This is a genomic window from Streptomyces sp. NBC_00385 (genome assembly GCF_035917155.1).
GTDB classification, from domain to species: domain Bacteria; phylum Actinomycetota; class Actinomycetes; order Streptomycetales; family Streptomycetaceae; genus Streptomyces; species Streptomyces poriferorum.
This window is the reverse complement of the sequence record NZ_CP107951.1, coordinates 972,166-1,202,851: the sequence shown is the minus strand read 5'-3', so window position 1 is coordinate 1,202,851 and position 230,686 is coordinate 972,166. Positions and strand designations below refer to the sequence as shown.

Annotated in this window: 193 protein-coding genes and 5 pseudogenes (1 of these 198 cut by a window edge); 123 read left to right on the top strand and 75 right to left on the bottom strand. The window is 70.1% G+C overall.

From position 1 onward, the window contains the following. Together OG959_RS05265 and OG959_RS05260 are read left to right on the top strand one after the other, a co-directional pair. On the top strand, positions 1-934 hold the end of the coding sequence (locus OG959_RS05265; protein WP_326656911.1) for an ABC transporter ATP-binding protein. The gene continues 2,894 nt to the left of window position 1, outside the view; only the last 934 of its 3,828 coding nucleotides appear in the window; its start codon lies off the left edge, out of view; the stop codon is at positions 932-934. Further along, a complete protein-coding gene (locus tag OG959_RS05260) occupies positions 931-1,974 on the top strand; it encodes an aldo/keto reductase (RefSeq protein ID WP_326656910.1) in 1,044 nt (347 codons plus the stop codon). Before OG959_RS05265 ends, OG959_RS05260 begins: the two co-directional genes overlap by 4 nt. A 131-nt stretch (positions 1,975-2,105) precedes the next feature. On the opposite strand, the gene OG959_RS05255 is transcribed toward OG959_RS05260, so the two are convergent. Together OG959_RS05255 and OG959_RS05250 are read right to left on the bottom strand one after the other, a co-directional pair. Continuing rightward, on the bottom strand, positions 2,106-2,474 hold the full coding sequence (locus tag OG959_RS05255; RefSeq protein ID WP_326656909.1) for a nuclear transport factor 2 family protein: 369 nt from the start codon (positions 2,472-2,474) through the stop codon (positions 2,106-2,108). Between the two features lie 131 nt (positions 2,475-2,605). Beyond that, positions 2,606-3,058 carry a DUF5709 domain-containing protein gene (locus OG959_RS05250; protein ID WP_326656908.1) on the bottom strand — a complete coding sequence of 151 codons (453 nt, stop codon included), beginning with the start codon at positions 3,056-3,058 and terminating at the stop codon, positions 2,606-2,608. Positions 3,059-3,333: 275 nt separating this feature from the next. Between OG959_RS05250 and OG959_RS05245 the strand changes: the two genes are divergently transcribed. The 3 genes from OG959_RS05245 (at position 3,334) to OG959_RS05235 (ending at position 5,570) form a co-directional block, all read left to right on the top strand. Then, a complete protein-coding gene (locus OG959_RS05245) occupies positions 3,334-3,564 on the top strand; it encodes a DUF6296 family protein (RefSeq protein ID WP_326656906.1) in 231 nt (76 codons plus the stop codon). Positions 3,565-3,618: 54 nt separating this feature from the next. Next, complete coding sequence (locus tag OG959_RS05240) at positions 3,619-4,884, top strand: CaiB/BaiF CoA transferase family protein (protein WP_326656905.1); 1,266 nt, start codon at positions 3,619-3,621, stop codon at positions 4,882-4,884. A 101-nt stretch (positions 4,885-4,985) separates the two neighbouring features. Beyond that, positions 4,986-5,570 carry a TerD family protein gene (locus tag OG959_RS05235; protein WP_326656904.1) on the top strand — a complete coding sequence of 195 codons (585 nt, stop codon included), beginning with the start codon at positions 4,986-4,988 and terminating at the stop codon, positions 5,568-5,570. A 60-nt stretch (positions 5,571-5,630) separates the two neighbouring features. On the opposite strand, the gene OG959_RS05230 is transcribed toward OG959_RS05235, so the two are convergent. Continuing rightward, on the bottom strand, positions 5,631-6,509 hold the full coding sequence (locus OG959_RS05230) for a DMT family transporter (RefSeq protein ID WP_326656903.1): 879 nt from the start codon (positions 6,507-6,509) through the stop codon (positions 5,631-5,633). A 160-nt stretch (positions 6,510-6,669) separates the two neighbouring features. Here OG959_RS05230 and OG959_RS05225 point away from each other — a divergent pair, with 160 nt between their 5' ends. Then, positions 6,670-7,827: a winged helix DNA-binding domain-containing protein gene (locus OG959_RS05225; RefSeq protein ID WP_326656902.1), complete on the top strand. Its 1,158-nt coding sequence runs from the start codon at positions 6,670-6,672 to the stop codon at positions 7,825-7,827. Positions 7,828-7,829: 2 nt separating this feature from the next. Here OG959_RS05225 and OG959_RS05220 read toward each other — a convergent pair whose 3' ends face one another. After that, entirely contained in the window at positions 7,830-8,672 is an 843-nt protein-coding gene (locus OG959_RS05220; protein WP_326656901.1) for a response regulator transcription factor, read from the bottom strand. 146 nt (positions 8,673-8,818) lie between these two features. On the opposite strand from OG959_RS05220, the gene OG959_RS05215 reads away from it, so the two are divergent. After that, a complete protein-coding gene (locus OG959_RS05215; protein WP_326656900.1) occupies positions 8,819-10,495 on the top strand; it encodes an AMP-binding protein in 1,677 nt (558 codons plus the stop codon). Beyond that, positions 10,492-12,099, top strand: a complete 1,608-nt coding sequence (locus OG959_RS05210; protein ID WP_326656898.1) for an AMP-binding protein — start codon at positions 10,492-10,494, stop codon at positions 12,097-12,099. Before OG959_RS05215 ends, OG959_RS05210 begins: the two co-directional genes overlap by 4 nt. 21 nt (positions 12,100-12,120) lie before the next feature. On the opposite strand, the gene OG959_RS05205 is transcribed toward OG959_RS05210, so the two are convergent. The 3 genes from OG959_RS05205 to OG959_RS05195 all read right to left on the bottom strand — a co-directional run bounded on the left by OG959_RS05205 (position 12,121) and on the right by OG959_RS05195 (position 13,798). Continuing rightward, the gene (locus OG959_RS05205) at positions 12,121-12,303 is read right to left on the bottom strand and encodes a hypothetical protein (protein WP_326666217.1); all 183 of its coding nucleotides are present in this window, start codon (positions 12,301-12,303) and stop codon (positions 12,121-12,123) included. Between the two features lie 187 nt (positions 12,304-12,490). Then, complete coding sequence (locus OG959_RS05200; protein ID WP_326656896.1) at positions 12,491-13,027, bottom strand: GNAT family N-acetyltransferase; 537 nt, start codon at positions 13,025-13,027, stop codon at positions 12,491-12,493. A 48-nt stretch (positions 13,028-13,075) separates the two neighbouring features. After that, positions 13,076-13,798, bottom strand: a complete 723-nt coding sequence (locus OG959_RS05195) for a hypothetical protein (RefSeq protein ID WP_326656895.1) — start codon at positions 13,796-13,798, stop codon at positions 13,076-13,078. A gap of 297 nt (positions 13,799-14,095) precedes the next feature. On the opposite strand from OG959_RS05195, the gene gcl reads away from it, so the two are divergent. After that, positions 14,096-15,871 (top strand): glyoxylate carboligase, encoded by a 1,776-nt coding sequence (gene gcl / locus OG959_RS05190; RefSeq protein WP_326656893.1) that lies wholly within the window; start codon positions 14,096-14,098, stop codon positions 15,869-15,871. 94 nt (positions 15,872-15,965) lie between these two features. Here gcl and OG959_RS05185 read toward each other — a convergent pair whose 3' ends face one another. The 8 genes from OG959_RS05185 to OG959_RS05150 form a co-directional block, all read right to left on the bottom strand. Next, entirely contained in the window at positions 15,966-16,706 is a 741-nt protein-coding gene (locus OG959_RS05185; RefSeq protein ID WP_326656891.1) for a class I SAM-dependent methyltransferase, read from the bottom strand. Next, entirely contained in the window at positions 16,703-17,944 is a 1,242-nt protein-coding gene (locus OG959_RS05180; protein ID WP_326656890.1) for a hypothetical protein, read from the bottom strand. The genes OG959_RS05185 and OG959_RS05180 overlap by 4 nt, the downstream gene beginning before the upstream one ends. Beyond that, positions 17,941-18,192: an acyl carrier protein gene (locus tag OG959_RS05175; protein ID WP_326656888.1), complete on the bottom strand. Its 252-nt coding sequence runs from the start codon at positions 18,190-18,192 to the stop codon at positions 17,941-17,943. The genes OG959_RS05180 and OG959_RS05175 overlap by 4 nt, the downstream gene beginning before the upstream one ends. Further along, complete coding sequence (locus OG959_RS05170) at positions 18,189-18,686, bottom strand: holo-ACP synthase (protein ID WP_326656886.1); 498 nt, start codon at positions 18,684-18,686, stop codon at positions 18,189-18,191. The genes OG959_RS05175 and OG959_RS05170 overlap by 4 nt, the downstream gene beginning before the upstream one ends. Continuing rightward, entirely contained in the window at positions 18,683-19,717 is a 1,035-nt protein-coding gene (locus tag OG959_RS05165; protein ID WP_326656885.1) for an NAD(P)H-dependent flavin oxidoreductase, read from the bottom strand. The genes OG959_RS05170 and OG959_RS05165 overlap by 4 nt, the downstream gene beginning before the upstream one ends. Beyond that, entirely contained in the window at positions 19,704-20,564 is an 861-nt protein-coding gene (locus OG959_RS05160) for a hypothetical protein (protein ID WP_326656884.1), read from the bottom strand. The genes OG959_RS05165 and OG959_RS05160 overlap by 14 nt, the downstream gene beginning before the upstream one ends. Before the next feature lie 91 nt (positions 20,565-20,655). Next, a complete protein-coding gene (locus OG959_RS05155; protein ID WP_326656883.1) occupies positions 20,656-21,531 on the bottom strand; it encodes a diiron oxygenase in 876 nt (291 codons plus the stop codon). Positions 21,532-21,581: 50 nt separating this feature from the next. Continuing rightward, positions 21,582-22,940, bottom strand: coding sequence for a condensation domain-containing protein (locus tag OG959_RS05150; RefSeq protein ID WP_326656882.1), 1,359 nt, complete (start codon positions 22,938-22,940; stop codon positions 21,582-21,584). Between the two features lie 618 nt (positions 22,941-23,558). Here OG959_RS05150 and OG959_RS05145 point away from each other — a divergent pair. Both OG959_RS05145 and OG959_RS05140 read left to right on the top strand, forming a co-directional pair. Then, complete coding sequence (locus tag OG959_RS05145) at positions 23,559-25,502, top strand: ABC transporter ATP-binding protein (protein WP_326656881.1); 1,944 nt, start codon at positions 23,559-23,561, stop codon at positions 25,500-25,502. Next, positions 25,499-27,277 carry an ABC transporter ATP-binding protein gene (locus tag OG959_RS05140; protein ID WP_326656880.1) on the top strand — a complete coding sequence of 593 codons (1,779 nt, stop codon included), beginning with the start codon at positions 25,499-25,501 and terminating at the stop codon, positions 27,275-27,277. The genes OG959_RS05145 and OG959_RS05140 overlap by 4 nt, the downstream gene beginning before the upstream one ends. A gap of 435 nt (positions 27,278-27,712) precedes the next feature. Here the strand turns inward: OG959_RS05140 and OG959_RS05135 are convergent, their stop codons facing one another. From OG959_RS05135 to OG959_RS05100, 8 genes are all read right to left on the bottom strand, one after another. After that, entirely contained in the window at positions 27,713-29,170 is a 1,458-nt protein-coding gene (locus OG959_RS05135) for a catalase (protein ID WP_326656878.1), read from the bottom strand. Positions 29,171-29,436: 266 nt separating this feature from the next. Next, a complete protein-coding gene (locus OG959_RS05130) occupies positions 29,437-30,336 on the bottom strand; it encodes a 2-hydroxy-3-oxopropionate reductase (RefSeq protein WP_326656877.1) in 900 nt (299 codons plus the stop codon). Positions 30,337-30,384: 48 nt separating this feature from the next. Beyond that, a complete protein-coding gene (locus OG959_RS05125; RefSeq protein WP_326656875.1) occupies positions 30,385-31,224 on the bottom strand; it encodes a TIM barrel protein in 840 nt (279 codons plus the stop codon). Between the two features lie 173 nt (positions 31,225-31,397). After that, entirely contained in the window at positions 31,398-32,831 is a 1,434-nt protein-coding gene (locus OG959_RS05120) for a cellulose binding domain-containing protein (protein ID WP_326656874.1), read from the bottom strand. 40 nt (positions 32,832-32,871) lie between these two features. Next, entirely contained in the window at positions 32,872-34,464 is a 1,593-nt protein-coding gene (locus OG959_RS05115) for a beta-N-acetylhexosaminidase (protein ID WP_326656873.1), read from the bottom strand. 29 nt (positions 34,465-34,493) lie between these two features. Continuing rightward, positions 34,494-35,333: a carbohydrate ABC transporter permease gene (locus OG959_RS05110; RefSeq protein ID WP_326656872.1), complete on the bottom strand. Its 840-nt coding sequence runs from the start codon at positions 35,331-35,333 to the stop codon at positions 34,494-34,496. Beyond that, positions 35,330-36,313, bottom strand: coding sequence for a carbohydrate ABC transporter permease (locus tag OG959_RS05105; RefSeq protein WP_326656871.1), 984 nt, complete (start codon positions 36,311-36,313; stop codon positions 35,330-35,332). The genes OG959_RS05110 and OG959_RS05105 overlap by 4 nt, the downstream gene beginning before the upstream one ends. A gap of 59 nt (positions 36,314-36,372) precedes the next feature. Continuing rightward, complete coding sequence (locus OG959_RS05100) at positions 36,373-37,641, bottom strand: extracellular solute-binding protein (RefSeq protein WP_326656869.1); 1,269 nt, start codon at positions 37,639-37,641, stop codon at positions 36,373-36,375. A gap of 259 nt (positions 37,642-37,900) precedes the next feature. Here OG959_RS05100 and OG959_RS05095 point away from each other — a divergent pair, with 259 nt between their 5' ends. From OG959_RS05095 to OG959_RS05050, 10 genes are all read left to right on the top strand, one after another. Further along, positions 37,901-38,740: a GntR family transcriptional regulator gene (locus tag OG959_RS05095; protein WP_326656868.1), complete on the top strand. Its 840-nt coding sequence runs from the start codon at positions 37,901-37,903 to the stop codon at positions 38,738-38,740. 126 nt (positions 38,741-38,866) lie between these two features. Further along, positions 38,867-40,039, top strand: a complete 1,173-nt coding sequence (locus OG959_RS05090; RefSeq protein ID WP_326656867.1) for a lactonase family protein — start codon at positions 38,867-38,869, stop codon at positions 40,037-40,039. A gap of 73 nt (positions 40,040-40,112) precedes the next feature. Further along, positions 40,113-40,364 carry a hypothetical protein gene (locus tag OG959_RS05085; RefSeq protein ID WP_261991771.1) on the top strand — a complete coding sequence of 84 codons (252 nt, stop codon included), beginning with the start codon at positions 40,113-40,115 and terminating at the stop codon, positions 40,362-40,364. Further along, positions 40,361-40,738: a helix-turn-helix domain-containing protein gene (locus OG959_RS05080; protein ID WP_326656865.1), complete on the top strand. Its 378-nt coding sequence runs from the start codon at positions 40,361-40,363 to the stop codon at positions 40,736-40,738. Before OG959_RS05085 ends, OG959_RS05080 begins: the two co-directional genes overlap by 4 nt. Before the next feature lie 176 nt (positions 40,739-40,914). Next, on the top strand, positions 40,915-41,424 hold the full coding sequence (gene uraD, locus OG959_RS05075) for a 2-oxo-4-hydroxy-4-carboxy-5-ureidoimidazoline decarboxylase (protein ID WP_326656864.1): 510 nt from the start codon (positions 40,915-40,917) through the stop codon (positions 41,422-41,424). Between the two features lie 29 nt (positions 41,425-41,453). After that, on the top strand, positions 41,454-41,846 hold the full coding sequence (gene uraH, locus OG959_RS05070) for a hydroxyisourate hydrolase (RefSeq protein ID WP_326656863.1): 393 nt from the start codon (positions 41,454-41,456) through the stop codon (positions 41,844-41,846). Positions 41,847-41,853: 7 nt separating this feature from the next. Further along, positions 41,854-42,777 carry a factor-independent urate hydroxylase gene (gene pucL, locus OG959_RS05065; protein ID WP_219574276.1) on the top strand — a complete coding sequence of 308 codons (924 nt, stop codon included), beginning with the start codon at positions 41,854-41,856 and terminating at the stop codon, positions 42,775-42,777. Between the two features lie 67 nt (positions 42,778-42,844). Then, positions 42,845-44,242, top strand: a complete 1,398-nt coding sequence (locus tag OG959_RS05060) for a nucleobase:cation symporter-2 family protein (protein WP_326656862.1) — start codon at positions 42,845-42,847, stop codon at positions 44,240-44,242. Positions 44,243-44,284: 42 nt separating this feature from the next. Continuing rightward, positions 44,285-45,679: an 8-oxoguanine deaminase gene (locus OG959_RS05055; RefSeq protein WP_326656860.1), complete on the top strand. Its 1,395-nt coding sequence runs from the start codon at positions 44,285-44,287 to the stop codon at positions 45,677-45,679. A 277-nt stretch (positions 45,680-45,956) separates the two neighbouring features. Then, on the top strand, positions 45,957-47,393 hold the full coding sequence (locus OG959_RS05050; RefSeq protein WP_326656859.1) for a nucleobase:cation symporter-2 family protein: 1,437 nt from the start codon (positions 45,957-45,959) through the stop codon (positions 47,391-47,393). Between the two features lie 81 nt (positions 47,394-47,474). On the opposite strand, the gene OG959_RS05045 is transcribed toward OG959_RS05050, so the two are convergent. The 3 genes from OG959_RS05045 to OG959_RS05035 all read right to left on the bottom strand — a co-directional run bounded on the left by OG959_RS05045 (position 47,475) and on the right by OG959_RS05035 (position 49,856). Continuing rightward, positions 47,475-48,338: a chitosanase gene (locus tag OG959_RS05045; protein ID WP_326656857.1), complete on the bottom strand. Its 864-nt coding sequence runs from the start codon at positions 48,336-48,338 to the stop codon at positions 47,475-47,477. 169 nt (positions 48,339-48,507) lie between these two features. Beyond that, on the bottom strand, positions 48,508-48,819 hold the full coding sequence (locus tag OG959_RS05040) for an SH3 domain-containing protein (RefSeq protein ID WP_326656856.1): 312 nt from the start codon (positions 48,817-48,819) through the stop codon (positions 48,508-48,510). A gap of 188 nt (positions 48,820-49,007) precedes the next feature. Further along, positions 49,008-49,856, bottom strand: a complete 849-nt coding sequence (locus OG959_RS05035; protein ID WP_326656855.1) for a chitosanase — start codon at positions 49,854-49,856, stop codon at positions 49,008-49,010. 60 nt (positions 49,857-49,916) lie between these two features. On the opposite strand from OG959_RS05035, the gene OG959_RS05030 reads away from it, so the two are divergent. After that, positions 49,917-50,600, top strand: coding sequence for an alpha/beta fold hydrolase (locus OG959_RS05030; protein ID WP_326656854.1), 684 nt, complete (start codon positions 49,917-49,919; stop codon positions 50,598-50,600). Between the two features lie 11 nt (positions 50,601-50,611). Here the strand turns inward: OG959_RS05030 and OG959_RS05025 are convergent, their stop codons facing one another. Continuing rightward, complete coding sequence (locus tag OG959_RS05025; protein WP_326656853.1) at positions 50,612-51,217, bottom strand: TIGR03086 family metal-binding protein; 606 nt, start codon at positions 51,215-51,217, stop codon at positions 50,612-50,614. A 167-nt stretch (positions 51,218-51,384) separates the two neighbouring features. Here OG959_RS05025 and OG959_RS05020 point away from each other — a divergent pair, with 167 nt between their 5' ends. Both OG959_RS05020 and OG959_RS05015 read left to right on the top strand, forming a co-directional pair. Then, positions 51,385-52,377: a fibronectin type III domain-containing protein gene (locus tag OG959_RS05020; protein WP_326656852.1), complete on the top strand. Its 993-nt coding sequence runs from the start codon at positions 51,385-51,387 to the stop codon at positions 52,375-52,377. Positions 52,378-52,538: 161 nt separating this feature from the next. After that, entirely contained in the window at positions 52,539-54,827 is a 2,289-nt protein-coding gene (locus OG959_RS05015; RefSeq protein ID WP_326656851.1) for a glycosyl hydrolase family 18 protein, read from the top strand. Positions 54,828-54,914: 87 nt separating this feature from the next. On the opposite strand, the gene OG959_RS05010 is transcribed toward OG959_RS05015, so the two are convergent. From OG959_RS05010 to OG959_RS05000, 3 genes are all read right to left on the bottom strand, one after another. Then, positions 54,915-55,562 (bottom strand): hypothetical protein, encoded by a 648-nt coding sequence (locus OG959_RS05010; RefSeq protein WP_326656850.1) that lies wholly within the window; start codon positions 55,560-55,562, stop codon positions 54,915-54,917. Positions 55,563-56,421: 859 nt separating this feature from the next. Then, a complete protein-coding gene (aceB, locus tag OG959_RS05005) occupies positions 56,422-58,041 on the bottom strand; it encodes a malate synthase A (protein WP_326656848.1) in 1,620 nt (539 codons plus the stop codon). 234 nt (positions 58,042-58,275) lie between these two features. Then, positions 58,276-58,908: a nucleotidyltransferase family protein gene (locus tag OG959_RS05000; protein ID WP_326656846.1), complete on the bottom strand. Its 633-nt coding sequence runs from the start codon at positions 58,906-58,908 to the stop codon at positions 58,276-58,278. Between the two features lie 218 nt (positions 58,909-59,126). Here OG959_RS05000 and OG959_RS04995 point away from each other — a divergent pair, with 218 nt between their 5' ends. Beyond that, entirely contained in the window at positions 59,127-59,429 is a 303-nt protein-coding gene (locus OG959_RS04995; protein WP_326666215.1) for a DUF5955 family protein, read from the top strand. Positions 59,430-59,448: 19 nt separating this feature from the next. Here the strand turns inward: OG959_RS04995 and OG959_RS04990 are convergent, their stop codons facing one another. Both OG959_RS04990 and OG959_RS04985 read right to left on the bottom strand, forming a co-directional pair. After that, complete coding sequence (locus OG959_RS04990) at positions 59,449-60,087, bottom strand: response regulator transcription factor (RefSeq protein WP_326656844.1); 639 nt, start codon at positions 60,085-60,087, stop codon at positions 59,449-59,451. Continuing rightward, positions 60,084-61,292 (bottom strand): sensor histidine kinase, encoded by a 1,209-nt coding sequence (locus OG959_RS04985; protein WP_326656843.1) that lies wholly within the window; start codon positions 61,290-61,292, stop codon positions 60,084-60,086. The genes OG959_RS04990 and OG959_RS04985 overlap by 4 nt, the downstream gene beginning before the upstream one ends. Before the next feature lie 110 nt (positions 61,293-61,402). Here OG959_RS04985 and OG959_RS04980 point away from each other — a divergent pair, with 110 nt between their 5' ends. Further along, complete coding sequence (locus OG959_RS04980; protein WP_326656841.1) at positions 61,403-62,494, top strand: ABC transporter permease; 1,092 nt, start codon at positions 61,403-61,405, stop codon at positions 62,492-62,494. Then, a complete protein-coding gene (locus OG959_RS04975; RefSeq protein ID WP_326656840.1) occupies positions 62,491-63,171 on the top strand; it encodes an ABC transporter ATP-binding protein in 681 nt (226 codons plus the stop codon). The genes OG959_RS04980 and OG959_RS04975 overlap by 4 nt, the downstream gene beginning before the upstream one ends. Positions 63,172-63,318: 147 nt before the next feature. Here OG959_RS04975 and OG959_RS04970 read toward each other — a convergent pair whose 3' ends face one another. After that, the gene (locus OG959_RS04970) at positions 63,319-64,119 is read right to left on the bottom strand and encodes an IclR family transcriptional regulator (RefSeq protein WP_219567889.1); all 801 of its coding nucleotides are present in this window, start codon (positions 64,117-64,119) and stop codon (positions 63,319-63,321) included. Positions 64,120-64,445: 326 nt separating this feature from the next. On the opposite strand from OG959_RS04970, the gene allB reads away from it, so the two are divergent. The 3 genes from allB (at position 64,446) to OG959_RS04955 (ending at position 67,325) form a co-directional block, all read left to right on the top strand. Continuing rightward, on the top strand, positions 64,446-65,789 hold the full coding sequence (gene allB / locus OG959_RS04965) for an allantoinase AllB (RefSeq protein WP_326666213.1): 1,344 nt from the start codon (positions 64,446-64,448) through the stop codon (positions 65,787-65,789). 2 nt (positions 65,790-65,791) lie between these two features. Further along, the gene (alc, locus tag OG959_RS04960; RefSeq protein ID WP_326656839.1) at positions 65,792-66,907 is read left to right on the top strand and encodes an allantoicase; all 1,116 of its coding nucleotides are present in this window, start codon (positions 65,792-65,794) and stop codon (positions 66,905-66,907) included. A 91-nt stretch (positions 66,908-66,998) separates the two neighbouring features. Further along, positions 66,999-67,325: a putative quinol monooxygenase gene (locus OG959_RS04955; RefSeq protein ID WP_326656838.1), complete on the top strand. Its 327-nt coding sequence runs from the start codon at positions 66,999-67,001 to the stop codon at positions 67,323-67,325. Positions 67,326-67,353: 28 nt separating this feature from the next. Here the strand turns inward: OG959_RS04955 and OG959_RS04950 are convergent, their stop codons facing one another. From OG959_RS04950 to OG959_RS04940, 3 genes are read right to left on the bottom strand one after another with little or no spacing between them, the layout of a single operon-like run. Further along, a complete protein-coding gene (locus OG959_RS04950) occupies positions 67,354-68,184 on the bottom strand; it encodes an aldo/keto reductase (protein WP_326656837.1) in 831 nt (276 codons plus the stop codon). 43 nt (positions 68,185-68,227) lie between these two features. Beyond that, positions 68,228-68,464: a hypothetical protein gene (locus OG959_RS04945; protein WP_326656836.1), complete on the bottom strand. Its 237-nt coding sequence runs from the start codon at positions 68,462-68,464 to the stop codon at positions 68,228-68,230. Positions 68,465-68,509: 45 nt separating this feature from the next. Then, positions 68,510-69,256, bottom strand: a complete 747-nt coding sequence (locus tag OG959_RS04940) for an SDR family NAD(P)-dependent oxidoreductase (protein ID WP_326656834.1) — start codon at positions 69,254-69,256, stop codon at positions 68,510-68,512. 185 nt (positions 69,257-69,441) lie between these two features. Between OG959_RS04940 and OG959_RS04935 the strand changes: the two genes are divergently transcribed. Both OG959_RS04935 and OG959_RS04930 read left to right on the top strand, forming a co-directional pair. Beyond that, positions 69,442-70,065 carry a dihydrofolate reductase family protein gene (locus OG959_RS04935; RefSeq protein ID WP_326656832.1) on the top strand — a complete coding sequence of 208 codons (624 nt, stop codon included), beginning with the start codon at positions 69,442-69,444 and terminating at the stop codon, positions 70,063-70,065. A 116-nt stretch (positions 70,066-70,181) separates the two neighbouring features. After that, positions 70,182-71,105 carry a DMT family transporter gene (locus OG959_RS04930; protein ID WP_326666211.1) on the top strand — a complete coding sequence of 308 codons (924 nt, stop codon included), beginning with the start codon at positions 70,182-70,184 and terminating at the stop codon, positions 71,103-71,105. An 11-nt stretch (positions 71,106-71,116) separates the two neighbouring features. Here the strand turns inward: OG959_RS04930 and OG959_RS04925 are convergent, their stop codons facing one another. Then, positions 71,117-71,320: a hypothetical protein gene (locus tag OG959_RS04925; RefSeq protein ID WP_326656831.1), complete on the bottom strand. Its 204-nt coding sequence runs from the start codon at positions 71,318-71,320 to the stop codon at positions 71,117-71,119. 146 nt (positions 71,321-71,466) lie between these two features. Here OG959_RS04925 and OG959_RS04920 point away from each other — a divergent pair, with 146 nt between their 5' ends. From OG959_RS04920 to OG959_RS04905, 4 genes are read left to right on the top strand one after another with little or no spacing between them, the layout of a single operon-like run. Beyond that, a complete protein-coding gene (locus tag OG959_RS04920) occupies positions 71,467-72,684 on the top strand; it encodes a sensor histidine kinase (protein WP_326656829.1) in 1,218 nt (405 codons plus the stop codon). After that, positions 72,681-73,400, top strand: a complete 720-nt coding sequence (locus tag OG959_RS04915) for a response regulator transcription factor (protein ID WP_326656827.1) — start codon at positions 72,681-72,683, stop codon at positions 73,398-73,400. The genes OG959_RS04920 and OG959_RS04915 overlap by 4 nt, the downstream gene beginning before the upstream one ends. Positions 73,401-73,456: 56 nt before the next feature. Next, entirely contained in the window at positions 73,457-73,876 is a 420-nt protein-coding gene (locus OG959_RS04910; protein ID WP_326656826.1) for a PaaI family thioesterase, read from the top strand. A gap of 11 nt (positions 73,877-73,887) precedes the next feature. Beyond that, positions 73,888-75,084 (top strand): cytochrome P450 family protein, encoded by a 1,197-nt coding sequence (locus OG959_RS04905; RefSeq protein WP_326656825.1) that lies wholly within the window; start codon positions 73,888-73,890, stop codon positions 75,082-75,084. 21 nt (positions 75,085-75,105) lie between these two features. Here OG959_RS04905 and OG959_RS04900 read toward each other — a convergent pair whose 3' ends face one another. Continuing rightward, positions 75,106-76,110: a Gfo/Idh/MocA family protein gene (locus OG959_RS04900; RefSeq protein WP_326656824.1), complete on the bottom strand. Its 1,005-nt coding sequence runs from the start codon at positions 76,108-76,110 to the stop codon at positions 75,106-75,108. A gap of 173 nt (positions 76,111-76,283) precedes the next feature. Here OG959_RS04900 and OG959_RS04895 point away from each other — a divergent pair, with 173 nt between their 5' ends. From OG959_RS04895 to OG959_RS04870, 6 genes are all read left to right on the top strand, one after another. After that, on the top strand, positions 76,284-77,042 hold the full coding sequence (locus OG959_RS04895) for a GntR family transcriptional regulator (protein ID WP_326656823.1): 759 nt from the start codon (positions 76,284-76,286) through the stop codon (positions 77,040-77,042). A gap of 230 nt (positions 77,043-77,272) precedes the next feature. Continuing rightward, positions 77,273-78,286, top strand: a complete 1,014-nt coding sequence (locus tag OG959_RS04890) for a substrate-binding domain-containing protein (RefSeq protein ID WP_442805538.1) — start codon at positions 77,273-77,275, stop codon at positions 78,284-78,286. Beyond that, a complete protein-coding gene (locus tag OG959_RS04885; protein ID WP_326656820.1) occupies positions 78,283-79,332 on the top strand; it encodes an ABC transporter permease in 1,050 nt (349 codons plus the stop codon). Before OG959_RS04890 ends, OG959_RS04885 begins: the two co-directional genes overlap by 4 nt. Continuing rightward, positions 79,329-80,189: an ATP-binding cassette domain-containing protein gene (locus OG959_RS04880; protein ID WP_326656819.1), complete on the top strand. Its 861-nt coding sequence runs from the start codon at positions 79,329-79,331 to the stop codon at positions 80,187-80,189. The genes OG959_RS04885 and OG959_RS04880 overlap by 4 nt, the downstream gene beginning before the upstream one ends. A 175-nt stretch (positions 80,190-80,364) precedes the next feature. Beyond that, entirely contained in the window at positions 80,365-81,528 is a 1,164-nt protein-coding gene (locus tag OG959_RS04875) for an ROK family glucokinase (RefSeq protein ID WP_326656818.1), read from the top strand. A gap of 14 nt (positions 81,529-81,542) precedes the next feature. Further along, complete coding sequence (locus OG959_RS04870; protein WP_326656817.1) at positions 81,543-82,133, top strand: hypothetical protein; 591 nt, start codon at positions 81,543-81,545, stop codon at positions 82,131-82,133. A gap of 38 nt (positions 82,134-82,171) precedes the next feature. On the opposite strand, the gene OG959_RS04865 is transcribed toward OG959_RS04870, so the two are convergent. From OG959_RS04865 to OG959_RS04850, 4 genes are all read right to left on the bottom strand, one after another. Continuing rightward, complete coding sequence (locus OG959_RS04865) at positions 82,172-83,431, bottom strand: arginine deiminase (protein ID WP_326656815.1); 1,260 nt, start codon at positions 83,429-83,431, stop codon at positions 82,172-82,174. Positions 83,432-83,475: 44 nt separating this feature from the next. After that, positions 83,476-84,936: a basic amino acid/polyamine antiporter gene (locus OG959_RS04860; RefSeq protein ID WP_326656813.1), complete on the bottom strand. Its 1,461-nt coding sequence runs from the start codon at positions 84,934-84,936 to the stop codon at positions 83,476-83,478. Between the two features lie 187 nt (positions 84,937-85,123). Further along, on the bottom strand, positions 85,124-85,681 hold the full coding sequence (locus OG959_RS04855) for an NIPSNAP family protein (protein ID WP_326656812.1): 558 nt from the start codon (positions 85,679-85,681) through the stop codon (positions 85,124-85,126). Beyond that, on the bottom strand, positions 85,678-86,145 hold the full coding sequence (locus OG959_RS04850; RefSeq protein WP_326656810.1) for a hypothetical protein: 468 nt from the start codon (positions 86,143-86,145) through the stop codon (positions 85,678-85,680). Before OG959_RS04850 ends, OG959_RS04855 begins: the two co-directional genes overlap by 4 nt. Before the next feature lie 56 nt (positions 86,146-86,201). On the opposite strand from OG959_RS04850, the gene OG959_RS04845 reads away from it, so the two are divergent. Together OG959_RS04845 and OG959_RS04840 are read left to right on the top strand one after the other, a co-directional pair. Continuing rightward, positions 86,202-87,137 carry a helix-turn-helix transcriptional regulator gene (locus tag OG959_RS04845; protein ID WP_326656809.1) on the top strand — a complete coding sequence of 312 codons (936 nt, stop codon included), beginning with the start codon at positions 86,202-86,204 and terminating at the stop codon, positions 87,135-87,137. 225 nt (positions 87,138-87,362) lie between these two features. Beyond that, positions 87,363-88,196, top strand: coding sequence for a PIG-L family deacetylase (locus OG959_RS04840; protein ID WP_326656807.1), 834 nt, complete (start codon positions 87,363-87,365; stop codon positions 88,194-88,196). Positions 88,197-88,298: 102 nt separating this feature from the next. On the opposite strand, the gene OG959_RS04835 is transcribed toward OG959_RS04840, so the two are convergent. From OG959_RS04835 to OG959_RS04820, 4 genes are all read right to left on the bottom strand, one after another. Then, complete coding sequence (locus tag OG959_RS04835; RefSeq protein ID WP_326656806.1) at positions 88,299-88,928, bottom strand: flavodoxin; 630 nt, start codon at positions 88,926-88,928, stop codon at positions 88,299-88,301. A 207-nt stretch (positions 88,929-89,135) separates the two neighbouring features. Next, positions 89,136-89,987: an aldo/keto reductase gene (locus OG959_RS04830; RefSeq protein WP_326656804.1), complete on the bottom strand. Its 852-nt coding sequence runs from the start codon at positions 89,985-89,987 to the stop codon at positions 89,136-89,138. Positions 89,988-90,030: 43 nt separating this feature from the next. Continuing rightward, on the bottom strand, positions 90,031-91,065 hold the full coding sequence (locus tag OG959_RS04825) for a zinc-binding dehydrogenase (protein WP_326656803.1): 1,035 nt from the start codon (positions 91,063-91,065) through the stop codon (positions 90,031-90,033). A gap of 78 nt (positions 91,066-91,143) precedes the next feature. Then, positions 91,144-92,121 carry an aldo/keto reductase gene (locus OG959_RS04820; protein WP_326656802.1) on the bottom strand — a complete coding sequence of 326 codons (978 nt, stop codon included), beginning with the start codon at positions 92,119-92,121 and terminating at the stop codon, positions 91,144-91,146. 242 nt (positions 92,122-92,363) lie between these two features. On the opposite strand from OG959_RS04820, the gene OG959_RS04815 reads away from it, so the two are divergent. Both OG959_RS04815 and OG959_RS04810 read left to right on the top strand, forming a co-directional pair. Next, positions 92,364-93,269 carry a helix-turn-helix transcriptional regulator gene (locus OG959_RS04815; protein ID WP_326656801.1) on the top strand — a complete coding sequence of 302 codons (906 nt, stop codon included), beginning with the start codon at positions 92,364-92,366 and terminating at the stop codon, positions 93,267-93,269. Positions 93,270-93,454: 185 nt separating this feature from the next. After that, positions 93,455-94,183, top strand: coding sequence for an SDR family oxidoreductase (locus OG959_RS04810; protein ID WP_326656799.1), 729 nt, complete (start codon positions 93,455-93,457; stop codon positions 94,181-94,183). 59 nt (positions 94,184-94,242) lie between these two features. Here the strand turns inward: OG959_RS04810 and OG959_RS04805 are convergent, their stop codons facing one another. Next, entirely contained in the window at positions 94,243-95,469 is a 1,227-nt protein-coding gene (locus OG959_RS04805; protein WP_326656798.1) for a metallophosphoesterase, read from the bottom strand. Between the two features lie 246 nt (positions 95,470-95,715). Between OG959_RS04805 and OG959_RS04800 the strand changes: the two genes are divergently transcribed. From OG959_RS04800 to OG959_RS04775, 6 genes are all read left to right on the top strand, one after another. Then, the gene (locus OG959_RS04800; protein ID WP_326656797.1) at positions 95,716-96,480 is read left to right on the top strand and encodes a class I SAM-dependent methyltransferase; all 765 of its coding nucleotides are present in this window, start codon (positions 95,716-95,718) and stop codon (positions 96,478-96,480) included. 266 nt (positions 96,481-96,746) lie between these two features. Then, on the top strand, positions 96,747-97,607 hold the full coding sequence (locus tag OG959_RS04795) for a DUF4132 domain-containing protein (RefSeq protein ID WP_326656795.1): 861 nt from the start codon (positions 96,747-96,749) through the stop codon (positions 97,605-97,607). Next, positions 97,604-102,772 carry a hypothetical protein gene (locus tag OG959_RS04790; RefSeq protein WP_326656794.1) on the top strand — a complete coding sequence of 1,723 codons (5,169 nt, stop codon included), beginning with the start codon at positions 97,604-97,606 and terminating at the stop codon, positions 102,770-102,772. Before OG959_RS04795 ends, OG959_RS04790 begins: the two co-directional genes overlap by 4 nt. Then, on the top strand, positions 102,769-103,992 hold the full coding sequence (locus OG959_RS04785; RefSeq protein WP_326656793.1) for an ATP-binding protein: 1,224 nt from the start codon (positions 102,769-102,771) through the stop codon (positions 103,990-103,992). Before OG959_RS04790 ends, OG959_RS04785 begins: the two co-directional genes overlap by 4 nt. Before the next feature lie 3 nt (positions 103,993-103,995). Further along, positions 103,996-107,970, top strand: coding sequence for a vWA domain-containing protein (locus OG959_RS04780; RefSeq protein WP_442805537.1), 3,975 nt, complete (start codon positions 103,996-103,998; stop codon positions 107,968-107,970). Beyond that, complete coding sequence (locus OG959_RS04775; protein ID WP_326656792.1) at positions 107,967-109,799, top strand: hypothetical protein; 1,833 nt, start codon at positions 107,967-107,969, stop codon at positions 109,797-109,799. Before OG959_RS04780 ends, OG959_RS04775 begins: the two co-directional genes overlap by 4 nt. A 192-nt stretch (positions 109,800-109,991) precedes the next feature. Here OG959_RS04775 and OG959_RS04770 read toward each other — a convergent pair whose 3' ends face one another. Continuing rightward, the gene (locus tag OG959_RS04770) at positions 109,992-110,918 is read right to left on the bottom strand and encodes a quinone oxidoreductase family protein (protein ID WP_326656791.1); all 927 of its coding nucleotides are present in this window, start codon (positions 110,916-110,918) and stop codon (positions 109,992-109,994) included. A gap of 84 nt (positions 110,919-111,002) precedes the next feature. On the opposite strand from OG959_RS04770, the gene OG959_RS04765 reads away from it, so the two are divergent. Continuing rightward, positions 111,003-111,473, top strand: a complete 471-nt coding sequence (locus tag OG959_RS04765) for a MarR family winged helix-turn-helix transcriptional regulator (protein ID WP_326656790.1) — start codon at positions 111,003-111,005, stop codon at positions 111,471-111,473. Positions 111,474-111,613: 140 nt separating this feature from the next. Here OG959_RS04765 and OG959_RS04760 read toward each other — a convergent pair whose 3' ends face one another. Continuing rightward, the gene (locus OG959_RS04760; RefSeq protein WP_326656789.1) at positions 111,614-113,140 is read right to left on the bottom strand and encodes an FAD-dependent oxidoreductase; all 1,527 of its coding nucleotides are present in this window, start codon (positions 113,138-113,140) and stop codon (positions 111,614-111,616) included. Between the two features lie 58 nt (positions 113,141-113,198). Continuing rightward, complete coding sequence (locus OG959_RS04755) at positions 113,199-113,891, bottom strand: TetR/AcrR family transcriptional regulator (RefSeq protein ID WP_326656787.1); 693 nt, start codon at positions 113,889-113,891, stop codon at positions 113,199-113,201. 243 nt (positions 113,892-114,134) lie between these two features. On the opposite strand from OG959_RS04755, the gene OG959_RS04750 reads away from it, so the two are divergent. After that, on the top strand, positions 114,135-118,199 hold the full coding sequence (locus tag OG959_RS04750; RefSeq protein ID WP_326666207.1) for a bifunctional nitrate reductase/sulfite reductase flavoprotein subunit alpha: 4,065 nt from the start codon (positions 114,135-114,137) through the stop codon (positions 118,197-118,199). On the opposite strand, the gene OG959_RS04745 is transcribed toward OG959_RS04750, so the two are convergent. Beyond that, entirely contained in the window at positions 118,193-118,861 is a 669-nt protein-coding gene (locus OG959_RS04745) for a TetR/AcrR family transcriptional regulator (protein ID WP_326656786.1), read from the bottom strand. The genes OG959_RS04750 and OG959_RS04745 overlap by 7 nt on opposite strands. A 98-nt stretch (positions 118,862-118,959) precedes the next feature. Here OG959_RS04745 and OG959_RS04740 point away from each other — a divergent pair, with 98 nt between their 5' ends. The 9 genes from OG959_RS04740 to OG959_RS04700 all read left to right on the top strand — a co-directional run bounded on the left by OG959_RS04740 (position 118,960) and on the right by OG959_RS04700 (position 129,380). Further along, positions 118,960-119,883 (top strand): SDR family NAD(P)-dependent oxidoreductase, encoded by a 924-nt coding sequence (locus tag OG959_RS04740; RefSeq protein ID WP_326656785.1) that lies wholly within the window; start codon positions 118,960-118,962, stop codon positions 119,881-119,883. Positions 119,884-120,122: 239 nt separating this feature from the next. Then, positions 120,123-120,965 (top strand): heparin lyase I family protein, encoded by an 843-nt coding sequence (locus OG959_RS04735; protein ID WP_326656784.1) that lies wholly within the window; start codon positions 120,123-120,125, stop codon positions 120,963-120,965. Between the two features lie 115 nt (positions 120,966-121,080). Then, complete coding sequence (locus OG959_RS04730) at positions 121,081-122,175, top strand: substrate-binding domain-containing protein (RefSeq protein ID WP_326656783.1); 1,095 nt, start codon at positions 121,081-121,083, stop codon at positions 122,173-122,175. 114 nt (positions 122,176-122,289) lie between these two features. Beyond that, on the top strand, positions 122,290-123,594 hold the full coding sequence (locus OG959_RS04725; protein ID WP_326656782.1) for an ABC transporter substrate-binding protein: 1,305 nt from the start codon (positions 122,290-122,292) through the stop codon (positions 123,592-123,594). A gap of 96 nt (positions 123,595-123,690) precedes the next feature. Further along, on the top strand, positions 123,691-124,587 hold the full coding sequence (locus OG959_RS04720; protein WP_326656781.1) for a carbohydrate ABC transporter permease: 897 nt from the start codon (positions 123,691-123,693) through the stop codon (positions 124,585-124,587). Between the two features lie 8 nt (positions 124,588-124,595). Beyond that, a complete protein-coding gene (locus OG959_RS04715; protein ID WP_442805726.1) occupies positions 124,596-125,528 on the top strand; it encodes a carbohydrate ABC transporter permease in 933 nt (310 codons plus the stop codon). Positions 125,529-125,588: 60 nt separating this feature from the next. After that, positions 125,589-126,560 (top strand): hydroxyacid dehydrogenase, encoded by a 972-nt coding sequence (locus OG959_RS04710; RefSeq protein ID WP_442805725.1) that lies wholly within the window; start codon positions 125,589-125,591, stop codon positions 126,558-126,560. A gap of 88 nt (positions 126,561-126,648) precedes the next feature. Next, positions 126,649-127,320: a ThuA domain-containing protein gene (locus OG959_RS04705; RefSeq protein WP_326656777.1), complete on the top strand. Its 672-nt coding sequence runs from the start codon at positions 126,649-126,651 to the stop codon at positions 127,318-127,320. A 71-nt stretch (positions 127,321-127,391) separates the two neighbouring features. Beyond that, positions 127,392-129,380: a hypothetical protein gene (locus tag OG959_RS04700; protein ID WP_326656776.1), complete on the top strand. Its 1,989-nt coding sequence runs from the start codon at positions 127,392-127,394 to the stop codon at positions 129,378-129,380. Positions 129,381-129,437: 57 nt separating this feature from the next. On the opposite strand, the gene OG959_RS04695 is transcribed toward OG959_RS04700, so the two are convergent. Next, on the bottom strand, positions 129,438-130,601 hold the full coding sequence (locus tag OG959_RS04695) for an ROK family transcriptional regulator (RefSeq protein ID WP_326656774.1): 1,164 nt from the start codon (positions 130,599-130,601) through the stop codon (positions 129,438-129,440). A gap of 110 nt (positions 130,602-130,711) precedes the next feature. On the opposite strand from OG959_RS04695, the gene OG959_RS04690 reads away from it, so the two are divergent. The 8 genes from OG959_RS04690 to OG959_RS04655 all read left to right on the top strand — a co-directional run bounded on the left by OG959_RS04690 (position 130,712) and on the right by OG959_RS04655 (position 140,744). Next, entirely contained in the window at positions 130,712-131,764 is a 1,053-nt protein-coding gene (locus OG959_RS04690) for a hydroxyacid dehydrogenase (protein ID WP_326656773.1), read from the top strand. Next, a complete protein-coding gene (locus tag OG959_RS04685; protein ID WP_326656772.1) occupies positions 131,761-133,197 on the top strand; it encodes a sulfatase family protein in 1,437 nt (478 codons plus the stop codon). The genes OG959_RS04690 and OG959_RS04685 overlap by 4 nt, the downstream gene beginning before the upstream one ends. Next, the gene (locus OG959_RS04680) at positions 133,194-134,450 is read left to right on the top strand and encodes an extracellular solute-binding protein (RefSeq protein WP_326656771.1); all 1,257 of its coding nucleotides are present in this window, start codon (positions 133,194-133,196) and stop codon (positions 134,448-134,450) included. Before OG959_RS04685 ends, OG959_RS04680 begins: the two co-directional genes overlap by 4 nt. A gap of 156 nt (positions 134,451-134,606) precedes the next feature. Further along, positions 134,607-135,572, top strand: a complete 966-nt coding sequence (locus OG959_RS04675) for a carbohydrate ABC transporter permease (protein WP_326656770.1) — start codon at positions 134,607-134,609, stop codon at positions 135,570-135,572. After that, positions 135,569-136,423: a carbohydrate ABC transporter permease gene (locus OG959_RS04670; RefSeq protein WP_326656769.1), complete on the top strand. Its 855-nt coding sequence runs from the start codon at positions 135,569-135,571 to the stop codon at positions 136,421-136,423. Before OG959_RS04675 ends, OG959_RS04670 begins: the two co-directional genes overlap by 4 nt. After that, positions 136,420-137,322: a hypothetical protein gene (locus OG959_RS04665; RefSeq protein WP_326656768.1), complete on the top strand. Its 903-nt coding sequence runs from the start codon at positions 136,420-136,422 to the stop codon at positions 137,320-137,322. The genes OG959_RS04670 and OG959_RS04665 overlap by 4 nt, the downstream gene beginning before the upstream one ends. Before the next feature lie 67 nt (positions 137,323-137,389). Next, complete coding sequence (locus OG959_RS04660) at positions 137,390-138,379, top strand: formylglycine-generating enzyme family protein (RefSeq protein ID WP_326656766.1); 990 nt, start codon at positions 137,390-137,392, stop codon at positions 138,377-138,379. Positions 138,380-138,623: 244 nt separating this feature from the next. Beyond that, positions 138,624-140,744 (top strand): phosphocholine-specific phospholipase C, encoded by a 2,121-nt coding sequence (locus OG959_RS04655; RefSeq protein WP_326656764.1) that lies wholly within the window; start codon positions 138,624-138,626, stop codon positions 140,742-140,744. Positions 140,745-140,925: 181 nt separating this feature from the next. On the opposite strand, the gene OG959_RS04650 is transcribed toward OG959_RS04655, so the two are convergent. Beyond that, complete coding sequence (locus OG959_RS04650; protein ID WP_326656762.1) at positions 140,926-141,282, bottom strand: MerR family transcriptional regulator; 357 nt, start codon at positions 141,280-141,282, stop codon at positions 140,926-140,928. A gap of 339 nt (positions 141,283-141,621) precedes the next feature. Here OG959_RS04650 and OG959_RS04645 point away from each other — a divergent pair, with 339 nt between their 5' ends. From OG959_RS04645 to OG959_RS04630, 4 genes are all read left to right on the top strand, one after another. Beyond that, on the top strand, positions 141,622-142,527 hold the full coding sequence (locus OG959_RS04645; RefSeq protein WP_326666205.1) for an NADP-dependent oxidoreductase: 906 nt from the start codon (positions 141,622-141,624) through the stop codon (positions 142,525-142,527). Between the two features lie 209 nt (positions 142,528-142,736). Then, positions 142,737-143,663 (top strand): hypothetical protein, encoded by a 927-nt coding sequence (locus tag OG959_RS04640; protein ID WP_326656761.1) that lies wholly within the window; start codon positions 142,737-142,739, stop codon positions 143,661-143,663. Between the two features lie 108 nt (positions 143,664-143,771). Continuing rightward, positions 143,772-144,140: a VOC family protein gene (locus tag OG959_RS04635; RefSeq protein ID WP_326656760.1), complete on the top strand. Its 369-nt coding sequence runs from the start codon at positions 143,772-143,774 to the stop codon at positions 144,138-144,140. Between the two features lie 575 nt (positions 144,141-144,715). Next, entirely contained in the window at positions 144,716-145,957 is a 1,242-nt protein-coding gene (locus tag OG959_RS04630; RefSeq protein WP_326656758.1) for a serine hydrolase domain-containing protein, read from the top strand. Between the two features lie 316 nt (positions 145,958-146,273). Here the strand turns inward: OG959_RS04630 and OG959_RS04625 are convergent, their stop codons facing one another. Further along, positions 146,274-147,575, bottom strand: coding sequence for an alpha/beta fold hydrolase (locus OG959_RS04625; RefSeq protein WP_326656757.1), 1,302 nt, complete (start codon positions 147,573-147,575; stop codon positions 146,274-146,276). Positions 147,576-147,676: 101 nt separating this feature from the next. Here OG959_RS04625 and OG959_RS04620 point away from each other — a divergent pair, with 101 nt between their 5' ends. Beyond that, the gene (locus tag OG959_RS04620; protein ID WP_326656756.1) at positions 147,677-148,294 is read left to right on the top strand and encodes a TetR/AcrR family transcriptional regulator; all 618 of its coding nucleotides are present in this window, start codon (positions 147,677-147,679) and stop codon (positions 148,292-148,294) included. 138 nt (positions 148,295-148,432) lie between these two features. Here OG959_RS04620 and OG959_RS04615 read toward each other — a convergent pair whose 3' ends face one another. Continuing rightward, positions 148,433-149,989: an MFS transporter gene (locus OG959_RS04615; RefSeq protein ID WP_326656755.1), complete on the bottom strand. Its 1,557-nt coding sequence runs from the start codon at positions 149,987-149,989 to the stop codon at positions 148,433-148,435. A 144-nt stretch (positions 149,990-150,133) separates the two neighbouring features. Here OG959_RS04615 and OG959_RS04610 point away from each other — a divergent pair, with 144 nt between their 5' ends. From OG959_RS04610 to OG959_RS04600, 3 genes are read left to right on the top strand one after another with little or no spacing between them, the layout of a single operon-like run. Further along, positions 150,134-150,700 carry a TetR/AcrR family transcriptional regulator gene (locus OG959_RS04610; protein WP_326656754.1) on the top strand — a complete coding sequence of 189 codons (567 nt, stop codon included), beginning with the start codon at positions 150,134-150,136 and terminating at the stop codon, positions 150,698-150,700. 42 nt (positions 150,701-150,742) lie between these two features. After that, the gene (locus OG959_RS04605) at positions 150,743-151,081 is read left to right on the top strand and encodes a transposase (RefSeq protein WP_326656753.1); all 339 of its coding nucleotides are present in this window, start codon (positions 150,743-150,745) and stop codon (positions 151,079-151,081) included. A 42-nt stretch (positions 151,082-151,123) separates the two neighbouring features. Then, the gene (locus tag OG959_RS04600) at positions 151,124-151,909 is read left to right on the top strand and encodes a GNAT family N-acetyltransferase (RefSeq protein WP_326656752.1); all 786 of its coding nucleotides are present in this window, start codon (positions 151,124-151,126) and stop codon (positions 151,907-151,909) included. An 8-nt stretch (positions 151,910-151,917) separates the two neighbouring features. On the opposite strand, the pseudogene OG959_RS38625 reads toward OG959_RS04600, so the two are convergent. Together OG959_RS38625 and OG959_RS04595 are read right to left on the bottom strand one after the other, a co-directional pair. Further along, positions 151,918-152,021: pseudogene (locus tag OG959_RS38625) on the bottom strand (IS21-like element helper ATPase IstB); the annotation flags it as partial. 85 nt (positions 152,022-152,106) lie between these two features. Next, the gene (locus tag OG959_RS04595; RefSeq protein ID WP_326656751.1) at positions 152,107-153,138 is read right to left on the bottom strand and encodes a glycosyltransferase 87 family protein; all 1,032 of its coding nucleotides are present in this window, start codon (positions 153,136-153,138) and stop codon (positions 152,107-152,109) included. Between the two features lie 571 nt (positions 153,139-153,709). On the opposite strand from OG959_RS04595, the gene OG959_RS04590 reads away from it, so the two are divergent. After that, entirely contained in the window at positions 153,710-156,043 is a 2,334-nt protein-coding gene (locus OG959_RS04590) for a helix-turn-helix domain-containing protein (protein ID WP_326656750.1), read from the top strand. Positions 156,044-156,498: 455 nt separating this feature from the next. Here the strand turns inward: OG959_RS04590 and OG959_RS04585 are convergent, their stop codons facing one another. The 5 genes and pseudogenes from OG959_RS04585 to OG959_RS04565 all read right to left on the bottom strand — a co-directional run bounded on the left by OG959_RS04585 (position 156,499) and on the right by OG959_RS04565 (position 162,775). Next, positions 156,499-157,416: a formylglycine-generating enzyme family protein gene (locus OG959_RS04585; RefSeq protein WP_326656748.1), complete on the bottom strand. Its 918-nt coding sequence runs from the start codon at positions 157,414-157,416 to the stop codon at positions 156,499-156,501. A 22-nt stretch (positions 157,417-157,438) separates the two neighbouring features. After that, positions 157,439-159,781: an arylsulfatase gene (locus OG959_RS04580; RefSeq protein WP_326656747.1), complete on the bottom strand. Its 2,343-nt coding sequence runs from the start codon at positions 159,779-159,781 to the stop codon at positions 157,439-157,441. A 223-nt stretch (positions 159,782-160,004) separates the two neighbouring features. Then, positions 160,005-160,286, bottom strand: a pseudogene (locus OG959_RS04575) (SAM-dependent methyltransferase); the annotation flags it as partial. A 141-nt stretch (positions 160,287-160,427) separates the two neighbouring features. Beyond that, positions 160,428-161,651: an amidase family protein gene (locus OG959_RS04570; RefSeq protein ID WP_326656746.1), complete on the bottom strand. Its 1,224-nt coding sequence runs from the start codon at positions 161,649-161,651 to the stop codon at positions 160,428-160,430. Then, complete coding sequence (locus OG959_RS04565) at positions 161,648-162,775, bottom strand: acetamidase/formamidase family protein (RefSeq protein ID WP_326656745.1); 1,128 nt, start codon at positions 162,773-162,775, stop codon at positions 161,648-161,650. The genes OG959_RS04570 and OG959_RS04565 overlap by 4 nt, the downstream gene beginning before the upstream one ends. Before the next feature lie 74 nt (positions 162,776-162,849). Between OG959_RS04565 and OG959_RS04560 the strand changes: the two genes are divergently transcribed. The 15 genes and pseudogenes from OG959_RS04560 to OG959_RS04490 all read left to right on the top strand — a co-directional run. Then, positions 162,850-163,503 carry a GntR family transcriptional regulator gene (locus OG959_RS04560; RefSeq protein ID WP_326656744.1) on the top strand — a complete coding sequence of 218 codons (654 nt, stop codon included), beginning with the start codon at positions 162,850-162,852 and terminating at the stop codon, positions 163,501-163,503. Positions 163,504-163,724: 221 nt separating this feature from the next. After that, positions 163,725-165,008 carry an amidohydrolase family protein gene (locus OG959_RS04555; RefSeq protein WP_326656743.1) on the top strand — a complete coding sequence of 428 codons (1,284 nt, stop codon included), beginning with the start codon at positions 163,725-163,727 and terminating at the stop codon, positions 165,006-165,008. A 134-nt stretch (positions 165,009-165,142) separates the two neighbouring features. Next, positions 165,143-165,688 (top strand): DUF1097 domain-containing protein, encoded by a 546-nt coding sequence (locus OG959_RS04550; RefSeq protein ID WP_306081108.1) that lies wholly within the window; start codon positions 165,143-165,145, stop codon positions 165,686-165,688. 2 nt (positions 165,689-165,690) lie between these two features. Beyond that, positions 165,691-166,107: an oxalurate catabolism protein HpxZ gene (gene hpxZ, locus OG959_RS04545; protein ID WP_326656740.1), complete on the top strand. Its 417-nt coding sequence runs from the start codon at positions 165,691-165,693 to the stop codon at positions 166,105-166,107. Positions 166,108-166,163: 56 nt separating this feature from the next. Continuing rightward, entirely contained in the window at positions 166,164-167,600 is a 1,437-nt protein-coding gene (locus OG959_RS04540) for a purine-cytosine permease family protein (protein WP_326656739.1), read from the top strand. A 78-nt stretch (positions 167,601-167,678) separates the two neighbouring features. Continuing rightward, the gene (locus OG959_RS04535) at positions 167,679-169,178 is read left to right on the top strand and encodes an amidase (protein WP_326656738.1); all 1,500 of its coding nucleotides are present in this window, start codon (positions 167,679-167,681) and stop codon (positions 169,176-169,178) included. A 780-nt stretch (positions 169,179-169,958) separates the two neighbouring features. Beyond that, entirely contained in the window at positions 169,959-171,158 is a 1,200-nt protein-coding gene (locus tag OG959_RS04530; protein WP_326656737.1) for an ATP-binding protein, read from the top strand. After that, positions 171,155-171,553: a roadblock/LC7 domain-containing protein gene (locus tag OG959_RS04525; protein ID WP_219567465.1), complete on the top strand. Its 399-nt coding sequence runs from the start codon at positions 171,155-171,157 to the stop codon at positions 171,551-171,553. The genes OG959_RS04530 and OG959_RS04525 overlap by 4 nt, the downstream gene beginning before the upstream one ends. Then, positions 171,550-171,945: a DUF742 domain-containing protein gene (locus OG959_RS04520; RefSeq protein WP_326656735.1), complete on the top strand. Its 396-nt coding sequence runs from the start codon at positions 171,550-171,552 to the stop codon at positions 171,943-171,945. Before OG959_RS04525 ends, OG959_RS04520 begins: the two co-directional genes overlap by 4 nt. Then, positions 171,920-172,525, top strand: a complete 606-nt coding sequence (locus OG959_RS04515; RefSeq protein WP_326656734.1) for a GTP-binding protein — start codon at positions 171,920-171,922, stop codon at positions 172,523-172,525. Before OG959_RS04520 ends, OG959_RS04515 begins: the two co-directional genes overlap by 26 nt. Next, entirely contained in the window at positions 172,522-173,868 is a 1,347-nt protein-coding gene (locus OG959_RS04510; protein WP_326656732.1) for a cytochrome P450, read from the top strand. The genes OG959_RS04515 and OG959_RS04510 overlap by 4 nt, the downstream gene beginning before the upstream one ends. A 352-nt stretch (positions 173,869-174,220) precedes the next feature. Further along, positions 174,221-175,477: a tryptophan dimethylallyltransferase family protein gene (locus tag OG959_RS04505; RefSeq protein ID WP_326656730.1), complete on the top strand. Its 1,257-nt coding sequence runs from the start codon at positions 174,221-174,223 to the stop codon at positions 175,475-175,477. After that, positions 175,450-176,823, top strand: a complete 1,374-nt coding sequence (locus OG959_RS04500) for a tryptophanase (protein ID WP_326656728.1) — start codon at positions 175,450-175,452, stop codon at positions 176,821-176,823. The genes OG959_RS04505 and OG959_RS04500 overlap by 28 nt, the downstream gene beginning before the upstream one ends. A 643-nt stretch (positions 176,824-177,466) precedes the next feature. Then, entirely contained in the window at positions 177,467-178,027 is a 561-nt protein-coding gene (locus OG959_RS04495) for a site-specific integrase (RefSeq protein ID WP_326656726.1), read from the top strand. A gap of 36 nt (positions 178,028-178,063) precedes the next feature. Then, positions 178,064-178,486: pseudogene (locus OG959_RS04490) on the top strand (tyrosine-type recombinase/integrase); the annotation flags it as partial. Between the two features lie 791 nt (positions 178,487-179,277). On the opposite strand, the gene OG959_RS04485 reads toward OG959_RS04490, so the two are convergent. Together OG959_RS04485 and OG959_RS04480 are read right to left on the bottom strand one after the other, a co-directional pair. Further along, entirely contained in the window at positions 179,278-179,883 is a 606-nt protein-coding gene (locus tag OG959_RS04485; RefSeq protein WP_326656725.1) for an SMI1/KNR4 family protein, read from the bottom strand. A gap of 5 nt (positions 179,884-179,888) precedes the next feature. Next, positions 179,889-190,157: a LamG-like jellyroll fold domain-containing protein gene (locus OG959_RS04480; RefSeq protein ID WP_326656724.1), complete on the bottom strand. Its 10,269-nt coding sequence runs from the start codon at positions 190,155-190,157 to the stop codon at positions 179,889-179,891. 557 nt (positions 190,158-190,714) lie between these two features. Between OG959_RS04480 and OG959_RS04475 the strand changes: the two are divergent. Together OG959_RS04475 and OG959_RS04470 are read left to right on the top strand one after the other, a co-directional pair. Then, positions 190,715-190,972, top strand: a pseudogene (locus tag OG959_RS04475) (transposase); the annotation flags it as partial. A gap of 1,474 nt (positions 190,973-192,446) precedes the next feature. Continuing rightward, complete coding sequence (locus OG959_RS04470; protein ID WP_326656722.1) at positions 192,447-193,064, top strand: hypothetical protein; 618 nt, start codon at positions 192,447-192,449, stop codon at positions 193,062-193,064. 19 nt (positions 193,065-193,083) lie between these two features. Here the strand turns inward: OG959_RS04470 and OG959_RS04465 are convergent, their stop codons facing one another. Continuing rightward, a complete protein-coding gene (locus OG959_RS04465) occupies positions 193,084-194,247 on the bottom strand; it encodes a hypothetical protein (protein WP_326656721.1) in 1,164 nt (387 codons plus the stop codon). Positions 194,248-194,250: 3 nt separating this feature from the next. Continuing rightward, entirely contained in the window at positions 194,251-195,324 is a 1,074-nt protein-coding gene (locus OG959_RS04460) for an ImmA/IrrE family metallo-endopeptidase (protein WP_326656720.1), read from the bottom strand. A gap of 1,148 nt (positions 195,325-196,472) precedes the next feature. On the opposite strand from OG959_RS04460, the gene OG959_RS04450 reads away from it, so the two are divergent. From OG959_RS04450 to OG959_RS04440, 3 genes are all read left to right on the top strand, one after another. Further along, positions 196,473-197,588, top strand: a complete 1,116-nt coding sequence (locus OG959_RS04450) for an IS110 family transposase (RefSeq protein WP_326656718.1) — start codon at positions 196,473-196,475, stop codon at positions 197,586-197,588. Positions 197,589-198,075: 487 nt separating this feature from the next. Next, the gene (locus OG959_RS04445; RefSeq protein ID WP_326656717.1) at positions 198,076-198,936 is read left to right on the top strand and encodes an abortive infection family protein; all 861 of its coding nucleotides are present in this window, start codon (positions 198,076-198,078) and stop codon (positions 198,934-198,936) included. Positions 198,937-199,102: 166 nt separating this feature from the next. Then, the gene (locus tag OG959_RS04440; protein ID WP_326656716.1) at positions 199,103-199,474 is read left to right on the top strand and encodes an ArsR/SmtB family transcription factor; all 372 of its coding nucleotides are present in this window, start codon (positions 199,103-199,105) and stop codon (positions 199,472-199,474) included. A gap of 3 nt (positions 199,475-199,477) precedes the next feature. On the opposite strand, the gene OG959_RS04435 is transcribed toward OG959_RS04440, so the two are convergent. Then, entirely contained in the window at positions 199,478-199,885 is a 408-nt protein-coding gene (locus tag OG959_RS04435; protein WP_326656715.1) for an arsenate reductase ArsC, read from the bottom strand. Positions 199,886-199,961: 76 nt separating this feature from the next. Here OG959_RS04435 and OG959_RS04430 point away from each other — a divergent pair, with 76 nt between their 5' ends. The 12 genes from OG959_RS04430 to OG959_RS04375 all read left to right on the top strand — a co-directional run bounded on the left by OG959_RS04430 (position 199,962) and on the right by OG959_RS04375 (position 211,978). Then, positions 199,962-200,270 (top strand): ArsR/SmtB family transcription factor, encoded by a 309-nt coding sequence (locus OG959_RS04430; protein WP_326656714.1) that lies wholly within the window; start codon positions 199,962-199,964, stop codon positions 200,268-200,270. Between the two features lie 514 nt (positions 200,271-200,784). After that, positions 200,785-202,035 carry an arsinothricin biosynthesis radical SAM protein ArsL gene (gene arsL, locus OG959_RS04425; RefSeq protein ID WP_285570385.1) on the top strand — a complete coding sequence of 417 codons (1,251 nt, stop codon included), beginning with the start codon at positions 200,785-200,787 and terminating at the stop codon, positions 202,033-202,035. 30 nt (positions 202,036-202,065) lie between these two features. Then, positions 202,066-203,334 (top strand): GNAT family N-acetyltransferase, encoded by a 1,269-nt coding sequence (locus OG959_RS04420; protein ID WP_326656712.1) that lies wholly within the window; start codon positions 202,066-202,068, stop codon positions 203,332-203,334. Between the two features lie 39 nt (positions 203,335-203,373). Continuing rightward, a complete protein-coding gene (locus OG959_RS04415; protein WP_326656710.1) occupies positions 203,374-204,486 on the top strand; it encodes a GTP-binding protein in 1,113 nt (370 codons plus the stop codon). 25 nt (positions 204,487-204,511) lie between these two features. After that, a complete protein-coding gene (locus OG959_RS04410; protein ID WP_326656709.1) occupies positions 204,512-205,309 on the top strand; it encodes a methyltransferase domain-containing protein in 798 nt (265 codons plus the stop codon). A 70-nt stretch (positions 205,310-205,379) separates the two neighbouring features. Beyond that, positions 205,380-206,459, top strand: a complete 1,080-nt coding sequence (locus OG959_RS04405; RefSeq protein WP_326656708.1) for an inorganic phosphate transporter — start codon at positions 205,380-205,382, stop codon at positions 206,457-206,459. A gap of 8 nt (positions 206,460-206,467) precedes the next feature. After that, entirely contained in the window at positions 206,468-208,099 is a 1,632-nt protein-coding gene (locus tag OG959_RS04400) for a metalloregulator ArsR/SmtB family transcription factor (RefSeq protein WP_326656706.1), read from the top strand. A gap of 38 nt (positions 208,100-208,137) precedes the next feature. Beyond that, positions 208,138-209,160, top strand: a complete 1,023-nt coding sequence (gene mtnA, locus OG959_RS04395) for an S-methyl-5-thioribose-1-phosphate isomerase (protein WP_326656705.1) — start codon at positions 208,138-208,140, stop codon at positions 209,158-209,160. Beyond that, positions 209,157-209,849, top strand: coding sequence for a methylthioribulose 1-phosphate dehydratase (gene mtnB / locus OG959_RS04390; protein ID WP_326656704.1), 693 nt, complete (start codon positions 209,157-209,159; stop codon positions 209,847-209,849). Before mtnA ends, mtnB begins: the two co-directional genes overlap by 4 nt. Beyond that, positions 209,846-210,421 carry a 1,2-dihydroxy-3-keto-5-methylthiopentene dioxygenase gene (locus OG959_RS04385; RefSeq protein ID WP_326656703.1) on the top strand — a complete coding sequence of 192 codons (576 nt, stop codon included), beginning with the start codon at positions 209,846-209,848 and terminating at the stop codon, positions 210,419-210,421. The genes mtnB and OG959_RS04385 overlap by 4 nt, the downstream gene beginning before the upstream one ends. A 1-nt stretch (position 210,422) precedes the next feature. Next, the gene (gene mtnC, locus OG959_RS04380; protein ID WP_326656702.1) at positions 210,423-211,163 is read left to right on the top strand and encodes an acireductone synthase; all 741 of its coding nucleotides are present in this window, start codon (positions 210,423-210,425) and stop codon (positions 211,161-211,163) included. Next, positions 211,160-211,978, top strand: coding sequence for an S-methyl-5'-thioadenosine phosphorylase (locus tag OG959_RS04375; RefSeq protein WP_326656701.1), 819 nt, complete (start codon positions 211,160-211,162; stop codon positions 211,976-211,978). Before mtnC ends, OG959_RS04375 begins: the two co-directional genes overlap by 4 nt. 104 nt (positions 211,979-212,082) lie before the next feature. Here OG959_RS04375 and OG959_RS04370 read toward each other — a convergent pair whose 3' ends face one another. Then, positions 212,083-213,174 (bottom strand): permease, encoded by a 1,092-nt coding sequence (locus OG959_RS04370; protein ID WP_326656700.1) that lies wholly within the window; start codon positions 213,172-213,174, stop codon positions 212,083-212,085. Between the two features lie 345 nt (positions 213,175-213,519). Here OG959_RS04370 and OG959_RS04365 point away from each other — a divergent pair, with 345 nt between their 5' ends. Next, positions 213,520-213,849: an ArsR/SmtB family transcription factor gene (locus tag OG959_RS04365; protein ID WP_326656698.1), complete on the top strand. Its 330-nt coding sequence runs from the start codon at positions 213,520-213,522 to the stop codon at positions 213,847-213,849. Positions 213,850-213,860: 11 nt separating this feature from the next. After that, positions 213,861-214,250 (top strand): ArsR/SmtB family transcription factor, encoded by a 390-nt coding sequence (locus OG959_RS04360; protein WP_326656696.1) that lies wholly within the window; start codon positions 213,861-213,863, stop codon positions 214,248-214,250. A gap of 113 nt (positions 214,251-214,363) precedes the next feature. Here OG959_RS04360 and OG959_RS04355 read toward each other — a convergent pair whose 3' ends face one another. The 3 genes from OG959_RS04355 to OG959_RS04345 all read right to left on the bottom strand — a co-directional run bounded on the left by OG959_RS04355 (position 214,364) and on the right by OG959_RS04345 (position 216,537). Beyond that, positions 214,364-214,837 carry a GNAT family N-acetyltransferase gene (locus OG959_RS04355; protein ID WP_285570466.1) on the bottom strand — a complete coding sequence of 158 codons (474 nt, stop codon included), beginning with the start codon at positions 214,835-214,837 and terminating at the stop codon, positions 214,364-214,366. A 282-nt stretch (positions 214,838-215,119) separates the two neighbouring features. Beyond that, entirely contained in the window at positions 215,120-216,127 is a 1,008-nt protein-coding gene (trxB, locus tag OG959_RS04350) for a thioredoxin-disulfide reductase (RefSeq protein ID WP_326656694.1), read from the bottom strand. Beyond that, on the bottom strand, positions 216,124-216,537 hold the full coding sequence (locus tag OG959_RS04345) for an arsenate reductase ArsC (RefSeq protein WP_326656693.1): 414 nt from the start codon (positions 216,535-216,537) through the stop codon (positions 216,124-216,126). The genes trxB and OG959_RS04345 overlap by 4 nt, the downstream gene beginning before the upstream one ends. Positions 216,538-216,628: 91 nt before the next feature. Between OG959_RS04345 and OG959_RS04340 the strand changes: the two genes are divergently transcribed. Genes OG959_RS04340 through OG959_RS04330 form a run of 3 tightly spaced genes read left to right on the top strand, consistent with a single transcriptional unit; the run spans position 216,629 to position 219,130 of the window. Beyond that, entirely contained in the window at positions 216,629-216,937 is a 309-nt protein-coding gene (locus OG959_RS04340; protein WP_326656692.1) for an ArsR/SmtB family transcription factor, read from the top strand. After that, complete coding sequence (gene arsB / locus OG959_RS04335) at positions 216,934-218,046, top strand: ACR3 family arsenite efflux transporter (RefSeq protein ID WP_442805536.1); 1,113 nt, start codon at positions 216,934-216,936, stop codon at positions 218,044-218,046. Before OG959_RS04340 ends, arsB begins: the two co-directional genes overlap by 4 nt. Positions 218,047-218,050: 4 nt before the next feature. Continuing rightward, positions 218,051-219,130, top strand: coding sequence for an ArsO family NAD(P)H-dependent flavin-containing monooxygenase (locus OG959_RS04330; RefSeq protein ID WP_326656690.1), 1,080 nt, complete (start codon positions 218,051-218,053; stop codon positions 219,128-219,130). A 278-nt stretch (positions 219,131-219,408) separates the two neighbouring features. On the opposite strand, the gene OG959_RS04325 is transcribed toward OG959_RS04330, so the two are convergent. After that, on the bottom strand, positions 219,409-220,452 hold the full coding sequence (locus OG959_RS04325) for a flavin-containing monooxygenase (RefSeq protein WP_326656689.1): 1,044 nt from the start codon (positions 220,450-220,452) through the stop codon (positions 219,409-219,411). Between the two features lie 63 nt (positions 220,453-220,515). On the opposite strand from OG959_RS04325, the gene OG959_RS04320 reads away from it, so the two are divergent. Continuing rightward, positions 220,516-220,842: an ArsR/SmtB family transcription factor gene (locus OG959_RS04320; protein WP_326656688.1), complete on the top strand. Its 327-nt coding sequence runs from the start codon at positions 220,516-220,518 to the stop codon at positions 220,840-220,842. Positions 220,843-220,863: 21 nt separating this feature from the next. Here the strand turns inward: OG959_RS04320 and OG959_RS04315 are convergent, their stop codons facing one another. Then, the gene (locus OG959_RS04315) at positions 220,864-221,229 is read right to left on the bottom strand and encodes an ArsR/SmtB family transcription factor (RefSeq protein WP_326656687.1); all 366 of its coding nucleotides are present in this window, start codon (positions 221,227-221,229) and stop codon (positions 220,864-220,866) included. A 104-nt stretch (positions 221,230-221,333) separates the two neighbouring features. On the opposite strand from OG959_RS04315, the gene OG959_RS04310 reads away from it, so the two are divergent. From OG959_RS04310 to OG959_RS04295, 4 genes and pseudogenes are all read left to right on the top strand, one after another. Next, positions 221,334-222,731 (top strand): FAD-dependent oxidoreductase, encoded by a 1,398-nt coding sequence (locus OG959_RS04310; protein WP_326656686.1) that lies wholly within the window; start codon positions 221,334-221,336, stop codon positions 222,729-222,731. Between the two features lie 60 nt (positions 222,732-222,791). Next, the gene (locus tag OG959_RS04305) at positions 222,792-223,256 is read left to right on the top strand and encodes an ArsI/CadI family heavy metal resistance metalloenzyme (RefSeq protein ID WP_326656685.1); all 465 of its coding nucleotides are present in this window, start codon (positions 222,792-222,794) and stop codon (positions 223,254-223,256) included. After that, positions 223,253-224,467, top strand: a complete 1,215-nt coding sequence (locus OG959_RS04300) for an MFS transporter (RefSeq protein WP_326656684.1) — start codon at positions 223,253-223,255, stop codon at positions 224,465-224,467. The genes OG959_RS04305 and OG959_RS04300 overlap by 4 nt, the downstream gene beginning before the upstream one ends. Positions 224,468-224,547: 80 nt before the next feature. Then, positions 224,548-224,761: pseudogene (locus tag OG959_RS04295) on the top strand (transposase); the annotation flags it as partial. A 1,028-nt stretch (positions 224,762-225,789) separates the two neighbouring features. Here OG959_RS04295 and OG959_RS04290 read toward each other — a convergent pair. Next, positions 225,790-226,872, bottom strand: coding sequence for a hypothetical protein (locus tag OG959_RS04290; protein WP_326656682.1), 1,083 nt, complete (start codon positions 226,870-226,872; stop codon positions 225,790-225,792). A gap of 799 nt (positions 226,873-227,671) precedes the next feature. Between OG959_RS04290 and OG959_RS04285 the strand changes: the two genes are divergently transcribed. Next, positions 227,672-228,304, top strand: a complete 633-nt coding sequence (locus OG959_RS04285; RefSeq protein ID WP_326656681.1) for a uracil-DNA glycosylase — start codon at positions 227,672-227,674, stop codon at positions 228,302-228,304. Between the two features lie 370 nt (positions 228,305-228,674). On the opposite strand, the gene OG959_RS04280 is transcribed toward OG959_RS04285, so the two are convergent. After that, a complete protein-coding gene (locus tag OG959_RS04280) occupies positions 228,675-230,375 on the bottom strand; it encodes an FG-GAP repeat domain-containing protein (protein ID WP_326656680.1) in 1,701 nt (566 codons plus the stop codon). Between the last annotated feature and the right edge of the window lie 311 nt (positions 230,376-230,686).

Sequence of the window (230,686 nt, the reverse complement as noted above, 5' to 3'; positions counted from 1 at the left end):
CTTCTCACCGATCCAGCAGCTCTCCCAGGTCTTCGACGGCTATCAGCAGGCCGTCGTCGGCCTCGGCCGGCTCCGCGGCCTGATGCGCACTCCCACGGGCACCCCGCCCGCGACGAACGCCCGGCCGGTACCGGCCCTGCGCGGAGAGGTCGAGTTCGACTCGGTCTCCTTCGGATACGCGGGCGGCGGCGGCCAGGAGGTCCTGCACGGAGTCTCCCTGCGCATCGCGCCGGGCGAGACCGTCGCGCTGGTCGGGGCGACCGGGGCGGGGAAGTCCACCGTCGTGAAGCTCCTCGCCCGCTTCTACGACCCCTCCGCCGGGGCGGTCCGGGTGGACGGGCACGATCTGCGCGAGCTCGACCTGCCCGCCTTCCGCCGCCGGCTGGGCGTCGTCCCGCAGGAGGCCCATCTGTTCAGCGGCACGGTCCGCGACGCCATCGCCTACGGTCGTCCCGAAGCCACGGACACCGAGGTGGAGCTGGCGGCCCGCGCGGTCGGGGCGCACGAGATGGTCGCCGGGCTGCGGCTCGGCTACCTCCAGCCGGTGGGGGAGCGGGGCCGCAACCTCTCCGCCGGACAGCGCCAGTTGCTCGCCCTGGCCCGGGCCGAACTCGTCGACCCGGACGTCCTGCTGCTCGACGAGGCCACCGCGTCCCTGGACCTCGCCACGGAACGCCGCGTGGCCGCGGCGACCGAGGTGCTCGCCCGGCGCCGTACCACCGTCGTCGTCGCCCACCGGCTCACCACGGCGGTCCGTGCCGACCGGGTGGTGGTGCTCGACGCGGGAACCGTCGTCGAGACCGGCACCCACACCGAACTGCTCGCGGCCGACGGTCCCTACCGGCGGCTGTGGGACGCCTTCCGGGAGACCGGCCACGCAGCGCCGGCCGTCCACCGACACGCACATGAACTCGTCAAGGAGAACGCAGGATGACGGAGCACCGCGATTTCGGCCGCACGGGCGTCAAGGTCAGCCCGCTGTGTCTGGGCACCATGATGTTCGGAGCCCGGGGCAACCCGGACCACGACGACAGCATCCGGATCATCCACCACGCCCTGGACTCCGGCATCAACTTCGTCGACACCGCCGACGTCTACTCCGCCGGTGAGTCGGAGACCATCGTCGGCAAGGCCCTGGCCGGTGGCCGCCGCGACAATGTCGTGCTCGCCACCAAGTTCCACGGCAGTCTCGGAGCCGACCCCAACCAGCAGGGAAACTCCCGCCGTTGGATCATCCGGGAGGTGGAGAACAGCCTGCGCCGGCTCGGCACCGACTGGATCGACCTCTACCAGGTGCACCGCCCGGAGCCCGGCACCGACTTCGACGAGACCCTCGGCGCCCTCTCCGACCTCGTCCATCAGGGGAAGATCCGCTACATCGGTACGTCGACCTTCGAACCGTCCGCCATCGTCGAGGGCCAGTGGATCGCGGAACGCCGCGGCCGCGAACGCGTCGTCGCCGAGCAGCCCCCGTACTCGATCCTCGCCCGAGGCATCGAGCGCGAGGTACTGCCCACGGCCCGGCGCCACGGACTCGCGGTCCTCTCCTGGAGCCCGCTGGCCGGCGGCTGGCTCTCCGGCCGCTACCGCAAGGGCGCCGACCAGCCCGCGTCCAGCCGGGCCGAGCGGCAGGCCGAGCGGTTCGACATCGCGTCGTCCGAGAACACCGCCAAGCTCGACGCGGCCGAAGCGCTCGCCCAACTGGCCGAGGAGGCCGGGCTGACCCTCGTCCAACTCGCCCTGGCCTTCGTGCTGGAGCACCCGGCGATCACCTCCGCGATCATCGGCCCGCGGACCCTGGAACAGCTGACGAGCCAGCTCGGCGCGGACCGGGTGCGGCTGAGCCAGGATGTGCTCGACCGGATCGACAAGATCGTCCCGCCGGGCACCAACCTCTCGTCCCGTGACGCCGGCTACCACCCGGCGGAGCTCACCGACCCGGCGCTGCGCCGCCGTTCGCGCCCGGTCGGCTAAGGGCTGTCCCGCAATTCCTGGCGGGCGCACGACGACAGCTACGGCAGGAATTGCGGGACAGCCCTTAGGCCTGTCGTTTGGATCATGCCGGGCTCGCGGGGTCCGGCCTGATCCAAATGACAGACCCTGGCTCAGGACACCGGCACGCGGTCCAGGAAGCCGCTGACCGAGCTGATCCGCCCGTCGCCGGCCAGAGTGATCACGTCCGAACCGGCGACGGGCGCCGAGCCGTCGGCCGCGGCGACCAGTTCCCAGCTGAAGCGGGCCAGGGCGTGGTGCCCGTCCACCGCCCCGGCCGGCCGGAAGGAGAACCCGGGGAACTGCTGCTGGGCGCCGCTGATGGCGGCGGCCAGGGCCTCGTGTCCCCGTACGTCGGCCAGCGGGTCCGTGTACGTGGCGTCCTCGGTGAACGCCGCCGCGACGGCCTTCTCCAGCTCCTCGGCGGTGGCGGCGTTCCAGGCGGCGAAGTAGCGCTGGACGGCCTCGTCGTATGCGGTCATCGTGCGGTCCTCTCCCTCGGCTCCGGCCGCTGGGCCGGGAGCGCTGTGCTGGTGAGGAACACGATGTCGGACGGGGCGGAAAGCGTCGATTACCTCCGGGGTAAGGGCGGCGGGAGCGGTCCCGGCAGGCCCTACGGCCGCGCGTCCGGAATGACGTGCATGGCGGCCTCCTCGGCGGACGCCGCCGCCCCGTCGATCCCGACGTCCTCGCCGGCCATGCTGTCCGGCTCGTTCAGGTCCAGCTCGCGGGTGAGCCGTCCGGCGCGCAGGTCCCCGACCTCCGCGTCCCGGGGCTCGCCGTCCCCGTCGGACAGGTCGCCGTCGTCGTCGCCGGGCGGATCGGCGGCCTCGGGCAGCTCCCGGGCCAGCCGGCCCTCCAGCGTCTCCCCGCTGAGCTGCTCGGACCCGGTGGTACCCCGGTCCTCCACGACCCATGGCCGCTCGGGAGGCGAGTACCCCTCGTCCAGGACGTCGGCGAGCTGCCGGTCGTCGAGGGTGTCCGCCGCGTCCAGCTGCTCGACGGGGTCGGAGGCCTCCGGCTGCTGGGGCTGGTACACATCGTCGCCCCGGTCGGCACCTTCCATGACGTTTCCCTTCCCGGTGTCGGGGATCCCGGGCCATGCCTGCCGTACGACGCGGGAGCAAAGGGCTTGTCCGCCCGATTGCCTTGGACTTCCCATACCCCTTCAGGATAGGCAGCCGGGGCCGGGGCTCGCACCGTGCGGCCGTGCGCGGGCGGGGACGGCCGGTGTGCGAGACCATGGAAGGTGCAGGCCGGACGGGCGGGCGCCGCGCGAGGCGAAGCCCGTTCGCAGCCCGGTCCGCACAGCCCGCCGAAGGCCGTCGTGGAGAGGCCGTCATGGATTACCCGGAAACGTATCAACTGGTGTTCCAGTCGTCCGCCGTGGAGGACGACACGGTGGTCGTCCGGCGCACCGCCCGGTCCGGAGCCGGCGGATACCCGGTCTACGAGGACGAGACCGGAATCGTCCGCGCGGAGATCAGCGAGCGCGGAGAGGTGCGCATGCTCGCCAGCGGCGGGCACCAGCTCCTCGGGACACCACTGGTCGCGCCGGGGCCGACCGCCTGAGACGGCCGGGCCGCCCCACCCCCGCGGCGACCACCGCCCCGGGATCATGTGCGCATGACCGAACCGCATCCGCTTCCGCTCGCGGGCATCACCGTCGTCAGCCTGGAACAGGCCGTCGCGGCGCCCTTCGCCACCCGTCAGCTGGCCGACCTCGGCGCGCGCGTCATCAAGGTCGAGCGCCCCGGCGGCGGTGACTTCGCCCGCCGCTACGACACCACCGTGCACGGTCAGGCCAGCTACTTCGTCTGGCTCAACCGCTCCAAGGAGTCCCTGACCCTCGACCTCAAGGAGCCCGAGGGGCGCGGGATCCTCGATGAACTCATCGCCACAGCGGATGTGTTCGTCCAGAACCTCGCCCCCGGCGCGGCGGACCGGATGGGCCTCGGCGCCGCTGCCCTCCAGGCCCGGCACCCCTCCCTCATCACCTGCACGGTCAGCGGCTACGGCACGAGCGGATCGTGGTCCGGACGCAAGGCGTACGACCTCCTGGTGCAGTGCCAGACCGGACTGCTGTCCATCACCGGCTCGCCCGACGAACCCGCGCGCTCGGGCATCTCCGTGGCGGACATCGCCGGCGGCATGTACGCCTACAGCGGCATCCTGTCCGCCCTCTTCACCCGGGCCACCACCGGCCGGGCCCCGGCCGTCGAGGTCTCCCTCTTCGACGCGCTCGCCGAGTGGATGAGCCAGCCCGCGTACTACACCCGCTACGGCGGCACCCAGCCGCCGCGCATCGGCGCGCAGCACGCCACGATCGCGCCGTACGGACCGTTCACCGCCGCCGACGGCAAGGACGTGATGCTCTCCATCCAGAACGAGCGCGAGTGGGACGCCCTGTGCGTCACCGTCCTCGGTCTGCCCGGGCTCGTCGACGACCCCCGGTTCCGCACCGGCCCGGACCGGGTCGCCCACCGCGAGGAGCTCAACGCGATCGTCGCCGCACGGTTCGCGGACCTCGGCAGCGAGGAGGCGGGAGAGCTGCTGGACCGTGCGGCGATCGCCAACGCCGGCGTGAACTCCGTCGCGGAGTTCCTCGACCACCCCGCGCTCGTCGAACGCGACCGCTGGCGTGATGTCTCCGTGCCCGGCGCCCCCGGCCCCGTACACGCGCTCCTGCCGCCGGTGGACCTGGGCGGGGTCGTCCCGAGGATGGATCCGGTGCCGGAGGCGGGCCGGCACACCGAGCGGATCCTTGCCGGTCTGGGCCGTAGCGCCGCCGACATCGACCGGCTGCGCGCCCGCGGCGTCGTGGAGACCGATCGTCCTTATCACGGCACCGCACCCGACGACATCATGCCGACGCAGGACAATTCGTCCTGAGCCGTCCAACACTTGGTCGAAATTTTGCCCCTGATGGGATGCATCCGGAGGACACCAGGCACACTCGACCTGTAGGAATCTCGCCACGAAGAGGATCACGCATGATCACGTTGAAGAAGGAAGACGGCCCGGCGGATCTGGACGGGGTGACCCATCTGTCCATCGGGGTGTCCTGGGACCCCACGGTCGGTGCCAGTGGCGGACTGATGGGGAAGCTGCGTCAGAAGAAGGGCACCGACCTCGACCTGATCGCCATCGCGATGCAGGGTGCGGAGCCCGTGCGGCTGGCGGGCCTGGATTCCCTCGACCCGCTGGCCAACGGCGCGCTCGTGCACAGCGGCGACAACCAGACCGGGCACGGTGACGGCGACGACGAGACCGTGACCGTCGACTTCGCCCGGGTGCCGCCCAACATCACGGCCATCGTCTTCATCGCTGCCGCGTACAAGAAGCACAGCTCCTTCCAGAGCGCGCGCAACATCAGCTTCAAGGTGTACGACGCGACGGGCGGCACCACCCAGCAGGTCGCCGACATCTGGCCGAGCCTGCTCAGCAACGACAACGGCTGCGCCGTGGCGAAGGCCATGCGGGTCGGCGGCAGCTGGAAGCTTGAGGTGATCAACGAGACGGGGAAGATCAAGCAGGGCGACGAGCAGGCCCTGATGCGCTTCGCGGTCAGCAAGTAGCCACCGGCTACCGGCAGGCGCCCGGCGTGAGCGCCCCGGCCCCGGCCCGTGCGCGGCGTCTCAGTCGACGCGCCGCGCACAGGCCGGGGCCGTCGCGTTCCCGGAGGCCAGCGGTGAGCGTGCCAGTGCCACGCAGCCCACGGCGATCAGGCCGAGCGCCAGCAGCTCCGGCAGGACCCACCAGCCGGTGCGCAGGTGCTCGCCGAACAGGGTCACCCCGTACAGGATGCTGATCAGGGCGTCGCCCAGCGTCAGACACGGCTGGACCGCGACCAGCGTGCCGGCCTGCAGCGCGTTCTGCAGCAGGAACAACGCGCCGACGCCCGCCACCGCGGTGCCGTACAGCTGCCAGGACGTGAACAGCGCCGCCGCCCCGCCCTCGTCGAGCCGGGCCATGGCGTCCTTCATCAGGGCCGCGGTCAGCGCGTACGCACAGGCGGCGGCCAGGCCCAGCAGCGCCGCCCGGGGGTTGCCGCGCGTGGCCAGGGCGCCCGCGATCAGGGCCGCCTCGAACAGACCCGTCAGGATCAGCGCAGGCACCCACGCGGCCCCGTGCACCGTGGCGCTGCCTCCGCCCGGAGCGGCCGACGCCATGCCGAGGGCCAGGCCGAACGTCACGGCGGCCACACCGGACCACACCGGCCGGGGCAGCCGCACCCGCATCACGAAGCCGGCCATCAGGAGCGTCGCCGGCAGTTCGATCACGAAGATCGGCTGCACCACGGCGATCGGGCCCGTGGCCAGCGCCACGGCCTGGCAGACGGCGGCGACGATCACCAGGCCGATGCCGGCCAGCCACACCTTCTGGCGCAGCAGATGGCCGATCAGTGACAGCCGCATCGCCTCGCTGTCGGGGGCGGTGCTCGCGGCGCGACGCTGGAGGACGGAGGCCGCGCCGTTGCTGAGCGCGGTCAGGACGGCGAACAGGACGCTGATCACCGGACCATGATGCGGGTGCCCGGCGCGAATGGCCGGAACCCGCCGGCAGCGGCATGGCGCAGAACGTACCGGTACGGGAAACCGCCACCGGGGCCGGACCTGACGCGGGAAGCCACCATCAGGACGGGACCCGACCGCATGGCCGCGTAGCGTGCCGTCCATGGCCGTGAAGAAGAAGACCTCCGCCGCCGCCCCGGCCGCCGTGCTCACGCCGCGGGCACTGGGTCGCGCGACCCTGGAGCGCCAACTCCTGCTCAGGCGTGCGGCGATGAGCGCCGAGGACGCCGTCCGGCATCTCGTCGGACTCCAGGCGCAGAACACCAAGCCGCCGTACTTCCAGCTCCTCGCCCGGCTGGAGGGCTTCGAACCGGACCGGCTCGCCGCGCTGATGGAGTCGCGCCGGGTCGTCCGCATCGTCACCCTGCGCTCCACCATCCACACCCACACCGCCGACGACGCCCTGACCCTGCGCCCCCTCGTACAGGAGGCCCGCGACCGGGAGCTGAGGATCTTCCGGAAGGGACTCGTGGGCGTGGACCTGGACCGGCTGAGAGACCTCAGCAGGGCGTACGTCGAAGAGGCGCCCCGCACCCCGAAGGAGATCCGCGAACGGCTGCTCACGGAGTGGCCCGACGCGGACCCCCAGGCGCTGAGCACGGCCGCACGCTGTCTGCTGCCCCTCGTCCAGGTCACCCCGCGCGGGGTGTGGGGCAAGAGCGGCCAGGTCGCGCTGACCACCGCGGAGCACTGGCTCGCCAGGCCCTCCGCACCGGTCCCCGCGCCCGACGGCACCGTCCTGCGCTACCTCGCCGCCTTCGGACCCGCTTCGGTCAAGGACATGCAGTCCTGGGCCGGGCTGACCCGGCTGCGCGAAGTCTTCGAACGGCTCCGCCCGCAGCTGGTCACCTTCCGGGACGAGAACGGCGTCGAGCTCTTCGACCTGCCCGACGCCCCGCGTCCCGACGAGGACACCCCCGCCCCGCCCCGCTTCCTGCCCGAGTTCGACAACGTCCTGCTCGGCCACGCGGACCGGACCCGCGTCATTCCGCCGCCGCTCAAGGGGCGCAACGGGGTGGGGAACCAGGCGTACGGCAGTGTGCTGGTCGACGGATTCCTCGCGGCGATCTGGCGGCTGGAGGCCGGCGGGGCCGGTACGCCTGCGACGGTCACCGTGCAGGAGCTGCGCCCGTTCACCGCAGCCGAGCGGGACGAGGTCACGGACGAGGCCGTGGCCCTGCTCTCCGTGATGACGAAGGCGACCCCCGGCGGCAACGGCGGTGACGTCCGCTTCGCCTCGTTCGTCGACTTCGGCGACTGAACCTACGGCAGCAGGCCCGCCCGCCGGGCCGCGACGACCGCCTCCAGCCGGGTGTGCGCGCCCAGCTTCCGCATCGCCGCGCGCAGGTACCCCTTCACCGTCTCCGGCCGCAGCCCCAGCCGGTCCGCCGCCACCGCGTTCGTGGCGCCCGCGGCGACACAGGCGAGGACGTCCACCTCGCGCGGTGCCAGCTGGACGTCGCGAGCCCTGGGAGGCCGGGCACCCGCCGCGGTGGCGAGCCGGCCGCACACCGCGAGCAACTCCTCCCGCAGCGCCGGGTCGACGACCTTCGGCGCGAGGGCGCGCAGCTCACGGTGCGCCTCCCGGACGTCCTCCCACGCCCCGGGCACGGCCCGCGGGTCGGTGACCTCCTCCCGGGTCACGGCGAGCAACTGCTGCACCTCGTCCCGCACGACCAGCGCCTGCTCCACGTCACGGGCCGCCGCGACGGCGGCGTCGAACGTACGGTCCCCCAGCCCGAGGGGCTCGCGCAGCGCCCCGTACAGCACCCCCCGCACCTTGCGGCGCACGACGACGGGCACGGCGACCACCGAACGCAGGCCCTCGGCGGCCACGGCCAGGTCGTACTCGTGGCTGATGTGGCGCGAGGAGTGGTAGTCGGTCACCGCGCAGGGCCGCGACAGGGCGATCGACTTGCCGCCGAGGCCGCTGCCGGCCGAGATCACCAGCCCCCGAAGGGCCGTGGTCTGCGCCCCGTTCAGCTCCGCGATCCTGGCGTGGCGGGTGTCGGAGAGCAGCCCGCCGAAGGCCACGGGCAGCCCGCTCGTCCGGCGCAGCCGCAGCAGCGCCGCTTGCATCTCGACCGCATCGACCGATTCCGGCACGCTGACGCCTCTCCACCCGGCTCCGGGAACACCGCATTCCCCGCGGCACCCCCGTTCGGGGGTGGTGAGAGCTGGGTCACTGTTTACATGATGTTAAGCGACCGGCCCGAGACCGTGACCGGTCCGGTCCGCAACGAGGAGGGCACATGTCGGCATCCAGCTCGACGGAGACGTTCCGGGCCGCCCGGGACTTCCTGCTTCGGCACCGCGAGGACTACACCGCGGCCTACGAGGGCTTCCGCTGGCCCCGCAGCGACCACTTCAACTGGGCGCTCGACTGGTTCGACGTCATCGCCGAGGGCAACGACCGCACGGCCCTGCACATCGTGGAGGAGGACGGCGGCCGCACCGAGGTGTCCTTCGCCCGGATGTCCGCCCGCTCCAACCAGGCCGCGAACTGGCTGCGCGCCCAGGGGGTGCGCGAGGGCGACCGCATCCTCGTCATGCTCGGCAACCAGACCGAACTCTGGGAGACCGCGCTCGCCGCGATGAAGCTGCGCGCCGTCGTCATCCCCGCGACGCCGCTGCTGGGCCCCGTCGACCTGCGCGACCGGGTCGAGCGCGGCCGGGTCCGGCACGTCCTGGTCCGGGACGCCGACACCGCCAAGTTCGACGAGGTGCCCGGCGAGTACACCCGGATCTCCGTGGGCGCCGACACCGAGGGCTGGATCTCCTACACCGGGGCCGACGAGCAGCCGGAGACCTTCACGGCGGACCGCGAGACCGACGCCGACGAACCGCTGATGCTCTACTTCACCTCGGGCACCACCGCCAGCCCCAAGCTCGTCGAGCACACCCATGTCTCCTACCCCGTGGGTCACTTGTCGACGATGTACTGGATCGGGCTCAAGCCCGGCGACGTCCACCTCAACATCTCCTCGCCCGGCTGGGCCAAGCACGCCTGGTCCAACCTCTTCGCCCCGTGGAGCGCCGAGGCCACCGTCTTCATCTTCAACTACACCCGGTTCGACGCCGGCAGGCTGATGGCCGAGATGGACCGCTCGGGCGTCACCAGCTTCTGCGCCCCGCCCACCGTCTGGCGCATGCTCATCCAGGCCGACCTCTCCCAGCTGACGACCCCGCCGCGCGAGGTCGTCGCGGCGGGCGAACCGCTGAACCCCGAGGTCATCGAGACGGTCCGGCGCGCCTGGGGCGTCACCATCCGCGACGGCTTCGGCCAGACGGAGACCGCCGTCCAGGTCGCGAACACCCCCGGTCAGGTGCTGAAGGCCGGGTCGATGGGACGCCCCAGCCCGGGCTTCGATGTCGTCCTCCTCGACCCGGTCAGCGGTGAGCCCGGTGCCGTCGAGGGCGAGATCTCGCTCGACCTGTCGGGCCACCCGGTCGGCCTGATGACCGGCTACCACGGCGACCCGGACCGTACCGCCGAGGCCATGGCGGGCGGCTACTACCGCACCGGCGACATCGGCTCCCGCGACACCGACGGCTACATCACCTACGTCGGCCGCGCCGACGACGTCTTCAAGGCCTCCGACTACAAGATCTCCCCGTTCGAGCTGGAGAGCGCACTCCTGGAGCACGAGGCGGTCGCCGAGGCCGCCGTCGTTCCGGCCCCCGACCCGGTGCGCCTCTCCGTCCCGAAGGCGTACATCGTGCTCGCCGAGGGCTGGGAGCCCGGGCCGGACACCGCCAAGGTGCTCTTCGCCCACTCCCGGGCCGTGCTCGCCCCGTACAAGCGGGTCCGACGGCTGGAGTTTGCCGAGCTGCCCAAGACCGTCTCGGGGAAGATCCGCCGCATCGAACTGCGCGAGCGCACCGCCCAGGGCGGCGGCACCGAGTACAGCGAGGGGGACCTGACATGACCGAGCCGTCCTACGCCCACGGCACCGGCACCACCGCCCTGCTCGGCGACACCATCGGGCGCGACCTCGACCGGGCGGTCCAGGCGTACCCGGACCGGGAGGCGCTCGTCGACGTACCGTCCGGGCGGCGCTGGACCTACGCCGAGTTCGGCGCGGCCGTCGACGAACTGGCCCGCGCGCTCATGGCCTCGGGCGTGGACCGGGGCGACCGGGTCGGTATCTGGGCGGTCAACTGCCCGGAGTGGGTGCTCGTCCAGTACGCGACCGCGCGCATCGGCGCCGTCATGGTCAACATCAACCCCGCCTACCGGGCACACGAGCTGGAGTATGTGCTGAAGCAGGCCGGCATCTCCCTGCTGGCCGCCTCGCTCGCCCACCGCACCAGCGACTACCGGGCCCTGGTCGACCAGGTCCGCGGGAACTGCCCCGCCCTGCGCGCCGTGCACTACATCGGCGACCGTTCCTGGGACGAGCTCCTCGCCGTCTCCGGATCGGTGACCGCGGAGCAACTCGCCGTCCGGGAGGCCGGGCTGTCCTGCGACGACCCGATCAACATCCAGTACACCTCCGGCACGACAGGCTTCCCCAAGGGCGCCACGCTCTCCCACCACAACATCCTCAACAACGGCTACTTCGTCGGGGAGCTGGTCGCCTACACCGAACAGGACCGGGTCTGTCTGCCGGTGCCGTTCTACCACTGCTTCGGCATGGTCATGGGCAACCTCGGTGCCACCTCGCACGGCGCCTGCATCGTGATTCCCGCCCCCGTCTTCGAGGCGGCCGCCGTGCTCGCCGCCGTCGAACAGGAGCGCTGCACCTCGCTGTACGGCGTGCCGACCATGTTCATCGCGGAGCTGAACCTCCCCACCTTCTCCTCGTACGACCTCTCCTCGCTGCGCACCGGCATCATGGCCGGATCACCCTGCCCGGTCGAGGTGATGAAGCGGGTCGTCGCGGAGATGCACATGGACGAGGTGTCCATCTGCTACGGCATGACGGAGACCTCGCCGGTCTCCACCCAGACCCGCCGCGACGACGACCTGGAGCGCCGTACCGGCACCGTCGGCCGCGTGATGCCGCACATCGAGGTCAAGGTCGTCGATCCGGCGACCGGGGCGACGCTGGAGCGCGGTGTGTCGGGCGAACTGTGCGTCCGCGGCTACAGCGTGATGCTCGGCTACTGGGAGCAGCCCGAGCGGACCGCGGAGGTGATCGACGCGGGGCGCTGGATGCACACCGGGGACCTCGCGGTGATGCGCGAGGACGGCTATGTGCAGATCGTCGGCCGGATCAAGGACGTGATCATCCGGGGCGGTGAGAACGTCTACCCCCGGGAGGTCGAGGAGTTCCTCCACCAGCACCCGAAGATCGCCGACGTGCAGGTGGTGGGTGTCGCGGACGAGCGGTACGGCGAGGAGATCCTGGCCTGCGTCATTCCCTCGGACCCGGCCGATCCGCCGAGCCTGGAGGAGATCAAGGCCTTCTGCGCCGAGCAACTGGCGTACTACAAGGTGCCGCGCCTGCTCCGGATCCTGGAGACCTTCCCGATGACGGTCAGCGGGAAGGTCCGGAAGATCGAACTGAGGGAGAACTACGGCCGGTAGACACCCGGCGGACGGGTGCCGTCAGGCGGCTTCGATGATGTCGCCGGCGGTGCCCTGGGTCGCGGCCGCCCATTCGATCAGCAGTACCTCGTAGGCCGCGGACTCCACGGGGGACCAGTCCTGGCCGGCCTGCGCGTCCACGAGCGCGCGGATCGCCTCGTTCGCCTCGACGGCGGCGGGGTGGGCCGGCTGTGCGGGAAGGATGCTGTGCGACGCGGTCGCGGGGGAGACGGGTGCCGCGGGTGTGACAGGTGTGACAGGTATGGCGGGTTTCGCCGGTGTCGCGGGTGGAGAAAGCCGTGGAGTTAAGACCATGCGCCCCACTCTAGGGCCCTCCGCTGACAACAGACCGAACATCTGTGGCCCCTGGCTCGAACGTGACCGATAGCACTCACTGTGGCCGGACGGTTTCTGTGAGGTGCGGCACGTCGCGCCGCATGCAGACCCGCGGCCACCGGTCGAGGCCGTGTTCCGCCTCCTCGGCGCGAATCTTGCGCAGGCCGTCCGTGAGGCCGGATTCCGTCAGGACGCGGAAGCCGAGCCGGGCGTAGTACGGCGCGTTCCACGGGACGTGGGTGAACGTCGTCAGCGTCAGCGCGGTCAGCCCTTCGTGCGCGGCCCAGGCCCCGGCGCGGTCGATGAGGGCGCTGCCCAGGCCGCGCCGGGCGGCCGACGGATGGACGGAGACCTGCTCGATGTGGGCGGCGCCGTCCACCGGGTCGGCGATCAGGTAGCCGAGGGGCAGGTCGTCGGGGCCCGTGGTCACCCAGGCGCGGCCGGCCGTGCGGTAGCCGTCCAGCAGCTCCAGGGGCGGGGGGTCGTCGTCGGCCACGAAGGACATGCCGAGCGTGCGGAAGGGTTCGCCTGCTGCGCGCTCGATGTCCTGGAGGAGCGGGAGATCCGAGCGGCGGGCGGGACGGATGCGCATGCTTCAGTATGGCGCGCGTGCGGCCTGTCCGGCGGTGGTGTGCCGGTCTCAGGCGCCGGTGCTGAGCAGTTCGTCCGCCGGGCTGTTCACCGGTCGCGGAGTCCCGGTGAGGTCCATGACGAACAGCGGGATGCGGAGCCCGTCCGCCCGCTCCCGGGCGTCCGGCGCGTACCCCGCGAGCGAGAAGAAGACGCTCGACACCGAGGCGCTGAGGGCGTTGAGCCACAGGCATTCGACGTCGCGCAGCGCGGTCGGCCGGGTGGCGGAGTCGACCTGAGCGATCAGTCCGGCCGCCCGCAGGTCGATCCGGGAGGCGGGACGCTCGGCGGGCTGCACGACATCGCGGTAGCCCAGCCACTTCAGGTACAGCGCGGCGGCGCCGACCGCGTCGCGCGCGGTACGGATCGTCAGCGGCCGGAAGGCGGGCCGCGGTGCCGGGGCCGTACGGGGCAGCGGTATGTGCGACGGCCGTACGGGCCGGGAGGACGAGCGGCCTCCGCGGCCGGGCGCCGCCACCGGGCGGACAGGGATCCGCAGGACGGCCCCGCACGGACAGCACAGCTCGGGCTGCGGCCACTGGTCGTGCCGCCCGCAGCCGCGGCAGCGCACCGTCACCCAGTCGTCGTTCCAGGTGCGGTGGGTGATCGGCGTGACGGGGGCGCCGCGCATCAGGGGCGGGGCGGTCGGTGCGCCGCAGGGGCAGGGATAGACGGGCGTCATGTACGCGTGGTCGCGGCGGCAGGCCGGGCACCGTACCGGCACTGATTCCACCCTCGGACTCCCTACGGCCGACGACCATGCGGCCGGCGCCCGGAATCCGGGCCGGCTCCGCTCCGTGCCCCCATGCTCCACCAAGAGCGAGGCCCCCGGGAGGGACTTGGGGTACTTCGCCGCTTCGGTCCGCGGACGTGGCCTCCCCGGCCGCCTCTCTTGACGGCTGTCCGGGTGCGCTTTAGATTTGCTTCCGTATAGCAGAATCAATTTTCCATAATGCGGAATTGGCGCTCTCAGGTGGCGCGACAGAGCCCGACTCCACCCAGGTCCGAGCAGGAGCACTCAATGCCTCGAATGACCGCTGCCCGAGCGGCAGTTGAGATCCTCAAGCGCGAAGGCGTCAGCAACGCGTTCGGTGTGCCGGGCGCGGCGATCAACCCCTTCTACGCGGCCCTCAAGGCCTCCGGCGGGGTTCATCACACGCTCGCCCGCCACGTCGAGGGCGCCTCCCACATGGCGGAGGGCTATACCCGGGCCCGTCCGGGGAACATCGGTGTCTGCATCGGTACGTCGGGTCCGGCCGGCACCGACATGATCACCGGCCTCTACTCCGCCATCGCGGACTCCATCCCGATCCTGTGCATCACCGGCCAGGCCCCCACGGCGGTGCTCCACAAGGAGGACTTCCAGGCCGTCGACATCGCGTCGATCGCCAAGCCGGTCACCAAGGCGGCCACCACCGTCCTGGAGGCCGCGCAGGTCCCCGGCGTCTTCCAGCAGGCCTTCCACCTCATGCGCACCGGTCGTCCCGGTCCGGTCCTCATCGACCTGCCGATCGACGTGCAGCTCACCGAGATCGAGTTCGACCCCGATCTGTACGAGCCGCTGCCGGTGCACAAGCCCGCCGCGACCCGCAAGCAGATCGAGCGCGCCCTGGAGATGCTGAACGCCTCCGAGCGCCCGCTGCTCGTCGCGGGCGGCGGGATCATCAACGCCGACGCGCCCGAACTCCTGGTGGAGTTCGCCGAGCTGACCGGCATCCCCGTCGTTCCCACCCTGATGGGCTGGGGCATCATCGCCGACGACCACGAGCTCAACGCCGGCATGGTCGGTCTCCAGACCTCGCACCGCTACGGCAACGCGACCTTCCTGGAGTCCGACTTCGTCCTCGGCATCGGCAACCGCTGGGCCAACCGCCACACCGGCAAGCTGGACGTCTACACGAAGGGCCGTACGTTCGTTCACGTCGACATCGAGCCCACCCAGCTGGGCAAGATCTTCGCCCCCGACCTCGGCATCGCCTCCGACGCCAAGGCCGCGCTGGAGCTGTTCATCGAGGTGGCGCGCGAGCTGAAGGCGGACGGCAAGCTGAAGGACCGCTCGCAGTGGGCGGCCTCCGCGCAGGAGCGCAAGGCGACCCTGCAGCGGCGCACGCACTTCGACAACGTGCCGCTGAAGCCGCAGCGCGTGTACGAGGAGATGAACCGGGCGTTCGGCCCCGAGACCCGGTACGTCACCACGATCGGCCTCTCCCAGATCGCCGGCGCGCAGATGCTGCACGTCTACCGGCCGCGCCACTGGATCAACTGCGGCCAGGCGGGCCCGCTCGGCTGGACCATCCCGGCGGCCCTGGGCGTCGCGACGGCCGACCCCGAAGGTTCTGTCGTCGCCCTGTCCGGCGACTACGACTTCCAGTTCATGCTGGAGGAGCTCGCGGTCGGCGCGCAGCACCGCATCCCGTACGTGCACGTCCTGGTGAACAACTCCTACCTGGGGCTGATCCGCCAGGCGCAGCGCAACTTCGACATCGACTTCCAGGTCAACCTGGAGTTCGAGAACCTCAACTCCCCGGAGCTGGGCGTCTATGGCGTGGACCACGTCAAGGTCGTCGAGGGACTGGGCTGCAAGGCGATCCGGGTCACCGAGCCGGACCAGCTGCTGCCGGCGTTCGAGGAGGCCAAGAAGCTGGCGGCGGAGTTCCGGGTGCCGGTGGTCGTCGAGGCGATCCTGGAGCGGGTCACGAACATCGCGATGAGCGGTACGGACATCGCGTCGGTGAACGAGTTCGAGGACGTCGCCTCGGACCCGTCCCACGCCCCGACGGCGATTCGTCCGTTCGTGCAGGCCTGATCCGTCGGGCCTGCGGCCCCTGCTTCCCGTTCGCCGGGGGAGCAGGGGCCGCCTTGCCGTTGCCCGCGATCCAATGCCGGGGCGTGGCGGCGGGTCAGGACAGGACCAGCAGGTCCATCCAGCTGGTCGCCGGCTCCGCGGGGCCGGCCTCGGCCGCCGCGCGCAGGTCCGCCATCCCGGCGGCGAACTCCTCGTCGGTGATGCCCCGCAGTTTGGAGTCGGCGTCGCGGCGGATGCTGTCCGCGAACGCCGCCAGCGTGGGCGCGCTCTCCTGCGGTACGGAGTGCAGGGCGACCCGGGAGAAGCCCGCGGCGGCGAAGGCCTCGCAGACCTGTTCGACACTCGGGTAGGTGCTGATGGCGCGCTCGGTGGCGGGGAAGTACCGCACCCGCAGGTCGCGGGCGGCCCGTCCGGGGAACACGTTGCGGATGAGGACCGGGGCCCCGGGCTTCAGGGTCCGGCGCAGTTCGCGCGCCGCCGCCCGCGGGTCGGACAGGTGATGGACGACCGAGCCCAGCCAGGCCGCGTCGGCGCACCCGTCGGGTACGGGCAGGCTCTCGGCCCGCCCGTCGTGCACGTCGATGTCCTCGGCAGAGGGAATGAGGGCGCGCATCGCCTCGGCCGGTTCGACGGCCAGGACGCGTACGCCGAACCACTCGTGGAACGCGGAGGCGAAGGCGCCCGTCCCCGCGCCGACGTCGAGCACGGTCATGCCGGGGGCGAGACGTGCCTCCTTGCTGATGATCTCGCGCCAGGCCGCGAGCCCTGCGCGGGGAACCTCGCGCGCGGCCCGGTAGTCCTCGGCAGTGCGCCGGTCGTACGGAATCGCTGTCATGTGCCCTCCAGGTGGTGCGCCGCTGTGCCGACTCGGCCGGTCCGCGGTGCGAGTCCGTTCAGTACGGGGGTCAGGTCCGGTTCCGTGCCGTCTTCCCGGTCACCGCAGATCCCGTAGAAGAGCCAGCCTCTCGGGGGTGCGAGGGTGGATGCCGCGAGGGGGAGGATCCCCGGCCCGCCGTCGCCGGCGAGCAGCCCGGCATCGGACAGGGCGTGGACGAGCCGCTCGAAGTAGTCGTCGTCCGCGACCGGCACGAAGGCCATGCGGAGCCTGACACCGAGCCGGGCGGCGATCAGCGCGGGTGAGAAGCGGGCGTTCACCTCGAGTACGGGGACGAGCTCACCCGACGTGGTCGTCATCGAGTCGACGGCCAGCGGCCCGTGGTAGCCCTCGGCTGCCACCGCGGCCGCCACCGCCTCCACGGTCTCGCGGTACCCGGCGCGGTCGAGCTGTTCCAGCAGCGCGGTGCCCGCCGGGCCGGAGCCCCGGAAGGAGTGCCCCTCGTTGACCAGTTCGCGGGTCCCGTGCCAGGTCACCTGCCCCGCCGGACCGATGTCCAGGTGCGTGACGAAATCGGCCGCCCGCTCGTACAGCGGCTGGACGACGAATTCGATCCGGTCCTCCCGCCGGGCCAGGGCGCGCAGGAGCCCGTCCAGCCTGGCGGCCGTCTCGACCACGAAGTTGCCCTGGCCCGAGACGCCGTAGGGATCCTTGACCACGCACGGCGCCCCGGCGGCCGCCGCGCGCAGTTCGTCCGCCGAGGTGACGACCACGCCCGAGCCGGGGAAGCCGAGCCGGGTCGAGAAGGTCTTGGAGTTGACCCGGCGGACCGTTCCGGAGTCGGGCTGCCGTCCCTCGAGCCCCAGGCGGGTGAGCGCCGCCCGGGTGCCCGGCAGTACCGCGTACGGGGCGCAGGCCAGTCCCGCGAGACCGGCCGTGTCCATGCCGTGCGCTGCGAGCCGCTCCTCCACCGGCTCCCCGGCAGGACCGGGCACCGGCAGGTGCCGTGCGCCGAAACCGGCCGCGTGCATCATCTCGGTGAAGGCCGCCGGGGGCCGGTGATGGGTGAGGAGCACGTCGGCGGGGCGGCAGAGCGCCGCGAGCAGCTCGTCCATGCCGCTCAGCAGACGCTCCGCGTGCGGGTCCCGCAGAGCGGGCAGCTGGGCGAGTCCCCGGGGCCGCCACTGCCGCTCGGCGTCGCAGCTGCCGAACCGGACGGTGCCCCCCGCGGCGGTCATCCGGAGACGTCCTGAAGGGCGGGCCCGGCGGAAAGGAAGCGCTCCTCGATGCGCGCCAGGGTCCGGAAGTCGTCGACGCTGACGGTTCCCAGGTCGATCGGGCGGCCGGAGACCTCTTCCAGGAGGTAGATGAACTCCAGGAAGTCCAGGGAGTCGACGAGCCGCCCTTCGATGAGGTCGAGTTCGGTGCCGATCTCTCCGGTCAGCCCGGGGTTCTTGCTGTAGAGCCAGTCGACTACCTGCTTCATGAGCGCTTCTCCTGTGTGTGGTGGGTGTGGACGGGGCCCGGCGCCGGCAGGGCCGGGGTGCCGACCGCGATGGCGGCGGCCCAGTCGCCCTGGTGGGTGATGCTCACCGACCAGGAGGTGAGTGCCCTGCGTCCGGCCGCGGCGAGGGCGCTGCGGTGCGCGTGGACCAGAGGCGCCCCGCCGGACGCACGCAGGATCTCGATGTCGCGGTGCAGGACGAAGTCGTCCTGAGGGGTGAGCAGTTTGATGAACGCCTCCTTGGCAGCCAGACGGCCGGCCAGGGTCGCGTGGCTGCCGTTGCGCACACCGTCCAGCTCGCGCAGCTCCCGCTCGGTGAACTGGTCGCCGAGCCAGCGGGGCCCGAGCCGGGCCAGCCGCTCGCCCACCGACGGGATGTGCGTCAGGTCGATGCCGACCGCCACCGGCGCACCGGCCGCCAGCTCATCGAGGAGGGTGGTGAGGCGGGACCTCTCGGTGGTCGTGGCCGCGCTCACCGGGTGCCGCCGACGGCTTCGGCGTCCGTCCGGATCGCCCCGCGCAGCTCGTCGCGCAGCCGGGCGACCACGGTGGCGGCGGGCAGTACCGCGTTCACATGGCCGACACCGGACCCGGCGTACCGGGCCATCTCGTCCACCCGCCCCTCGGCCTCCACGGTGGGAGCCGCCGCCGAACCACGGGGGACGGGCCGGCGGGCACCCATGACCGTGGTCCAGGCGATCAGGTGGGCCGGCAGCGGTTCGGCCGCCTCGGTGACCGGGCTGCGCAGGACACGGTGGACCCGGCCGGGCCAGCCGATCGAGAACCGGTCCGTCATCACTGTGTCGCCCGGCCCGGCCACGGTGAGCGCCTGCCGGTACGCGGGGTGCGCGCCGGACTCCTCGGTGGCGACGAAAGCCGTCCCGCACAGGGCGCCCGACGCCCCCAGGGCGGCGAGTCCGAGCAGATCCCCGCCCCGGTGCACGCCCCCGGCGGCGAACAGCGGCACTCCGAGTCGCCGCCCGGCGGTCCGCGCCAGGAGCTGCCGCACCGGGAGGGCCCCGAGGTGGTGGCCGCCCGCGTCGGTTCCCTGGAGCACCACGGCGCGGGCGCCCATCGCGACGGCAGCGTCCGCGTCCTCGGCGGTTCCGACCTGGACCATCAGGCGGTGACCGGCCTTGCGTACCTGCCGCGCGAACGGAACGGGCGGCAGGCCGTAGCTGTTCACGACGAGTTCGCGGTCCGCCGCTTCCAGGACGGCCCCGAGCTGATCGGCCAGCAGCGCCCCCGCGACCTCGGGAATCACGTTGACACCGAAGACGGCGGGCGTGGCCCGCGCCGTGGCCGCGACCAGGCCGAGGGCCAGGGCCCGGTCGCTCCTGTAGAGGGCGACGGTGCCCAGCGCCCCGGCGCCGCTGACGGCGGCGGCGAGCGCGGGGGTCGCCACCCCTCCCATCCCGGCCTGGATCACCGGCAGTTCGGTCCCCAGGGCGGCCGCCCCCGCGGCCAGCGGCGGGGGCAGCCGGAGAGCGGGGTCAGCCCCGGACATCGCGGAGCCTCGCCAGGGCCGACTCGGCGCTGCCGTGCGTCAGTTCCATCGCGTGGACCCAGCGCTCCACACCGAAGGCGGTGCAGCTGCTGTGCGCGGTGGCGCCTTCGGTGGTGATGCCGAGGCGTTCGCCGAAGAAGTTGCGGTGCCGGTTGACGGAGGCGATGGCCGTGCCGTCCTGGGCGAGGAACTCGTACTTGACGGGGTCCAGCGCCATCAGCTTCGCGCGGGAGCCGGTCTTGTCGTAGAAGGGGTCGTTGGCGGGCTCGTAGCTCAGCTCCACGCCCAGATCGGCGGCGAGGGCGGTGATGAACTCCTTCGACGCGGCCAGGTGTTCCGCCGCGCCCTGCGAGGTGCCCAGGTAGATGACCTCGCGCATGTGGAAGCCCCACAGGCGGCGCAGCCCGTCGTAGTGCGTCTCGTTGCGGAAGCAGCGTCCGACCGAGGTGAGGCGCTGCCCGGCACCGACCTCCTGGCCCTCCAGGGAGAGCAGCAGCCCGTAGCAGGTCGCGGAGGGGAGCATGTAGCCGGTGGCGGCCAGGGACACGTCCGCGGGCGCGGATCCGGCCGCCAGACCGTCGATGCCCTCCTCGGTGAAGCGCCCCGCGGACACGCCCAGGTGCGGGAAGTTGCGGAAGTAGTCCAGCCGCGCCAGCCCCTCGGCGGGCAGCAGCGGGGGGCCGACGACGGCGGGGGCCTCCACCTGGGCCGCCAGCTGGGTGAACAGGTCGTCGAGGGCGTGGAACAGCGCGGTGCGGGCGGGGCCCAGCGGCACGAGACCGGGTCCCGGCTGCCGGAGCGCGGCCGTGTCCGACGGCGGGGCGGAAGAGGTGGCGTGGGTGGTCATGGGGCGGCTTTTCTCCTTGAGTCCGGTGCGGTTCCCGCTCGGCGCGGCCGGTGTGCGGACGCCGTCGGGTGGTGGTGCGGTCGGACGGCCCTCAGCCGAGCAGGCCGATCCGCTGGTAGAAGGCCGTGGTGCGGGAGGTGATCGAGGCGTGCGCCGCCTGCCGGGCCGGGTCGGCCAGCAACCGGGTGCGGAAGGCGAAGGCGTCGGGGATCCCGGCGTCGCGGTAGACCTCGACGCTGTACAGCTGCTGGATGGACGTCTCGATGTAGCGCTCCACGTAGGTGCGGGCCATGGCCTGCTCCTCGGCGTTGCCGGCCTCGCACAGCCGCTCGTACAGGGCGCGCACCAACTGGCAGCCGAACGCGATGTGCCGGGACTCGTCCTGGTGGTGGACCCGGTTGATGGCGCGGATCGTCTCGGGCAGCGCCTCGTCGGCGGCCATCCTGCTGTTGAAGTGGTCGACGATCTGCTCGAAGATCAGGATCCGGCTGAAGACGATGAAGTTGTCGAGCAGCGCGGAGTGGCTCTTGGCGGGGAAGGCCATGGACCGGTCGGCGTAGAGCTTCTTGCCGTACCGCAGGCAGAACTCCGCGAAGAACCACATGTGTTCGTTCTCCTCACCCAGGAAGTGGTGGAAGAACGGGGTAGGGATCTCGTATCCGGGGGCGTGGATACGGGCCACGACCTCCTGGAGCAGCTCCCGGATGCCGTGCACGTTCAGGCTGTAGAAGTTGACGCTCTCCCATTTGGCCAGCGCCAGGTACTGGTCGCGGGTGAGCTCGGCGGCGGCGTCGGTGCCGTGCACCGACATGAGGTCCTCGCTCATCCACAGCGCGCCCTCGGGAATGCTGTCGGGCCAGTCGAACGTCTGGTACGGGTTGTAGTAGTCGTTCTCGGCGGCGGTGGTCAGCCGCTTCACAGCGGCGCTGAACTCGTCGTCCCAGACGGATACCGTGGCAGTGCTCATCGTGACTTCCTTGGGGGAGGGGTGCGGAGGGGAAAGCAGGTCACCGGTGATCAGCGGAGCGTCTCCAGCGCGACGGTCCCCGCCACGCTCTCGACCAGGAGCGTCTCGAAGGACCGCAGGAGCCGTTCGATCTCCGGCCTGGGGATCAGACGGGTGTCGGCCATGAGGTGGAGCAGGCAGGTGTCCGGCTCGTAGGCGGTGTGCACGAAGAAGGTGGCGTCCTGGCGCTCCCAGACGCCGACGCAGGACACCTCGGTCTTCCCGGTGAGCGCCCTCAGCTGTTCGGCCGATCCGTCGGTGGTGGGCAGACCGGGCCAACGGTCGTGCATCCGCTTGTCGTTGAAGAAACAGGAGAGGTCCAGCTCGCCGCCGCTCGCCAGCCGCGCCTCCTCCAGCACCTCGTCCATGGCCAGCGGGTCGTACTGCGCGTGTCGGTAGGCGTTCATGCCCACGAGGAAGGTGCGCCGGACGAGTTCCTCGAACGAGCCCGTGCCGCTGTCGACGGCGAACAGGGCGTTCTCGGCCATCGCCGCGATCAGCCGCCGGCTGCGCTCGTCGTGGCGGTTGACGGCGATGAGCTGGAGGACCGCCGTGTCGTGTCCGCTGTACGAGCCGAGTACGGCGGCGGTCGCGGCGAGCAGGACCGTCTGGGTGCTCACCCGGCAGCGGTCGGCCAGTGCGGTGGCGGCCACGGCGACGGCGGGCGAGTCCATGCGCAGGCGTACGAACCGCTCCGGCGCGGGGTCGTCGGCGGGCCGGGTGAACATGGCGGGGGGCACCCGGCCCAGAGTGGTGCGCCAGTAGGCCAGGGAGGCGGCGCCGCGGGCGGCGCCCGGGCCCTCGGTCTCGAACGCGGCCTGGTCGAGGGGCTGCCAGTCGGAGGAGGGCTCCGTCCGGTCGGCGAGCAACGCGGCCAGGTCGGCGAGGAGTTCGCGTACGGCCCAGAAGTCGACGCCGAGGTGGGAGAAGGCGAGGGCCAGCTGACCGGGGACCCCCGCCTCCAGCACCAGGGCGCAGCGAAGGGGGAGTTCGCTGTCGTGGTCGAACGCGGTGTCCGCGAGTTCCTGGGCCAGGCGGCCGGCCGTCTCGGCGCCCGTTCCCGGTGCGGTGTCGTACACGGTGTACGCGAACGCCCCCTCGTCCGTGACCTCCTGCTCGGGGCCGGTGGCGGCCTGCCGGAAGTGGGTGCGCAGAGCCTCGTGCCGGCTCAGCAGTTGCCCGAGGGCGGCAGCGACCTGGGCCTCGGTGCGTCCGGGCGGTACGGGCAGGGTCCGGCGGATGTTGAAGTAGTGGGATCCCTCGCCCAGCCATCGGATGGACTTCCAGATCGCCTGCTGGCCCCAGGTCATCGGGGCGCGGGCGGCCCGGCGTCCGTGGAAGCGCGACGAGCCGGCTCGGCTGTCGTCCATGGTTGGTTCCTTTCGTCGCCGCGCAGGGGCGTGCCGCGGGCGTGAGGCATGAGGTGTGGGGCGCGAACCGGACAGGCGGACGCAACCCGTGCGCGGGCAGCGGGCATCGTCCGCCCGGGCCGGTCCGTTGAGGGCGGCCGGCGCGGGGCGGCAAGGGGCTCGGGGCCGGCGCTCAACGGATGTCCGCAGCCCGATTAGGGCGCGAGGTCACACGAGAGTTCGCTCGGGAAGGCGGCTGCGGCCGTCGGCCAAGATGTGGGCACGGGGCCGCCGCACGCCACCCCCGCAGGCGTCAGCTGGAAGACGAGCGGGGGCCGGGCGTCACTGCACGGCCCTGCTCGGAGTCGGGACGTTAGCAACCTGTTTCGCGAAACGTCTAGACCAAACAGGGGAGTTGAACAATTGATGACCATCGGGTGAACATCCGCTCTCCCAAGTGCCTGGAATTCCTTGACGCCTTGAAAGGTCTAGTCCAAACTGCGGGTGGCGCTGATCGGAGCGAGGCGAAGCGCGTGGCCGGCGGACAACCCGCACCGGGCCCCCATGCCGCCGCTCGCACGCCTCCCACGGCCCGCAATGGTGCGGGACCTCCATCGCACTACCCGAAGAGGTTTTCGAGTGCGACCCGCACACCACGTCACGGAGCCCGGATGGTTCGTGCGCCGCGCCAACCGCTGGCGCTCCGTCGGCAGGCTCCTGCGCCACACGCACCCCGCACTGCGGACGGCGACCATCGCCCTGCACATCACCGTCGGACTGCTGCCGGTCGTCTTCATCGCCTGGACGAGCCGGCTCATCTCCCGTGTCCCCGACGCCCTTTCGCCATCCGGCGGTTCGGGATGGGCGGTACTGGGCCTGGCGCCCCTGCTCGCGGTCTGCGCGTTCGTGGTCCAGCAGCTGCTGGCCCCCTTCCAGTCGGCGCTGGGCGAACTGGTCACCCGGCAGGTGGACGGCGCGTGCATCGCCCGCCTCATGCGGTGCGCGCTGATCGGCCTGCCGGTCGCCGAACTGGAGCGCCAGGACGTCCTCGACATCCTGTCCGACGCCCGCGGCGGGTTCGAGCGGGTGTCCCCCACACCGGGCGACGCCGCTGCCGGGGCTCTGGCGCTGATCGCCCGCTACGCCCAGCTGGCCGGTGCGTCGGTGATGGTCGCCCTGGTACTCGGTCCGGGGCCGGGAATCCTGGTCGCCGTCACGGCCCTGGTGATCAGGTTCGGCCAGCGCGGCTCACTGGACCGCTTCGGCGCCCTGCGGATCGGGCTCGCGGGGGAGCGGAGGAAGCTCACCTACCTGCGCCGCACCGCCGGCGGGCCGGCACTGGCGAAGGAGGCCCGGATGCTCGGGCTGCTTCCCTGGCTGCGCGAGCGCCACACCGCTCAGGCCAGGGGCTATCTGGACCCCCTGTGGGAAGGACGGCGACGGCTTCTCTTCTGGCCCTTCGTGGGACTCGCGGCCGTGGGCCTGGTGGGCGGCGGCGGCTCGCTGTACGTCCTGGCGCGGGAGGGCGCGAACGGCTCCCTGTCCCTGCTCCAGCTCTCCGTGGCCCTCCAGGCCGTACTGATCCCCATGCGGTTCGGCGTGTACTTCCCGGAGAGCGACGTGCAGACCCGGGACGGACTTGCCGCGTACCACGCGCTGACCCGGCTGGAGTCGATGGCGGCGGGCGGACCCGCCGGCCCCGAGCGGCAGGACGGCGCCCCCGCCGCCGTCCCCGAGGGGGCGATCCGCTTCGAGAACGTCACCTTCCGCTACCAGGACGACGGGCCGGACGTGCTGAGCGGCCTGGATCTGGTGCTGGAGCGCGGCAGGTCCACCGCCGTCGTCGGGCTGAACGGAGCGGGCAAGACCACCCTGGTCAAGCTCCTCGCCAGGCTCCACGAGCCGTCCATGGGCCGTATCACCGCCGACGGCACCCCCTTGTCCGGGTTCCCGGCGGCAGACTGGCACCGGCGCATCGCGGTGATCTTCCAGGACTTCACCCGCTACCAGCTCACCGCCGCCGAGAACATCGGACTGGGCCGGCCGGACCGGATGGACGACCGGGAGGCCCTCCTCGCGGCAGCCGGCCGGGCAGGTGCCCGCGAGGTGATCGAGCGGCTGCCGAACGGCCTGGACACCGTGCTCTGCGGCCAGTACGAGAACGGAAGCGATCTGTCCGGAGGCCAGTGGCAGCGCGTCGCGTTGTCCCGTGCGCTGCTGGCCGTGGACGCCGGTGCCTCGCTGCTGATCCTCGACGAGCCGACCGCGCAGCTCGACGTCCGCGCGGAGGCTGCCTTCTTCGACCGCTTCCTGGAGATGACCGAGGGGATCACGAGCGTGATCGTCGCGCACCGCTTCTCCAGCGTGCGCCGCGCCGACCGGATCGTGGTGCTCGCCGACGGGGCGGTGGCCGAGTCCGGGACCCATGAGGAGCTGATGGCCCTCGACGGACGCTACGCGGAGCTGTTCCGGATCCAGGCGGAGCGCTTCGCCGAGGAACAGGCCGAGGACGCCGAGGTCCGCGCCACGGCCGGAACACCGCGTGCCGCCCAGCCCGTTTCGACCCCGGAAGGTGCCAGGTGAAGACCCTTCTTCTCGCGGTCCACCAGTTGCTGCGGATCGCCGTACGGTGCGACGCCCGGCGCCTGACCCGGGCCGTCGCCCTGATGGTCGTGGGCTTCCTGTCCACACCTCTGATCGCGCTGTGCCTGAAGTCGCTGACCACGGCCGCGGTGGCGCACGACGCGTCCGTGGCCACCTGGCTGGCCCTGTGCACCGCGCTGCTGCTGGTTCTCGAGCTGATGATGAACCACTTCGCGCATCTCTCGTACTTCGAGCTGGGAGAGCTGGAGGAACTGAGCCTGCAGAACGAGGTGATCGCGCTCGCCCACGGCAGCAGCGGCCTGGAACACTTCGACAGTCCCGGGTACGCGGACACACTCGCCCTGATCAGGGAGGAGCTGCCCCGCACCAGGGCCAGCCTGGAGGCGGTGCTCCAACTCGGCGGTCTCGTGCTCCAGATGGCCCTGACGTCGGTGCTGCTCGGCCTGCTCGACCCGTGGCTGCTGCTCCTGCCGCTGGCCGGGGCGGTCCCCGTCGTCGCGGGCAACCGGGCCCAGCTCCTGATCGACCGCGCGAAGGAGCTCACCGCACCGGAGAACCGGCTGGGCCGCCACCTGCTGGAGGTGGCCACCACTCAGTCGTCGGTCAAGGAGATCCGGCTCGCCGCAGCCGAGGACGTCCTCCTGCGCCGCCACCGCGCCGACTGGAGCCGGGCGAGCCGGGCGATCGGCGGTGCGCAGCTGACCGCGGCCGTGCTGCGCGCCGCGGGCCAGCTCGTTTTCGCCGCCGGTTACGGGGGAGCGATCTACCTGGTCGTCGGCCGGGCCGTGTCCGGCGGGGCGGGCCTCGGCGACGTCATCCTCGTCATCACCCTCGCCTCGCAGATCAGCCTTCAGGTCTCGACGGCTCTCGGGCTCCTGACCGCGCTCCAGGGCGCCGGGCGCACCATGGAGCGGCTGGCCGAACTGCGCGGCCCCGCCGCGCACGGCGACGACGCGCTCACCGACGTGCCCGCCGTGCTCACCCGGGGCATCAGACTGGAGAACGTCAGCTTCAGCTATCCCGGGAGCGACCGGAAGGTCCTCGACGAGGTGACCCTGGACATCCCGGCGGGCACCGCGCTGGCGGTCGTCGGCGAGAACGGAGCCGGCAAGAGCACCCTGGTGAAACTCCTGTGCGGCCTCTACCGCCCCACCTCCGGCCGCATCCTGGTGGACGGGGCCGACCTAGCCGGATGCGACGCCCGCCAGTGGCAGTCCCGGACCGGAACGCTCTTCCAGGACTTCGCCCGGCTCGAACTGCGGCTCCGCGACAACGTCGGCATCGGAGATCTCGGCCGTCTCGACGACGATCCGGCGCTGCACACCGCCCTGCGCGCCGCCGAGGCGGAACAGGTGGGGGAGCGGGTTCCCGGCGGCCTCGACGGGCTGCTCGGCCGGGGTTACGGCGACGGCGCCGAACTCTCCGGCGGCCAGTGGCAGAAGCTCGGCCTGGCCCGCGCCCTGATGCGTCGCCGTCCCCTGATGGTGGCGCTCGACGAGCCCGCCTCGGCCCTCGATGCCACGGCCGAGCACGCGCTGTTCGAACGGTTCGCGGACCTGTGCGCGGGGGCGAGCGCCGAGACCGGGGCGATCACGCTGCTCATCTCCCACCGCTTCTCGACCGTCCGGATGGCGGACCTGATCGTGGTGCTGGAGAAGGGCCGCGTCTCCGAGCTGGGCACTCATGCGGAACTGGCCACGGGCGGCGGCCTCTACGCGGAGCTGTACGACCTCCAGGTCCGGGTCTACAGCTGAGGAGTACGGGCCCGGCCGTGGGCGCGCACGCGAAAGGGCGTGGAGTACGGGACCGTAATCCGTACTCCACGCCCGGTTCGGGAAAGGGGGGAACTGGGGCCGCGGCGAGGTGCGAAGGGGGCGGCAGGGACTGGTTCGTTCAGGTCAGGAACCGGCACCGCCACCCGCACCACCGCACTGGCATCACACCGCCGCCGCGGCCTCGTCCTGCCCGCACCGTGCGCAACCCCTCATCCGGGTGGGCGCGACGGCGCGGGCAGGGTCTGGGGGAAGGCCTGGGGTCTCGTTTGGATCAGGCCGGGCTCGCGGGGTCCGGCACGCACATCGGCGGCGTTGTCGTCGGTCGCCCATGCTCCGCAGTGACTCCCTTCACCGCCTTGCAGCCGCACGCACCGGACCCCGCTCCCTGATCCGGCCTGATCCAAACGAAAGGCCCTAGTCCTCGCGCAGGGCGCGGACGGCCTCCTCCACGCGCTTGCCGTACTCGGCGTCCGCGGCGTGGAAGTGGGCGAGGTTCTTCTCGATCACGTCATCGCGCGTGACCTGGGACAGGCCCCCCGCGATGTTGGCGATCAGCCGGCCCTTCTCGTCGTCCGACATCAGCCGGTACAGCTCACCCGCCTGGAAGAAGTCGTCGTCCTTGGTGTGGGCGGGCGCCTCGTGCGTGCCGGTCCAGCCCTGGACGGCGATCGGGGCGGAGAACGCCGCGTCCGTCTGGGCCGGGCCCGCGTACGAGTTGGGCTCGTAGTTCTTGTCGTGCCGGGCCCCGTTGCGCGTGGCGTGCAGCCCGTCGCGGCCGTAGTTGTCGACGGCGGCCGTGCGCGGCGCGTTCACCGGCAGGTGGGTGTGGTTGACGCCCAGCCGGTAGCGGTGCGCGTCCGCGTAGGCGAACAGCCGGCCCTGGAGCATCTTGTCCGGGGACGGGCCGATGCCGGGCACGAAGTTGTTCGGGGAGAACGCGGCCTGCTCCACCTCGGCGAAGACGTTGTCCGGGTTCCGGTCCAGGACCAGCCGGCCCACCCGCTGGAGCGGGTAGTCGCTGTGCGGCCACACCTTGGTGAGGTCGAACGGGTTGAAGCGGTAGTCCGCGGCCTCGGCGGCCGGCATGACCTGCACGTACAGCGTCCAGGACGGGTTCACCCCGCGCTCGATGGCCTGGAGCAGGTCCGTCTGGTGGGAGCTCGCGTCCTTGCCGGCCAGCTCCGCGGCCTGGTCGGCGGAGAGCGAGCGCACGCCCTGGTTGGTCTTGAAGTGGTACTTGACGAAGAAGGCCTCACCCGCGGCGTTCGTCCACTGGTAGGTGTGCGAGCCGTAGCCGTTCATGTGGCGGTACGAGGCGGGGATGCCGCGGTCGCCCATGAGCCAGGTGACCTGGTGCGTCGCCTCGGGGGCGTGCGCCCAGAAGTCCCAGACGTTGTCCGGCTCCTGACGGCCCGTGAACGGGTCGCGCTTCTGCGAGTGGATGAAGTCGGGGAACTTGATCGGGTCCTTGATGAAGAACACCGGGGTGTTGTTGCCGACGAGGTCGTAATTGCCCTCGTCCGTGTAGAACTTGAGCGCGAAGCCGCGCGGGTCACGTACCGCGTCCGCGCCGCCGAGCGAATCGGCCACCGTCGAGAACCGGATGAACGTCTCGGTGCGGCGGCCCACTTCGGATAGGAAGTCCGCGCGGGTGAAGCCGGTGACGTCGTCGGTCACCTCGAAGTATCCGTACGCGCCGGAGCCCCGGGCGTGCACCACGCGCTCCGGGATGCGCTCCCGGTTGAAACGGGCGAGCTTCTCCAGGAGGTGACCGTCCTGAAGGAGGATCGGGCCGCCGGCGCCGGCGGTGGCGGAGTTCTGGTTGTCGGCGACCGGGGCGCCGGACTCGGTCGTAAGCACGCGCTGCGTCATGGTGTCGGGGCGACCTTCCGTACGGGAGCTGCTGAACTGCGACGTCCTGGGGGCTCCAGGAGCGTAAGTACGCCCCGAACCCGACGTCAACAGTTTGTTGAAATTCTTGATGGAGAGGTGGGGCGAGAGGTGTTCCGGACGGCGCCGGCGCCTGGGCGCGACAGGACAGGTGTCAGCGCCGACGCCGCCCGGAAGTCTGTGGGCCGGGGGATACGCACCCGGCGGGGTGGTGCCGGCCGGGCCCTCGCGGGGCCCGGCCGCGTCGGTCAGCCCTGGACGGGCTGACCGGACAGACGCTCGACCGAGCGCAGCAGCGCCGAGTGGTCCAGCCCGCCGTCGCCCTGCGCGCGCAGCGAGGCGACGAGCTGGGCGACCACGCCGCCGACCGGCAGTGCGGCACCGACGTTGCGGGCGGCGTCCGTGACGATGCCCATGTCCTTGTGGTGCAGGTCGATCCGGAAGCCCGGAGCGAAGTTCCGGTTCAGGAAGTTGTCCTTCTTGCGGGTCAGCACGGTCGAGCCGGCCAGTCCGCCGCCCAGGACGTCCAGTGCGGCGGCGAGGTCGACGCCCGACTTCTCCAGGAAGACGACGGCTTCGGCGCAGGCCTGGATGTTGACCGCGACGATCAGCTGGTTGGCCGCCTTCACCGTCTGGCCCGAGCCGTGCGGACCGCAGAGCACGATGGTCTTGCCCAGCGCGTCGAGCACCGGCTTGGCGGCGTCGAAGTCGGCCTGCTCGCCGCCGACCATGATGGACAGCACGGCCTCGATGGCACCGGCCTCGCCGCCCGACACGGGGGCGTCCAGGACCCGGATGCCCTTCTCGGCGGCGTTCTTCGCCAGGTCCACCGAGGTCTGCGGGGTGATCGAGGACATGTCGACCAGCAGCGCGCCGCGCTTCGCGTTCTCCAGGATGCCCTCGGGGCCGTACGCGATCGCCTCGACCTGCGGGGAGGCGGGCACCATCGTGATGACCACGTCCGCGTCCTTGACCGCCTCGGCGATCGATGAGGCGCCGGTCCCGCCGGCCGCGGCCAGCCGGTCGACCTTGTCCTGCTCCAGGGTGTAACCGGTGACGTCGTAACCGGCCTTGATCAGGTTCTCGGACATGGGCGAGCCCATGATGCCGAGCCCGATCCACGCAACCTTGGGGAGGTTGTTGCTCATGAGGGTGCCTTCCGATTCAGCGTGTGTACGAGGAGGAGTCCGCTGCCCTCAGCGGGCGGCCCGCGCGGTGGGCGGGAGCCACGCGAAGGACTCGGCGCTCGGCCGGTCGCCCGGCTTGTACTCCAGGCCGACCCAGCCGTCGTAACCGGCCTTCGTCAGCTCGTCGAGCAGCTGCTCCAGCGGGAGCGAGCCGGTGCCGGGCGCGCCGCGTCCCGGGTTGTCCGCGATCTGGACGTGACCGGTCCTGTCGGCGTAGGCGGAGATGACCTGGCTGAGGTCCTCGCCGTTCATCGACAGGTGGTACAGGTCCAGCAGGAACTTCGCGTTGCCGAGGCCCGTCGCCGCGTTGACGCGGTCCACGACCTCGATCCCGGCCGGTGCGCTCACCAGCGGGTAGCGCGGCGACTCCGGCTTGTTCAGGGTCTCGATCAGCAGGACCGCCCCGATCCGGTCGGCCGCGCGGGCGGCGGTGACCAGGTTCTCCAGGGCGAGTTCGTCCTGCGCGGCCGGGTCGACACCGTCGACCCGGTTGCCGTAGAGCGCGTTGAGCGCCTTGCAGCCGACCGAGGCGGCGAAGTCTGCCGCCACCTCGATGTTGGACCGGAAGCGGTCCGACTCCGTGCCGGGCACGGAGAGCGCGCCGCGGTCGGGGCCGGGCAGCTGTCCGGCGTAGAAGTTCAGCCCCACCAACTGGGTGCCCGCCTCGTCGAGCGCCTTCTTCAGCGCGTCGAGCTCGGCCTGCGGAGGGGTGGGGGTCTCGATCCATGGCCACCACAGCTCGACCGCCGTGAAGCCCGCCGCGGCGGCTGCCGCGGGTCGCTCCAGGAGCGGGAGTTCCGTGAAGAGGATCGAAAGGTTCACATCGAAGCGCTGGTCCGGGTAGCCCATGAGGGTTTCGGCGCTCCTTCCGTATTGCGGAAGTTAGTTTCTGCTTAACGGAAGATTGCCCGGAGGGTGGGGGCGATGTCAAGGGGGTGTCCGGAAATCGGGCCCCGGACAGACCGAAGGCGGGGCGGAGGCCTTCCCGGCCCTCCGCCCCGCCCTCCGTTTCCGCTACCGGATCACCCGGCCGGCACCGTGTCCTGGAACGTCGTCCCCGCCGTGCGGAACGCGCTCACCTTGGCGCTGACCTGCGCAGGGGTGAGGACCTGGTCCTTCACGTGCAGGACGTAGTCCACCTGCTGGTCGTACGAGCGCGGCGTCGTGCTCGTCTGTCCGGCCAGGTCGATCAGCCACTGGTTGAAGTTGATCGACATGCCCCGCTCCGGCAGATACGCCGCCCCGTGGGTGCCGAACAGCTGGCCGTCGACGTAGTACGTGATCGCGCTGTCGTCGATGGTCACGACCAGGTCGTGCCAGCCCGCGAAGCTCTGCCGGGCCTCGCTGTGCGCGTTGACCGCCTCCCACGGGTCCGGGCGGTAGGTCTCCCACGAGGTCGTGTAGAGGATGTTGCCGCTCTCGCCCCAGCCGCCGTTCGGCAGGTACTCGAAGTCGTACTCCGCGTAGTCGTCGGCCATCGGCGCCTTGAGGTCGTTGATGGTGAAGAACGTCTGGACGAGGTGGTCGCCGTCGGGCCCGGAGACCGGCGCGTCGTTGAACTTCACCCGGGCCGCGTACGTGCCGTTGCGGAACTTCATCGACTGGGTCAGGATCTCGGTCTGCTTCGTCGACTCACCGCTGCCCGCGGTCGACGTCTCCAGGTTCATCACCGAGTTCCCGCTCTGGGCGGCGAACGTGATGTTCTCCGGCGCCCAGGTGGCGCCGGGCACACCCGGTCCACCGGAGTTGGACCGGACGCTCCAGCCGTGCGCGGCGATCTGCGGATCGGTGTGCCCGCTGTAGTTGAAGTCGTCGAACAGCGTCGGCGCGCCCTCCGGCGGATCGGTCGGGTCGGTCGGGTCGGTCGGATCCGTCGGGCCGTTGCCCTCCGGGGCCTGGCCCCACACTGTGGCGCCGGCCAGTTGCGCGGTCACCTTGGACCAGTCTCCGTACGCCGTCCGGCCCGCGTCGAAGGAGTAGTCGTCGCTCTGCACCAGGGTCTGCCAGCTCGACCGGTAGAAGCGCAGCTGCATGTCACCGGTGTCGGCGCCCGGGGCGAGCGATCCGGCACCCGAGGTGAAACCGATCTCCAGGTAGCGGTCGGCGGTCGCGGTCGGGGAGGCGAGCGTGCCGAACGTGCCGGTGATGTTCGCGCAGCCCTTCACCGCCCAGGAACAGGCGAACCGGTAGGCGTCGCCCGCCGCCTCGCCCTTGAAGTAGTAGCGGACCTTGACGGCGCTGAGCTGTACGGCCGCGCTGCCGGTGTTGCGCACCTTCAGCCAGGGTTCGCTCTGGTCGGCGGTGGCTCCCGACGCACTGGTGCGGTACTGCACACTGAGCGATCCGCCGGCGGCGCTCGCCGACGACGGGACGACGGCCAGGGCCGTACAGCCCAGGGCCACGGTGGCGGCGGCTGCCGCCGCCGCGCGGATCCGGCTCTTCGCGAGTGACTTCATGAACCTGTTCCTCTCCGGAACGGTCGTGGGGGAGTGGTTCCTACCGGGGTGGCGCTGCTCCTGGGGAAGTGGTCTGGAGCGACCGGGGGTTCAGGGGGCGGTAGCCGACGCCGAGGGCGTCGAGCCGTGCCGTGTGCCGGCCGAGGCGGGACACGAAGCCGGGCCAGTCGCTGCGGCCGCCCGACCAGGCCCGGTCCGCGAGGGCGCACAGCCGCGGGTAGGTCAGGTACTCGATCTGCTCCGGCGTGCCGGCGTACTCGGTCCACAACTGGGCCTGGGTGCCCAGCACGCGGGCCGCGTCCGCCGCGTCCCAGCCGTCCGGCACCGGCCGGTTGCCGTGGACGGCCCGCAGACCGACGGGCGGGCCCGGCTGGGCGGGCGGTTCGCCGGGGTCGGCGGACTGGGCGTAGTCGAGGTAGGTGGCCCGGTAGTGCGCGGCGACGACCTGATGGCCGCGGCGGGCGGCCGCCAGCGCGTGGGCCGGGTCGCGCCACGTCATCACCGTGAATTCGAGGGGAAGTTCGGTACCCGTCTCGGCCCAGCCGACCGGGCGCCTGCCGTGCTCGGTCAGGAAGGACCCGATCCGGCCCATGAACCAGCCGTGCAGCGCCCGTGCGTCGGTCAGCCCCTCGGCGGCGGCCCGCGCCCGCGCGGCCGGGCTCGACTCCCACTCGGTGGTCGGGCACTCCTCGCCGCCGATGTGGATGTACGGGGACGGGAAGACGTCCATGACCTCCTCCAGCACCGTCCGGCAGAAGTCGAAGACCTCCTCGTGGACGCCGAACACCGTGTCGCAGACGCCCCAGCGGGTCCACACGTCAAGCCGCCGCCCGGGGTTGTTGCCCAGCTCCGGATGGGCGGCCAGCGCCGCGCGCACATGGCCCGGCATCTCGATCTCCGGCACCACCCGCACCCCGCGCGCCGCGGCGTAGCGGACCAGGTCCCGCAGTTCCTGCCGGGTGTACGCCCCCGAGTGCGGAATCCCGTCGAAGGACTCGTCGCCGCGCCCCGGCGGCCCGGACATCGACTGCCTGCGGTGACCGCCGATCCCGGTCAGCCGGGGGTAGGCGGGGACGGGCATCCGCCAGCCCTGGTCGTCGGTGAGGTGGAGATGGAGTGTGTTGAGCTTGTGCAGCGCCATCAGGTCCACGTACCGGCGCAGATAGGACACCGGCTGGAAGTGCCGGGCCACGTCGAGCATCGACCCCCGCCACGGGTGTGCGGGCACGTCGCTGATCTCGACACAGGGCAGCATCCACGGCGCGTCCCGCTGCGCCGTGCCCGACAGGGCCTCGGCGGGCAGCAGCTGACGGATCGTCTGGACTCCGCAGAGCAGGCCCGGGAGTCGCGCGGCGCGCAGCAGCAGGGAGTCGGGGCCGATGGTGAGCCCGTAACCCTCCTCGCCGAGGCCGCCCAGCTGGGGGTCGAGTGCCAGCACGATGCGGCCGGCGGCGGAGGGCGGCAGGGGCAGCCCGGTGGCCGGGGCGAGCAGGGTGCGCAGCAGGTCGGCGGCGCCCTCCGCGCCGGGGTAGGCCCGCACCGAGGTGTCCTGGTCGAGGGTGAACCGGCCGGGGCGGGCCGAGACCTTGCGGGGGCGGGGTACGAGGGACTGTTCCGGGCGTGATGCGGGCACGGGAGGCCTCCGGGTTCGGTTCTCGGGCTTCAGCCCTTGACGGCGCCGGCCGCGAAGCCGGAGGTGACATGGCGCTGGAGCAGCAGGAAGACGACCAGCGCGGGCAGGGCGAAGAGGGTCGAGGCGGCCATGGTGGCGCCCCAGTCGGTGCCGAAGGTGTTCTGGAACGACGACAGCCAGACCGGCAGGGTGCGGCTGTCCTGGTGCTTGATGATCAGGAAGTTGGCGTACGCGAACTCGTTCCACGCGGTGATGAAGCCGAACAGCGAGGTCGCCATCAGCCCAGGTGCGAGCAGGGGCAGCGCCACCCGGCGGAACGCGCCGGTCCGGGTGCAGCCGTCGACCTGGGCGGCCTCCTCCAGCTCCGGCGGAATGGTGGCGATGAAGCCGCGCAGCACCACGATCGAGAACGGCAGCGTGACCATGAAGTAGACGAGCGTGAGGGTCGGCAGCCGGTCGAGCATGTCCGTGTCGCGGGAGATGATGTAGATCGGGATGATCAGCGACTCCCAGGGCGCCATCTGGGCGATGAAGACCATGAGCATGAACTGCCGGCGCCCCTTCCAGCGCATCCGGGCCACGGCGTACGCCGAGCCGATGGCGACCAGCAGGGCCAGCAGGATCGAGCTGAGCGTCACCAGGATGCTGTTGCGCCAGAACAGCTCGAACCCGTCGGCCTGCACGGCCGTGCGGAAGTGGTCGAGCGTCCAGGTGTGCGGGAAGAGCTTCGGATCGGCGGACTGGATGTCCCGCGACGGCTTGAAAGCGGTCGAGATCATCCAGTAGACGGGGAACAGACAGACCAGGACGGTCAGTACGGCGGCGGCGTTGAGCGGGAGCCGCCGGACTCTCGGGCGCAGCAGGGTCATCGGTACTCGTCCTCCTGGCGGAACATCTGGCGGAAGTAGAGGACGAGCACCCCGGACATCAGGACCACGGTGATCATCGAGGCGGCCGAGCCCAGGTCGTAGCGCTGCCCCGCGAGCGCCTTCTGCACCGCGTACACGGGCAGGATCGTGGTGGCGTCGCCCGGACCCCCGCGGGTCATCACCCAGATCTGGACGAACGCCTTGAACGTCCAGATCACTTCGAGCGAGAGGACCAGCAGGAAGATGGGCCGGAGGATCGGGAAGGTGACCGAGCGGAAGATCCGTGAACCGGACGCCCCGTCCAGCCGCGCCGACTCGTACAGCTCCGCCGGGACCGTGGTGAGCGCCGAGTAGACGGTGATCGCCGCGAACGGCACCGACTGCCAGACGATCAGCAGGACCAGGATCGAGAAGGCGGCGGTGCCGTGCGCGAACCACGGATAGCGGTCGAAGGAGGAGAACCCGGCCTCGGTCAGCAGCCGGTTGACGATGCCGAACTCGGAGTGGAACAGCCACTGGAAGACCGTGGTGGCCGCGACCACCGGCATCGCCCACGCCAGCACCAGCGAACTGAGCACCACCGTGCGGCCGAACCGGCCGAGCCGCTCGGTCATCAGTGCGACCAGGGTCGCGATCACCATGATCAGGACGACGTTGACCGCCATGAACAGGAAGGTGCGCCGCACCACCTCCCAGAACCGGGGGTCGGACAGCAGCGTCCGGTAGTTCCGCAGTCCGACGAACTCCGCGTCACCCATGATCAGTTGGCGCAGCCGGAAGTCCTGCAGCGAGATCAGCACGGCCCGCAGCAGCGGGTAGAGCAGCAGATAGAGCATGCCGCCGACGGCGGGTGCGATCAGGACGTACGGCCAGAAGCCGCGCGGCTCCCCGGACCGCCGCCGGCGCGGCGGTCCTGACGTGCCGGTCGCCGGGCGGCGCAGGCGGCTGGGGGGTGCGGTCCGTTCCCGGATGACCGACACGGCACGCCTCCTCTCGGTGGTCGGGCGGATGGACGAAGGGCGATGTTCCGGCGCAGGGATCAGGAAGCGGTGTTCATGGCCCGGGTGATGTCCTGCGAGGCCTTGGCGGCCTCCTTCGCCGGGTCGCCGCCGGTCAGGACGGCCGCCATGTAGTCCTTGATCGGGTTCTCCGCCTCGACGGCGGCCCAGCCGGGCGTGTTGGGCGTCGCGTGCCCGTTCGCCGCACCGGCCGCCATGGCCGCGGCGCCCGGATCGTCCGCCACCGCCGAGGCGAGGGTCGTGCGGTTCGGTACGTAGCTCATGGCCACGGCCAGCTTCTTCTGCCAGGCGTCACCGGTGAGCTCCTTGACGAAGGCCAGCGCGGCCTCCTGCTTGCCGGACGCCGTGGGAATCACCAGGTCGGAGCCGCCGGTGAAGACGGCACCCGGGGTGTCCGCGCTCTTGCCCGGGATCGGGAAGAAGGCGAGCCTGCCCTTCAGCTCCGGGTTCTTCTCCATGACGACGTTGGCACCGCCCGGGGTGGAGATCACCTGGGCGACCTTCCCCTGGGCCATCACGTCGGCCTGCGGCGGGGAGTCCTCGTCCGAGTCCTTCGGCCCCTTGCCGAGTGCCTGGAGCTGTTCGTAGAACTCCATCCCGCGCAGTGCCTCGGGAGTGTCCAGCGCGCCCTTCCACTGTCCGCCGGACTCGGTGGCGAGGTCGCCCCCCTCGTCCCAGACGAAGCCCGCCAGCGCGTACCACATCTGCCCGGGCAGATAGATGCCCTGCGTGCCCCCCTTGTTGAGCTTGCCGGTGGCCTCGATCCACTGCTCGCGCGTCTTGATCGCGGACGCGTCGACCCCGGCCTTCTCGAACAGGTCGGTGCGGTAGATGACGACACGGTTGGCCGCGTAGTAGGGGATGCCGTACTGCTTGCCCTCGTACGCCCCCGGCTCGGCGAGGCCCTTGAGCCAGTCCTTGCCGTTCAGCTCGTCGACCTTGTCGCTCAGGTCGAGCAGGCCGCCGCTCTGGGCGAACTGGGCGACCTGGGTGTTGCCGCTCTCGATCACGTCGGGAGCGTCGTTGCTGGCCAGCGCGGCGGTGATCTTCTCACCGATGCCGTCCCACTCCTGGATCTGCACCCGGACCTTGATCGTGGGGTGTGCGGCCTCGAATCCCTTGACGAACTCCTTCTGGAACGCGGCGGAGACGCTGTCGCGCATCAGCCACACATCGATGTCCGTCAGTCCGTCACCGGACGCGCCGGCCGAGTCGGACGACGAGCTGCAGGCACTGAGAACGGCGGCCATCACGAGCGCGGACCCACCGGCAAGCAAGCGGTACTTCACGGTTCACCTCTGGGAGACAAGGACCTGACCACCTGACCAGTGAAGCCCACTGGACAGCTCACCTCTTGATGGTGGATGAAGGTGGCATAGACCAATGGGGCCGTCAACCCCCTTGGTGGCTATGGGTTTTAGTGATCTCCCGGAAATCCGGGCCGGGATGATTGGCTGGAGACCGGTTACACTTCCCTTGACCAGTAGGGGAGTTCACCTCACTGGTTGCTCAACTGGTAAGTGAGAGAAAGGTCAGGAGGGGCAGCGCATGGACGCCGACGCATCGGGAACGGTGCTCAAACGGGAACGGGCCCGCGACGCCGTACTGGAGTTGATCGAGTCGCGCCGCCCGGGGGATGCCATCCCTTCGGAGCGCGCGCTGTGCGCCACGCTCGGCGTCTCCCGGCCCACCCTGCGCGCCGCGATCGACGAGCTGGTGGCCGTCGGGCTGCTGGTGCGCGAGCACGGCCGCGGCATGTTCGTCGCACCCGCGAAGATCACCCAGGAGCTCGTCTCGGCCGATCTGGCCCTGACGGTCCCGCAGGCGGCGGGGGCCTGGTCGAGCCGGCTGCTGGAGTTCACGACCCTCCAGGCCGGCGCCCGGGTCGGCCGCAAGCTGCGTATGTCGCCCGCGGCGGAGATCGTGTACGTCGCCCGGCTGCGGCTCGTCGACGGCGCCCCGATGGCCATCGAGCACCTGCACATCAGGGCCGAGCTGGTTCCGGGCCTGTCCGCCCAGGAGCTGGAGCACGGCGACCTGTACGAGCATCTGCGCGAACGCCACGACGTGCACGTCCACGAAGCGGTCCAGGCCATCGAGCCCACCGTGGTGACCCGGGCCGAGGCCCGGCTCCTCGACGTGCCGGAACTCTCCCCGGCCCTCCTCTTCGAGCGGCTGACCTCGGACACCACCGGCTGCCCCGTGGAGTACGTGCACTCGCTCTACCGCGGCGACCGCTACCGGATCGTCTCCCGTCTGGCCCTCGGCCCGGCGGCCGCCGTGGAGCCCGTGGAGGGCGGACACCACCCGGGGATCCCGCCGGGGGACTTCGCCCAGCGGGACCCGATCACGTCGTCCACCCGGGGCGACATCCAGTCCGGTGACTGACCCGGAGGCCGCCCCGTACCCGCCGCGCGCACCGCGCCATGGCCGGTGCGTCTCTTGTGCGGGCCGACGGCGGGAGTCCACTGTGGCTGACACATCCGACGCCACCGACCCCACGAGGTGCCTCGCATGACATCGTCCACCAGCCGCCGCACCGTCCTCGGCGCACTCCTGACGGGCGGCGCCCTCGCCGCAGCCCCCACCCTTCCCCGCATCGAGCGCCGCCCCGGCACGCCGCCGCACCCCGCGAAACCCGGGGCACGCCGGACCGGGACGCTCTTCCTGGGCACGTACACCTCGACCACCCCGGGCGGCACCGGCATCGGCGTCGCCTCGTACGAACCGGCGACGGGCGGCATCAGCTCCCGCACCGTCGTCACCGGCGTCGAGAACCCCTCGTACCTCGCGCCGCACCCCACCGGCCGCACGCTCTACGCCGTCGACGAGCAGCAGAACGGCGGCGTCACGGCCGTCGCCCTCGCCGACGACGGCTCCTTCCAGGTGCTGGGGACGCAGCCCACCGGCGGGGCCGGCCCCTGCCACCTCTCGGTCCACCCGGGCGGGCGGTGGCTGCTCAGCGCCAACTACACCTCCGGCAGCGTCGCCGTGCACCCCCTCGCCGCCGACGGATCGGTGGGGGAGCGCACGAACCTGGTCGCCCACACCGCGCCCCCGCCCGGACCCGGCCAGGACGGCCCCCACGCCCACCAGATCGTCACCACCCCCGACGGCGGCCACGTCCTCGCCGTCGACCTGGGCAACGACACGGTGTACACCTACCGGCTCGACGAGGAGCGCGGCACCCTGGAGCAGCTCTCGTACGCCGCACTGCGCCCGGGCGCCGGACCGCGCCACCTCACCTTCCACCCGGACGGCCGCCACGCCTACCTCGCCTGCGAGCTCGACAACACGGTCGTCGTCTGCGGCTACGACCCCGCCACCGGCACCCTGACCCCGGGCGCCCCGCAGTCCACCGGTACCGGCGAGGGCACCAGCTACCCCGCCCAGCTCCTGGTCACCGGCGACGGACGTTTCGCCTACCTCGCCAACCGGGGACACAACAGCCTCACCCGGTACGCCGTCGAGGACGGCGGGGCCGCGCTCCGCCTGCTGGACACCGTGCCGGTGGGCGGCGACTTCCCCCGGCACACCGCCTTCTCCCCGGACGGGACCCTCCTCTTCGCCGCCAACCAGCGGTCCGGCACGGTCACCGCCTTCCGGGTCGACGCGGACAGCGGCGCCCTGAGCCCTGTCGGGAGCCCGTTCCCCGCCCCGGCGGCGGTCTGTGTGCTGCCGGTGTAGCGCGTGCGCGGGTTAGGGTCGTGCCCGAGCCGCGGGTCGCCCCGGACGCGGCGCGACGCATGAGGGAGACACAGTGCGCTTGAGAGTGGAGTTCACCACCGAGCCGTTCGATCTCGACGAGGCACCGGCCCACGCGGTCGTGGCCCGCGAGGTCATCCAGTCGGCCGAACTGGACGCGGTGGACGTCGGCCCCTTCGGCAACACGGCGGAGGGCGGCGCCGACGAGGTGCTCACCGCGGTGGACTCCCTGCTGCGCCAGGCGCTGGCATCCGGTGCCACTCGGGTGTCGCTCCAGGTCAACGTCATCGGGGAGGACCCGAAGTGACCGAGGCCGGGGACCACCCTCTCGTCGCCGCCGTCAAGCCGCTCGTCGACGCCATGGGCGCCGAGTTGCTCGGACCCGAGCAGGCGCAGGCCGATGACGTCGTCCTGGCCTGGGAGGGCGAGGACGTCATAGCCGTCCGGCTGCCCCAGCTCTCCGACTCGCTGGACCACATCCTGGCCGCGATGGAGCGCCGGCACGGCAGGCCGCTCGCCGAGCTGGACCGCAGGACCAAGCAGGAGGTCGTCCGCACCCTGGAGGCACGCGGTGCCTTCTCGGTGCGGCACGGCGTCGAGACCGTGGCAGGGGCTCTGGGGGTCTCCCGCTTCACCGTCTACAACTACCTGAACAGGGAAAACGGCTCCAAGGCCGAGTAGTTGGGCGCTCGGGTAGATGTAAACGGCACATGAACGTGGAAGCCGTCGTCCGGATCACCGGGCGACGGCTTTTTACATGAACGGAATTTCAACAAAGTGTTGACGTGGTGTTGTGGAGGGCGTTAGCTATCCGCAGCCCGACCAACGCACAGCGAAAAACAGCCACGGAGGCTCCCGTGACTTCGAGCTCCACACCGGGCCTCGCCCGGTTCAACACCCTGGCGGACGACGAGGCGGCAACCGCGCTGCACGAGATCTGTGCCAGTGCGGCCTGGGGAAGAGCGATCCTCTCCCGCCGTCCGTACGCCACCGCCGAAGCCCTGTTCTCCGCGAGCGACACCGCCACGGCGGCACTCGACGCGCAGGACCTGGCCGAGGCCATGGCCGGTCACCCGCCGATCGGCCGCCCGAAGCCCGGGGACCCGACCTCCTCCCGCGAACAGCGGGGGATGGCCGGCGCCACCGAGGAGCTCAAGGCCGAGATGCTCGAACTCAACCTGGCCTACCAGGAGCGGTTCGGACATGTCTTCCTGATCTGCGCCACCGGCGCCACCGGTGAGCAGATGCGCGACGCGGTGAAGTCCCGGACCGGGAACACGCCCGAGCAGGAGCGCGCCATCGTGCGCACCGAACTGGGCAAGATCAACCGCATCCGCCTCACCCGTCTCGTCACGGAAGGCTCGTAAGAGCTCGTACCAGAAGGAGAGTGAAGGTCTTGAGCACCTTCGCCACCGCATCGGTGTCCACCCACATCCTGGACACCAGCATCGGCCGCCCCGCCGCGTCCGTCACCATCAGGCTCGCCGCCCGCTCGGGCAGCGACGCGCAGTGGGTGGCGCTCGGCGGATCCGCGACCGATGCGGACGGGCGCTGCAAGGACCTGCCGGCCCTGCCGGAAGGCACCACCCACGTACGGCTCGACTTCGAGACCGAGTCGTACTTCACCGCCAAGAAGCAAGCCGAGGCGCAGCAGGACGCCCCCCGCGTAAGGGACAGCGGCGCGTTCTTCCCGGAGGTGGCGATCACGTTCGCCGTCACCCCGGGCGAGCACTATCACGTACCGCTGCTGCTCAACCCGTTCGGCTACTCCGTATACCGAGGGAGCTAGCAGACACATGCCCACGATTCTCGGCCAGAACCAGTACGGCAAAGCAGAGAACCGCGTCGTCAGGATCACGCGGGACGGCGACACCCACCACATCAAGGACCTGAACGTCTCGGTCGCCCTCTCCGGCGACATGGACGACGTCCACTACTCCGGCTCCAACGCGAACGTCCTGCCCACCGACACCACCAAGAACACGGTGTTCGCGTTCGCCAAGGAGCACGGGATCGAGTCCGCCGAGCAGTTCGGCATCCACCTCGCCCGCCACTTCGTGACATCGCAGGAGCCGATCAAGGTCGCCCGCATCCGCATCCAGGAGTACTCCTGGGAGCGCATCGCGACCTCGGACAACAGCTCCAGGTTCATCGGATCGGACGAGGTCAACCACTCCTTCGCCCGCAAGGGCCAGGAACTGCGCACCACGCAGATCACCTACGACGGCGAGAAGTGGGAGATCATCTCCGGCCTCAAGGACCTCACGGTCATGAACTCCACCAACTCGGAGTTCTGGGGCTACGTCAAGGACAGGTACACGACGCTCAAGGAGGCGTACGACCGCATCCTGTGCACCGACGTCGCCGCCGCCTGGCGCTACAACTGGACCAGCGACGACGACCGGATGCCCAACTGGGAGAAGTCGTACGAGCAGGCCAAGAAGCACATCCTGCAGGCCTTCGCGGAGACGTACTCGCTGTCGCTCCAGCAGACCCTGTACCAGATGGGTTCGCGGGTCATCAACAGCCGGAGCGAGATCGACGAGATCCGCTTCTCGCTGCCGAACAACCACCACTTCCTGGTGGACCTCGAGCCGTTCGGGCTCAAGAACGACAACGAGGTCTACTTCGCGGCCGACCGTCCGTACGGGCTCATCGAGGCCACCGTGCTGCGGGACGGAGTCGAGCCGCAGATCCCGGTCGACATGACCAACCTCTGACGCGGTGCCGCGCCGGTTCCCGTCCGTCCACAGCGGACGGGGGCCGGGCGGTCCGGAGGGAATCCCCATGGCACAGCCTGCACTTGGGCCCGCAGAAGCAGAAGGCCCGTGTTCCACCCCGCTGGAGAGCCCGGTCCACCCCGTGGACGAGAAGCCTGCCCCGTCGCGGCTCGTCCCCGCCGCGCTCCAGCACATCGCCGCCATGTACGCGGGCGTCGTCACCCCACCGCTCATCATCGGACAGGCGGTCGGCCTCGACCAGGCCGGCATGACCCGGCTGATCGCGGCGAGCCTCCTGATCGCCGGCTGCGCCACCCTCCTCCAGACGCTCGGCATCGGCGGCTTCGCCGGCAACCGGCTGCCGTTCGTCAACGCCGCCTCCTCGGCGGGCATCGCGCCGATGCTCGCCATCGCGGAGACCAGCGCCCCCGGGCACCAACTGCCCGCGATCTACGGAGCGGTGCTCGTGGCCGGGGTGTTCTGCCTGGCCGTCGGCCCGTTCTTCGGCAGACTGCTGCGCTTCTTCCCGCCGCTCGTCACCGGCGTCGTCATCACCCTCATCGGGGTCACGCTGATGCCGGTCCCGGTCTCCTGGGCCCAGGGCGGTGACAAGGAAGCGGCCGACTTCGGTGCCATGAAGTACCTCGCCCTGGCCGCCTTCACCCTCACCGTCATCCTGATCGTCCAGCGTTTCGGGCGCGGGTTCCTCAAGCAAGTGGCCCTGCTCATCGGCCTGGTGGCCGGCACACTGGCCGCCGTCCCGTTCGGGCTCGCGGACTTCTCCGCGATCGGGTCCGCGCCCGTCGCGGCCCTCCCCACCCCCTTCGCCTTCGGCGCCCCCGAGTTCCAGCCCGCCGCGATCCTCTCCCTCTGCATCGTGATGCTCGTCCTGATGACCGAGTCCTGTGCCGGCATGCTCGCGCTCGGCGAGATCTGCGACCGGCGCACCGACGGCAGGACCATCACCCGCGGACTGCGCACCGACGGCATCGCCACCCTCGTCGGACCGGTCTTCGGCGGATTCCCGACCAGCGCCTTCGCGCAGAACGTCGGCGTGGTGTCGCTGACGAAGGTGCGCAGCCGGTACGTGGTCGCCGCCGCCGGCGGCGCCCTGCTGGTCCTCGGCGTCTTCCCGGCCCTCGGCGCGGTCGTCTCGCTCGTCCCGATGCCCGTGCTCGGCGGCGCCGGCATCGTCCTGTTCGGCTCGATCGCCGTCAGCGGCATCCGTACGCTCTCCGAGGCCGGACTCGACGACAGCTCCAACATCGTCCTGGTCGCCGTGGCGCTCGGCGCGGGCATCATCCCGCTCGCCGCGCCCGGCTTCTACGCGGGATTCCCGTCCTGGGCGCAGACCGTCCTGGGTTCCGGCATCAGTGCCGGAGCGCTGGTCGCGGTCCTGCTCAACCTGTTCTTCCACCATCTCGGCACCCACGGCCGCACGGCTGTGGCACTCAAATCCTCCTAGGGTCCTGCCGTGCCCACATCGCTGATGAGAGAAGGAAGCACCATGGCAGCACCGGGAGCCGACCGAGTGGAACGCATCGTCATCGAGAACTGTTCGATCGCGACCGTCGACGCCGACGACACCGAGTACGCCTCGGGCCATGTCGTCGTCGCGGGCAACCGCATCGAGTCCGTCGGCGCCGGCCGGGCACCGGAGGGCCTGGGACACGTCGTTCGCCGGATCGACGGCACCGGGCACCTCGTCACGCCCGGGCTGGTCAACACGCACCACCACTTCTACCAGTGGATCACCCGCGGCCTGGCGACCGACCACAACCTCTTCGAGTGGCTGGTCGCGCTGTACCCGACGTGGGCGCGCATCGACGAGCCGATGGCCCGCACCGCCGCGCAGGGCTCGCTCGCCATGATGGCCCGCGGCGGTGTCACCACCGCCATGGACCACCACTACGTGTACCCGAAGGGCTCCGGCGACCTGTCCGGCGCGATCATCGGCGCCGCCCGTGACATGGGCGTACGGTTCACCCTCGCCCGCGGGTCCATGGACCGCAGCGAGAAGGACGGCGGGCTGCCGCCGGACTTCGCCGTGGAGACCCTCGAAGGCGCGCTGGCCGCCACCGAGGCGACCATCGACGCGCACCACGACACCTCCTTCGACGCGATGACCCAGATCGCCGTCGCACCCTGTTCCCCGTTCTCCGTGTCCACCGAACTGATGCGTGAGGGCGCCGAGTTGGCGCGCCGGCGTGGGGTCAGGCTGCACACGCACGGCTCGGAGACCGTGGAGGAGGAGAAGTTCTGCCACGAGCTGTTCGGCATGGGGCCGACCGACTACTTCGAGTCGACCGGCTGGCTCGGCGCCGACGTGTGGATGGCGCACTGCGTCCACATGAACGACTCCGACATCGCCGCCTTCGCCCGCACCGGCACCGGTGTCGCCCACTGCCCGTCCTCCAACGCCCGCCTCGCCGCGGGCATCGCCCGGGTCCCGGACATGCTCGCCGCGGGCGTCCCGGTCGGCCTCGGCGTCGACGGAACCGCCTCCAACGAGTCCGGTGAACTCCACACCGAGCTGCGCAACGCCCTCCTCATCAACCGCCTCGGTCCGCACCGCGAACGCGCCCTGAACGCCCGTCAGGCCCTGCGCCTGGGTACGTACGGCGGCGCCCAGGTCCTCGGCCGCGCGGACCAGATCGGCTCCCTGGAGCCCGGCAAGCTCGCCGACCTCGTGCTCTGGAAGCTGGACACCCTCGCCCACGCCTCCATTGCGGACCCGGTGACCGCCCTGGTCTTCGGCGCCGCCGCCCCGGTCACGCTGTCGCTCGTCAACGGCAGGCCGGTCGTCGAGTCCAACCGCCTGACCACCGTGGACGAGGACGCCATCGCCCGCGCCACCCGCGACGAGGCCCGCCGCCTCGCGCAGATCGCCGCCGGAGCCTGACGGCTTCCCGACGGTCCCCGATACCGGCCGGCCGAGGGGGACGGCCCTCGGCCGGCCGCCGTGGACCCGAGCGGGGTCCACGGCAACCGGTAGGGGAGGCGCGTACCTCAGACGTACGCGCCTCCCGTACCGGTGATCCAAGCTGCCCGCACCAGCTGCACGACCTGCCCCACCTGCATCAACGCACCACACGGGGCCCGGTCCGGTGGACCGGTCCCGGCACCACCTCCCTGACACCCACGTCGCCGCAGATGTGTACCCGACCGGAGGAACCGCCGTGGCAGCTACGCCCAGGTTTCGCAACGACGCAAGTGCAGCACCCGACCCGGAATCGTCCCCGGCCGACCGGAAGCATCCGGTCGACGAGACGCTCCCCCCACTGAAGATGTTCACCAGCGGTCTCCAGCACGTGGCCGCGATGTACGCGGGCGTGGTGGCCCCGCCCATGATCGTGGGGCCCGCCGTGGGCCTCACCGCCAAGGAGACCGCCTTCCTCATGGGGGCGAGCCTGTTCACCGCGGGCATAGCCACCCTGCTCCAGACGCTCGGCTTCTGGCGGATAGGCGCCCGGCTGCCGTTCGTCAACGGCGTCTCGTTCGCCGGAGTGACACCGATGGTGGCCATCGGCAAGGACCGCGGACACGACGGCATCGCCGTGATCTTCGGCGCGATCATCGTCGCCAGCCTCCTCGGCTTCGTCCTCGCCCCCTACTTCTGCAAACTGGTCCGCTTCTTCCCACCCGTCGTCACCGGCACGGTCATCACCCTGATCGGCGTCTCCCTGCTTCCGGTCGCCTTCAACTGGTCCCAGGGCGGCAACGCCACCGCCGACGACTACGGCTCCACCACCAACATCACGATGGCGGCCGTCACCCTGGTGATCGTCCTCGCCCTGCGGAAACTGCTGCGCGGCTTCCTCCAGCAGATCGCGATCCTGCTCGGACTCGTCATCGGCACACTGATCGCGATCCCGGTCGGCATCACCGACTTCGGCGCCATCAAGGACGCCGACGTCATCGGCTTCCCCACCCCGTTCCACTTCGGGGCGCCGCAGTTCGAGATCGCCGCGATCGTCTCGATGTGCATCGTGATGCTGGTCTGCATGACGGAGTCGACCGCGGACATGCTGGCCCTCGGCAAGATCGTCGACCGGCCCGCGGACGAGCGCACCATCGAGGGCGGTCTGCGTGCCGACACCCTGGGCAGCGCCATCAGCCCGCTGTTCAACGGCTTCATGTGCAGCGCCTTCGCCCAGAACATCGGGCTGGTCGCGATGACGAAGGTCCGCAGCCGGTTCGTCGTCGCAGCCGGCGGCGGCATCCTCGTCCTGCTCGGCCTGTGCCCGGTGGCGGCCTCCGTCATCGCGCTGGTGCCGCTGCCGGTGCTGGGCGGCGCGGGCATCGTGCTGTTCGGCTCCGTCGCGGCGAGCGGCATCCAGACGCTGGCCACCGCCGCGCTGGAGAAGGGCGAGAACGCCCTGATCGTGGCCGCCGCCGTGGGCGTCGGGCTGATACCGATCGCCGCGCCGGAGTTCTACCACGCGTTCCCGAAGGACCTGCTCGTGGTCCTCGACTCGGGCATCTCGACCGGGTGCGTCGTGGCGATCGTCCTCAACCTGGCCTTCAACCACCTGGGCCGGAAACCGGACGCGGAACCCGGTGCGGAGCCGGGGGACCAGGAGAAGGCCGGCCCCGCTCCCGTGGCCGTTCACTGACGCTGTGTCATAACACTGTGGCGCGTACGGTTCCGCCGTGAGGGCGGCCGTACGCGCCACAGCTGACCGCGGTCCGGTGCGTCAGCCGATGTGGAAGCTGTCGCCGTACACCTTCCAGTCGAGCGGCGGGTCCAGGTTCAGATTGCCGTTCTCCAGGAAGACCCGCTGGGCGGTGTCCACCCGGCTGGTGTCCGAGTGGGCCTCCTCCTGCTTCATGGCCCAGACCCGCGCGTCCAGGAAGGCGTTGAGGTAGGTGACCTCGTCGCCGCCCTGGGACGGCGGCTTCGCCTGCGCGAGGGCGCGCTCGCGGATCGAGCCGAAGCTCGTGCTGTCGCCGCCGTCGCCGTGCATCACGATGGCGTCGTAGTACGCGAACTGGCCGAGTGTGCCCAGCCCGTCGCTCTTGCCGCGGCCGACCGCCGGGTCGAAGTACACCCGGTCGCGTTCGTCGTTCTGTGCCTGCTGGAACGCCGGATCGACGGCAGCCGTCTCCCAGGCCTCGCTGAACCCGGGGTCGAGACCGTCGTGCGAATCGGTGCCGTCCACGTCGCGCAGGGCCGGCAGGTACTCGGCGAGCGGATTGCCCGGCTCCCGCTGGGTGTAAAGCTCCACCAGGTCGAGCATGTCGCCGGTGCCGGAGCAGAATCCGATGATGCCCGCCGTGTAGCCGCGGCCGTCACCGATGTCCTCGATGTAGCCGTACTGCGCCTTCCAGTCCAGCGAGGAGTTCTCCGCGCTGGAGACCAGTTGCATGGCCATGTCCTTCTTCGCCGGATCGTCGAGCCCGGTCGCGGCTGCCTCCTGGTGGTGAACCGCCGTGGGGGCGGGGGCGGTGCCTGCGAAGGCGGTGGCGGGAATCGCCGTGAGGGTCAGACCGAGCGCGACGAGTGCGACGCGCACGGATCGGTTGTTGCGACGTGCGGTGCGCTTGTGGGGAGCGTGCACCAGTCCTCCAAGGGAGTTCGTCGTTCCGATTGTTCTGTTAGGAAGCTTTCCTATCAGAGTCGAACGGCGCTCGTACACCCCTGCGACGCGGGCGAGTTCGTGCGGTCCGGGCATGCGAGAGCCCCGCACCGGGCGCATGGGCGCCGGTGCGGGGCCGCTGAGTGCCGGGTCAGCAGTCCAGGTAGGCCACGTGGATCCAGACGCCGGTGGGGCCGCCCCACAGGTCGCCCATCACCCAGTTGCCCTGCTGGCCGCGGTAGTCGAGGTTCTGGCCCCGGTTCACCTGGCCCAGCACCGGGTAGTCCGTCCCCGGACCGCCACGGAAGTTCACCCCGTTGTCGTTGACCGTGCAGACCTGGGCCGGTGCCGCCTTGACGCTGTGCGCGGCGGTCGTGCTCGGGGTGGCCTGGGCGGCGGGCGAGACGGCCAGTCCCAGACCGGCGGTCAGCACGGCCGCGCCCAGCAGAATCTTCTTCATCATGTCGCGAACTCCTCAGTGATCCGGCCCACGGCGCGTGGACCGTCCGTCCGCCTCAACGGGCCGGCCGGCCACCGGGACACGGGTGGAGAAAGCCTTCCCTGAAGGAGCGAAAGCGCAGGTCACATGCCGTGCGCACCGGCGCACACGGGTCGCCCGGCCAACGCTTCGCGCGCCTGTCGATCATGGGTTTACGAAGCGCCCGGGGCCTTGATCAGATAGCTGTCGCCGTACACCGTCCACCGCAGCGGTGTCTCCAGGCCGAAGTTCTCCTCGCGCACGAAGACCCGCTGCGCCGTCTCGACCCGGCTGGTGTCGCTGTGCGAGGGCTCCTTGCCGATCGCCTCGACGCGCGCGTCGAGGAAGGCGTCGAGGTACGTGCCCTCGTCGCCGCCGTCCGCCGGGGGCCGGTCCTCGTCGAGTGCCTGGCGGCGCATCGTACGGAACCCGACCGTGCCCTCCGTGTCACCGGCCCCGTGCATCACATAGGCGTCGTAGTAGATGAACTGGCCGAGTGTGCCCAGCCCGTCCTCCTTCGCCTGTGCGACCGCGGGGTCGAAGTACCCCCGGTCCCGCTCGGTGTCCTGGGCCGCGCGGAACGCCGCGTCACCCGCGGCCTTCGACCACGCCTCGGTGAACGGACGGCCGAGTCCCGTGTGCGCGTCGGTCCCCTTCACCGCGCGCAGGGCGGGCAGGAACCGCTCCAGCGGATTTCCGGGCCGCGCCTTCGCGTACCGCTCGACCACGCTCAGCATGTCGCCGGTGCCGGAGCAGAAGCCGATGATGCCGGCCGTGTAGCCGCGGCCGTCGCCGATGTCCTGGATGTACGTGTACTGGGACTTCCAGTCGAGGGTCGAGTTCTCCGCGCTGGAGACCAGTTGCATGGCGATGTCCTTCTTCGCCGGATCGTCCAGCCCGGGACCCGGGCCCCCCTTGCCCGAGGAGCTGCCGGGACCCGCCCCCGCACACCCGGACAGCAGGGCGGCGGCCAGGACGAGAGCGAGGGAGGTGACGAGGGGAGAACGCGCGGTGAGCTTCACCTTTCCAGCCTGCCAGGCCGTGGGAATGATCTTTGCTCATTCGGCTGTAGCGTCAGGGGTATGGATGATCAGTCTGTTGTGGATGTCGGCGATGTACGTCTGGCGTACCGGACCTGGGGCGACCCGTTCGGCTCGCCCGTCGTGCTGCTGCACGGCCTCGGCGATTCCGCCGCGAGCTGGGAGGCGGCCGGGAGTCTGCTCGGTCAGGAATGGCGGGTGTACGCCCTCGACCTGCGGGGCCACGGCGAAAGCGACTGGCCCGACGAGTACGACTTCGAGCTGATGCTCGACGACCTCTTCGGCTTTCTCGACGCCTGCGAGCTCGACCGCGTCGGCCTGGTCGGCCACGGCATGGGAGGCGTCGTCGCCCATCTCTTCGCCCAGACGCATGCGGACCGGGTGGAGCGGCTGGTGCTGGTGGAGACCCCGCCGCCGTTCCCCGGAGCGGCGGGCCCCGACGTGCCGCCCGCAGGGCCGGTCGACTACGACGAGGCCGTGCTCGGAGCCGTACGCACCCAGCTGGCCGACCCCGACCCGGCCTGGGCCGAGGGCCTCGGCGAGATCGTGGCCCCGACGCTGATGCTCGCCGGCGGCCCGGCCAGCACCATGCCGCAGGCCCGGCTCCAGGACATGGCCACGCTGATCCCGGACTGCCACCTCCTCACGATCGGCGGCGGCCACCGGCTCCACGAGGTCCACGCCGACCAGGTCGCCCAGCAGATCACGGAGTTCTTCACCAGCTGACGCGGTGGCCCTCAGCTCTCCGGCCGCCAGTCGGGGTGCCGGCCGCTGCGGGCGACCGCCCGGTCCAGCAGCGGCGCGTCGTCCGGGACCGGCACCGGCGGCCCGAACGGGGAGTCGGCCGGCGGGTTGTCGCCCACGTCGGCCAGCAGCGCCAGCGTGTTGCGCAGATGCGCCTCCTCGGCCCCGTAGGGCTGCCCGGTCGACCTCGCCAGGTCCCAGCCGTGCAGCACCAGCTCGTTGAGCGCGACCATGCCGGCCACCTCGCCCGGCAGGTCCACGCTGCCCGCCCGGGTCATGCCCTGCCAGGCGTCGGGCGAGTGCCAGGCCGCCACCATCTCGTCGAGCGCCGCGGGCAGGGTGGAACGCCAGCCGCCGTCGAGGACCCCCGACTCCACCGAGGGTGCCGTGTCGGTCGTCGCTCCCAGCTCCTTGCGCGCGGCATCCCGGAACGCCACGGCCAGCCCTTCCACGTGGGCCAGCATCGCGCCCACGGTGACGTCGGGACAGGGGGTCGGGCCGCCCAGCCGGGCGTCGTCGATGGCGGTGAGCATGCCGGCGATCTGCCGGGCCGCCGGTCCGAGGTCGAGGAGGGGTGCGGAGTTCGTCTGCGTATCCATACCTGTGCAGACTGCCCGAGCGCCACGGAATCATCGCTCGGCGCGCCACGAGGGCCACGTGGTGCCACACCGGTGCGGCGCACACCGGCACATTGCGGAACGTTCCGCTCCGTCCTCTTGTCGGCGACCCCCACACCATGCGATACAGGTCTGGACCATTGCTTCGGATGGAAGGCACCACCGTGCAACGCCCCCACGCAACCGCCGCGTTGGCCTGTTCCGCCGCCCTGCTCCTCGCCACGCTCACCGCCTGCGACTCGGAGGCCGAGGCGGACTCCCGGAAACCGACCGCGCCCCGCGGGGTGACCGTCCAGGCGAGCAGTGCCACGTCCGCCCATGTGATGTGGGAGCCGGCCACCGACGACACGGCCGTCACCGGGTACGAGGTCTACCGTCAGGGCCGGAAGGTCAAGTCCGTTCCGGCCGCCAAGGTGATGATCGACGTGGACGGGCTGACCGCCTCCACCGCGTACACCTTCACCGTCCGTGCCCGCGACGCCGCCGGAAACCTCTCCGCGCCGAGCGCCGCCGCGGCCGTCACCACCCCCGCACCCACCCCCGCCGACCACGAGGTGCCGACGACTCCGGTGAACCTGCGCGGCAAGGCCGACGGCGGCAGGGCCGCGACCCTGTCCTGGGGCGGCTCCACGGACGATGTCGGCGTCACCTCGTACGACATCTACCAGGAGGGCTCCCGGATCCACAGCGTCCCCGGCGCGCAGACCACGGCCCGCCTGACCGGGTTGCGCCCCGGCACCGTCTACACCTTCACGGTCCGCGCCCGCGACGCGGCCGACACCTCGTCGCCCGACAGCAACACCTTCGACCTCACCACGGCGACCGCCCCGGGCGCACCCGCCAGTACCGCCCCCACGGATTTGCGGATCACGAGCAGCGCCCAGGGCAAGGAGTACGCCGTCGACCTGGACTGGAAGCAGCCGGAGACGGGCGGGAAGATACCCGCCTACCAGCTCTACCTGGACGGCCGGCTGACCACCACCATCGTCTGGGGTGGCGAACCGCCCGTGGGTCGGGCGAGCTACCGGCTCACCGTCACCGATCCGCGCGGCACCCGCTACTCGATGAAGATCCGCGCGAAGCTCCCCGACGGGAAGTGGGGCGACTTCTCGGCGGCGCGCACCGTCGTGCTCGGCGGCTGAGCAGTTTTCCGCCGGAGGCGGAGAGGGCGACGAGAGGCTAATTGGTCTGTACCTATTGACGAGTTGGTCCAGACCAATTACTTTCCCCTGTGCTCCATGGAACGACATGTATCCGCTCCCCCCGAGGACCGCCTCACCGGTCCCAGCCGCAAGGGAGAACCATGTTCGAGCACATGCCCCTCAGACGGAGGACGGCGACCGCACTGCTCGCCGTCCTCGCCCTCCTTCTCGCCCTGCTGTCCCTCCAGGCCGGTCCCGCGCACGCGGCGGGCAAGCTGACGGCGACCTTCACCTCGGCCGACAACGGCCCTTGGTGGAAAGGCACCTACGTCCTGCGCAACGACACCGACACGGCCGTCACCGGCTGGAGCCTGGAGTTCGACCTGCCCGCCGGCGTCGCGATCAGCTCCTCGTACAACGGCACCGTCACCACCCAGGGCAGCCACCTCACCGCGGTCAACGCCCACTACAACGGGACGGTCGCCGCGCACAGCACCACCGAGCCGTACAGCTTCTGGTTCGTCGCCACCGGCCCGATCACCGCACCGACCGGCTGCCGGATCAACGGCGACAAGTGCGACGGATCCGCCGACGCGCCACCCGGCGCACCCGGCGGGCTCAAGCGGACCGACGTGACCGCCCGCACCGCCTCACTCTCCTGGACGGCCGCCACCGCGGGAGACTTCCCCGTGGCCTCGTACGACATCCTGGCCGGCGGCAAGGTGGTGGGATCGGCCACGGCGACGACCTCCGCCACGGTCGGCGGTCTCACCCCAGCCACCGCCTACTCCTTCACCGTCCGGGCCAAGGACACCCGGGGGAACGTCTCCGCCGAGAGCGCCCCGCTGACCGTCACCACCGTCGACCCGGCCACCGACACCTCCCCGCCGACGGCCCCGGCCGCCCTGCGCGCCACCACGACCGACTCCTCGTCCGTCACGCTGACCTGGACCGCCGCGACGGACAACCAGCGGGTCGCCGCGTACGACATCTACCGCGGCTCCGCCCTGGCCACCACGGTGTCCGGCACCACGACCACCGCCACCATCGGCGGCCTGTCGCCCTCGACCTCGTACGTCTTCACCGTCAAGGCGCGCGACGCGGCCGACAACGCCTCACTCGCGAGCAACGCCCTCACCGTGAAAACCGACGACATCGTGGGCTCCGGCAACTACGCGAAGGTCGGCTACTTCGTCCAGTGGGGGATCTACGGCCGCCAGTACTTCGTGAAGAACCTCCACGACTCCGGCGCCGCCGGGAAGCTCGACATCGTCAACTACGCCTTCGCCAACATCGACCCCAACAACCTCACCTGCCTCAACGGAGTCACCAAGGGCACCACCGCCGACCCCCAGGACCCCGAGCAGGGCACCGGAGCCGGTGACGCGGACGCCGACTACGCCCGACCGTTCGGCGCCGCCCAGTCCGTGGACGGGGTCGCGGACGACGGCTGGGGCAAACTGCGCGGCAACTTCAACCAGCTGAAGAAGCTCAAGAAGCTCCACCCGGACCTCAAGATCGTGGTCTCGCTCGGCGGCTGGACCTACTCGAAGTACTTCTCCGACGTCGCCGCCACCGACGCGGCGCGCAAGAAGTTCGTCTCCTCCTGCATCGACATGTACATCAAGGGCAACCTGCCCGAGTACAACGGCGCGGGCGGCCCCGGCACCGCGGCCGGCATCTTCGACGGCTTCGACATCGACTGGGAGTGGCCCGGCACCGGCACCGGACACCCCGGCAACCACTACTCGCCCGACGACAAGGGCAACCTCACCCTGCTCCTCGCCGAGTTCCGCAAGCAGCTGGACGCCCTCGGCGGCGGTCACCGCCTCCTGACCGCGTTCACCCCCGCCGACCCGCAGAAGATCGACGAGGGCTGGGACCTGTCCAAGGTGTTCGACTCCCTCGACGTGGCCAACGTCCAGGGCTACGACTTCCATGGCTCGGGCAGCGACAACTCCTGGGAACCGAACCGCGCCGGCCACCAGGCCAACCTCTACACCGACGACCAGGACCCGTACGACTTCCACTTCAGCGCGGACGCCGCCATCAAGGCGTACACCGACGTGGGCGTCGAGCCCCGCAAACTGACCCTCGGTATCCCGTTCTACGGCCGCGGCTGGCAGAACGTCACCGACGGCGGAGCGGCGGGCGAATGGCAGCCCGCGGGCGGCGCGGCCCCCGGCCAGTTCGCCGAGGAGGCCGGCACCCGGGGCTACTCCAACCTCATCGGCGCGTACCCCACGATGGCGGTCCACCACGACGAACAGTCCGTATCGACTTACGGATATAACGGCAACCAGTGGTGGTCGTTCGACGACACCTGGTCCATCGGCAGGAAGACGGCCTATGTGAAGGACAAGGGCCTGCTGGGCGTCATGGTCTGGGAGATGTCGGGGGACACCCCGCAGGGGACCTTGATGTCCGCGCTCGACACCGGGCTGCGGTAGACAGCGCGAACGGCAACGGCACTGCCGGCCCGCGGAGTTCCGGCGGACTCCGCGGGCCGGCCAGGCACCGGAAGCCGCCCGGCGCGGTCACAGGATGATGCGGTCCCGCACCCATCGCAGGCAGTCCTCGTCCGCGACGGGCAGTTCCTCTCCCGCCGGCCAGGGATGCACGGCCAGGACCAGATGGGTCAGGTAGCCGTAGGGGCCGCCGTCCTCGCGCGGGGCGAGCACGACGCCGTGCTCGCCCATTCGCCAGATCCGGCACCGCAGATAGGGCCCCATGCCGAGCCAGTCGTTGGAGCGCAGCGTGCGCAGCGGCGGACCGAGCTCTGCGGCGACGACATCCGCGGCCCGGTCGAGCACGGCCTCGCACGCCGCTTCGTCCGGTCGCTGGAGAAGGACCCAGCCCGGCAGGGCGGCCCACTCCCCGACGAGCTCGACGAGCGCGTCGTGACCGTACTCATCGGGATCCGGCGGGTCGACGGGATACGCCTCGCCGAACGTCAGGACCAGCGTGCACTCCGGGTCGCCCAGCGGAGTGCCCTCGTACCACAGGACGTGATGGTGCCCGGTGATGACGGCGTCGGAGACGAGACAGGTGTACTCCCAGCCGAGTTCCTTCTCGCTGTACGCGTCGAACTCCTCCTCGGCCACGGCCTGCATGGCGGGCATCGCCAGCAACTCCCTGACCGCGGGGGCGGAGAGCGGCGAGTGGGCGAGTGAATGGACGGGCATGGGCGCGGTGCTCCCTTGGTCGACGCGTGGCGGAGTCGCGGTCCGGGGTGATGAGGGAACGATTTCACAGCAACGGTGACGCCGAGACCTCACCCCTGGCCGGATACGCGCTCTTTCATCCGTGCCCGGGATGCCTTCACGCTGCGACCAGGGACGAGTCGGAGCCGTGGTGTGGGGAGCTGCGATGGTCGAGCCGCTGTACGTACCGGTCCTGCCGGTCCGGCGAGGCGCTGTGACCGCCTGCGCCCGGCTGTGTCCCGCGATACGTCGCCGGCTCGCGCCGCTGTGGACACTGCCACCGCGCACCGGTCCCGAGCGCACGCGCGGTGCGTCACCACCGCCGGACCGGAAGCCGACGGACGCGAGATGAACGCCTGGCTCACGCCCTGTGTGGATCGGCTCAGCGAGGCGATGGACGGCAATCCCGGATGGGGGACGCCGGACATGTGGAGTCCGAGCTGAACGGCTCCGCCCTCGCACTGCGGCGGTTGATCACCCGAAGCGGCATGGTTCTGGTCACCGCTCCCGGACGCGACCGGACGCTCCAGAGATACGCGGCGGACCTCGCCTTCCTCAGTGGCCGAGGGCTTGCCATCCGGATGGCCGTCGACGAACCACCCGATGAGCCGCGGTCCACGGAGCTGCTGGCCCTCCTCGCGACGAGTCACCGTCCGTCCGGCTCGAGGACGTGGTCGTTACCGAGACCGGGGCGAGCGCCTGCGGGTGAGGTGGCGGCGAAAGACGGGTGGACCGCTCCCTCGCCTTCCGGCAGTGGCCCCTTCGGCAAGCAGGCGGTGACGCCCCGCCATCGAGCGTTCAGATGGCGGGGCGTCACTCATCGCACCGGTACGGGCGGGCGTCAGCGCAGCTGCTCGTACGCCGGCAGTGTCAGGAAGTCCGCGTAGTCCTGGTCCAGGGAGACCTGGAGCAGGAGGTCGTGGGCCTGCTGCCACTTGCCGGCCGCGAAGGCCTCGTCGCCGATCTCGGTGCGGATCGCGGCCAGTTCCTCGGCGGCGACCTTGCGGGCCAGGTCCGCCGTGGCGTGCTCGCCGTTCTCGAAGACCACGTCCGCGTTGATCCACTGCCAGATCTGCGAGCGCGAGATCTCGGCGGTGGCCGCGTCCTCCATCAGGTTGAAGATGGCGACCGCGCCCATGCCGCGCAGCCACGCCTCGATGTAGCGGATGCCGACCGCGACGGCGTTGCGCAGACCGTCGTACGTGGGCTTGGCGTGCAGGGTGTCGATGGCGATCAGGTCGCCCGCGGCCACCGAGACGTCCTCGCGCAGGCGCTCCTTCTGGTTCGGCTTCTCGCCGAGCACCGCGTCGAAGGAGGCCATGGCGATCGGGACCAGGTCGGGGTGGGCGACCCAGGAGCCGTCGAAGCCGTCGCCGGCCTCGCGGTCCTTGTCCGCCTTGACCTTCTCGAAGGCGACCTTGTTGACCTCGGCGTCCCGGCGCGACGGGATGAAGGCGGCCATGCCGCCGATCGCGTGGGCGCCGCGCTTGTGGCAGGTGCGGACGAGGAGTTCGGTGTACGCCCGCATGAACGGGGCGGTCATCGTCACCGCGTTGCGGTCCGGCAGGACGAACTTGGAGCCGCCGTCACGGAAGTTCTTGACGATGGAGAAGAGATAGTCCCAGCGGCCGGCGTTCAGCCCGGAGGCGTGGTCGCGGAGCTCGTAGAGGATCTCCTCCATCTCGTACGCGGCGGTGATCGTCTCGATCAGGACCGTCGCGCGGACCGTGCCCTGCGGGATGCCCACGTAGTCCTGGGCGAAGACGAAGATGTCGTTCCAGAGGCGGGCCTCCAGGTGCGACTCCGTCTTCGGCAGGTAGAAGTACGGGCCCTTGCCGAGGTCGATCAGGCGCTGCGCGTTGTGGAAGAAGTAGAGGCCGAAGTCGACCAGCGCGCCGGGCACCGGGGTGCCGTCGAGCTGGAGGTGGCGCTCGTCCAGGTGCCAGCCGCGCGGGCGGGTGACGACGGTCGCGAGCTCGTCGGCCGGCTTGAGGGCGTACGACTTGCCGGACTTCGGGTCGGTGAAGTCGATGGCGCGGTCGTACGCGTCCATCAGGTTGAGCTGGCCGGTGACGACGTTCTCCCACGTGGGGGCGGACGCGTCCTCGAAGTCGGCGAGCCAGACCTTCGCGCCCGAGTTCAGGGCGTTGATGGTCATCTTGCGGTCGGTGGGACCGGTGATCTCCACCCGGCGGTCGTTCAGCGCCGCCGGCGCCGGTGCGACCTTCCAGGAGTCGTCCGCACGGATCGCGGCCGTCTCCGGCAGGAAGTCCAGCGTGGAGGTGCGGGCGATCTCGGCGCGGCGCTCCCCGCGCCGGGCGAGCAGCTCGCCCCGCCGGGGCGTGAACCGGCGGTGCAGCTCGGCCACGAAAGCGAGGGCCGCGGGGGTGAGGACCTCGTCCTGCCGGGGCAGGGGCTCGGCATCGACGATGGCCAGCGAGGACGGCGCTGGTGCGGACATGAGCTGTCACTCCTTCAGCGGGCGGTGCGGGCGACGTCTCACGGCCGCCGGGTCGCCTGAAATGGCACGGCGTGCCAGGGCTCCGGGATACGGCCGTGGTCGCCGTCTGAGGTGCAGAGGGCTTCTGACCAGTGGATAGTAGTTTCCTCATGGTGGAAGTTCAATGGTTTGTTGATGTCGAGATTCTCCGGGTCGACAGAAGTGGGGCCCTGCTGGCGCAGCGTGCCAGTGCGTTCACTCAAGGTGCGCCAGGTCCTCCGCCGTGTCGATGTCGTACGCCTGAGCCACATCGGAACACTCGACGAGCGTGATCGCATCGCGGTGCTCCCGCAGATACGCCCGGGCCCCCTGATCGCCCACCGCCCCCGCCGCGATGTCCGTCCAGAGCGCGGCCCCGAAGAGCACCGGATGGCCCCGCTCCCCTCCGTACGAGGCCGCCGCCAGACTCGTCCGTGAGCGGTACGCCGCACGCACCCGGGCCACCGCTTCAGAGCCGATTCCCGGCTGGTCGACCAGCAGGACGACCACCGCGTCCGCGCCCGTGCCGGTGAGGGCGGCGAGTCCCGCCCGCAGCGAGGAGCCCATGCCCTCGGTCCACTCCGGGTTGACGCTCACCGTGCAGCCGGACAGTCCGGCGCGGGCCCGCACCTCGTCGGCGGCCGCGCCGAGCACCACATGAACCGGGCCGCAGCCGCCCTCCCGGAGCGTGGCCACCGCGTGGTCGGCCAGCAGACGGCCGCGGTGCTCCAGAAGCGCCTTCGGGCGCCCGCCGAGCCGCCGTCCGCCGCCCGCCGCGAGCAGCAGGCCTGCGATGACGGGCGAGGTGGGCGGGGTGGGCGAGGAAGGGGTGTGCGGTGTGCTTGTCATGCCGCCTGGATACACCGGACCGGCCGTTCGCGCACGGACCGGGCCGGTCTCCCGGCCCGCGTCAATGTGGGGGACACTCCGAGTTCGGTCCACGGAGTGGCGCCCGGCACCTGTCATGGCGTTAACTTGCCCGCACCCCCGGACACTTGACCACCGTTCGGGACTTGGTCGAAACACCGGCACAAAGATGTGCGAGGGGGAGTGCTTTGTTGAAGAGCGTGGGGCAGGCGCGGGTGACCAGCAGTGGCGAGGACCCGAGGGTGGCGGAGTTGCGTACGGCCGTCTCCCGGCTCCGGCGGGAGCTGGCCGGACATCCCGCGGAGTTCCCGGACCGGGCGATCGCCGAGGACGAGCTGGCGGCGCTGGACGCGATGGCGGCCGGTGGCGCGCCCGGGATTCCCCGGCTCCGCCGGTCGCTGCTGCTGATCGCGGGGGCGGTCGGCTCGGTCAGCGCGCTGGCGTCGGCGCTCAGGGACGTACGGATCGCTGTCGATCTGTTCGGCGAGCCGCCGCGGCGCTGAAGCGGCCGGGGGATGGTGTTCAGCGGCGGATGAGCCTGCGGGCCGTCGCCGCCGCCACGGCCGCGGTGCGCGAGTCCACGCCCAGCTTGGCGTAGATGTGCACCAGATGGGACTTCACCGTCGCCTGGCTGAGGAACAGCTTCTTGCTGATCTGCAGGTTCGACAGTCCCTCGCCGACCAGTTGCAGAACCTCCAGCTCGCGCTTGGTGAGCGCCTGGGCAGGCATCCGCATGCGGTCCATCAGCCGGTGCGCGACGGCCGGCGCCAGGGCCGACCGGCCCGCCGCCGCGGTACGGACCGCGGCGGCCAGCTCCTCCGGCGGGGCGTCCTTGAGCAGATAGCCGGCCGCACCCGCCTCCACCGCCGCCAGGATGTCGGCGTCGCTGTCGTACGTCGTCAGGATCAGGACCCGGGGCGCGCCGGGCACCGCGGTGATCGCGGCGGTCGCCTCCGAACCGTGCAGACCCGCACCGAACTGCAGGTCCATCAGGACGACGTCGAACGCGCCCGTCGCGGCCAGGGCCACCGCCCGTTCCGCGGTGTCGGCCTCGGCGACGACGCGGAAGTCCGGCTCGGTGTCCAGGACGGCCCGCAGGCCCGCCCGCACGACCGGGTGGTCATCGGCGAGCAGCAGCCGGATCGGCGGGGTCACGGTCATGCGGCATCCTGTCCGGTCCGGCCGTCGGGGAGGGGCATGGGCAGGGTCAGGGCGACGGCCGTGCCCTGGCCGGGAGCCGATTCGACGCTCAGGGTGCCGCCCAGCGAACGGGCCCGGGACCGCATGGCCGGCAGGCCGAAGCCGCCCGTCCCGGTCCCCGTGCCGGCGGCGGAGTCGTCGGTGAAGCCGCGGCCGTCGTCGACCACGTCCAGCGCCACCGAGGTGTCCATGAAGCTCAGCGTGATCTCCGCCCGCCGCGCGTCGGAGTGCTGCACCGTGTTGGCCAGCGCCGACTGGGCGGTGCGCAGCAGCGCTACCTCGTAAGGGGTGGGCAGCTCCACCGGGGTGCCGCTCACGGCGAACTGCACCGTCAGACCGGGCGTGGTGGTGCGGGCCGAGAGCCGCTCCAGAGCGGCCGCCAGGGAGCCGTTCTCCAGATCGGGCGGGGTCAGGGCGCGTACGAAGCGACGGGCCTCGGCGAGATTGTCCTGGGCGGCCGCGCGGGCCCGGCGGACATGGGCCGCCGCTGGGGCGTCCTCGGGGAGGGTGCGTTCCGCGGCGCGGAGCAGCAGCTGGATGCTGGACAGGCCCTGAGCGAGGGTGTCGTGGATCTCGCGGGCCAGCCGTTCGCGTTCGGCGAGCGTCCCGGCGGTGCGCTCCGCCGCGGCCAGGTCCGCGCGGGTCGAGACCAGTTCCTCGATGAGCTCGCGGCGCCGCTCGCTCTCGCGGAACAGCGCGTCGTAGCCGAACACCGTGGCGACCGCGACCGCCGCCCCGAGCAGCGGGCCGATGAACGTGCCGGGGGTGATCTCCTGGCCGTGCAGCAGGAAGCCGGCGATGGCGGCCCCCGCCGTCACCGCCACGGCGGGCAGGCTCCAGCGCATCGGCAGCAGGTGCAGCTGGAGGAAGTAGAGCGGGAACGCCAGCCACAGCGCGTCCGGCGACAGCACCAGCAGCGCCAGCCAGAGTGCCCACAGCACGGCGAGCCAGAGCGCCCCCGCCGGGGTCCGCGGCTGCACGACGGGAGCGAGGGCGCCCGCCGCGTACGCCGCGGCCAGCACCGCCGCGACCACGACGACGGCCCCCGAGTGCGGGGCGTCGCCGCTCACGGCCTTGACCGCCGCGAGCGCCAGCAGCCCCAGCAGCAGCGCGTGCAGACACAGCCGCAGCGCGGCGGCGACCGGGGGATGGACACGTTTTTCCATGATTCGTCCAGCGTAGACGCGGGGTGCGCGGGGCCGGTCAATCGAAAGGTTGATGTCTCGACCGGCCCGCGGGCGATGTTTCGGCGGCCGGGAAATCCCAGGCTGGAGTCATGTTCGTCGCATGGAGAGATCTTCGGTTCGCCAAGGGCCGGTTCACGCTCATGGGCACGGTCGTGGTCCTGATCACGCTGCTCGTGGGCCTGCTGTCCGGCCTCACCGCCGGGCTGGCCCGGGAGAACACCTCGGCCGTCACGGGGCTGAACGCCGACCACATCGCGTTCGCCTCCCCGCCCGACGGCCAGTCGGTGTCGTTCACCGCTTCTACCGTCCGGGAGACCGCCTGGCGGAGCTGGGAGAAGCAGCCCGGGATCACCGCGGCGCAGCCGCTCGGCATCCGCACGCTGAACGCCGCCGCGGTGGCGGGGGAGCGGACGGCGGCCGTGTCGGCGTTCGGTGTCGAGCCGGGGAGCGCTCTGGCACCCCGGGGCGCCCCGGTCGGACCGGGCGAGGTCGTGCTCTCCGAACAGGCTGCCGAGGACCTGGCGGCCGGCGCCGGTGACCGGCTGAGGATCGGCGGCGACGAGGTCACCGTCGCGGCGGTCGCCGGAGACGCCTCGTACAGCCATACTCCGGTCGTGTGGACGTCGCTCGCCGACTGGCAGCGGTTCGGGGCGGACGGAGCCGGCGGTACGGAGCACGCCACCGTGATCGCGCTGACCACCACCGGCGGCGCCGATCTGGCGGCCGGCGACCGGGCGGCGGGCACCAGCACGTTCACGCTCGACGGTTCCCTCACCGCGATCGGCTCCTACCAGGCCGAGAACGGGTCGCTCCAGCTGATGCGCGGCTTCCTCTTCGCCATCTCCGCCCTGGTCATCGGCGCCTTCTTCACCGTCTGGACGATCCAGCGCAGTGGCGATGTAGCCGTTCTCAAGGCACTGGGTGCCTCCACGCCGTATCTGCTGAGGGACGCACTCGGGCAGGCCGTGGTGATGCTCGCGATCGGTACGGGAGTGGGCACCGCGCTCGCCTCCGGCATCGGTGCGCTGGTCAGCGGCGGGGCCGTGCCCTTCGTCCTGGAGGCGTCCACCGTCCTGATTCCGGCCGCCGTCATGATCGCCCTCGGCGCGGTCGGTGCGGCCCTGTCCATCCGGCGGATCACCGCCGTCGACCCGCTCACCGCACTGGGGAGTGCCCGATGACCCTCACGCTCACCGACGTCACGCTCACCTACCCGGACGGCGACGGCCGGCTGACCGCCCTGGACCGTGTCGCGCTCGACGTGCCCGCGGGCACCCTCACCGCCGTCGTCGGCCCCTCGGGCTCCGGCAAGTCGAGTCTGCTCGCCGTGGCGGCCACTCTGGTCACGCCGGACGAGGGCGCCGTCGTCGTCGCCGGTACGGACACGGCCGGACTCGGCCGCGCGGACAAGGCCGCGCTGCGTCGCGAGCGGATCGGCATCGTCTTCCAGCAGCCCAATCTGCTGCCGTCGCTGACCGCCGCCGAACAGCTCCAGGTCATGACCCACCTGTCGGGGGGCGCGGCGCGGACCGCCCGGACCCGCGCCCTGGAGCTCCTGGACGCGGTCGGTCTCGCCGACAAGGCGGATCGCAGGCCCCACCAGCTCTCGGGCGGTCAGCGGCAGCGGATCAACATCGCACGGGCCCTGATGAACGATCCGGCGGTCCTGCTCGTCGACGAACCGACCAGCGCCCTGGACCACGAACGGGGAGCCGCGGTGCTCGATCTCCTCGTCTCGCTGACCCGGCAGCGGTCCACGGCCACCGTCATGGTCACGCACGACCGGACCCATCTGGACCGGATGGACCTCACCGTCACCATGCAGGACGGCAGGCTGACCGCCCCGGCCCTGACCTGATCGGGACGGGGCGCACGCGGCAGAGGGATTGGCCCGGGCACACGGCAGAGGGGTGGCCCGGGCACACGCCAGCAGAGGGGTGGCCCGTGCACACGGCAGAGGGGTGGCCCGGAGCACGCAGGCTCCGGGCCACCCCTCTCACGCGTCTCAGCCGGCCGACCCGCTGCTGGCCAGAGCCTCGGACAGCTCCTTCGCGGCCTGCTGGAGGATCGGCACGATGCGCTCGGTCGCCGCCTCGGTCACCCGGCCCGCCGGCCCGGAGATCGAGATCGCCGCGGAGGTGGGGGAGTTGGGGACCGGGACCGCCAGGCAGCGGACCCCTATCTCCTGCTCGTTGTCGTCCACCGCGTAGCCCACCCGGCGGACCTGCTCCAGGGCGTCCAGGAAGCCGTCCGGGGTGGTGATCGTCTTCTCGGTGGCGGCCGGCATCCCGGTCCGCGCGAGCAGGGCGCGCACCTCGTCCGGCGGCGTGTGCGCCAGCAGCGCCTTGCCCACTCCGGTGGAGTGAGGCAGCACCCGGCGGCCCACCTCGGTGAACATGCGCATCGAGTGCTTGGACGGCACCTGCGCCACGTACACGATCTCGTCGCCGTCGAGCAGTGCCATGTTGGCCGTCTCGCCGGTCTCCTCGACCAGCCGGGCCAGATACGGACGGGCCCAGGTGCCGAGCAGCCGCGCGGCGGACTCGCCGAGCCGGATCAGCCGCGGGCCGAGCGCATAGCGCCGGTTGGGCTGCTGGCGTACGTAGCCGCACACCACGAGCGTGCGCATCAGCCGGTGAATGGTGGGCAGCGGAAGTCCGCTGCTCGCGGAGAGCTCGCTCAGGCCGACCTCGCCCCCCGCGTCGGCCATCCGCTCCAGCAGATCGAAGGCGCGCTCAAGGGACTGCACACCACCGCTGGAACCGGCGGACTTGGAGTCGGAAGTGCTGGCGTGGGACGGCGGCACGTCAACGGTCCTTTCGAAGCGGAAGAGCAAGGCAGCAGCCTACCGGGCACTTCCCGATCGGCCCACTGTCGCAGGGGCACCGTCCTGGCCGGTCAGGGCTCGTTTGTCCCGGTGTCCGGGGCCGGTCCGACGGTCCGCGCGGTGCCACGCATGGCCCATTCTACATTCCGCACTCCGAAATATGACTTTTACTTTGTGGAAATCTCCAGTCCGTGGGGTGTGTGGTCGGCTGAGCGGTCCGAGGGGAGGATGGGGTCTTGACGGGTCGCATTCCCGAGTGAAGACTCCTTCAACAGTTCGTTGAATTCATGAAGTGGGGAGCACGGGTGTCCGGTACGGACGTGAAGCTGGTTCTGCGCTCGACGCGCGTCGTCACCCCCGGGGGAACCCGGCCCGCCGCGGTGCACATCGCGGGCGGGACGATCGACGCCGTCCTGCCGTACGACGCCGAGGTGCCGGAGGGTGCCCGGGTGGAGGACTTCGGTGACGACGTCCTGCTGCCCGGACTCGTGGACACGCACGTCCATGTGAACGACCCGGGCCGCACCGAGTGGGAGGGGTTCTACACCGCCACCCGCGCCGCCGCGGCCGGCGGGATCACCACGCTGCTCGACATGCCGCTCAACTCCCTCCCGCCGACCACCACCGTCGAGCACCTGCGCGTCAAGCAGCAGGTGGCGGCCCCCAAGGTGCACGTCGACACGGGCTTCTGGGGCGGCGCCATCCCCTCCAACGTCAAGGATCTGCGCCCGCTGTACGAGGCCGGGGTCTTCGGCTTCAAGTGCTTCCTCTCGCCCTCCGGCGTCGAGGAGTTCCCCGAACTCGACCAGGAGCAACTGGCCCGGTCGATGGCCGAGATCGCGGGCTTCGGCGGCCTCCTGATCGTGCACGCCGAGGACCCGCACCACCTGGCGACCGCACCCCAGCGCAGCGGCCCCGCCTACGCCGACTTCCTCGCCTCCCGGCCCCGCGACGCCGAGAACACCGCGATCGAAGGCCTCATCGCCCACGCGAAGCGGCTGAACGCACGCGTCCACATCCTGCACCTGTCCTCCAGCGACGCCCTGCCGCTGATCGCCGCCGCCAAGCGCGAGGGTGTCCGCGTCACCGTCGAGTCCTGCCCGCACTTCCTCACCCTCACCGCCGAGGAAGTCCCGGACGGGGCCACCGAGTTCAAGTGCTGCCCACCCATCCGTGAGGCCGCCAACCAGGACGCGCTGTGGCAGGGACTCGCCGACGGCACCATCGACTGCATCGTCTCCGACCACTCGCCCTGCACCACGCACCTCAAGACGCCGGACTTCGCCTCCGCCTGGGGCGGCATCTCCTCCCTCCAGCTCGGCCTGCCCGCCATCTGGACCGAGGCCCGCAGGCGCGGCCACTCGCTCGACGACGTCGCCCGCTGGATGTCGGCCGCCCCCGCCGAACTGGCCGGACTGACCGAGAAGGGCGCGATCGAGGCCGGCCGCGACGCCGACTTCGCGGTCCTCGCGCCCGACGCCGGCTTCACCGTCGACCCGGCCGAGCTCTTCCACCGCAACCAGGTCACCGCATACGCCGGCCGGACGCTGCACGGCGTCGTGCGCTCGACCTGGCTGCGCGGCGTACGCATCGCCACCGAAGGCACCCTCGCCGAGCCCACCGGCCGCCTCCAGACAAGGAACCACTGACCATGACGGCGACCACGCACTTCACCGGTGACGCGAACCCCTACGGCGGCGGCGACCCGTACGCCGACTACCGCACCGCGGACCTCCCCTTCACCCATCTCGTCGACCTCGCCGACCGACGGCTCGGCGCGGGCGTGATCGCCGCCAACGACGAGTTCTTCGCGGAACGCGAGAACCTGCTGAAGCCGGAGCCCGCCCACTTCGACCCCGAGCACTTCGGGCACAAGGGCAAGATCATGGACGGCTGGGAGACCCGCCGCCGCCGTGGCGTGAGCGCCGCACAGCCCCACCCGGTGGACGAGGACCACGACTGGGCACTGGTCCGCCTCGGCGCGCCCGGTGTCGTACGCGGCATCGTCGTCGACACCGCCCACTTCCGCGGCAACTACCCGCAGGCGGTCTCCGTCGAAGGCGTCTCGCTGCCGGGCTCGCCGTCCCCCGAGGACCTCCTCGCCCCGGACGTGAAGTGGACGACGCTCGTCCCCCGTACCGCGGTCGGCGGCCACGCGGCCAACGGCTTCGCCGTCGAAGCGGCGCAGCGCTTCACCCACCTGCGGGTCAACCAGCACCCCGACGGGGGCATAGCCAGGCTCCGGGTGTACGGCGAAGTCGCCCCGGACCCGGCCTGGCTGACGGCGCTCGGCACCTTCGACCTCGTCGCACTGGAGAACGGCGGCCGGGTCGAGGACGCGTCCGACCGCTTCTACTCCCCGGCGACGAACACCATCCAGCCCGGCCGCTCGCGCAAGATGGACGACGGCTGGGAGACCCGGCGCCGGCGTGACCGGGGCAACGACTGGATCCACTACCACCTCGTCGAGGAGTCGGAGATCCGTGCCGTCGAGATCGACACCGCGTACCTGAAGGGCAACTCGGCCGGCTGGGCGAGCCTTTCGGCCCGGGACACGGGCAGCGGCGACTGGACCGAGGTGCTGCCCAGGACCCGGTTGCAGCCCGACACCAACCACCGCTTCGTCCTGCCGGAGGCCGTACGGGCCGCCGAGGTCCGCGTCGACATCTACCCGGACGGCGGCATCTCGCGGCTGCGCCTCTTCGGCTCGCTGACCGGACCGGGCGCCGCACGGCTGACGGCCCGCCACGTCGAACTGGGCGGCTGAACCGGCCCGGCCGAGAGCTGTCCGTATTCGGGCGATACGGTAGGGATGCGGGGCCCTGCCCTGGTTCCCGCGCATCCCCACAGGAGTCGCCATGATCTTCATCGCCGTCAAGTTCACCGTGCGCACCGCCGAGCGCGACAACTGGCTGCCGGCCGTCGAGGCCTTCACCCTCGCCACCCGGCAGGAGCCCGGCAACGTGTTCTTCGACTGGTCCCACAGCGTCGATAACCCGGACCAGTTCGTGCTGCTGGAGGCGTTCGCGTCCCCGGAAGCCGGCGCGGCCCACGTCCGGTCGGCGCACTTCGCCGCGGCGATGGACACGATGGCGGACCTGGTGGCGGAGGTGCCCGAGATCATCAACGTCGAGGTGCCGGGCGAGGGCTGGTCGCGCATGGCGGAGGTACAGCCGCGGTCGTAGGGCCTTTCGGGCGGCGCGCCGCCCAGGCTCAGAACTCCTCGTGCACCTCGGGGTCCCCGCCGAACCGCTCCTGCGGACCGGCCGCGATACGCGCCAGTTCATCCGGAGTCAGTTCGAACCCGAACAGATCGAGGTTCTCGCGCTGCCGGCCCGGATCGGCCGACTTCGGGATCGGGACGGCGCCCAGCTGGGTGTGCCAGCGCAGCACGGCCTGGCCGGGCGTCACTCCGTGCGCCTCGGCCGCGGCGACGACCGCCGGGTCGGCCAGCAGATCACGGCCGCGGCCCAGCGGGCTCCAGCTCTCCGTGACGATGCCCTTGGCGGCGTGCACGGCCCGCAGCTCCTTCTGCGGCAGCCGCGGATGCATCTCGATCTGGTTGACGGCGGGCAGCACGCCCGTCTCCTCCTCCAGCCGCGCCAGATGGTTCGCGGTGAAGTTGGAGACCCCGATCGACCGCACGAGCCCGTCCTCGCGCAGCCGGATCAGCGCCCGCCACGTGTCGGCGTACAGATCGACCCGGGGCAGCGGCCAGTGGATGAGATACAGGTCCACATAGTCCAGGCCCAGGTTGCGGCGGGACTCCTCGAACGAGGCGAGGGTCTTCTCGTACCCCTGGTGCCGGCCCGGCACCTTGGTGGTGACGAAGACGTCCTCGCGCGGTACGCCGCTGCGGGCGATACCGCGCCCCGTACCGGTCTCGTTGCCGTAGTTCAGCGCGGTGTCGACGAGCCGGTAGCCGCGCTCCAGCGCCCCGGCGACCGCTGCCTCGGCCGCGTCGTCGTCCAGGGGCCAGGTGCCGAGTCCCACCGCGGGGATCGTGCGGCCGTCGTTGAGGGTGTGCGCCGGGGTCGCGGGCATGGTCGTCCCTTCTCTGCGGATCACTGCCCGGCCAGCCTAGGTTCTAGGACTGGTCGCCCGGGCCCGCCTCGCGGTGGAGCCGGGCGATGACCTCGTCGACCCGGCCGCGCTCATAGCCGCGCCGCACCAGATCGAACCCCGCGACCCCGACCGGCGGGGCGCCGGCGAGGAGCCGGGTGAGGTAGGCCTCGACCTGGTCGCGGTCGTACCCGCGCCGGGCGATACGGAGCCCGAACCGCTCGTACAGCGGACGGTCGTCCTTCTCACCCGGCACGGACACGTGGGCCTCCTCAGGGCGGGTTCGCTCCCCCTCACCCTGCCACGCTCAGGCCGCGTGGCCACCGTCCACGACCATTTCCGCACCGGTGATGAACGCCGCCTCGTCACTGGCCAAGTAGGCGATCATCGCGGCCACTTCGCCGGTCTTACCGAACCGGTCCAGCGCGTTGGCGGCCCGCTGCCCGGCGGCGAACGGTCCGTCGGCGGGGTTCATGTCGGTGTCGACCGCGCCGGCCTGCACCAGGTTGACCGTGATGCCGCGCGGACCCAACTCGCGGGCGAGCGGCTTGGTGAGCCCGGACAGTGCCGACTTGCTCATCGCGTAGAGCGTGCCGCCGGGGCCGCCCGCGTACCGGCTCAGGGCCGTGCCGACCGAGATGATGCGGCCGCCCTGCTCCAGGACACCGGCCGCCGCGCGGCAGGCCAGGAAGACCGCCCGGACGTTGACCGCGAGAACCCGGTCGACATCGGCGTCGGTGATGCCGTCGATCGGGCCGAGGACGCCGATGCCCGCGTTGTTGACGAGGATGTCGAGCCGCCCGAAGGTCTCCGCCGCCCGGTGCACCGCCCCGGGGACGGCCTCCGGGTCGGCCGAGTCCGCACGCAGGGCGACGGCGCGACGGCCGACCGCCTCGATCTTCCGTACGACCTCGTGGGCGGCCTCCTCGTCCTGTACGTAGGTCAGCGCCACATCGGCGCCGTCCTGGGCGAGCCGCAGGGCGGTCGCGGCGCCGATGCCGCGGCTGCCGCCGGTGACGAGCGCGGTGCGGTTCGTGCTGACGCTGCTGTTCATGAGGATTCCTGTTCCTTGCCGGTCGTGCTGACAGGAACCAGCAAAGTCTTTTCGCGCTCCGGAGACCGGCGGGAAACGGACGCCCACTCCGGTACGGCGGCGGCCACCGCCGATGAGTTCCGGACCCCGGCGGGGTCGGAACAGGTGGAAGCACGATCGGCGGATGTTCCCGGAGGAGCAGGACCATGGCACAGCTGACGTTGACCACCTTTGTCACCCTCGACGGCGTCATGCAGGCGCCCGGCGCCCCCGACGAGGACACGAGCGACGGATTCGAGTACGGCGGCTGGGTCGCCCCGTTCCTGGACGAGGGCATGGGGCAGTTCATGACCGACGTGTTCGACCGTGCGGCGGCGTTCGTACTGGGCCGGCACACGTACGACATCTTCGCGGCGTACTGGCCGGGCGTCACCGACCCCGGCGACCCGATCGCCTCCCGCCTCAACGCCCTGCCCAAGTACGTCGTCTCGACCACGCTGGAAAAGGCGGACTGGCAGAACAGCACGGTGATCTCCGCCGGTGTCGCGGAGGAGGTCGCCAGGCTCAAGGACCGCACCGAAGACGGCGAACTGCAGATCCACGGCAGTGGCCTGCTCGCCCGGTCCCTGATGGCACACGACCTGATCGACGCGTACAACCTGCTGGTGTTCCCGGTCGTGCTCGGCCGTGGGCGGCGGCTGTTCGCGGACGGCGGGCTGCCGACGGCCTTCGGGCTGACCGGCTCCCGGACGACGCCCAACGGCATCACGATCCAGACCTACCGGCCCGCGGGACGGGCCGCCTTCGGTTCGGTCCCGGACGGCACCTGAGCGACCGGACCGGTCAGGGGGCTCGCCTTTGCGGGAGGGCGCCGGGTAGCGTGATCGTTCCGCGTGCGAGCCAGTGAGGTCTCCACATCCGCCCTGTGGAGAACCAGGAGATCCGGGTGTCCTCCGTCGCCGTGCCCGTCCTCGCCCCGCCGCGCCGTGCGTGGCTGACCGATCTGCCCGTCCTGCTCGTCGCCGTGGTGTGGGGCTCCAGCTATCTGGCCGCCAAGGGCATCACCACGACGCAGACGGTCATCGCCGTCCTCGTGCTGCGGTTCGCCGTCGTGCTGCCCGTCCTGGTGATCGCCGGCTGGTCCCGCCTGCGGGCCCTGACGGCTCCCCAGTGGCGGGGCGCGGGGCTGCTGGGCCTCGTACTCAGCGGGATCTTCCTGGTGGAGACGTACGGCATCGTGCACACCTCCGCGACCAACGCCGGGCTCATCATCAGCCTCACCATGATCTTCACCCCGCTCGCCGAGGCCGCCGTGACGCGGACCCGGCCGACCGGGGCCTTTCTCGCGGCCGCCGGGCTCTCCGTCGCCGGAGTGGTCCTCCTGACCCAGGGCGGCGGATTCACCAGCCCCTCGGCGGGCGACCTGCTGATGCTCGTCGCCGCGCTCGCCCGGACCCTCCACGTGCTGCTGATGGCGCGCATCAGGTCCGTCCGGTCGGCGGACTCGCTGTCCCTCACCACGGTCCAGCTCGGCAGCGCGGTCGCCGTTTTCGCCCTGCTGGCCGCCGCCCCCGGCACGGGTCGGTCACCGTGGTCGGTCGCGGCCGGGTTCGGCGCCCGGGAATGGGGCGGGCTGCTGTTCCTGTCGGTCTTCTGCACGCTCTTCGCGTTCTTCGTGCAGATGTGGTCCGTACGCCGCACCTCGCCGTCCCGGGTCAGCCTGCTGCTCGGTACGGAACCGCTCTGGGCCGCCGCCGTCGGCATCGCGATCGGCGGCGAACGCCTCGGCGTCCTCGGGATCGCGGGCGCGGTGCTCGTGCTGGCGGGAACGGCGTGGGGGCGCCGCAGCGCGGACCCCGTCACCCCGTGATCTCCGCCGGGTCACTCCTTGACCGAGTCCGACGCGATCATGATGGCGACCCCCGTCACCACCAGCACGATGCAGACGAACAACGAGTGGTCACCGAAGAACGGCAGTCGCCGCACCACGCTGAAGAACCTGAACCAGTCGAACCATTCGTGGAGCAGCCCGGCCGCACCCTGGACGAAGACCAGGAAGCCGACCGTCTCGCAGAGCTTCTTCATGGGAACGAGCCTCGCGGGCCGCGCACGGGCGTCGCGTCGGCCGGTGGTCTGCGCCGCCGGTCCGAAAGTCTCGCCTTCCACGACTTTGGTCGCTTCGAGGCCCGCAACGCCCGGAAGCCCCGCCCCGGCTGCGTAGCTTTGTCGATATGACGCGCACCGAATACCCCTGGCTGCTGCCCTCGGCGATGGCCGACCCCGAGCTGCCGGGCGACCGGGGCAGCCGGACGCGCCGCACCGTACGGGACTGGATCGTCGACATCACGGCCTTCCTGTGTGCGGCGGGCATCGGCCTGGCGGCCGTCGCCGCGGTCGAGGCCGACGAGACCACCCCCGACGTCTTCGTCCTCATCGACTCGCTCGTCGGCGCCGCGGCCTGCTGCGCGCTGTGGGTCCGGCGCCGCTGGCCGGTCGGCCTCGCGGTCGCGCTGACACTCCTGTCCGTCGTCGAACCGGTCGCGGCGGGGGCCTGGCTGGTGGCGCTGTTCAGCGTGGCCGTGCACCGCCCGTTCCGCCCCGTGGCCTTCATCGGTGCGGGAGCCCTGCTGGTCGCCCCCGTACAGCCCTATCTGCGCCCGGACCCGTCCACTTCGTATGTCGCGGCCACCATCATCGGGGTGCTGCTGGTCCTGCTCGTGCTCAGCTGGGGCATGGTCGTACGGTCCCGGCGCCAGCTCGTCGTCACACTGCGCGAGCGGGCCAGGCGGGCCGAGGCCGAGGCCGGACTCCGGGCCGAGCGGGCGCAGCGGCTGGCCCGCGAGGACATCGCCCGCGAGATGCACGACGTCCTCGCCCACCGGCTGACCCTGCTCAGCGTCCACGCGGGCGCCCTCGAGTTCCGCCCCGACGCGCCCCCGGCCGAGGTCGCCCGCGCCGCCGGAGTCATCCGGGACAGCGCCCACGAGGCGCTCCAGGACCTCCGCGAGATCATCGGCGTCCTGCGCAGTCCCCGCGACGGGGACGGCGACCGCCCGCAGCCCACCCTCGCCACCCTGGACGCCCTCGTCGCCGAGTCCCGGCTGGCCGGCATGAAGGTCACCCTCGACAACCGCATCGCCGACCCGGCCGCCGCCCCCGCCGCCACCGGCCGCACCGTCTACCGCATCGCCCAGGAGGGCCTGACCAACGCCCGTAAGCACGCGCCCGGCGCCGAGGTCACCGTCACGGTCGCCGGCGGACCCGGGCGGGGGATCACCGTCGAGGTGCGCAACCCGGCCCCCGTCGAACCGTTCGAGCAGGTACCGGGATCCGGCCAGGGACTCATCGGTCTGACCGAGCGGGCCACCCTCGCCGGGGGCCGTCTCGACCACGGACCGGAACCGGACGGCGGGTTCGGGGTGCGGGCCTGGCTACCGTGGTCCTCATGACCACCCCGGATCCCGCCTCCGCGCCCCGTCCCGTCCGGCTGCTGATCGTCGACGACGACCCGCTCGTCCGGGCGGGACTCACCCTCATGCTGGGCGGCGCCGAGGACATCGACATCGTGGGGGAGGGGGCCGACGGCAGCGAGGCGGCCGAACTCGTCGACCGGCTCCGGCCGGACGTGGTCCTGATGGACATCCGGATGCCCGTCATGGACGGGCTGACCGCGACGGAGACGCTGCGCAGCCGCCCCGACGCACCCGAGGTCGTCGTCCTGACGACGTTCCACGCCGACGAACAGGTGCTCCGCGCCATTCGTGCCGGAGCTGCCGGCTTCGTCCTCAAGGACACCCCGCCCGCACAGATCGTCGACTCCGTACGGCGGGTGGCGGCCGGCGACCCCGTTCTCTCGCCCGCGGTCACCCGGCAGCTGATGGCCCGTGCCACGGGCGCCGGCCAGGAGGAGCGGGCCTGCCGGGCCGAACGGGCGCGGCAGCGCATCGCCTTGCTGGCCGACCGCGAGCGCGAGGTGGCGGTCGCCGTCGGGCACGGCCGCTCCAACGCCGAGATCGCCGCCGCCCTCTATCTGAGCGTGGCCACCGTGAAGACCCAGGTGTCCCGCATTCTCGCGAAGTTCGACTTCAACAACCGTGTCCAGATCGCGCTGCTGGTCCATGACGCGGGCCTGCTCGACGACGAGGGCGACAGCAACCCGTCCTGACCCGGATCCGCTTTCGGGACAGACGCACTCAGCTGGTGAGACAGAAGGGACCCGTCATGACCGGACTCGACCTGCAGATGGCACAGAAGGTACTCGACAGTCAGCCGTTCAGCGCGCTCGTCGGTGCGCGGATCACGGCGTTCGGCGACGGCGCGGCCACGCTGGAGATCGACAGCCGTGGGGAGCTGCGGCAGCAGAACGGATTCCTGCACGGCGGAGTGCTCGCCTACGCCGCCGACAACGCCCTCACCTTCGCCGCCGGTACGACGCTCGGCCCGGCGGTGCTGACCGGCGGCTTCTCCATCCAGTACCTCCGCCCCGCCACCGGCGCCTCGCTCGTCGCGCGCGCTGAGGTCGTCCACACCGGACGCCGGCAGGCCGTGGCACGTTGCGATCTGTCCGTCGTGGGGCAGGACGGTACCGAAACACTCTGCGCCGTCGCCCAGGGCACCGTGCTGAGCGCCACCTCGTCCTGAAGGAGCCCCACGTGACCACCGAAGCCATAGTCGACCTCGGCGCGCTCGGCGAGCGGTTCACCCGCGATCCGTTCCCCGTGTACGCGGACTTACGGGCCCGCGGCCCCGTGCACCGGATCCGGATTCCGGAGGGTTCCCTCGCCTGGCTCGTCGTCGGCTACGAGGAGGGCCGGGCCGCGCTCGCGGACCAGCGGTTCTCCAAGCAGTGGCGCAACGCCTCGCCCTCCCTCGGTGTCGGCCAGGTCGCTTCGGGAACCTCCATGCTCAGCTCGGACGCACCCGCCCACACCCGGCTGCGCAAACTGGTGGCCCGCGAGTTCACCTCCCGCCGGATGCAGCAACTCGTCCCACGCGTCCAGCAGATGACGGACGAACTGCTCGACACCATGCTGGCGCGCCCGGACCGCAGGACCGATCTGGTCGAGTCCCTGTCCTTCCCGCTGCCCATGTCCGTCATCTGCGAACTGCTCGGTGTGCCCTTCCTGGACCGCCAGGCCTTCCGCGAGTGGTCCAACACCGTCGTGTCCTCCCTCGACGCCGAGGTGCGCCGCGACGCGACCGTCCAGATGACCGGCTTCCTCGCCGGACTGCTCGACGACAAGCGGGAACAGCCCGGCGACGACCTGATGAGCGCACTGATCCACACAGCCGACGAGGAGGGCGACCGGCTCTCGGCCGGCGAACTCATGGGCATGGCCTGGCTGCTGCTCGTCGCCGGCCACGAGACCACGGTGAACCTGATCTCCAACGGGGTGCTGGCCCTGCTTGAACACCCGGACCAACTAGCGGCGCTCCGGGCCGACTTCGGGCTGATCGACAACGCGGTGGAGGAGATGCTCCGCTGGGCGGGCCCGGTCGAGACACCCACGTACCGCTTCACCACCGAAGCGATCGACATCGGCGGCACGGTGATCCCGGGCGGCGGTGAGCTCGTCCTGGTCGCGATGTCCGACGCCAACCGCGACCCGGACCGCTACCCGGACGCCGACCGTTTCGACATCACCCGGGATGCCCGCGGCCACCTGGCCTTCGGTCACGGCATCCACTTCTGCCTGGGTGCTCCGCTGGCCCGCATCGAGGCGGCGGTGGCCATCAGGTCGCTGCTGGAGCGCTGCCCGGAGCTGGCGCTGGACGGGGACCCGGCGGAGCTGACCTGGCGTACGGGCATGCTCATCCGGGGGCCGGAGGGGCTGCCGGTCAGGTGGTGAGCGGCCGGCGGCGCGCCCGGGTCAGGCGGACGGGATCTCCGTCAGCTCCACCGCGCGCCGCTCCCGCCGCGAGATCTCGCACGCCTCCGCGATCCGCAGGGCGCTCAGCGCCTCCCGGCCGTCGCACGGATTGGCCGCCTCGCCGCGCACCAGGCGCACGAAGGCGTCCAGTTCGGCCTCGTACGCGGCGGCGAAGCGCTCCAGGAAGCCGGGCCAGGGATCGGGCGGGGCGCCAGGGCCGTCCGGTTCGGCGGAGGTGAGCGGGGTGCGGTCGTCGAGGCCCACCGCGATCTGGTCGGCCTCGCCCGCGAGTTCCATGCGGACGTCGTATCCCGCGCCGTTGCAGCGGGTCGACGTCGCGGTGACGAGGGTGCCGTCGTCGAGCGTCAGCAGCGCCGCCGCCGTGTCCACGTCGCCGGCCGCACGGAACATCGGGGGCCCGGCGTCCGACCCGGTGGCGTACACCCGCGTCACCTCGCGGCCCGTCACCCAGCGGACCATGTCGAAGTCATGGATCAGGCAGTCCCGGAACAGCCCGCCGGAGAGCGGCAGATACGCGGCGGGTGGCGGCGCGGGATCGGAGGTGGCCGTCCGTACGGTGTGCAGCCGGCCGAGCGCCCCGCCGCGCACCGCGGCGCGCGCCGCCTTGTATCCGGCGTCGAACCGGCGCATGAAGCCGAGCTGGAGGACGCTGTGCGTACGTTCCGCCTCGCGCAGCGCCCCGAGGGTGCCCGCCAGGTCCAGCGCGACGGGCTTCTCGCAGAAGGCGGGCAGTCCCGCGCGGGCGGCCCGGCCGATCAGCTCGGCGTGGGCGGAGGTGGCGGAGGCGATCACCACGGCGTCCACTCCGGCGTCGAACACCTCCGTCGCCGTGGCCACGGCGCGCGCTCCGGTCCGGCGGGCGACCGCGACCGCGCGGGCCGGCTCGGCGTCCGCCACCACCAGCGCCCCGACCGCGGGATGGCGGGCGAGGACACCCGCGTGGAAGGAGCCGATCCGGCCGGTGCCGAGGAGTCCGATGCGCATGGTTCCAACGTGCCGTCCACCTGTGTCGATGTCAATCGAATGTCCTGACAAATCGCGGGCGCTTTCGGCGGGTTGACCGGGGGCGCATCCCTGCGGTCACCGAGTGTGACCCTGTCCGGACAACAGGACGACCGGACTACCGGAGTTACGGACGTGCGGGTTACGCTCCCGGCGTGCCGAAATCCACCGCCGACGCGGCCGCCCTCGACCTGGGCGTGGACCGCTCCAGCCCTGTCCCGCTCTACTACCAGCTCGCCCAGCAGCTGGAGGCGGCGATCGCGGACGGCAGGCTCGCCGCCGGCGGACTCCTCGGCAACGAGATCGAGCTCGCCGCGCGGCTCGGGCTGTCCCGGCCCACCGTCCGCCAGGCCATCCAGTCGCTCGTCGACAAGGGCCTGCTGGTCCGACGCCGCGGCGTCGGCACCCAGGTGCTGCACAGCAGGGTCAGGCGACCCCTCGAACTCAGCAGCCTGTACGACGACCTGGAAGCCGCCGGCCGGCACCCCTCGACCACCGTCCTGACCAACGTCCTGCGGCCCGCGACGGCTGCCGTCGCCGCGGCGCTGGGCGTCACGGAGGGGGCCGAGGTGCAGTACATCGAGCGGCTCCGCGAGGCGGACGGCGAGCCCCTCGCCCTCCTGCGCAACCACCTGCCCGCCGGACTCCTCGACCTCTCCGGCGAACGGCCCGCCGCCACCGGCCTCTACCGGATGATGCGCGGCGCGGGCATCACCCTGCACAGCGCCCGCCAGACCGTCGGCGCCCGCCTCGCGTCCGCCGACGAGGCCGCCCCGCTCGGCGAGAGCGAGGGCGCCGCCCTGCTCACGATGGAGCGCACCACCTTCGACGACACCGGCAGAGCCGTCGAATGCGCCTCCCACCTCTACCGCGCCTCGCGCTACGCCTTCGATTTCCAGCTCCTCGCACGGTGACACGGGGCCCCGGCTCTCGTACGGTGTCACAGGCTTCCCGGCTACCCGTACGGTGACGACGGCCGCACCCGGCCGTCCCGCCCCCGTACACGCCCCTGTCCGACACACGCGCCGCGCCCCTGCCGGGCGGGCGCGGCCCGGGCTCGGGGATACTTGCCCAGCCGGGCCGGGACCGTATGGCCCCGGCTCCACCAGCAGCACAGCGAGCAGCACAAGAAGGGCACGGCGTCGTGGCAAGGGTTCGGACAGGGGTACGTGCGATGGGCGCCGTGCTTGCGGCGGTGCTCGGGGCCTCCCTCATGGGATGCAGCAGCACCGGCGGCAAGCGGGCGGAGGAGCGGGCGGAGCAGGCCGCGGCCGAGGGCCGGTCCGCGGTGAACACGCCCCGCTGGACCTTCGCCATGGTCACCCACTCGGGCGACGGCGACACCTTCTGGGACATCGTCCAGAAGGGCGCCGACATGGCTGCCAAGAAGGACAACATCAACTTCCTGTACTCGCACAACGACGAGGCGCAGCAGCAGGCACAGCTCGTGCAGGCCGCCATCGACAAGAAGGTCGACGGGCTGATCGTCACGCTCGCCAAGCCGGACGCCATGAAGGCCGTGGTCGCCAAGGCCGTCAAGGCCGGCATCCCGGTGATCACGGTGAACTCGGGATCCGCCGAGTCCAAGAGCTACGGCGCGCTCACACACATCGGCCAGGACGAGTCGATCGCGGGCGAGGCCGTCGGCGACGAGCTCAACGCGCGCGGCCGCAAGAAGGCCCTGTGCATCCTCCACGAGCAGGGCAACGTCGGCCATGAGCAGCGCTGCGCCGGGGCGAAGAAGACCTTCGACGGCCAGATGCAGAACCTGTACGTCGAGGGCACCAACATGCCCGACGTCCAGGCCTCCATCGAGGCGAAGCTCCAGGCCGACAAGGACATCGACGCCGTCGTCACCCTGGGCGCGCCGTTCGCGGACGCCGCCGTCCAGGCGAAGAAGACCGCCGGCAGCAAGGCCGAGATCGACACCTTCGACCTGAACGCCAAGGTCGCAGCCGAGCTCCAGGCCAAGACCCTCGGCTTCGCCGTCGACCAGCAGCCCTACCTCCAGGGGTACGAGGCCATCGACCTGCTCTGGCTCTACCGCTACAACCGCAACGTGCTCGGCGGCGGCCGCCCGGTCCTGACCGGCCCGCAGGTCATCACGTCCGACGACGCCGCGCAGCTCGCCGAGTACGCGGACCGGGGAACCCGATGACCGCGGGGCCCGGTACGTCCTCCGCCGTGGCCGACGAGCGGCTGGTACGTGTGTCACCGCTGCGCAAGCTGCTCGGCCGCCCCGAGCTCGGCTCGGTCGTCGGCGCGCTGGCCGTCTTCCTCTTCTTCGCGATCGTCGCCGACAGCTTCCTGCGCGCCACCAGCTTCGGCACGGTGCTCTACGCGGCCTCCACCATCGGCATCATGGCGGCGCCGGTGGCGCTGCTGATGATCGGCGGGGAGTTCGACCTCTCCGCGGGCGTGATGGTCACCAGCTCCGCACTGATCTCGTCGATGTTCAGCTACCAGATGACGGCCAACGTCTGGGTCGGCGTCTTCGTGTCCCTGCTGGTCACGCTCGCCATCGGCGCGTTCAACGGCTTCATGCTGACGCGGACGAAACTTCCGAGCTTCATCATCACGCTCGGTACGTTCCTGATGCTGACCGGTCTCAACCTGGGATTCACCAAGCTGATCAGCGGGACCGTCTCGACGAAGACGATCGGCAACATGGAGGGCTTCGACTCGGCCCGCGCGGTCTTCGCCTCCAACTGGACGGTCGGCGGCGTCGAGCTGAAGGTGACCATCCTGTGGTGGGCCGTCCTCGTCGCCATCGCCACCTGGATCCTCATCCGCACCCGCTTCGGCAACTGGATCTTCGCCGTCGGCGGCGAGGCCGACGCGGCCCGCGCGGTCGGCGTCCCGGTGATCCGGACCAAGATCGGCCTCTACCTCGGGGTGGCCTTCGCGGCCTGGGTCTCCGGACAGCACCTGCTGTTCAGCTATGACGTGGTGCAGTCCGGCGAGGGCGTCGGCAACGAGCTGATCTACATCATCGCGGCCGTCATCGGCGGCTGTCTGATCACCGGCGGATACGGCTCCGCGATCGGCTCGGCGGTCGGTGCCTTCATCTTCGGCATGACCAGCAAGGGCATCGTGTACGCGGAGTGGAACCCGGACTGGTTCAAGTTCTTCCTCGGAGCCATGCTGCTCCTGGCCACCCTGCTCAACGCATGGGTACGCAAGCGCGCGGAGGCGACGAAATGACGGCCCCCAAGGAATCGAGCGGGCCCGTGGACACCGGCCGGCGGGCGCTGGTCGAGCTGGATCACGTCAGCAAGTTCTACGGCAACATCAAGGCGCTCCAGGACGTCTCGCTGGAGGTCCACGCCGGAGAGATCTCCTGCGTCCTCGGTGACAACGGCGCCGGCAAGTCCACCCTGATCAAGATCATCGCGGGGCTGCACCGGCACGACTCGGGGACCTTCCTGATCGACGGCGAGGAGACCACGCTCGCCAACCCGCGCGACGCCCTGGACCGGGGTATCGCCACGGTCTACCAGGACCTCGCCGTCGTCCCCCTGATGCCGGTCTGGCGCAACTTCTTCCTCGGCTCCGAGCCGACGAAGGGCACCGGGCCCTTCAAGAGTCTCGATGTCCGGCTGATGCGGCAGACGACCCGCTCCGCACTGCTGCGGATGGGCATCGACCTGCGCGACGTCGACCAGCCCATCGGCACGCTGTCCGGCGGTGAGCGCCAGTGCGTCGCCATCGCCCGGGCCGTCCACTTCGGTGCCAAGGTCCTCGTCCTGGACGAGCCGACCGCGGCGCTCGGCGTCAAGCAGTCCGGGGTGGTGCTCAAGTACGTCGCCGCCGCCCGGGACGCGGGACTCGGCGTGGTCCTCATCACGCACAACCCGCACCACGCCTACCTCGTCGGTGACCGTTTCGTGCTGCTCAAGCGGGGCGCCATGGCGGGCAGCCACACGAAGGCAGGCGTGACGCTGGACGAGCTGACGCGCCAGATGGCGGGCGGCAGCGAGCTGGAGGAGCTCAGCCACGAGCTCGAGCGGGCCCCCGGCCCGCTGGGCGGCCTCCGGGACGAGGGCGGCACCTCCGGGTGACCGCGTCCACAGCCCCTGGCCGGCGCCCGACGGGACCGGTGTCCGGCCCCGTCGGGTTCCGGGCGGCAGGCCGGTCGACGTACGGACCGGGGTCGGCAATGGCAGAATCGACACCGGTGGGCACCGTCCGCCGCCGGAAGCACGACCAACCGGCCCCCCAGACCCCGCAGGGACGATGAGCACGTACCGCGACTTCACACACCGCGGCTCCGCCCGCGCCACCGTCCTGCGGACCGTCGGCACGAGGGAGCGGCGCTCGCACCTCACCGCGCCGCGCGTGCCCACGGTCGGCATCGACATCGGGGGGACGAAGGTGATGGCCGGCGTCGTCGACGCCGACGGCAACATCCTGGAGACCCTGCGCACCGAGACGCCCGACAAGTCCAAGAGCCCCAAGGTCGTCGAGGACACCATCGTCGAGCTGGTGCTGGACCTCTCGGACCGCCACGACGTCCACGCGGTGGGCATCGGCGCGGCCGGCTGGGTCGACGCGGACCGCTCCAAGGTGCTGTTCGCCCCGCACCTGGCGTGGCGTGACGAACCCCTGCGCGACGCCATCGCCTCCCGGCTCGTCGTCCCCGTCATGGTCGACAACGACGCCAACACCGCCGCCTGGGCCGAATGGCGCTTCGGCGCCGGCCGCGGCGAGGACCATCTCGTCATGATCACGCTCGGCACCGGCATCGGCGGCGCGATCCTGGAGGACGGTCAGGTCAAGCGCGGCAAGTACGGCGTCGCCGGTGAGTTCGGCCACATGCAGGTCGTGCCCGGAGGCCACCGCTGCCCCTGCGGCAACCGCGGCTGCTGGGAGCAGTACAGCTCCGGGAACGCACTCGTCCGGGAGGCCAGGGAACTGGCCGCGGCGGACTCCCCGGTCGCCCACGGACTCATCGAGCGGGTCAAGGGCAGCATCCCCGACATCACCGGACCGCTCATCACCGAACTGGCCCGCGAGGGCGATGCGATGTGCATCGAGCTCCTCCAGGACATCGGCCAGTGGCTCGGCGTCGGCATCGCCAATCTGGCCGCCGCGCTCGACCCCTCCTGCTTCGTCATCGGAGGCGGTGTCAGCGCCGCCGACGACCTCCTGATCGGACCGGCCAGGGACGCCTTCAAACGCCACCTCACCGGCCGCGGCTACCGGCCCGAGGCCCGGATCGCGAAGGCGCAGCTCGGCCCCGAGGCGGGTATGGTCGGCGCGGCCGACCTCGCCAGACTGGTGGCCCGGCGCTTCCGGCGCACCAACCGCCGGCGCGTCGAGCGGTACGAGCGGTACGCCCAGATCTACGACCAGGCCGCCAGCACCATCCGTAACACGCGTAACACCCGCACTTCCTAGGGATCCCCGCACCCATGACCGCAGCCGAGCACCCCGTCGTGCCGCGCCAGTCCCCGCCGCCCGGCGGGGGACCGACGCCCGAGGACCGGCGCCGGACCATCCGCCGGCGTCTGATCACGGCGACCATCATCGTGCTGCTCATCGGCATCCCGGCCGGCTATCTGCTGATCTCCGCGGGCCAGAGCCGCCGCTCCGGCCAGGACAAGGCCGCCGAGGCGGCGGCGCAGGGGCTCCGTGAGGGCTGGCCGTCGCGGATGCTCCGCCGCATCTTCGAGGTGCCGATCCCCAAGGACGCCGTGCAGGTCCAGTACTACGAGACCAACAACTGGAAGGCCAGCCGGATGTACGTGCAGTTCCGCACGTCGTCCAACGGCCTGGACCGGTTCCTGACCCAGGTGGGCACGGGCCGGGCGGCGCTGGAGGACGGCAAGTTCACCATCGGCGAGCGCGACATGAAGATCGCGGGCTGGTACTTCAACGGCGGCCTGTCGTGGGCGGGCACCACGCACACCAACAAGGACCCGCGCCCCACGCAGGACATCACCGTCAACATGACCGACCCGGCGGCACCGGTCGTCTACGTCGTCTCCGCGGCGACCCCCTGACCGTGCCGCGGGACCGGCACGGCGTCCGCCGGCCGTGATCAGAAGTCGACCGGCTCGCGGATCAGCGGGCAGGTCATGCAGTGGCCGCCGCCACGCCCACGGCCGAGTTCGGCGCCGACGATCGTGATGACCTCGACCCCCGCCTCGCGCAGCAGCGCGTTGGTCTGGGTGTTGCGGTCGTAGGTGAAGACGACGCCGGGCCGCAGCGCGACGGCGTTGTTGCCGCTGTCCCACTGCTGCCGCTCGGAGGCGTACACATCGCCGCCGGTCCCGACCACCCGCAGCCCGGGCAGACCGAGCCCCTTGGCGACGACGTCGACGAACGGCGTCGATCCCTCATCGGTGATCTCCACCCCCGGCCCCTTGTCGCCCGGGCGCAGCGAGAAGGTGTGCACCGCGTCCATGATCCTGGGGTAGAGGGTGACGATGTCACGGTCGGCGAAGGTGAAGACCGTGTCGAGGTGCATGGCGGAGCGGAGCCTGGGCATTCCGGCGACGATGACCTGCTCGGCCGCGCCGTTCCTGAACAGGGAGGCGGCGACCTGGGTGATGGCCTGGCGGGAGGTGCGTTCGCTCATGCCCATGAGGACGACCCCGTTGCCGACGGGCATGATGTCACCGCCTTCGAACGTGGCCTGGCCCCAGTCCTGTTCGGGATCGCCCCACCACACCACGCTGTCCCTGAAGTCGGGGTGGAAGGTGTAGACGGCCTTCATCAGCAGGGTCTCCCCGTGCCGGGCGGGCCAGTAGAGCGGGTTCAGCGTCACCCCGCCGTAGAGCCAGCACGTGGTGTCGCGGGTGTACAGGGTGTTGGGGAGCGGGGGCATCAGGTACTCGCGGGCCCCGGTCGCCTCGCGGGCGAGCGCCACGTAGCCGGAGCGGAACCCGGCCGGCAGGTCGGCGGTCGACAGCCCGCCGATGAGGTACTCCGCCAGCTGCCGGGAGTCGAGCGAGTCCAGGAAGGCGCGCGTGTCGTCGATGAGCCCGAGGCCGACCTCGTTGGCCACGATCTTGCGGTCCAGGAGCCAGCTCCTGGCCTCGGGGATGTCCATGGTCCGGGCGAGCAGCTCGTGCAGCTCGACGACCTCGACTCCGTGCCCGGTCAGCTGGTCGACGAAGTCCGCGTGATCGCGCTGGGCGTTCTCCACCCACATGACGTCGTCGAAGAGCAGGTCGTCGGAGTTGGTCGGGGTGAGCCGGCGGTGGGCGAGGCCGGGCGCGCACACCAGCACCTTGCGGAGCCGGCCGACTTCGGAGTGGACGCCGAGGGCCGGTCCGGGAGCGGTGTCTGAACTCATCGCAGTGCGCCTTTCGATCGGGTACGGCACGGGTCGGGTACGGGTCACACCTCGATCCAGCCCACCGCCAGGGCGATCACGCCCAGCACGGCACCGGCGACCGAGACGGCGCAGATGAGGGCCTCGCGGGGTGAGAACAGCCGCCGGTTCTGCTCGCGCCGGGCCTTGGCGAACAGGAACGTCGCGGGGGCGTAGAGGATGAAGGAGACGAGGACGAACTTCAGCCCGGCCGCGTACAGCAGGAAGGCCGTGTACACCGTGGCGACGACGGCGACCACGAGCTCCGGGCGGGTGCTCCGGCCCGAGGTCTTCGTACGGTCGGGTCCGAAGCAGATCTTCACGGCGAACCCGGCGGCGAGCAGGAACGGGATCAGGCTGAGGGCGCTGGTCAGGTCGAGCGCGAAGTTGAACGCGTCGTCGGAGAACATCGTGACGACCAGGACGACCTGGCTCAGCGTGGTCGTCATGAGCAGGGCGGGGACCGGTACGTCCTGGGAGGTGGCACGGCCCAGGAACCGGGGCATGTCCTTGTCCTTGGCGGCGACGAAGAGCACTTCCGCGGCCATCAGCGTCCAGGCGAGATACGCACCCAGCACGGAGACGATGAGGCCGACGCTGACGAAGACCTTGCCCCAGGTGCCGACGGCGTGTTCCAGCACACCGGCCATGGACGGCTGGCGCAGCTCGGCGATCTCGGCCATCGGCATGATGCCGTACGAGACGATGGTGACGGAGGCGAAGACGGCGAAGACGCTGAGGAAGCCGAGGATCGTGGCCCGGCCGACGTCCTCCCGCCGCTTGGCGTGCCGGGAGTAGACGCTGGCGCCCTCGACGCCGAGGAAGACGAAGACCGTGGCCAGCATCGTCCCGCGGACCTGGTTGAACAGTGAGCCCGCGTAGTCTGCCCCGCCCCAGTTGTCCACGAACACATCCGTGTCGAGGCAGAAGAGCGCAAGGACGACGAACACCAGGATCGGCACGACCTTGGCCACGGTGACGATCCTGTTGATCGCCGCCGCCTCCTTGACGCCGCGCCGGATCAGCAGGAAGAACGCCCACAGCCCGACGGAGGAGAGGACGACGGCGAGGAACGTGTCGCCGTCACCGAGCGCGGGCCAGATCGCGCCGATCGTCGACATGATCAGCACCCAGTACGTGACGTTGCCGACGCAGGCACTCGCCCAGTAGCCGAACGCGGAGAAGAACCCGAGGTACTCGCCGAACCCGGCCTTGGCGTACGCGTACACACCGGCGTCCAGGTCCGGCCGCCGCACGGCGAGCGTCTGGAAGACGAAGGCGAGCATCAGCATGCCCGTCCCCGCGATCGCCCAGGCGATCAACGCCCCGGCCACCCCGGTCTCCTGCGCGAAGCGGCGCGGCAGAGAGAAGACCCCGGCCCCGACCATCGAGCCGACCACCATCGCGGTCAGCGTCACCAGGGTCAGCTTGGCCGCGGTCCGGTCACCGGAGGTGCCGGCCGGTGTGCCGGTCTCTGCGTTGCTCATGACTTCCCTCGTCTGGGCGCCGGAGGAGTGGGAGGTCGCGCAGGGGCCCGCGCCCGCTCGTCGTGCGGCAACCCCCCTTCATGAGCCGAGTCGAACTCCTGCGCCCCACGCATCCGTCGATCGAAATATAGTGCAATACGGTACATATGGCGCGAATGCCCGGACTTCATGCCGGGCGAAGCGCGCCTCAGGCGTGCTGAACCGTCACCGGTTCGAGCCGCAGCCGCCGCGCCGGCCAGGGCGGTGGCTCCGCGGGGCCGAACCAGACCCGGACGTCCTCCCCGGTCCGGACGGGCAGGTGGGGGTAGTCGTTCGCGGCGTGCTCGGTGCGATGCAGCGCATGAGCCGGGCTCAGATGCCGGGCGGCGTACGCGTCGAAGGGAGCCGCACCGGACGGGTGGCACACGGTCGCGACCACCTCACGGGTGCGCGGATCCGCTGGGAAGCCGGGGCCGCGCAGCAGCAGGACGTCGTCGCTGTCGACCATGGTGGCGTTGGCCGCGTCCCGGTGCTCCCGCCAGACCGGGCCGGTGTAGAAGGCCTCCAGCGAGCGCCGGCGGTGCGTCATGTCGGGGAACGCGCGCATCCAGACGAAGCGGTCCGGGTCGTCCAGGTCGCGGAACCGGCCGCCGACGGTGATGCCCACCGACTGCTGACCGGTCACGAACTCGCGCTCGAACAGCTCGATCAGCGCCTCCCGGGCCCCGGGGCGCAGGGTGTACTGCCGGAGTTCGACGATGCTCATGCGCCGTCCCGCCCGGTGCGGCTGAGGTCCATGATCCAGTTGAGCTCCCAGCTGTGGCCGTCGTCGCCGGAGAACTCCTGCTCCCAGCGGGCGGTGTCCGGCCCGAGGCGGAACCAGGTGAAGTGCACCCGGACCGGACGCCCGTCGTAGGTGTCCTCGCCGTGGAAGTCGCCGCGATCGCCGTCGAAGGTGCCGGACACCGGCGGATCCAGCCGGCCCGTCCTGCTGTCGGACCAGTAGATCGACCAGCGTTCCGTCTCGCGGTCGAAGAGCCGCAGCGTCGCTCCCCGGCGGCCGAGGGTGGGGAAGACGATCTCGTCGATGTTGCCGGCGCCCTCGAACAGGGGCCGGATCACCGAGTGGCCGGGGAACTCCGTCCAGGTGGCGGGGCCGGGTCCGAGCGGTGCGGTGAGACGGCGGTTGGCCACGTCCCAGGAGCCGTGCAGGAAGTCGAAGTCGTTCATGCGCCCCAAGCTACGAGCACTCCACTGACACCTTCTGTCAGTGGATACTGGGCGACATGCGCGCGAGCCGGCTGGTCACCCTTCTTCTGCTGCTCCAGAACCGGGGCAGGATGACGGCCCAGCAACTGGCCGAGGAACTGGAGGTCTCCGTCCGCACGGTGTACCGGGACACCGAGGCACTCGCCGCCGCCGGTATCCCGCTGTACGGGGCCGCCGGGCACGCGGGCGGCTACCGGCTGCTCGACGGCTACCGGACCCGGCTCACCGGGCTGACCGCGGACGAGGCGCAGGCCGCCTTCCTCGCCGCACTCCCCGGCGCCGCCGCCGACCTCGGCCTCGGCGAGGCGCTCGCCACGGCCCGGCTGAAGCTGCGGGCCGCGCTCCCGAGGGAACTGCGCGAGCACGCCGGGCGGATCCAGGAACGCTTCCTGCTCGACGCCCCCGGGTGGTACGGCGACGCCGACCACACGCCGCACCTGGCCCCGGTCGCCGCCGCGGTGTGGGAGCGACGTGCGGCGGTCCTGAGGTACCGCCGCTGGCGGGCACCGGAGGAGATCGAGCGGAGGGTGGAACCGTACGGGCTCGTACTCAAGGCCGGGCGCTGGTACCTGATCGCGGGCGGGCAGTCCGGGATCCGTACCTACCGGGTCGACCAAGTCCTGGGATTCCAACCCCTGGAGGAGTTCGTCATGCCGGACGGCTTCGACCTGGCCACGTACTGGACCGGCTACCTGGCCGGATTCCGGGCCCGGCTGCACACCGGGGAGGCGCGGGTGCGGCTCACCGCGGAGGGCGCCCGCCGGCTGGGCGTGACACCCACGGGCGACGGTTGGACCGAGGCACGGGTGCCCATCGAGTCGGTCGACCACGCCCACGGGGAGTTCCTGCGGCTGGGCGCCGACATCGAGGTCCTGGCCCCGGCCGAGCTCCGCGACCGTATCGCCACCACCGTACGGACCCTGGCCACCCGCTACGGCTCACGGCCGGGCTGATGACGAGCACCTCCGGACGCCGGTCCGCGACGGCCGATGCGGCTTGGACGCCCGGCCGGGAACAGCAGGCCCGTCCGGAACGGTTGCAACAGCGGGGGACCGGCATCACACGGGTGGGGGAACACGGAGACCGCGAGGTCGTCCGCCCCGCCAGGACTCGTCGCCGGATCGCGGTACCCGCCGCGCACTCGTACCCGTACGCGTTTTCTGCAGAAGGACTCCTTCATGACTGACCGGCCTTTGACACTCATGGCAGTGCACGCCCACCCCGACGACGAGGCCACCGGAACGGGAGGAGTCCTCGCGCGGTACGCGGCGGAAGGCATCCGCACCGTTCTTGTGACCTGTACCGACGGCGGTTGCGGCGACGGGAAAGGGGGTGCCAAGCCGGGCGACCCCGGGCACGATCCGGCGGCCGTCGCCCTGATGCGCCGCCAGGAACTCGAGGCGAGCTGTGAGGTGCTGAAGATCAGCGATCTGGAGATGCTGGACTACGCGGACTCCGGAATGATGGGCTGGCCGAGCAACGACGCCCCCGGTTCCTTCTGGCGGACCCCCGTGGAGGAAGGCGCCGCCCGGCTTGCGGAGCTCATGCGCCACTACCGGCCCGATGTGGTCGTCACCTATGACGAGAACGGCTTCTACGGCCACCCCGACCACATCCAGGCCAACCGCATCACGACGGCGGCGCTGGAGATGACCGGGCTGACACCGAAGGTGTACTGGACGACGATGCCCCGCTCGGGGATGCAGCGGTTCGGCGAGATCATGCGCGAGTTCCACGAGGACATGCCGGAGCCGGATCCCGCCGAGACCGCCGCGCTGGCCGAGATCGGTCTCCCCGACGACGAGATCACCACGTGGGTGGACACCACCGCGTTCAGTGGTCAGAAGTTCGACGCCCTTGCCGCGCACGCCAGCCAGGGTGAGAACATCTTCTTCCTCAAGATGGGCAAGGAGAGGTTCGGCGAGTTCATGGGCATGGAGACCTTCGTACGCGTCAAGGACACCACGGGCGCTCCCGTGCCCGAGAACGACCTCTTCGCCGGACTGCGCTGACCTGCCCGCCCCGCCCGACCGGGGCCGAGGCGCTGTGACGCAGGATCTGCTACGGCCCTCGCCCCGGCGGTCACGGTCCGTCAGGGCCCCTCGCCGCGCGGCTCAGCCCCGGTGCAGCGCGACACGCCGGATCCAGGCGTCGATGTCGGCACCGGCCTCGCGGACCTCCTCGCCGCGTACGGCGAGCCCTTCGCCGATGGTCGCTCCGGGGCAGGAGGCAGCGTAGTCGCGCTCGGTGGTGCCGAGGCCGCTCATCGCGTAGGTCGTGACCGGGTGGACGGTCCTGCCGCGGAAGTCGAACGCGTCCGTGAAGGTCGACATGATCATGGGGGCGCGTACGTTCCAGATGGGGCCGGCCAGCAGCACCGTGCCGTACCGGTCGATCGAGTCCGGGAGGGACGCGATGGCGGGGCGGGCGTCGTTCTCCTGCTCGCGGACGTTGCGGGCGACGGTCTCGTCGTAGCCGTCGGGGTAGGGGTCGACGGCTTCGATGCGGTGCACGTCGCACGCGACGCGCTCGCCGATCATCCGCGCGAGGACTTCGGTGTTGCCCGTCCTGAGGTGGGTTCGGCCGCCGTAGGAGTAGTTCTCGCCCGGGCGGGAGAAGTAGGCCAGCAGGACCCGCCGGCCCGGTGAGGCGGACAGGCCGGGCCGCTCGGTGGTGCCCGTGGCCTCCGGCGCGTTGCTGCTGCTTTTGGACGAGGAACAGCCGCTGATCTGGGCTCCGGTCATGAGGGTCGCTCCGGTGAGAAGTGCACCGCGAAGGAGTGTGCGTCGCCCGGTCCCGGGCGCGGTGCCTATGGGCACGTCGCTGGTCTTCCGCTTCTGCTTGTGGGACATGGACAACCCCTGTTCCCTCGGACGGCGGCATGGGCCGGTGGTGCCGGGCGGTGCGCGGGTGCCGTCGGCGGCACCCGCGCACCGCGGGTCGTGGTGGGGTCAGCCGGTCAGCCGCCGCTTGCCGAGCTGTCCGGCGACCGCCGGGTCCCGGTGGTCGAAGAACAGGGAGGCGCCGGTGTCCAGCGCGGCGATGGCGGCCATCTGGTCGTCGGTGAGCGCGAAGTCGAAGACGTCGAAGTTCTCCGCCATGCGCTCGGCCCGTACGGACTTGGGGATGGTGACGATGCCGCGCTGGACGAGCCAGCGGAGCACGACCTGGGCGACGGACTTGCCGTGGGCCTTGCCGATGTCGCTGAGGACCGGGTTCGTGAAGAGGCCGTTCTTGCCTTCGGCGAAGCCGCCCCAGGACTGGATCTGCACGCCGTGCTCCCGCATGACGTCCTGGTCGTCGGTGCGCTGGAAGAACGGGTGCGTCTCGATCTGGTTCACCGCGGGCGTCACGTCGTTGTTGCTGAGGAGGTCGACGAGCCGGTCGGGGTAGAAGTTGGCGACGCCGATCGCCTTGACGCGGCCCTCGTGGTGCAGTGCCTTCATGGCGCGCCACTGCCCGTACACGTCCCCGAAGGGCTGGTGCATCAGGTACAGGTCGAGGTAGTCCAGACCGAGCTTGCTCAGCGACGTCTCGAAGGCGGCCCTGGCGTTCTCCTCGGCCGGCGCGTCCTGGATCCACAGCTTGGTGGTGACGAACAGTTCGTCGCGCGGGATTCCGCTGCTCCTGATGGCGCGGCCCACGGCCTCCTCGTTCCCGTAGGCGGCGGCGGTGTCGAGCAGCCGGTAGCCGGCGGCGAGCGCGTCGCTGACGGTGCGTTCGGTGTCCTCCGGCGGGATCTGGAAGACACCGAAGCCGAGGATCGGCATCGTGACGCCGTTGTTCAGGGTGACGGTCTTCATGGATGGCTCCTGTGCGTGGGATGTGTCCGGTGGGCTGGGGTGGTCAGAAGGTGATGAGGGCCTTGAGAACGCGCCGGTCGGCCATGTCCTGGTACGCGCCGGGGGTCTCGTCCAGGGAGATGGTCCGGTCGAAGACGCGGCCCGGCCGGATGGTGCCGTCGAGGACGTCGGGCATCAGTTCCTCGATGTAGGCGCGGGCCGGGGAGACGCCGCCGGTGAGGGTGATGTTCCGCATGATCATCGCGGCGCCGATGGGGCCTTCCTCGTACTGAGGCATGCCCAGGCGGCTGATGGTGCCGCCGTCGGTGACGGCGGCGAACGCGGTGTCCAGGGTCTGGCGGGCGCCCACGGCCTCGATCACCCTGTCCACGCCGTACCCGGCCGTCAGGTCACGCACACGGGCGACGCCCTCGTCCCCGCGTTCGGCGATCACGTCGGTGGCTCCGAACGCGCGGCCCAGGTCGGTGCGGTCGGTGTGCCGGCCCATGAGGACGATCCGCTCCGCGCCGAGACGCTTCGCGGCGATCACCGCGCACAGGCCGACCGCGCCGTCCCCGATGACCAGGACGGAGTCGCCGCGCGAGACCCCGGCGGTGGTGGCGCCGTGGTGGCCGGTGCCCATCACGTCGGACAGGGCGAGAAGGGACGGCAGCAGCGGTGAGTCCGCGCCGACCGGGAGCCTGACCAGGGTGCCGTCGGCCTGCGGGACCCGGACGGCCTCGCCCTGGCCGCCGTCGACGCCGTCGAGCCCGTACCGGCCGCCGTGCCGGCAGGAGGAGTGCAGCCCCTTGGCGCAGTAGTCACACGTGTTGTCGCAGTAGGTGAACGGGGTGACGACCAGGTCCCCCGGCTTGACCCCGGTGACCCCGGACCCGGTCTCCTCGACCACGCCGAGGAACTCGTGGCCCATCGGGCGGCCGGTGTCCGTCCTGGGCATCGACTTGTACGGCCACAGGTCGCTGCCGCACACGCACGACAGGACGGTCCGCACGAGGGCGTCGGTGGGCTGCTGGATCTTCGGGTCGGGCCGGTCCTCGATCCGTACGTCGCCGGCTCCGTACATCACTGCTGCGCGCATGGGGATGGTGCTCCTACGGGGAAGGGTGGGGGTGTTCTGCTCAGTCGTTCTGTCCGGCCGTCGGGCCAGGGGCGGCGGTCAGCGTTCGAGCATCTGCTGCTGGGCCTCGGTGTGGGTGTCGCCCGCGGCGGGGGGCAGGCCGGTGAGCTTGTCGAGCTGTTCTGCGGTCAGCTCGACGGCGTCGGCGGCGGTGTTCTCCTCGACCCGGGTGACGCGCTTGGTGCCGGGGATCGGGGCGATGTCGTCGCCCTGCGCGAGCAGCCAGGCCAGGGCGATCTGCGCCGGTGTGACGCCCGCCGTGGCCGCGATGGCCTTGACCTCGTCGGCCAGGCGCAGGTTGCGCTCGAAGTTCTCTCCGGTGAACCGGGGATTGTCGCGACGGAAGTCGTCCTTGTCGAACTGGTCGGCGGAACGGATCGTGCCGGTGAGGAACCCGCGGCCGAGCGGCGAGAACGGCACCAGGCCGATGTTCAGCTCGCGCAGCACCGGCAGCACCCGGTCCTCCACGCCCCGGGTCCACAGGGAGTACTCCGACTGGACGGCGCTGACCGGATGGACGGCATGCGCACGGCGGATGGTGTCCGGACCGGCCTCCGACAGGCCGAAGGCCCGGACCTTCCCCTCGGCGACCAGTTCGCCCACCGCCCCCGCCGTCTCCTCGATGGGAGTGTTCGGGTCGACCCGGTGCTGGTAGTAGAGGTCGATGTGGTCGGTTCCCAGGCGCTTCAGCGAGCCTTCGACGGCGATGCGGATGTTGGCCGGGCTGCTGTCCAGGTTCCAGGCACCCGCACCGGCGTGTGAGACGAGACCGAACTTCGTCGCGAGCACGACCTGGTCGCGGCGGCCCTTCAGGGCCCGGCCGAGGAGCTCCTCGTTGGTGTACGGGCCGTAGATCTCCGCGGTGTCGACCAGGGTGACACCGAGCTCCAGCGCCCGGTGAACGGTCCGGACCGACTCCGCCTCGTCCGTGCCGGACCCCGTGTAGCCATGGGACATGCCCATCGCACCCAGTCCGATCCGGGAGACCTCCAGGTCGCGCAGTTTGATGTACTTCACAGATCTTCAGCCCTTCTGCGTATTTCTCTTCAGTCTGCTGTGCGGCAGCGCCCGTCTCCCGCCTCACACGCGGCCGGCAGGCCGGAACAGGGAGAGCCCGTGGTGAGCGGGTGACGTCATCCACCGTGCACCCGAGCGCGCCGTACAGGCAGGCCGGGTTTTGCCAGGGAGCGGTCAGCGGGGGTGTGACAGGGCCCCCCTGGCGCATGCCGCCCCGGTGTCCGGCGGGCGAGAATGGAGCCATGGCAGCCGAGCACACCAGCGGCGACGAACTGGCGCGGTTCCTGCGCGCCCGTCGCAACCAGACCAGCCCCGAGAGCGCGGGCCTCACACCCGGTCCCGGCGTACGCCGCACTCCCGGACTGCGGCGCGAGGAGCTGGCCACGGTGGCCGGGATCAGCATCGACTACTACACGCGCATCGAGCGTGGCAAGGAGACCAGGCCCAGCCCCGCGGTCATCGACGCGCTGGCCTGCGCCCTGCACCTCGACGACGACGAACACCATCACCTGCGCGAGCTCGCCGCACGTGCCGCCCACCACGCTCCCGAGCCCCCGTCCCCGCCGAGCCGGACGGTCCGCCCGCACCTGAAGCTCCTGCTGGAGACGATGCGGCCCAGCCCCGCCTACATCCTCAGCCGCAGCATGGACCTGCTCGCCTGGAACCCCGGCGGTCTCGCCCTGTACGCCGGGATCGCGGACTGGCCCGCCAAGCAGCGCAACCTGGCCCGCTACCTCTTCCTCCATCCCACGGCGCGGCAGCTGTTCCCCGACTGGGACACCCAGGTCCGGGGCTGTGTCGCCCGCCTGCGGGCCGAGGCCGGAATCAATCCCGACGCCCCCGACCTCACCAGCCTGGTCGGCGAACTCCTGCTCAAGAGCCCCGACTTCGCCCGGCTGTGGGAACGCTACGAAGTCATCGGCCGGAAGAAGACCGAGAAGACCTTCCACCACCCCCAGGTCGGCGAGCTGACCCTCAGCGGCCAGGGCATGAACCTCGAAGGGACACCCGGCCAGCGCCTCAGCGCCTACACCGCCGAACCCGGCTCCCCTGACCACGACGCCATGCTCCTGCTCGACATGACCGCGCCCGCGGCTGCCACGACCCCGGACACGAAGGCCGGTCCCTCGCGGCGGACTCAGTCCTGACAGGCTGTCGGAACCGGCCCGAGGGGGTGACCGGCTGCGCCGTGACGGGGCGGCCGGCGGCTGATCGCCGCGCCGGCACGCAGGCCGGGCCCTGCGGGGGCCGGTGCGGCCCCCGGGCGGCGTACGGCCGGCGGAACAGCCGGGACCAGCGACCGGCGGGCCATCCACGAAGCAGGAGCGACGACATGAGATTCGACAACCACCGCGTGGTCATCACGGCCGCCGGCCGTGACTTCGGCCGCACCCTGGCCATCCGTCTCGCGGACCTCGGGGCCGAGGTCTTCCTCTCCGCCCGGAACCTCGCCGCGGCCGAGCGGGTGCGCGACGAGATTCGCGACCGGGGGCAGCGGTACGTCCACGCCTTCTCCTGCGACTTGACGGACCCCGCTTCGATCCGGGACTTCGCTGCCGAGGTCGCCCTGCGCACCGATCGCATCGACCTGCTGATCAACAACGGTTCGCGCTACCTCGAAGGCCCGGACCTCGAATCCGCCTCCGACACCGACATCGTGGACACGATCGCGTCCGGCGCCACGGGAACCGTTCTCACGGTGAAGAACTTCCTCCCTCTCCTGCTCAACTCGGACAAGCCGGACGTGGTGACCATGGTCTCCGCCTGCGGAGCGGCGGGCCATCACCGTTCGGAGGCGCACGACGCCTTCTACGCGGCCAAGAGCGCCCAGGCGGGGTTCGCCGAGATCCTCTCCAAGCGCCTGCGGCCCCAGGGGGTACGGGTGATCTCCCTCTACCCGCCCGACTTCGCCAACCCTGACCCGCTCTCCGAGGAATGGGAGACCACGCCGCGCGAGGCCCGGGACGACCTCACCGCGCAGTCACTCGTGGAGTGCATCCTCTTCGCCGTCGCCCAGCCGCGCGACTGCTTCATCAAGGCGTTCCACTTCGAACAGGTCTGACCGGTTCCCGGCCGCGGGGCACGTCGCGCTGTTCGCCGCGGCCGCGGGGCATCGGGAGTTCACACGGGAGGCCCGGAGGGCCGCTGCGGGGAGCGGAGTACGAGCAGGGTGATCTCGCTGGGGGCGAAGACGCGGAACGGCGGGCCCCAGAAGCCGGTGCCGCGGCTGGTGTAGAGGAGGGTGCGGGCGCCGTGGCGGGTCAGGCCGGCGAGGGCGGGCTGGTCGATGCGCACGAGGTGGTGGAAGGGCCAGATCTGTCCGCCGTGGGTGTGACCCGAGAGCTGGAGGTCGACGCCGCCCGCTGCGGCCCGGTCGACGAACTTGGGCTGGTGGGCCAGGAGCAGGACGGGCAGGTCCGGGTCCGCGCCGTCCAGGGCTCCGGCGAGGTGGGCGCGGTGGCCGGCCAGGCCGGAGGACTCGGCGGTGACGTCGTCCACGCCGGCGACCACCAGGGTGTCGCCGCCACGTTCCAGCAGCAGGTGACGGTTGCGCAGCGGTTCCCAGCCCAGCTCGTCCATCAGGTCGACCCAGCCCTGGGCCTCGCTGTAGTACTCGTGGTTCCCGGTGACGTAGACCCGGGCCCGGGTGGCCTGCACGGTGCCGAGCGGAACGGCCTGGGCGCGGCGGCGTTCGGCGGTGCCGTCCGCGATGTCGCCGGTGTGGCAGACCAGGTCGGCCTCCAGGCTGTTGACCTTCGCGCAGACCCGCTCCGACCAGCGTGCGCGGTCGAGCGGGCCGTAGTGGGTGTCGGTGATGAGGGCGACGCGCGTGCCGTCCAAGCCGGCCCCCAGGCGCGGGAGTTCTACGTCGAGCTCGCGCACGCGTGGCACCCGGCGGGCCTCGGTGTACCCCCACGCGAGCAGCACGGCGGCCACGCCGAGAACCGCCCACGTGACGATCCTGGCCCGGTCCTGTCCGTCGCCCGCGCCCGCCACGGTCAGGGCGAGGCGCAGCAGGACGCCGAGCAGTACGGACCAGGTGAACAGGACCCAGCCGACCCCGAGGAGGGTGTCTCCGAGGATCGCCGCCCGGTCCTGCTGCCGTCGGCCGTGGCCGCGCGCCATCGCGAGCGGCATGGTGACCAGACCGAGGACGAACAGGGCCGTGCCGCCCAGCGCCACGGGGAGCGGCCAGTGCTGGCCGGCGTGCAGCAGCACCCAGCAGGGCACGGCCCACAGCAGGACGGGGGCGATCAAAGGGATGTAGCGCATCAGGCGGCGCAGTCGACTCTGCTGGGCCGCTTGCGCTGCACCGTCCGCGGATCGGGCTTCGCTGGTGTCGGTCACGCTTTCCATCCTCAGGTAATCCAGACTGCCGGCGCGCACTGTACCCGGTCGTTCCGGCCATGCCGCCATCGAGAAGTGAGGGCCGAAGCCGTAGTCCGCGGGACTCGACGGACGTTGATCCCGGCCCGCGCGAAGAGCGGGCCGTCGAGGGCCGTGGGCGAGCGGGCCGGGATGGCGAGCGGGCCGGGATCCCGTCCAGCCGTAATTCCGTTGCCGTGGCACCGGCGGCTTCGATCGAATGCCTCCATGACTCATGACAGCCCCGGGGACCATCTGGAGCAGAACCGACGTTACTGGGACGAGCAGGCGGCTGCCTGGCACGGGCCGCTGGCCCGCGACCACTGGGCGCAGGAAGAGCCGCGCTGGGGACTGTGGGCCACTCCTGAGTCCCAGGTCTCCGTGCTTCCGGAGGGCATGGCCGGGATGCGCGCCATCGAGCTCGGCTGTGGGACTGCCTATGTGTCGGCCTGGCTGGCCAGGGCAGGAGCCGCCCCGGTCGGGATCGACGTCTCCGAGCAGCAGCTCGCCACTGCGCGCGCGATGCAGACGGAGTTCGGGATCGACTTCCCCCTGGTCCTGGGCAATGCCGAGACGGTGCCCTACGGGGACGGCACGTTCGACCTGGCCATCAGCGAGTACGGTGCCTCGTTGTGGTGTGACCCGTACCGGTGGATCCCGGAGGCGGCCCGGCTGCTGGTCCCTGGAGGCCAGCTGGTGTTCATGCGGTACTCCGCGTTGTTCGCGCTGTGCGTACCGCCCGAAGGGCCGGTATCCACCACGCTCCTTCGCCGCCAGTTCGGGCTGACTCGGCTGGACTCGCAGAGTCACGTGCAGTTCGTCCTGCCGCACGGGGAGATGCTCCGCCTCCTGCGGTCCTGCGGCTTCGTCGTGGAAGACCTGATCGAGATCCAGGCCCCCCGGCCCGCGCACAGGGAATACACGGAAGTTCCCGCGGACTGGGCCCATCAATGGCCGAGCGAGGAGATCTGGAAGGCCCGGCTGGCAGGCTGACACCTCCTCAGGCGCTGTTCGGTCCGGTGCTCTCCCGATGCTCGTCCGCGCCTGTGGGAAGGCGGACCGCGCGCGGCACCACCGTCCCCAGGCCCGGAGGCCCCTTCCGCGGTGCGGGGCCGGTGCGACGAAGCGGAGGGGTCCGAGCTGATTGTCACTGGCGGCGCTTAGAGTCTCTCCCACTCGTCACGGTGCGTTGCCGTCGGCGGGTTTCATCAGCGTGCCGTCGGTTCGGCGGCCGTCCGGAGCGGCGGGGAGAACAGCGCATGGGGTGGGTTCCGGCGGGCGACTACGAAGTCGCTCTGGAGGCGGGCAAGGTGGTCTGCCGCAACGGGAAGGGCCGACGGCTGAAGTCCGTCCCGGCCAGACTGAAGGACGACCCGGCGGTCGTCGGGCTCCGGCAGTTGACCGAATGGCTGGATCGGCACGCACACCAGTGCCTGACCGACGTCGAGCAGTGGATGGTGCGTTCGCTGCCCGTCCCCACGGCCGTGCTCGCCCGGGTCTGGCCCGACCCGTCCTGGCAGGCGGCCCTGCGGGACGTCGTGGTCACCGGCGCGGACGGCGGGGTCGCCGGATTCCTCCGTGACGTCGACCCCGACCGCGGCCTCGGCCTGGTCGACCTGGACGGCGATACGGTCCGCATCACGCCGGACGTCGTCAGTGTGCCCCACCCCGTCCTCCTCGACGACCTCGACGAGCTGCGGGAGTTCGCGGTCGAACTGGGGGTGCGCCAGAACGTGGAGCAGTTGTTCCGCGAGGTGTGGCTCCGCCCGCCGGGCCTCGCCCCGGACACCACCACCGTGGACACCTACGCCGGCGGGGTGTTCAAGGAACTGCGCTTCCTGCACGGCCGCGTCACCCAGCTCGGGTACCGGTCGCGCGGCGGATACGCGGTCTGCCCCGTCGTCGAGGACGGCGCCACCGCCGAGGCACGCATCTGGATCGGCGAGCACGACGGATACGACGCGTACGGCACGGAGACCGGCCCCCTGGGCTGGACCGACCCTTCGGGGCGCCCGCTGACGGCCGCCGAGGTCGGCCCCGTCACGTGGTCCGAAGGCATGCGCATGGCGGCGGCGCTCTACGCCGGCCGCGACGTGGCGGACGAGGAGCGGGCGGCATGAGCACCACGACGACGAACACCGACGCGAACACGACGGCAGCGGGCGCAGCGTTCCTGCCCGCCCAGGACCGGGGCGAGACCACTGCCGCCCGCGCCGAAGCGGCCCGCGCCGCGGCCCTGCTGGACGCGGGCGCGATCCTCCCGGCCTCCACCACCGACCGGGACGACGCCGACGCGCTGACCGCCCGCACCTACACGCACACCGCCCTGGGCGACCGCCCCGTGGTCCGGCTCGTGCCCGGCACCCTCGGCGAAGCCGAGGACCTGGCCCTGGAGTTCCTCGGGCTGGCCCGGACGGCCGAGGCCCCCGTCGTGGGCCAGGTGCGCCGCGAGACACTGGGCTTCCCGGCCTGGGCGCTGGTCAACGACCCGGCCAACGGGCACCACGCCCTGGCCCTGGTCAAGGACATCGAGCGGCTGGGCCGGCAGGCCAGGACCCGGGCCGGAGCGGCCAAGGAGGGCTTCGACGCACTCGGCACCCGGCTCGGCCGGGCCGTGCCCCACTTCCTGCCGACCTATTACGAGCAGGTGGCGCGCCTCTTCCTCCAGGCGGAGAACACCAGCTACGCCGCCACCTTCTTCGGCAAGGCCCGCGAGGCCGAGCGGGTGCACGGGCTGGCCGTGGACGAGGACCGGCAGCGAGCCGTCTTCCTGGAGTTCGCCTTCTCCGGCGCACTGACCGTCAAGGCACTGCGGCAGTACGTACGGGACCTGGTGGCCCGGCTCGCACCGGCCGACGCCTGGGCGCAGTACCGCCGTCTGCTGGTCGAGCGCTGCGCGGCCGGCATGCCGCCGTACGCGGCGCTGCCGCAGGACGTGCGCGCGCTGGTCAAGGCCGCCGGGCTGGACCGTGAGACCGCCGAGCACGACCTGGTGGCCGACCTGATCGGCTCTCCGGGAGTCGTCCGCGCCCCCGCCTCGTTCTGGACGGCCTACCGCTCCGCGCTCGTCGCGCTCGCCCGGCGGGACGCGGCCGTGCGGGCCCGGCTCCTCGGCTTCTTCCCGGAGAGCTTCAGCGAGAGCGGCCGGGACTCGGACGGGGAAAGCGGCTGGCTCGCGTTGCTGGCCGAGTCCGGCGCCGAGGACCTGCTGACGGCTCTGCCGGACACCTCGGGCGACCCGTCCGTCTCCCCGGCGGACTGGCTCGCCCGCTGGGAGGCCCACCGCCGGCGCCACCGGGCCACCGCGGGCCGCAGCCCGCAGACCCTCGACCTGGCCGCCCGGATGGCAGACCGGCTGCGCGCCGACGGGCGCCCCGTCGAACTGTTCCAGGGCCGCTGGCAGCGCAACGCCGACCTGGACCTTCTCGACCTCTGCCTGGCCTCCGGCGTGCCCGTCGCCGAGCCCGACGAGCAGGACACGGGCACCGCGCAGCCCGCCGGTGTCCCGGTCGGCCCGTGGCTCGTCGACCAGGCGCCCGGCGCACGTGATCTGACCGCCGTCGCCCAGCGGCCGGCCTTCCGCGCCCTTCTGAGCCGGAACGTCGGCGGCCTCGGCGACGGACACGGCCAGCGGCTGAGCGACGCCGGCATGGCGAGGCTGGCGGCACACCCCGTGCTCTCCGTGATCCTGGGGGAGTGGCTGACCGGCCGCGCCGAGGAGTACGCGGCCGCGCGCGGGCTCCCCGGGCTGACCACCGCTCTCCACAGGCTCTCGGCGTTCCGTACCGTCGTCGCGGACGTCGCCCCCCAAGCCGTGCGGCTCATCGAGACCCACGATGTCGTGCCGTTGCTCGCCTCCACCCTGCGTACCGGCGTCCTCGACGAACTGGGCTGGTCCGCGCTGGACGAGACCTACGCCGAACTGGCCGCCGAGGCCGCCGCCGCCACGCGTCAGCAGCGCCACCGGTCGAAGGACGTCGGTGTCACCGGTGCCTGGCCCGCGCTCATCCTCAACACCCTCGAACGGGCCGTCGTCGTGGGTCCGGAAGGCGTTCTGCTGCGCCACACCCTGCGGCTGCCGGCCACCGTCGACCACTGGCGGCAGCTCGCCTTCCGTTACGTCGACGGCGAGTTGCTGGTCATCTGGTGGGAGGACGGCAAGCTGCGCGGCTACTGGTCGCACCGCCCCGCCGAGGTGTTCACCGTCAGCGGCGAGCAGATCCCCCGATGGGGCCGCTCCGGCCCCTCGGACGAGGTCTCCCTGCCGCTGCCCGGCGGCGGCCGCGCCACGGGTGGCAAGGCCCTGCACGCGGGCGACACCTCCCTCCCGCCCGAGCGCGCCGTCATCTCCGACGGCACCGGTCTCTGGCGCGAGGGCCACCAGGGCACGGAGCGGGTGTGGCTGGAGTACGACCCGGCCGGCGGCACGCACGGCCGGGCCTCCCTCCCCGCCTTCCTCCGCTCGGGGGTGCGGGACGGCACCCGGCTGCTCACCGAGCACTGCCAGGTGATGCCGCTCCAGCCCGGCCTGGAGACCACCCCGTTCGGCACGGACGGCACGGTCCTCGGCCGCTGGATCCGTCACACGGTGGCCGAGCCCGGCACGGCCGCCCCCGCCGACGGCCACCGCATCGTCGCCGGAACCCCCGACGGCCACACGGTCACCCTGCCGTACCCGCTGCCCGGCGGGGACGCCCCGGTGCCGCTCGGCGCCCTCGCCCTGCCCGGTGGTTCACGGCCGGTCGTGGCCCTGCGCCACCGCTCCGTCGAAGCGCACCCGGCGGACACCGACGGCACCGGTGGGGAACTGTGGTCCGTCACCCCCGGCTCCGGCGGCGGGGGTGACGCGGCGGGTACCCCCTATGTGCCGCCCGTCGCCTACTGGCACGCCCTGCGCCCGAGGGACGAGCGGGGCTCCACCGTCCTGCGGAACCTGACGGACTCCCGGGCGGAGGAGTTGTTCAAGGAGGTCGCCGCCGCGGTCGAACGGCACCTGGAGGCGTTCCGGGCCGTCAAGGAGTACACCGGGCCCTCTTCGCAGGAGCTGAGCCAGGAAGCCGTCGCCCGGGTACTGCCCGAACTGTCCGACGTACGGCTTCTCGCGGGCGTCACCGCGGTCGTACGGGACGCGGTGTACCGGGCCGTCTCCGCCGCCCAGTACCTGGCACCGCCCAAGCCCGTGGAGCCGGCCACGCCCCGGAACACCGCGCGCACCAAGGGCATGTTCTTCGATCAGGAGCCCGAGCACGGCGACGACATGACCCTGCAGTCGGCCTCGGCCTGGAACTCCGAGCGGATGCGGGGTGGCTGGTGGGGAGCCGGGCGCCGTTGGACCGTGATCCGGCAGATCCTCGCCGTCAACCACGTCTTCGGCGGCGAGCCGGCGTTCGGCCCGCCCATCCTGTCCACGGTCCCGTTCACGCCCGTGGACGGCTGGCAGCGGGACGAGTACACCGTGCCCGCAGACTCCCTGACCTGGACCGATCTCCTCGGTGATCTGCCCGAACTGGCCTACCGGGCAGCCTCGGCGACCACCTCCCCCGAGCACCGCACCGGGCTCCTCGTGTTTCTGGAGACCCTCGCCGCGGGCCCGCTGGCCGACCCGGCGGGCACCGTACGGCAGGTGGAACTCGTCGAGCCGATCTCCCGGGGGACGACCGGATCGGGGCGCCCCGAGACCGTGCACCGCCTCGGCCAGGTGCTGCGCAGGGGCGCCCGCACCATCGTCGTCCTCGCCGGCCGCGGGTGGAACTCCCGTAACGACGCGGTACGTTGGCTGGTCCTGGACCACGACCCGACCGGAGCCTTCGGCCCCGTCCCCGGCTTCACCCTGGACCACGAGAAGGTTCACCGGCAGGGCATCGACCGCGACCGGCTCACCCGGCTCATCGCCCGGGTACGGGAACAGGGCCCGGCACCCTGGCGTCCGGAGGCCGCCGAGGCGTTCCACACGGCCACCGGCATCGGCCCCCTCCAGTCCGCCGCCCTGCTGTCGGCAGCCGTCAAGGAGCCCGGCGCCGAGGCGCTCGCGCTCCTCGGGGTGAAGACACGTGCCTTCGAAGCCGCCCAGTCCAGGCTGGACGCCCTGCCCCGTGACGACCGGCACGCCGTGCTCCAGGCATTGCTGCCCGCCGACCCGGGCGAGCTGTGGTCCACGGGCCCCGACGTCCGGGCAGCCGCCGAGGTGTGGCAGAAGCGCCTGGCCTCCCTCGTCCGTGTCCCCGAGGAACTGGATCTCGACCTTTCGGGCACCACCGCGGAGGCCGTCGACCTGATCCTCAACGCGGGCACCCTGACCTGGCTCGCCCACGGCACCGATGTCCCGGACGGCACAGGACGCCCGGGACTGCGCCGGACGGGCGCACGCGGCGCGGTCTCCTCGGCCGTGACGGCCCTGCGCACCCTCGCCTACACGCTGCCGTACGGGCACCCCCTGCGGGCGCACCTGCCCGTCGGGCTCACCGCCTTGCGAGACCGCCTCGCCGACCCGGACCTGGTGCTGGACCTCGGTCTGGAATGGGCCGAGTCCGGGGGCTCGATCGGCCTCGTGGTCCGCGCCGCCTACGGGCTCCCGGAGTCCGGCGGCGCCGATGGCGACGGTCTGGTCCGGGCCGGCACGGCGCTGCTGCTCGCCCCCGGCTACGCCGACAACGAGAAGCTCCTGATCCGCCCGGCCGGTCTGGTGGGCCCCGACGACCCGGCGTTCGGCCTCGTCGAGGGCACCGTCGGCCCGTACGGCACCGGCGATCTGCTCGCCCTGCGCGCGCTGCTGGACGAGGAGACCCACGCGTTGGCCTCGGCAGGCGCCCCCGACGGCGCCCCGCACCACCCGGCCCAGGACCCGACGCGTACGGTGCCGGAGCTGGTGACCGAAGCCGCCGACGTCCTCGGCCTGAGCGCGGACGCTGCCGCGCTCTACCTGATCCTGCTCGCCCTGCCCGACCCGACGGACCGTAACTGCGTCCGCTGGACCGAGTGGAAGCCGGCACGGATCAAGAAGGCCCGGGCGGAACTCACCGCCACCGGCCTGGTCGTGGAGGCGAAGCGCTCCCGCGCCGGCCGCACCCTGTTCCTCCCTTGCGGCTGGCTCGAACGCGGCGCTCCAGGACTGCCGTTGGAGACCTGGAAGGAACGCCTGTACCCCGTGGCCGGGTCTGCTCGGACCCTGCCCCACGTCCCCGTGCCCGCGCTGTTCGCGGCCGCCTGGACAAGGGTCCGCGGCGGCGACGCCCCCGCCTTCGAGGAACTGGACACCCGCGCACCCCGGAAGGGCCGCCGCCGATGACGAACGACACCACGACCACCGTGAACAGCACCACCACGGACGGCATCCCGGACCGGGCGACGGCTTCCGGCCGGGAGCCCCGCCAGGTCACACCGCCCGAGGACCGGTACACCACCGAACTGGCCTTCCTCGCCGCCCACGACTCCGGGCCCCGCCCGCCCGGCTGGCTGCTCACCCCGCGCGCCGTCGTCACCTTCGTGATGGGCAGCGCGGGCGAGGCACTGGCCCTGCCGAAGGGCGCCCGGCCCGGAGCCGGGCTGCCGGCCCGCCTGGCGATCGAGCAGAAGTTCGTCGGCGAACGCGCCCTGGTCGAACGGTGCGTGGTCACCCTGGCCGGAGAGCGCGGACTCCTCCTCGTGGGCGAACCCGGCACCGCGAAGTCCATGCTCTCGGAGCTGCTGTCGGCGGCGGTCTGCGGGACCAGCGCGCTCACCGTGCAGGGCACCGCGGGCACCACCGAGGACCAGCTCAAGTACGGCTGGAACTACGCGCTGCTGCTCGCCCAGGGCCCCACCGAACAGGCACTGGTGCCCTCCCCGGTACTCGCCGCCATGACCCGGGGGGCGGTCGCCCGGGTCGAGGAGGTCACCCGCTGTCTGCCGGAGGTCCAGGACGCCCTGGTGTCACTGCTCTCCGAGCGGCGGATCGCGGTCCCCGAACTCGCGGGCGGCGAGGGCGCCCAGATGCACGCGGCACCCGGGTTCACCCTCATCGCCACCGCCAACCTGCGGGACAAGGGCGTCTCGGAGATGTCCGCCGCGCTGAAGCGGCGCTTCAACTTCGAGACCGTGGGGCCCATCGGGGACGTGGACGCCGAGACCGCACTCGTCCGGCGCCAGTCGCGGGCGGCCGTCGAACGCGTCGGCGCCGCTTTCCAGGTGGACGACGCGGTCCTCGAAGCGCTGGTCATCGCCTTCCGGGACCTGCGCGAGGGCCGCTCCGTGGAGGGCTGGGAGGTCGAGCGTCCCTCCACGGTGATGAGCACGGCGGAGGCGGTCTCCGTCGCGGGTGCCCTGGGTCTGGCCGCCGCCTACTTCCCCGGTGACCGGGACGTGCTCTCCCTCCTGCCCGGCCATCTGCTCGGAGTCGTCCGGAAGGACGACCCCGCCGACGCGGCACGGCTGCTGGGGTACTGGGACGGGCCGGTGCGCAGGCGCGCGGAGCAGGGGGCGGCCACGTGGCGTGCCCTGTGGGATCTGCGTGCGGTGCTGGAGAACTGACGGATGAGCGAGTCGACCATCCCCGAGACGTGGGCCACCGCCGAGGCGCGGCCCACCGCCGGCGTGGAGTCCACCACCGAGGCGCGGCCCACCGCAGTCGTGGAGTCCACCACTGAGGTGGGGCCCACCACTGAGGTGGGGCCCACCGCCGATGTGGAGCTCACCACTGGTGCGCCGGGCGCTTCCCCGGTGCAGGGCCCGGCGGCCGGTCCCGGCACCACCCCGGAGGCCGCGGTGGCAGCGCTCGCGGCGACCGGACCCGGGATGCCGTTCCTGATCGGGGTGCGCCACCACGCGCCCTCGCTGGCGGCTGCCCTCCCGGCGCTGCTGGACGCCGCGGCCCCCGACGTCCTCCTCGTCGAGCTGCCCGCCGAGTTCCAGCCCTGGCTGGGCTGGCTCGCCCACGAGGAGACCGAGGCCCCGGTGGCACTGGCCGCCGTGCCCGCCGACGGATCCGGGCCCGGCCCGGCAGGTGAACGGGGTCCGGCCTTCTACCCGTTCGCGGACTTCTCGCCCGAACTGGTCGCTCTGCGCTGGGCGGCGAGAAACGGCGTCCCGGCCGTGGCCTGCGACCTGCCGCTGGCCGACCGGGCGTGGGCGGGGGGCGGTCCGGACATCCCGGCCTCCGCCCCCGTAGCCGCGGCGGGGCACGGGCTGTCCGACGCGCTCCGGTCCCGGCTCACCGGCCGGGACGGCGACGACCTGTGGGACCGGCTGGTGGAGGCTCTCGCGCCCGGTTCGACACCCGAGGCGCTCCGCCGTGCCGCCCTGCTCACCGGCTGGGCGCTGCGCCACGAGGCCGAGGCGCGGGGCGGGGTGGACCGCACCGACCTGGTACGCGAGGCGTGGATGCGCGGGCGTGTCGCCGAGGCCCTGGCGAGCGGGCGGCGCCCCGCCGTGGTGGTGGGGGCCTTCCACACCCCGGCCCTCCTGACCCCGGCCCTCCTGCCGTCCGCCGCCGGGGATCCCGTACCGGAGGCGGACGCCGCCGCATCCGCCGCCGTGCCCGATCCTGGCGCGGGCGGCCACGGGAACGGCGCCGCCGGGACGGGGGCGTGCACGGTCTCCCTGATCCCGTACACGTACCCGCTGCTCGATTCACGGTCCGGCTATCCGGCCGGCATCCGGGACCCGGAGTGGCAGCACATCGTCCTGGACGCCGCCGGGGACCCGGCCGCCCTGCACGAGGCGCTGGTCCGCACCGCGGTCCGCGTCTGCGCCGCCCTGCGCGAACGGGGCCACCCCTACGGCCCGGCGGAGGGCCGGGAGGTCGTCCGGGTGGCCGGCGACCTGGCCCGCCTGCGCGGCCTGCCCGCCCCCGGCCGCGGTGAACTCCTGGAAGCCGTGCAGACGGTACTGGGGCGCGGCGAGACCTACGGCACGGGCCGCGCCGTCGCCCGGGCCCTCGAACACGTCCTCGTCGGAGCCCGCACCGGACGGCCCGCGCCCGCCGCTCCGCGCAGCGGACTGGGCCCCGCGGTCGAGGCCGAGACCGCGTCGCTCGCCCTCCCCGGCCCCGAGGACGCGCACGAGAAGACACCGCGCGACCTCCGGCTCGACCCGGCGCGCTCCGTCCTGGACCGCCGCCGCGACCTGCTGCTGCGCAGGCTGACGGTGTGCGGCATCCCCTACGCCCAGGAGCAGGGCGTGACCGGCGCGGCGGGCGCGGAGGGGCTCACCACGCGCTGGCAGGTGCGGTGGACGCCGGCGACGGCCGCCATGCTCACCGCGGCCGGGGCCCGCGGCGTCACCCCGGCCCAGGCGGCCGAGGGCGTGCTGCGGCAGCGGCGCGAGGCGGAGCGCGCGGAGGACGGCCCGACGGCGGCCCAGGTCGTCCGCGGCCTCACGGAGGGCGCCGAGTGCGGGCTCCCCGGCCTTGCCGACGAACGGTTGACGGAACTGGCGGCCGTGCTCCCCGCGAGTGGCACGCTTCCCGAACTCCTGTCAGGTCTGCACCTGTTGGATCGCATCGAGGCCGGTCACCTGGCGGGCCCCGCCGCGCCCGACGACCCCTCGGCCCCGGATGCCACGGCCTCCGCCCGCGCCGCCCGTACCGCGCAGGCGGCCGAACTCCTGACCTCGGCCGCGGTCCGCCAGGTCGACGGCCTGACCGGTTCCGAGGAGCCCGAGGACGCCCGGGCCCTGCTCGAACTGTCCCAGCGGGCCGACCGGTTGGGCGGCATCCGGCTGACCGCGGCCCTCGCCCGGCTAGCCGTCGACGGCACCCCGTTGATCGCCGCGGCCGCCGGAGCGGTCCGGGTGCTCACGGGCCACGAAGAGACCGAGGACTTCGGGAGGCGGGTCGCCTCCTGGGTGGACGGAGCCGTGGACAGCACCGCCCGGGCCGCGCTCACCGCCCGCCTCACGGGCGTCCTGACGGTGGCGGGCCCGCTCCTGACCGTCGGCGTGGGCGCCCTGGACCCGTTGCTGCGCCGGGTCGTCGAGCTGGACGACACCGCGTTCCTGGCCCGGCTGCCGGCCCTGCGCGGTGGCTTCGACACCTTGAGCCCGGCCGCCCGGGACCGCCTGCTGGACACCGTCGAGGAGCGGCTGGGCGAACGCGTGGACAGCCTCGGCGCGGACGACCCGGCCGAGCTGGCCCGCCGTACCGTCGCCGACCTCGCGGCCCGTGAGCTCCTGACCGGCCTCGGTCTGCCCGTCCCGCCACCCGCGCACGACGACCCGTTCACGCCACAGTCCGGCCACCCCGCCACAACGCATCCCGCTACCACGCACCCCACCGCCACAACGCACCCCACCGCCACGTCTGCCACCACGCACCCCACCGCCACGCCTGCCACAACACACTTCACCGCCACGCCCGCCACCGCACCCCCCACCGAGGCCACGCCCGCGCGGACCCTCGCGCCCGCCGACCGGTGGCGGCTCGTGCTCGGCCGGCGCCCCGACCGGCTGCCGTCCGGCGCCGCCCGCCTGGCGACGGCTCTGGACGAGCTCTACGGCGCGGGACACGGAGAGGGATCCCGTGGCGGCCTGCCCGGTCACGGTGGCGGATCCGGGCCGCACGGCGGCCGGGAACCGTCGTTCCCCGGCGTCCGCGAATGGTCCGAGGAACTGGCCGCGCTGTTCGGCCCCGGCATCCGCGAGGAGGTCCTCGCCGCCGCAGCGGTGACAGGCCGGCAGGACGTCCTCGCCGAGCTCGACCCGGCTGCCGCCACGCCCTCCGTCGAACTGCTCCGGACGATCCTCCGGTACGCCGGCGGCCTGCCCGAAGCCCGCCTTGCGGCGCTCCGGCCCCTGGTCCGCCGGCTGGTCGACGAGCTGACCCGGCAGCTGGCCACCCGGCTGCGACCCGCCCTCACCGGCGCCATGTCGCCCCGGCCCACCCGCCGCCCCGGCGGCCGGCTGGACCTGCCGCGTACGCTGCGCGCCAACCTGGCCACCGCCCGCCGGACGGCCGACGGAACGGTCCGGGTCATCCCCGAGAATCCGGTGTTCCGCAGCCGCGTGCGCCGGTCGGCCGACTGGCGCCTGATCCTGGTCACCGACGTCTCCGGGTCCATGGAGGCGTCCACGATCTGGTCCGCCCTGACCGCTTCCGTGCTCGCCGGGGTGCCCACCCTGAGTACCCATTTCCTGGCCTTCTCCACGGAGGTCGTCGACCTCACCGGCCATGTGCACGACCCCCTCTCGCTCCTGCTGGAGGTGAGTGTGGGCGGGGGCACGCACATCGCCGCCGGACTACGGCATGCCCGCGGCCTGATCACGGTGCCCAGTCGCACCCTTGTCGTCGTCATCAGCGACTTCGAGGAGGGTGCGCCGCTCGGCGGGCTGCTGGCCGAGGTACGGGCCCTGGTGGCCACCGGCTGCCACGTCCTCGGGTGCGCGAGTCTCGACGACGCCGGCCGGCCTCGCTACTCGACGGGCGTCGCCGGACAGCTCGTGGCCGCCGGCATGCCCGTGGCGGCCCTCAGCCCACTCGAACTGGCCCGCTGGATAGGGGAGAAGACCGCATGACCGCCGTTCAGTTGCCGCCTGTCGCTCCGGAGGTCACGGCCACGCTGGTCGAGGACCTCTCGCCCCGGCTGCGCAAGCGGCTGGACGCGGCGGTCACCAAGCTCGGTGCCCGCCCGACGTACCGGGACGGGGACACCGTGACGATCGCGGTCGACGACGAGACCGAGTTGCGTCTGCACGCCCCGGGCGGTGTGGTGGCGACGGCGCACGCCATCAGCTGCGGCTGCCTCCTCGCCCCGGCATGCGTGCACCGTGCGGCCGCCGCCTGCGCCGCACCCACGGCCGACCCGGCGCCGGGGCCCGCCGACCGGCCCGACCGGACGGTCCCCGAATCCGCCACCGCGACGGACCCCCCTCCCCTCGCCGCCCCGGATTCCGCCGCCTCGCCCGAGGTGGCGAGCCCGGCCCAGCGTGCCGCGGCCGACGCCCTGTGGTCGGCGGGTGCCGCCGTGCTGGAGGCCGGCGTCGACGGGGCAGGCGCCGTCACGCAGGCGGCGCTCCTCCGGGCCGCGCACACCGCCCGACTCCGGCAGCTGCCGCGCGCCGCGGGCGCCGCGCTGTCCGTCGTCACGCTGCTGCGCGCGGCCCGCGCCGGGGACCCGTCCTACCGCACCGCCGACCTGGTCACGGCGCTCGCCGAACTCCTGGGCACCGCCCACCGCGTGGGGACGGCCTCCGGGGCGGAGCTGGCCGCGGTCAGGGGCCGCGCGCGCCGCCCGTACAGCCCCGACGGCTCGCTGCGCCTGTACGGACTGTTCACCGAACCCGTGGTCACCGACTCGGGGCACGGCGGCGCCCGTACCTGGGTCGCCGGATCCGACGGCCGCCTGTGCACGGTCGGTGACGTGGCACCCGGCGGCGTCGGGCGCGCCCTGGGCGTGGCCGACCGGGCCGTGCGCCTGGGAGACAGCGCGCTCACCCACCGGGAGCTGGGCCGGGCCGGCCTGGCGGTCTCCGGGGCGACGGTCTCGCCGGACGGCAGGCTCGGCGCCGGCAAGGGCGTCAAGGCCGTCTCCGCCCGGGGCGCGGCGTGGACGGAGCCTCCGCTCGCCGCACTGTGGGAGACGCCGCCGTCCGAACAGGCAGCCCGCGCCCTGCGGTCCGTCTCCCGCTACGCGGACCAGGAGGGCGGCGGCGGCGACCTGCTCTTCCTGGACGTCGAACTCCTCGGAGCCGTAAGGGAGTCCGGAGGAACCTGCCTGCTCGCCCGGTGCGAGGGGGGCACGGCCGTCCGGCTCGCCGTCGCCGACGACGATCCCGCGCTGGCCCACCGGGACAACCTGACGCTGCTGGCCACGGCGCCGGGGACACGGCTGCGGATCATCGGCCGCCTGGTCCCCGCCCCCCACCCCCGGCTCACCCTCCTCGCCTGCTCGCACCCCACCGGCCGGGGCACCGTCGACCTCGGCTTCGACCGCCTGCGCCGCGCCGACCTCCCGGATCCGGCTGCCCCCGCGCACCTCGCCCCGCCGCAGCCCGAAAGCTCCGGCGCGCACTCGCCCCTGTACCTCCTGGAGCGCCGGGTCGAACAGACGGTCCCGGCGGGCCGCGCGGCCCTCGGCATGCTCGGCGACGTCACCGCCGAGACCCGCCGCATCCGCCGCGCGGGCCTTCCCACGGCCGCCGGGCTCCTCGCCGCCCTGTGCGCCTCGGCGGCCCAACGCGAGCGTGACCTCTTCGGCCGTCTGCTCCCTGCCGACACCGACGGCTTCGCCACCTACTGGCTCAGCGCCGCCCGTTACACGGCTGCCGTGGCCGAGTCCCTGTGTGCGGCGGCCTGGAATCCGACGCGGGACGGGCAGCCGGAACACGTGGGGCGGAGGGTCTAAGGGCTGTCCCGCAATTCCTGGCGGGCGCACGACGACAGCTACGGCACCTCTCCCCCGTAGCCTCAACGGCACGGGGGGACCCCCTCCGTTGTCGAAACGCCCGAATACATCCAGTATGCGAGCGCCTCTCCGCCTTGCGATGCACCGCATCTGACGCCGCGCGCTGATCCACCAGGAATTACGGGACAGCCCTTAGGGCACGAAGACCAGGCGTTCGCCGGTCTTCTCGGACCATGCCTGCGCGATCCGGGCCAGCGGCACGGCGCGGGCTCGGACGTCGATGGCGCCCTCGGTCACCGCTTTCGCCAACTCGGGCAGTTCGGCGATGAAGTCGCGGGCAGGGACCGAGCCGATGCCGCTGCCCACGATGTTCAGCTGCGCCGCCCGCAGGGCCGCGGAAGGGACCGGGGCGGACGCGCCCGCCATGGAGCCGATCTGGATCCAGGTCAGCGGGGCGGAGCGGTCGGCGCGCGCGGTGAGCAGGGGAAGCATGGCCCCGGCTGCGGGTTCGCCCCAGACGAAGTCGAGGACGACATCGACGTCGGCCGCGGCGGTGACATCGTCGAAGGTGAGCGCCCGGTCCGCACCGAGGCCGGACAGCGCCTCGAGCCGGGTGGCGTCGCGGCCGGCGGCGAAGACCTGGGCGGCGCCGAACCGCTTGGCGATCTGGATGGCCATGCGTCCGGCGTTGCCGGTGGCGCCGAGGATCAGAACGCGCTGACCCTCGCGGAAGGTGATGCGGCGGCGCAGGGCGACCCAGGAGGACATGCCCGGGTTCATCGCGGCGGCGATCCGGACGGGATCCACGTCGTCCGGCAGGACGATGCTCCGGCGTGAGTCGATCACCGTGCGTTCGGCGAAGGTGCCGAGGGTCGTGTCGTCCAGAGCCGCGTAGCGCAGACGGCCCGAAGGGTCGCGCACGACGCCGTCCATGCCGGGGACCAGCGGGAAGACCCCGGAGGAGGAGTAGTGGCCGCCGTTCGCCCTGGACCGGGTCAGGTGGTGCAGGCCCGCCGCCAGGACGTCCACGACCATGTCGTGCTCGCCCCGTGCCACGGGTTCGGGGTGTTCGCCGTAGACGGGCGGAGCGTCGTGCGCCGTGATGATCGCAGCATGCATGAGGAACTCCCACAGGTTGGTTTGCATTGCCAATCACTAAGAGAGTTGTTGGTAATGCAAACAATGTCAAGTAGGGTGGTGTGCATGGCTCCCGACGACGACTCCACGGACGCCCTGGTCGACGGCCTGGTCCGCAGTGCCTTCCAGGTCATGGGGGTGCTCACCCGGATCGGCGCAGAGTACGACCTGTCCCTCACGCAGCTGCGCGTGCTCGGTATTCTGCGCGACCGGACCCCCCGGATGAGTGACCTCGCGGCGTTCCTGGGGCTGGACAAGTCGACCATGTCCGGCCTCATCGCCCGCGCCGAACGGCGGGGGCTGCTGACCCGCGGTACGAGTCCGGGGGACAAGCGTGCCGTCGTCGTCGAGATCACCGACGAGGGACGCGCCCTCACCCAGCGCCTGTACGAGGAAGGCAAGGCCGTCCTCGCGCCGGCCACCGGCCGGCTCGGTCCGGAGCAGCGCGAGCAGCTCGCTCAGCTGCTCGAACCCCTGCTCTCCCCGCCCCTGCCGGCGGCGCCGCGTCCCGAACGCCCGGTGCGCGGGGCGTTCTGAGCCGCGCACTCCATCTGCCGGGCCGGCGAAAGCGCTCCGCGTCCGCCGCGGTGCTCACGTCCTTGGGCCGTTCGTCGGCCCTGATGGCAGCCGGGTCGGCGTGGGGCGAGTGGCCCTTGGCCCAAGACCTCTCGTCCGGGTCAGGCCGGGTTGCCGAACCAGCGCGCGGCAGCCCGTTCGAACGTGGCGCGGTCGGGGGCGTGTTCGCCGGCCCAGGCCACGACACCGTCCGGGCGGATGAGCAGTGCGGAGAAACCGAGGGTGTCGCGCGGCGAGCCCGGCACGTACGCGACGCGGTTCTTCCAGCCCTGGGCCGCAGGGCGCAGTGCGTGGTCGCCGCTGAAATCGAGCACGACGCCCTGGCCCCGCCGCAGCAGCTTCCCGAGGCTGGTGCCGTCCTCGTAGCGGAAGTCGGGAGCCGTGCAGCCGACGATCGGCCGGCCGCTGCCCAGGTCGTAGCGGTTGTACAGCCCCGTCGTGTTGCGGTAGACGTGGGTCGTTCCGGACGGGGTGCTCATCAGGTCGTGGACGAGCTGTCGCAGGGCGGCGGCGTTGGGGCCCGGCTTCATGGTCGCCACCTGGGCGCGCGACCAGTCCAGCACCGACGCGCCGACAGGGTGGCGCTCGCCGGTGTACGTGTCGAGCAGATCTTCGGGGGCGGTGCCGTGCACGACGGCCGCGAGCTTCCAGCCGAGGTTCACGGCATCGCCGATGCCGAGGTTGAGTCCCTGGCCGCCCAGCGGGGAGTGGATGTGCGCGGCGTCGCCCGCCAGCAGTACGCGCCCCGCGCGGTAGTCCGTCACCTGCATGGCACGGTCGGTGAAGCTCGATGCCCGGTGCACAGCGTTCAGTGCGACGTCGGTACCGGTGATGCGGCGCAGCACCTCTTGCAGGTGCTCACGCGTCAGCGGCCGTGAGCGGTCGAAGGCGCCGCCGTCGAAGTCCATCATGCCCAGATGCCCCTCGAACGGGGTGCGCAGATACATGCCGTTCGCCGTCAGGTTGAAGCCGAACGGCAGCTTCGCCGGATCGGGGTCGGCGAACTCGACCTGCGCGACGTAGCCGGTGAACAGCGGCTCGGTGCCGGCGAAGTCGAAGCCGGCGAGCCGGCGGACCGTGCTGCGTCCGCCGTCGCATCCCACCAGCCAGCGCGCCCGGTACTCCTGCCCGCCCGCCGTGACGACGACGGACTCGTCGTCCTGCGCCACAGCCGTGACGGCAGCACCCCGGACGACCTGGACGCCGGCGGAGGCGGCATGCTCGGCCAGGACGGTGCCGAGCGCTTCGAGGCTCGTCATGAACCCCTCCATCGCCGGACCGGGAAGCCGGAACGGGAGCGAGGCGACGTCGATGTCATCCGCGTGGAGCTCCATCCCCGCGAAATGGCTCACGTCACGAGGGGCCGGCGCCTCCACCGCGTCCGGGGCCGCGCCGACCTTCGTCGCATCGGCGCGTGAAGCACCGATCACCGCGTCGAGCAGCCCGCGACGGTAGAACGTCTCGGCCGATCCGGCATTCAGGCCCCGTAGCCCGAGCGGGAGCGCCTTCCAGGGCGAGCCGATCGCGTCGTCCCGCTCCAGGACCAGGACGGAACAGCCGGCCAGGGCGAGCTCGCCCGCCAGGAAGAGGCCGACCGGGCCGCCGCCCGCGATCACTACGTCATGCATGAGGGATTTCCTTCCGAGTCGGACAGGTGGGGTGGGCTCAGCCGGGCCGAGAGCCCGGTCAGCGCGGACGAGTGAGGCCGTCGAGCACGATCGCGATACCGGTGAGGAACTGCTCACGGTCGTCGTGCCCGCTGATCTGGCCGACGACGGCGTGCATGAACGGGTACCGCTCCGGGTCGAGCTCCCGCAACGCCGTCGCCGTCGCGTCGAAGAACGCTTCGCGGTCGGGCTCGACGTCCGAGGCGTCCCCGTCGATGCGCGCGTTCTGGCTGATCGCCCCGAGGATGTAGTGCACGAGCGTCGAGGCGGCGTCGAACCAGGAGTCCCGTGGCACGCCCAGTGCGCTCACCTGCCGGCCGATCCTCTCGAAGATCCCCACGGTCACCGGGCCGACCGGATTCCGCACGACCTGGAGGATCAGGCGCGTGGCGAGCCACGGATGCTCGGTGATCGCGTCGAACAGCGCCAGTGCGACGAGACGGATCTCGTCGCCGGGCGCTCCCGCACCCCCACCGGGCCCGGCTGTCAGAGCCGCGGTGACCACGGTCTCCGTCACCGCGTCCAGCAGTTCGTCGCGCGTACCCACCTGGTAGTAGATCGCTCCCGAGCCCGTAGCCAGGCGCTCGGTCAGTGCCCGGACGGTCAGAGCGCCCTCGCCTCCCGTGTCCAGCAGCTCGATCGCCGTAGCGATGATCTGCTCCCGGGAGAGCACCTGGTTGCGCCGCTGAGGGCGGCCGTCTCGCGTTGCCATGCCTCCAGGGTCACATATTTGGAGCGCTGAACCAAATTGGTGCAACGCTCCAAATGGCACCTGGCCGCGCGATCTCACGGCGCCGGTCCGGCGTGTGTGTGTCGGGCGTTACCACCCGTGATCGGCTGAGGTCACACCTACGTAATGGGCGTTTCGTACCGTCAAGGCCTCGTAGGGAACAAGTGGAGAACAACAGGAAGGCCTTCGGTGCCCCCACAGGATGAGTCGACGACTGTCTCCCGGATGCGGACGGTCTGCTCGTACTGCGGGGTGGGCTGCGGTCTGGTGTTCGACATCGCCTCCGGTACGGACGGCCGCCCAACGGTCCTCAAGGCGTCGGGGGACAAGACGCACCCGGCGAACTTCGGGCGGCTGTGCACGAAGGGCGCTACGACCGCCGAGATGCTCGCCGCTCCCGGCCGGCTGACGACCGCGCTGATGCGCCCCGACCGCGGCGCCGAGCCCATGGCGGCAACGGTGGACGAGGCGATCACCGGCACGGCGCGACGCCTGAGGTCGATCATCGATGAGCACGGGGCGGACGCGGTCGCCCTCTACGTGTCCGGGCAGATGAGTCTTGAGGCGCAGTACCTGGCGAACAAGCTGGCCAAGGGCTTCGTCCGGACCAATCAGATCGAGTCCAACTCCCGGCTGTGCATGGCGAGTGCGGGCAGCGGCTACAAGCTCTCCCTCGGGGCCGACGGGCCACCTGGGTCGTACCAGGACTTCGAGAAGGCCGACGTCTTCCTCGTGATCGGCTCCAACATGGCCGACTGCCACCCGATCCTGTTCCTGCGCCTGAGGGAACGGGTGAAGGCGGGGGCGAAGCTGATCGTCGTGGACCCCCGGCGCAACGCCACCGCCGACAAGGCCGACCTCTTCCTCCAGATCAGGCCCGGAACCGACCTGGCCCTCCTCAACGGCCTGTTGCACCTCCTCCACGAGAACGGGCACACGGACGACGGGTTCATCGCGGAACGCACCGAGGGCTGGGAGGCGATGCCGGAGTTCCTCGCGGACTACCCGCCCGCCGCGGTCGCGGACATCACCGGCATCCCCGAGGCGGACATCCGCCGGGCGGCGCAGTGGATCGGCGAAGCGGGGGAGTGGATGAGCTGCTGGACCATGGGCCTCAACCAGTCCACGCACGGCACATGGAACACCAACGCGCTGATCAACCTGCATCTGGCCACCGGAGCGATCTGCCGCCCGGGCAGCGGCCCGTTCTCGCTCACCGGCCAGCCCAACGCCATGGGCGGGCGGGAGATGGGCTACATGGGCCCCGGCCTGCCGGGGCAGCGATCGGTCCTGGTCGACGAGGACCGCGCCTTCGTCGAAGGGCTCTGGGGGCTGGAGTCCGGCGCGATACGCAAGGACGGGTCCGGCAAGGGAACCATCGAGCTGTTCCAGCGGATGGCGAACGGCGACATCAAAGCCTGCTGGATCATCTGTACGAACCCGGTGGCCTCCGTCGCCAACCGCCGGACGGTGATCGAGGCGCTGGAGACGGCCGAACTCGTCATCACCCAGGACGCGTTCGCCGACACCGAGACCAACGCATACGCCGATGTCGTGCTGCCCGCGGTGCTGTGGAGCGAGAGCGAGGGCGTACTGATCAACAGCGAACGCAATCTCACGCTCGCCCGCCCGGCGGTGGAACCGCCCGGCGAGGCGCTCGCGGACTGGCGGATCATCGCACGAGTCGCCTGCGAGATGGGGTATGCCGATGCGTTCTCCTACGGCAGCGCCGAGGAGATCTTCGAGGAGATCAAGGGCGCCGCGAATCCGAAGACCGGTTACGACCTGCGGGGTGTCACGTACGAGAGGCTGCGCACCACGTCCGTTCAGTGGCCCGCGCCCTCGCTCGAAGGACCGGACCGCAACCCGATCCGCTATCTGGCCGAGGACGGTGGTCCGGTCTTCCCGACACCGAGCGGGCGGGCCGTCTTCTTCGCCCGCCCGCACGTGCCGGCTGCGGAGATGCCGGACGACGACTACCCGTTCGTTCTCAACACCGGGCGTCTGCAGCACCAATGGCACACCCTCACCAAGACCGGGAAGGTCGCCAAGCTCAACAGGCTGAACCCCGCCCCCTTCGTCGAACTGCATCCCGAGGACGCGGGCCGGCTCGGCATCGTGGACGGCGACGCGGTCGAGGTCGCGTCCCGGCGCGGCCGTGCCGTCCTGCCGGCCGTGGTGACGGACCGGGTCCGGCCGGGGTGCTGCTTCGCGCCGTTCCACTGGAACGACCTGTTCGGGGAGTACCTGAGCGTCAACGCGGTGACCAGCGATGCCGTCGACCCGATCTCCTTCCAGCCCGAGTTCAAGATGTGTGCGGTGACACTCACGAAGGTCGCCGCCGCAGTCGAGGCCGCCCGCCCACCCGCTGTTCCCTCCGCCGTGGAGCCGCTCGACGTCGTCCCGAACACGGCCCCGCCGGGTGCCGCTGCCGTGTTCGGGCTGCAGAACACGCCGCCGCCCGTCCTCGCGGAGCGGGAACGCCAGTACCTGGTCGGGTTCCTCGCCGGGCTTCAGCCGGGTCTGCCCGGTGTTCCGGTGCTTCCGGCCGGTGCGCCGTTCAGCGAGGAGCACGCACGATGGGTGAACGGTGTCCTCGCCGGCATGTACTCGCGGGCGGCGCAGCCCGCGGAGGGGCCGGCGGCGCAGCCCCCCTCCACCGGCCGGGACGTGGTCGTGCTGTGGGCTTCGCAGACCGGGAACGCCGAGGAGTTCGCAGCCGAGGCCGCCGACCGGCTCACCGAGGTCGGACACCGGGCCCGGCTCGTCGGGATGGATACGGCGGACCCCCGTACCCTCCCGCACGCGGCCGACCTCCTGCTGATCACCAGCACCTTCGGGGACGGGGACGCGCCCGACAACGGCTCCGGGTTCTGGGAGGCGCTGACGGCTGCCGATGTCCCGCCCCTGGACGGCAGGCGGTACGCGGTACTGGCCTTCGGCGACTCCTCGTACGACGACTTCTGCGGACATGGCCGGCGTCTGGACCAGCGCCTGGACGAACTGGGAGCCGCACGCCTGGCCCCGCGTACCGACTGCGAGCCCGACTACGGGACCTCCGCCCGGACCTGGCTGGACCGCGTCCTCGCCGGTCTCGCCACACGGTCCGCCCCGGCCTCCGCCTCCACTTCCGCTCCCGTCGCACGAGCCGCCACGCCGGTTCGCGGCACCAAGGCGTCACCCGCCACGGCCCGGGTGGCGGGAAACCGGCTGCTCAGCCTTGCCGGTGCGGGCAAGGAGGTCCGTCGCTTCACCTTCGACACCCGGGACGACGGCATCCCTCTCGCCTACGAGGCCGGCGACGCCCTCGGCGTGCATCCGCTCAACAGCCTTGACCTGGTGGCCGAATGGCTGGCCGTGACCGGTCTCGACCCTGCCGCCGGTGTCGGTCTCCCCGATGTCGGGGAGATCCGGCTCTCGGAGGCCCTCCACCGACACCTGGACATCACCCGGCTCACTCAGGGCCTGCTGGGCTTCGTCACCGAGCGCACCGGCGACCGCTCACTGAAGAAGATGCTGCGGCCCGACAACAAGGGCGAACTCGCCCGCTGGTCCTGGGGCCGCCAGGCCGTCGACGTTCTCGCCGAGTACCCGGTCCGGGCCACAGCGCAGGAGTGGGCCGGCATCCTCACGCGCCTGCGGCCCCGCCTGTACTCGATATCGTCCAGCCCGCTCACCGACCCCCACCAGGTATCCCTGACCGTCTCCGTCGTCCGGTACGAGAACCTGCACGGCCGCCCCCGCACCGGTGTGTGCTCGCCCTTCCTGGCCGAGGCCGCGCTCGGCGACCCGGTGTCCGTCTTCGTACAGCGCGCCCCGCACTTCCGGCCGCCCGCCGACGCCGGCACTCCGACGGTGATGATCGGCCCGGGGACCGGGGTGGCTCCTTTCATCGGCTTCCTGGAACAACGCCGCGCCCAGCGCCATACCGGCCCCAACTGGCTGTTCTTCGGTGAACAGCACCGGGCCACCGACTTCTACTACGAGGACGAGCTGACGGCGTTCCTCGCCGACGGGACACTCACCCGCCTCGACACCGCCTTCTCCCGCGATCAGCGCGCCAAGGTCTACGTACAGGACCGGATGCGTGAGCACGGGGCCAGACTGTGGTCCTGGCTCCGGGACGGCGCCCACTTCTATGTCTGCGGCGACGCCGCGCGGATGGCCAAGGACGTCGACCGGGCGCTGCGCGACATCGCGGTCGCACACGGGGGTCTCGATCCCGACACGGCCGCTGTCTACGTCAAGCAGCTCGCCGCCGACAAGCGCTACGTCCGGGATGTCTACTGACCGCGCGGCAGTACGCCCAGGAGCGCCGAAGTGAAGGAGACCCGCAGGGCGTCACGCAGCTCCACGTGGAGCACGCCGAGGGCGGGCTCGTCCGCGTAGGCGGCGAGGACGCTGGGCGGCGGCGGGACGTACGCCGACAGGGCACCGGCCGAGACCAGGCCCATCAGGCAGAACAGCTGCGCGCCGTCGCCGAGTTCGGGCACGTGAGAGCGCACGAGGCCGGTCATGGTCGCGAGCCGGCCGAGGGCGGAACGCTTGTGTTCCTTGACCACCTCGACCGAGACGTTGTGCTCCAGGACACCGCCCTGTGCGCCGAAGAGGTCGCACAGCACCACCCGGTCCGCCAGTGACCGGCTGAGCGTCTCGGCCAGCTGACCCGCCCGCACTTCCGGTGACGCGTGCGGCTCGATGTCCGCGGCCAGCTCGTCCGCCAGCTCGGCGAGCCAGTTCTTCAGGGAGACGTCCAGCAGTTCGAGCAGCACCGCCTCGCGCGACTCGAAGTACCGCAGGACGTTCGACTTGGCCAGGCCGACCCGCCGGCTGAGCTCGTTGAGGCTCACCTCGGCCACGGGCATCTCGTCGAGCATCGCCGCCGCCGTGTCCAGGATCGCCCGGCGGCGGATCTCCCGCTGCTCCTCGCTTCGCGCCCGCTGGAATGTCACGTCCTCAGCCTAGCTTAAAGACCGCCGGTACCTTGACAGGAGACCGGCGGTCTCTTAAGTTCGTCCTTAACAGACCGACGGTTTTTTAGGGGAGCATCATGAGCGGCAACTGGACCGAACAGCACATTCCTGATCAGCGTGGCCGGGTGGCGATCGTGACCGGCGCCAACACCGGGCTGGGATTCGAGACCGCCCGGATGCTCGCCGAGCGCGGGGCGGCGGTGGTCCTGGCGGTCCGCGACATGGAGAAGGGCAGGCGGGCAGCCGCCCGCATCACCGGCGACGTCACCGTCCAGGCCCTCGACCTGACCTCGCTGGACTCGATCCGGTCCGCGGCGGACGACCTGCGCGCCGCCCACCCGCGCATCGACCTTCTGATCAACAACGCGGGCGTGATGTACACCCCGAAGCAGACCACCGCCGACGGCTTCGAGCTGCAGTTCGGCACCAACCACCTCGGCCACTTCGCCCTCACCGGCCTGCTGCTGGACCGGCTCCTGCCCGTCCCCGGCTCCCGCGTCGTCACGGTCAGCAGCACCGGCCACCGCATCCGGGCCGCCATCCACTTCGACGACCTGCAGTGGGAGCGCTCGTACAGCCGCGTCGGCGCCTACGGCCAGGCCAAGCTCGCCAACCTGATGTTCACGTACGAACTGCAGCGCCGGCTCGCAGCGCACGGCACCACGGTCGCGCTCGCCGCCCATCCGGGCGTGTCCCACACCGAACTGACCCGCAACACCCCCGCCGCGCTGCGGGTGCCCGTCACCTGGCTCGCGCCGCTGCTCACCCAGAAGGCCGAGATGGGCGCCCTGCCCACCCTGCGCGCCGCCACCGATCCGGCCGCAACGGGCGGCCAGTACTACGGCCCCGGCAACCGCGGGGAGCTCCGCGGCTACCCGAAGCCGGTCACCTCCAGCCCCGATTCCCACGACCGGGCCGCCCAGCAGCGGCTGTGGACCGTCTCGGAGGAGCTGACCGGGGTGACGTTCTCGGCGTTGACGTCACAGGGGAGGGCTTCCTGAGGCTGTGCCTCCAGCCACACATCACATTCACCACTCGGTATCGAATCAGAGGCGTCACCCCTCTTTCGGTTTCATTCGGAATCGTGTCAGCATGCAGGCGGCCCTTGGCGGCCCGATGTCCATCAAGTGATTTCGTAGCTTCGTCCCGGTGTCGACCACACGTGGTGACGGTGCTGGATGGGCGTCACCAGGGCGGCCTTCGACCGGTTCTCGCAGCCCCACGATGTCGAGGAGCAGGAATGACCAAGGTTCTCAAGGTATCGACCGCCCTGTGCGCAGGGGCGCTGCTGATTCCCCTGCTGGTGTCGTACGCGGCAGGAGCCGAACCGGACGGCTCCCCGCCCGCCGGCTCCGCACCCGCGCAGTCCGCCACCGAGAAGCTGAAGGTGGACTACGAGAACGGAGCACTGGACTCCGGAGTGGACGGCCTGACCACCACGCACGCGACGGCGCCGGACGCTTCCGGCGTCGTGCGGCCCGGGCACGGGGGCGCGTACGCGGTTCAGCACAGGGTGACGCTCGGCGACGCGGGATACGAGTCCGACGGTGCGCCGCGGAGCGAGAGCGCGACGGACCTGCTTCCGGCCGGGCGGTTCGACGTCGGTGACGTGCAGCGCTACGAGTTCAGCGTGCTGCTCAAGGACTGGAAGACCTACGAAACCGGTGACAGCGACGCGGGCGACATCGTCTTCCAGGGCAAGTACGCGGGTGGAAACGTCCCGGCGTTCTACCTCATGGCGAAGCGCAACGAGGTCGCGTTCAGGTCCCCGCACCTGAACCAGCAGGCCGCGGTGGTGCCGGACCTCCGTCCGTACGTGAACAAGTGGATGAGCTTTCGCGTGGACGCACGCTGGACCACCGACGAGACGGGCTACTTCAAGGTCTCCGTACGGCTTCCGGGAGAGTCCGGCTACAAGCCCGCCGCCTCGTACGAGAACGTGCGCACCTACCAGCCGGCCAACCCGGCCGACCACGGCTACATCAAGTGGGGGCTCTACCGGCCCTCGGAGTCGATCGCGAACGGTGACGTACCCACGCGGATCGTCCAGCACGACGACATCCGCATGCTCGACCTGTCCTGACACGGATCCCCATCCCCGGATTCGCTGCTCCGGGCCATCGTTGACCTTTGATTGATATCTTTTCGATGGCCGAGTGAAGAATGATGCCTCACTCGTCATCGAGAGAGGACCGAAGGTGTTGGCTAACGAGCGGCGGGAAGCGATCCTGCGCGCGGTGGAGCGCCAGGGCTCGATCACCGTGAAGGCGCTGGCGGAGGAGATGGGCGTCTCCGCCGTGACCTTGCGTCAGGACGTACGGGAGCTGGCCGGCCAGGGACTGCTGAACCGGGTGCACGGCGGTGCGACGGCGCTGGCCCCGGACGCTCCCGCTCCGGCACCCGCCGAGGCCTCGGCCCCCGTCCCGGTCCCCGCCGGGGAGAAGTACGCCGTGGGTCTGGTGGTGCCGCCGGGCGGCTACTACTACGCGGAGGTGATCCGGGGTGTCCAGAACGCGGCGCGCGCGCGTGGCGTCCGCGTCGTACTGACCGTCTCCGGGGAGTCGCTGGCGGAGAACCAGGAGCAGGTCCGCCAGTTGGTGGCAGGCGGGATCGACAGCCTGCTGCTGATGCTGCACCCGGGTCTGCGCCCGCTGGACGAGGCCGAGCAGTGGCTGAGCACCCTGGAGGTGCCGGCCGTGCTGGTGGAGCGCAGGGCCGGGATACGGGCCGGCCGGCTGGAGCAGGTGGCCTCCGACCACGCCTACGGCGCGGCGCTCGCCGTGCGCCATCTGGCCGGGCTCGGACACGACAAGGTGGCCCTCGTCGCCAGGATCGAGAGCCCCAACACGGCTCTTCTCAGTGCCGGTCATGCCGAGGCCGTGAAGGCCATGGGGCTGGCGCCGGGGCCGGAGTTCCTCATCAGCACCACCGGTGACGCGGCGCCGGCCGACGCGCGTTTCGAAGAAGTGGTCCGCGCCGTGGAATCCGGCCAGGTCCGGGCCGCCCTCGTGCACAACGACATCGATGCCATCGCGCTCGTCGGCATCCTGCGCGCACGTGGCAGGCGCGTGCCGGAGGATCTGGCCCTGGTCACCTACGACGACGAGGTCGCCGAGCTGAGCGATGTCCCCCTCACCGCCGTCGCACCCCCCAAACAGGCGGTGGGGGCCTGGGCGCTCGACCTGGCGGTGCGCCGGCTGTCCGACCCGGCCACCCCGCTGGCCGAGATCCTGCTCCGCCCGGAACTGCGGGTCCGCGCGTCCTGCGGTGCCGACCGTCGGAGCGACGCGTAAGCAAGTGATGCCACTTGGTTTCGATAACAAAAAAACGAAAGCATATGCATTGACGCGCTGTCGTACGTAACGAATGATTGCCGTGACACCCGAGCAAACGATCGGTGGCACATCATGTTTCGTAGACGACTGACAGCGCTGGTCTGCTCCGTCGCGGCTGTCGGCCTGCTCGCCGCCGGATGTGGTGACTCGGACAGCGGGACCTCCACGGCGGAGAAGAGCACCGGAAAGGTCACCTTCTGGTCCTTCGTCAAGGGCTCCGACGAAGTGGCGAAGGCCTTCAACCGCACCCACCCGGACATCGAGGTGACCTTCGAGGCGGTTCCCTCGGGCCAGGAGTACTACTCCAAACTCACGAACGCCGTGAAGGCGGGCACCGCCCCGGATGCCGCGGTCGTCGAGTACCCGCAGCTGCCGGAGTTCGCCACCCAGGGCAAGCTGGAGACGCTGAGTGACTCGCTCGGGCCCCTGGTCAAGGACCATTTCCCCAAGTCAGTGCGGCAGTTGGTCGAGCTCGGGGGCCAGACGTGGGGTGTTCCCCGCGACGCGGCTCCGCTGATGCTGTACTACCGCAACGACTTCTTCAAGAGCCACGGGATCAGCGTCCCCGAGACGTGGGACGCGTACCGCGACATGACCGCGCAGGTGAAGAAGGCGGATCCGAAGGCCCGCGGCGGAGTTCTCTACACCGACAACCCGGGGCTGCTGACCGCCCTCGCCTGGCAGGCCGGTTCGCGGTGGTTCGGCACGGAGAAGGATTCCTGGAAGGTGTCGCTGGACGACGCGCCCTCCCGGAAGGTCGCCGACTACTGGGGTGACCTCGCCCGGAAGGACCTCGTCACCTCGGTGAGCTCGCTCGACCCGTTCTGGACGGGCGTCCAGCAGAACCGGACCGTCGCCTACGTCTGCGCGAGCTGGTGCGCGGGCGCACAGCAGGCGACCGTCGCCGACCAGAAGGGCAAGTGGTCGGTGGCCCCCGTGCCCACCTGGGACGGCAAGCCTGCCTCGGCCATGTACGGCGGCTCCTCGTTCGTCATACCGAAGGGTGCCCGGAACAGCGGCGCCGCCGCGGAGTTCATCAAGTGGATCACCACGGATCCCGCGGGCATGAAGGCGTGGGTCTCCTCCGGGACCAGCAGCATGTTCCCCGCCGACCCCAAGCTCCTGCCGGTCACCAAGGCCGCCTTCCCCACCGACTACTTCGGCGGCCAGGACGTGTACGCCCTGGGCAGCAAGTCCTACGCCGCGGTCCGGCCCGGCTGGACGTGGGGCCCCGTGATGGGGACCACGAACACGGCCATCGTCGATCAGCTCCCGAAGGTCGCCCAGGGCAAGGTGAAACTCTTCGACGTCCTCACCGGCTCCCAGCAGGCGACCGTGAAGGACATGCGGCGACGCGGGATGAACGTCGCCCCGTAGGACCCGAACCCCGGTGAGCCGATGCCCGCACCGCGGGCCGAGGCCGGCATCGGCTCCCGCCCCGACGCTTCCCGCTCCCCTCGAGAAAGGCCCGGTATGACAACTCCGTCAGCCCGCGCCCAGCGCCGCACCGCCACCCTGCTCCTGGCCCCCTTCTTCGTCCTCTTCGCCGCCGTCACCCTCGCCCCGCTGGTCTACGCGGGCTGGATGAGCCTGTTCACCACCCACACCTCCGGCCTCGGCTTCGGTGGTACGGAAGAGGTCTTCGCCGGACTCGACAACTACGTACACGCGTTGGCGGATCCGGCCTTCCGCGGCGGATTCCTCACCATCGCCGCGTACGTCGCGATCTACATCCCGGTGATGATCGGCGGCGCGCTCGTCCTCGCCCTGCTGCTGGACTCGGCGCTGGCCAAGGCACGGACCTTCTTCCAGCTGGCCCTGTTCCTCCCGCACGCCGTGCCCGGTCTGATCGCGGCCCTCATCTGGGTCTACCTGTACACACCCGGACTGAGCCCGGTGATCGACTTCCTCGGTGCCGGCGGCCTCGACATCGACTTCCTGTCGGCGGACAACGCGGTCTTCTCCGCGGCGAACATCGCCGTCTGGGAGTGGATCGGGTACAACATGGTCATCTTCTACGCCGCCCTCCAGGCGGTGCCGACCGAGGCCCTGGACGCGGCGAAGATCGACGGGGCCGGCCAGATCCGTACCGCTCTGTCGATCAAGGTGCCGATGATCCGCCCGGCCATCGCCCTGGCCGTGCTGTTCACCGTGATCGGTTCGGTCCAGCTCTTCACCGAACCGAAGGTCATCTACAGCGCCTCCAGCTCGATCGGCAGCAGCTGGACGCCCAACATGTTCGTCCAGACGGCCGCCTTCACCCACAACGACTTCGGGCTGGCAGCGGCGGCCTCGCTGCTCATCGCACTGTTCGCCGCGCTGCTGTCCTTCCTCGTCACCCGCTTTTCGCGCAGCAGGAGCAAGCCGTGACCAAGACCATGACACGCGTTGCCCCCGCCGGCCTCGATCCCGCCCCGGAGCGGACCGACGAGCCCCGGCCGGGCCGGCGCGGCGCAGGAAACCGTCCGTCGCTCCTGCTGTCCAAAGCCGGTGTGACCGCGATGCTGGGGCTCGCCGCCCTCTACACACTCCTGCCGATGCTGTGGCTGGTCCTCTCGTCCACCAAGAGCCGACAGGACCTGTTCGCCACCAACGGCTTCGCCCCGGGCAAGGATTTCGCGCTCGTCGACAACCTCTCGTACCTGTTCGAGGCCGACAACGGGATCTTCCTGCGCTGGCTGCTCAACACGGTCCTGTACGCCGGTGTCGGCTCGCTGCTGGCGACCGTGTTCAGCGTGGCCGCCGGGTACACGTTCGACAAGCTGAACTTTCCCGGCAAGGAGAAGCTCTTCTCCTTCGTCCTGCTGGGCGTGATGGTGCCCGGAACGGCGATGGCGATCCCGCTGTACCTCATCGCCGCCAAAGCCGGTCTGGTCAACACCTTCTGGGGTGTGTTCATCCCCGGCCTCGTCTTCCCGTTCGGGGTCTACCTGGCCCGCGTCTTCAGCGCCTCGTACATCCCGAACGAGGTCCTCGAAGCCGCCCGCGTGGACGGGGCGGGGGAGTTCAGGACCTTCTGCAGGATCGCCCTGCCCATGATCGCGCCGGGTTTCGTGACCATCTTCCTCTTCCAGTTCACCCAGATCTGGAACAGCTTCTTCCTTCCCTTGGTGATGCTGTCCGACAAGGACCTTTTCCCGGTCAACCTCGGGTTGTACGTCTGGTACTCCTCCGCGCTCTCCCAGGGGCACCCGCAGGACTACCTTCTGGCCATCGTCGGATCGCTGGTGTCCGTGGTCCCGCTGGTCGTCCTCTTCCTGATGCTCCAGCGGTTCTGGAAGTCCGGCATGACAGCCGGCGCCGTCAAGTAGGCCATCGTCCCGAGGAACCCCATGTCATCGACTCCGCCCCGCCCGCGTGCCCTGTTCGCGATGGGCCGCCCGCACCGGGACGCACTCTTCCCGCGCCCCGCCATCGACCGTCTGACCCGTCTCGTCGACATCGAGCCGCATGTCGTCGCCGAGGACTTCGACCATGTGCCCCGCCTGGCAGCCGTCGAGGTCCTGATCACCTCCTGGGGATGCCGTCCCCTCGATGACGCCGTGCTGGCCCGCATGCCGATGCTGAAGGCTGTCGTGCACGCGGCCGGAAGCGTCAAACACCATGTGACGGAAGCCTGCTGGGACCGCGGGCTCCTCGTCTCCACGGCGGCCGCCGCCAACGCCGTACCCGTCGCCGAGTACACGCTCGCCGCCATCCTCTTCGCCAACAAGCGCGTCCTGGAGATCGGCGGGCTCTACCGGGAGCACCGAAACCCCCTGGACTGGGCGGATCGCTTCCCCGGCTTCGGCAACTACCGCAGGACGATCGGCCTGGTGGGCGCGTCGCTCGTGGGGCGCAGGGTGCTGGAGCTGCTCCGGCCCCACGACTTCGACATCCTGCTGGCCGACCCGCACCTCGATCCCGAGACGGCCCGGTCGATGGGCGCCCGGCTCGTCGAACTCGACGAACTGCTGGCCGGCTCCGACGTCGTCTCACTGCACGCGCCCGCGCTGCCCGAGACGTACCACCTGCTGGATGCCCGCGGACTGTCCCTCCTGCGCGACGGTGCCACCCTCGTCAACACGGGGCGCGGATCCCTCGTCGACACCGAGGCCCTCACCGCCGAGGCGCTGTCGGGACGCATCCACGCCGTCCTCGACGTCACCGAGCCCGAGGTGCTGCCGGCGGCCTCACCGCTCTACTCCCTGCCGAACGTGCTGCTGACCCCGCACATCGCCGGCTCACTCGGCGGCGAGCTTTCGCGCATCACCCGCAGTGCGCTGGACGAGGTCGAACGCTACTGCGCCGGGCGGGAGTTCGCGTACCCCGTCACCCGGGCGGCCCTGACCACGTCTGCCTGAGCACCATCCCGGCGGCTGCCGTGCCGCCCGCCGCACGAGAGCGGCGATCACCGCGACCACGCCGCGCGCCAGAACCCGGAGGGCCAGCATGTCCCGGACCGACCGCCTGTCGGACGCTCTCGTCTTCACCCGCACCACGGCCTACCGCCACGACTCGATCCCTGCCGGGCAGGCGGCTCTGCGTGAACTGGGGGAGGAGCACGGCTTCACCGTGGAGACCTCCGAGGACCCCTCGGTCTTCACCGACGCCTCGCTGGCCGGGCGCAGCGCGGTGGTCTTCCTGTCCACCAGCGGGGACGTGCTCACCCCTGACGGGCGGCTGGCGCTGCGCCGCTGGACCTCGGACGGTGGCGGCTTCATGGGAGTCCATGCCGCCGCGTGCACCGAGTACACCTGGCCGTACTACGGGGAGTTGCTCGGCGCCCGCTTCGCCGGCCACCCGGAATTCCAGTCCGGCACGGTGCTGGTGGAGGACCGGAGCCATCCGGCGATGCGCCATCTGCCGCCGCGCTGGGACTGGGACGACGAGTGGTACGACTTCCGGAGCAACCCCCGGCGCCCCGGCGTGCAGATCCTCGCCACCATCGACGAAGCCGGCTACGAGGGAGGCGCCATGGGCGCCGATCACCCCCTGGTGTGGTGCAAGGAGTCCGGCGCCGGCCGCTCGTTCTACACGTCGCTGGGCCACGCCGACGACGCCTACACCGACCCGGCCTTCCGAGGCCATCTTCTGGGCGGCCTGCGCTGGGTTGCGGGCTGATCCCTCCGGCACGGGGAAAGCCGTCGATTCCCCGTGCGCATCCTCAGAAACCCACGAAGGAGTACACCACCATGCAGGACGGATCGATCACACGACGTCAGATGATGCAGTGGGGAGCCGCCGGTGCGGGGGCGCTGGCCGTCGCCGGCCTGACCGCGACCGATGCCCGGGCGACGCCGAGGTCAGGTGTGCAGGTCACGGACCTCGGTCCGGGCGTGAACAACTTCTCCCTCGCCGCCGCCATTCCGGTGGGAAACAAGGCGTACATCGCCTCGCGCAACATCGACCCGATGCGCATCATCGGCTTCGACTTCGACACCGCGAAGGTCACCAGTGTCACCGAAGGGCCCGGGATCAGTACGCAGCTGCTCGCCGTCGACCCGGACGGCCGGTATCTGTACGCGGCGGTCCGGGAGTACGACACCGCCCCGGGCCCGGGCTTCATCCGGCTCGATCTCTCCGCGGACGGCGCGCCCAAGGAGGATCTCCACTCGATCCCCGGCCTCGATCCGTACGCGATCACCGTGTCGCCGGACAACAAGGTCTTCTTCGGCGGCCGGGAGTCCCACCCCAAGCTGCGCCAGTACGACCCGGCCACCGGTGAGCTCACGGAGATCGCGATCCCCGATCCGGACGTACCGATGATCCGCTGCCTGCTGGCGACGCAGGACAGGATCTACATCGGTACCGGTGCCTCGCTCGGCGCCACGCCGACGAGCACCAAGGCCGGACTCTTCGTCATGGACCGCGCCACGAAGAAGATCACATCGATCCTGCCGAAGGAGTTCGCGGGTCAGGTGGAGGTCCGGGACGTCGGTCTCTACGACGGCACCCTGTACGTGTGCTCGACCACCGACGCCGGCGCGGCGGTCGCCGTCATGGACGCGGACGACCCGGACCGGTACACCCTCCTGCAGAGTGAGCAGCATTTCCTCCGGCTGCCGCGCAGGCTCGGCGACAAGATGTACTTCAACGGCGCCGCGCTGATCGAACTGACCCTGAGCACAGGTACGTTCCGCGAGATCAAGCCCAAGAACGGCGAATTCGGCGAGATCTGGGGCCTGTGGATCCGCGGCGACAAGGTCATCGTCGTCTCGGCCTTCGGCCTGATCTTCGAAGTCGATCCGAGCACGGGTTCGGACACCTCGTGGGACCTGATCGAGGCGGGCGCCCCCATCGGGCCCCAGCTGGCGATGTCGATAGCCGCCGACACGCACCACGTGTACGTCGGCGGGACGAACGCGGTGGCACGGCACGATCTGCGCACCGGGCAGCAGAGCAGGGTGCTGGCGACGAGCGAGGCCAAGGACATCCTGCTGCGCGGGGGCACCGCCCACTTCGCCCAGTACAACGCGATCGGCCTGCTCGCGTACAACCCGCGCACCGACGACGAGTGGGCCCGCAAGCTGGCCGATCTGCCGCCGGAGCAGAACCGCCCGCACCAGATCGTCTGGGACGACCGGCACCGGCTGATGCTGATCGGGCTGCAGTCCGACTACGCGTCGGGCGGTTCGCTGATGACGTACGACCCGAAGAGCGGCGCCACCACGGTCGCCGTCAATCCGATCGATGACGGCCAGATGGTCCGTGCCGTCGTCGCGCACGACGGTGTGGCCTATCTCGGCGGCCAGAACGTCGCCGCCACCGCCGGCACCCTGGTCGCGTGGGACCCGGTCCGCAGGCGGGAGCTGTGGCGGATGACTCCGCAGTCCGAGCCCACCGGGATCACCGGCCTCACCGTGCTCGGCCATCACCTGTACGTCATGTGCCACAGGGGCGACTTCTTCGTGATCGACCTGCGCACCCGAAAGGTGATCCACTCCGCCGACCACGGCCCGGTGGTGCCGAACTACGGGACGCTGCTCGCCGATCGGGGCTACGTGTACGGGGCGTCCAGCTCGGATTTCGTCCGCTACCACCCCAAGACGTTCGCGCGCACCGACCTGGTGGCGCTCGACGCGGACTGGTACGGCATCCCGCGAGCCGCGGTGGACGAGCGTGGCAGGTTCTACGCCGTCCGGGGACGCAACCTGATCCGGATCGACGTCAGCCGCTGCTGAGCAGCCATGAGGGCGTGAAGGAGTCGCACGGTGGCCGCCGGGGTGCTCGGCCGGCGGTCACCGCGCGTGGGTGTTCGTACCGGAGAGGTCCGCGGTGAACATGCGCGCCAGGACGACACAGGCGGCACCTCGGGCCAGGGCGGGCCGGTCCGCCGAGGTGAACTCCAGGTCGGGGGCAGGGGTGTTCTCGTGGTGGTACTGGCGGCGGAACGCGGCCTCCGCGCGTCTGGCGAGGACAGGGAGGTTCATCTCCTTCGTGAAGGCGGCGACCACGTGTTCGGGACCGAGCATCTTCGACGCGTTCGCCATCGCGGTGCCCAGGGTCTCGGCGGCCTCGGCGATCACCTCGTCGTCGCGTTCCGCCAGGTGCCCGGTGGGTTCGAGGCGTCGTTCGAGTTCGCGCACGATGCCCCAGTGGCTGCTGTAGGTCTCCAGGCAGTTCACCGCGCCGCAGTGGCACGGCCGGTCCGCGGCGCCGCGGTCACCGCCGACGCGGGAGTGGGCGAAGCCTCCGGCCGCGCCGTTCCAGCCCCGGTGGATGCGGCCCTGCACGACCACGGACGCCCCCAGGCTGGGGCCCACGCTGAAGATCAGCAGATCGCGCCCGGCGAGGACGGTGTCGAACAGCAGCAGGCCGGCGGCGACGCAGTTGACGTAGCTGTCGATGACCACGGGGACCTCGAGCGTCTCGCTCAGCATGGCTCGCAACGGCACGCCCTCCCAGCCGAGGGATCCGCTGTGGCGCACCATCCCTCCCGCGTGATCGACCACACCCGAGACGGCGACCCCGACGCCGATGAGCGCTGCGGACCCGTGCCGGGCCGCCGCTGTGCACACCGCTTGCTCGATGGTCTTCGCGACGTCCTGTCGTGCGGTGGTTCCCAGTGGTTCCTGGTGCGAGGCGACCACCTCGCCCCGCAGATTGACCAGCACCACGTAGACCTCGGTACTCGACAGGCGGACGCCGGCGGCAAGGACCGTGTCACCGCCCAGTTCGAGCAGGCGGGCCGGCCGGCCCGCCGCGCCCTGGACCATGTCGGACTCGGTGAGCAGGCCGGACTGCAGGAGCTTGGCGGTGATACCGGTGACGGTGGCGGCGCTCAGACCCGTACGCGTCGCGATCGTCGCCCGCGCCACCGGGCCGTGGGCCCGGACGATGTCGAGGACCAGGGCCTCGTTGATCTCGCGGATCAGGGCTTTGCTCCCGGCGCGTGGCTTCATCGCAGGCGGATCCTTCGGGTCGGCTCGGCACGTGGAGTCTGCATTCTCGCAGGGACGCACTTTAATTCGGTCATTGACAAAAGTAACGCAGCCTGGCTAGTTTCCGCCACATGAGCCAATCGATCGGTGCCGCATCGGCAGGGCGCGGCCACTCTGCCCCGTCCGGCCGGACGCGCATCCTGCTGAGCGTCCCCGCCGCCGAAGCGGGCGCCTTCTTCCCGCCGGACACCAGGCGCGCCCTCGCCGCGCTCGGTGAGGTCCGGGAGATCGAGCCGAAGGACCTGTTGACGCCGGAGTCGTTCCGGGCCGCAGCCGAGGGCGTGCAGATCCTCGTCACCGCCTGGGGCTTCCCACAGCTCGACGCGGCCAGGCTGACCGCCGCGCCCGACCTGCGGTTCGTCATGCACGCGGCTTCCTCGTTGCAGGCGCTGGTGAGCGACGCCTTCTGGGACACCGGTATCCCGGTGTCCCAGGCCGGTGCCGCGATGGCGCCCGCCGTCGCGGAACTCTCCCTCACCTTCACCCTGTCGCTGCTGCGCCGCACTCACCGTCTGGACCACGCCCTGCGGTCCGGTGCCTCCTGGCAGGCAGCCCGTGAGGTCGCGCGCGCACGCGAGATCGGGGGAGCGGTCATCGGCGTCGTCGGGGCCTCGCGCACGGGACGGCGGTACATCGAGGCGTGCCGGGCACTCGGTGCCGACGTCATGGTGTACGACCCGTACGTGGCCGAAACTGATCCCCTCGGCCCCCTCTGTGTCGCACTGCCGGAACTGCTCGCCTCCAGCGACGTCGTAGCCCTGCACGCACCGGCCACCGAGGAGACCCGGGGGCTGATCGGCGCCGCGGAGATCGCCGCGATCCGCGACGGCGGACTGTTCGTCAACACGGCGCGGCCCACGATCGTCGACATGGACGCCCTGTACGACGCGGTCGCCTCGGGCCGGATCGACGCGGCCCTCGACGTGTTCGATGCGGAACCCCTTCCCGGGGGCGACCGGTGGCGTGCCCTGCCCAACGTGCTGCTCACCCCGCACCTGGCCGGAGCCACGGCCGACTCCCGCCGGCGGGCCGGGCGGATCGTGGTCGACGAGGTCCGCAGGCACCTCCGCGGAGAGCCGCTCGTACACGCCCTGAGCCGCGCGGACCTGGAGCGGATGGGATGACCGTGACCACCACGCCGAACCTCCTCGTTCTCCACTGTCACGACCTCGGCCGCTTCCTGGGCGCCTACGAAGTGCCCACCGTGGTGAGCCCGCATCTCGACGCGCTGGCCGCCGAGTCGGTCCTGTTCGAGACGGCCTTCGCCACCGCACCGCACTGCAGCCCCGCCAGGGCCTCCCTGTTCACCGGGACGTATCCGCAGACGAACGGTGTGCTGGGACTGACGCACGACCCCTTCGGCTGGGACCTGAACGACCCGAGCAGCCACCTGGCGCACCGGCTGAGGACGGCCGGATACCGGACCGAACTCGTCGGCGTGCACCACGAATCCCGTGTGCTGCCCGACGAGGTCGTGGCCGCGCGTCTGGGATTCGACCGGGTCCGCACCGGCGGTGACCGCGACGTCGTGGTCGAACGTACGGTGGACGCCCTGGACCGGGCGGCGGCCACGGGCCGGCCCTTCTACCTCCAGGCCGGATTCCACGAACCGCACCGCACCCCGTCGCACGCGGACCGGCCGGGAGTGATGGGCTTCCTCGGCGGGACGGTGCGTCCCGACGACTCACTGGGCCACACGGTCCCGCCGTACCTCCGGGACGACCCGGGCGCCCGCGAGGAGATCGCCGAACTGCAGGGCGCGGTCCGCCACATGGACCAGGGCGTCGGCAGTGTCCTGGCCCGTCTCGACGCGCTCGGGCTGCGCGAGGACACCGTCGTGGTGTTCACCACCGATCACGGCCTGGCCCTGCCCCGTGCCAAGTGCACCCTGTACGACCCCGGCGTGGAGGTCGCGCTGATCATGCGGGTACCCGGGCGTGCCGGATGGTCCGGGCGCCGGGTACCGGACCAGGCCAGTCACGTCGACGTGCTGCCGACCCTGCTGGAACTGCTCGGGCTGCCGTGTCCCGGGGACCTGCCGGGGCACAGCCTCGTCCCGGTGGTGGAGACGGGCGCTCCCACGCGCACGTACACCTTCGGTCAGCTCAACCACCACATCTACTACGACCCCAAGAGGTCGGTGCGGTCCGCCGGCCACAAGCTGATCGTCAACTTCAGCAACGCTCCCCTCGCGATGGACCCCACCCAGTCATGGGTGCACAGGAGCCTGCCGGCCGACCTGCGTGGTCCCTCCGTCGCCTCCAGCACGGCCGTCGAACTGTACGACCTGGCCCAGGACCCGCATGAGACCCGCAACGTGTTCGCCGATCCCGCGTACGGCGCGGTCCTGTCCGAGATGGCCGGTGCCCTGCTGGCCTGGATGAGCGAGACGGGCGACCACCTGCTCACGGCCGAACCGCTGAGCGACCGCCACCGCGAGGCCCTCGCCTTCCTCGCCCGGGCGGCCGCGTCCCCACAGAGCCCTGCCGATCCCGACCGGTCCGGCGTGATCGCCGGCCCGGCCGCCGTCCGAGAACGAGAGAGAGAAACCGCATGAGCAGCACACCGCTCCGTCTCATGGCCATGACCGCCGCCGCGGTGCTGGCGGCCACCGCCACTGCCTGTTCCTCCTCCAGCGCGGACGGGAAGCCGGAGGTCACCGTCTGGATGTACCCGGTGATCAAGGACGAGGTGGCGAGCAAGAAGTTCTGGGAACAGGCGGAGTCGGGCTTCGAGAAGTCGCATCCCGACGTCGACCTGAACATCGAGCTGCAGACGTTCGACAAGCGGGACGCCCAGATATCCGCGGCCCTCGCAGCGGGTTCCGGGCCCGACATCGCGCTGATCACGCCGGATCAGGCGGCCACCTACCGGAGCGTGGAGGGTCTGCTGCCCGTTGACGAGGCCGTGGACGCGGACCGCAAGTCCTTCTACCCCGAGACGCTCAAGGCCGCCACCTTCGACGGCAAGCTCTACGGGGTCCCGCTGTTCCAGAACGTCAACGCCACCGCCTACAACACCAAGATCTTCGCCGACGCCGGTCTCGGCCTGCCCGCCACCTGGGACGACGTTCTCGCCGCCGCCCCCGTGCTGGCCAAGAAGGGGATCGCGGTGATGGATTACGCCGGCAGCCCCGAGCAGACGCTGAACCTCTCCTACTATCCCCTGCTGTGGCAGGCGGGGGGCGCGGTCTTCACGGAGGACGGCAAGGACGTCGCGTTCGACTCCCCGGCCGGTGTCTCGGCCCTGCAGTTCCTGGTTGATCTGAAGAAGGCCGGCGGTCTCCCCGAGGACGCCGCGACCGCGGGCCCCGCCGTGGAGGGCGCGCCGATCGCCAAGGGCAAGGTGGCGATGCGCGCGGTCACCTCGCTGCCCGAGCTGAACCAGATGCGGGCCGCGCTGGGCGAGGACGGCGTACGCCTCGGCCTGCCTCTCCGGAGCGCGGTGCGGGCGACCTACGGCAACCCCGGTCTGCTGGCCCTGACATCGATCAACAAGGACCACAACCGCCAGGCCGCGTACGACGTTCTCGCCTATCTGACGTCCCCGTCGATGCAGACGTCGCTCAACAGGGCGGCGGGCAACTTCCCCACCCGCACCGACGTCAAGGCGCCGGGCAGCGGGCCCGACTTCAAGACCCTGAACGACTCACTCCAGTACGCCAACCCCGGAGAGCCCTCGCCGGTCGCCCGCCAGGTGATGGCGGCCCTCGCCCCGTACATCCAGGCCGCGCTGGGCGGCGACATGTCGGCCGAGGACGCCCTGAAGAAGGCGGCGAAGGAAGCCCGCGACCTGCTGTCCCGCGCCTGACGCACCGAAGCGTCGCGCACCGACGCACCGAAGCGTCACGCACCGAAGCGTCGCGCACCGTCCACGACGTACCGAAAAGGAGGCGCGGCGGCCGCTGTCACCGGGCCGCACGCCACCCGGACCCGGACCCGTACCCTTCCCGCCTGATTGGCCGCCATGTCCGTGCAGACTCTTCCGAGCAAAGCCTCAGACGCCCGACCGTCCCGCCTCCGGACGACGCCCACCGACGCGAACGGCCAGGACGCCCGCCGCCGGCAGCGCCGCCGGGAAGCGGTCACCGGCATCCTCTTCGTCCTGCCGACGCTGGTCATCTTCGGCGTCTTCAAGTTCCTTCCCATCCTGGGCGCGGGGGCCATGAGCCTCACGCGGTACCGCCTCAACGGGGACGTCACCTTCCTCGGCACCGACAACTACACCCGCCTCTTCGATGATCCGCACTTCTGGCAGAGCCTCGGCGCGACCGGTGCGTACGTCGTCCTCTTCGTGCCGCTCATCATCGTCGTGTCCCTGTCGGGCGCGGTGCTGCTCAACAAGCTCGTGCGGTACAGCGGAACCTTCCGTGCCGTGCTCTTCGTGCCGTACCTCAGTTCCTTCGTCATGGCCGGCATCGTCTGGTCGTGGATCTTCGACCTCGACGGTCCGCTCAACGCCGCACTCGACGGCCTCGGTCTCGGCCCGGTCCCCTTCCTCTCCGGTGACCAGTGGCTCGTCCTGGGCAGTCTTGCCCTCGTGTCGGTGTGGAAGGGCTTCGGCTACTCGATGCTCGTCTTCCTCGCCGGCCTCAAGGCCCAGCCGGCCGAGGTGCACGAGGCCGCACGCATCGACGGCGCGAGCAACTGGCAGGCGTTCCGGCACGTCACCCTGCCGCTCCTCAAGCCCGTGCTCTTCTTCGTCCTCGTGATCGAGACGATCGTCGGTTTCCAGGTCTTCGACACCATCTACGTGATGACCGGCGGAGGACCCAACCGGGCCAGCTACAGCCTCATCTACTTCCTGTACGACCAGGGCTTCAAGTTCCTCGACTTCGGCTACGCCGCGGCGGCCGGCATGGTCCTGTTCGCCGTCGTGCTCATCCTCTCCCTCATCCAGCGGCGCTTCGTCGAAGGAAAGGACGCCCAGTGACCACCCTCCCGTCCACCATCCTCGGTAAGGAACGGCGACATTCCGGACGCCGGCGCCGGATCGGCCCGACGCTCGCCCTGACGGTCATCTCTCTGTTCACCGTCGCCCCGTTGCTGGCCGTCGTCGTCCTCGCCCTTTCCCCGGAGGACGCGCCGACGCTGCCGCACGCCATCCCCGACTCGCTGACCCTGGACAACATCACCCGCATCTTCGACGTCGGCGAGTTCCCCCTGTGGCTGTGGAACTCCTTCGTCTACTCCGCAGTGTCGGTGGTGGTCATCCTGCTCACCGCATCGATGGCCGCCTACGCGCTGGTGCGCAAGCGGTTCCCGGGGCGCAACGCCCTGCTGTGGTCAATCGTCGCCACGCTGATGGTGCCGATGCAGGCCACCCTGATCCCGACCTTCATCCTCGTCTCCCGCATGGAGGGCGTGAACACGCTCTGGGGGCTGACGCTGCCCACCCTCGCCAACGCCCAGGCGGTCTTCCTGATCCGCCAGTTCGTCCGCGATCTGCCCGACGAGATCTTCGACGCGGCCCGCATCGACGGTGCCGGTGAGTGGCGCACCTTCGTGCAGATCCTCCTGCCGCTCATCCGTCCGATCCTCGCCACGCTCGCCATCTTCGTCTTCCTGTGGCACTGGAACGACCTGCTGTGGCCCCTGGTCGTGGGCCAGACCGACGAGGCACGCACCCTGACCGTCGGGCTCGCCACCCTGAACACCGAGACCGTGTCGACGGCCGGCATCATGTCCGCGGCCCTGGTCAGCTTCATCCCCTGCCTCGTCATCTTCATGGTGCTGCAGCGGCACATCGTCGCCGGCATCGCGGCCGGAGGGATCAAGGGATGACCGCCGAGCACATGCCGCCCCCGCTGCGCTTCGGACTGGTCGGGGTCGACTCTCCGCACGCGCCCTCCTTCGTCCGTCTGTACGGGGACGGCGTCACGGGCACCGTTCCCGGCGGCACGATCGTCAGTGCCTGGAAGGGCGAGGCGGCGCAGGACTTCCCGCTGAGCCGGGACCGCATCGGAGCCTTCGCCGACGAGGTCACCGGACTCGGCGTCCCCTTGCGGGCGACCCCCGAGGAGGTCGCGGCGGAGTGCGACGCCCTGCTCGTCGTCGCCTCCGACGCCCGCACCCACCCCGGGTACTTCACCCGGCTCGCCCCTTTCGGCAAGCCGGTCTACGTCGACACCCGGTTCGCGCTGACCAGTAGCGAGGCCCGCACCATGACGGCCTCGGCCCGCTCCCACGGCTGCCTTGCGCTGGCCGGTTCGCCGAAGCGGTTCACCCCGGAGTTCCGGAAGGCGCTCGGCTCCGGCGGGGCCGAACGGATCGACCTGACCGGCCCCCTTCCCACCCAGCCCGGTCACCCCACCCTCGCCTGGTACGGAGTGCACCTGGTCGACCTCGCCGTCGCGGCACTCGGCCCGGGCTGCGTCCTTGTCGACGCAACCGCGTGTGACCGGACCACTCTGACCTGGAGCGACGGCCGTACGGCCACGCTGGGAGGGAAGGAGGAATGGTCGCCGCTCACCACGGGCCGCATCACGGGTCCCCACACGATCCGTGACTTCGCCGTCGAGGCGGGACCGCCGATGCTCACCGGCTTGCTCGCCTCCCTCGTGCAGGCCTGCCGAACCGGCACACCCAACGTGCCCGAAGCGGAAGTCCTGTCCATCGTCGCGCTGGTCGAGGCCGCACATCGCAGCCGTACGAGCGGCGCGCCGGTCCGACCGGAGCACTGACCCACCTCCCGCGCCCGCCCCGGGCCTCGTACCTGCTCGAACTCGCCGGAAAGGAAGGTGTCCTCTGATGCCCCAGCCACCCTCGTGCTGTGCCGCCACGCGTGGTGCGACTGCGCCGGTCCGGGCGGCGGCGCCCGGACCGTCCGCAGGCCCGGCGCCCGAACGGACCGGCCACGCCGGGATGGTGCGGCTGGACGGCGGGACGTTCCTCATGGGCAACAGCGCCGGGGACGGGTACGCGGCGGACGGCGAGGGGCCGGTGCGTGAGGTGCTGCTCGACCCGTTCTGGATCGACACCACGACCGTGACGAACGCGGACTTCGCCGCCTTCACCGAGTCAAGCGGCTGGGTCACGCTGGCGGAACGGTTCGGGACGTCCTTCGTCTTCGACGGCCTGCTTCCCGGGCATCTCAGGGCCGCCACCGCCACCGTGCCGGGCACTCCGTGGTGGCGGGAGGTCCCCGGTGCCGACTGGCGTCGGCCCGAGGGGGCAGGGTCGGACATCGCCGGCCGAATGGACCACCCGGTGGTCCACGTCAGCTGGCGCGACGCCCGCGCGTACGCCAGGTGGGCGGGCAGACGCCTGCCCACCGAGGCCGAATGGGAGTACGCCGCACGCGGGGGACTGGTGCAGGCCCGCTACCCCTGGGGCGACGCACGCGAACCGGGCGGCGTCCACCGGATGAACGTGTGGCGGGGAGCGTTCCCCCGCCGCGACACCGGCGCCGGCGGCTACCTCGGCACCGCCCCGGCCGACGCCTACGAACCCAACGGCTACGGCCTCCACAACACGTGCGGCAACGTATGGGAGTGGTGCGCCGACTGGTTCCACCCCACCTGGCACGTCACGGGCCCGAGGAACAACCCGGCCGGACCCGACCGGGCGGAGCGCAAGGTCATGCGCGGTGGCTCCTATCTGTGCCACGAGAGCTACTGCTTCCGGTACCGGGTGGACGCGCGTAGTTCCAACACCCCCGAGAGCAGCGCCGGGAACATCGGCTTCCGCTGTGTGACGTCGGCGGGCGAGCAACGGCCTGAGCGCAACATCAGCGTCTGACCAAGCCGCCGACGGGCTGACCGCCTGCCGCCGCGGGGCCGCCGCCCGGGAGACGAAGGTTCCTGGCCGCCTCGTCGGCGAGCGAGGCGAACGGGCCGGTGCGGGTCTGCCGGGGTGCGTGCTGGGCGGTTGGACTTCCCGTACGACCTGTTGGAGGTTCACCGCGAAGCCGTACGAAATCCTTCCCCGCGCCACCCGGCTTGATTAGCTTCCCGGCTGTACGACAGAACTCGGGAGGATCAACGTGACCACGGACATCTCACGGCGACGGCTCTTCGCGCTCGGCGGCGGTGCGTTCGGTGCTGCGGCGGCGGGGTCGCTGCTGCCGCCTTCGCTGCAGGCCGCGATAGCCGCGCAGCCGGCCCATGCGGCGGGGTCCGGAGGCCGTGACGAGCTCGGAGACATCAAGCACGTGGTGATCCTGATGCAGGAGAACCGTTCCTTCGACCACTACTTCGGGATGCTCCGGGGCGTACGCGGCTTCGGTGACCGCAACGCCGTCGAGCTGCCCTCGGGCAAGCCCGTCTTCGAGCAGCCCGCACCGCTGGGCACGTCCGTTCTGCCGTTCCCGGTGCGCGGCGCCGCCGAGACGCAGCAGAAGGACCTCCAGTACATCGGTGCGCTCGACCACTCCTGGAGCGGCGGCGGCAAGGCGTGGGCCGGTGGGTGGATGAACGGCTGGGTATCCGCGAAGACGGCCGCCACCATGGCGTACTACGACCGCCGTGACATCCCGCTGCACTACGAGCTGGCCGACACCTTCACGGTCTGCGACGCCTACCACTCCTCCATCCACTCCTCGACCAGCCCCAACCGCAACCACCTGTGGAGCGGGAAGACGGGGAACGAGCCGAACGGCAAGCGGGCCGTCGGCAACGACGCGTACGACGAGGGCACCCACCCCGGCTACGACTGGGGCACCTACGCGGAGCGGCTGGAGAAGGCCGGGCACAGCTGGCGCACGTACACCGAGTGGGAGAACTTCACCGACAACCAGATCGAGTTCTTCGCCACCTTCAAGGCCATCGCCCGCAAGGCGCTGGCGACGACCGGCGGGCACACGTACATGGAGTCGTTCTACTCCGCCGTGCGGAACGCGGACGCGGCCGGGCGGGAGCGGCTGCTCAGCCTGCTGGAGGAGGGCGTAGCCACCCTGGACAAGGCCGAACGCCGCCTCTTCGAGCGGGCGTTGCGCCGGGTGGAGACCGGAACACTGGCCGACGAGTTCGCCAAGGACGTGGCGGCGGGCACGCTGCCGGAGGTCTCCTATCTGGTGCCCTCCGCCGTCGACTCGGAGCACCCGAGCGTCTCCTCGCCGATCCACAGCGCGACGATCGTCTACAAGGTCCTGGACGCGCTGGGCAAGCACCCCGACGTGTGGCGGCATACCGCCGTCATCATCAACTACGACGAGAACGACGGCTTCTTCGACCACGTGCCGCCGCCGGTCGCCTCGCCCGAGGTGGCCGAGGAGCAGTGGGAGGGCAAGCCCACCGGTCTCGGCATGCGGGTGCCGATGCTCGTCGTGTCGCCATGGACCGTCGGCGGCTACGTCTGCTCAGAGGTCTTCGACCACACCTCCGTGATCCGCTTCCTGGAGCGCTGGACCGGGGTGAAGGAACCGAACATCGGCGACTGGCGGCGCACCGTCACCGGCGACCTGACCTCCGCTTTCGACTTCTCGCGAGGACGTCGCCGACCCGAGGTGGAGCAGCCGGGCGCCATTCCCCCGTTCAGCGGCCGCTGGTCGCCGAAGCCTCCGCTCGTGCAGCACATGCCGGTGCAGGAGCCGGGCGCACGTCCGGCCCGCGCACTGCCGTACCAGCCGGACGCGCAGGCGAAGGTGGTGGATGGTGCGGTGCGGGTGGCCCTCAGCAACACGGGGCGTTCGTCGGCGCACTTCGCGCTGTATCCGTACGCGGGCGAGTTCCCCGTACCGCAGCACCGGGACGTGAAGGGCGCGGCGCAGTGGACGGTGCCCGTCACCGGCGCGGCGTACCGGTTCACGGTGACGGGGCCGAACGGCTTCCGCCGCGAGTTCGCCGGGTCCGCGAAGGACGGTGCCCCGGCCGAGGTCGCGTCGCGGGTCGACGCCCGTGAGCGCGATCTGCATCTCACGCTGCGCAACACCGGGCGGACGACGCTCACCTTCACCGTACGGCCGCGGGGATATGTCGACGAGGCGGACCTGCGCGACTGGGCCCGGACCGTCAAGGTCAAGCCGGGGCGCAGCCGTACGGTGGTGCACTCGGCGGCCGACGCGCACGGCTGGTACGACCTGGACGTCACCGTCGACGGGGACGACGCCTTCCGGCGCCGGCTGATGGGGCACATCGAGAACGGCCGGGCGAGCGTCTCGGGCTGACCCGGGTCCGGGCGGTGGGCGCCCTCGGCACCGGCGGCCCACCGCTGCCCGGCGTGTGTCCGGGGCAGCGAGAGCGACGAACGCTGCTTCGACGGCCTCCGGATACGCCTTGGGCTTCCCGCGGCCGGCCAGTACCCGGTAGGCGCCGGACGGGTCGGGCCCGCCCCACGTGCCGGCTTGATCAGCCCTGTGCCACGTTCGCCGCGGTCACATTCTCGATCACGTGGCCGAGTTTGGTCTTGGCCCGGCTCAGGTCCTGGATGCGTGCGGCGATGCGGTCGCGTTCGATGATGAGCTGGTCGAGCATGGCGGGGGTCGCGACGCCGGTACTCACGCAAGGCAGGAGTTCGACGACGGTACGGCTGGAGAGGCCGGCCGCGAAGAGGTCCTGGATGAGCTGGACCCGCTCCAGCGCCTCGTCGGGATAGTCGCGCTGGCCGCCGGGCGTCCGCGCCGATTCCAGGAGCCGCTGTTCCTCGTAGTAGCGCAGGGCCCGCACGCTGACCCCTGACCGCCTGGCGAGCTGTCCGATGCGCATGACGCAGGTCACTCCCTTCCCGCTCGTACCTCACGTGGACGTCAGGTTCAGGTTAGCAATGCAGGCTCAGGGGCAGCCGTGGGGGCCCGATCGGGCCGTTGCCGGCGGCGCGGCGCGGCGCGGTCATGGTCCGGTGGTGGACCCGAGGGTGTTCACGCGGATCACGTACGCACGACAGCCCTCGCGTCGTGCCGGGATGGCGGAGCCCGCCCGAGGGTGCAGGGTGCCGACCGTGGCGGGCGGCAGTTGCGGCTTGCACCTCACGTCAACGTCAGGTTCTAGAGTGACGAGCGTCGGACGAACACGTCATTCCGGCCCGTCAAGTTAAGGCAGATCATGATGCGCGCAGCACGGTTCCACGAATACGGCGGAGCGGAGCGCCTGGCGATCGAGCAGGCCCCCGACCCCCACCCCGGAGTTGGTGAGATCCGTGTCCGCGTCGCGGCGGCCGGCGTCAATCCCATCGACTGGAAGCTGCGGGCCGGCGCCCTGCACCAGCTGATTCCGCTGGAACTGCCCGCCATTCCCGGGCGCGAGGCCGCCGGTGTGGTCGATGAGATCGGCGACGGGGTGCAGGGGGTGAGCATCGGTGACCGCGTCTTCGGACTGGGCGGTGTCACCGGGGCGAGCGCAGAGTTGCTCGTCCTCTCGGCCTGGGCGCACACCCCTGCCACGTGGAGCGACGAGCAGGCCGCGGGCGCCGCGCTCGCGTCCGTGACCGCGATGCGTGGGCTCGGCGCGCTCGGCCCCCTCGCGGGCCGCACCCTTCTCGTCGAGGGAGCCGCCGGAGGCGTGGGCAGCGCGGCGGTCGAGATCGCGGTAGCGCGAGGCGCCACTGTGATCGGGACAGCCAGTGAACGCAACCACGAGTTCCTCACCGCACTCGGCGCCGTTCCCACCACCTATGGCCCCGGCCTCGCGCAGCGTCTGTCCGCTCTCGCCCCGCACGGCGTCGACGTCGTGCTCGACACCGCGGCTTCCGGATCGCTGGACGACCTCGTCGCGATCGCAGGTGACCCGAAGCGCGTCGCGACGGTCGCCGACCATGCGGGCGGGCAGCGCCTGGGCACGCATGTGGTCAACGCGGAGAACGACTCCACTCTCCTGTCCGCGGCGGCGGAACTGGGCCGGCAAGGCCGCTACACACCTCGTGTCGAACAGACCTACCCCCTGGAGCGGATCGCCGACGCCCACGCGCACGCCGAGCGCGGACGCACCCGAGGGAAGATCGTGATCTCCATCTGAACAGGCCGCTCTGTAGCTGAACAGTCCCACGAGGTAGCTGACTTGCAACGTACGGACCTGCGTGGCGAGCGTGCCCTCGATCGGCACCGTCGAGCGGCCGGGCCGACCTCCATGGCGCCTCGTCAAGCAGGCCGCACCCACTGGGGCGCGCAGCTGAGCCCGGGCGCCTACTGTGTGCACCGTCCTCCATCAGCAAGGAGTACCACGTCGTGGACGTCGAGATCTCCGCCCGGATACGCGACACCGCCGCACAGCTCGGGGCCGGCGTTCCCTATGCCTTGAAAGTGCTGGCCGACCAGCTGTCCGACGACCCGGGCATGGGGCAGGCGTCAGGCCGGCCGGGCCTTCTCACCGTGTCGGTCGACGGCGATCTGTTCGAGGACTGCCCCTCCTTGGTTGTCGGCTACGTGCGCGAACCTGCCCGCATCGACATCCGGTACGTGAAGCCGTCCCGTTCCGCCGGTGCCGTCAAGGACCCGGCCCAGGAATCGCCTGCCGACCCGGTAGCCGAGGCAGTCATGGAGCGGGAGGTCGGCGACGCCTGGCAGCGCATCACCCGCTGGCTCCAGCGCAACGCCTCCGACTCCCACGCCGCGCTCCGCGCCGGCGCCGGCGGTCTCGCCATCACCGGCCTGGGACAGGACCTCGGCGTTCACGTGCCCGCGGGCCTGCGGGTGCTGTGGTCGCTGTCCGCGGGTGATGACGGGGTCAACGGCGCGGGTTGCCTCCCGGGCAATGGGGCACTGATGCCCCTGGATGCCGTAGCCGCCTTCTACCGGCAGCAGGTGAAGTCCCAGGCCCACGAGGACACCCTGAATGCCCGGCGCGCCGGATACGACCGGATCACCGTGTGGAAACCGGCCTGGATCCCCGTCGTCTCCTACGGCTCGGCCGACCGCACATCGGGTCTGTACCTGGATACCGGGACCGGCTACCTGGGCCGCTGGTCCCGCTACAACGAAGGGGCCGCCGACGAGCTCGACACGCTGGTGACCTATCTGGAAGATGTCGCCGACATGCTCGAAGCTCCGTCTCTGGCAACGCGGGACAGGCCCGGCCTGGTCGGCGGGGCATTGGTGTGGGGGAGCAGAATCGATCCCGTGCACGAGGGCCGGTGGCAGCCCCTGACCGGCTGACCACGGATGAGGAGGGGCCGGTCCCTCTCCGGCGGGGCGGTCGCGCCGATGAGTTCGCCGTCCTCGAACGGTCTACCCAGCGACCCGACCGTTCACGACAGGAGCGCCATGTCCACCATCCAGCCTGTGATCCTGACTGCCGACCAGGACGTTCTGCTCGGCTTCTATACGAAACTGTTCGGCGCTGAGGAGATCTTCCGGGTACCGGAGGAAGGCGCCGCCTTCTACCGCGGCCTGCGCATCGGGGATACGGACCTCGGGCTGGTGGCCAAGGCGGACCCGGGGACCGGGGATGCGCCGCGGATCCTGCTCAGCATCGGTGTCGACGACGTCGACGAGACGCTCGCCCGGGTGGAGGCGCTCGGCGGCTCGGTCGGCGGAGGTCCCAACGACATGCCGTGGGGACAGCGCGTCGCCCACATCAAGGACCCCGACGGCAACCCGGTGAACCTCACGCAGCCGATCCCGGCCCGGTGACGTGCTTCCGGATCAGGTGCTGGTCCGGGCTCCTCCGGCAGAGGCCAACTACCTTGAGGCGCATCGATGTTCGGGCGAGCAGCGCGCGAAGCAGGTGGGCGGCGTGGGCGGAGCCGGTCCGGAGCGTGGTGATCATCCGCCAGTTCTCCCGGTCGGCGAAGTCGCGTTCGACGGGGACGCGTCCGGCGGCGGATCAGAATCGCGTCAAGACTGCCGGACCCCGCCCCTCCGCCGCCGCGCACGTCCGATAATGATCGGAGCACCGTCGCCGCAGCCCCGCAGGGAGCCTCCACAACACCCTCGGCACCTCTTCGCCGGCCACGCACGGGCTGGTCGGGACGGGCATCGGGCTGGGGGGCCGGAAGCGTGCGTGACGAGTTGGCGGAGCAGCTGCGGCAGTTGCGCGATCTGACGAGCCGAAGCCTGCGGGAACGCGCACCTGCCGACCGCCGACTTCCCCCGGGGCCAACTACCGGCGATCCGCAACATGCTGGCCGCGATCGTCGACCGGCTCGCCTGCTGACCCGCTGTTCACATCTGTCATCCGTCCGTTCGGCCGAAGGAGCACACCCGCCATGTCCACCGTCCTTGCCGACGAGTACCACGGCTTTTCGAAGACCGGACTGCGACGCGTGCGCGCAGTGCTGGAGCGGCACGTCGAGTCCGGGAGGATCCCCGGACTCGTGGCGCTCTTCAGCCAGGGCGACGAGACGCATGTCGAAACGCTCGGAACGATGCGCCACGAGGGTGGCGAGCCGATGCGCCGGGACACCATCTTCCGGATGGCGTCGACGTCGAAGCCGGTCTCGGTGGCGGCGGCGATGGTCCTGCTCGACGAGTGCCGGCTGCGTCTCGACGACCCGGTACAGGAGTGGCTGCCCGAACTCGCCGACCGCCAGGTGCTGAAACGGATAGACGGCCCGCTGGACGACACGGTGCCGGCACGGCGGCCGATCACCGTACGGGACGTGTTGACGTCCACGTTCGGACTCGGCATGGATATGACGGTGCTGGGAACTCCGATCATGGGCGCGGTCTTCGAGCAGGGGATCACTCCCAACCTGCCGGAACCGATGCCCGAGCCGGACGAGTGGATGCGCCGCCTGGCCACGCTGCCGCTGATGCACCAGCCCGGCGAAAGCTGGCAGTACCAGATCGCCAGCGATCTGCTCGGCGTGCTCGTCGCCCGGGTCACGGGCCAGTCGTTCGAGTCGTTCCTCCGCGAGCGCGTCTTCGACCCGCTGGGAATGAAGGACACCGGCTTCCACGTGCCCGCCGACCGGTTGGACCGGCTGCCGCCGCTGTACGCTCCCGACCCGCAGACCGGAGAGTTCCACGTGTGGGACGAGGCCGAAGGGGGACGCCACAGTGCGCCTCCGGCGTTCCAGGGTGGTGGAGGCGGGCTGAACTCCACCGCCGACGACTACCACGCCTACTTCCGCATGCTGCTCAACGGCGGAACGCACGGGAGCGAGCGGATCCTGTCCCGGGCCGCCGTCGAGCTGATGACCACCAACCGCCTCGGCCCGCAGCAGCAAGCAGCCCGGCACGCATTGGCCACCGACAACGTCCACATCTCCTTCGGCCAGGGCCAGCACGGCGGTTGGGGCTTCGGGATGGCGGTACGCACCTATCGCGGTGACTACGCTCCGATCGGCCAGTTCGGCTGGGACGGCGGAAGCGGTACCTCGACGTACGCGGATCCTGAGAACCGGCTCACCGGCATCCTGCTCACCCAGGTCGGAGCGTCCGTCCCGGACCCGGTGCGGCTCATGCACGACTTCTGGACCACGCTCTACCAGGCGATCAACGACTGACATCGCTTCGGGCGCCGCGGATCGGGGCAGGCCCGCCCTCGCCCCGCGGCGCCCACGGTCATCACCTGGCGGCCGGGCGCCGGCGGGCTCTTCCCCTCGTCGCCGTCCGGCCGCGGACGCCTCGTCGCCCACGAGTGCGCGCCCTTGATCAGACTGCTTCCGTCAAGGCCGCGTGCGCGGCGACCGGTCAGCCGTCCGCCGGATCGTCCCGGTGCTCCGGTTCTCTCCCCCTCGGTAACAACCTGCCCTTACGGCGGTGCCCGACGGCGTTTCATGGTGGCCTCGAACTCGATGGGGGCACTCCGCCCCTGCCCGCTCACTCGTGATTGCGGAGGAAGGCCGGGATGCCGGCCCGGGTCGGGTGGTCGGGCAGTGGTGCGGGCTTGTCCTGGAGGAATGCGGTGATGACGGCTGCTGCTCGTTGGTCGTTGTCGCCCAGGCCATTCCACATGTGGTGGCCCACACCGGGCATGTACTGAGTGCGCTGGATGGCGGGGTTGTCCGCAAGGATGGTCGTCGCCCACTGCCGGACCTGGGAGGAGCACTCGGCGATCATCAGCATCGCGGGTGTCCGGGAGAGCCTCAGCCGAGGAGCGATGGACGCGGAGTCTTTGATCGTTTCCTGGATGCGGAGGCTGGCGGCGGCGCTGAAGGAGAAGTTCCGCTCCGTGTCCTCGACCGGGATGCGCTGCGCGTCCCGCGCACAGTAGGCGGACGCGGTGTCGCTGCCGAGGTCGGCGGCGGTGAAGGCGTTGTCGCCCTCCGCCTGTCCTACCAGCCCGTTGTCAGGGCTGAGCAGTCCGAGGCGCATGAGGCCGAACGCGACCGCGTACCGCGGGACGCGTGTGGAGCGCGGTCCGGTCATGGCCGGCGCGATGCCGCGGGCCGACGGCCGGCCCTTCTGGCCCGCGATCCGGGCGGTGGGGCCGTCCATCGGGCCCGGCTCGGCGATGACCGCCCGGCGCAGGTGGCGGGCGATGGCCGGGTCGGCCAGCGCGCGGCTGAGCACGACCGCGCCCGAGGAGAAACCCAGCACGTCGGCGTGGCCCTTGCCGAGCGTGTCGACAAAGGCGCCGAGGTCATGGACGGACCGGGTGATCGAGTATTGGTCCATGGGCAGCAGGTCGCTGCGCCCACCGCCGGCCTGCTCATAGGCGTACACGTCGTACCCCTGTGCCGCGAGCCGCTGCAGGAAACGGTGGTCGAGTACGGAGATGCCGCGCACCGGTCCGCCGTTGAGGTAGACGAGCGGCACGCGATACCGGGGGCCGCTGCCGGTGGGCGGGTAGTGGTAGACCGCGACCCGGCTGCCGGTGGACAGGCGTACGTGCTCGGTGGCCACGAACGACAGGGCGGCCGGGTGGCGGCGCGTGGTGGGGACGGTGGGGACGCACACCGACAGGGTCAGGGCCGCTGCGACGAGTACCGGCAGGAACGGCACCAGCCGTCCTCGCCAGGAGCGTCGGCGGCCCCGCCACATCGCCGCGGCAACCGCGACCCCCACAGTCGCGAACCACGCGGCTAACCCCGCCCCCGCGCCGTCGGTGGCGACGATCAGAGCCAGGAACAGGGCGACCAGCCCCACCGCCGCGGCGGTGGCCGCCAGCAGGCGGCCCATGAAGCGCAAGGGACGTATGGCGGACGGTGGCATGGTGATCTCTCCCAAGGTTTTGAAACACTGTTTTGAAACGATGTTACAGCACGGATAGACTGCTTCTCATGGGACGACCGAGGACGAACGACGCTGCCGTCAGAGAACGGCTCGTGGCATGTGCGACCGAGATGTTCGCCACCCGTCCCCAGGGGTCGGTCACAGTCCGCGCGCTGGCCACCGCGGCCGGAACTTCGACCGCGGCGGTATACACGTTGTTCGACGGGAAGGGCGGACTGATCCGCGAGGTGCGCGACCAGGCCGTCGCCGGCCTGTTCCAGGACCTGGCGGCCGTTCCCGCCTCGAAGGCCGCCCTGGAGGATTTGTACGCGTTGGCCGCGGCGTATCGCCGTTGGGGACGCGAACACCGCCACCTGTACACGGTGCTGTTCGGTGGCGCGCAGTCCTTCGTCCCGTCGCACCGGATCGGCGACCGAGACCCGGTGCGACCGCTCGTCGCAGCAATCGACCGCGCCGTGGCGGGCCACATCCTCGCGGGCGACACCACACTGATCGCCGTCTCGCTGTGGGTCGCCCTGCACGGGCTCGTGACCCTTGAACTCGCCGGGAGCCTCGATGGCGCCGCGGCGGAGACCGCGTTCCGGGCAACGATTGACGCGGTACTGCGCGGCTGGGCAACCCCCTCCGCCTTTCCTGGCCTTCGACGCACAGACCCGGCGCTGTGAGGCCATTACTCCGCCGGCCACCCGGAGGCGGCCGGCGGAGGGCCGAGTCGAAGTGCGCTCCCCAGCCGGCACAGATCGGTTCGCGGCTATCGGTAGGGGCCCTGACCAACCGCCACCGACGCGGCCGGTCCGGGGACTTCAGGCCGAGCCGGGCCGCCCACGCGTCGGCTGGGCCGTGGGCGCTCCCGGCGCCGTGCGGTGGCCGTCCGAGGCGGCTGCTGTCGTCAACAGCCTTTTCGCGGATGCCTCGTTCGAAGTGGTGACCGCGTCTGGCCCGGTGGAACGTCGCGGCGCCGCAGAGCCTTCCGCGGGCTCGGACCTCGCCAGCCACAGGCCGGTGAACACGGCGGCGGCCAATGTGATGGCGCCGGCGGCGAGAAAGGCGTTGTTGAGGCCGGTCTCGAGGGAGGCGCCGCCGGATTGCCGGGTGCGGACGACGGCTCCGAGTACCGCTACGCCGAGCACCGCGCCGATCTGCCGTGTGGTGCTGCTGACGCCTGACGCGAGGCCGCCTTCCTGCGGGCTGACCGCTTGGATGGCGGCTCCCGTCAGCGGGGACAGCGTCAGGGCGAAGCCGATGCCGACGATTCCGAGCCGCCACCACACGTTCTCGTAGCCGGTGCCGGCGTGCACCGTACCGAGCGCCAGAAGTCCGAGGCCGGCCAGGGTCAGGCCGGTGGTCACCACGATGCGGAAGCCGTACCGGGCGGCGAGCCGGCCCGCGTACGGGCTGACGACCACCATGCCGAGGGACATCGGCAAGGTCTGCAGGCCCGCGCGCAGGATCGAGCTGCCCTGGACGTACACGAAGAACTGGGAGAAGAAGAATGACGAGCCCATGAGCGCGAACCCCACCACGACCATGGCGGTGTTGGACACGGTGAACAGGCGCTGCCGGAACAGCGGCAGCGGCAGCATCGGAGCGGGACGGCGCGCTTCGACGGCGAAGAAGGCCGCCAGGAGGATCACTCCGGCGGTGAAGCCGGCCAGGATCACCGGCGCCGTCCAGCCGCGGGCACCGCCCTCGATCAGCCCGTAGGTCAGCGCCCCCACCCCGAGAACGGACAGCGCCGTCCCCGGAACATCGATCGCCGGGGCGCTCGGATTGCGGGTCTCTTCGAGGCTGCGCAGACCGACCACCAGCAGGGTCACGCCGAGGGGCAGATTGACCAGGAAGATGGCCGGCCAGCCGAAGGCATCCGTCAGCACGCCGCCGGCCACGGGGCCCACGGCCAGACCGAGTCCGCTGAGCCCGGCCCACAGCCCGATCGCCTTGATCCGTTCCTGCGGCACGGGACAGGCGGCGACGAGCAGGGCCAGCGAGGCGGGGCTCAGCGCCGCGGCCCCGACGCCCTGCAGCACCCGGCCGGCGACCAGCCAGCCGACCGAGGGCGCGAGGCTGCACACCACCGACGCGACGGTGAACACCGCCACGCCGGTCAGGTACACCCGCTTGCGGCCGAACCGGTCGGCGAAGACACCGCCGGACAGCAGCAGCATGGCGACCAGCAGCACGTACGCGTCGACGATCCATTGCAGACCGGTCAGCTGCGTGTGCAGCCGGTGCTGCATATCGGGCAGTGCCGCTCCCACGATCGTGTTGTCGAGCAGGACCATGAACTGACCCAGGCAGGTCACCGTGAGCAGCACGCTCCGGCTCTGCCGACTGCCTACGGACGCAGGCGATGCGGTCAAGGGAGTTCCTCTCCATCGTCGATTGCGCCCCTCCATGGCCGAAGCGGCCGGCCCGGGCGCACTAACGCAGTCAGCGACTGCGTTAGTTGACTGTACGGAGGATCGCCTCGTAAACGCAAGTGCTAACTGCGTTAAGGTGAGGGCATGAGTGATCAACAGCGAGCCCAGAGGCCCGGCGGGCGCAGCGCCCGCGTCGCCGCGGAGGTGTACCGGGCCGTCACCGACCTGATCGGTGAGCGCGGCTACGGAAACTTCACCGTCGGTGAGGTCGCGGCCCGCGCAGGGGTGGCCGACAGCAGCATCTACCGCAGGTGGGGCAACCTGGAAACCCTGCTCACCGACGTGGCGCTCACCCGCCTCAACACGCAGTCACCGATGCCCGACACGGGGACGCTGGCCGGCGACCTGCGCACGTACGCGCACCAAGTGGCCCGCGAGATCACCGGCCCCGATGGTCTGGCGGTGGTGACCCTGGCCGTTGCCCTGTCCAGGAGCGGTCACCAGGGCCGGCAGGCGCGTGACGACCTCCTCGCCGCGCGCACCCGGCAACTGCAGTCCATGCTCGATCGAGCGACCGAACGCGGCGAGCACGCACCTGACGCGCTCGACGTCCTGGACCACATCATGGCTCCGATGTACGTACGCGTCCTGCTCGGCGTCGGCCCGCCCGCCCCGGACTACGTCGACGGGCTGGTCGACCGGCTGCTGTGACCTCGCCCCGGTTCCGGGGTTCACTTCCCACCCCTGGATCCGGTGCGGGTTCTCGGCGTCGACGAGTTGGCGGTGCGACGTGGACGGGCCTACGCGACGATCCTCACCGACATGTCGTCGCACCGGCCCGTCGACGTCCTTCCCGATCGGGCCACGGGCACCTTCACGTCCTGGCTTCGGAACCACCCCGGGGTGCGGATCATCTGCCGCGACCGGGCCGACTCCTTCCGTGACGGGGCTCGGACGGGTGCTCCGCAGGCCCGGCAGGTGGCCGATGCCCGGCATCTGCTTCACAGCCTGGCCGAAGCAGCCGAGCGTGTCGTGAGACAGGTGTACGGCGGCGCCAACTTCGATCTCCTGCGAAGGCCAGGACCTGTTTGATCTCCGGTGTTCATCGCTTGACCCGGTCCGTACGGTGTTCGAGTGAACGAAACCCTGATCACCCAACTCCGCACCGCGTATGACGCCCAACTCCGTGGTGTCACCCCGCCCGGCGGCAGCGTGCGCATCGAGAAGGACGGCCCGTTGACCCGTGTGGTCGGTTGGCACCGTGGCTTCGTCACGGGCCCGCGTGACCTCGGCGTGTACGGCGCGGAACTCGACACGCTCATAGCGCGGCAGCGTGACTTCTACGCTGCCCGTGGTGAGGCGGTCGAATGGAAGACTCGCGCCCATGATCTCCCCGCCGACCTCACCGGTCGGCTCACGGCGGCCGGCTTCGTCGCCGAGGACAGCGAGACCGTGGTCATCGGGCGGTCCGCGGACCTTGCGGCAGACCCCGTCCTGCCCGAGGGCGTGACCCTCCGCCGTGTCACCTCCCGATCGGACCTCCAGCGCGTCGCCGTCACGGAGAGCACCGTCTGGAACGAAGACTGGAGTTGGCTCGCCGACGACCTCACCGCCCGGATCGAGAACGCCCCCGAGAACACCGTCGTCCTCGTCGCCGAGGCAGGTACCGAAGTCGTCTGCGCCGCCTGGCTGGTCTTCAAGGACGGCATCGACTTCGGCGGTCTCTGGGGCGGCTCAACGCTCAAGGAGTGGCGCGGACAGGGCATCTACCGAGCCTTGGTCGCCCACCGAGCCCGACTGGCTGCTGCCCGCGGTGTCCCTTACGTCTACGTCGACGCCTCGGCCGACAGCGCCCCGATCCTCACACGCCTTGGCCTGCACGCGGTCACCACGACGACACCGTATGTCTGGTCGCCCTGAACTCGGTCCGCCGTGGCAGGGGCTTCGGCTCGTGCCCGGGTGCTGGCGAGGCGGTAGGGGCCGGCACCGGTTTCGATGAGGGTGCCGTTGAGGTGAGGCGGTCGACGACGGCCCCTGCCACCGCCCCGTATCCATCACCTGCTGTCCACGTTGGCCTTCATCGTGGTGCCCGGATTGTCCAGGATTCGGTCCTGTCTTCAGAGCCGCTCCACGGCCCGGGCAGATGGACTGCTGGTGCCCTGGTCCGGTGTCGGTTCCGGGGCGGGTTGTGGCCTGGCCAGGGTGGTGCAGCGGGCCCAGATCAGAAGGGTGAGGGGGTAGACGGCGTAGCCGATGCGGGTGGCCGGAGACAGCAGGATGGCGATGGTGAGGCCGAGCGCGAGCCGGTGGGCGGCAGCCGCCGTGGTCGTCGGCGGCTGAACGATGAGCGACAGGGCTGTGGCAATGGCGCCGACGCCTATCAGAGCCACGGCGATGGTCTTTCCGTGGGGCAGCACGGCAGACAGGAGGGCGCCCAGGAGCGGGCTGGCGGCGGTCGAGGCAGTATCGCTCAGCCCGAAGGGGTAGAGCACCGCGTTGTCGAGGAAGGCATGCGGATCGGCCAGGAGCGGCGGCACGACCACCAACGCCGCCACCGCGACCGCCACTGCAGCCGCGGTCCTGGCCGCGCGTGATCCCTTGGTCGCAGCCAGCAGGACGACGATGACTGGTATGGCCGGCCACGCGGTCCACTTCAGGATGGCTGCTGCTCCCAGTGCCAGACCCGCACCCACGGAACGGCCCCGGTGCGCGTATGCCAGGGCCAGCAGAACGAGGGCCACGACCACGGGGTCAACTCCGCCTATGGCCAGCGGCAGCGCCACCACGGGGCAGGCCGCTATCCATGCCGCCCCGGTCACCGCCGTGCGTCGGGCCTGCGGCCGGTCCTTGACCAGCACGGCCACGGCAGCGGCCAGCGCGGCAACGAACCCGGCCAGACTCCACAGGCGGGCGCTGGAGAACACTCCCGCGCCGAACAGCGCGTGGGGGAGCCCGAAGAGGGCCATGCCGGGCAGGTAGGGGTTGAATTCACGCACCGCGACCGGATGCGAGAGGTATGGGGTGCCGGTCTCCAGGAAGTGCTGGGCGGACCGTTCGACGACGCCGACCTCCATCTGCTGCAGGCCCACGGCAGTCAGCCACACCAGCGGAACGGCCAGTGCGCCGACGACGCCGACCAGGGCCGCCACACGAGACCACTGGACACGGGAACCCAGCGACACCAGCGCGGCACAGGCATAGGCGACAGCAGCGGCAAGTCCCCACCGGTGCTGCGATGTGTTCGATGCGGAAGCAAGCCCCACACCCAGGGCCATCAGGGAGCTCGCTGCCAATGCCCACAGGTCCCACCGGCGGACAGCCGTGCTGGAGCGGCGACCCGGACGTTGACCGGAAGCATCTGAAAATCGTGATATGTGCATGTAAAGGGGCCTTGGCTAGGAAGTCGTCTGCACAACTGAACAGACGCACGGCGACCGGATGGATGCGCTGGTGAACCGGGCGCCCGCTGCCGGGTGGCCGGCATGGCGCCCTGCGCAACGTGAGGGGCGTTTCAGCGCATGCTGATCCGCGCCCTGGCGTCTTCCCTCTGTACGAGAAGCGCACAGCACCGCGCCCGACACCCCTCATCCAATCCAGTGCGGGTCGGGGGGACCAGGAAGTTCGACCGGTAGTTGGAGCGGCCCGCATACTTCTGCCGGTGGGTACAACCAGCAGGTACGCCGTTCCGGCCGGGCCACGCAGACCAGGGGGACCACAGCTGTGAGCGACAACAGGTTCGGCGAGCGGCTGCACGCACTGCGCACGGGAGCGGGCATCAGCCAGGAAGGGCTGGCGCAGCGGGCGGGGATCAGTGTGCGGGCGCTGTCGAACATGGAGCGCGGGCGGACGCGAGGGCCGCGGCAGCGCACGGTGGAGGCATTGGCAGCCGCCTTGGGAGTGGACGGCGTTGTGGGCCATGAGCTGGAGGACGCCGCCCGGTCGGGTCGTCCGCGGGCCGTGGGCGGGACGGGGGCCGGGACAGGGCCAGGCGCGGGGTCGGCGGCTGTGCACGGGCTGGCGTTGCCGCGAGATCTTTGTGACTTCACCGCCCGCGGCCCCGCCCTGGCCGGGCTGCGGGTCCTGGCCGAGCACCTCGATCCGGCCCGTCCGCCGGTCGCCGTCATCTGCGGGCAGCCCGGGCTGGGCAAGACAGCCTTCGCCGTGCACGCCGCCCATATGCTGGCGCCACGTTTCCCGGACGGGCAGTACGCCGTCGACCTGCGTGGCATGGACCCGAAGCCCACACCGCCGCGTGAGGTGCTCGCCCGGCTCCTCTACGCGCTCGGTGTGGCCGAGACCGCTGTCCCGGCCGCCACCGACGAGCGCAGCGGTCTGCTGCGCTCGGTGCTGCGCGAGCGCCGGGTGCTGCTCCTCTTGGACAACGCCGCCGACGAGGACCAGGTCCGTCCCCTACTGCCCGGCCACGGCGCCTGTCTGACCCTGGTCACCAGCCGCCGCTCGCTGGCCGGCCTGGAAGCCGTCCACCGCACGGAGCTGACGCTGCTGCGCCGGGAGGACGCGGTCGAACTCCTCACCCGCGTCATCGGGTCGGAACGGGTCGAGCGGGAGGCACAGGCCGCCCGCGACCTCGCGGAACTCTGTGGGTACTTGCCCTTGGCCGTGCGCATCGCCGCCCAGCGCCTGGCCTCCCGGCCCGGCGAGACCCTGGCCAAGCTCGTTGCCCAGCTCACCGCTCACGGGGACCGCCTGGACACCCTGCAGGCAGGCTCCCTGCAGATACGGTCCGCCTTCACCTTGTCCTACCGTCAGCTCAGCCCGGCCGCCCGCACCGTCTTCCGCCGCGCCTCACTCTCCTGCGGCCCCGATTTCAGCCCCGGCACCGCAGCCCTCCTGGCAGGCATACCCCCACGCCAGACCGCGCGCTGCATAGAACGGCTGGCCGACGCCGGACTGCTCCAGCCCCACTCCACCGCCGACCGCTATCGCTTCCACGACCTCCTGCGCCTGTTCGCCGCCGAACAGCTGGTCGAGGATGACGATCCCACCCAGATCGCCACGGCCCAGGACCGGGCCGCCCACTGGATGCTGGGCCGGGCCACCGCCGCCGCACTGCGCTTCGATGCCGACCACCACCAGGACGCGCCCGAAGGCGACCCCGACCCGGCCACCGCGCCCACCGACCGCGAGCAGGCCCGGATCTGGCTGGAAGCCGAGCGGCCCCAGTGGCTCGCGGCCCTGGGCCAGGCCCAGGCGGCAGGCCGGCACCAACAGGTCATCGACGCCGCCGAAGCGATGCACTGGTTCTCCGACGTGACCGCGCACTGGGAGCTGTGGGCGGAGGTGTTCCAGCGGGCCGTTGACTCCGCCCGCGCGCTCGGCAGCAGGCGCGACGAGGCCGTCCATCTCAACTACCTCGCCTGGGCCTGCAACTTCTGCCTCCACGACTACCCCGCCGCACTGGCCGCCGCGCAAGCCGCACTGGCCGCCGCATACGAGGCCGCAGACCAGCTCCAAGCGGGATGGGCCCTGGGCTACGAGGCAGGAGCACTCCGTCGGCTCGGACGGACCGACGAGTCCATCGTCCGGCTGCACGAAGCAGCCGCCCACCTCAGGAACCACACAGACGCGCAATTCCGCCTCGCCGAACTCACCATTCTCAATACCCTGGGCCAGCACCTGCGCTACGCCAACCGTACGGACGAGGCCCTGGTCATCCACCGGCGCAGCGAAGCTCTCTGCCTCGCCGGAGTGCCGGGGAAGCCGCACGACCTCGTCGCCACCTATCTGGCACAGACCCGCCATAACCTCGGCAGCGACCTCATGGCCCTGGGGCAATGGGGCCAGGCCGAATCACCTTTGCGCGCCGCCTTGGCCCACTTCGAGGAAGGCCGGATGCCTGCCTGGAGTGAACCCGTCCGCCTCGACCTCGGCATTACCCTGCGCCACCTCAACCGCCACCACGAGGCCCGCGCGACGTTGACCACGGCCCACCGCACCCTCGCCGGGCTGAACAATCCCCGCCAGCGCGAAGCCGCCGACGAACTGTGCCAAGTCACCGCAGCGTTCGCCATCGCGGACCGGCCGGCCGGCTGAGACGCCTCGTCCCTCCACATGCGACCGACGCCCCGCATCGTGGAACTGGAGCCCGTCCCAGCGGCGGGGCAGCGGCTTCCGCCCGGCCTCGCACTGCCGTTCCTGCCTACACGTATCCACAGGCGAACCGGGGCTCTCCTGCCGTATGGCCGTCACGAGCAGCAGCAGTGGCGACGGGGCAAGATCCCCGACGCCCTCGCGCGGGCAGCGCGTACGCCAGAACTGCCCGCCCTGGCACATCGGCCCCTGCGCCGGCTGCTACGCCTTCAGGCGGTCCGAGGATCGCGCGCCGGCGGGACGGTCTTCTCCGGCGGAGTCCTGTGGGCCGGGACACCGATGGGTACGGCGCGCGCTCGTCGTGCTTCGGATGGTGTGGCGGCCGCGGAGCAGTCCGGCCTGGGCGACGGGGAACGCCCCGTGCGGATGGAGACGATCCTTGCTCCGTGGCGCTGAAGTCATGAGGGATCGCCGCGGAGAACGCAGCGGAAGCCGAGGTGGCAGGTGGCAGTGTCCTCGGTCTGGCGTTGGCGGGCCGCGGGGCGGTAACGCAGGCAGTAGTTGGGCGCGCAGAGGTAGGAGCCGCCTTTGATGACCAGCGAGGCGGGCTGTGTGGCGGCCGGGTCTGCGGTGGTTGGTGTGCCGCGGGACCTGCGGGGTGCGCAGCAGTCGGCAGGTGCGGGCGCGTGGTGGCGAGGGGTGTAGGGGTCGGTGGTCCATTCCCAGATGTTGCCGGTCATGTCGAACAGGCCGTAGCCGTTGGGCGGGTAGGAGCCGACCGGTGTCGTGTCCGGGTGGTCGGCCTGGCCCCGGCCGCGTCGGAACTGCCAGGGGAATTCACCGGCCCAGGTGTTGGCCATGCGTCGTTTTTTCGGCTCGAATTCGTCACCCCAGCTGTAGGTGGCGGCCTCCAGGCCGCCGCGGGCGGCGAATTCCCATTCTGCCTCGGAGGGGAGTTGCTTGCCCATCCATTCGGCGTAGGCAAGAGCGTCGGGGTAGGCGACCTGAGTGACGGGGTGACGGTCACGACCGTCGAGATTGCTCGTGGGACCGTAGGGGTGGCGCCAGTCGGCACCCGGGCAGTACTGCCACCAGCGACGCCAGTCGTCGAGAGGAACAGGTCCTCGGGTGCGGCGGAAGACCAGTGCGCCAGGGACGATGTCTGCCGGCGCCGCGCCGGGGAAGTCTCGTGGGTCGAGGGGACGTTCGGCGATGGTGATGTAGCCGGTGGCTTTGACGAAGCGGCGGAATTGCACGACGGTCACCGGATGGATGTCGATGGCGAATGCGTCCACGGAGACCGGATGCGCCGGACGCTCCTCGGGGAAGAAGTCGTCGCAGCCCATCCGGAACGTTCCTCCCGGCACGTGGACCATGCCGCTGGGAAGATGTGCGGTGTCAGTCGCGCCGGAAAAGCGCCTCGGATTCACGTTCGAAGTCAATGCTGATGTCGTCTCCGGTCGTGACCACGACGTGGTCAATGGTCGCTCCGGTCAGCGCGAATGGCGACCGGTAGTCGGACGATACCGGCTGCCCTCGGTCCCGCCCCACGTTCGATCCCTCGCCGGAGAGGGAGAAAAAGGCCGGCTGGACCTTGATCTCATGTTCGGCGACCACATGTCCGTCGACCAGCAACCGGGCGGTGCCGGTCGGCGAGGATTCCTCGACGCCGGTCTTGGTGAATTCGGCTCCGACGACCACGGTTCTCCCTGTCGCCACCGGTGCGGTGGACGCGAGCTTCTGTTCGAGTTCCCCGAGCCAGTTGTAGACGTAGTGGGGAACGCCGTCGAGCAGGTAGAGGGAGTGGCCGCCGAAGCGGCCGCCGCTGGCGAAGAGGATGCCGGACGCCTGCGGATCGTCCACGGTGAGGGTTGCGGAGACGGAGAAGGAACGTCCGATGATGACGAAGGAGCGTTCGGGGATTTCGGCGCCGCCAGGGAGGAGCACGAGCCGTCCAGAGGTGTCGGCGACGCTTGGCTGCTCGATGCTGTTCAGATCCGCCGCGGTCCGGTCGTCGAGCGGATAGCCGTTGAAGATCCCCGCCTGCTCGTCCCACAGGGCGATCAGCTCGGCCAGCAGGTCCGGCTTCTCTGCGGCCAGGTCGTGCATCTGGTTCCGGTCGTGATCGAGGTGGTGGAGCACCCACTTGTCCTGGTCGAAGTGGCCCCACCCTGATGGAGCCGGCGCGTGGATGGTGCTGGCCTGCCAGCCGTCCCGCCAGATCGCACGGGTGCCGAGCATCGAGTAGAACTGCGTTTGCTTGGGGCTCGCGCTCCCGGGATCAAGCAGGACGGGGCCCATGTCCACGCCCTCGATCGGGCTTTGCGCCACGCCCTCGATCGTCTCCGGCGCTTCGATGCCGAGCAGACCGTACAGCGTGGGCACTACATCCATCGCGTGCATGTAGTCGTGGCACACAGTGCCCTCCTCGCGGAGGCCCTGCGGCCAGGAAAGGATCATCGGGTCCGCCGTGCCGCCCTCCCAGGAGGAGTGCTCCTTGTACATCTTGAACGGCGTGTTGAAGGCCATCGCCCAGCCGTTGGAGAAGTGCGGGTGGGTCGACTCCGTCCCGAGCTCGTCCCGGCGCCGGATGTTGTCCGCCAGGTTCTCCGGGACGCCGTTGTACCAGCGGTTCTCGTTGACGGATCCCTGCGGTCCGCCTTCGGCGGAGGCCCCGTTGTCCGACATGGCCACGATGGCGGTGTTCTCGAGCTGGCCGGTGCGTTCGAGGAAGTCAAGGACCCTGCCGATCTGGGCGTCGGTGTAGGTGGCGAATGCCGCGTAGACCTCGGCCTGTCTGATGAGCAGCAGGCGCTCGTCTTCATCGATGTCGTCCCAGCGGCGTACGACCTCCGAGTCCAGCCACGGCGTGCCGTCGACGCTGGTCTCCCCGGCCAGCGGATTGATGTCGGGCAGCTCTAGATGTTCGGGAAGCAGCCCCCTGTCCTTCTGGCGGCGCAGCACGATTTCCCGGTACTTTTCGTACCCCATGTCGAACGTGCCTCGATAGCGGTCCGACCATTCGCGGAAGACGTGGTGTGGGGCGTGACATGCGCCCGGACAGAAATACATCATCCACGGCTTGTCGGGAGCGGTCGCCCGCGAGTCGGACAGGAATTCGATCGCACGGTCGGCCAGGTCCTTGGAAAGGTGGTATCCGTCATCCGGCCCGGCCGGAGGGTCGACCTGATGATTGTCGTACCACAGATCTGGATGCCACTGGTCGGTCAGCCCGCCCAGAAACCCATAGAATCGATCGAATCCTCGCTGGACCGGCCAGGTTCGCTTCGACGCACCCATCGACATCTCCGTCGCAGGCGACAGATGCCACTTTCCGACTGCCATCGTGTTGTATCCGCGTGCCCGGAGTGTCTCGGAGATGAATCCGTTCTCCCGGGGAATCACGCAAGAGATGTTCGGGAAACCGTCCGCGAACTCCCCGATGGTCGTCATGCCGTTGGAGCCGGGGCTGCGTCCGGTCAGCAGACTCGATCGCGTGGGCGAGCACAATGCCGTCGTGTGGAACTGCGTGAACTGCACGCCCCGGTCGGCGATGCGCTTCATGTTCGGCATCTCGATCAGGCCGCCGTAGAGATCCCAAGCCCCGAAGCCCATGTCGTCCCAGACGATATAAAGCACATTCGGTGCCCCCGGCGGCGACTTCGGCTCCACGAACGGCTTCCAGTCCGGTACGGAGTCACGGATGTCATGGGAAATCTTGCCAGCAAATGAGTTCGCCATTTGTCGCTCCCGCGCAGAGGGGTTTCGGAAGCTACCACGGCAATTCAAGTGCCTCGGGTAGCCTCGCCGAGCCGGGGTACTCGGTCGGCCTCACACCACCGAGGGGCTGACCCGAACGGTCGAGTGGGTAGAAGTGACGCGCGGACAGTGGCGACATATCCAGGCCCGGGGAGAGCCCTGCTCGCCCGGTTGCACGTAGTCCTTCGCCCCTTCGGGCCGGCTGGTCATGCGTCGCGTTCGCCGTCGGCAGGCGGGTGCCGAGGTCCAGGAACCGGCGCACCCCGGTCTCACCGGCCAGGAAGCGCACCGCCCGCGCCTGGAACGCCCGGGAGGCGCGCGCTATGTCGATGATCTGCGGGTACAGCTCCTCTATCGTCGCCCCGAGCCGGCGGTCCACCTCGTAGTTGTCCTGGCCGCCCAGCCAGTAGTTCCACACCCGCGCCGAATGCGGCGTGCCCGTGTCGATTCGGTCCACGGGCGTCCGGATGCCCTGCTCGTCAGTCATCGGCCCTCTTCACGTCGCACATCGATTGCGCGGACGCGACCCCGTACCGAGCACTCGAGCGGCCAGAGGACGTCTGCGTCCCTGACAGCCCAGCGCCGCACCCTTGAACGCTGCCGCCCGGCCGCACGTCTTGAGGGCGCATCAGCCCCCGTCCGATGCAGCCTCCGCGAACGCGCCGACTGTCAGAAGCTGTTCGTCTCCGCCCGGTGCGGCCAGCAGGCAGATTCCGACCGGCAGACCGCCCGCGCGAGGGCCGGGAACGGTGAGGGCCGGAAGGCCGCCCAGACCTGCCAGGCATGTCAGGCCGAGCAGAGCCTCGCGCACTCCGGTGCCCGGCTCGCCGTATGCCGGGGCGGGCGTCGGGGTGGCGGGGATCGCCAGTACGGCGCCCGCCAGGCGCTCGCCGAGCCAGCGCGCGACGGCCGCCGCGTGGGACCGGGCGGACTCCTCGCGGTCGCGTCCCACCCGGCCCGCCATGTGCAACCGCGCGGCGACGTTCGGGCCGAACTCCGGGCGGGCCCGTGTGATCCACCGGCCGTGAGCGTGCCATACCTCCGCGGCCTGGACCGTGGTGAAGGCGTCCCGGGCCGCGGCGTGCGGGAGCGGTGCACGGTCGTCGAACAGGGAGGCCCGGTCGGGGCTGAGGCCCAGTCCGGCGGCCAGCCGGTCGAGCGCGGGTGACAGGGCCGCGCGTACGTCCGGAGCAGCCAGGGACCACAGGTCGGCCGGGGCGAGCAACCGGCGGGTCGTGTGGTCGCCGGGCTCGGTGCCTGCCAGGAGGGCGGCGGTGGCGTCGCGCATCAGGGGGAGGGTACGGGTGAGGAGGCCCGGGGTGTCGAAGGAGGGGGCGAGCGGGCTGATCCCGGTCAGGTCGGCGCGTGCGTGCGTGGGGCGCAGCCCGTACAGGCCGCAGTAGGAGGCCGGCACCCGGATGGAGCCGGCGGTATCGGTACCCAGTCCCAGGTCGGCGAGCCGCCCGGCGACCGCGGCCGCCGTACCGCTGGACGAGCCACCCGTCAGACGGCCGGGCGCCGCAGGGTTGGCGGGCGCGCCGTAGTGGGCATTGGTGCCGCCCAGGCTGTAGGCGAGTTCGTCGGTGTGGGTCTTGCCCGCGGTCACCCCTCCCGCGTCCAGCACGCGGGACACGCACGCGGCATGACGCGAAGCCGTTCCGGCTTCGGCGAGCAGCAGCGGGTGGCCGTTGCCGGTGGGAGCGCCGGCGAGGTCGATCACGTCCTTGACGGCCACCCTGGCACCGGCCAGGCCGGCGGCGGCGACAGGCTCCGGCAGGGCGGGGGACGGCAGCCAGGGGACGTACGGCCCGATGACGGGCAGTGCGCTCGGAGAGGATGTGCCCCCGGTCACCGGAGCAGGCCCGGCGCGGTGGGTCCGTCGATGAGCAGGGGACCGAGATCTGCCTTGGGAAGGCACACATGGACGCCCTTCACGCCGTCCACGACCTGCGATATGCGCAGGTCGACGGCGGCGCTCAGATAGGCCAGCGCCACCGCGCCGGGCAGCCCGCAGCGTTCGGCGAGATAGGTGAGCGCCGAACGGGTGGCCTTGCGGACGGCCTCGTCGAGGTCCTCGTCGAGACCGGTCACGAGATAGTGCCCGGCCGTCTCCGCGTACGGGCCGGCGAGCCCTGCCGCGAGCCGCCGGGCCCGGATGTCGGAGTGCAGGGTCAGCCGCAGGGTGGCCCGCAGGGGAGCCTCGAACGCGGTGAGGGCGACCTCTCCGTCGCCCTGGGCGAAGTGCGGGTCACCCGCGTAGAACATGGCTCCCGGCACCTGCACCGGGAGGAACAGGCGCGCGCCTTCGCCCAGGAGCCGGATGTCGAGGTTTCCGCCGTGGGCCCCCGGCGGGACCGAGTGCACCGGCGCCTCGGTGGCGGGCGCGACACCCATGATGCCGAGGAAGGGGGCGAGCGGGAACCCGATGTCCCGCCCGTCGCCGACGGGCAGTCGGCCGCGACCGTCCTCGTCGACATGGGCGACCAGGGACACCGGGGGGACGGGCTGCCCGTCCGGGTGGCCCGGAGCCGGCGACGGGTACTCCCCGGGCAGGGCGCCGCGCCCGTGCCGGTTGCTGATCACGCCGTACGCCGTCCTGCGCCGCAGGCGCACGACCTCTACCTCCAGTACGTCGCCCGGGAGCGCACCACGCACCGCGACCGGTCCGGTGACGACATGGGGCCCCTGTACACCGGGGTCGAACAGCGCGTCGGACGAAGCCAGTTCGATGGCGTCGTGCAACACGTCCCGCTCCGGGATCCCGGCCTCCGCGAAGAACTTCACCGGGTCGCGCCCCTGGTCCGGCAGGATGCCCTCGTGACTCGTCGTGTCGAGGCACACGGTGGTGCCGGAGTCCACGGTGAGGGCGGGGCGGCCGACCGCGTTGGGAAGCAGTCCCCAGGTCGTCGTCCCATGGTCCGCGGCGAGGTAGACCGAACCGTCGATGGTGCCGGTGTGAGGCTGAAGTACGCTCATGGCGTTGACCTTTGCATACACCCGTTACAAGCCGGTTAACCCAAGTGGCCCGGCGAATCCCGGAGGGCGGAGCCATGACCGAACTCGGCGCGGTGCGGAGGCGGGACGCAGGGCAGGCGGTGTGCGACGCCATCAGGAACGACGTGGTCACACGCGTGTTCACGCCCGGGGACCGCCTCACCGAGGAGCGGCTCGCGGCCCGTTACCGGGTCTCGCGCATTCCCGTCCGCGAAGCCCTGCGCACCCTGGAGGCCGAGGGGTTCGTGCACTCGCGCCCGTACGGGGGCACGTTCGTGGCCGAGTTGAGCGACAAGGAGGCCGAGGACCTGCTGGGCATCCGCCTGCTCATCGAGCCGTTCGGTGCCGAGCGTGCCGCCACCCGCCGGACCGCGGTGCACCTGGCCACGCTCGAACTCCTCGTGGCCGAGGCCCGCGAGATCCTGGATGCCGGCTCGTCGACGGGGCTCGCCGATCTCAACACCCGCTTCCACCGGGTCCTCGCCGAGGCGTCGGGCAGTCCGACGCTGGCGGCTCTGGTGGCGCAGCTGGGATACAAGATCTCCTGGGTGTATTCAGTCGAACTCCCCCGGCGTGCACCGGACTCGTGGGCCGAGCACGAGGAGATCGTCCAGGCGTTGCGCGACCAGGATCCGAAGGAGGCGCGTGACCGGGTCGCCGACCACATCATGCGCGCCCAGGCCGCCTACCGACTGCGCGGAAGACGCTGATCGATGAGGGCGGGACGCCGGTCCGACGTGCCCTTTCCGCGCCGGCCGCCCGCCTGTTCCGCTACCTGCCTGCCGGTCCCGCTCTGCGGGTCATGAGCGTGAAGAGCTGTCGGAAACACGAGCGTCATGCGGTGAGCGGTATGTCGTAACGCGGTCTCTGTATACACCTTCTGGACGTCATCGCACGTCACTCTTTCCCGGAACGCCAGAAGGGGATCGCTGTGTACGACCTCGTGCTGCGCCGCGCGTTGATCACGGAGGACGGTGCGCCGACCGACATCGCCGTCATCGACGGGATGATCGACGTGGTGGGCGACGTACCGCCGAAGGCTCCTGCCCGCGAAACCATCGACTGCGACGGACTCGTCGTCGTTCCCGGTTTCATCGAGTCCCATCTGCACCTGGACAAAGCACTGTTGAGTGGACTCGGCCGACCGGCCCAGACGCTGGCCGATGCCATCGAGGTGACGGGGGAGCTCAAGCGCGGCTTCACCCATGACTCGGTACGGGCCCGCGCCCTCCGGGTGCTGCGGTGGGCCGTCGGCAACGGCACCACGCTCATCCGCGCCCATCCGGACGTCGACCCGGTCGCCGGTCTCGTCGGGCTGGACGTCATGCTCGAACTCCGGGAAAGCCAGAAGCACTTGGTCGACCTTCAGGTCGTCGCCTTTCCGCAGGAAGGGATCGAACGGGCGCCGGGTACCTACGCCCTGCTGCGGGAGGCACTTCTGCGGGGTGCGGACGTTGTCGGCGGCTGTACGTACAACGAGGCGGACGTCGCCGCCTGTCGCCGCCATATCGACACGGTGCTCGGACTCGCCGTCGAGTTCGGGGTGCCGGCCGATCTGCACGCCGACTTCGCCGACGACACCGCCGACGGGCGCTTCGCCCTTGCCGGTGCCCTCGCCGAGGCCACTCGGGAGCACGGTCTCGGCGGCCGGGTGACGCTCGGCCATGTGACCTCGCTGGCCGGGCGGCCGCCCGCCGAGCGGGCCGAAGTCGTCGCACTCCTCGCGGAGGCCGGAGTGGCGGTCGTCGCGCTGCCCGCCACCGACCTGTACCTCGGTGGGCGCGGCGACGACCGGGCCGTGCGCCGGGGGGTGGCCCCGGTCCGGGAACTGATCGACGGGGGAGTGGTGACCGCTTACTCCTCCAACAACGTCCGCAACGCCTTCACGCCCTTCGGCAACGCCGACATGCTCGACATCGGCCACCTGCTCGCCCAGACCTGCCACATGGGCGGCCCGGCCGACACCGGACGCATCCTGCGCATGGCCACGACGGAGGCCGCCCGCGTCACCGGCGTCCACGACGGCTACGGCATCCACCCCGGAGCCCGCGCCGACCTGGTGGTTCTCGGGACGCGTTGCCACGCGGACGTGCTGGTCGACCGTCCGGAGCGCCGCTGGGTCGTCAAGCGCGGTCGCGTCGTGGCGCGTTCAGTCCGTACCACCGAAATCATCGATACCCCGGTCGAGACCGCCGAGGGCATCCGGGCCGCGTAGAGCGCTGACCGGCTGCCTCGCGCCCACGACTCGCAATCGGTCGCGGCGAACCGTCCTCTGCCGCCCCGTTCCCGCCGCCCGTCCCGGGACGGCGCTCTGCCCCCTTCCCACCTGCCGTCTGTCAGGAGCACGCCATGCGTGAGCGCATTCCGCACGAACTCACCGCGTCCGTCCTCGCCGCGACCACTGCCTTCGTCGGCGGGACGGCGCTGAACCTGCCGCCGTGGGCGATCTTCATCTCGTGGGCCGGGCTGCACCTGATGGGCGGACCCAGCCTGGCCAACGCCACCAGGCTCTGGCGGGCGATGCCGGTGGGCTCGGCCTTCGCCCTGGCCATCGTCGTCTGCGAACAGCATCTCGCCCCTCACGTCAGCGAGGCGCGTTGGGCGCAGAACGCCCTGCTCGGGGCGGTCATCCTGGTCCTCAACACCGCCCTCATGTACTCCGGCCGCCTCCGTGCCACCTCACTCGTCCCGGGCATGTTCCTCGGATTCGCCTCCTACTTCGCCACCTACTTCGGGGGCTTCGGCTACGAACCCGGAAACGTCTGGGCGGCATGGCTGAGCGTCGTCGCGATGAACGCGCTCGGCCCCGTATATGCGTATCTGGCACACCGGCTGACCCTGTCCCGGCCCGCCCCCGCCGTGGAGTTTCCGGCCGCCGCCGCGGAGGTTCGCTGACCATGCAGCAGCAGGCCCACCTCCCCGCCACGCCGGGCCAGGTCGATCGGCCCGAGATCGTAGCCGAGGTCCGCGCCCTTGCCGACGCCTACGAGGCGGCACTGACCGGCAACGACGTCCCCGCCCTGGACGGCTTCTTCCGGGACGCCCCGGAGACGGTCCGCATCGGCGCGGGGGAAGAACTCTTCGGCGCGGCCGAGATAGCCGAGTTCCGCCGCCGACGGCCCGCGGCCGGACTGCGGCGCGCCCGGATCAGGACCGAAGTGACCACCTACGGACACGACACCGCCGTCACCACCACCCTCTTCGTCCGCGACGGAGAGCCCGGCGTCGGCAGACAGACCCAGACCTGGCTCCGGCTGCCCCAGGGCTGGCGCGTCGTCGCCGCCCATGTCTCCCAGCGCCCGCCGGCGCCCTGAGGCTCCCGCACCGCCCGTCCGAGCAGCGCCACCCGCGTACCACCGAAGGGATCACCATGGCCGCACCACGCACGACCGACGCCGACCGCCACACCGCAGCGGGTGAGGAGTACGAGCACACCGCAGTCCCGGCCCACGCCAGGAAGAGCCTGCTCTCCGTGGCCGGAGTGTGGGCCGGCTTCCCCATGTGCCTGGGCAACGCCGTGTTCGGCGGCCTGATCGTCTACAACCTCGGCCTCGTACAGGGTTTCTGGGCCATCCTCACCGGAAACCTTCTGCTCTTCTGTTACGTGGGTGCGTTGAGCCACCACGCCGGCAGGACCGGGCGCAGCTTCGCGCAGCAGTCCGCCGCGGTGTTCGGTCCGCGCGGTCGCGCGGTCGTCTCCGGATTCCTCGCCACCGTCGTCATCGGCTGGTTCTCCTACCAGGTCGGTCTCACCGGCACGGCCCTGCACCAGGTCCTCGGCTGGACCCCGTTGTGGGGCGCACTGCTCGGGGCCGCTGTATACATCGGTCTGACCGCGGCCGGTATACGGGCCCTTTCCGCCGTCGGGCTGCTGGGCGTCCCGCTCTTCCTCGTCACCGCGGCCCTCGCCTTCTGGTACGCGGCGCAGGACGGCGCCGGCCTCTCCCAGGCCCTCGACTTCCAGGGGCACGACCACGGCATCACCTTCTGGTCCGCCGTCGGCATCGTCATCGCCGGTTTCGTCGACTCGGGGACCATGACGGCGGACTTCACACGCTGGAGCCGGGACGGCCGGTCCGCCGTCCTGGCCACGTTCAGCGCGTTCCCGCTCAGCAACACCGTCGCCTACCTGGTCGGTGGCGCCGTCGTCGCCACCGGCGGCGCCGCGAACCCGGCGACCGACGGCGGTACCTACCTCGGCCTGCTCACCGGACACGGCGCCTGGATCACCGCGTTGGCCGTCCTCTTCACCCTCACGAACCTCGGCTCCGTCGCCGCACACTGCCTGTACAACGCGGCCCTGGGATGGTCGGGTACGACACCGCTGCGCATGCGCCCCCTGGTCGTCGCCCTCGGGGTCCTCGGATCGGTCATCGCCCTGACCGGTGTGTGGAGTTCCATCGTGAGCTGGCTCCAGCTCCTCGGTATCCTCGTGCCGCCCATCGGAGCCGTGCTGATCGTCCAGCACGCGGCCGACCGGTTCCGGCGGCGTCCGCCGCGACCCGCCGACGACGTCGAGGCACCCACCGGGGGACCGGGTTCCCGCCACGCCGGATACGTCCTTCCCGCGCTCGTCGCCTGGGCGGCCGGATCGGCGGCGGCGTGGGCGCTGCACCACACGCACCCCGGCTCCGTGGACGCCGCGCTCGGGTTCGCGGTGGCCGCCCTGGTCCACGGCGGCCACCTCTGGTGGACGAGGCGTCGCCCGTCCGACGGCGAAGCCGCCACGAGCACGCCCCCGACGGCCGGCGCCGGGGCCGGCCGCTCCACTGCCGACTCCGCGGAGCCCGATCCGCTCCACGTGTGAGACGAGTGGCAGCCCCGGCTTCGTCCCCTGTCGCCGACCTGCCCCACCCCACGTCCCCGCCGAGAACAAAGGGCCCCCGTGACTCCCGAAGAACGCGATGAACTGTGCTTCCTGCCGGCCACCGACATCGTCACCGGAGTGGCCGACCGCCGCCTCAGCCCGGTCGAGATCGTGGACGCGGTGCTGGACCGTATGGAGGAGGTCAACCCGCTGATCGGCGCCTTCTGCACACCCGCCCCCGAGCAGGCCCGCGCGAGGGCGGTCGCGCTGGCGAACCACCTGGCCCGTGGCGGAACCCCTGGACCACTGGCCGGTGTGCCGCTCGGCGTGAAGGACCTGATCGCGACCGCGGGTCTGCGGACCACCTCCGGTTCCCCCGCGTACCGCGACCACGTACCCGACGAGGACGACATCGTCGTGGAACGGAGCGTCGAGGCCGGAGCCGTCGTGCTCGGCAAGACCAACACCACGGAGTTCGGTTACAGCGCGGCCGGCCACAACCCCCTCTTCCCGCCCAGCCGCAATCCGTGGAGCACCGGACTGACCCCCGGCGGTTCCAGTGCCGGATCGGCTGCCGCGGTCGCCGCGGGACTCGGCCCGGTGGCGCTCGGCAGTGACGGCGGCTGCTCCTTGCGCGTGCCCGCCGCATTCTGTGAACTGGTCGGCTTCAAACCGTCGATGGGCCGTGTCCCGGTCTGGCCGGGATGCCGCGACGAACGGTTCCCCGGCGTCTCGGGCTGGGAGAGCCTCGAACATCTGGGAGTGCTGACCCGAACGGTCGCCGACACCGCTCTCATGCTGTCGGTGCTCGCCGGCCCCGACCCGCGGGACCGGCACTCCATCCCCTGCCACGACGTCGACTGGAACACAGCGGTCCGGCGCGGCGCCGTGGAAGGATGCGCCGGGCTCCGCATCGCCTACAGCCCCGATCTCGGCTACCTCCCGGTCGACCCCGCGGTGCGTGCGGTCGTCGACGATGCAGTCTCCGCCTTCCGTGACCTGGGCTGCACGGTCGAGGAGGCCGAACCGGGCTGGAGCGACCCCGCGGAAGCGTTTCAGGCGCTGATCACCGCCGAGACGGACCTGACCGGCATGCGCCGCCTCATCGACGCGCACGGCCCGTCCATGTCCCCGCACCTGGTGTCCTGGATGACCCGGGAATGGACGGCGGAGGAGCTGACCGACGCCAACATCGCGCGCAAGGCCCTGACCAACCGCATGGCCGTGTTGATGTCCCGCTACGACATCCTCATCACGCCCACCTCCTGCGTCCCCCCGTTCCCCGTCGGCATGCAGGGACCCTGCCGTATCGATGGACGGCGCGTCACCGACACCGCCTGGATCGGCTTCAACTACCCGGCGTCCCTCACCGGTGCGCCCGCGGTCAGTCTCCCGGCCGGCCGTACACCGGACGGTCTCCCGGTCGGCCTCCAGCTGATCGGTGGCCACCTCGCCGACGAGACCGTCCTCCGTACGGCCGCGGCCTACGAGGCGATACGTCCCTGGGCTCATCGCCGTCCGAGGGTGACCGGAGGCCGAGCGGCAAGGGAGCGGACGGCGGGCACCGTCGCTCCCTGAAGACAGTCGTCGCGACGCTTCTTGGGGGCCTCGGCGCCCCGGCGTCTTCGTGATCGAGATCGACGGGGCGACGACCGGCGTGCCGTAGCTGTCGTCGTGCGCCTGCCAGGAATTGCGGGACAGGGACAGCCCTCAGGGGGTGTCGGTGCAGATCGCAGTCGGGCGGGTCAGCGATCACGGGGCGACGCGGTCTTCATGGGGCGGTTCCCACCGGCCTTTCCAGTACGGGCGCACCTGAATATGGGCTGGGCCGCCTCGGTCGTTCGCTTCGCCGCGTTCTGGACAGGCTGCCGGCGGCGAGGAATCCCAGACCGTGAGGGTTGCGGTCACATGTCCTGAGTCGCAGCTCGCGTCGCTGTCTGCAACCGCTCTCGAATCGGCCATCTGTGCCCTGCGCACGCTTGTTGGTCGGATCGCACTCGCCCTGCTCTGTATCGCCGCGTCAGCCCGCTACGAGGCGAGATGCGGCGCAGAGCTGCGAGAACCCAGGTGCCACACTACTGAGCGGCATGGTGCGCTCCGCCACTGGGCCTCCACCTCGCAGACACACCTTCCTCACTGACATGAACATGCATTTCTCGCCAACGGGGCAACGGCGTGGCGGACTTGACAGAGTCTCATGATCGTCCGGTGATACGCTCGCGTGCACATGCCACATGAGCATTCACCTTGGCATGGCTACAGCCAGGAGGCTCTCCGGGCGGTGACGTCTGCCCACAGCCGAGGGTCCGCTTGGACAGTTTTCGAGAGCTGGAATCCAGCCGCTCAATAGAGAGTCACATGACGAATTTTTGGCAGGATCCGACAGTCTGGGCGCTTGCCGTCGGCGTCGCTGTCGCCGCCACGGTAATAACTCGCCAGCGAAAAACGATCAAGGCGCTACGTCGTCGAAAGCAGGGCCTTCAGGGTGAGCTGACCGCATCGCAGGGCAGGGCCGCCGACCTCGAGTCCACCGTCACCGAGCTGCGCAGCGGCTACGACGAGGTGGTCCGCCAGGCCAAGGAAGAGGCGGAGGAGGCCACGAACACCGTACTGAAGTCGGCCATGCGGACCCTTCAAGGCCTTGCCGCGGAGCAGCAGCGGGCCATCTCCGGGTTGCAGAAGAAGTACGGCGACTCGGCCGTGTTGCGGGACATGCTGGACATCGACCACATGAACTCGCAGTTCAACCGACGTGCGCAGTCCATTGCTGTGCTGTGCGGCGGGTGGCTCGGCCGGCAGCGGGAGGCTGCATCGGTCTATGACGTGATCCGCGGAGCGCAGGGCCGTATCCGGCACTACCAGCGCATCGAAATCGCCTCACGGGTCGATTTCGCGGTGACCAGCCGAGCCGTCGAACCGATCGCGCTGACGGTGGCCGAGCTGCTCGACAACGCGACCAGCTATTCCGAGCCGTCCACCATGGTCGAGGTCGAGGTGCGGACGGTGCCCCGGGGCATCTGCATCGTGATCGACGACGCCGGTGTCGGCATGAGCGAGGAAGAACGGACGAACGCCACCGCTCTGCTGTCCAGCGGGTCTGCGGTCAGCGTTGCGGAGCTCGGCAACCCTCCCGCGTTCGGCTTCGCGGTGATCGGTGCCCTGTGCGCGCGGTTCGGGTTCACGGTCGCCATCGACAGCACCTCTCCCTACGGCGGCGTCCGCGCGGTGGTGATGGTGCCGAAGGAGTTGTTGACCGAGATGCCCGAACCCAAGACGCCCACTACCACGCAGGAAGTCAATGCCGCTGCCGAGAGCCGCGCATCGGCTCCTGCGGCGGCAGAGGGCGGGCTGCCCCGGCGACGGAACAAGCGCGGCATGGCGCTCGTGCCGGACGGCGGCCGCAGATCTGATGAAGCGCCGCCGGCCCGGTCAGCAGAGGCAAGGGTGGCGGCCATGGGCGCGTTTCAGCGCGGCACTCTCAGCGGCCGAGGTGCGGGGGTACCGGCCGCCGAAGGCGATACCACTGCCGATTCACACGAAGGATTCGATGCCCCGTGAGCGACGACCTGTCCTGGATGCTTGAGGACGCGCTGCAGATTCCGCATGCTCTCCACGCGGTCCTGATTTCTGCCGACGGCCTCCAGATGTCCCGTACTGCGGAGTTTGACAGGGGCGATGCCGACAAGGTGGCCGCCGCCGTCTCCGGCCTGCAGTCGCTCAGCCGGGCCGTCAGCTTCTTCTGCGGTGAGCACGGAGCGAACTGGCGCCAGACCCTCATCGAGTTCGACGGGGGCTGGGTGTTCCTGAACGCTGCGGGCGGCGGCAGCTACCTTGCCGTGGCGGCGTCGGCCGAGGTCGACATGCAGGACATCACGTACCGGATGCAGCAGCTGGTCAGCCGGCTGGGCAAGGCGATGTCGACCGGCCTTCGCGGCGACACGGTCACCTCATGACGGAACCCGCCCGTCCCGAGCCCGAGCCCGAGGTCGTGTCCGAGGCCGGAGAATTAGTCCGTCCCTACGTCATCACCCGTGGCCGTGACCTGCCCGATGAGGGCGAGTTCGCCCTCATCACTCTCGTTACGACGGCCTCCGACGAGCAGCAGCGCCCCCAACGGCTCTCGCCCGAGGAGGAACAGATCCTGGAGATGTGCTCCAGTGGCTACCTCTCGGTCGCTGAGATCGCCGCGCACTCCCAGCTGCCGCTCGGGGTGGTCAAGGCGCTGCTCAGTTCCCTCGCCGAGGGGGGCTATCTCGTGACCCGGGCGCCCGTGCCCTCGGCCCGTCCCACCAACAAGGCCCTGCTCAAGGAGGTGCTCGATGGCCTCAAGGCTCTCTCTGTCTGAGGATGCCTACGTGCCCAGCGGCGCACAGCAGACTGCAGTGAAAATCCTGGTCGTCGGGCATTTCGCCGTCGGCAAGACCACCCTGATCGGCTCACTTTCCGAGATCACGCCGTTGTCCACCGAGGAGCGGATGACAACGCTCTCGGAGCGCGTCGACGACCTCAAAGGGGTTCAGGGAAAGACCACCACCACCGTCGCCCTGGACTTTGGCCGGCTGACGCTGAGCGAGCGCATCGTTCTGTACCTGTTCGGCTCCCCCGGACAGCAGCGCTTCGTGAGTCTCTGGGACGACACGGCCCGCGGAGCGCTGGGCGCCCTGGTCCTGGTGGACCCCGAGCGCCTGGCCGACTCCTTCGACATCATGGATCTGGTCGAGAGTTACGGCCTCGATTTCGCCGTGGCCATCAATCACTTCGACGGCAGTACGGTCCACACCCCGGAGGACGTCCGGGAGGCACTCGACCTGCTGCCCGACACCCCCGTCGTCACCATCGACGCACGCGACGAGAAGTCGTCCGTCGACGCCCTGATCACCTTGGTCCGCTATCTGCACGAGCGCGCCGACCTGGAGCACGCATGACAACCCCCTCCGTACCTCCGCCCGGCTGCCCCGCACACGGCAGCGGGCAGCGCATACCCCTGGACAGCGCGGAGTTCGCTGCCAATCCGCACGCGTACTACCGCTACATGCGCGAGCTCGGCCCCACCGCTCCGGTCACCATCGCCCCCGGCGTGGAGGCGACGCTGGTGACCGATTACAACGCGGCTCTGGAACTGCTGCAGGATTCGACGACCTTTCGCAAGGACTCACGCCGCTGGCGTGCCCTGGCCGAGGGCCGCGTCCGCCCCGACAGCCCGGTCCTGCCGCTGCTGGCCTACCGGCCGAACGCGATGTTCACCGACGGCGCCGAGCATGTGCGGCTGCGCCAGGCCATCACCGACTCCTTCGCCCGCGTCAGCAACAAGCGGCTGAGCCGGATCGTCGGCCAGGCGGCCCAGTTCCTCATCAACCAGTTCAGCGCCCGCGGCAGCGCTGACCTGCTCCGCGACTACGCCCAGCAGCTCCCGCTGTACGTGTTCAACGAGCTGTTCGGCTGCCCGGCAGAGATCGGTGACCGGGTGCTGTTCGGCATCTCCGGCATGTTCGACGGAGTCAACGCCGAAGCGGCCAGCCAGGTCCTGCTCGGAGCGGTCAGCGAGCTGGTGGCGCTCAAGCGCGCCCAGCCCGGGGAGGACGTCACGTCCTACCTGATGCAGCATCCGGCGCAGCTGAACGACGAGGAACTGGCGCACACACTGGTGTTGCTCCTCGGTGCGGGCGGCGAGCCGGAGGGCAACCTGATCGGCAACGCCTTCTACACGATGCTGACCAACGAGGAGTTCGCGCGCCTGGGGCAGTTCGACAAGGCTGTGGACGACACGCTGTGGCGCAATGCGCCGATGTCCAACTATGCGCCCCATTACCCGGTGGTCGACACGGACGTGGCCGGCGACAAGGTGCGCGCCGGTGACCTGGTGCTGGTGTCCTTCGGCGCCGCCAACACGGCGCTCGCGGACCGCGGTGCCGACACCCGCGGTCACCTCGCCTGGAGCGCCGGCCCGCACGCCTGCCCGTCGAAGGAGCCGGCCAGGCTGATCGCCCTGACGGGCCTGGAGACGCTGTTCAACGCCCTGCCCGACGTTGAACTCGCCGTCCCCGCGGACAGCCTCGCCTGGCGGCCCGGTCCCTTCAACCGGGCCCTGATCTCCCTGCCCGTGCGGTTCAGCGCAGTCACCCCGCGCGCCGCGGCCGCACCGGAGCCGACGGCCGTGCCCCGCTACGAGGCACCCCCCGTCGCGGCCGCACCCGCGCCAGCGGCGCCGCAGCCCACCGGCAAAGCGGGGCGCTGGAGCAGCTTCAGGAAGTGGCTGACGGGCCAGTAGCCCACACCCCCTGTGATGCATGTGACACAGGCAGTTGACATAGCCTGCATGAAAGATCAACTTCCTGGGTAGGACGGCGCGGAGTGTCTGGAGTGACACAAGATGAAGGAGAGGTAGTGGACCTCGCAAGCATCTCCGCGCCCCCATTCGCGAGCGCCCGACCGGGCGCACGGCGCACCACCCTCAGCAGACGGAACGCGTGCGGGGGCCGAGACCCCGACCAGCCGCAGGACCGAATACCCGCTGCTCCCGGCAGCGGATCGACCCTCGTCTCCTCCCTTGCCGGCGGAGCACGTCCCCGTACTCCCGCACCGTCCAGACGCGTTACGCGCCACGACGTGCGAGGCACACGATGAACTCCCGCCCGGATCCCGGCGTACCGGCAACCAGCCCCGGCGAGACGACGCTCGGCGACCACGTACTCGGTCAGCTGCGGCGCCTGGGCGCCACGGTGGGCCTGAGCGAGGCGGACACCGAGCTGTACGGACAGGTCCTGATCGACTCCCTCGCAGGCGCCGCCCACCGGCCGCTGTTTCTGCCGCCGGCCTCGCCCACCTTCCTCTCCGATGACCACACCCCCGTCGAGTTCTCCCTCGCCAGCGCTCCGGACGCCGACCCGTCCCTGCGCGTGCTCGTGGAGCCCGGGTGGGCCCACAGCGACATGGTCGACAGCGGCTGTGCCGGGCTTGCGGTCATCCGTGCCATGGGCGCCCGCTGGGGCTTCGCCACCGACCAACTCGACGCCCTCGCCGACCTGTTCTTCCCCGCCGCAGCACAGGGCCCCTTGGCCCTGTGGTATGCGCTCGATCTGCGCGCCGGAGGGGTCCCAGGGGTCAAGGTCTACCTGAACCCCTCCGCCTCCGGCCCGGAAAACGCGGCCCGCACCGTGCACGAGGCACTGCGGCGGCTCGGCTACGGCCGGGCCTTCGAGCAACTGCCCCCGGCGGCCGGCTATCCGTTCCTCGCTCTGGACCTGGGCGCCTGGGCGTCCCCCCGCGTCAAGGTCTACGTGAGACACCCGCGCATGTCAGCCGATGACGCCTGCGCGCTCAGCCGTACCTCCGGAGCCTCAGCGGCCGACATCCGCTACTTCTTCCACGCGGCCGCGGGCTCCCTCGCGCCGTCCGAGCGCGGCGGAAACGACACCCTGCGACTGGTGCGGCGGCCTGCGCTCACCTGCCACTCCTTCACCGAAGGCGACAGCAACCCGAGCGGCTTCACGCTCCACATCCCCGTTCGCGACTACGTGCGCGACGACGATGAGGCCCTCGCCCGCGCCACAGCGCTGCTGACCCGGGCCGGCATGGACCCCACCGTCCTGAACCGAAGTCTGGGAGCGCTGACACAGCGAACCCTCGCCGACGGAGTGGGGCTGATCGCCTACCTGGCCCTGGTGTACGAGCGCAACCGGCCGCCCCGGCTCACCTCCTACCTGAGTTCCGAGGCCCACCGCGTCCGGCCGCCGCAGGAGCAGTACCCGCGGGGCACCTGGATGCCTGCGGAACGCACCCAGAGCGTCCTGGACCTCGGGCGCCAGGCCGTCGGCCACATCAGCCCGCCCACCGCACAGAAGGAAGTCACGTGGAGCCCTACCGCATCAAGGTCGTAGAACCTCTTGCCTTCACCACCCGGGAGGAGCGCGAGGCCGCGCTGAAGCGGGTCGCCTACAACCCCTTCGATCTGCGGGCCGACGAAGTCACCATCGATCTGTTGAGCGACTCCGGGACCGGTGCCATCTCCGCAGACCAGCTCGCCGCAGGAATGCAGGGCGACGAGTCCTACGCCGGCAGCCGCTCCTTCTACCGGTGGCACGAGGTCGTCTCCGAACTCACCGGCTACCCCCACATCCTGCCGGCCCACCAAGGCCGCGCGGCCGAGCGCATCCTCTTCTCCTCGCTGCTGCGGCCTGGCACGAGTGTGCTGTCCAACACGCACTTCGACACCACCCGCGCCAACGTCGAACTGACTGGCTGCACGGCGTACGACCTGCCCTGCGCCGAGGCGAAGGACCTCGACAGCGACTTTCCGTTCAAGGGCAACATCGACCTGATCGCCCTCGAACAGGCCCTGGAGAACGCGGACCAGACGCCCGTTGGGGCCGTGCTGATGACCATCACCAACAACGGTGGCGGGGGCCAGCCGGTCAGCATGGACAACCTGCACCGCACCGCCGAACTGTGCCGCCGTCACAACGTGCCGATGATCCTCGACGCGGCCCGGTTCGCGGAGAACGCCTGGCTGGTGACCCAGCGCGAACCCGGCTACGCCGACCGCACCCCGCGCCAGGTCGCCGAGGAAGCCTTCCGCCTCGCCGACGGCTGCGTCATGAGCGCGAAGAAGGACGGAATCGTCCACATTGGCGGCTTCATCGGTCTGAAGGACGCCGAACTCGCCGAGCGGTGCGGGGGTCTGCTCATCGCCACCGAAGGATTCACCACCTACGGCGGTCTGTCCGGACGTGACCTCGACATGATGGCCCGCGGCCTCCTCGAAGTGACCGAGCCGGCCTACCTCGCCGAGCGTGCCGACATAGCCGCCTATCTCGCCGCACGCATCCGCGAGGCCGGCGTCGACATCGTGGAACCCGCGGGTCTGCACGCCCTCTACGTCAACGCCGGGCGCCTCCTGCCCCACATCCCCCCGCACCAGTACCCCGGCACCGCACTCGTCTGCGAGCTCTATCTGCGCGGAGGCATCCGCTCGGCGGAGCTGGGGTCGCTGTACCTCGGTGAAGAGGACGAGCACGGCAACCCTGTCAAGACGGCGCCCTACGAACTTGTACGGCTGGCTCTCCCCCGACGGGTCTACACCCGCAGCCACTACGACCACGTCGCAGCCACCCTGGCAGATATCGCGAAGAATCCTGAATCGGTCCGTGGCTACCGGGTTACGGGCCAGTCCCCGATCCTCCGACACTTCAGCATCAAACTGGAGCCCGTGAAGTCCGGCGACTGATCAGCACTGTTCGGTCGTTACGACGCGAGCCCAGCCGTCAGAATCCTGAAGCAGCGCAGATCTTTCGGCTGTACCGGTCCAGCGACAGTGCGGCGGCCACGGGAAGGCCCCACCCTGGTGGGCGAATTCGAGGAGTCGTTGCAACACTGCTGGTCAACTGGCCAGGTCCAGTAACTCAGCGAGGCGCTCGGCTGGGGTTTCCCAGTCGAGCGTTTTGCGTGGGCGGCTGCTGAGTTCTGCGGCGACGGCGGCCAGGTGCTCGGGGCGTGAGCGGACAGGGCGGTGCTTGAGATCGTGGAACCCAAACCTGCAGACGCCGTCTCCTGAGCATGTTCAAGCGGTCCTAGGCGGGCCGGTCGGCCGTAGCGGCGTCCCCGGTCCTGGCCGACCGGTTCGTCCAGCAGGTGAGAGGCGGTGCCGGCAACTTCTTCCCGTGCGGTGCGCCGCTTCGGTGATCAGCTCAGGCAGGTCAGGGCCGGCCTCAAGGCCAGGACATGGGCGGAGTCGGTTCACTGCGTGGTGCGAGCCAGGCCATCAAGAAGCTTCCGCCGAATGCGAAGGGGGGTTCGGTACCGGTTCGTGGTCGACGTACATCACGCACCGCCGCTACGAGGCCGCGGCCGTGCCGTTCGATGGAAGGACCTTGGACGAGTGGCTCGATGAATGGCTGGCCAGGAAGGCGGAGGACCTGGAGGAGAGCACCGTCTACAGCTACACCACGACTCTGGCGCGTCTTCGGGGAATACTCGGGCACATCCGGCTCCAGGACCTCGCCGAGGACGATGTCGAGGAGTGGATGAAGTGGGCGCTGCGCGAGGGCCGGGTGCGAGGTGGCAAGGCGGGCACCGGGTTGGGGGTGGCTTCGGTTGAGATGTCGCTGGCGCGGTTGGAGGAGGCGCTCGGCCGGGCGGTTGCTCGGCGCCTCGTCGAGGTGAACGTTGCCCGGGAGGTGAAGGTCCCTCGAAACCATCGGAAGGCGGAGCGGCGGGCGAAAACCGTGATCCCGCCCTGGAACCTTCAGGAGGTGCGCGCCTTCGTGGATGCGGTCATGGACGACCGTCTCTACGCCGCCTTCCTCCGGTCCTTGATGGGTCTGCGGCCTGCGGAGATCTGCGTCATGCGCTGGGCCGACGTCGACCTGGGCGGGGCCACCCTGACCGTCCACCGGACCCGGACGTTGATGGGCAACAAGGTAGTGGTCTAAGAGGATACGAAGTCCCTTGCGGGGGAGCGTCAGCTCCCCCTGCCTGACCTGGTGGGCGAGGCTCTTGCCGCTTTCCGGGCCACACAGATCACCGAGAAGCCCGATGCGGGGGAGAGGTACGAGGACAACGAGTACGTGCTCGTGGACGGCCTCGGCAGGGCACTCGACGGGCGCCAGTTGCGTGAGCGGGCATACAAGGTCATGGTCGAGAATTCGCTGCGCCGGGTGCGTTTGTACGACGCCCGTGCGAGTTGCTTCACGTACCTGGCGAACCAAGGGGTGCCGGACCGTCTTCTTGCCCGCTGGGCCGGGCACACCGACGTCCGCACGACCAAGCGCTGGTATGTGAAGCCGGATGTGGAGGATCTACGGCCGGCTGCGGAAATGTGGGGAGGTCCGGCGAGTGCCCCGGCCCCCGCTCACGCGGCGAATGTGAGATGTGGGAGCGTGAGTGGGTGAGTGAGAAGAACGTGGAAACCCTGCAATACCGCTTTGACGGGCCAGAAGACGCACCAGTCCTGGTGATCGGCCCCTCCCTCGGTACCACATGGCACACGTAGGCAAATTCGTCTTTGGGTGTCCGCCCAGTCCAATGCGACCGCGTATGGCCAGTTTGGGATCGTTGGGTGGGGGTGCGTCTATGGAGTTGGTGACTCGCCTGTGACACGTTGAGGCCCCGCCGGCTTTTCCCGGCGGGGCCTCAACGTGTGGCTGGTCAGAGAGTCTGCAGCAGCTCTCGTGGGCTCCGTGGTGCCCGGGCTCTCCGCTGTCGAGCGCCCGAAATGGGGACGTGGTGACTACCCGCGTGCCGCGGCCGAGTTTACGATGCGCAAATCTCCTCCCGTCGGCACGCGTGGGCGCGAAGATTGCGTCCCCGATGATGGTCAGCATTGATTGGGCTGTCACCGTCATCATGGTGGCCTGACTGGTGGTCCACGTAGCGGCGGTCCAGATACCCACTGTTGGGGTTTTGATGGATCGGAGGTTTCAGATGCTTGATCGGGGTACCGCGCGACCCGTTGCACTGGTTGGTTTACCCGCCACCGCCACCGCCACGCTTCAGCCGCCCCACCGCCGTTGCCGCGCAAGCGCGCGGGCGGGAGGGTGGGATTGGCCGGGCAGGGGAGGTAACTTGGCGCGCTGTGAAGGGTGAGTCAGATCTCTCGGCGGCACGCTAATTCACTCATCTACGCGGGCAGGCGAGTGAGGAGATCAGCCGGGTCACCGGGGACCGCTCGGGGCCCACGAAGTCACATTCCGCGGGGCGGTCCGCTTCGCTTCTCGGGTCGCTCGTCTTGGGTCATGGGCAGGTCCTGGAGGGTCACCGGACCGGGGTAGAAGGCGGATCCGCCAGGCCCCGTGACCTCCTCGCCGGTGAGCCAAAGATAGAGCCATTTCGCGAACGAGACCGAGTACTCGAAGAACTCGCCCTCGCCGTTTTCGATGAAGAGGCTCCCCTGCCCCAGAGCGCCCTGAGGTGCGTAGAAGATTGACTCGCCCCGATCGGTGCTGCAGATTGGAATCAGACCGTCCGGGCTACCGAAGAGCAGATCGGAGTTATTGAGTGAGACGCGCGGATCGCCCTCGGGTTCACCCTCGTCCCACTCGATCTGCGACCAAGAATGCGACGTCCTGCGAATTCGCTCGGCGAGATTCCAGCGCTCGGTCGCTGGGTGCGATAGATATAGATGGTTGTTGATCATTACCGGAGCGTAGGCATCGGTAATTTCCTTGAAATCCATGGGTAGACTCACGCCCAGTTCATTCTCCAGCTCCTGCCATGCCGCGGGATCCCGGTACCGCCATGTCGGCTCGCCGAGCATCTCCACCACATGACCGAGGGCGTCGTCCTTCATCCACGTCACCTCCTCGGGCAGTTGACGCTGCCACGGGTGGTTCCGCCCGTGGGCGATTGAGTAATTACACAGTGCTTCATGGCGCCGTCCTCAACAGTCCCGTAGTTGTACTCGATCTCGGTTGGGATGCCGCTATGACTGTTGCCGTAGTGCGGCACTACGGATATGGCCAGGTGCTTACCGGACTTAATGGCGTTCCTGATCTCCTTCTCCACGCCATGGTTGAGATACGGGGTGTTGGTCTCTTCGTACTCCGCCACCAGGTTCCGCAGGTCGATTCCAGCGCCACTTGCTGCCGCGGGGATCAGATGCCCGTTGGCGGGTTCGTAGCCCTGGGAGCGGATCTCATTCATCCCCGGAGGCTGCGTGGAGCCGTTGGTATTGGTGCCGGGTGCCTTGCGGCCCTTGTTGTAGTCACTCCTGTCGAGCAGACCGTACACGCCCGTCGCGCGGCACTCGTCTTGTTGTTCGTAGGTGTCGTAGTACCGCTCCCGAGGCAGGTAAACCGCGTGTCCGGTCGGGCTTACCCCAGGGCCGACGTCGCACTTGTCATCGTCACGATTGCGCCCATTGTTCTTCCCTCCAGGGTTGTTAACAGGTGCGGGCAGCGTCTCCAGCCCATCCTCCGGGGTGAAGGCCGCGATACCCAGCAAGTCCAGCATCGCTTGGGCTGTCACCGTCATCGTGGTGGCCTGACCGGTGGTCCACGTAGCAGCCGTCCAGATAGGTACGGCCGGCAGTCGCGTAGGCGCTGGAATCGGGTTCAACCCATTGTTGGGGTTCTGGTCGATCGGAGGCTTCGGAGGCTTGACAGGGGTGCCGCACGACCCGTTGCACCCGTTGGCGTACCCGCCACCGCCACCGCTTCGGCCGCCCCCGCCGCCGCTGCTGCGCAATCGCGCGGGCGCCGGATGCCCGCTCCGGGAGGTGTAGCTGTAGCTCGGCTTTCCGGCGAAGCTCGCCGCCTGCTGGCTGAGGGCCGAACCCAGCCTCTGGTTCATACAGCGGTTGATGATGCCGATCCAGCAGTCGTCGTTGCCGATACTGTCGTGCCCCATCGTCCACGTCGACCAGAAGACCCCCACCGGGCTCCGGGTGACGAATGACACCCCCCAGTCGAACACGTCCCAAATGTCATGGCCAGTCGGGTCGATTCCATTGAGCGGGCTGGCGTTTCCGTAGAGGTAGCGATTGCCCCGGGCAGCTGGACTCGGGTCCAGGAGCCATGTGTCGCGTGAGGTGAAGGTGCCGGTTCCGGGCTGGTACCAGCGGGCGGCCATGTTGACGTCGCCATTGGTGGGGTCGGTCCAGCCGGACTGGTAGCCGACGGCGGGCGTTGTGCCGTTGGTGGCTGTCTCCTTCCCGAATGGGTCGTATGCCGTGGAGCCGGAAAGCTGTGCACCGTTGGGGGTCAGGGCCGCGATCAAGTCGGTGTGCTGATCAGTCAGCGCCCACTGTTTGGTCGTGCCGGTGGAGGAGGATAGCAGCCCGCCTTCAGGGGTGCGGTTATAGGTGCTCGTTCCGTCGTCGGCCAGATTGTTCGAGCCTCCGTCGTAGACGAAGGTGGCGTCTCCGCGAGTCTGGACGCGATCCAGCGAGTCGTACGAGTAGGTGACCCCGGCGTCGGTGATCTTTCGCTCGAATGCATCGAAGGTCGCCGTGCGGAGGGTGCCAGAGCCATCGTCTACTGCGGAGAGGGCTCCGCGCGGACTGTAGGAGAAGACCGCGCCGCCGTCCGTGAGTTGGCGGTTGCGGGCGTCGTAGGTCGAGGTGCGTGTTCCGGCCTTCGTCCGGTTGCCGGCGGCGTCCCACTCGTATGCGGTGGTCGTGGAGCCCTGGGTCCAGGATTTCATGCGTCCGGCGTCGTCGTAGGTGTAAATGTTGGTGCTGGCGCCAGCCGTGCCGGTGGTGATCTTCGAGGTCAGCTGTTCGTCGAGGTCGTAGCCGTAGGCGGTGGAGGCCAGGGTGGCTGTGCCGTCCGGCTTCGTGATCTTGTCCGAGGTCAGCCGGCCGAGGTCGTCGCGGCCGTAGGTGCGACGCTCCGACTCGGCCCAGGGGGAGGAGTCGTTGGGCTTGGTGGCGTACCGCTCCAGCGACGGCCGGCCGGCAGCATCGTAGTCGTACCAGATGCCGTTTCCGGTGACGGAGTCCCAGGTCCAGTCGAGGCGCCCGGTGCTGTCGTAGGTGTAGTCAGCTGATCCCGCCTTCGTTTGGCGGTGTGTCATGTGGCCGTCGTCGTCGTAGGTGTAGCTGGACGTTCCGGCCGGGCCGTCAGCGGTCAGGAGCTGGCCGCGGTCGTTGTAGGTATAAGTATTGCGGTTGAGTGGGTTGGTGGACGCGGCTGCGGTCAGGTTGCCCACCATGTCGTACTCCAGTGACCGGTCCGTCGTGGTCGCCTCCGCGCCGGTGCCGGACTCGTGGGTGATACGGCCGAGGGCGTCGTAGGTGCGTTCCCGCTTGACCCCGCCTGGCAGCAGATCGGTGACGGGCTGACCGGCCTTGTCGTAGAGCGTGGTCCAGGTCCGGTCGCCTGTGCCCGGGTGGGCGGTGGTCGAGGGTTCGACAGTGGACTCCGGCAGGCCCCACGGGGTGTAGGAGTACGTGGTCGAGTTGCCCCGGCCGTCCGTCAGGCGTGTTCGGTTGCCTGTTGAGTCGTACCCGAACGTTGTGGTGATCGAATTGGTGCCGGTGACAGGCTCCACTTGCTTGGTCAGCTGCCCGAGGGCGTTGTAGGTGTAGGTCGTACGGGCCTTTGTTGTCGCCGATAGCGTGGCGGTGCGGTTGCCTTCGGCGTCGAACTCTGCCGACAGTGTGCGCAGCGCGGTGGTGCCGGTGCCGTATTCGGTCGTGGCGGTGGTGTCGCCAAGCGCGTTGTACGAGTTAGTGGTTCTGCGGTTGGTGGCATCCGTGGTACCGGTCCGGCGGCCGAGACCGTCGTAGTCGAACTTGGCAGTGCCGGCCGGGTCGGTCAGGGATTTTACTTCGCCTGCCGCGTTGTAAGTGGCAGTGACAGTGATGCCGCGGGGCGACACCGATGCGGTCTCGTTGCTCGCGTCGTCCCAGGTATAGCGGTTGGTCAGGGTCCGTGCGCTCGGGTAGCGCTCGACGGTTGTAGCCGTCAGCCCTCGTCCGATCTCGTCGTACGTGGCCTCGGTCCGCGCGCCCGTTGGGCCTGTCGCGGACAGTTGTTGCCCGGTCGGCGTCCAGGTGTAACGGGATACTCCGCCACCGCTGAGGTCAGTGAACGACTCCTGAAGCAGCCCCGGTTGGGACAGTTCCTGGAGTTGTGAGGGAGCGGCGGCCGCTGGGTCGGTCTGGCTGGTGAGGTTGCCGAGTTGGTCGTAGCTGTAGCGCGTGGCGCGGCCGAGCGGGTCAGTGACCGTCGTGGGACGGCCGAGAGCGTCGTACGTGGTGCGCGAGACGGCGGTCAGCGGGGCGGTTCCACCGGGCGGGGTGTAGTCCGGAAGGGTCACGGCGATTGTGCGGCCGAGCCGGTCGACCTCGGTTCGGGTCACCTGGTTGCGGGGGTCTTTGATCTCGGTGGCCTGACCGAAGGTGTTGTATCCGGTGCGAGTGACCGGCTTGACCGCGTTCGCGGATCCGCCGTTCTCCTCCACCTGCACCTGAGGTGCAGTCTGCTGGATCGGTCGGCCCAGCTCGTCGTACTGGTAAGTGGTGGTGAAGTCGGCGGGGTCCGCTCCAGCGACATTACCTCTCGGGCTGACTGTGGTCAGTGTCAGGCCGCGGGCGTCGTAAGTGTGCGTGGTCGTATGGGTGCTGGTGCCGTCGGTGACGGTCTGCTTCGTAACGTTGCCCGCACTGTCGTACTCCGACGCCAGGAGCAGGGTCTTGGCACCATCGATAGTTTGCGTCTGCTCTTTGGCCCGGTCGTCGCTGTCGTAGGCGATGGCGGTGGCACGGTTCAGGGTGTCGGGGGCGAGGACTCTGCGCGTGGTGCGGCCCAGGGCATCGGCGGTGAACGTCTGGGTGGCTGCGCCGTTGCCGGTGACTTGTTTGGTCAGGTTGCCAGCCGGGTCGTAGGTGTCGTTCTCCAGAACAATGTCGTGCTTGGTGCCGTCACTCTGGGTTACCTGCTTGGCCGTGGTGGTGGCTGGCAGCCCGTCGTTGTAGTAGGTGTGGGCGGTGGTGGCGCCCATGGCGTCCGTGGTGGTAGCCAGCCGTCCGGCTGGGTCGTAGGCGTTGGAGATCATGGTCAGGTCTCGGGTTTGACCAGATGGGTCGCCGGTCCAGTCTCTGAGGACTGTTGTCTCGTGTTGTCCACGAGGGGTGTAGGTGTACGTGAAGTGGTTGCCTGCCGAGTCAGTCGAGTTCGTGACACGGCCGAGTACGTCGTGGCCATAGGTGGTGGCGTTCTGCTCGGCGTCGGTGGTGCTGTCGTTCAGGCCGTGTGAGTCGTAGTGGTGCGTTATGGTGCGCTTTGTGTCGCCGCCGGTGAGGTCTTCGGTGCTCTCGGACAGCTGGTTGCCGTCCTCGTCGTAAACACGGGTGACTTTGGCGGTGTGGGTTGTGCCGGTGATCTCGTTCTTTACGCCCACACCTGTCTCCGCGACGATACGCGAGCCGTCGTCGTATCCGAATGTTGTAGTCACGCCATTCGGATACGTGTCGGAAAATTGGGTATCAGTGGTCTTTCGGCCCAGTCCGTCGTACGTGAAACTCGTGGACAGCCCTGATGGTGAGGACACTTGCATAGTGTCGCCATTGGAGTAGTAGCGGTACCTGGTGGTGGAACCGCCTGGCGATACCTGCGTCGCGACTAGTCCAGCCGGCATCGTTCCGTCGTCGGGCGCAGCTTCATTGCCCGTGGTGTAGGTAGTGGTCGCGCTGCTGTTGTCCGCTCGGACAACGCTCAGAGACAGGCCCTGAGCGTTGTAGGTGTATGCCGTCTTGTACGTGTCGTCCTTGTAGTCCCGAGACCGCGGGTCTCGGTAGGTCAGGAGCTTGTCATTCCGGGGGTCGAGCGGATTGCTGGCGTTCAGGTAGTAGGAGCGGAAGTTCGTCCAGCAGGAGTTCGCGTCCCGGCAGGTCGTGTGCGAGACGACGTTTCCGCGCGCGTCGTGGCCTGTGACGGTTGCGTGCCCGTTCGGGTCAGTGACGGTGTGCAGGTTGCCTGCAATGTCGTAGGCATAGCTGGTCACCGCTCCGGCGACGTCCTTTGTCGCTACGACGCGCTGACCGTGCAGAGCGTCGTAACTGGTGGTGCTGGTGTGCTCTTTGGGGTCGGTGACGGTCACCGTTGACGTAAGACCGGATACGGCGGTCTCGGCCTGAGCCCGGTAGTGGGCTGCCACTTCGCCCGCTGTGAGGGCTCTTCGATAGAGGGCGGGTTCGTCGATGTCGCCTTGCAGGTAGTAGGTCCCGTTGTCCACGCCCATCCAGCTGCTGCTGGCATATCCGGCACCGATGTAGGCGTATGGCCGGGACTGCTCGTCGATTGGCCCGGTGATCGAACCGACCCTCACACCGTCCAGGTAGAGCGACTGTCCTTCCGTATTGCCGCTCAGGACGACGTGGTGCCATTGGCCGTCAGTGACTTTCCCGGCCGTGGTGATCGGTCCCTGCGCGCCGGAGACTCCCAGCTGCCTGAACTCGCCGCGAAGTTTGCCGGCCGGGTCGATATTCAGCACCGGGCGCCAGGATGAGGGCGGCGTCTGACCGATAGGGACCTCCTGGAGGCCCACCAGCACTGCCGAGGGGGTCGTCGTCCGGAACCATGTCTCGACGGAGGCGTCCCTGGCACCGGTCAGAATGTTGCCCGGTATTTCAACGCTTGCCTTACCGGCAAGGTGCACGGCTGTGTCATCGCCGGAGCCGAATACACCCCCCGTGTTGAGCGCCGAGGAGCCGTCGCCGTGGTAGGTCGCCGACCATGCGGAGCCACCGACCTGGCTGGCCAGCGCTGTGCCGCTCTCCTCGTCGACCCTCCAGTAGGCGGCCGGTGCGTCTGCCGTCACCACTCCGTGGTACTGGGGTGCGTTGCCACTCACCAGGGCCTTTCGGGCCTGGTAGTGGGCCGCAGGGGCGGAGGTTGAGGAGGTGATGGGATTTGTCCCGGCGGTGGATGTGGTCCAGGACACCAGCGACCGGTCGTAGAAGGCAACCTCGTCAATCTCACCGGTGAAGTTCCGGTATCCGTCGGTAAGGCCGTCCCAACCCGAGGAAGCGTATCCGCCGCCGATGAAGGCATGCCGGTGGCGGAGTGACGCCACTCCTGTCTGCCCGGCGCCCTGCAGGTCGCCGTCGAGGTACAGCGCCTGAGCGCTGGCGTTCCCTGTCAGCATGACATGGTGCCAGGTGTCATCAGTGACCGTTTGCTTGGACAGTAGTGATGATGCGGTTGGCTGGAACTTTCCGCGCAACTTGCCATCGGGGGCGATGAGCAACATCGGTCGCCAGCCGCCGGTGGGGACTTCGCCGAACTCGGTGCTCTGCATGGTTGCCAGGACGCCTGGGGTGCTGGTCTTGAACCACAGTTCCACTGTCATCTCGGTGCCCTCGCCGAATGAATCCGAGGGCACTTCGACGGCAGCGTCACCGCCGAAGGTTGCTGCGGTGTCGTCGCCGTCGGCGAAGATGCCGGTACCTCCGGGTCGTGCACCGTCGAGATAGATGCCCTTGAGTGCGTCGCCGAGCGGGCTGGCAGCTTCAGCGCCACTGCGCTCTCCCAACCGCCAGTAGCCGGTGGGGTTGGACCGCTGGATCGTGTCGGCGTAGGAGGATGAAGCTGTCGAGTACGAGGCTCCTGAGATCTTCCAGTTGCCGCCGCTGTCGTCGGTGTGCTGGCTAAGCCGCCCGCTGACCGGGTCGTAGGAGGCAGTGGCGTGCACGCGTCCGGAGGGCAACGTGACCTTCGTTATCTGTTCGGTTGCCGACCGGGCGGCGTAGTGCTCGGCGACGGTCGCCGCGTCCACCGGGTGGTTGTAAATTGCTACTTCGTCCATCTGGCCCTTGAAGTGGTACTCGCCGGTGGCCACGCCCATCCAGCTGCCGCTGGCATAGCCGGCGCCCAGATATGCGTAGTCGCGGGACTGGTCCGACACTGCACCGTCGATTGACCCGACCTTTTTGCTGTCGAGGTACATCGTCTGGCCCGTCGCAGTGGCTGTCAGGACGGCGTGGTGCCAGACGTTGTTGGTCACTGCTGCGCTGGAGGTAATGGGGCCAGTGGCGCCGGACACACCGGCTCGTCGGAATTCGCCACGCAGCTTTCCGGAGGGATCAATGTTCAGCACCGGTCGCCACGAGGACGTCGGAATCTGGCCGACCTCGATCTCCTGAAAACCGACGAGTACTCCGCTCGGAGTGCTGGTCTTGAACCACAACTCGATCGTCGGGTAGGCAGCGGCCTTAAGCGTGTCTGCGGGCAGCTCGACCACGGAGTCTGCGCCGTCGAAGCCGACCGAGGTGTCCGCGGTGCCCGCGATCGCCGGCCCGGTGCCCAGTTCGACATCACGGTAGAGAGCGGTGTTCAGACCCGTACGTGAGACAGCCTCGCTGGCCGCAGTTGACCCGTCGCTCTCACCCAGCCGCCAGTAGGAGGTGGGGGCTGCATCCAGAACACTGCTGCGGTAGACCGAACCGTCACCGTACTCGTACACCGTGCACTTCGTACTGGATGAGGGCGGGCACACCTTGATCAACCGGTCGCCGTCATACGTGTAAGACCACGTCAGCCCCGGTGCGCGCCCGTCAATCGGGCTTGTAGTCACAGATCTGACATGGCCGCCTGACCAGGAGAATGTCAGCGAACGCCCTGACAGGTCATCTGTGACCTTACTGACCTGGCTGTTCTGCTCGACCTCGTACGCGACGGACTGACTTCGTCCCGTCGAACTAGTGACCTGCGCCGGTACGCCGCTCGGCATGAAGCGGTAGGTGGCGCCCGAACGTTCCCGCAGAACCCACCTGCCATCCGTATCCCGCGTGAGAGACATAGATCCCCCGGACGGGCCGGTGTATGTACCATCGGTGTTCCTACCGAACCGGGCCTGAGAGCCGTCAGCCATGGTCAACAACGCCGTCGAAGTTTCTGGCTCCTCTCTTACTCGCATGTCCCAACGCGTTGACCAGCCCGCGCCGAACGCGCCATTGGTGCGCGGATCCAGGGAGTTGTAGGTACGGGTCACCGCCAGTTCCGGACCTACCGTGGAGATCGCAGCGTCGGTGGCCGCAGTGACGTAGTTGCCCGCCCGGGCCCCCATTTCCTTGCCTTCGTCGCCCCCGCCGAGGTGGCCAGTAACGGTCGGCTGAGGTACTTGCGTGGTCAAAAGCGCCGGACCAGGACGAGCGGAAGTGGCACTCCCGTCATAGGTGTACGCGTACCAGGCATATGTTTTGCCCCACGACAACCAGCCACTGGGGACGGCCCACTGCTGCTCCTCGCTGCGAGCACCCGTCCGGCAGCCTTTGCGAAGGTTGCTGCCCTCGACCTCACAGACCTCAAAGGCGTACTGCAGAGTGGACTTGGGGTAATGATCTGCGTCCGTACCCGCGGCCCAAAGCGTAGGTGCGAGCGAGTCGGCGGTCACGCCGCTGCCCGGCGACTCGGCTGTCAGCTGCGGCGGTATGTTTACCGAGGAGATCTTCACGGCGGGACTCGGTACACCGGAGGTGTTGAACCGGCTCACCCCGTAATCGGTCATCGTCCACTGCACGGTGTACGTGGCGGGGGTCAGGGCCGCAATCTTCGCATCCAAGGTCACGGTCTCACCGGGCGAAATGTCCTGAGGCATCTCCGTGTAGGCGATCTTGGAAGCGTCGGTGATTTCCTTGCCCGCGGCGTCGTACAAGTTGTACCGCAGCTTGTACTTGCCGTTCTTGGGCCAGGTCTCCTGACCCTGATTGGTGACGGTGACCTTCTCTGAACCCTGGCTCGTGCCCGTGACCGGGGCGGTGAAATCACCCAGCTTGTAGGCTGCGCCGTACTTGGTCCAGGTCACATCGAGGCTTGGCTTGCCGTTCGGGTAGTCGTCCGATCCGAACTGCTTCCAGCCCTTGGAGTCACTGGTGGAAGCCTTCACCGCAAGGCCGTAGTTCTTCTTGCGGTTGTGGGTCCAGTCATCCACCAACTTGCGGCCGGCGGTGCCCAGCTTGATTGTCTCCCACGCGGCACCGCACGACCAGGTCGTGGTGCCCTCCGGGCGCCAGCCATGCGCGAAACTTTTTGAGGCGAGCGAGGAACCCGTCGCGGGTCCCGGATACTTCGTCGTCGTGGACTCGGACCAGTTCGAGGTGATCGGGTGCACGGTCACGGGACGTGCCGTGCAGGACTGCGACCAGGTGTTGTAGAGCGCGAGGTTCGCGTTGAGAACCCAGGCGTTCTTCAGTGTGCTCTCCAGGCCGGAGAACCGCAGGAACGCCGCAGCCTTGTGGCTTCCCCCGTCGTACGTGCCCGCCTTCAACACGGTGTCGGAAGCGAAGTTCTGGTTATACGGCGACTCGACGTAGGTGCCTGATGTGGCGTCGAACGACCGGACCGATGGATCTACTCGGACGGGGAAGACTCGCTCCGGCGCGTCGAGCCAGTCTGCGTCGAGCTTCATCACTACGACCTGGCGGCCGTTCTGCTCGGTCAGGCTGTACGTGACACCCGAAGAGACCTCACCCTCCTGGGAGCCGTCCGTGGAAGCGGAGTCCTGCATCCACCCCGCCGGCATCCACGCACGCCTTATGGCGTCAGCGTCGGTGAACACGATGCCGCCGTCACTATCGGTCTGCGCTGCCAGGCCCTGAAGGTGCAAGGGGAAACGCCACTCAGTAGGCGCGTCCTTGCCCTTGAGGATCACGGTCTCCTTCACCGAGGAACCGCCGGCGACGAGTTCCAGATCGGAGCCGTCACGCAGATCCGGGTAGGTGACCGTGCTGCCGTCCGTATCTCCGACGGCAGCGCTCGCACCGTCTACCGCGTAGCCGACCGACAGCCCGTTTCCGAGCACCATCTGCACCAGCGGGGCAGCGTCAGCAGTATCTCCGAACGAGATCGGCGACTGCGTCGAGTCCGTTTCCCAGCCCGGATCCCCCGCACTCATGCTCCGTTCGCCGTCCGACCCGTCGACACCCTGGCCTCTCACCAGGGTGGTGTCGATGGGCTTCCAGCTGCCGTCGTCAGCCCGGAAGTTGACCGGCTCGTCGTAGAAGCGAGTCGTAAAACTGCCGTCATCGTTGAGATAGGTGCGTTGCTGCGCCGCACGCTCAGCCTTCAGCTCCCTGCTGCGCTTGGCACTGAACCCCTCGGGGACGGACGCGTCGGGCATCTGGATGCGTTCTACGGGACCAGGCATTGGGGCCTTGGCTGCACTGGCCAGGTGCACGGGATGTGGTCCCTCAGCTGCGGGCAGTTCCCCACGGCCCATCAACGGGCCAGCGTGGCCGCCCTTTGCCGCTGCATCCGTGGCATCCGTCGACGCGGTGTGGCGACGGCCTGCAGCCGAGCTCCACTGCTGATCTGGGGAACCGGCGGCCTCTGCCGCCAGCTGACTGGCAGCCAACGAAACCTGCTGTGTCCCGGCCAACACGGACACGACGAAGGCAACAGCAACAACAAGCGGACGCGCTGGACGCACAGATTCCCCCACCTCAAACGATCAAGACAGGAGCACTTTCTAAGTGTTCTCACGAAGACTTCACAAGAGGGTCACATGATTCCGAAAGCCTGAAGTGATGTTACTCACATAAATTCTAGTTACGAATCTATGCAAAAGGAGCGGCCTAGGTAGTTGATGTCCCGACCTGCGGTTGCGTCGCCGTCCCGCCCTTGGAGCGCAACCGGGTTAGGCGGTGTCTTGATTGGCGATCGTTCGTTGCACTAGGCATGGACATAGTTGTGCGCCTGGTGCCGGACGGGTTGTGGGAGATCTTCCAGGACGTGGTGCCGGAGCCGCCGGTACGCGCCCAAGGTGGAGGCCGGCGGAGGTGCGATAGTCGCGCGGTGCTGGCCGCGATCGTCTTCGTCGCTACCTCGGGCTGCACCTCGCGGCAGGTGCCACCGGTCTTCGGGGCTTCCTGGCAGACCGTCCATCGACGCTTCACCGAGTGGTCCACGGCCCGGGTCTGGGCCAAGCTGCACCGCTCGACCGGCCCGAGACCGCCACCTTGCTCCGGATAGCCTTGGCGGTGAGCTCGCAACACGCTGTCCATGGGTGAGTCGCAGGCGAGTCAGAGGCTGGCCCACCTGCGCTCGTGGCAGATGGACAGGCAGTGCCGCTCACTGCCACGTCAGCGGCCAGGAACATAGGTCGGCGCTTCCGGGCATCGCGACGGCTATTCGTCTGGGGCTTCGTCTCCCTGTTCTTCGGGCGGCGCCGACCGCCTGTGCTGGGGATGGTCGAGATCCAGTTGCTTCGCTGCATGCAGAGGCGCGGGGAGCTTCTGACCCTTCGCACCCCTTGTCCCCCGGACGGGAACTCGCGACGACAGCAGAATCATGATCCGGCCGACGACCCGGAAAACCGGACAGTGGGCCGAAGGCCGACGGATGCCGGCACGGAACGGGATGGGGGAGTGGGGAACGGATGCGGGCAGCGGAGATCGTCGGGGTGCACGGGATCGGGCAGTCTAGGACCTCGGGGGAGAGCAGTTGACCCGGGACTGGGGTAAGGCGCTCGGGCGCGGCGTCAAGGAGTTCGCGGACCGGCCCGCCCGCCCGCTCACGCTCCGCATGCCGCACTGGACTTCCCTTCTCGCCAAGGGCACGGACCGGTTGGGGCCGCAGGACGACATCTACGGAGCATTGATGACAGAGGCGGAGGAACAGTTCGTAGCGGAGGCCCTCGGTGACGTCGTCGGGCCGCAGGATCTGGCCTACGCCGACGAACAGCCGCTGGCCGTACTCGGCCCGCCGAAGCTCTGGCCGTCCCGGATCACCCGACTGTTGATGGCCTACGACCACCGCTTCCCGGGCGGTGGCGGGCAGTTCTTCGATGCAGGTCCTGGCGGCGGCGGAGCGGCCCCCGAGCCTCAAGGCGATCTTCGTCAGCGGCGGGCACTACGACTTCTACGAGACCACGTACCACGGCGGCATCAGGTGGTAGGTGGTGTCTTGTGGCGTCCACGTGGTCCAGTTCGACGCTGTTCACGCGGGTTTGGTCTCGGTGGTCCAGGTGCGTCCTCGTTGTTGGTGACACGGACGTGACAGATGTTGCCCCCGTCGGCCTGCGGGGCTGCTGGCGCGGTGCTGGGCGGCCGTGGCCTGGGAGATGCTTCCGGTAGCTGGGGATCGCCCCAGAATTCGAACAGCTGTAGGCATCGTGGCGTGGGATGGCTACGATCGCAGTCGCTCGTCCGCGACCTGTTGTGGGTGCAGATTGTGCAGCGAGAGGGCGGTGGGTGACCGATGCGGAGCTGTTCGGGGAGGTGGTCGATGATCGTGCGAGTGTCCGTACTAGCCTTGCCGTTTGTTTGGGCGCGTTCCCGTGTCTAGGGCCGGTTGAGGTCCGTTGGCTTTGTTGCTGAGGCTGCTCCCGGTGGCGCGTGGCAAGCGGTAAGGATGGGCGCGCACAGCCCTGCTGGAAGAGCGTCGATGCGGGACGAGAGCGGGTTGGTCGATGGCAATCGCGGCACGAGAGTCCTTGGGCGTGGTTGCGGGAGCGCTGGCTCCCGGCGATCTCGTACCCCGCGAAGCGAGCCTGGCGGTCGTTGAAGCCTTGGGGGCGAAGGTTGTGGCGGCCTACCGATTCGAGGCGCGAGAGCGGGAGCGGCGGGCGGCTGCGGGGATGAAACCGCTGACGCGGCCGGATGCCTTGAACCTCTTGATGGCGCTGCCACTCGGAGAGCCTGTTCCTGCCGGGTCACTGAGCGACAGGGAGCGCCGAGCGTTGAAGTGCCTTCCGAAGGGGGCTGTGGTTCGGCGCGACGGATTGATTACCCGTCTGGCGACCCAGCCGGTGCATGTCGACATGGTGTTCGTGTCTGGACGCGGCTGGGAGTCGGCGATGGAGCAGGCCGAGCGGTTCACGCCATTCACTGCTCGTGCCGTACTGATCGATGGTGTGTTGAGGCGCAAGGAGGAAGCTGTGATGCGTGCAGCTTTCTATGGCATCGGATTGCTCCGTGTCCAAGGGGCAACCGTGGAGGTTGTTGTGCCGCCGAGCCCCTTTGTTCGCAAACGTCATACGGTGGCCAACTGGAAGTTCCTGGAGGATGTCCACCGTCAGCTGTCCTAAGCTTTCTGCCCGATTTCGATTAGGGAGAGACGGGCAGCGTTGCCCACGTCTTCAGCGGCGGCGGTACTTGGAACCCGGACCTGGGGCTTGCGCCCACTTCGATGCGTTGGTTTTCCAGTCCGTAGCGGTCGACGGCTGCCGCGCATTTGTTGCGCCACCACGTCTTGCGCTCGCTGCCGGCGCGGTGGCTGGCCATGTCGCTGACCCATTCGCTCCAGGTGAGGATGTTGTGGTTCTCGGCCTCACGCCGCGTGTCGCCGTCGGAAAGGTAGAAACGCTCGAGACCGCGCCCGTCGCACTCCTCGCAGTCGCAGGTTGCCGGGTCGGCGTTGCCGTAGACGTTGGACAGAAATTCGGCGCCCTTGAAGCACATTAACTGCGGCATTAGGACGTGCGGGTATGTGGGCCCGCCGCCGCGCTTTCCTATCTGGGGTTTCTCGTCGGGCGGTATCGCGTGGCGGAGCGAGCTTTGGGCGCCGATTCCCGCACAGAAGGCGCCGTGCGCCATCACGTCGAGGGCTGCGAGGTCTGTGCGCAACAGTGACATGTGCTCGACCTCGGTGAACAACCGCCGGAGGTTGGCCGGAATGTCCTTCGCCTGTTCCAGCGGGTCGAACTGGCGGAAGAGGATGAGGGCTTTGGGGTGGTGGATCTTGGCGCAGACCGCGATCAGCTGACTGATGTTCTCCCGGTTGAGCCAGGTGGCGTCGATCGGGAGGGATATCAGGGTGTCTGCTCGCTCGATTCGGTTGGCTTCCCGCATTACTGCTTTGAGCGTCCGGGAGTTCGCCGGCGGTATGTAGCCGGTGGGCGTCAGTGCTGCGCTTGCCCCTCGAGCCTTCTGGAAGTTCAAGGAGTCGTGCACGGTGGCGAACAGTTCGTCGGGAGGCGCCATGAACGGTTCCTCCGCCGTTGCCGTGTACGTGGTGTAGGCGGCGCTGTCGATCAGGAGAGTTCCTGTGTAGCCGACATCGGCGCGGAGCTGGAAGGCGCGTGCGTCGGCGTTGGCGCCGGTCATGACGACACCGCTCAGGTCATCATCAAGGGCAGGACGAGGTCGAGGGGTGTACCGGGCATGTTCGTGCAGTAGTACGCGTCCCTGCAGGAGCGGCACCGCTGCCACGGTGTGGTCGAGCGTCTTCACGGCGGGCGGCCGCCGCCTCGGATCGGGGGCGTTGCTCATGAATCACCTCGCAGAAGGGTCCGGCACGTCCTTGTGTCCGGACGAAGAAGCGCACAGGTAGATCTCGTGGAACTCCTCACACCCCAGACCCGCCAGGTGAGCGGTCTCGGTCGCACTGAGGTGGTGCTGTCCTGCAAGCCGGGTGACGGCCTGAGTGATATGGCGCGGGGTCTCGCGCCGGATGACGATCGGTTCGCTTGTGCGGTAGCCGAGTGCGGACAACTCGACCATGAGCGTGCGGTACTGCCATTCGGTGATCACGCCCAGGTCCACAGCCCGCCGGATGAGAGCGGCCATGGAGACTCCCCAGCGGGCTTTCAGATCCATGAGGCGGGCGATGTCGATGCCGGGCTTCAGCTCGCTCAGGATCTCCTCGTGCGGCATGAGAAACTCGGCGGCGAACCGGTCGGCTTGTGCCTCCTGAGTACGGCCCTCGCCCGGTTCGTGGTGCATGATCAGATGGCCCAGCTCGTGAGCGAGGCTGAAGCGTGAACGATCACCAGGCACAGTGGAGTTGAGAAGAACCAGTGGCGTCCGGCCGCGCGGCCACTGGCTTACAGCGTCGAGTCCCGTGGTGCCGAGATCGCGGGCTACGACCAGGGTGCCGGCGTCTTCGAGCACCTCGACCAGGTCGGCGATGGGGCCGGCGGGAACGTTCCACTCTTCGCGTACCGTCTCCGCGGCGTCCGCGGGGGTGTCGAAGTCGTTGACCTCAATGGGCCTGAACCGGTGGGGATGGCTGAGGTCTGCCGCCTGCGTTACCGCTTCGACCTGGAGGCGGGTGAGCGCCAGCGTCGCATGAATCCGTCGCAGTGCGGGGGCGCCCAGTGAAGCCCGCTTACGGTGGTGGATCAGCCCGACGCCTGCCCCGGCAGTATCGGCGGCCTGGCACAGCATCTCGGGGGTGAAGCGAAGCGCGGCCGCGAACAGGAGCACCCGCTCCGCCCGGACCGGGATGCGTCCGGCTTCGGCCCGGCTTACGTACCCCTGTGAGATGCGTTTGCCCTCCACGTGCGACATCTGCTCCGCAAGCTCGGACTGGGTCCACCCTCGAGAGTCGCGTGCCAGGACGAGCATGGCGGGATCCGCCAGCAACTCCTCTCGATCACTCACGGTCCACCTCCATCCCTTGCAAGTCTCAACTCCGCTGAGGATACACGGTTTTATCCCTCAGAATATTCCGGACATGATCCGTAAGGTGTCATGCCTTCAGGGATACCACGCGCCACTGACAGTCCAACTGCACGTCTGGTGAGCGCTGTTGAGTGAGGGAGGGCTTCATCGGCATCATCCGCCCGAGACGGTGGATCGTTGCGCAGATCAGGAGGTCGCTTCGCGGAGGAACTTAGGGTTGCCATATCGTGTTCGTCACGGCTGTATCTCTCGCATGTTCGCCGCCATCAACGGCGGACGACGTCAGAAACCCCGCCAGGGCCCGGGTATCCGACCGAACACCTATGCGGAGCGGACGTGCGTCAGGCCATCTCCCAGTGACACAGGTGCGGAACATCGCTGCGCACGCGGAGATCACTCATGGCGCGGGATCGCCTGGACCCGAAGACTTCGTTGGTTTCGCACACGCGGAGATCGCTCTGTCGGGCGACAGGCCCCGGAACGAGAGTGATGCAGTCGACGGGCCGGTATCAGAAGACGTACTGAACGCTGTCGTGACGGTGCTGGCGGACTGGGCCCGTTCGCCCGGCGGCTGGGCCAGCGGCTTCCGCTGGTTTCGTTGGACGCTGCATCGGTACGCCGATGTTGGGCTCGGTGGACGCCGCCGTCTGCACTGCAGCTATGAGCGCAAGGTCGAGCACTTCCTTGCCTTCGGAGGCATCGCAAGCACCTTGCCGCGTTGTGAAGCAAATGCGCTTGTTCGCTGTTCGTCTTCGCGCATGTGTAGTCGGGACTGGGCGTCGGCTGCTGAATGTTCTCCATCGACGGTCAGGTTTGAACGCAGGGCCCGATGTGTTGTGAGGGGCGGGAGCATGGGTGGGTGCTGTTCCGGGTCCGGGGTCTGACTCATGACATCTCTGACCGAAGTGCGACTGTGTCCAGCTTTCACAGTGTCGGCCGTTGGCCGGGGACGGTGCGTTGTTGGTGCCGGGCCGACGGGGTGTGTCCCGATAGGGGCCTGCCGATCGTTGTGGCGTCCTCACGACTCTGACCGCCCGCTCCGGACCGGCACCGGCAACGCGATATGCCATCGGACCGGAAGGGGAACGGGCATGTCCAGTTCGACCGTGTCCATTACGTCGCCTGCTCGGCAGGCTCGCCGTCGCCGCCCTGCGGGGGAGGTGATTTTGGGAGTGGATACGCACCGGGATGCTCATGTGGCGGCGGTGCTTTCCGTGACGGGGGCAGTCCTGGCCACCGATGAGTTCCCGGCCACCGCGGCGGGATACCGTGATCTGCTGAAGTGGGCTCGGAAGTTGGGCGGGGTGGGGCGGGCCGGTGTGGAGGGGACCGGCTCCTATGGGGCGTCCCTGTCGCGCTATCTGCTGGCTCAGGGCGTGGACGTGTTCGACGTGAATCGGATGGACCGGGCAGATCGCCGTCGGCGCGGCAAATCGGATCCGCTCGATGCGCAGAACGCGGCGCGAGCTGTACTGAGCGGGCGGGCCCGCGCCAGGGCCAAATCGGGCGATGGGCCGGTACAGATCGCGAGAATGTACAAACTCACGAAGGCATCCGCCGTCAAAGCCCGCACGCAGGCCATCAACCAGCTCAAAGCCATCCTCATTGCCGCCGACCCCGCCTTGCGGGAGGAACTGGCGGGCCTGGGCAATGCCGAACTCTTCCGTCGCTGTGCACGGTTCGCCGACGTGAGCGCTCAGGAAGAGATGGGCGAGGAGGGGGTGTTGCTGGCCACTCGAGTCGCGCTGGGTCTGCTGGCTCACCGGATCGGCCAGCTTTCCGAGCAGATCCGGGATGTGGACGCTCGTCTGACCCGGCTCGTGAACTGGTACGCCCCGCAGTTGCTCGATGTGGTGGGGATCGGTCCGGACACGGCTGCCACTTTGCTGATCACGGTGGGGGACAACCCGGAACGGCTGGACAGTGAGGCGTCCTTCGCCGCGTTGTGCGGGGTCAGCCCGGTCGAGCGTTCCTCGGGACGCCGGCAGTACCGCCGCCTCAACCGCGGCGGCGACCGTCAGGCCAATGCCGCGCTCCACCGCATCGTGTTCACCCGCCTGCGGGTCGACCCACGCACGCAGAACTACTACGAGCGCCGCATCAAGGAAGTCAAAACCCGCCGCGAAATCGTCCGCTGCCTCAAACGCTACGCGGCCCGCGAGGTGTTCCACCTGGTCGGACAACTGCAGCCAGGACCCCGTTCATAGGAGAGGCCGGCGACATTCGCGGTTGCCCTATGGACGGCTCCGCCGTGTATGCAAGGGTGGTAACCGGCGCGCCTGTGCTTTCTCGTGGCGAGCGGGGGCGCAGGGGGTTCACCTTTGCCCCGGGCGCGGAGGTGAGGGGCCTTGTCGGCTGCTCAGTTCCACGAACAGGGCAACGCCGCCATGCGCTTCAGGTGCAGCACCATCGAGCTGGAGATGGCCATCGCCGTGAGCAACTCCAGAGCGCCAGGGCGGCCTGAACATCCGGGTTCTGGACGGCCGTTTCCGGAAGCGATTCGCAGTGAGACCTCTACTAACACGGTGCGCGTCACCATCGAACCGCAGGTCTCGACTGGAGGGGAAATTGCCTACCGGGTTGAGGACTGACTCAGGCCCGAAGGCTTCGGCTCGGTCTGAGCACAGCCCTGAGTTGAGCGCCCTTGTCGGTAAAGGCCATGACGGTGTCAGAGTCTCCTCGTATCTTCAGACCATGACCGTCACTGCACGCCAGGAGCTTGTGAGTCCAGCAGTCCGCAACGCCATCCGCTCGCTTGCGACAGATCTGACCATCCGGACCGTGTCTGAACTGTGGCAGGATCACGGGTTCGTCCCTATCCCGCCCGATGAGCTGAAGTACCAGGACCCGGGGCAGCGGCGTACGGAGTTCATGCTCTACGCCGAGGGCGTGGACTGGTCGGATCAGAACCAGGTCCGGCGTGCGCTGTTGGTCTTCGAGGACTTCATTCGCGCGTGTAGGAACCCTGATGAGCAGGGCACCCCCAGGTGGCTGGAGGACATCCGAGTCCGGCTGGAGCGCGACGGGTTCACTCTCGACAAGGAGGGACGGATCACGTGGTCCAACCCGCCGGTGCTGGTCCGGGACCTCAGTACTCTCAGCGACGCCTCCGGGATCACGATCGAGCTGGAGCGTATCCGGCGAGATCTGACGACCGACTCGCAGGGGGCCATTGGGGCGGCTAAGCAGCTTATCGAGGCCACGGCAAAGACGGCACTTCAGGAGCTGAAGATCGAGGTCGACAAGAACGCTGCCCTCCCCTCGCTGATCAGCATGGTCCACAGGGAGCTGAAGCTCGATGCCGCTTCTGCAGCCGAGGGGCCGGACGGCAGCAAGGCCATCAAGAAGATCCTTTCAGGGGCTGTGAACATTGCCGTGGGCGTCGCGGAGCTGCGCAACCAGGGCTTCGGCAGCGGTCACGGCCAGGCGAGTGCGCCGTCAGGACTCGGGGTTCGCCATGCGCGCTTGACGGTCAACGCCGCTGTGACCTGGTGTGAGTTGATTCTCGACACTTTGTCTGACCCTGCCGCCCCGTGGCGTAAGGGCAAGGTCTGATCGCTGCTAAGTCTGCGGACCTTCCCCGAACCTCCCGGCTTGAGAAGAGGGCGCTCCCGGGCCGGTAACGCTGTCGGCCAAGCCGAGCGTCAGGTGGCGGCGAGTTCGCGCCCGGGACGGGCTGCCCCAGATCTTGTGGTGAGCCGACTGCTCGTAGAGTGAGGGCATGGTCGTTGCTGCTTCAAACTTACGTATAAGTCCAGTAGGGCAGGGGAGTTGCTCGCCGGGACCGTCTGGGGACCTCATCACTCGTGACGAGGTTGAGCTGAGGGTGGCTGGGCTGAAAGCCATGGCCGATCCGGCCAGGCTGCAGATTCTTCATTTGATCCAGCAGGCCCCTGCAGGAGAGTTGTGCGTGTGTGACCTGACGGATTCGCTGGGGCTGAGCCAGCCCGCGGTGAGCCGTCATCTTAAGATTCTGGCGATGGCCGGTCTTCTTGCGCGTGAGCAGCGAGGCACGTGGGCCTGGTTCTCCCTGGTTCCCTCAGCGCTGCGAGACTTGCAGGACCGCGTCTTTGGCTCCCTCGTGCCGCACTAGGCGTTACGAGGTTGGGTCGATTTCCTTGATGAGGGCTTCGACGAGGGTTCTGATTTCGTCGCGGATAGGGCGGACTGCTGCGACGCCCTGTCCGGCGGGGTCTTCGAGCTGCCAGTCGAGGTAGCGCTTGCCGGGGAAGACGGGGCACGTGTCCCCGCAGCCCATCGTGATGCAGACGTCCGAAGCCCTTACCGCGTCGACGGTGAGGATCTTCGGTGCCTGGTCTGAGATGTCGATGCCGACCTCTGCCATGGCCTCCACCGCGGCCGGGTTGACCGTGTCACCGGGTGCGGAGCCGGCGGAGCGGACCTCGATGCGGCCGCCGGCGAGGTGGCGGAGCCAGGCAGCGGCCATCTGGGAGCGGCCGGCGTTGTGGATGCAGACGAACAGTACGGACGGTCTGACGGGCATTGTTTGCTCCTGTTGGTATGGGTGTGTGCCCGGTGGTCTGCCTCGCGGATGATCCTGATGTGTCACCATCAATCTCATGCTGACATCGGTCGACGCTGAGGTTGTGCGGGCGCTTGCGGACCCGCTCAGGCTGCGGATTGTGACGTTGCTGGCCCGGGAGGCGTTGTGTACGACGCATCTGGTGGCCGAGACCGGTGCGCGCCAGACCAACCTCTCCAACCATCTGCGGGTGTTGCGTGAGGCAGGTGTGGTGGAGACCGAACCGTGTGGCCGCTTCACCTACTACAAGGTCCGGCCCGAGGCGCTTGAAGCACTCGCATCCTTCTTCGGCGGCCTGGCGCAGAGTGTGCACAACGCCGGAAACGCCCGGCGCCCCTGCCCGTAACTCCCCCCTGAACGGGAGATTCCGCATTCGCCAGTGCACGTGTGGTGTGTCCCCCTTGCCTGCCGACGAGCGGTTGACCGCATCCTGATGGGTCGTGCCCGTTCCGGAGCAGTGTGCTGCTCCGGAACGGCAGGTACATCGAAGTACGCCGATTCAATGACGCTGGTGCTACCCCAGCTCAATGGTTGCTAACCCTCTTCACCCCATGCCTTTGCGGACCGCGTGACCTGGGGAGTTTGGTGCGCCGGACCGCATTTGCGAAACGCCAACTCTGGCCGTTTGCGCCGGTGACCGGGCCTTCCGTGCTGCATGGATCGGATCGCGCCACCGGGAGGGTGTCACATTGCGCCACTGTCCGGGGGTGCGTACCAGCTATTCATCGATCTATTGACATACATCGTTTAATGCTGGGAGTGTTCCGCCGTCGGACTGACAGGGCCGTCACCGACCAGGTCCGGGTCTCTGCCGGCCCGGCTGTTTCGTCGCTCACTCTGACCACTCCCTGGGGGGACGTGTGACCACACCCCGTGTGCTCGTGGCTTCTGCTTTCGAGGCGGAGCTCCAACCTCTGACCTCTGCCTGCGTGGCGGCTGCTCTGCGTGATCACGGCGCTGACGTGGTGGGCTGGGACGCCCATCTGCAGCCTGACGCATTGCCTGAGGGCCCGTTCGATCTCACCTTGGTCTCGGTGCAGCAGTTCGAGGGTCTGGAGCGCGGTATCGCCCTGGCCCGGCGTGTCAGCGAGGCGTACGGCACCCTGGTGGTGACGTTCGGCCAGTACGCGCAGATGAATCATCGTGAGTTCCTCCAGGTCGTGAGCGGGGTTGCGATGGAGGAGCCGGAACTGATCGCCGAGGACCTGGTCCACCTCGCTTCCGGGACCATGCCCCTGGGCGAGGTGCCGGCGCTGATGACAGCCGGCGGGATGCGTCCCAAGCCGCCGCGCCGCCGGATCAGCGTGGCCGCGCCGGCCAGGGAGCTGTTCCCCTCGCTGGTGCACTACCCGGCCCACCACACCCCGTACGGGCTGATGGGCAACATCGAGGCGTCCCGCGGCTGCCACCACAAGTGCACCTACTGCTCGGTGTACGGGGCCTATGACGGCGGGGTGGCAGCCTTCGACGGCGACACCGTCCTGGCCGACGCCCTGCAACTGGCCGAGGAAGGCGTACGGCACTTCTGCTTCATCGACGCGGAGTTCTTCAACTCCCGCACCATTGGTGTCGGTGTCGTCGAGCGGCTCGTCGAGGCGATCGGGCCGATCACGTTCGAGTTCACCACCCGCGTCGACCACGTCCTGGACTACACCAAGGAACTGCAGAAGCTCGTCTCGCTGGGCCTGCGCAAGGTGACGTGCGCGCTGGAGTTCCCCTCCAACCGAATCCTGCGGATCTTCGACAAGCACATCGACGTCGATCACATGAAGCAGGCGGTGGCGGAGGCCGAACGCATCGGCTTCGAGCTGTTTCCCACCTTCATTCCCTTCACGCCATGGATCGAGTACGAGGAACTCCTGGGGTTCGAGGACTGGCTGGTGGAGACGGGGCTGGCCCGGGTCACCGACCCCACGGCTCTGCAGACGCGGCTGCTGCTGTTCAAGGGGTCCCCGCTGCTGTCCTCGCCGTGGATGGAAGACATCGCCACCGTCGACCGCGGTTTCTGGGTGGAGTGGACCCACCCCGACAAGCGCGTCGAGGAGCTGTGGCAGGACCGGCGCACCGATGCCGAGGACGCAGGCAAGATCCGCTGTTGCGTGAAGTGCTGACCCGCCCCCTCACACGCGAAGGACACTGACATGGGTGGATCACCCCGCATCGTCATCTCCACCGGCCAGACCCTGCCCGACATGGACTGGTCCGGCGAACTCGACCGCCTCACCGACTCCTGGCCCTACCTGGGACCCACCTGGCTGCGGGCCACGGAGAAGGTCCTGCCCGAGGCCCAGCCCTGGCACACGATCGCCACCCGCGCGCGGGGCGAACTGGCCCTGCTGCCGGGCTACATCATCACCAACCCGCCTGTCGTCGACCACGAGCCGCGCACCTACCTGGGCTGGCAGGCCCCCAGCGGTGAGGAAGTGTGCTGCGGCGCGGAGACGGATGCCGCCCGCAGCGCGGCAGTCGACGCCCTGGGTACTGAGCCGTTCTTCCCGGCCCTCCTGCTCGGGTCGCCGCTGGGCTACCGCACAGAGGTCGCCTACAACTTCTGGACGCCCACCCTCATGGGTGCGATCGTCGACAACCTCGTCCCGGCGGCCTTCGAGGCGGGCATCCGCTGCATCGCCGCCCCGTGGATACCCGACAGGCGAGGCAACGAGGCCCTGGTCACCGCACTGAACGCGGCCGGCGGTCACAGCGCCTTCTGGGGCTTCGAGGACTTCATGAGCCTGGACGCGGGCAGCTGGGAAGGACACCTGGCCGCGGTGCCGCTGAAGAAGCGCCAGCGCATCAAGGGTGACGTGCGCCGCGCCCTGGCGGCAGGCGTCACCATCGAGCGTGTCGACGGCGAGAACATCCGCCCCTACACGGCCCGGATCGCCGAACTGACCTGCCTCAACCGGGAGAAGAACGGTGCGGGCGAGGAGCCCGGGCACATCGCCGGCATCCTCACCACGCTGATCGACGAGGGCGCCGACGTACGCGCCTACCTCGGCTACAAGGACGGCGCCCTGGTCGCCACCTGCGTCACCGTACGCAAGAACCACCGCCTGTTCCCCAAGTGGGCCGGCTTCGACTACGCCGCGATCGGCGAACGCAGCGGCATCTACTTCGCCCTGGTCCTGGACGCACCCGTCAAGGACGCCTACGCCGAAGGGCTGCGCACCGTGGAGTTCGGTGCGGGCGCCCACCAGGCCAAGGCCCTGCGCGGCTGCACCCCGAGGAAGGTCACCACCACTCTGGTGCTGTCCGACCCCGACCTGCGTCCCCAGGCTGCCACCTGGCTGGATGCCTTCGGCACCAGCCGCCGCATCGCGTTCGGTGACACGACAGCCGCACCCTCCCAGCCCGCACCCCTCACCCTGCTCGGCCAGACCACGGACGGGGGCTGCTGCTCCACCGGCTGACCCCCTCCCAGGCTTTCGAATCGGACCAGAAGGAACGACATGATCACGTTCATTCCGCTGACCGGGTTCCTCGGGGCGGGCAAGACCACCACCATGACCGCAACCGCGCTGGCCCTGCAGGAAACCGGCCGCAAAGTCGCAGTCATCACCAACGACCAGGGCGTCGAGCTGGTCGACACCAAACTTGTCCGCAGCAAACTCGGCAGCGTCGCTGAAGTCACCGGCGGATGCTTCTGCTGCAAGTTCGAGGACCTCGTCGAGGCCGTCGTCGCCCTGGTCGACTCCGACGGAGTCGACGTCGTGATCGCCGAGGCCGTCGGCTCCTGCACCGACCTGCAGGCCACCGTCGTGCGCCCGCTGCGCCAGTACTACGGCGACAGCATGGTCGTCGCCCCCCTCACCACGGTCGTCGACCCGCTGCGCCACCTGGCCTTTGAGCGCGCGGCCCAGCGAGCCGAACCGGAATCGGACCTCTCCTACCTGTTCCGCCAGCAGCTCACCGAAGCCGACGTCATCGCCGTCAACAAACTCGACACCATCCCGGCGACGCGGGCCGAGACTCTGCTGAAGGACCTGGCCGCCCAGTACCCCAACGCCACTGTTGTGGGCTACTCCGCCACCACCGGTGCCGGACTTGAGGACCTCACCGACGCCTGGCAGGCACCGGCGACCAACCAGGATGTCCAGCTCGACATCGACTACGACCGCTATGCCGCCGCCGAGGCACAACTGGCCTGGATGAACCAGGAACTCGACCTCACCGCAGCAGTGGCGGGCACCGGCTTCGACGCCACCGCCTGGGCCGACACCGTACTGGCCGGGCTCTCCCGCTGGGCACAGGAGAGCGACGCGGTGATCGGGCATGCCAAGCTCACCGTGGAGCTGCCCGACGGGGACTTCGCCAAGCTCAGCTGCACCCAGGCCGGAGCCACACCCACGTGCGACCGCGCCGCCGCTGCCCATGCCCCGGCCGGCAGGGCGGTTGTCAACGCCCGCATCGCCTGCGAGCCCGAGGCCCTCGACCAGGCCGTCACCGCAGCGGTCAAAGCCGCCGACGACAGCCACCAGGTCATGTCCTCCGCGACCGCACCGGTTTCCTTCAAGCCGTCCTACCCCCGCCCGGTCCACCGCCTCGCCCCCGCCGGCGCCTGACCCCCCTTCCTCAAGGACTTCAGACATGAGTGACACCACCACCACGGCCTCGGGCACCTTGCAGGAAGAGGTCCGCGCCTACTACCGCGCCAAGGCCGAAGAAGCCGAGACCAGTGGCGCCTGCTGTTCCCCCGACCCCAACACCTTCGGCCCCGCCGCCTACGACGAGATCGGCCCCGGCGCCGCACCGGACACCGCCCTGCTCGCTTCCCTGGGCTGCGGCAACCCCAGCGCGGTCGCCGAACTGCGCGAAGGCGAAACGGTTCTGGACCTGGGCTCCGGTGGCGGACTGGACGTGATCCTCTCCGCACGCCGCGTCGGCCCTGACGGGCGGGTCTTCGGGCTGGACTTCCTTGAGGAGATGCTCGCTCTCGCGGCCCGCAACATCGAGGACGCCGAGATCGACAACGTGGTCCTCCTCAAGGGCACCATCGAGTCCATTCCACTGCCCGCGAAGACCGTCGACGTCATCATCTCCAACTGCGTGATCAACCTGTCGCTGAACAAGCCGGCCGTGTTCGCCGAGATGGCCCGCGTGCTGGCCCCCGGCGGACGCCTGGGCATCAGCGACGTCGTGGCCGAGGACCGCCTCAGCCCCGACGAGCGGGCCCAGCGCGGCGGGCACAGTCAGTGCATCGCAGGCGCCCTGTCGGTGGGGGAGTACCGCGAACTCCTGGACGCCGTGGGCCTGAAGGACACCGAGATCGTCTTCACCCAGGAAGCCGCGGACGGCCTGCACGCCGCCATCATCCGCGCCCGCAAGCCCGTCGACAACGAAGCCGACGCTCCGCAGGAGTGTGCCCCCGGGGGCACCTGCTGCTGATCCGCACCGCCGGATTCCGGGCCGCGGCCCCCTGACGGCCGCGGCCCCTTCACACACTGGAGACACCGCCATGTCTTTCACTGTCGTGCTCGTCTTCATCCTGGTAGCGGCCCTTGCCGCCGCCAACGGCAGCAATGACGTCCCCAAAGGCGTCGCCACCCTCGCCGGGGCGGGGGTGACCAAGTACCGCACCGCCATTGTGTGGGGCACCGTCACCACCCTCGCCGGATGCCTGTGTTCCCTGGCCCTGGCCGACCGCATGACCAAGCTCTTCTCCGCGGGCATCGTCACCGCTGAACCGACCGACGCCTTCGCCGTCGCCGTGCTCGCCGGCGCGGTCGCCTGGGTCGCCCTCGCCACCGTCCTGCGCCTGCCCGTCTCCACCACCCACGCCCTGATCGGCGCCCTCCTGGGCGCCGGGATGCTACTCGCATCCGACTCCATCGCCTGGAGCGCCATTCCGGAGAAACTCATCATCCCGCTGCTCGTCAGCATCGGCATCGCCTACGCCATATCCCTGGGCCTGGCCCTGATCTTCAACCGCGGCGCCGCCTCCAAGCCCCCCACCACTGAGCCGGAAGCGACCACCGGTCCCGCATCCCCGGCCACCCCGGCAGGCGAGAGCGGAGCCGTCCTGGCCGCCGAACGCGTCAACGCCGCCCCGACCACCGCCACAGAGCCCCCCGCCGGGCGCGTCCTGGCCGCCGCGCACTGGCTCACCAGCGGTGCCACCGGCTTCGCCCGGGGCCTCAACGACACCCCCAAGATCGTCGCCATCGGCGCGTTCGCCCTGGTCCCGGCCGGCATGACGACCTGGCAGATCATGCTCCTGGTCTCCGGAGCGATGGCCCTCGGCTCCCTCACCGGTGGCATGCGCCTGGCCCAGCGCCTGGGAGAAGGCGTCATCCGCATGAACCACCGCGAAGGGTTCATGGCCAACATCACCACCGCCACCCTGGTCGGCCTCGGCGCCGGCTACGGGCTCCCCATGTCCACCACCCACACCTCGACGGGCGCCATCGCGGGCTCGGCAGGGGCCAACCTCAACCGTCTGAGCGGCAAGACACTGCGTCACTTCCTCATCGCCTGGCTGGTTACCCCGCCCTTCGCCGCAGCGGTAGCCGCCCTGGTCTTCCTGGTGGCCCGCTAACCACCCTCGTGCACGAGCCCTCACTCGGGCGGGCAACCGCCGAGGACTACGCCCGCTGGTTCCAGGCCCTCGCCGACCCGACACGCATTCTCATCGTGCGTTTCGTCAGCCGGCAGGAACGCCCGGTACCAGCGGGCGTCATCGTCGACCACCTCAAGCTCAGCCAGTCGACGGTCTCCCACCACCTCAAGATCCTGCGCCAGGCCCGCTTCCTCACCACCGCCCGAGCCGGAACCAGCATCCTCTACAGCCTCAACGACCACTGCCTCACCCAACTCCCCGAAGGTCTCCTCACCGGCAACGGCCCCTACCCCGGCCGCGCCAGTCCCCGCACCGCAGCCGCACACCCCGACGGTCACACGCCCATCAAGAGGCCCGAAATGGACGCCACCACCCCGCCCACCGGCGACACGCCGGCCCCCGTCCTCCTGCTCATCGGCAGCGGAGACCGCCGCTATCGCGAGTACATCCTCGCCGCGATCACCCGCGACTTCCGCCTCTGGCTCCTGGATGCCTACGAGCCCACCTGGCAACTTCCGTACATCGAAGGCGCCACGGTGCTGAACACCAAAGACGTCCACGCCCTGCACGAGGCTGCTGGTCACGTCGCAGCCGCTCTTCCCGTCGTGGGGGTCTTCACCTACGACGAGTCACTTGTGCACGCCGCCGCGCAGCTCGCCCAGACCCTCGGCCTGCCCGGCAGCCCGCCGCGCGCGGTCCTGGCCTGCCGGGACAAGGCAGCCACCCGCGCCATCCTCACCGAAGCCGAGATCCCGCAGCCGGCATCCATCCCCGTGGCCGACGCCGATGAGGCCACCGCCGCAGCAGAGACCATCGGATATCCCGTAGTCGTCAAGGCCCGCGGACTCGCCGGGAGCATGGGCGTCCTGCGCGCCGACACCCCAGCCGCCGTCCGCGAGGCGTACACGGTCGCCGCTGCGGCCACCTACGCCGGGGTGCCGCGATATGAAGCCGACGTCCTGATCGAGGAGCTCCTGACCGGTGAGGAGATCAGCATCGACGCTGTCATCACAGACGGCGTCTGCACCCCGATGGTCCTGGCCCGCAAGCAGGTCGGCTGCAACCCCTACTTCGAGGAAATCGGACACACCGTCCACGGCGCCGACCCGCTCATGGAGGACCCCGAACTCCTGGACCAGCTCAACCGCATCCACAAAGCGATCGGCTACGTCCACGGCGCCACGCACACCGAGTTCAAGCTCACCCCCCACGGCCCCCGGCTGATCGAGATCAACGCCCGGCTCGGCGGTGACTTCATCCCCTATCTCGGAGCCCTCGCCACCGGCACCGACCCCGCAGTCGCGGCCGCCCACGTTGCCGCCGGGTTCGCCCCCGACACCGCACCCCGCACCAGCCACACCGCCGCGATCCGCTTCCTCTACCCGGCCCAGGACTGCATCGCGGCCACCGTGACCGTCCGGACCGACCGCCTCGGCCCCACCATCCATCGCGCCGTGGCCACCGCCGACCCCGGTACCGCGCTCGCCCTGCCGCCGCGCGCCTACCTCAACCGCTACGGATACGTCATCGCCGTCGGCGAGGACCCCGAGCAGGTGACCGCCGACCTCGCCGATCCGAGCGCACTGATCGAACTGCGAGCCCAGCCCCCTGCCAGCTGAACCGTCGGCACAGGCCCAACCCGAAGGGACACTCACCAGTGAACCCACCCGGCACCGTGCAGTCGTCGCTGGCCTGGGAGGACGGCACGATCGTCACCCTCGACCAGCGCGCCCTGCCTCACGAGACCCGGCAGATCCGGCTGACCACGGTCGAGGAAGTGAGGGAGGCCATCGCCACCCTTGCCATCCGCGGAGCCCCGGCCATCGGGCTGGCCGGAGCCCTGGCCGTGGCCCTCTCAGCTCGCCGTCATCTGTCCGGACCGGCACCCGACCCCGGAGCGGTGCGGGCAGATGCAGAACGGCTCGTCGCGGTGCGCCCCACCGCCGTCAACCTCGCCTGGGCCGTAAACCGGGTCCTGCACCACCTTCCCGAAGGCCCCGACGCGGTCCTGGCAGAAGCCTTGAACATGCTGGACCAGGACATCGCCGTCAACCTGCGCATGGTCACGCACGCTGTCGACGCAGTCACCTCCACCTGCCCCGACAAACCGCTGAGCATATGGACGCACTGCAATACAGGCCGCCTTGCCACAGCCGCAGTCGGAACCGCTCTGGGCACCATCCTCGCCCTCGCCGAATCCGGCCGAGTCCGTGAAGTCCTGGTGGGCGAAACGAGACCACTCCTTCAAGGCGCCCGCCTGACCACATGGGAACTCGCCGAGGCCGACATCCCGCACCGGCTGTGTGTGGACTCCGCGGCCGCGACCGCCATGGCAGCGGGCCTGGTCGACTGCGTCCTGGTGGGAGCCGACCGCATAGCCGCCAACCATGATGTCGCCAACAAGATCGGTACGTACGCCCTCGCGCTGGCCGCTCATCACCACGGCGTCCCGTTCTTCGTCGTGGCCCCTGAATCGACCCGTGATGCCACGATCCCCGGTGCCAGTCACATCGTCGTCGAGCAGCGCCCCGCCCACGAGGTCACCCACTACGCCGGGAAACTCACCGCGCCGGCCTCCACCCGCGCCTTCAACCCCGCCTTCGACACCACCCCCGCCCAGCTGATCACAGCGGTCATCTCCGAGGACGGCATCACCTGGCCCAAGGGAGACCACGCATGACCTACGCACCCGCCACCAGCACCGGCCGCACAACTGCCGGGCAACTGGCCACCACCAGCCGCCACCTGTACGAGCAGGGCTGGATGCCCGGCACCGCAGGCAACCTGTCGATGCTCCTGCCCGACCAGCCGCAGCGTGCCCTCATCACAGCCAGCGGCCGGGACAAGGGCGAACTCACCAACCAGGACATGGTCGAGATCGACGCCCACACCAGCGAACCCGTCCGCACCGGGTCCCAGCGCGCCTCGGCCGAAACCTGCATCCACTCCGCGCTCTACCGCACCACCGACGCACAAGCCGTCATCCACGTCCACTCGCCGTACGCCACCGTCATCGCCACCCGCGCCCAGCACCCCCAGCACACCAGCCTTCTGCACCTGGAACGCTACGAGCTCCTCAAGGGCCTCGGTCTGGCCGACCCCTCCGGGACCACCGTGCCCGTCTTCGTCAACTGGTCCGACGTCCCACGCATCGCCCACAACGTCGCAGCCTGGGCCACGGCCACCCCCGGCGCTCCGCCCGGACTGCTCATCGCCGACCACGGCATCACCACCTGGGGCAACTCCCTGGCCCAGGCTCGCAACCGTCTCGAATGCCTGGAAGCGATCTGTCAGCTCCTGGTCCTGGCAGCTACGCCCCTGAGCACCACCACCACACCTGCCACCTCACCCACCGCGGAGCACTCATGACACTCCTTCAGGTCATGCCGGTCGAAGCACCCGGCACCGTCCTCACCCGGACCCGCGACACCGCCGAGATCACCGACATGCTGCGCACACATGGAGTGTCCTTCAGCCGCTGGCCGGTGCGGCTGAAGGTCGCCCCCACCACCACCCCCGCCGACCTGCTGGAGACCTACCGCAAGGAGGTCGACGCCGTGTGCGCCGAGCAGGGCCTGCGTCTGGTGGACGTGGCCCGACTCCAGCCCGAGGACAGCCCCGCATGGGCCGTGCGTGCCGACGCGGCCCGCTCGATGTTCCTCGAAGAGCACCGTCACGACGAAGACGAGGTGAGGTTCTTCGCCCACGGCACCGGTTGCTTCTACCTGCACCTGGACGACAAGGTCCACGCCGTCGTATGCGAGGCGGGCGACCTTCTGTCCGTCCCCGCCGGCACCCGGCACTGGTTCGACATGGGCCCCGTACCGGACTTCGCCGCCATCCGCTTCTTCGAAAAGGAGGACGGCTGGGTCGGCGACTTCACCGCAGACCCCATCGCGGCTTCCTTCCCCCGCCTCGACGCACTGCTGGCCGAGGACTGACATGAACCCGCGCCACCAGGCAGTCCTCCTCGACATCGAAGGCACCACAGGCGCCCTCTCCCACGTCCGCGATGTGCTCTTCCCCTACGCCCGCACGCGCATCGCCCCGTGGATGACCGCCCACCACCACACCGACCAGGGCCAGCAGATCCTCCAAGCAGTCCGAACCGACCTCGGCGACCCGCGACTCAGCCCCACCGATGTGATCGCGCAGCTCGAAGAATGGGCCGACACCGACACCAAGGCAGCACCCCTCAAGAACCTCCAGGGCCACATCTGGGCAGCCGGATACGCCGCCGGCGAACTGACCGGTCACGTCTATCCGGACGTCCCGCCGGCCCTCGCCGCCTGGCGGGAACGAGGCATCGCCCGCTACATCTACTCCTCAGGCTCCGAAGCCGCCCAACGCGACTGGTTCGCCCACACCGCCCACGGTGACCTGACCCTGCTCCTCGACGGACACTTCGACCTCAACTCGGCCGGCCCCAAGCACGATGCCGCCTCCTACCTGAGCATCGCCAGAGCCATCCGCACACCACCGGCGCTCGTCCTCTTCGCCAGCGACTCGGGTGAAGAACTGGATGCCGCGGCCACCGCAGGCTTCCAGACCCTCGCCGTCCGCCGCCCGGACGATTCGCGTCCCGCACCTCCGGCCCATCGCCTGCTCACCTCCCTGACACCTCTCATCTGGGCCGGCGCGCAAACCGGCGTTCCCACGCACGCCGAAGGATCCCGCCCATGAGCACCCACACCCCCAGCCCGCAGGCCGACATCGCCGTCATCGGAGGCAGCGGCTTCTACTCACTCCTTGACGGTGCGCAGCTCGTCCACATCGCCACCCCCTACGGGGAGCCCTCCGACCCGATAGCTCTGGGCACGGTCGCCGGCCGGCAGGTCGCCTTCCTGGCCCGCCACGGCACCGACCACCGCCACCCGCCCCACCGCATCAACTACCGCGCGAACCTCTGGGCGTTGCGCTCACTGGGAGTACGCCAGGTTCTGGCACCCTGCGCCGTCGGATCGCTGCGCCCGGAGCTCGGACCGGGCAGCATCGTCATTCCGGACCAACTCGTCGACCGAACCACCTCGCGCGTGCAGACCTATTTCGACGAAGGCGCGGTCCACGTGCCTTTCGCCGACCCCTACTGCCCCGCCGGCCGCACCACCGCGGTCAAGGCCGCTGCCGGCACCAGCCTCCCCGCCCACGACGGCGGCGTCATGGTGGTCATCGAAGGCCCCAGATTCTCCACCCGGGCCGAATCCCGTTGGTATGCCTCGTCCGGCTGGTCGGTGGTGAACATGACCGGGCACCCCGAAGCCGTCCTGGCCCGCGAACTGGCCCTGTGCTATACCCCGATCGCACTGGTCACCGACTACGACGCGGGCGTACAGGCAGGCGACGGTGTCTCGCAGGACGAGGTCTTCCGCATCTTCGGTGAGAACGTCGAAGTGCTGAAGGGCCTGGTTCTTGAGGCCATCGCCCAGCTCGACCTCACGCGCCCCTGCAGCTGCGCGGCAGTACTCGACGGCATCACGCTGCCCATCAACCTGCCCTGAACGAGTCCGGTGCCGCCCGGACCGGGATCAGGCACCTTCCACGCGAACGGCCCCCGCTGCGCCTGAGTGGCGCAGCGGGGGCCGGCAGGGGCGGGGGAGTGGCCCTACAGGAGCGGCAGGGCGGCCAGCCCGATGCCGACGCTGCCCACCAGGCCCACGCCGAGGTAGAAGGCGAAGACATTGCCCTTCACGACGCTGCGGACCGCGACCATCGCGGGAATGGTCGTGATCGCACCGCCCAGGAGGAAGGTGACGCCGGCGCCCGCCGCCATGCCCTGATTCATCAAGCCCTCGACGACCGGAATGGCTCCGACGCCGTTGAGGTACAGCGGAACACTGATCAGTCCGGCAAGCAGGACGGAGAAGATGCCGTCCGTTCCCAGGATGGAGCTGACGACATCACTCGGCACGTAGCGGACGATCAGCGCTTCCAGCACGATGGCCAGCAGCAGCCAGCGGCCCAGGATGAGCGAGTCACTGACGATTTCCTTGAGGATCTCAACCGCGTTGAGATTCTTGATGTCACGCCTGACCAGGATCCGCCAAGGCGTGCCATCGTCCTCGTCGGGGGCATTCGCCGCCGCCTCGCAGGGGCTCGTACCGGCGGAGGCATCCTGCGCAGGCTCGCCGGCTCCGGGAGCGGAACCTGCGCCGACCGAGACCGGGGCAGGAGACTGCACCGCCGAGCATGCAGGGGCCTCGACCGCCGTCTGGGAGCACGCCTTGGCAGGAGCCGAATCCTTGGTGCCTTCGCGCAGCGGATTGGCGAAGCGCCCCCGGCGCTCCATTGCCAGGACGATCAGACCCGCCCCGAAGCTGAGGATCAGCGCGCCGACCAGACGTGCTGTTGCTACGGGAAGGCCGAGCTGCGTGGCGGACAGGGCATAGATCTCGGGGTCCATTGCGGGGGAGGCGATCCAGAAGGCCATCACGGCCGACAGGGGGACCCCAGCGATCAGAAAGCGCCGGATGAGCGGAATGACGGTGAAGGAGCAGAACGGACTGAAAGCGCCGATGGCCGTGGTGATCGCGATGCCGAGGATCCCTCCGCGGCCGTTGGCGAAACTGCGCTTGGCGACCACGTCGATGGACAGCCGCTGAACGGCGATGCCCAGAACGATGGCTACCAGAAACCACGGGAGGTAGTGCAGCACCTCGCGCAGTATGAACAGGCTCAGGGCCTGCACTTCGCTCACAGGAGGACCTCTCTGGGAAGGCGGCACACGAGTGTCAACTCGCCGAACTTGCACGGTCGGCAGCACGGGAGGCTCAACAACCCGCCCCCATTCATCGAATATCGATGATAGACGATTAAAGAACGGGTGGGCAATGGCCTGTAGGGCCTGTTCATGCAGACCGATCGATCAGCCCTGGCTCCTGTGGGCGGGAAGCGTTCGGCCGACCTCCCGGTGGCTCCGATTTGGCAGGATCGATTCTTGTCCATATAGGCGCGAACGTTCCGCCGGTGGGCGTGCGGCGTGCTGTCGCCTATTGCACGCACCTTGCCTCTGTCGCGCGCCATCGACTAACATCGATGGATCATGAGCGGCACACTGAACGCCCAGCTGATCGACCGAGCCACCGCCGAGTCCTATGCGACGTGGTTCAAAGCACTGTCCGACCCCACCCGCGTACAGATCCTCAACCTGCTCGCGCTCGCCCCTGGCGCGATGAACGTCGGTGAGATCGTCGAGCGAGTCGGTGTGGGGCAGTCCACGGTCTCCCACCACCTGAAACTTCTGGCCGACGTCCGCTTCGTACTGCGCGAACGCCAGGGGACCTCCATGCTTTACTCGATCAACGTTGCCTGCGTCGCTTGTTTCCCCAGCGCTGCCGATGCCGTCATGGGCCGTCCCGCGGCCTCCGCCTGAAACGTGGACGAATGTCTGAGCAGAAGTCGCAGATATCCGACGGCATAGCCGCCTGCTGCCCGCCCATCACCACGGCAGCGCTGTCCGAACCGGCTGCCCAGACCATGGCGGTCATGTTCAAGGCCCTCTCCGACCCGGTGCGCCTGCGCCTGTTCTCCCGGGTTGCCTCGCACCCGAGTGGCGAGGCGTGTGTCTGCGACATAGCCGATGTCGGCGTCTCGCAGCCCACGGTCAGCCATCACCTCAAGAAGCTGCGTGAGGCGGGGCTGCTGACGTCCGAACGCCGCGGCACCTGGGTCTACTACCGGCTCGCGCCGGGCATTCTCAGCCTGCTCGGGACCTTCCTCACGGACCCGGAAGCAGTTTCCCCGCCCGAGGCGACAGCGAGGGCCGTTCGATAGGTGGTCAACCCCTGAATGCCAGGAGCGGAGAACGCCGGGGCGACAGTGCCGCTGATCGGTCGCTGAAGGGCCTTGTAGTTGAGCGAAGGCGATGCACGATCCTTGGCCGCCCGTCAGTTCACTACAGGACTGCGGCGTTCGATCAGCTGGACGTCACGCCACACCCGGTGCAGCCGACCGACGCGCTCACGAGTGCCGATAACCCGGAACCCGACACGCTCGTGCAGGAGGAGGCTGGCGGTGTTCTCCGGGAACACTCCGGCCTGGATAGTCCAGATTCCCGCAGCCTCCGTTGAGGCGATGAACGCTTCCAACAAGGACCGGGCCACACCCTGACCCCGTGCCGACGGGGCGACATAGACGGAGTGCTCGACCACGCCCGCATACGCAGGGCGGGCGGATACCGCTGAAGCAGCGATCCACCCCTGGAGCGTTCCGTCCGTCTGTAGGGCGACAAAACGGTGGCTGGGGAGCTTTGATCTGTCGAACGCGGCCCACGTCGGTGCGCAGGTTTCGAAGGTGGCGTTGCCCTCGTCGATGCCTGCCTGGTAGACCGCCAGGACCTGTTCGGCATGGCTGGCATGCATGGGTTCCAGGGTGAAGGCGCCGTGCACGGGCTCTCCTCTTGGGGTGCGGTGGGGAAGGTGCTTGCGGCAATTCTTTCCGAGTGCACGACGGGGCTCATCAGAGGGCCGGGGCGGAGGACGTCGGAGTCGCCAACCGGTCGGTGGAATTCACGGCGACGACGGGCGCGGCGGGGCGGCGCGGGACCTGCGCGCACGTGCGGTCACGGAAGGCGGGGGCCAGCTTCTGTCCGCCAGGTCCGCCAACGCGGCGGACAGAAGCTGGTGCTTATGGGGTGGGGGTGATCAGACGGTGCTGTGTCTGGTCACGGCCTCGGCAAGGGCTCCGGCCGGCGAGGGGATGGTCTTCGCGTGGTCGGTCAGCGAGGAGAGGTACCGCTCGGCGTCGAGTGCCGCCGCGCACCCGGACGCGGCTGCGGTGACGGCCTGGCGGTAGGTGTGGTCGACGACATCGCCCGCGCCGAAGACACCGGGGATGCTGGTGCGGGTCGAGGGCGAATCGACCTTGAGGTAGCCCTCGGCATCGAGGTCGAGCTGCCCGGTGAAGAGCTCGGTCCGCGGGTCGTGGCCGATCGCGATGAACAGCCCAGTCGCCGGCAGATCACGCAGTTCGCCGGTGAACGTGTCCCGCAGCACCACACCGGCGAGCATTCCGCCCTCCTCCTTGATCTCAGCGATCTCGCTGTCGAAAGCGAAGGAGATCTTGTCGTCGGAGAAGGCCCGGTTCTGCATCACCTGGGAGGCGCGCAGGGACGAACGGCGGTGGACGATGGTGACCGAACGGGCGAAGCGGGTGAGGAAGGTGGCCTCCTCCATCGCGGTGTCGCCACCGCCAACGACGACGATGTCGCGGTCGCGGAAAAAGAACCCGTCGCAAGTCGCGCACCACGACACGCCACGTCCCGAAAGGTTGTCTTCGAGTGGCAGCCCGAGCTTCCGGTACCCGGAGCCGGTGGAGATGATCACGGTCTTCGCGCGATGCACGCTCCCGGCGCTGTCAGTGACCTGCTTCACGGGTCCGGTGAGGTCGACAGAGACGACGTCGTCGTCGACCATCTCGGCGCCGAAGCGCTCGGCCTGGGCCCGCATGTTGTCCATCAGGACCGGGCCGTCGATGCCTTCGGGAAAGCCGGGGAAGTTCTCCACCTCGGTCGTCGTGGTCAGCGAGCCGCCGACGAAGATCGAGCTGCCGAACAGTAGAGGCTTGAGCTCGGCGCGGGCCGTGTACAGGGCCGAGGTGTACCCGGCAGGTCCTGAGCCGATGATGATGACGTTGCGCACGCGTTCACTCATGCCGCAGGCTCCGGGGCGAGAACCTCGATCAGGTCCTCGATGAGGGCTTTGATCTCGTCGCGAATGGGGCGGACTGCTGCGACGCCCTGTCCTGCAGGGTCTTCGAGCTTCCAGTCGAGGTAGCGCTTACCGGGGAACACGGGACACGCGTCGCCGCAGCCCATCGTGATGCAGACGTCCGACGCCTGCACGGCGTCCACGGTGAGGATCTTCGGAGTTTGATCGGAGATGTCGATGCCGACTTCGGCCATCGCCTCGACTGCGGCCGGGTTGACCTCCGCTCCCGGTGCGGAGCCGGCGGAGCGGACCTCGATGCGGTCGCCCGCGAGGTGACTGAGCCAGGCGGCGGCCATCTGGGAACGGCCGGCATTGTGCACACAGACGAACAGCACCGAAGGCTTGTCGGACATCAGGGGGCTCTCTTGTCTCACGGCGGGATCAGGTGTCATTGATATCAGCACCGAATGGCGTCAGTGGCTACTGATGTGACAGTATCAGTACATGATGACGTCAGTCGATACTGAATTGATCAGGGTTCTGGGTGATCCGCTCAGGCTCAAGATCGTGACCCTGCTCGCCCGCGAGACCCTGTGCACCACACACCTGGTGGAGGAGACGGGGGCGAAGCAGACGAACCTCTCCAACCACTTGCGGGTGCTACGGGAGGCGGGTGTGGTGGAGACGGAGCCCTGCGGTCGCTTCACCTACTACAAGCTCTGCCCCGACGTCATCACCCAGCTCGCGGATCAGTTCGCCGACCTGGCGGCTTCCGCCCGTAATGCGGCCGAGAACAAGAGGGCATGCCCGTGACCCCGACCCAAGCACCCGCGCCCGCGACGAACGAGGATTCCTCGGTCGTGCAGCAGCTCTCCACCCTCGACCGCTTCCTCGCCGTCTGGATCCTCCTGGCCATGGCCCTGGGGCTCGGCCTGGGGAGGCTCATTCCCGGCCTGAACGATGCGCTGGCGAAGATCGAGGTCGGCGGGATCTCGCTGCCGATCGCCCTGGGCCTGCTGGTCATGATGTATCCGGTGCTGGCCAAGGTCCGCTACGACAAGCTCGACACGGTCACCAGCGACCGCAAACTGATGGTGTCCTCGCTGGTCATCAACTGGATCGTCGGGCCCGCCGTCATGTTCGCCCTGGCGTGGATCTTCCTGCCCGACCTGCCCGAGTACCGCACGGGCCTGATTATCGTCGGCCTCGCCCGCTGCATCGCCATGGTCATCATCTGGAACGACCTCGCCTGCGGCGACCGCGAAGCCGCCGCTGTTCTCGTCGCTCTGAACTCGGTGTTCCAGGTGTTCGCGTTCGGCCTGCTGGGCTGGTTCTACCTCGACCTGCTGCCGCGCTGGATGAACCTCGGCGACGGCCAGGGCCTGGACGTATCCGTCTGGCACATCGCATTGAACGTCATCATCTTCCTCGGCATCCCGCTGCTCGCCGGCTTCCTCACCCGCCGCATCGGCGAGCAGAAGATGGGCCGCGAGAACTACGAGGCGAAGTTCCTGCCGAAGATCGGCCCCTGGGCCCTGTACGGGCTGCTGTTCACCATCGTCATCCTCTTCGCGCTCCAGGGGAAGACCATTACCTCGCAGCCGCTGGACGTCGTCCGCATCGCGCTGCCGCTCCTGGTCTACTTCGCGATCATGTTCTTCGGGACCTTCCTCCTGGGCAAGGGCCTCGGCCTCGCGTACGACCGCACCACCACGCTCGCGTTCACCGCCGCGGGCAACAACTTCGAGCTGGCCATCGCCGTCGCCATCGCCACCTTCGGCGTCACCTCCGGCCAGGCCCTGTCGGGCGTCGTCGGCCCGCTCATCGAGGTCCCCGTCCTGATCGGCCTGGTGTACGTCGCACTGGCCTGGCGCAAGAAGTTCGCCCCCTCAGCCCTCGCCACCCCGCAAAAGGACGCCTGAGGCGATGCGTCCTGACGCCGTGACCAGGCAGACGGACGTGGTGGTGATCGGCGGCGGGCAAGCCGGGCTCGCCGCCGGCTACCACCTGCGCCGGAAGAAGCTGGACTTCGTGATCCTGGACGCGCAGGGCACACCCGGCGGGGCCTGGCAGCACACCTGGGACTCCCTGCACCTGTTCTCGCCGGCCGCCTTCTCCTCGCTGCCCGGCCGGATCATGCCGGCCCAGCCGGGCCACGAGTACCCGGACGCCGGGCACGTCGTGGAGTACCTGAGCGACTACGAGCAGCGCTACGAACTGCCCGTTCACCGCCCGGTCCGGGTCCAGCAGGTACGCCGGGCCGGCGATCGGCTGCGGGTGGAGACGGACAAGGACATCTGGTCCGCCCGGGCCGTCGTCTCGGCGACCGGCACATGGTGGCGCCCCTTCCTGCCCGCCACCCCCGGCCGGAACGATTTCGCCGGCCGGCAGCTGCACACCACCGGCTACCGGAGACCATCCGACTTCGCCGGGCAGCGAGTCGTCGTGGTCGGCGGCGGGAACTCCGGGGCACAGATCGCCGCGGATCTCGCCACCCACGACGGGATCGATCCGACCTGGGTCACCCAGCGCCCGCCACGCTTCCTCGCTGACGACATCGACGGCCGGGCCCTGTTCGACGCCGCGACCGCCCGGCGCCGCGCCCTGGACGAAGGACGCACCGATACCGGCGGCGTCGCCTCACTGGGCGACATCGTCGCCGTCCCGCCCGTTCGCGAGGCGCGGGACGCCGGACTGCTCAAGGCGTCCCCGATGTTCACCCGGCTCACCGCCGACGGCATCGAGTGGGCGGACGGCACACGGGCCGCAGCCGACGCCGTGATCTGGTGCACCGGCTTCCGCCCCGCCCTGTACCACCTCGCCGCGCTGGGCCTTCGGGGGCCACGCGGCCACATCCCCACGCACGGCACGCGGGCGGCCGGGGAACCGCGCCTGCACCTGCTCGGCTACGGCGACTGGACTGGCCCCGCCTCCGCCACCCTCATCGGCGTCGGCCGCCCGGCCCGCGACGCCGCCGCAGAGATCGCCGAACTTCTCGGACGCTGAAGGCGGATGCGAACCACATCATCACCTACGGACCCGAGTCGGAGATTCGACACCAGTTGGGTGTAAGTCGTCCTGGGCCGAAGACCCCGCTGACCCAACGGCCCGCATGTGCGCCGCGTACCGCCTGCCCTCGGTTCGGACGAGTCCTACACCCCTGGCGTGCTGCTCACACCTCGGCAGGACGGGTATCGGCCGTGGGGCACCTCCATGGCGCAGGTCCAGGAACTTCGGGTGTTCGACGAGACGTGGAACCGCTCCGCACGGGAGCCGGGCGGAGCTCAGTGCTTCCGCACCCGCGACAGCACGTACTCCGCGTCCCGGCCGACGCCGCGAAGGGTCTTGGAGGAGAAGCTGCGCTGGAACTCCATGCCGACGAATCCGAATCCCGGCACGGTGCTGGCGATGCCGCCCCTGTGCAGCGGCGCGTCATCGGCGCCGACGGCGCCGCTGTCGTGCAGGTAGGGGAAGGTGAGCCGGTAGCCGGTGGCGAGCAGGACCGTGTCGACGGCTTCCTTCGTTCCGTCGGCCCACACCACGCCCTCGTTGGTGAACCGGCTGAACATGTCGCGGCGTTCGACGCCGTGCCGGTCCAGTGCAGCCAGGTAGTGGCCGTCATCGATCACGGAGACGGGGACCTTCGCCAGTAGCCGTCGGATCGGTGCGATGTCGAGGCGGGTGTGCTTCAGCCACCAGTGCAGGTCCCGGCCGAGCGGGCGTTGGGGCATCCAGCCGATCGGGCGTCGGCTGGCCAGGGTGGTGTCGGCGATCGCGCCGAGATCCGCGGCGATCTGGATCGCGGAGTTGCCTCCGCCGACCACGACGACTCGCTGCCCTGTGAACGCGTCGGGGCTGCGGTAGTCGGCGGCGTGCAGTACCTGGCCGCCGAATTCCGTCCGGCCAGGAAGGTCCGGAGTGAAGGGGGTGCCGTAGTTGCCGGTCGCGGCGATGACCGCCCCGGCGGTGAACTTCCGCCCGTCGTCGGCGAGTACGGACCAGGCACCATCCTGGCGCGTTACAGAGGTGACAGAGGTCGAGGTGCGGATGCCGGCGGGTAGGCGGTTGGCGTAGTCGCGCAGGTAGTTCACGACTTCGTCCCGTCGTGGGTAGCGATCCGGGTCGCCGGGGAACTGTATGCCGGGAAGGGAGGAGTACCGGGCCGGGGAGAACAGCGTGAGGCTGTCGTAGTAGCTCGGCCACGATCCGCCAGGTTCCTTTGCGGCTTCCAGGACCAGAGTGCGGGTGAAGCCGTGACGTGGGGCAAGGGCTGCGGTGACCAGGCCGGACTGCCCGGCGCCGATGACGATGAGATCGGCATGTTCCATGAGAACGTAATCCTTCACTTGAGTCGTTATTTCGGGAAGTGACGAAATGTTTGGCAGGGAGCTGTGACAGAGAACGGCATCGAGGCGTCCGTAGTGGATCCGGCAACGGCCGACTTCCTCAAGGCCCTGGCCAGCGAAACCCGTCAGAAGGTGCTGCAGCAGTTCGCCGGCGGGATCGAGCTGACGGTCGGCGAGATCGCCGACCGCTGTGCGCTGAAGCCGTCGACCGCCTCGGAGCACCTGAGCTTGCTGCGCCGCGGCGGCCTGGTGATCTCCCGCAAGGAGGGCAAGCAGGTCTACTACCGGGCCGACGGCGCCACGATGACCCTGCGCGTCTCTGCGCTCCAGGCGTACCTGGCGCGCTGCTGCCCGCCTGACTGCAACGGCTGACGCTCAGAAGTCGGTCGAAGGTCAGGTGCGGAGGTCGAGCATGGCGGACATGGCGGCGACGACCGGCGGGGCGACCTGGTAGTAGACCCAGGTCCCGCGTCGCTCCGAGGTCAGCAGGCCGGCCTCGCGCAGTTTCTTCAGGTGGTGGGAAACGGTCGGCTGGGAGACGCCGACATCGGAGATGTCGCACACGCACGCCTCGCCCCCCGCATGCGAGGCGACCTTGGAGAACAGGCGCAGCCGCACCGGGTCGGACAGCGCCTTGAACATCGCGGCCATCCGCTCCGCGTCCTCCTGCGACAACTCTCCCGCGGTGATCGGCGGGCAGCACGGCACCACAGCATCCGTACCGAGGACCGGCAGCTCCGCAATCTCTGAATTCGACATGTGTCTATGTTGACACCTGTCGATACCGGTGGCAACCTTTGGATATAGACAACAGTCGAAACAGCGGCCCGGAGTGGTCGCTCATCCCGGAGGACATCACCGCCATGACCACCACTGCAGACCTCCCGGTCGTCGTCATCGGCGCCGGCCCCGCCGGACTGGCGGCAGCCGCCCACCTCGTCGGGCGCGGCATCGAACCCCTGGTCCTGGAGGCCGGCCCGACCGCCGCCACCGCGGTGCGCGGCTGGTCGCACGTGCGGCTGTTCTCGACCTGGAGCGAGCTGATGGACCCGGCCGCCGAGAAGCTCCTGGCGCCCACCGGCTGGTTCCGGCCCGACGCGGACACCTACCCCACGGGCGGTGACTGGGCCGAGCAGTACCTCCAGCCGCTCGCCGATGTCCTCGGGGACCGGGTCCGCTACGGCGCCACCGTCATCGGCGTCTCCCGTCTTGGACGGGACCGGATCGTCGACGCGGACCGCGAGCAGCAGCCCTTCACCCTCCGGATCACGCGTGGCGACGGTGTCGAGGAGCGGATCCTGGGGCGCGCCGTGATCGACGCGTCCGGTACCTGGTCCACCCCCGGCCCGGTCGGCGCCGACGGACTTCCCGCCCTGGGCGAGCATGCCGCCTCCGCCCGCATCTCCTACCGCATTCCCGACCTCAAGGACCCTGAGGTCCGTGCCCGGTACGCGGGCAGGCGTACCGCGGTCATCGGTTCCGGGGCTTCCGCGTTCACCGCCCTGGCCGCCCTCGCCGACGTGGCGGAGGGCGAACCCGGCACCCACTCGGTGTGGATCCTGCGCCGCGGCATCAGCGGCTCCACCTTCGGCGGCGGCTCCGCCGACCAGCTCCCCGCCCGCGGCGCCCTGGGCCTGGCGGCCAAGGCCGCCGTCGATGACGGGCACGCCGACGCCGTCACCGGCTTCCGTACCGAAGTCATCGAGCCCACCGACGACGACCGCCTGGTCCTGGTGGGTGAGGACGGTCGGCGACTCGACCCGGTGGACGAGGTCATCGCCCTGACGGGCCTGCGCCCTGACCTGTCCTTCCTGTCGGAGCTCCGCCTCGCCCTGGACGAGCGCCTGCAGGCGCCGGTGGAGCTCGCACCGCTCATCGACCCGAACCAGCACTCCTGCGGCACCGTCTACCCGCACGGCCACCGCGAACTGTCCCACCCCGAACAGGACCTCTACCTGGTCGGCATGAAGTCCTACGGACGCGCCCCGACCTTCCTCGCCATGACGGGCTTCGAACAGGTCCGCTCCGTCGCCGCCGCACTGGCCGGCGACACCGAAGCCGCCGACCGCGTCGAGCTCACCCTTCCCGAGACCGGGGTCTGTGGCGGCGCCGGACTCTTCGATGACCCCGCCGCCGGGCAGACCGACGAAGGCGGCTGCTGCGCACCGGTAGCCCCGGCACTCGTACAGATCGGAACTGGAATCTCGCTTCCGGTCGCAGCCCTTGCCGGCACGGCGTCCGGCGGATGCTGCGGGTCTTGAACATTGGCGCTCCGACCAACCTAGGTCGGAGCGCTTCCGCCCTGCGTCAGGAGGATCGTCATGTCCCGAGTACAGCTCGCCCTAAGCGTCCCCGACCTCCAAGCCTCAATCGCCTTCTACAGCAAGCTCTTCGCCGCCGAACCGGCGAAACTGCGTGACGGTTACGCCAACTTCACCATCGCCGACCCACCGCTCAAACTCGTCCTCGTCCAAGGCAAGTTCGATGAGGACACGCGCATGGACCACCTAGGCGTCGAGGTCGACACCACGGAAGCAGTCCACGCCGCCACCGCCCGCCTCCAGGACCAAGGGCTGACGACCGACGTCGAGAACGACACCACCTGCTGCTACGCCCTCCAGGACAAGGTCTGGGTCCACGGCCCCGGCCAGGAACCGTGGGAGGTCTATGTCGTAAAGGCAGACGCCGACTCCATGGCCAAGCAGAAGAACACCACCTGCTGCGCCGACCCGGCCGCCGTAGCCGACCCGTCCACTCCGGTCCAGGCCGGTGGCTGCTGCCCGTGACCAACCTCGACGCCCGCAGGGCCGCGACCGGAACAGGGGACCGGTCGCGGCCCCGCGCCGTGCTCCCCGCCCTGTGCGCCACACAGATCACCAGCTGGGGAATCCTCTACTACGCCTTCCCTGTACTGAACCCGGCCATCACAGCCGACACCGGCTGGTCCACCGGTGTAACGACAGCCGCGTTCTCCGCAGCCCTGCTCATCTCTGCCTTCGCTGGGATCCGGGTCGGCCGGATCATCGACCACCGCGGACCGCGCACCGTCATGACCACCGGCTCCGTCCTCGGAGTGGCAAGCCTGCTGGTCATGGCAGCCGCCCCGAACCTGCCTGTGTTCCTCGCCGGCTGGCTGTTGGCAGGACTGGCCATGGCAGCCACCTTCTATCAGCCTGCATTTGCTGCGCTCACCCGCTGGTGGGCACCCGATCACGTCCGCGCCCTCACCATCGTTACCCTCGCCGGCGGACTTGCCTCCACCGTCTTCGCGCCCCTGACTGCAGCTCTCGCCGACCACATGAGCTGGCGCATGACCTACACCGTCCTTGCCGTGATCCTTGCTGCCGTCACGATCCCCGCCCACGTATTCGCACTCAAGGCTCCCTGGCCCGCCGCGCCGCCACCGTCGCCCCACACCAACGACTCCGCGGCCGCGGTCTCACGTAGCCGGCCCTTCTGGATGCTCGCCGCATCCCTCACTCTTTCGGCCTTCGCGGTGTCCGCTGCAGTCGTCGCCCTGGTCCCCCTCCTCATCGAGCGCGGGTACTCAACCAGCCAGGCTGCATGGGCACTCGGCCTCGGCGGCGCCGGACAGACCCTCGGTCGCACCCTGTACGCAACACTCGCCGCCCGAACCGGTGTCACCGTCCGAACGGCCGCGCTCATCGCGCTCGGCGGCGTCACCACCGCGGCACTCGCGCTGGCCCCCGGCCCGTATTCGCTGCTGGTGGTGCTCTCGATTGCCGCCGGAATGGTCCGCGGCAACATCACCCTGCTGCAGGCCACTGCAATCACCGACCGATGGGGTACCGCTCACTACGGCCGCCTGTCCGGACTCCTTGCCGCGCCGACCACCACGGCCTCAGCACTTGCTCCCTTCGCCGGCGCAGCCTTGGCCGCATCGCTTGGCGGATACCCTCATCTGTTCATCGCCCTCGCTTGCGTAGCCGCAGCTGCCTGTCTCACCGCACTCAGTGGGCGGTTCGTGAGTCTTTGAGCTGATCTGCTGTCGCCTGTTGGTGTGGCGTCGAGGCGGAATCTGCCGGTTCACGGGCGTTGATCTGGTGATGCGACCGGGTGAGTGAACGCAAGCCGTATCCGAGTGACTTATCGGACGGGCAGTGGTCGTTGATCGGGCCGGTGATCACCGCGTGGAAGGGGCGGCATTGGTCGGTCAGAGGCCATCAAGGTGCCTACGACATGCGGGAGATCGTGAACGCGATCCTGTACCAGGGACGGACCGGTTGCTAGTGGGAAGAGCGCGACCTACTACTACTTCGCCGCCTGGCGGCCGCCCCATCCGCGGAGCCGCCCGCCGGATCGCCGACCTACTTGGCCCGGTGTGAGCCTTCAGGGGTCGTAAGGATGGTGCAGATGTCGCCGATAGCGCACGTGTCCGGGGCGTCCTGCGGCCCGGCGGGCCGGCTCGCACAGAACGCCGCGGGCCTCGCTGTCTCTTTGTTTCGCGCACTTCTTGTCGTCAGTGGGCGTCGGTTGTCGAATGGTCCTGGCTGACGATCGGGTTTGTGCACGGGGGCCCGTGTGAGGTGAGGGGCGAGAGGATGGGCCCGTGCTGTCCCGGGCCCCGGGTCTGACTCATGACACGCCTGACCGAAGCGTCTGAATCACACAGTGTCGGCTGTTGGCCGGGGATGGTGCGTTGTCGGTGCCGGGCTGGCGGGGCGTGTCCCGATAGGGGCCTGCCGATCGTTGTGGCCCACTCACGATTCTGACCGTCCGGCGCGGTCCGGTACCGGCAGCGCGATACTCATGCGACGGAAGGGGATCGGGCATGTTCAGAACGGTTTCTGCTCCGCGGGCCCGCCGGCGTGCTGCAGGCCGCTCGGCTATCCGGAGCGGCTGGGCCGTGAAGCGTGGTTCGCCGCCTGTGCGGGGGAGTCCCCCCGGGCGTTGTTACAAGCGCCGGATCAAGGAGGGACCAGGCGCGAAATCCTCCGTTGCCTCAAACGCCATGCTGCCCGTGAAGTCTTTTACCTGGTCAAACAGGAATCGCCAGGACCCCGCTCATAGGGGCTGTGTGTGACGGCATCGGTGATAGGGCGAGGGACTTGCTGATGGGCCGGGCGGGGCCTCTCCTGAAGCCGTGAGGCGAGGCCCCACTGGAGTGCTCTGGTTGGGCTTCGCTGTGAGTTCGACTGTGCTTGAACGTCTGACGCGTTCGGCTTTTCACGCAGTTCGTGGCCGTGTGATGCTCGCGGGAGCGGCGGATTTGCGATCGCGGCTACAGGCAACGTGGTAAGCGTGAGACGACGGGGCCGGGGAGAGGCACGGCGGGGCTTGCGCCATGAGGGTTTCGTGTCAGGGGCCGTAGGGGGTCCAGTGCCCGAGGAACGGCTTCAGGTCGTCTGCTCGTGGTTCGGGGATGAGGGGCATGCGGAGTGGCGTGTTCAGCGGGTCGATGCGTTCTGTGGTGGCTTCTGCCCAGATGATCCATGCCTCGGCTTCGGTTCTGGTTTCGCCTGGGGGCATGGTCTCGACTCGTGTGCGCATAGCGGTCACGTATTCGGCCAGTCGGGTCGCGTGGCGCCATGCCGCCTCCTGCGCCTCGAAGTGCCTGACGCGGTACGTCTCGGCGTACTGGACGTGAGCCTTCTCCATGGCGGCTTGCCAGCGGAGGCGCTTGTGGCGTGCTGCCTCGAGTTCCTTCTGGCGTTGGCGTTCGGCGGCTTCGCCGCGGAGTGTGACTTCTTGGGCGATCTCGGCAAGCTGCTCTTCGAGGGGGCGGCCGGGGGTGTCGGCCCATTCGCTCGCCCGGTGTGGCTGGCCGCCGCTCAGGACCAAGCGGAGGCGTTCGGACGGGGTGTAGTCGAAGCGGGGGATTCTGATCCAGGAGTGCTTCCGGGCTTCGGCGAGTTCCTTCTCGGTCGCGACATGCTCGGTCCGGTCCTGTTCCTGCTGGACGACGAACCCCACCGTGAGCCCTTGCGCGGTGATGGTGAAGTGGGGAGACGCACTGCGGCGGTGGTGAGACGGGGGTGCAGAGCCCGTCCTTCCCACGGAGCAGGCGTGTCCTTCGGACTCGGTGGCGGTGATCAGCGCCTGGATGAGCCGTAGGGCACGTGCATGGACGGGCTTGGTCAGGCCCACCGATCGGGGTTCGTTCTGCATGGCCCGGACCACGCTGTGCGGCCGAGTGAGCCGGGAGGGGACAGGGACAGGGGCGAGGACGGCAAAGCGCCACGCAGGGGTGTCGACGAGCTTGATCTCGTATCCGTCACGGCACCAGCCTCCGTGCAGCTCCTTTGTCTTCGGGAGCTTTGTCGACCTGCGAGCGGCCGCGATCCGGGACGGCCAGTTCACAGAGTCCCGGCCGGTGGTGGTCTTGACGATCCGGCCACCGGCGTCCGCGAGCTCCTGCAGCAGCTGTTCCGTGAATGTCACGCGTTTCTGCTGGGGAGGACGTGGCTTTCGCTCGACGGCCGGAGCGTCCTGTGTCCGGGGTGACGAGCGTTGTGGAGCGGTGGCCTGGGTCATGCGCGGGCGCGATCCCGGGGGAGGGTACGTGCCGTGGGAGAGGTAGTGCCGGCCTGCACTCGTCAGGACGACGCTCCACTGCCCGCCTTTCCGGGAGACCGTGACCAGGCCCCGGTTCTGCAGTGCCTGGCAGGTGGTCTTGTAGGAGCTTGTCTCCCACACGTCCTCAGGACATCCCGCTCCCACCCACTGCAGCACCGAGAGCTGCCCCTCATTGACCGGCCGTTTCAAGGGGACCACCTTTGATCCTGGCTTTCACTGACGGGCCGGATGCTGTCAGCAGTAGCGGAAAGGGGTGGGCTGTTCGGGCTGCATTCGCTCGAAGGAGCGACCCGATGCAGGCTCATCCGCAAGGCGCGACGCTGGGCTCCTCTTGCCCGCCTGCTTGTATTGGGACAAGTCCTCGCGCAGCAAGTAGGTAGAGGCCGAGTCGCTGTTCGGGTCTGATGCACGATCGGGTGACATCCCACGCGTCACGCAAGATCGATTTTAGGTGTTCGGCTTGCTGCATGAGACGAGAGCACTCAACGGCAGTGCTGCTCACGACTTCGCTGACAGCAGGGCTGCCCGCAACCTCCATCGCAGCCTTCGCTACTAAGCGTCGTCTGCATGTGCGGGGGCAGGCCCGACCGAGCAGTGTCAGACGTGCCCGTTAGGGTCCACTGCGATGGTGTCAGCCGGCGTTGGAGGAAGTATGGCGAGACGGATGCGTGAAGAGGCATTCCGGGTGGAGCAGGAGCAGGGACGTTATGCCCCTCATGTTCGTCCGGTCAATGAGCTGGTCGACGTCTTGCGCGATCAGGACGGGCGCGGCTGGATGCCGCATGTAGCGCCCTGGCACGGGGGAGCGGAGGCTTGCGTCTTGTCCATTCTTCGGGACCCGGGTCCCAAGACGCAGGAAGGTGCCGGCTCCGGGTTCCTGTGTGTGGAGAACGACGATCCGACGGCGGAGCTTCAGGCCCAGATCTTCGAGGAGGCCGGGATAGCGCCGCGTGACGTCACTCCCTGGAATGCCTATCCCTGGTACATCAACCGTTCGCCGAACGCGGCCGAACTCCAGGCCGGCGTCGAGGCCCTGAAGCAGCTGCTGGGAGTGATGGGAAAGACAAAGGTCGTGCTTCTCCAGGGCAACGAAGCCCAGGACGTGTGGCGCCGCCTGCGCAAGACGTACCCCGAAGTTGTCCGTGATCGGCCCCTGGAGGTGGTCAGCACCTATCACCCCGGTCGGCAGGCTCTCTTCGTGCGAGACCCGGAGGAACGCAACCGCCGCGCACAGCACCGAATCGACTCTTACCAGAAGGCGGGCGAAGCGCTCCGTGGGAGTACCGGGCAACCGTAGACGGCGTTGTCGCCGCCCAGGTGGCGTGAACGATCCTAGAACCGGCCGTTGGGCGCCCTCGCGTGCGCGATAGCGCGGGAGAGTGAGCAGGGCCCCCCGCCGCCACTGAGAGCCTGATCCTCATGCGCACGTAGGCTCGACCTGCGCCATCTGGTCGAGCCTTCGGTCTGCGCCCTGCATTCTCCGCCGAAGTGGCAAGTAGCGCTCGGTGAGGTCCGAGGTGGAGATTGTTGGGCAGGCTTGATCACCACGGAAGGACGAAGGGCCTTGCAGTTACCCCAGCACGACATCCTGGGAGTGGCTCCAGGACGAATGGTGGCGGTCGGCGCTTCGTGGGAAGCGCCGACCTTTCGGGTGTGCGGAGAGCAGGTCAGGTGAGTGTGTTGTAGATCGTCCAGCCGACGCCGATGTGGGTCCGGGTCCGGAAGGGCGAGTTGGCGTTGCGGGTGCCGGAGTAGAGCCACAGGGCGCCGCTGCTGTCGGTGGCGAGCAGGTCGTTGATGCCGTCGCCGTTCGCGTCGCCGGTGCTGACGAGGCGGGTGTACGTGTTCCAGCCGCCGCCGACGCGGATGCGGGCGGTGTAGGGGGTTTTGATGCTGGAGGTGCCGCGGTAGAGCCAGAGAACGCCGGTGGTGTCGCGGGCGAGCAGGTCCGCTTTGCCGTCGCCGGTGAGGTCCGCTCCGCCTGCGAGCTGGTTGTAGGTGTTCCAGCCGCCGCCGATGCGGGTGCGGGCGGTGAAGGGGGTGGTGGTGCTGTCGGTGCCACGGTAGAGCCAGAGGACGCCGTCGTGGTCGCGTGCGATCAGGTCCGGCTTGTGGTCGCCGGTGATGTCGCCGGGGCCGGTGAGCTGGGTGTAGGTGTTCCAGCCGCCACCGACCTTGCTGCGGGCGGCGAACGGGTGGCTGATGTCGCCGGTGGCTTTGTAGAACCAGAGGATTCCGGCTTTGTCGCGGGCGACGAGATCACCGGTTCCGTCTGCCTTGAGGGTGGAGAGCTTGGTGAGGGTGTTGTACGTGTTCCAGCCGCCGCCGACCTGGGCGCGCCGGGTGTAGTGGGCGGGGTCGCTGGTCGTGCTGGCCTGGTACTGCCAGAGCACTCCGGAGCTGTCGCGGCCGTAGAACGCGGCCCGGTCGGCGGTGAAATCGAGGGTCTGGGGCCTGTTGCTGAGCTGGGTTCCGTCGGGATCGAGGGTCTGGAAGATGCCGGCGAGGTGTCCGGCGGGCAGGCCCCAGGATGCTGTGAAGCGCAGGTAGTCGCTGGTCTTGAGCGTGCCGGCGGGCCAGGTCTGCTCGGATATCTCCAGGTACACGGAGCCGTCGGCGCCGAGGGTCCAGGGGCGGGTGCTGTAGGTGTTTCCGTCACTGGAGTACTGGACGTGCACGTCGCGGGCCAACTGGGCGGGGGTGTAGCCGGCCTTGGCGATCTGCTGCGCGGTGAACAGCAGCCGGAGCCGGGTAGAAGCCGGCGGGGTGCTCAGCTGCATGAGGGTGTCCAGACGGACCTCCGCAGCTCTTTCCGTTCCGGCCGCGACTGTGTACCTGCCCGGCGACTGCCAGTACGGGATCACGCTCGGCTTCCTTATGTGGATGCTGGCGTGCGCGGGATTGATCGGTATGCGGCTGCCGGTGGCGCCGTCGATGTAGTCCGCGTTGATATTGAGTCCATCGCCCACGTATCCGTCCGCGGTGACCTGGACGTGCAGCGAACCGGGTTCGAGGGTGGCGCCGGGTATGCCGTCGTGGTCGCTGTCCTCCTTGCCGAAGCGGAAGGTGGCCAGGGAGTCGGAGGCGTAAACGGGCTCATGGGCCAGGACGGTCCCGGTGTCATCGGTGACGGTCAGGTGGGCCGCGTTCTCGGTACCTACATTGAGCTCGACGAAGCTGTCGGCGGAGGGCGGCGTGGTGAGGGTGATGTCGATGTCCTCAGGGGTACCGACCGTGTCGATGGTGTCCGAGGTGTGGAGAGTCATGGCGACTGCGGCGGCGTTGGCGGTCGTCAGCGGAGTCAGGCCGAGTGCTGTGCCGAGGAGTGCCCCGGTGAGAGCGGCGCGGTGCCGCTTGGTGAGACGCATGACGAACCCTTTCGGAGCCAGCTGGCCCGTCGGTGGCCAGGTAGCGGAGTAGCAGTGTCGTTCAGTCGGGGCGTGTGGGAGAGGTAACTGGTGGAAGGCAGCGACGAGCCGTCGTGTTGTCAGGCCCTGCCCAGGGCCCGACAACACGAGGTCAGGTCAGCTCAGAGATCCGAGATCACTCCAGCCGCCTGTTCTTACCATGGCTCGGCCGGCGAGGTCGGAGTGGAGCATAAGTTGCCCGGTGGAGGTGGTGGCCCAAATGTCGGCTTTGGTCTCGCCGTTGGCGGCGGGCACTGCCGCGATCAGCGGCC

Excerpts from the sequence above, each read along its gene's own strand:
- OG959_RS05260 (WP_326656910.1), top strand. The coding sequence starts at position 931 with ATGACGGAGCACCGCGATTTCGGCCGCACGGGCGTCAAGGTCAGCCCG.
- OG959_RS05255 (WP_326656909.1), bottom strand. The coding sequence starts at position 2,474 with ATGACCGCATACGACGAGGCCGTCCAGCGCTACTTCGCCGCCTGGAAC.
- OG959_RS05250 (WP_326656908.1), bottom strand. The coding sequence starts at position 3,058 with ATGGAAGGTGCCGACCGGGGCGACGATGTGTACCAGCCCCAGCAGCCG.
- OG959_RS05245 (WP_326656906.1), top strand. The coding sequence starts at position 3,334 with ATGGATTACCCGGAAACGTATCAACTGGTGTTCCAGTCGTCCGCCGTG.
- OG959_RS05240 (WP_326656905.1), top strand. The coding sequence starts at position 3,619 with ATGACCGAACCGCATCCGCTTCCGCTCGCGGGCATCACCGTCGTCAGC.
- OG959_RS05235 (WP_326656904.1), top strand. The coding sequence starts at position 4,986 with ATGATCACGTTGAAGAAGGAAGACGGCCCGGCGGATCTGGACGGGGTG.
- OG959_RS05225 (WP_326656902.1), top strand. The coding sequence starts at position 6,670 with ATGGCCGTGAAGAAGAAGACCTCCGCCGCCGCCCCGGCCGCCGTGCTC.
- OG959_RS05215 (WP_326656900.1), top strand. The coding sequence starts at position 8,819 with ATGTCGGCATCCAGCTCGACGGAGACGTTCCGGGCCGCCCGGGACTTC.
- OG959_RS05210 (WP_326656898.1), top strand. The coding sequence starts at position 10,492 with ATGACCGAGCCGTCCTACGCCCACGGCACCGGCACCACCGCCCTGCTC.
- OG959_RS05200 (WP_326656896.1), bottom strand. The coding sequence starts at position 13,027 with ATGCGCATCCGTCCCGCCCGCCGCTCGGATCTCCCGCTCCTCCAGGAC.
- gcl (WP_326656893.1), top strand. The coding sequence starts at position 14,096 with ATGACCGCTGCCCGAGCGGCAGTTGAGATCCTCAAGCGCGAAGGCGTC.
- OG959_RS05185 (WP_326656891.1), bottom strand. The coding sequence starts at position 16,706 with ATGACAGCGATTCCGTACGACCGGCGCACTGCCGAGGACTACCGGGCC.
- OG959_RS05180 (WP_326656890.1), bottom strand. The coding sequence starts at position 17,944 with ATGACCGCCGCGGGGGGCACCGTCCGGTTCGGCAGCTGCGACGCCGAG.
- OG959_RS05175 (WP_326656888.1), bottom strand. The coding sequence starts at position 18,192 with ATGAAGCAGGTAGTCGACTGGCTCTACAGCAAGAACCCCGGGCTGACC.
- OG959_RS05165 (WP_326656885.1), bottom strand. The coding sequence starts at position 19,717 with ATGTCCGGGGCTGACCCCGCTCTCCGGCTGCCCCCGCCGCTGGCCGCG.
- OG959_RS05160 (WP_326656884.1), bottom strand. The coding sequence starts at position 20,564 with ATGACCACCCACGCCACCTCTTCCGCCCCGCCGTCGGACACGGCCGCG.
- OG959_RS05155 (WP_326656883.1), bottom strand. The coding sequence starts at position 21,531 with ATGAGCACTGCCACGGTATCCGTCTGGGACGACGAGTTCAGCGCCGCT.
- OG959_RS05150 (WP_326656882.1), bottom strand. The coding sequence starts at position 22,940 with ATGGACGACAGCCGAGCCGGCTCGTCGCGCTTCCACGGACGCCGGGCC.
- OG959_RS05135 (WP_326656878.1), bottom strand. The coding sequence starts at position 29,170 with ATGACGCAGCGCGTGCTTACGACCGAGTCCGGCGCCCCGGTCGCCGAC.
- OG959_RS05130 (WP_326656877.1), bottom strand. The coding sequence starts at position 30,336 with ATGAGCAACAACCTCCCCAAGGTTGCGTGGATCGGGCTCGGCATCATG.
- OG959_RS05125 (WP_326656875.1), bottom strand. The coding sequence starts at position 31,224 with ATGGGCTACCCGGACCAGCGCTTCGATGTGAACCTTTCGATCCTCTTC.
- OG959_RS05120 (WP_326656874.1), bottom strand. The coding sequence starts at position 32,831 with ATGAAGTCACTCGCGAAGAGCCGGATCCGCGCGGCGGCGGCAGCCGCC.
- OG959_RS05110 (WP_326656872.1), bottom strand. The coding sequence starts at position 35,333 with ATGACCCTGCTGCGCCCGAGAGTCCGGCGGCTCCCGCTCAACGCCGCC.
- OG959_RS05095 (WP_326656868.1), top strand. The coding sequence starts at position 37,901 with ATGGACGCCGACGCATCGGGAACGGTGCTCAAACGGGAACGGGCCCGC.
- OG959_RS05090 (WP_326656867.1), top strand. The coding sequence starts at position 38,867 with ATGACATCGTCCACCAGCCGCCGCACCGTCCTCGGCGCACTCCTGACG.
- pucL (WP_219574276.1), top strand. The coding sequence starts at position 41,854 with ATGCCCACGATTCTCGGCCAGAACCAGTACGGCAAAGCAGAGAACCGC.
- OG959_RS05060 (WP_326656862.1), top strand. The coding sequence starts at position 42,845 with ATGGCACAGCCTGCACTTGGGCCCGCAGAAGCAGAAGGCCCGTGTTCC.
- OG959_RS05055 (WP_326656860.1), top strand. The coding sequence starts at position 44,285 with ATGGCAGCACCGGGAGCCGACCGAGTGGAACGCATCGTCATCGAGAAC.
- OG959_RS05040 (WP_326656856.1), bottom strand. The coding sequence starts at position 48,819 with ATGATGAAGAAGATTCTGCTGGGCGCGGCCGTGCTGACCGCCGGTCTG.
- OG959_RS05030 (WP_326656854.1), top strand. The coding sequence starts at position 49,917 with ATGGATGATCAGTCTGTTGTGGATGTCGGCGATGTACGTCTGGCGTAC.
- OG959_RS05025 (WP_326656853.1), bottom strand. The coding sequence starts at position 51,217 with ATGGATACGCAGACGAACTCCGCACCCCTCCTCGACCTCGGACCGGCG.
- OG959_RS05020 (WP_326656852.1), top strand. The coding sequence starts at position 51,385 with ATGGAAGGCACCACCGTGCAACGCCCCCACGCAACCGCCGCGTTGGCC.
- OG959_RS05015 (WP_326656851.1), top strand. The coding sequence starts at position 52,539 with ATGTTCGAGCACATGCCCCTCAGACGGAGGACGGCGACCGCACTGCTC.
- OG959_RS05010 (WP_326656850.1), bottom strand. The coding sequence starts at position 55,562 with ATGCCCGTCCATTCACTCGCCCACTCGCCGCTCTCCGCCCCCGCGGTC.
- aceB (WP_326656848.1), bottom strand. The coding sequence starts at position 58,041 with ATGTCCGCACCAGCGCCGTCCTCGCTGGCCATCGTCGATGCCGAGCCC.
- OG959_RS05000 (WP_326656846.1), bottom strand. The coding sequence starts at position 58,908 with ATGACAAGCACACCGCACACCCCTTCCTCGCCCACCCCGCCCACCTCG.
- OG959_RS04990 (WP_326656844.1), bottom strand. The coding sequence starts at position 60,087 with ATGACCGTGACCCCGCCGATCCGGCTGCTGCTCGCCGATGACCACCCG.
- OG959_RS04985 (WP_326656843.1), bottom strand. The coding sequence starts at position 61,292 with ATGGAAAAACGTGTCCATCCCCCGGTCGCCGCCGCGCTGCGGCTGTGT.
- OG959_RS04980 (WP_326656841.1), top strand. The coding sequence starts at position 61,403 with ATGTTCGTCGCATGGAGAGATCTTCGGTTCGCCAAGGGCCGGTTCACG.
- OG959_RS04975 (WP_326656840.1), top strand. The coding sequence starts at position 62,491 with ATGACCCTCACGCTCACCGACGTCACGCTCACCTACCCGGACGGCGAC.
- alc (WP_326656839.1), top strand. The coding sequence starts at position 65,792 with ATGACGGCGACCACGCACTTCACCGGTGACGCGAACCCCTACGGCGGC.
- OG959_RS04955 (WP_326656838.1), top strand. The coding sequence starts at position 66,999 with ATGATCTTCATCGCCGTCAAGTTCACCGTGCGCACCGCCGAGCGCGAC.
- OG959_RS04950 (WP_326656837.1), bottom strand. The coding sequence starts at position 68,184 with ATGCCCGCGACCCCGGCGCACACCCTCAACGACGGCCGCACGATCCCC.
- OG959_RS04940 (WP_326656834.1), bottom strand. The coding sequence starts at position 69,256 with ATGAACAGCAGCGTCAGCACGAACCGCACCGCGCTCGTCACCGGCGGC.
- OG959_RS04935 (WP_326656832.1), top strand. The coding sequence starts at position 69,442 with ATGGCACAGCTGACGTTGACCACCTTTGTCACCCTCGACGGCGTCATG.
- OG959_RS04925 (WP_326656831.1), bottom strand. The coding sequence starts at position 71,320 with ATGAAGAAGCTCTGCGAGACGGTCGGCTTCCTGGTCTTCGTCCAGGGT.
- OG959_RS04920 (WP_326656829.1), top strand. The coding sequence starts at position 71,467 with ATGACGCGCACCGAATACCCCTGGCTGCTGCCCTCGGCGATGGCCGAC.
- OG959_RS04915 (WP_326656827.1), top strand. The coding sequence starts at position 72,681 with ATGACCACCCCGGATCCCGCCTCCGCGCCCCGTCCCGTCCGGCTGCTG.
- OG959_RS04910 (WP_326656826.1), top strand. The coding sequence starts at position 73,457 with ATGACCGGACTCGACCTGCAGATGGCACAGAAGGTACTCGACAGTCAG.
- OG959_RS04900 (WP_326656824.1), bottom strand. The coding sequence starts at position 76,110 with ATGCGCATCGGACTCCTCGGCACCGGCCGGATCGGCTCCTTCCACGCG.
- OG959_RS04885 (WP_326656820.1), top strand. The coding sequence starts at position 78,283 with ATGACCGCGGGGCCCGGTACGTCCTCCGCCGTGGCCGACGAGCGGCTG.
- OG959_RS04880 (WP_326656819.1), top strand. The coding sequence starts at position 79,329 with ATGACGGCCCCCAAGGAATCGAGCGGGCCCGTGGACACCGGCCGGCGG.
- OG959_RS04875 (WP_326656818.1), top strand. The coding sequence starts at position 80,365 with ATGAGCACGTACCGCGACTTCACACACCGCGGCTCCGCCCGCGCCACC.
- OG959_RS04870 (WP_326656817.1), top strand. The coding sequence starts at position 81,543 with ATGACCGCAGCCGAGCACCCCGTCGTGCCGCGCCAGTCCCCGCCGCCC.
- OG959_RS04865 (WP_326656815.1), bottom strand. The coding sequence starts at position 83,431 with ATGAGTTCAGACACCGCTCCCGGACCGGCCCTCGGCGTCCACTCCGAA.
- OG959_RS04860 (WP_326656813.1), bottom strand. The coding sequence starts at position 84,936 with ATGAGCAACGCAGAGACCGGCACACCGGCCGGCACCTCCGGTGACCGG.
- OG959_RS04855 (WP_326656812.1), bottom strand. The coding sequence starts at position 85,681 with ATGAGCATCGTCGAACTCCGGCAGTACACCCTGCGCCCCGGGGCCCGG.
- OG959_RS04850 (WP_326656810.1), bottom strand. The coding sequence starts at position 86,145 with ATGAACGACTTCGACTTCCTGCACGGCTCCTGGGACGTGGCCAACCGC.
- OG959_RS04845 (WP_326656809.1), top strand. The coding sequence starts at position 86,202 with ATGCGCGCGAGCCGGCTGGTCACCCTTCTTCTGCTGCTCCAGAACCGG.
- OG959_RS04840 (WP_326656807.1), top strand. The coding sequence starts at position 87,363 with ATGACTGACCGGCCTTTGACACTCATGGCAGTGCACGCCCACCCCGAC.
- OG959_RS04835 (WP_326656806.1), bottom strand. The coding sequence starts at position 88,928 with ATGACCGGAGCCCAGATCAGCGGCTGTTCCTCGTCCAAAAGCAGCAGC.
- OG959_RS04830 (WP_326656804.1), bottom strand. The coding sequence starts at position 89,987 with ATGAAGACCGTCACCCTGAACAACGGCGTCACGATGCCGATCCTCGGC.
- OG959_RS04825 (WP_326656803.1), bottom strand. The coding sequence starts at position 91,065 with ATGCGCGCAGCAGTGATGTACGGAGCCGGCGACGTACGGATCGAGGAC.
- OG959_RS04815 (WP_326656801.1), top strand. The coding sequence starts at position 92,364 with ATGGCAGCCGAGCACACCAGCGGCGACGAACTGGCGCGGTTCCTGCGC.
- OG959_RS04810 (WP_326656799.1), top strand. The coding sequence starts at position 93,455 with ATGAGATTCGACAACCACCGCGTGGTCATCACGGCCGCCGGCCGTGAC.
- OG959_RS04800 (WP_326656797.1), top strand. The coding sequence starts at position 95,716 with ATGACTCATGACAGCCCCGGGGACCATCTGGAGCAGAACCGACGTTAC.
- OG959_RS04795 (WP_326656795.1), top strand. The coding sequence starts at position 96,747 with ATGGGGTGGGTTCCGGCGGGCGACTACGAAGTCGCTCTGGAGGCGGGC.
- OG959_RS04790 (WP_326656794.1), top strand. The coding sequence starts at position 97,604 with ATGAGCACCACGACGACGAACACCGACGCGAACACGACGGCAGCGGGC.
- OG959_RS04785 (WP_326656793.1), top strand. The coding sequence starts at position 102,769 with ATGACGAACGACACCACGACCACCGTGAACAGCACCACCACGGACGGC.
- OG959_RS04780 (WP_442805537.1), top strand. The coding sequence starts at position 103,996 with ATGAGCGAGTCGACCATCCCCGAGACGTGGGCCACCGCCGAGGCGCGG.
- OG959_RS04775 (WP_326656792.1), top strand. The coding sequence starts at position 107,967 with ATGACCGCCGTTCAGTTGCCGCCTGTCGCTCCGGAGGTCACGGCCACG.
- OG959_RS04770 (WP_326656791.1), bottom strand. The coding sequence starts at position 110,918 with ATGCATGCTGCGATCATCACGGCGCACGACGCTCCGCCCGTCTACGGC.
- OG959_RS04765 (WP_326656790.1), top strand. The coding sequence starts at position 111,003 with ATGGCTCCCGACGACGACTCCACGGACGCCCTGGTCGACGGCCTGGTC.
- OG959_RS04760 (WP_326656789.1), bottom strand. The coding sequence starts at position 113,140 with ATGCATGACGTAGTGATCGCGGGCGGCGGCCCGGTCGGCCTCTTCCTG.
- OG959_RS04755 (WP_326656787.1), bottom strand. The coding sequence starts at position 113,891 with ATGGCAACGCGAGACGGCCGCCCTCAGCGGCGCAACCAGGTGCTCTCC.
- OG959_RS04750 (WP_326666207.1), top strand. The coding sequence starts at position 114,135 with ATGCGGACGGTCTGCTCGTACTGCGGGGTGGGCTGCGGTCTGGTGTTC.
- OG959_RS04740 (WP_326656785.1), top strand. The coding sequence starts at position 118,960 with ATGAGCGGCAACTGGACCGAACAGCACATTCCTGATCAGCGTGGCCGG.
- OG959_RS04735 (WP_326656784.1), top strand. The coding sequence starts at position 120,123 with ATGACCAAGGTTCTCAAGGTATCGACCGCCCTGTGCGCAGGGGCGCTG.
- OG959_RS04725 (WP_326656782.1), top strand. The coding sequence starts at position 122,290 with ATGTTTCGTAGACGACTGACAGCGCTGGTCTGCTCCGTCGCGGCTGTC.
- OG959_RS04720 (WP_326656781.1), top strand. The coding sequence starts at position 123,691 with ATGACAACTCCGTCAGCCCGCGCCCAGCGCCGCACCGCCACCCTGCTC.
- OG959_RS04715 (WP_442805726.1), top strand. The coding sequence starts at position 124,596 with ATGACACGCGTTGCCCCCGCCGGCCTCGATCCCGCCCCGGAGCGGACC.
- OG959_RS04710 (WP_442805725.1), top strand. The coding sequence starts at position 125,589 with ATGGGCCGCCCGCACCGGGACGCACTCTTCCCGCGCCCCGCCATCGAC.
- OG959_RS04705 (WP_326656777.1), top strand. The coding sequence starts at position 126,649 with ATGTCCCGGACCGACCGCCTGTCGGACGCTCTCGTCTTCACCCGCACC.
- OG959_RS04700 (WP_326656776.1), top strand. The coding sequence starts at position 127,392 with ATGCAGGACGGATCGATCACACGACGTCAGATGATGCAGTGGGGAGCC.
- OG959_RS04695 (WP_326656774.1), bottom strand. The coding sequence starts at position 130,601 with ATGAAGCCACGCGCCGGGAGCAAAGCCCTGATCCGCGAGATCAACGAG.
- OG959_RS04690 (WP_326656773.1), top strand. The coding sequence starts at position 130,712 with ATGAGCCAATCGATCGGTGCCGCATCGGCAGGGCGCGGCCACTCTGCC.
- OG959_RS04685 (WP_326656772.1), top strand. The coding sequence starts at position 131,761 with ATGACCGTGACCACCACGCCGAACCTCCTCGTTCTCCACTGTCACGAC.
- OG959_RS04680 (WP_326656771.1), top strand. The coding sequence starts at position 133,194 with ATGAGCAGCACACCGCTCCGTCTCATGGCCATGACCGCCGCCGCGGTG.
- OG959_RS04675 (WP_326656770.1), top strand. The coding sequence starts at position 134,607 with ATGTCCGTGCAGACTCTTCCGAGCAAAGCCTCAGACGCCCGACCGTCC.
- OG959_RS04665 (WP_326656768.1), top strand. The coding sequence starts at position 136,420 with ATGACCGCCGAGCACATGCCGCCCCCGCTGCGCTTCGGACTGGTCGGG.
- OG959_RS04660 (WP_326656766.1), top strand. The coding sequence starts at position 137,390 with ATGCCCCAGCCACCCTCGTGCTGTGCCGCCACGCGTGGTGCGACTGCG.
- OG959_RS04650 (WP_326656762.1), bottom strand. The coding sequence starts at position 141,282 with ATGCGCATCGGACAGCTCGCCAGGCGGTCAGGGGTCAGCGTGCGGGCC.
- OG959_RS04645 (WP_326666205.1), top strand. The coding sequence starts at position 141,622 with ATGCGCGCAGCACGGTTCCACGAATACGGCGGAGCGGAGCGCCTGGCG.
- OG959_RS04635 (WP_326656760.1), top strand. The coding sequence starts at position 143,772 with ATGTCCACCATCCAGCCTGTGATCCTGACTGCCGACCAGGACGTTCTG.
- OG959_RS04630 (WP_326656758.1), top strand. The coding sequence starts at position 144,716 with ATGTCCACCGTCCTTGCCGACGAGTACCACGGCTTTTCGAAGACCGGA.
- OG959_RS04625 (WP_326656757.1), bottom strand. The coding sequence starts at position 147,575 with ATGGGCCGCCTGCTGGCGGCCACCGCCGCGGCGGTGGGGCTGGTCGCC.
- OG959_RS04620 (WP_326656756.1), top strand. The coding sequence starts at position 147,677 with ATGGGACGACCGAGGACGAACGACGCTGCCGTCAGAGAACGGCTCGTG.
- OG959_RS04610 (WP_326656754.1), top strand. The coding sequence starts at position 150,134 with ATGAGTGATCAACAGCGAGCCCAGAGGCCCGGCGGGCGCAGCGCCCGC.
- OG959_RS04585 (WP_326656748.1), bottom strand. The coding sequence starts at position 157,416 with ATGGTCCACGTGCCGGGAGGAACGTTCCGGATGGGCTGCGACGACTTC.
- OG959_RS04580 (WP_326656747.1), bottom strand. The coding sequence starts at position 159,781 with ATGGCGAACTCATTTGCTGGCAAGATTTCCCATGACATCCGTGACTCC.
- OG959_RS04565 (WP_326656745.1), bottom strand. The coding sequence starts at position 162,775 with ATGAGCGTACTTCAGCCTCACACCGGCACCATCGACGGTTCGGTCTAC.
- OG959_RS04560 (WP_326656744.1), top strand. The coding sequence starts at position 162,850 with ATGACCGAACTCGGCGCGGTGCGGAGGCGGGACGCAGGGCAGGCGGTG.
- OG959_RS04550 (WP_306081108.1), top strand. The coding sequence starts at position 165,143 with ATGCGTGAGCGCATTCCGCACGAACTCACCGCGTCCGTCCTCGCCGCG.
- hpxZ (WP_326656740.1), top strand. The coding sequence starts at position 165,691 with ATGCAGCAGCAGGCCCACCTCCCCGCCACGCCGGGCCAGGTCGATCGG.
- OG959_RS04540 (WP_326656739.1), top strand. The coding sequence starts at position 166,164 with ATGGCCGCACCACGCACGACCGACGCCGACCGCCACACCGCAGCGGGT.
- OG959_RS04530 (WP_326656737.1), top strand. The coding sequence starts at position 169,959 with ATGACGAATTTTTGGCAGGATCCGACAGTCTGGGCGCTTGCCGTCGGC.
- OG959_RS04520 (WP_326656735.1), top strand. The coding sequence starts at position 171,550 with ATGACGGAACCCGCCCGTCCCGAGCCCGAGCCCGAGGTCGTGTCCGAG.
- OG959_RS04515 (WP_326656734.1), top strand. The coding sequence starts at position 171,920 with ATGGCCTCAAGGCTCTCTCTGTCTGAGGATGCCTACGTGCCCAGCGGC.
- OG959_RS04510 (WP_326656732.1), top strand. The coding sequence starts at position 172,522 with ATGACAACCCCCTCCGTACCTCCGCCCGGCTGCCCCGCACACGGCAGC.
- OG959_RS04505 (WP_326656730.1), top strand. The coding sequence starts at position 174,221 with ATGAACTCCCGCCCGGATCCCGGCGTACCGGCAACCAGCCCCGGCGAG.
- OG959_RS04485 (WP_326656725.1), bottom strand. The coding sequence starts at position 179,883 with ATGAAGGACGACGCCCTCGGTCATGTGGTGGAGATGCTCGGCGAGCCG.
- OG959_RS04480 (WP_326656724.1), bottom strand. The coding sequence starts at position 190,157 with ATGCCCGACGCGTCCGTCCCCGAGGGGTTCAGTGCCAAGCGCAGCAGG.
- OG959_RS04470 (WP_326656722.1), top strand. The coding sequence starts at position 192,447 with ATGGCAATCGCGGCACGAGAGTCCTTGGGCGTGGTTGCGGGAGCGCTG.
- OG959_RS04465 (WP_326656721.1), bottom strand. The coding sequence starts at position 194,247 with ATGAGCAACGCCCCCGATCCGAGGCGGCGGCCGCCCGCCGTGAAGACG.
- OG959_RS04460 (WP_326656720.1), bottom strand. The coding sequence starts at position 195,324 with ATGCTCGTCCTGGCACGCGACTCTCGAGGGTGGACCCAGTCCGAGCTT.
- OG959_RS04450 (WP_326656718.1), top strand. The coding sequence starts at position 196,473 with ATGTCCAGTTCGACCGTGTCCATTACGTCGCCTGCTCGGCAGGCTCGC.
- OG959_RS04445 (WP_326656717.1), top strand. The coding sequence starts at position 198,076 with ATGACCGTCACTGCACGCCAGGAGCTTGTGAGTCCAGCAGTCCGCAAC.
- OG959_RS04440 (WP_326656716.1), top strand. The coding sequence starts at position 199,103 with ATGGTCGTTGCTGCTTCAAACTTACGTATAAGTCCAGTAGGGCAGGGG.
- OG959_RS04435 (WP_326656715.1), bottom strand. The coding sequence starts at position 199,885 with ATGCCCGTCAGACCGTCCGTACTGTTCGTCTGCATCCACAACGCCGGC.
- OG959_RS04430 (WP_326656714.1), top strand. The coding sequence starts at position 199,962 with ATGCTGACATCGGTCGACGCTGAGGTTGTGCGGGCGCTTGCGGACCCG.
- OG959_RS04420 (WP_326656712.1), top strand. The coding sequence starts at position 202,066 with ATGGGTGGATCACCCCGCATCGTCATCTCCACCGGCCAGACCCTGCCC.
- OG959_RS04415 (WP_326656710.1), top strand. The coding sequence starts at position 203,374 with ATGATCACGTTCATTCCGCTGACCGGGTTCCTCGGGGCGGGCAAGACC.
- OG959_RS04410 (WP_326656709.1), top strand. The coding sequence starts at position 204,512 with ATGAGTGACACCACCACCACGGCCTCGGGCACCTTGCAGGAAGAGGTC.
- OG959_RS04405 (WP_326656708.1), top strand. The coding sequence starts at position 205,380 with ATGTCTTTCACTGTCGTGCTCGTCTTCATCCTGGTAGCGGCCCTTGCC.
- mtnB (WP_326656704.1), top strand. The coding sequence starts at position 209,157 with ATGACCTACGCACCCGCCACCAGCACCGGCCGCACAACTGCCGGGCAA.
- OG959_RS04385 (WP_326656703.1), top strand. The coding sequence starts at position 209,846 with ATGACACTCCTTCAGGTCATGCCGGTCGAAGCACCCGGCACCGTCCTC.
- mtnC (WP_326656702.1), top strand. The coding sequence starts at position 210,423 with ATGAACCCGCGCCACCAGGCAGTCCTCCTCGACATCGAAGGCACCACA.
- OG959_RS04375 (WP_326656701.1), top strand. The coding sequence starts at position 211,160 with ATGAGCACCCACACCCCCAGCCCGCAGGCCGACATCGCCGTCATCGGA.
- OG959_RS04365 (WP_326656698.1), top strand. The coding sequence starts at position 213,520 with ATGAGCGGCACACTGAACGCCCAGCTGATCGACCGAGCCACCGCCGAG.
- OG959_RS04360 (WP_326656696.1), top strand. The coding sequence starts at position 213,861 with ATGTCTGAGCAGAAGTCGCAGATATCCGACGGCATAGCCGCCTGCTGC.
- OG959_RS04355 (WP_285570466.1), bottom strand. The coding sequence starts at position 214,837 with ATGCATGCCAGCCATGCCGAACAGGTCCTGGCGGTCTACCAGGCAGGC.
- trxB (WP_326656694.1), bottom strand. The coding sequence starts at position 216,127 with ATGAGTGAACGCGTGCGCAACGTCATCATCATCGGCTCAGGACCTGCC.
- OG959_RS04345 (WP_326656693.1), bottom strand. The coding sequence starts at position 216,537 with ATGTCCGACAAGCCTTCGGTGCTGTTCGTCTGTGTGCACAATGCCGGC.
- OG959_RS04340 (WP_326656692.1), top strand. The coding sequence starts at position 216,629 with ATGATGACGTCAGTCGATACTGAATTGATCAGGGTTCTGGGTGATCCG.
- OG959_RS04330 (WP_326656690.1), top strand. The coding sequence starts at position 218,051 with ATGCGTCCTGACGCCGTGACCAGGCAGACGGACGTGGTGGTGATCGGC.
- OG959_RS04325 (WP_326656689.1), bottom strand. The coding sequence starts at position 220,452 with ATGGAACATGCCGATCTCATCGTCATCGGCGCCGGGCAGTCCGGCCTG.
- OG959_RS04315 (WP_326656687.1), bottom strand. The coding sequence starts at position 221,229 with ATGTCGAATTCAGAGATTGCGGAGCTGCCGGTCCTCGGTACGGATGCT.
- OG959_RS04310 (WP_326656686.1), top strand. The coding sequence starts at position 221,334 with ATGACCACCACTGCAGACCTCCCGGTCGTCGTCATCGGCGCCGGCCCC.
- OG959_RS04305 (WP_326656685.1), top strand. The coding sequence starts at position 222,792 with ATGTCCCGAGTACAGCTCGCCCTAAGCGTCCCCGACCTCCAAGCCTCA.
- OG959_RS04285 (WP_326656681.1), top strand. The coding sequence starts at position 227,672 with ATGCGTGAAGAGGCATTCCGGGTGGAGCAGGAGCAGGGACGTTATGCC.
- OG959_RS04280 (WP_326656680.1), bottom strand. The coding sequence starts at position 230,375 with ATGCGTCTCACCAAGCGGCACCGCGCCGCTCTCACCGGGGCACTCCTC.